The organism is Pontibacter akesuensis (genome assembly GCF_001611675.1).
GTDB classification, from domain to species: Bacteria; Bacteroidota; Bacteroidia; order Cytophagales; family Hymenobacteraceae; genus Pontibacter; species Pontibacter akesuensis.
On the sequence record NZ_CP014766.1, the window covers coordinates 980,414 to 1,211,099 of the forward strand.

Genomic DNA, 230,686 nt, shown 5'->3' on the forward strand with positions numbered 1-230,686 from the left:
ACCATCAGCCCGGAGAACCTGCTCAAGTGGGAGTCGGTGCACCCGAGGCCAAACGAATACAACTTTGAGCCTGCCGATAATTATGTGGCTTTAGGTGAGCAGCACGACCTGTTTACAGTGGGCCATACCCTGGTGTGGCACAACCAGACGCCGAAATGGGTATTTGAGGATGCACAGGGAAAGCCGGTAAGCAAAGAGGAGTTGCTCAAGCGCATGCAGGACCACATCAGCACAGTGGCAGGCCGCTACAAGGGCAAGATCGACAGCTGGGACGTGGTGAACGAGGCCCTGAACGATGACGGCACGCTGCGCCAGTCGCCGTGGCTGAAAATTATTGGGGAGGAGTACCTGCAAAAGGCGTTTGAGTTTGCCCACCAGGCCGACCCGGAGATGGAGCTGTACTACAACGACTATAACCTCTGGAAACCAGCCAAGCGCGACGGTGCGGTGCGTCTGGTACGCAACCTGCAGGAGAAGGGAATCAAGGTGGCTGGCATCGGGATGCAGGGACACTATGGCCTTCATGCGCCTTCATTGGAAGATATTGAGGCCAGCATTGAGGCATTCGCTGCACTTGGGGTAAAGGTATCCTTTACTGAGGTAGACATTGACGTGCTGCCAAATCCGAGCAACCGTCAGGGTGCCGACATTGACGCTACATTTGAGTTTGACCAGAAGTATAACGTTTACACGGAAGGATTGCCGGACTCGGTGCAGCAGCAACTGACCCAACGCTATGTGGAGCTGTTCGACTTGTTCAAAAAGCACAGCGACAAGATTGACCGCGTTACCTTCTGGGGCGTGACGGATAATGACTCCTGGCTAAACAACTGGCCAATACAGGGGCGCACGAGTTACCCAATGCTGTTCGACCGCGCCTACCAGCCTAAACCAGCGTACGAGGCTGTGTTGAAAGCGGCCGCCAAGACAAAGTAGGCGCGTTGTCAGCGACAACAAGTACAAGCATCCGCTTCTATTTATATCATTGACTTCTTATATTTAGGAAGCAAGTATAAACCAGCTCCGTTTGGCAGGGGCAAAGTATAACCTTAACCACAAGTATAAATACCCTCAAACATACAACATGCTCTTATTAGGTATAGATGTAGGAACATCATCCATAAAAGTATCGGTAGTGGATGCACAAACTCAGGATTGCCTGGCTTCGGCCCAGTATCCTGACGAAGAGTCGGACATTATCTCCCCGAAAGCAGGCTGGGCTGAGCAATCGCCAGAAATGTGGTGGGACCACGTGAAAGCGGCCATACAGAAAGCAAACGCCACCGGAAGCTACAACCCAAAGGACATTGGCGCCATCGGCATCGCGTACCAGATGCACGGCCTGGTGGTAGTGGACAAGCAGCAGCAAACCCTGCGCAACTCCATTATCTGGTGCGACAGCCGCGCGGTGGAAATCGGGAACAAGGCCTTCAAAAGTATAGGCGAAGAGAAAAGCCTCTCCCACCTGCTCAACTCTCCGGGTAACTTTACGGCCTCAAAGCTGGCTTGGGTAAAGGCAAATGAGCCGGAGCTCTACTACAACATCGACAAGATCATGCTTCCCGGCGATTTTGTAGCCATGAAACTGACCGGCAACATTACCACCAGCATCTCTGCGCTGTCAGAGGGTGTTTTCTGGGATTTCCAGGATGACCAGCTTTCCAGCGACGTGCTCAACTACTACAAGTTCGACAAGGCGCTGATACCCGTGATTAACCCGGTGTTTTCGGAGCATGGCACGGTGCAGCAGGAGGTGGCCACAGAACTGGGGCTGACGGCAGGTATTCCTGTTACCTACAAGTCAGGTGACCAGCCTAACAACGCACTGTCACTGAACGTGCTGAAGCCAGGTGAAGTGGCTGCCACCGCGGGTACTTCTGGTGTTATCTACGGTGTGAGCGATAAGCTTATTTATGATCCACAGTCGCGGGTGAACACCTTTGCGCACGTGAACTATGGGGAAGAGAAACGGCTGGGCGTGCTGCTGTGCATTAACGGCACGGGCAGCCTCAACCGCTGGATCAAAAACATTGCTGGCACCGGCATGAGCTACGCAGAAATGAACGACATGGCCGGCAAAATCAGCATCGGCAGCAACGGCTTGCGCGTACTTCCGTTTGGCAACGGCGCCGAGCGCATGCTTAACAACGAGATTGTAGGCACGCATTTCCACAACATCGACCTGAACCTGCACTCCAAAGCGCACATTTTCAGGGCTACACAAGAGGGCATCGCCTTTGCGTTCCGCTACGGCTTGGACATTATGCGCGAGAGCGGCATGAACCCCAGCATCATCCGGGCGGGCAAGGCCAACCTTTTCCTAAGCAACACCTTTACAGAGGCTTTCGTGAACGCAACGCATGTGCCGGTGGAGCTCTATCAGAACGATGGCAGCGTTGGGGCCGCCTTAGGCGCGGGAATCGGCGTGAAGGCCTATAAATCGGAAGAGGAAGCCTTTACGAACAGCAAAAAATTGCAGGTAATTGAGCCAAAGGCCATTGAACAGTATGAGCCGGCTTACCAGGAGTGGAAAATGCTGCTGGAGAAACAACTGAAACAGAACTAATTAAATTCTAAATAGCTAAACACTTAAGCACATGGCAAACATAGTATTAGGAGAAAAAGAGTTTTTTAAAGGTATAAATCAAATCAAATTTGAGGGCGTGGAGTCTGACAACCCACTGGCGTACCGTTGGTACGACGAAAACCGCGTGGTGGCAGGCAAAACGCTGAAAGACCACCTGCGCTTTGCAGTGGCTTACTGGCACTCGTTCAACGCGAACGGTTCTGATCCATTCGGTGGCGCTACGCTTAACTTCGCCTGGGATGAGAAAGCAGACCCAATCGAAAGAGCAAAAGACAAGATGGACGCGGCATTCGAGTTCATCACCAAAATGAACATGCCTTACTACTGCTTCCATGATGTGGATGTGGTGGATTATGGAAATAATATCGCTGAAAACGAGCGACGCCTGCAGACGATGGTGGAATATGCCAAACAGAAGCAGCAGGAAAGCGGCGTGAAACTGCTTTGGGGAACTGCCAACGTGTTCTCGCACCAGCGCTACATGAACGGCGCCTCTACCAACCCTGATTTCCATGTGCTGGCGCACGCAGGTGCACAGGTAAAAGCGGCGTTGGATGCTACTATCGCCCTGGATGGTGAGAACTACGTGTTCTGGGGTGGTCGCGAAGGTTATATGACGCTGCTGAACACAGACATGAAGCGTGAGCAGGACCACCTGGCCCGTTTCCTGCACACGGCAAAGGACTATGCGCGTAAGCAAGGCTTTAAAGGCACGTTCTTCATCGAGCCGAAGCCAATGGAGCCAACCAAGCACCAGTACGATTATGACTCTGCCACGGTGATCGGCTTCCTGCGCAAGTATGACTTGCTGAACGACTTCAAGATCAACATCGAAGTAAACCACGCCACACTGGCTGGCCATACGTTCCAGCATGAACTGCAGGTTGCTGCCGATGCCGGCCTGCTGGGCTCTATCGACGCAAACCGCGGTGACTACCAGAACGGCTGGGATACCGACCAATTCCCGAACAACCTGAACGAACTGACGGAGGCGATGCTGGTGTTCCTGGAGGCCGGTGGCGTACAGGGCGGAGGCATCAACTTCGATGCGAAGATCAGAAGAAACTCTACTGATCCTGCTGACCTGTTCTACGCACACATAGGTGGTGCCGACACGTTTGCAAGAGCGCTGATCACAGCTGACAGCATCCTGCAGAACTCTGACTACAGAAAAATACGTGAGGAGCGCTACGCCTCTTTTGACAGCGGAAAAGGCCAGGAGTTCGAGAATGGCAAAATAGCGCTGGAAGACCTGCGCCAGTTTGCCATCGAAAATGGTGAGCCAGCCGTGAAGAGCGGACGCCAGGAGTACCTGGAGAACCTGATCAACAGGTACATCTAAGAAGCTTACAAGTATAGCTAACCCTTATTCCACCTATTCATGATAAAGAACGAAAATCTAACGGCAGGGCAGAACATTCCCTATATCGCCGGGATTACGCTGATCGCCACCCTGGGCGGATTGCTCTTCGGGTACGATACAGCTGTTATTTCAGGCGCAGAACGGTCGGTGCAGCTCTACCTGGTAAACAGCCTCGGGCTGAGTACCTGGGTGCATGGCGCTACCATCTCCAGTGCCTTGATCGGCTGTATTATCGGCGGAGCCATTTCAGGCGTCTTTGCGTCAGGTATTGGTCGTAAGAAAACCCTGATCATAGCGGCCATTCTGTTTTTCATCTCGGCGCTGGGTTCTGGTTACCCGGAGTTTTTGTTCTTTGAAGAGGGTAAGCCAACCATGGGCTTGCTCTACATGTTTAACTTTTACAGGATTATAGGTGGAATAGGGGTTGGACTTGCCTCGGCGGTTGTGCCGGTTTACATTGGTGAAATAGCCCCGGCCAACCTGCGCGGGCGGCTGGTTTCGCTTAACCAGTTTGCCATCATCTTTGGTATGCTGGTGGTATACTTCGTGAACTGGGGAATTTCCAGCGGGGAGTCTGTGGAGTGGCTGAACAACGTGGGCTGGAGGCGCATGTTTTTATCAGAGGCTATTCCAGCCGGTTTGTTTGGCATTTTGTTGTTCTTTGTTCCTGAAACGCCACGCTACCTAAGTATGGCTAACCGGGATGAGGAAGCTATGAAGATCCTGACAAAAGTAAACGGCGGCCATCGTGCCCGGGAGATTTTTGCCGAGATAAAGAACACGGTGGAGCACCATTCCGGCAACCTGTTCTCCTACGGAAAAACGGTTATCATCATTGGTATTCTGCTTTCGGTGTTCCAGCAGTTCGTGGGAATCAATGTAGCCCTGTACTATGCGCCGCGAATTTTTGAAAGTATGGGAGCCGGCAAAGACGCCTCCATGCTGCAAACGGTGGTAATGGGTATTATAAACGTGATCTTTACGGTGGTGGCCATCCTTACGGTGGACAGATGGGGCAGAAAGCCCCTGCTGATGGTGGGCTCCATAGGTATGGCAATCGGAATGTTCGCTATTGCCGGCCTGGCCTACTACGAGATTATCGGTATCAGCACACTGGTATTCATCATCATTTACACGGCTTCGTTTATGATGTCGTGGGGTCCAATTTGCTGGGTGCTAATTTCAGAGATTTTCCCGAACAAGATTCGTGGTAAAGCGGTGGCAATTGCCGTGGCCGCACAGTGGGCTGCCAACTTCTTTATCTCTTCCACCTACCCATCTATGATGGAGTTCAGCGGCGCGTTTACGTACGGCTTCTACGGGCTGATGAGCCTCATCTCCTTCCTGTTTGTGTGGAAGATGATTCCTGAAACCAAAGGAAAATCGCTGGAGGAAATGGAGCAGCTCTGGATCAGAAAATCAGGCAATGTGCCTGCGCAGGAAGCATATGCTGCCAACAAGACGCGCGTGTAATCACGGAAGGCACAGGAGTTGTATACCTAACTTGAGGTAGCCGCTAAGGCATCCTCAAAATAATTTTAAGCGAAAGCGCCCCAGACTATCAAAGGTCTGGGGCGCTTTCGCTTTTATGTAGAGTCATCTTTTCCCGCCTCCGCCGCGGAGTTCTACATTCACTGTTTGACAAACAGAACAGCAGACTACTATCCTGTCTCATCAGCCACAGCCACCCAGGACAAGCATAAATTCAGAATGTAGAGTTCGTGTACTTGCTGCCAGAAAGTATAACTGCAGGGCCGAATTACTGCGTATAGCAAGGTAACTAATTGATCTTAAATACATTTTAACAAAACAAACTTAATAACTATGACAGTTACACTTAAACCCCTCTACGAGCAGGTAATGGTAATTACAGGTGCCTCCAGCGGCATTGGACTCGCAACGGCTCGCGCAGCGGCAAAGAAAGGCGCAAAAGTAGTGTTGGCATCCCGAAACAAGGAAGCACTTGAAGAGATAGAGCAGCAGATTAAGGGCGAAGGCGGCCAGGCCATCCATGTGGTGGCCGATGTGGGCCGCTCAGAGGATGTACAGCGTATCGCAGATGCAGCTGCGCGGCACTTTGGCGGCTTCGACACGTGGGTAAACGATGCCGGGGTTACCATATACGGACGGTTGGAGGAGGTAAGTGAAGAAGACAGCCGGCGCCTGTTCGATACAAACTTCTGGGGACTTGTGTCTGGTTCGCTAATCGCCGCACAACACCTGAAAACCCGCGGTGGCGCCATCATCAACATCGGCAGCGTCTTGTCTGATGTGGCTATACCAACTCAGGGGATGTATTCAGCCAGTAAACACGCGGTGAAAGGCTTTACAGATGCCCTGCGCATTGAGCTGGAGGAAGACAAGGCTCCAGTATCGGTTACCTTGATAAAGCCTTCGGCAATCAACACTCCCTACACCGAGCACGCTAGAAACTATACAGACAAAGCACTGACACTTCCGCCACCAGTGTATGCGCCAGAGGAAGTGGCCAACGCCATACTTCATGCAGCCGAGCACCCGAAACGCGACATCATTGTTGGCGGCGGCGGAAAGGCCATGAGCAGCACCAACAAGTATGCACCAGGCATGATGGATATGGCCAGCAGAAGTATGATGACCAACATGCAGTTGAAGGATGAGCCCGCACAGCACCACGAGGGTTCGCTGCACCAGCACGGCAAAGACGGCAAAGTGCACGGCAACTACGATGGCCACGTGATGAAAACCAGCCTTTACACGCGTGCCTCCATGCACCCGGTTATCACCAGTGTAGTGGTGGCAGCAGCCAGTGCCGCCGCCTTCGCCTTGCTTGGCAAAAACAACATTAAGCAGCGCATCAAGTCTATGAAGTAAGATGTCTTACAAAGAATAAAGACTAAGCCATACTTCCAGAAAGTTGATTTTGGGAAGTATGGCTTTTTGCTTGCGCTTCTACTTGCTAGAACATGGTGTAACTATACTGTTCATTTTTCCGCTCCTGTCATTCCCTTACGCCTTGCTTAAAAACCTGCAGCCGCATCATCGCCACGTGGGTCGGCACCGCCTTCCAGTTTCCCATTTGGTAAAACCAAAATGCCGGCAGCTCGCCCAATGCCCCCCTCTGGTTTGGGTACGATTTTGTGGCCTTTCCACCACAAGCTTAACGAAGTTTTCATTCCCAAAGCACCCCACTCTGACAGCACCCAATCCGGCTTCCATTGGTGGTGGAACCGGCCGGCATTCACCGCTCCCTGCATCGGCAACCCATGCGCCGTAACGTTCAGGATGATCTGGTAAACGGTGGTGATAATCGTGGAGCCGCCCATACTTCCCACTACCATAAAAAGCTTCCCGTCCTTCTCCAGTATAGTAGGCGTCATGGAGCTGAGCATGCGCTTGCCTGGTGCAATGGCATTTGCCTCTCCCCCAATCAATCCGTAGCTGTTCGGGTAGCCGGGCTTGATGCTGAAATCATCCATTTCGTTGTTGAGCAGGAACTGGGCACCGGCCACAAAAGTCTTGGCGCCATAGCTGCTGTTCAAGGTGGTGGTAACGGACACGGCATTTCCCGCGGGGTCTACAATGGAGTAGTGCGTGGTATTGGGACTTTCAGGCGGCACAGGCACGCCCGGCGCAATTTTATCACTGTCTGAGGCTTTTCCAGGGGAGAAATCAGCCATACTTCTTCTGATGTACGCGGTGTCCAGCAGCCCCCGCACCGGTACGTCATAGTAGTCAGGGTCGCCCAGGTGCTTTGCCCGGTCGGCGTATACCCTTCTTTCGGCTTCTATTTTCAGGTGGGCTGATGGGGCTGTATGCAGGCCCCATTCAGCTACCGGATAGTTTTGGGTGATATGGAGAAGTTGCAGCAGGGCAATACCGCCGCTGGACGGAGGCGGCATGGAAATAACGTTGTAATTTTCATACTTGCCGCTGATAGGCTCCCGCCAAATGGCTTCGTAAGCCGCCAGGTCTTCTTTCGTGATCAGGCCGCCCCCGCGCTTCATTTCTGCCGCTATTAAATCAGCGGTAGTGCCGGCATAAAATCCAGCGCGGCCCTGGTCCCGGATACGCTCCAGCACCTGTGCCAACTCCCCCAGCCTTAGCGTATCGCCTTCTTCCCAGTTGTCCTTCAGTATGAACTCAGGCCTGATACTGCTATATCGGATAAAATCCAGCCGGTAATCATTTAGCTTCCGTGCCTCTTTCTGGGTTAGCGGAAATCCGTTAGCCGCAAGGTCTATGGCTGGCTGCACCAACATTGCCCAGGGCAGGCTGCCATACCTGGCGTGGAGCTTTATCATGCCATCCACAGTACCGGGCACCCCGGCGGCCATATGGCCTTTTTCACTTAAGCCTTCTATCACCTCCCCTTCTTCGTTCAGGTACATGTCAGGCCGTGCGGCGGCCGGTGCTTTTTCCCTGTAATCGAGGGCGGCGGTGCTGCCATCCTGCTGCCGCAAAACAAGAAAGCCCCCGCCGCCGATGTTACCGGCATCGGGGTAAACCACAGCCAGCGCAAACTGCACGGCAACAGCAGCGTCTGCCGCATTTCCTCCTTGTTTCATTATTTCGGCGCCAACGGCAGAGGCAAGCGGGTGCGCAGAAACCACCATGGCTTTGTTCGTTACCAGCCCTACTTCGTGAAGCTCACGATGCATACACCCGCAGGTGCCTACAAGTATAAACAGGAAGAATATTCTTTTAATCATGCAATCGCTTTTAGAAGTCACCAGCCACGTATGGCTCTCATCAGTACCCGAAAAAAGTGCGGCGGGTTTAAAAGGTTGGTTTTGTTGTACAGTTTAAGACATGCTTCCCGTGCTGCAGCAGGATAAATTTTAAACTTGATGAGGCCGAAAATTCCCTTTGATCTTTAGCTGCTGCTGGTAAACAATAAATCTATAGGCTATATGAATAGGGTTTAAGGCCGTTAAAGGGCACTTTTACTGAATTGGCACGCGAATTGCAAATGCAGCTTTAAATTATTTGTAAGTGTTCTTCACTAAATAATATGGTTATGAAAAAGATAAGCTATGTATTCAGTTTTGTACTAATTTTCGCGATCGCATTTAGCGGATCGACCCAGGCACAGAATAAGAAGTGGAGCCCGCAGGCCAAAGGCACTGTGATTGGTGCAGCCACTGGAGCCGCTGCGGGTGCAGTCATTCACAAGCGTAACCGCGTGGTTGGTGGCGTTGTAGGCGGCGTAGTCGGTGCTGGCGCTGGCTACGGTGTAGGCAAAGTCATCGACAACAAGCAAAAGAAGAAAGAGGAGGCCAGAATAGCTGAAGCGAACAGAGTAGCCGAGGCAAACCGTGTGGCAGCCGCTAACCGTGCCGCTGCTGCCGAAAGAGAAGCCGCTAACAGGGCCATTGCCAAAAACGACAGACCTGTGGAACGCAAAGCGGTAGCTAACAAAGTGGCCACCCCGGCTCGTGTTGCTACGCCGGCCATGGCTGCTGCCTACAGCTATAACACCCTGCAGGACCCGATCATGGGATTGACCCTGATGCCAAACGAGTCGTACGGCGACCCTACCAAACCTTACTATACTTCAGAATACCGAAGAAAGAGCTGGTAACCCAGCCACAGTTTGCCATCTGGCGCGATGCACCGGGTTTGATTTCGGTGCATCGCGGTGGGCAACAGAAGTATGGCATTCACACTTAAAGACGAAAACGATGAAAAATCTCTTGTATATTTTCGCATTTGCAGCTTTGCTTGGCTCCTGCACAGAGAAAGAGGACGAAGTAAGCGTGCAGGAACTGAATAACCGCTTTATATCAGCCTGGAACAGCAACCAGTATGAGCAGATAGACGCGCTGCTGGCCGACGATGTACAGTTTGTACAGGGCGAGGTGCATTTTAAAGGTAAAAATGAAGTGGCTGAGCGCTGGGTAGGCGAAACACTCGGTACTATTACTGACCTGAAAACTAATGTGGTAAGCTCAGGTGAGGACAATAAGATCGCCTATGAGGCCGGTACTTTCTCTGTAGACGTACTGCCTTCCGGGCCGGATCAGCCGCACGGCTATGGCGAAGGCAACTTTATGCTGCTCTGGAAAAAAGGCGAAGACGGCGCCTGGAAACTTAGCTATGCGCAGTTAGAAGACCTGCCCGTTCAAATAAAGAACTAATTTGGGTAGACTTATACTTTAAATTATCTGCTTATAAAGAAGCCGGTTGCTCCACATGAGTAACCGGCTTCTTTTTTGTGACCATGTTCTTGTGCTAATATTACAGCTGTTGTTTATGCTTACTCTGCACGCCTTTCCGAAATTTCTACCGTCTCCAACGTGCCCACCTTCGGCAGAATCTGTATCACGAAACGGCGGTCACGGATATCGCCTTTGCGGCCCGCACCTTCAAAGCCACTGCCGGCAGCGATAATCTCCACCCGGTCCTTTGGGAATTTTATGCCCGCATTTTGCCAGAATCTGAGTAGCGCCAAGGCCCGCTGGTAACTTAACTCCAGCGCATACTCCCGCTGGGTTCTGTTGCGCGGATCTCCCTCAGGAAAGCTGGCCGCACGGCCGTCAATCACGATCAGATATTTGACATCTTTGTCTTCGATGGAGTTGATGACTTGGCTTAGGTTCTGGCCCGCCCTGCGAAGTGGGGCTCGGGAGCGGTCGGGAATCACGGCGCTGCTCTGTTCGAACAGCACATCCACCAGCAGCTCGTGCCGCTTATACTTCTCGTTGTACTGAAAATAGTCATCGTCCAGGCGGGCGAGGGCGGCTTTTATCTCGTCCAGCTTGCGCTTTTCCTCCACTTCCACCTGCAAACGGGCAATGTTCTCGCGGTTCTCCCGGTCTTTGCCTTGAAACATTCTAAAGCTTAGCACGAACAGCACCAGCATCACCAGGAACAGCACCGTCATCAGGTCGACATAGCTGGGCCAGAAAAAGTCTCTGCTCTCCTTGCTCATACTTACCTCCTGTTAGTACCGCCCCCGAATATTTTTCCGAACGCAGCTTTTAGCGGACCGGGTTCCATACTTTTGGCCATGTTCGCGTTTAGGGTCTGGAGTTGCTGCAGCAGTTGTTGCTGAATGGCTGAATCGGTTTCTATCTTCTGAAGCAGGCGCTCGTTCGTTTGCCGTATCTCCCCGGAAAGTTGCTGCTGCGTGCTGTTAAGTCTGTCCTGCTGCTGGTTCAGGTTCTCAAAGGGTTTCATGTAGTCCAGGATGCGCTGGTAAACATTGTCCTCGTTGATTCTCCTGAAATGCTCCTGCCACTTCTCGTACGCATTCTGCGCATCGCGCTCCTGGTGCTGCAGGCGCGCCTCCATCAAATCAGTAAGGCGAAGGGCGGCTTTATCAAAATACTGCTCCACCCGCGAACCGATGTCCTGCAGTTCCCGCTCGTGCTGTCCGAAGAAATTCACCTGCCGCTGAATAGACTCGTCGTGCTTTTGCAGGTAGCCCGGCACCTGGTCAAAGCCCTCCTGCAGGCTAGTCAGCCGGCTAAGCACATCGCTGATGGTGTGCGTAAGCTCCGCCCCTTTCTGCACCGATTCGTTCAGCGCCACCTGGTACTGCATAAAATTCTTAAACAGCTGCTCGCTTTCCTTCATCTTATCGAACACCTGCAGGTTGGCATTGGCCATCTGCGTGAACCCGATCTTGTCCAGCTTCTCTATAAATTCTTTTTGGGTGCTGATATTCTCTGTCAACGTGTCTACGATGGGCCGGAAGCCGAGCACCTTGTCCAGGAAATCCTTGTTAAAGGAGTCCAGCACCGATTTCAGGTTTCCCAGGCTGGCCGCCATATCAGAATTCAGCTTGGGCAGCAGGTGCGTTTGCAGGAAAGTATAATACTCGTTCTGATGCCTGTCTCTGGTGCTGCGGGCGTTTTTGAGCGCGTTGTTGCCCATCAGGGTGAGCAGCAAGCCAAAGAAACTACCGGCCATGGCAATCAGCACACCAAACAGGAAGGATGGAATATTCTGGTCTGTGATAAAGGAACCTGCTTCTGAACCAACTTCATCAGCTCCCAAACCTGAAAACACCAAGGTTGACAAACCGATGATCACCCCAGAGAAGGTACCCAGCAGGCCAATGTATAGCGGTGTGGCCACTGTCGACTGCACTTCATCGTCCAGCGCCTCGGAATAGCGCTCGGCTACATCCTTCAGAATATCAAAATCAGCGGCGGCCCCTTTGTTGCGCCGGAGGTACTCGTTCGTGTTTTTGATGATTTTCTGAAACGTCTCGGACGGATTCCGAACCTCGATCAGATCGGTAGTGGCGGCTTTACCCTTCGTGGCGGCCATACTTGCCTCAGGGTCGCCTTCCACCAGGTGAATGTTGTTGGCCTTTATCAGCTGGTCCAGCTTCTCGACAGTGGTGGTGTAGGACGGTACGGCACCGTTTTTTACCTCCACCTGCAGCACGTTGTCCTTCGCCGACACGATTCGTTTCAGCACCGGGTTGGTAGCCGAATACTCCCGGAAAGCATGGCCCGCTAGGAGAATTCCCCACAGCTGCTCGGCCGGTATACTTGCCGGGGCAGCTGTGGGTGTGTCGTCCAGAAAACGTTCCTGTACGGATAATTGCGCTTCGGAAGGAAACAGGTTCTGGATCAGCGCTATCTTACTTTTGGTGTTCCGGAACACATAGAACTGGTAACCAAGTATAAGCAGTACGAGTAACGCCTCAAGAATAAAAATCCCTTCCATGTAAGCGGTCTATCTGAAATCTATCCGTGCCTTCTCATGGATTCTCCATCCATTACCTACTCTGGTAAGCACACCATCCTGCTGCTGCACCACCTTGTTTACCATGCGGTTCGATGGCTTTTCAAAGTCGAAGGCGTTTTCCAAACGGTCAATGCCCTGCGCAATCACAAAGGCGTGGTTACCGGCCAGGTTAAATCTATACTTGGTGATGTGGCCCCCATCAGCCGGAACGTCCACCTCAATATAACTATCGGAGTCCGGTTGCTGCTGCAATTGGTGCGCACGGATCACGCCGTCTTCAGGTATGATGGCATAGCGTATACCTGATTCCATAACAGCGGGTGCTGCCTGATCCGGTGCTGCGGCGCTTTGCTCCAGTTCATCCAGCAAACCGCCCTGCGTAAACTCCAGCGCTGGGGCATTGCGTTGCCGTATTGGCTGCTCGCTCTCTGCATCCTGCAAGTCACTTCTGTCCATGGGCTCGTTGCGGCGCCTGTTCTCTCTTCTTCGTCTCGGCTGCTGCGCCCCATCCTCCAGTTGTTGACCTGGCTGTTGCTGATTTGGTTGTTGCTGCTGCCGGGGCTGCCTTTCCCTTTGCTCCTGCCGTTGCTCTGGCTGCTGCTCTCGAGATTGCTGCTCTTGCCGTGGCTGCTTTTGCCTTGGCTCGTTCTGGCGCTCCTGGCGGGACTCATTTTGTCGCTCCGGGCGCTCCTGGCGCGGCTTGTTCTGCCTCTCCTCCTGATCCTCTGAGCGCTGCTTCTTTCTTCTGCCGCCTTCGCTCGGCTCGTTGGATGCCCTGTTTCCCCTGCCTGCATTGCCCTCATACTTCCTGAGGCGCTCGTCCAGCATGTTGATTTTTTCCCTCAGTGCCTCCACCCGCTTCACCATGATGTTGTGCGAACTGTTAGCCCTGATAAAGGCGAAACCGGCCCCCACCAGGGAAATAAGGCTTATTATAATTGCTACATATTCCATGTGCTCGTGCTTTTGTTCTTTTTTGATGATGTTAATACAGCTACTCTAAGAGATCGCGCTAACCTGCGACTGCTGCCTGTACAGTTCTTTCGACAGCAAATATAGCGATTGTTTTAGTGGCATGAAGAACATGGTCTCGTGCAACTGCTCGCGGTCTGTCAGGCCGCGAACCGTATCCTCCAGCACCATGGTATAGCTGTCCTGCAGGTTGGAGCGCATGAAATCGAGCACGCGCATCGGGTCTACCTCCACACCCATCGAGCGCATCAGCGGCGAAATGTCCGGATCGTCAAGCAATAGCTCCAGGCAGTTCATTACGTTATCCATCACATGCTGGCGCAGCTCGCCCGTTATCTGGGTTTTAGTTACCGGCGTCAGGGCTTCTGCGATGTTAATAGACCCTGTTGGCTTCATGATCGGGATATTGGTCAGATCGTTCAGATCTGTTCCTTCCAGGGCCATAGCACCACCATTAGCAGTTACCTGCTTCGGATTATCTACCAGCACCAACTTAAAGTTAGCCGGTGGCTCCTGCCCCGTCACCTTATGGAAAATGGCCTTCGCATAGCGCTCTACATTCGAAAGGTTATTGCCTGCGCTCAACAGCTTGATGTACAAACTACCACGGCCACTGAACGAGATATAGCGCGGCACTTTCACATCGAGTTGCTGCACCAGTTGTGCCAGGTGGTACATGAGCGCACCAAAGTGCAGGTAGAACATTAACCGGAGCTGGCGCGCCTGCAGAAGCTGTGAGCTGTAGTTTAGTTCTTTGTCATAACTGAACAGCAGCGAGCTGATATCGGCAGAGTTGAAGTCCGGGTTATCGAGCGCCGTTTCCAGGAACTTGCGGTATTCGCGTCCTTCTTCTGTTAGCGGAATGCGCAACACGTGGTCCACGCCGTACTGCAGCAGACCATTGTCTTTGCTCGTTTTCACCGTGGCAAACCCATCGCCCCACAGGTCGTTGCCGGCAAAGCGGAAGGAAGAACTGTGTGATGGCTTACGGTTTGTGAACAACAGCACGTCGGTGGTACCACCGCCAATGTCTACGTTGATCAGGTTCTCATCCTGGCTCGGCACTACGGCACCTGTTCTGGACAGGAAGTAGAATGGCGCCACGGATTCTGTGATGCAAACCGTATTTCTGCCGTTTTTGAATACGCTGTTGTACACGCCGTCCCACACGTTCTGGAACATGTTGCGCGAGTACTCATCAAAGCTAAGCGGGGCAAACCACACGATCTTTGTGCTGGCCACATTGCCGTTGTTCATCACCACCTTGTTCTTTATCAGGAGCATGATTTCGGTGAAGAACGCCTCAATGCGGCGCTTGCCGGCGTTCGTCAGCGTTTCACTCCACTTCAGGTCGGTATGATACGTTTGCTTGTACTGGTCCTGGTGCGTGCCTTCGGTGTTGATGGAGAAACCGATGTTGATGTTGCCGAACAGGTTCGTGATTTGATTTTCAAAGTCAATCGACTCGCAGGTTGCTGTTCTGGTCGGGAAGTTATACAGTGAGCCACCGGAGCCGATGATCAAGGGTATAAACTCACGCTTGAGCAAGGTTTCCACGGCGAACAATCGACCGAAACCGCGCTTGTGGAAGCGCTGGTAATCCGTCAGTGCCGGATCTTCTGAAGGCTTGTTCAGCATCACCAGTTGCTGGTCGTTGGCGGTAATGGAGAACTCACGCGGCGGCTGGTTCGAACCCGAAGTATAGGCAATGTGCGTGTTTGAGGTTCCGAAGTCGATGGCAAAGGTGAAGTTGTGTATCCCCTGCTGTTTCTCCTCATACTTCGGCACGATCAGCGCCTTTCCATCAACGTCTACCCCGGCATGCGTGAACTCCGCCACATCGAAATGCGTGCCGCGAACCTCGTAATAAGTACTGCCGGCGCTGCTGTTGCTTTTCTTCGTTCGCTTGTGCGCCGTAGCAGAAATAATACCGCCTCCAGCTTCCAGCTGTTTGCCGCCGACATAGAAGGCCAGCGAATGATTCTTGTTCACCAGCAGCGGATCGATGTCCTCATCCACCAGCATCACCTTGTAGAAGTCGTTGTACTGCACGGCGTCCGTGAACTTGTAGAAAGGGAACACGCCCAATCCGATCTTGGACTTCACGATGCGGCCTTTTTCCGGTATCACATTGCCGTTTGCATCTTTCGAATTCAGCGGGTTGTCGTAGTAGCTGCGCTCATACACCACATTTCCTTTTTCGGTCGGTATGCTTAGCGTTACCCGCACATGGTTCACATCGATGTGGAACGTGAGGTGGTTGGCGAGGTCCTGCGGTGAGAAGAATTCAAAGTATAAGCTCGTGATCGGCAACAGGTAGTTGAAAGACTTCTCTGTTACTCCCGGCTGGTACACTACGGTGCCGCTGTAGAAGCGGTCGGTGTTTACCTCGTACGGCACCTGCACCAGCGTTTCCTGCAGCAGGTCGTTGATGGTCAGGTACGGATAGTTGAATCCGACACCCGGCAGGGAGCGGTTCTCCAGTGGTTTTTCATCAGCGTAACCAACCACTGTATTTACCGGCCAGGCCAGGTTGTTCACATACTTCACGTCCGGTGCTAAGCGTAGTTCAGGCTTCAGCACAATCGGCCGCTCGCCTGCAAAACCGGTGTGGGTCGGACGAATGAACAGGTCGCTGCTCGTCACAGCTGTCTGGTCTTTTTTCACCAAGAAATTTATATGCCCTACATGTACCGGGTTCTGCTGGAAATCCACCAACTGTAAATATTCAGAAGCAATGGCTCCCTGGCCCACGGCACCTGCCATGTTGATCTTGCGCAGCAGGTTCTCGTCCAGCGCATTGTACACCGCCGGAAAAGCCTGTATCATCGCTGGGTTTGATACAAAAAGCTTGTGCACATACTCCCTGAAATCCTGCTCCCTGTCCTCCAGCGACACATAGTTATGATCGAAGTAGGTGCCGATGTTCTGGGCACGGTTCATACTTAAAGGCTGCACATTTGGCGCCACAAACAGGAATGTCAGCGGCGAGGTGCCGCCTATCAATTGCATGTGCCGATCACCGCGGTTGTTCGTAGACTCGAAGAATATCAGGAAAATATCTTCGATGCCCTGAAAGCGGCTGTCGTTCATGAACAGCTCCAGGGTGCGGCCCAGCAAACTCGTATTCTGGTTTGCCTGCATCGCACCCAACTGCTGGTGCTTGTTCCAGCGGCGGATGATGATCTTGTTGCCAGCCTGAGCATAGCTCTGGTGGTTGTACAGCAGCTCCCACAAATCCCAGAAGTGCGTCACGAACTTGTGGTAAATGGTGTTGTTTCCACTTCCTGCCACACCGCGCTTCACAAAATCGAAAGCAGTTTCGAAGAGGTGCATTCGGGCAAAAGGCGTCGGAATAGAGGCATTGATCTTTAAGGCTCTGCCACCGGCGCCATCGGTTATATCTTTGATCTCGGTGCTCGTGATCTGGCTGGTTTTTGCCCAACCTTCCACGTTAGAACCGGTTTTATGTAGACGAAGTACTTTCGGCATGTTCGTTTTATTTTGTTAAAGTACAAAGAGAGCTTAGCAGCCCTTCACTTTATTTATGCTTTGGGGATCAGCAGCTACACTTGTTATCCCACTGTCCCCTTGAGGGGACTATAGGGGTGTTTGGCATCTGTTGATAAGAGGTCTTATTTCAGCAAAAGTTCGTGCACGATTACACCCCTGCGGTCCCATCAAGGGGACAGTCTCTTATTCGTTTAACTATACTTCAGCTTATCCTCCACCAGCGCATCTGTCGCGGTTTCGAAGGCCTTAATCGTTGCCTTGAAGGCATCCCGGTCAGAGATGGATTCGGAGGCGCGGTTAAGCTCTTTTACAAAGGAGCCCTGGTGGATGCCCTTGTTCAGGAAACCGGTCTCGATGTGCTTGTCTGACACCATGCGGTTGAAGTCGGTTTCGTTCAGGTTCAGCGCGTCAAACGTTCTTTCCTGTCGGCCTAATTCGCGCAGCCACGACTGGTAGCCATACTCCGGACTCGCCAGAAACTTGTTCAGCTCTTTGAACACTGGTTCGTTTCGAAGCGCGCCCGTCAGATCCACGCCTTTGGCATAGGCCGCCTGCGAATCGCTTGGCAGGTGATTCGTATAATAGCGCTCGAGATAATGGAAGCGGATCAACTGCTTGGCAATGCGGTCTTTTGTCTCATTGTCGAGGTGCGAGAACTGCACGTTGCTCACGTCTTCGCGCAGGCCATACTCGTGGTATACTTCGTTTCCGGAAAGCTCATTGTCGGAGTAATCCATGAAGTCCACGATAGCCAAAGCACTCAACAGCTCCACCAGGTGCGCATCGTTCTTCTGGCTGGCACGGCCCGGGTTGTTCTCCATCGGTTTGTCTGGCGTGTCTCCCATGTAGTAGACCGCGTTAACGCCGTTCAGGTGGTTCTGGTAGTAGGACAGCGCATCCTTTGCCTTGGTAGTGAAAGTATTGGAGTCGATGAAATCAGCTTCTACACCAGCGGCTGGTTGCTCCAACGAGAAGTACGGCAGCACTACCATGGCACCTGTCAGCGCAGAGTTCAGGCTGGCGGCGTTTGGCAGGCCCGTACGTGTATCCTTGAAGTTCTTCAGCAGCAGCGGGAAACCAGCAGCGCCTGTGCCGCCAAATATCGAGCTCACGAAGAAAATGCGGTCTCCGGCCTGGAAGTTGGAAGCGAAAAAGCGCATCTCCGGCGAATCGATGATCTCGTTCAGTACTACGCTACCCACATTCGGACTTCCACGGAAACCTACATCCAGGCTATTGTTCAGGTTCTCAGGCGTAAACAGCAGGTCGATCAGCGCCTGGCTTTCGATGTCGAGCTGGTTGTAGCCCACATGGTCTTTGAAAGGCTTGTTGATCCCGCCGAAATCGTATACAAAGCTGTCGCGGATCTTTGCGGTGCCGTCGCCGGCTATACTTGAAAGCGTGCTGATATCGGTATGGAAGAAACCTTCCTCACGGTGGCCGAGTGCGCTGTGGATGTGCTTGTAGGTTTTAAGCAGTTCCACAGTGCGGTTCATGTCGCCGTTCTGGGTATCGGGATCAATGATGATCGGTACTATTTTATCACAGTTCTGAATCTTGACACCTGCCGCCATCAGCATGACCAGCGAGCGGATCACGCGGGAGCCTGTGCCTCCTATTCCGAATACAAAAAGTTTTGCCATAGTTTATTTCTTATTGGGCCATTTCATCGGGGTTGTCCATGCCTGCACAGAGCCCCGCTTGAGTAGTATAGAGAAAACGAAGAAAAGGATGAGACTGTATATCATGTTCACAAAAGCGAACATATAGGTGTAAGAGTGCGTCTCAATGTCGTTGCCGCTCACCTGGGTGATAGGTATGATAAAGTGAATGATCGCGTTCAGGATCAGAAACATAACCCAGTGCTGCGTTTTATAAAGGCCGGTGCTCATCACACGGTTCAGCACATAGTAGTATAGAACCACCAGCGCCAGCGTGATGATGAAGAGCATCAGCCCGGTGTTTGGGAATACGACCTCGCGGTAATCGTTGGTGAAGTTGGCAGGGATGGGCCGGCCCAGCACCAGTTCGTAGAGTCCTGAAAAAAACTGTTGTATCATACGTGTTAGTCTGCTTTGTTGAATTGTATGGTTGAGTTGAAAACGAAGTCGCTCTGGTCGCGGTAAAGCGCCTGCACGCCATCTACTATTTTATCTAACTGGTAAGTTTTTTTCGGCTCGGCTGCCGGGTTGTTGTCGTTGTCGGTGGCCCACTTGTCTATCCAGGTCGGGTACACTTGCGGCAGTTGTACCGATATGGTGCCGGAACTGGCAGTAAGCTGCGGCACCCGCACCCGCACAAAGTGGCTATACTTGGCCAGATCAGGTGTGGCTTTTATACTTTCATCCGCCGCTGTAACCGAGGCTATACTTGCCCGGCTGCCGGTAGCGGCGACTTTAAGGTTCTTTTTCAGGTACTCCACCTGCTGCATCGACATCGGCAAGTTGCTTAAATCAAGTCCTATCGTGAACTCCACCGGCTCCTCTTTCTCTGGTTGCAGATTCACCAAGGTACACGGATCTGCGTTGCGGCTACTGCAGTACACCACACCGGCAGGGCTAAAGGCTCTTTCTTTCAGTAAAGCCGAGTAAGGCACCGCTTCGTACTCAAAACCGAAGTAGGCCTGCTGTGGCGGCAGGTTGCGCAGCACGCGGTTTGTTACCACCTGCACTTCCTGCTGCGGCCCGATCACCCAGATGTAGTATGGAATCTCTTCGCCGTTCAGCGTGCGTCGTACTTCAGGCTTTTTCACGGCTGGGTGGTACGTACCGAAGAACTCGGAGGTATTGGCAAGTATGGCGATGGCTAAGCCTTGATGCTCTGCTTCGCGGAGGCTGCTCCGGATATCGGCATCGAGTGAAATGAACTGCCCCTGATCGCTGGGGCCATGTATAAAATCGGAAACGATCACACTTACCGCGTTCTGATCAATGGAATTCTGCAAGGCCGCCTTTAGCATGGCTGGCAGCGGCGTGCCCCGCACATCATCCTTAATGCCACTCACAATGTAGCTTTTCATGGTGTTGTACGATACACTGTCCAGCACCGGGCGGCTCTGTGCATCTTCCTTAGCCAGGTAAAAGCCTTTGTTGGCTACATAACGCCCATCCTGTACTTCGGAGAGCAGCTTGAGCAGGTTGTTCTGAAAAGCTGTCGCCTCTTTTCCGGCCGCCGCGGTGGGCATAAAGCCTTTCATGCCGTTCGATATTTCCAGGTATACATTCACGTCCACCTTTTCGGGAGCCGCCGTGTTGGCTGTTGCTGCCGGGGCTTTGCCAGCGGGCTTTTCGTTCTGTTCCGATGTAGCTGTAACAGGGTCAGATTCCTCGTTGTCGCTTTGCTTTGTGAAGCAGCCGGACAGGATAAGGGCCATGCAAAGCAGCAGCGCGTGTAAGCTACTCACAGACTTAGTTAAGGGCATGTATGATAGATTTTAGCTGATTCGCAATTACTAAGATAACAAGTATAAGGTTGCTTGGGAATGTATACAGATTCTACTCTGGAACAACCGCTTTGCTAATATAGTATGTTAACGTTATATACAACGGGTAAGATGCAACTACTATTATAAACTCTGGGAATCAGGCAAACAAGAATACCCCGCCAGCACCCGGACAGAAGGAAATTTAAGTATGGAGAATGTTGATTAACAGCATCAGTTGCATTATACCTATATTCTAAGCTAAAACAACGACAGAAGGGCAGCAAAAGGGCCTGCAAATATAAATTTGCAGGCCCTTTTTCATTTTACACTTTGCTGAATTCCGTCACCCGCTTAGGCTTTTCTTCATGAGCAAAGGCCATCCAGGTTAAAAACCTTATAGACATCCATACTTACTTACCTGATTTCTCCAGCCGAACCGACTCTACCTCGAAAGAGAAGGGCTGGCTCTTCTCTGCCGGAGACAAGCCCGCTCCTATTGTAATCTCCAGCTTCTCTGCCTGCTCCAGCTTAAAGGGCTCCACCTTGCCAGGCTTAAACCAGAAGGGATGGAAGCCCGGGTATGGCCTTGGCAGCAGCATAAACGACGAAGGCTTCAGGCTGTTTAGCGGAATTTCTATTTCCCGCATCATATTATCCAGCGTCACCTGGGCAGCGTAGCCCGAGGCATCGTCTGTAATTAACGTCAGTTTTGCCTGTACAGGCTTGGTATTAGTGGTGCGGGCCCTGATGATGATTTTGTCAAATGAAGCTAATTCTGATTGGCGGCCTTCTAATTTATCAGCGAAATAAAACTGCCAGCCCATCACATCCTCGCCTGTCAGCTCTTTTGCCGCTAATCGGAAGATTAACTGGCCCGGCTTCTCTCCTGTCAGGAACTGCCTTTCTTCGGGCTTCCAGAGGCTCGGGTACACCATAATGTCCTGGTCCTGCGTCGCGTTAAAAAGCTCCAGCGCGCCATTTGAGGCGGCCACATAGGTTTGCCATGTATTGTCAGCCACATAGTCCCAGGCCCACGGGTCTCCCGGATGGCCGCCCGGAAAGGTCACATACTTCCCATCCTGGGTCTGCACCATAATGCGGTACTTGATCAGGCCGGGCGTTACCAGATCGGCAGGCAGCGTAGCCTCGTATTTATAGGGCGCCACCTGCTGCATCGGCACCGTTTTCCACACGCCGGATAAATTGTTCGCTGCTATACTTACCCTGGCTCCCGCCGCTATGCCAACCAGTGTCGCCTGGAGGGTAAAAGGCTGCCCGGCAGTTACCTCCTCGAAAGGGAAATGCGATACCTGTACCTCCTTCGTCAGCGGCTTCGGCGCCACAAACTCGTTTAAGCCAATGTTGTTTGGTGTCGTTAGTTTTCCCTTATGCATACGCTTGCCTTTCCTGGTTAGCAGGTAAGTGCCCGGCGTGATGCGGAAGCTTCCTGCGCTGGCATTGGCGGTGCGGGCGTTTCCTTCGTTCAGACCCTGAACGCTAAATTCTCCGCCCAGGTCCGCCAGATCGATTTCCATGGGATGCTCCTGCCACTCAATGCGGGTGACGATCTTTTGCGGAGAGGCTTTGGCAAAGTGATCGCGCACCTGGATCGCATCTGGCATCACCTCCAGGCGCCATATTCCATTTTCCAGTTTATCCATAAAGTATGCTCCCGTACCTTTATACTCTACCACGGGCGAACTGCCAACGCCGGCAATATGCACGAGCTTTGAAGGATTGGCCGGCCTGGTGCTGGTAGAACTGGTGTAGTAGAACTTCTGCGCCGCATTCATCTCGCTCAGGCTTTGCCCATAGCTTACCCGGAACACATCAAAAACCGAATCTAAAGGATAGGTGCCGTAGTCCTTGCCGCGCGGCAACCGCTGAAACGCCTCTGAGGCAATCATCAGGCTGATGGCTTTGGCGGGGGTATAGGCCAGGTTCAGGTAGTGCGTCTGGTATTCGGTGTTGCCGTAGGCTGTTGCCAGCGGATCGTAAGCGAACTGGGTTGCCCACTGAAACCCCGCCTGCCGAAAGCTCCGGGCCATGGCTGGGTACATAATCGGATGCAAAATATCGCCGGCATCAAACTCATATACCATGCGGGCCTTGCCGGCGTAGGCCGGAATCGTATCGAAGGGAATGCGGTACTCGTCTACGTGCGGCAGGTAGTTTCCTTGGAGGGTGCGGTTAGCAACCAAACCGGTGGGGTACCACTGGAAGCTTACCCCATCAATATTCGCTTTTGCCACCGCATCGGCATAAGTGGGCGATTCGCTGATGTTGTAAAAGATGGGCTTCGTCCAGCCGGTGCCGCGCACTGCTGCCACCATCCGGTTTACGTACTCAGTTGCCCGCGCTTTTGGCCCGGTATGCTTTGGTTCGTTATTTATCTCTGCGGCTATAATGTCCGGGTCATCCTGGTAGGTTTGCTTTGTGTAAGGGTTTTTATGCTGAAAGAACTGCTGCAGGTAGCGCTCCTGGGCCAGAAAGGCTTTTTCTTCCGTCACGGCCTGCTGCTTGGTATAAATGCTCGAGAAACCGGCTGTTTTCACGTCTGGCTCTGGGTAGCCGGAGCCCCAGTAGGCAATGGGTGTCACCAGAATTTTGATGTTGCGCTCTTTTAGTTTGGCAACCAGATAGTCGAACAGGCGCAGGTGCTCGTTCTCCAGCAGGTTGCCCTCCGAATCAGTAATCTCCGTGTCCCACACGTGCACCCGAAAGGCGTTGATGCCCATGCGGGCGAAGTGGTATACATCGGCCTCTATGGCTTTCTCCAGGTCCACGTTCAGGGCCTTATGGGAGCGGTAGCCGTAGGCGAACGGTACGGTGTAGTTCACCCCAAAAAAGGCGGCCTCTTTATTATTTTTTTTCCACCGCATCACGCCCTGCTTGTCTACATACACCGCCTCCGGAGTTTGGCTGAAAGCAGCGGGACAGCTTAAATACAAGACAAATCCGATAAACAGGGTCTGAAGGGTAGTTTTCAGAAAATTACTCATGTATGGTTTGATGTAAATGACTGTGGTACTTAACAATTGTTTTGAGCAAACGCTCGAATTTAGAACCTGATTTTGACGTACGGCAGAAAACTACTGCCAACTTTTGCTGACAGACCAGTGTGTAGGCAGCACCGTGGGAGCTGTCACTAGTATAAATTTTCCTGCCTGATCTAATGGTGATAGCGCTTGCCTTGCAGATTTATCCCTCAAAAGAAGATTAAACAGCGATTTTATAGATAGGAGGCGAAGTTAGCAGTTGCACTATACTTATGGAGAAGACCTGTTGATGCACAGGCTAATCTGTCTGAGTTCAAAAGGGGACGCTATCACCAACATGACGCTCATACTCAAGCAGCTGCCTGAAAAGCAAAAAAGCCTGCAAATTTTCATTTGCAGGCTTTCGGTATTAGGTGGTATTTCTACCAGCAGAGAGTGAGGGATTCGAACCCCCGGACCTGTTACAGTCAACGGTTTTCAAGACCGCCGCGTTCGACCACTCCGCCAACTCTCTTTGTTAATCGTGTACAAAAGTAGGTGCTTGAGTTTATTTTACCAAACGATACGAGAAAATTTTTACCAGGTGTCGCGCCCACAGTATACAAATCCTTGAGTGTCAAACGCAAATTTTACTCCTGCAGCTGTACATAAATGCTAGCTTCTATACTTTGAACACGGTAGTTACCCTCTTTTGTCTCTTCTACACCATTCAACTCATCCAGTGCCAGCTTTACCTTCACTTGCTTTCCTTCCACCGTAAGCGTCATGTCTGCCGGACTAACCAGCTCATGCTGTTTCTTCTGCAGTTTCTTAATAAGTGGCAAAAGGTCCAGTGTCAGCGTCTCCTGCTCAAACTTAAAGTATAGCACCGAGCCCTCCTTTTCCAGTGACACAATCATCGGCACGGCTCCCAGTTGGAATTCCCGCTGCTCCTCGTGTCTCTCAAAAGTCCGGTAACTGTATTGCACCGCATAGGCATAGCCCCTGATATCCTGCACCGCATTTCCAGAACCGGAATGCTGCGTGCTGAAATAAAAGTGCTGCCTGCCCATATCCCTTTGTCCGGAATTATATTCCAGCCCCATCAGGTCCAGCACTTTGTCGCGGGTGGCGAAGCTTTTCTGCCAGCGGTTGCCGAGCGAGTCGGTGGCGGCGGCGAGGCTGTCTTCCAGATCAATCGCAAACCAAGGCTGCAGCGCCTCAAAACCGTGTGTACGGGCCAAGTAGTCGGTGATGGAACTAACCTCCTCCTCTACCTCCCCGCTTACCGGCGGGTGCTGCCGCTGTATCTGCCCGTTTACCAATACCTTACTTTCCTGCAGCAGCTTCTCCAGCCGGTTTACCTGGCTCCACTCCGACACCTGAAACGCACTAAAAGGTCCGAAGGCAGCCAGCAGTGCGACAACGCTCAGGGTGATGGGAATAAACTTGATGTTCTTCTGGCGGCTGAACAGGAAGTATAGCGCGGTGATGAACAGCCAAAGCGCCAGCGCCATCACCACGTACCGCTCCTCGGTTACGCCATACTCCGACACGCGCCGCCAGATGGCCAGCGCCAGCAGGATGATGAGCGGAAAAAGGGCACGGTAGAACCACCGGGAAAAGGTGCGCATCCAGGTGTTGCCTTCCTCAAACCGGATCGGGTGAATGAGCAGCAGCGACAGAATACCCGCAATGGAAAAGCACAGCACCAGCACCGACACCCAGCCCTCGGGCCACGCCCACTGCGCGATGATCTTGCCGAAGTACGCATAAAGGATGAGCAGGTACAGCGTAACCAGCGGCAGCAGCACAAACTGGGTAAATACCTTCAGGCCCTTCGGGTACAGGTGCGTATGCTCCAGCTCCTGCACATCGGTCGGCACGCCCGCGAGGAAGAACCAGGTATTGAACACGCCCACCATAAAGAGCCACAGCTGGCCGTAAAACGCACCGTCTATGTCTACCGAAAACAGCTCCTCCATAGCCAGCACCGCAATTACCAGGCCTATAAACAGCACCCCGGAATAGAGCGCCGACGTTAAGATGCGCAGGAACAGTGCTTTGTTGAACTGCCAGAACGCGTTCTCGTCGCGGCGGTTCAGGAACATGGCATAGGAGGCGGCCAGGTGCAAGGCCAGTGCCAGCATCAGGAAGCGCAGCCAGTGCCGCTGCTCCAATTCCAACGGCAACAGCCAGAAGTATAAGACCAGCAGCACCAGCCCTGCCAGCCACAGCGAAGCCTGCCAATGCAGCCTTAGTTTATACTTGCTAACCAGTAATTCCAGCGTGAAGAACAGGATAAGGCCCAGCGCGCACACCAGCATAAACTTCTCCAGGTACAGATGCTCCTGCCGCTGGTCGTAGGAAAGCTCTGAGTTAAATATGGCTGCCGCCGTGCCAGCAAAGGCAGAGAGCAGCACCAACGGGTAAGCCAGGAACGTGGTAACGGCGCCGCGCCAGAGTTGCTGCAGCGATATGTTTTTGAAGATTCCCATTTACTGTTTTATACTTGATAGAAGGCAAAGCGGCACCTGCGGGCACTGCTTCTTCAAGGTAAGTATAAAAACGGAAGTATAGTATAGAATCTATACTTTGGCGACTCTGGCCATTTTACCGGAGCTGGAGGTGGGCGTGCGCACCAGGCGCTTTGTTACGGTATCAATACTTACGTTTATCTCAAAGCCAAGTATGAGGATCATAGAAACGAAGTCGAGCCAGATCATCAGACCTATAAGGGCACCGATGGAACCGTAGAACTTGTTGTAGGTATCGAAGGCGCTGATGTAGTAGGAAAAGCCCATCGAGACGATAAAAATGAGCACTGTGGCCACCACGGCACCCGCCGAAAAGAACGGCCATTTGTCCTCAATAGCCGGCACAAAGTAATAGATCAGCGATGTGGCGAGCAGGAACAGGAAAACAATGGCCACATACTTCAGAATCACGATCAGGGTATACGTATAGCTTTCCGTCACCACTTCGTAAAACACCAGCACATCCAGTATCCACTGTCCAAAGAAAATGGCAGCCACCGCCGTGAATAAAATCATACTTAGCACCACAGTTAAAATGGTGGCGATGAAGCGTTTGCGAAGATAGGTGCGCTTGTAGAAGGTGTGGTACTTCTTATCGAAGGCGTCCATCAGCGACATAATGCCATTGGTGGAGAGCACCAGCGCGAAGAGAAAACCAAAGGAGAGCAACCCGCCGCGCGGCTTGTTCACAATATCCTCGATGGTGCCGTAAGCGGCCATGTACATTTCCTCAGGCATGAAGTCCGCCAGGAAGTCAAGTATGCTTTCCCCCAGATCCAAAGACAAAATACTTGGAATGTAGGGAATGAGCGTAAACAGGAAGATGATGCTCGGGAAAATGGCCAGCGTGAAGTTAAAGGCCATGTAGGATGCCCGCTTTGTAACCGAGTCCAGGCGCAGCTCCCCTATCAGCACGTCAGCCACCTCATACACCGACGAGTGCCCGTTGTTAAAGCGCCACCGTTTCAGGAAAACGATGAACTTGCGGTAGGCACGTCGGCGCTTCAGGTATTGCTGGTTCAGCCTCATTTAACGAAATACGGATCTAGCTTGTCATGGATCAGGGGCGGCACCTCGGTGGGGCGCCCGGTCTTCATATCCACAAAAACCATGATGGTCTCCCCGATGTTCAAAAGTGTTTCCTCTTCGTTGTACACCTCATACTCAAACCGGATGCGCGTGCCGTGCGGTTTGCTCTTCAGCAGCAGCCTTATGGTCAGCAGGTCGTCGTACTTGGCGGGGCGGATGAACTTGGTTTTCAGCTCCAGCACCGGCATCATCGTACCAGTAGCCTCCATCTCCTTATACTCAATGCCCAAACGGCGGAATACCTCTGTGCGCGTCACCTCGTAGTAGGCGGCATAATTGCCGTGGTACACATAGCCCATCTGGTCGGTTTCGGCGTAACGCACGCGCACTTGCACTTCTGATTCGAACACGGTGATGAAATTTTGATTTGGATAAGAGATGCGAATGTATAAAAAAAGAGCCTGCTACGCCAGTTAAACGTCAGCAGGCTCCTATGAATATACTTTCCTTAGTTGAGGATGTTGCGCTCGGTCAGGGCACGCTGGTAACGGCGCGCATTGTTGATATGCTCGCGCTCGGTAACGGCAAAGGCATGGTACCCAGAGAAATCATCCTTCGCGCAGAAGTAGATGTACTTGTGCTCCTCGGGGTTCAGCACGGCGTCGATGCTGGAGATATCCGGCACGTTGATGGGCCCCGGAGGCAAGCCGCCATACTTGTAGGTGTTGTAAGGCGAGTCGTAGGCCAGGTGCTTGTTTAGCACGCGGCGGATCGTGAAATCGCGCACCGCAAACACCACTGTCGGGTCGGCCTGCAGCAGCATGCCTTTCTCGAGGCGGTTCAGGTACACACCGGCCACTTTCGGTTTCTCATCTCTTTTAATTGTCTCGGCCTGCACGATAGAGGCCAGGGTGCTTACCTGCTTTGGCGTCAGCCCCAGCTTATCGGCTTTGGCTTTGCGCTCGGCGGTCCAGAACTTGTCGTACTCCGTTTTCATGCGCTGCATGAGTTCCGGGGCCGTGGTGGTCCAGTGCACCTGGTAGGTGTTCGGGATAAACATGCTCACGATGGTGGTGGTATCAAAGCCCAGCGTCTTCAGGTACTCCTGGTCGCTAAGGAGGCTATCCAGTTCTTCTGCGCTGGCCTCAATGCCACCGGCCAATTTCTCTGACAGCTGGCTGCGCAGGCGCACGTTGGTAAAGGTCAGGTTCAGCGGGTCCTGCTCGCCCAACCGCAGTTTGCCGATCAATTGGCGGTTGCTCCAGCCATCCTGCAGTTTGTAACGGCCCGGCTTCACAAGCTTGTCGTAGTCCATCAGCTTGGCCATAAAATGCAACGACAGCTTATCAACAATGGCACCGCTTGCCTCAATGGAGTCCATGGCCTGGTTGTAAGTGGCGCCGGTGGGGATGAGCACGTACACATCGCGCTCCTTTGTGTGCACGTTGCCGGTGTACACAATCTGGTACGCGTAGTAGGAGAAGCTCACGAACAGAAAAAGGAACAGCACCGCCAATGCAGGGACCAGCATGCTTTTCTCTTTTCTCTTTCTTCTGGGTCTTGGGTTATTTGCTTCGTTGGCCATAATGTTGGTAAAAGGGCCGGAATCGCTTTTAGGTTCCGTACCCGTTGGGAATCAGGCTGCAAAAATAATACGAATGTGTTTAATTGTTTATGTGCGATGGGCAGTTTGCGCTAATTAAAGTTTAAACGTGCTGCTGTTTGCCTTTCAGCCCGTTGTAACGCATAGGCTGTTTACAAAGTATGCTAAAGAACCTTAGCCGCGGTTTACAGGATTCAAGCTTATACTTGGATCTGACAAAACCATCCCTGCCCCTCCCGGGAGGGGAATTTCTGCAATACCTTTGGGGAGGGGCAAACAAAATTTGAGAATCAGCCGAAAATCGCACAGGAGTTATACTTTATACTTACATCAACCCAAACAAAATAAAACTATGAGTAACGCAGCCTTCATCCAGATACACCCCGAAACGCCGCAGGAGCGCAAGATCCGGGAAGCCGTAGAGATTCTTCGCAACGGAGGAGTGATCATCTACCCCACCGACACCATCTACGGCATGGGCTGCGACATTCACAATGCCCGTGCCGTGGAGCGCGTGTGCCAGATTAAAGGGGTGAAACCGGACAAAGTGAATCTCTCCTTCATCTGCTCCGACCTCACCCACATCTCCGACTATGCCAAAATAGACACGCCAACCTATAAGGTGATGAAAAAGGCCTTGCCTGGCCCTTTCACATTTGTCCTGAACGCCACCAGCAATGTGCCCAAGTATGCCAGCGCTAAAAAGAAGACGGTCGGTATTCGCATACCCGATAACAACATCGCCCTTATGCTGGTAAAGGAGCTGGGCAACCCGATCCTGTCGACTTCAGTGCGCGACGAAGATGAGGTGATAGAGTACAGCACAGACCCGGAACTGATCTTCGAGAAGTATAAAAATTTAGTGGATGCCGTGATTGACGGTGGCCCGGGCAACAACGTCGCCTCGACCGTGGTGGACGTTAACAACAACTTTGAAGTGCTCCGACAGGGCGCCGGCGACATAGAGCAGTACCTGTAGTTAATTATGAATTATAAATTATGAATTGGTATGATGAGCATTCCTGCTCTAGGTTATGAGCCACCGCTCATTTATAATTCATAATTTATAATTTCTAATTGGCCGCAGGCTGCGGCCGCTTGTGTTTCCAGCGTTTGTGGGTCCAGAGGTAATCGGCGGGGTTGCGGCGGAGGCTGGTTTCCAGCTTTTGGGCAAAAGCCTCTGTAATAGGGTAGCCTTCTGTGTTTTCGGGGAAAGGCGTGCCATCCCAGATCACATCAAAGGTGAGGCAGTAGTAGCCACGTTTGATGCGCTGCACATCCAGGAACAATACCGGGCAGTTGAATTTTCGGGCTATCTTCTCGGCTCCGACATAAAAGGGCGTGTCCTGGTGCATGAAATTTGTCCAGAAGGTAATCTCGCTGTGCAACGGCGTCTGATCGGAGAGCATGGCCACCACGCGGGGCACATTTCTGTTTGCGGCAAAGTCACGCAGCGTTTCCTTCATCTTGATGAGCCGTGGTCCAAGGCGGCTGCGCAGGTGCAGCATGTACGCCTCGAAGAAGGGGTTGTTGAGCGGCTTGTACACACCGGCCGTCGGAAAATCAAACTGTATGGCGCCGGCCGATAGTATCCACTCCCAGTTGCCTGTGTGCGAGCCCATGGTAATAACCTGCCTGCCCTGCTTCACGATGTTGCCCAACAACTCGGGGTTAGGAAAAATGAGGCGCCGCGAAAATTCCTCTTTGCTGATGGAGGACAGCTTCAGCGTCTCCACCAGCACATCCATAAACTGCCGGTAAAAGTCTTTGGAGATACGCTTTAGCTCCTGCTCGCTTTTCTCGGGGAAGGCCATGCGCAGGTTCTGCAGCGTCACTTTCCTGCGGTACCCAATAACGTAGTACACCAGCACGTACAGCATGTCAGACAGCAGGTACAGCGCCGAAAAAGGCAGTGCCCCCAGCCCCTGGAGCAGCAGCCAGAGCGGGTAATATTGTAACGGTATGTCAGTACGTTTCATCATGAGCTAAAGGGCAGCGGCAAAGGTACAATCTATCTGAATTAAAAGTTATGAATTATGAATTAGAAATTAGGCCGGCAATTGGCTGGCGGCAGACGCCCCGGCTCTTAAACAGAGCAGCAGCAAGCGCAAAAAGCAGTTAGTAAAAGAGCAGTAAGTATGGGGGCAGGTTTTCCACTGTTAAATAATTTCGACTATTTGGCACTGGAGCACCTGCCCGGAGCCAGGCACCCATTCATAATTCATGTTTTCTAATTCATAATTAAACCGAGCTTTGATTCTTTTAACTGAAGCGCACTATAACCCGCCAATCCGCTATTTTTGGCACGTAATTCGCTCTGAAAGTATACAGCTGGAGGCGCATGAAAATTACATTAAACAAAGCTACCGCAACCGCTGCCACGTGCTGACGGCACAAGGCGTGCAGCCCCTCAGCATCCCTATACTTAAAGGCAACAGCAAAGTAAAAACGCCTATTCGGGAGATTGAGATAGATTACAGCCAGAAATGGCAGCAGGTGCACTGGCGCACCATTCAGGCAGCCTATGGGCGGGCCCCTTATTTTGAATTCTACAGCGACTACATCCGGGAGGTGTACGAACGGCAGCCGAAATTTTTATTCGAGCTAAACGTGGATCTTTTGAGGCTTTATCTTAAATTACTAAAACAAGACAAGTCACTCACTTATACGGCGGCTTACCAGGTGCAGCCCCCCGATCACGTGTTGGATCTGAGAAATAAGCTGCATCCCAAAATCATTCCTGACAATTTGCACGTAAAAACTTATACACAAGTATTTGGCAAACAATTTGTATCAGAGCTTAGTATAATTGACTTGTTGTTTACACAGGGTCCTGCATCAATTTCTTACCTGCAGTAAAGGCGCCCGGCACGCGAAACAATAGCACCCAAAGCCGGTTTGTAAGTATGGCTTATCCTGTTGGCCTCAATCAGTTAGTACAATTTTTGAATATTTAGATTACACACGGAGTATACATACATGGAAGCAAAATTCTCAAACCGAGTAAAAGAGGTCATCTCGCTTAGCCGTGAGGAAGCCATTCGGCTCGGACATGACTACATCGGCACCGAACATCTGGTGCTGGGTATGGTTCGGGAAGGAGAAGGCACTGCCATTGCCCTGCTGAAGAAGCTTGGCGTTTCGATAGATGAGTTAAAGTACGCTTTAGAACAGGCTACCCGAAATACCGCTTCGCAAAGCAGCAATATCACTGGCAGCATCCCGCTCACGAAGCAGACCGAGAAGGTGCTGAAGATAACATACCTGGAGGCTAAAATCTTCAAGAGCGATGTTATTGGAACAGAACATCTTCTGTTATCCATCCTGCGGGATGAAGACAACATTTCTTCACAAATATTAGCGAAATTCAACGTGAACTACGAAGCAATAAGAGATTCCCTGGATTATCACAGCAACAACCCGCTGGCATCGTCTGATACAGATGATTCTGATGATTCTGACAAGCTTTTCGGTAGCTCGTCGTCCCGCTCTGGCAGCAGCGCAAGCAAAAAGGCTGGTGAGAAGTCGCGCACTCCGGTGCTCGACAACTTTGGCCGCGACCTGACAAAGCTGGCTGAAGAAGACAAGCTTGACCCGATAGTTGGTCGTGAAAAAGAAATTGAGCGCGTGGCCCAGGTATTGAGCCGCCGCAAGAAAAACAACCCGATCCTGATTGGTGAGCCTGGTGTAGGTAAAACTGCCATTGCGGAGGGTCTTGCCCTGCGCATTATCCAGAAAAAAGTAAGCCGCGTGCTGTTTAACAAGCGTGTGGTAACGCTGGACCTTGCCTCTTTGGTGGCCGGTACCAAGTACCGTGGCCAGTTTGAGGAGCGTATGAAGGCGGTGATGAATGAGTTGGAGAAGTCTCCGGACGTGATCCTGTTCATTGACGAACTGCATACGATTGTGGGTGCCGGTGGTGCCTCTGGTTCGCTGGATGCTTCTAACATGTTCAAGCCAGCGCTTGCACGTGGCGAGATTCAATGCATCGGTGCCACTACGCTGGATGAGTACCGCCAGTACATTGAGAAAGATGGTGCGCTTGCCCGTCGTTTCCAGATCGTGATGGTAGACCCTACCACGCCTGAGGAGACTATGGAGATCCTGCACAACATCAAAGATAAGTACCAGGACCACCACCATGTAAATTACACGGACAAGGCAATTGAGGCCTGCGTGAAGCTTTCTGATCGTTACATGAGCGACCGCTTCCTGCCAGACAAGGCGATTGACATCCTGGACGAGGCTGGTGCACGCGTGCACATCAACAACATCATCGTTCCGGAGGATATCCTGAAGCTGGAAGAGCAGATCGAGAACATCAAGACGGAGAAAAACCGCGTGGTGAAAAGCCAGAAGTATGAGGAGGCAGCGCAACTGCGCGATAAGGAGAAAAAACTTATCGACCAGCTGGATGCCGCTAAAAAGGACTGGGAAGAAGAGACAAAAAAGAAGCGCTACCAGGTAAAAGAGGAAAATGTGGCAGAGGTTATTGCCATGATGACAGGTATTCCTGTGAAGCGTATCGCTCAGAAAGAAGGCGTGAAACTCCTGAACATGGGCGAAGAGCTGAAAGGCAAAGTGATCGGACAGGATAAAGCGATCACACAGTTGGTGAAAGCTATCCAGCGCACACGTGTTGGTCTGAAAGATCCGAAAAAGCCGATTGGTTCGTTCGTGTTCCTGGGCCCGACGGGTGTAGGTAAAACAGAGCTTGCGAAAGTGCTGGCGACGTACCTGTTCGACAAAGACGATTCGCTGGTGCGTATCGACATGAGTGAGTACATGGAGAAATTCAGTGTGTCTCGCCTGGTAGGAGCGCCTCCAGGATACGTGGGTTACGAAGAAGGTGGTCAGCTGACTGAGAAAATCCGCCGTAAGCCATACTCTGTGGTGTTGCTGGATGAGATTGAGAAAGCGCACCCGGACGTGTACAACCTGCTGCTGCAAGTGCTTGACGATGGTATTCTGACTGACGGACTGGGCCGCAAGGTTGACTTCCGTAACACGATCATCATCATGACGTCGAACATCGGTGCCCGTGACCTGCAGGACTTTGGAGCCGGTATCGGTTTCATGTCTAAATCCAAGCAGGACAATGTGGATGATATCATGAAAGGAACGATTGCCAGTGCGCTGAAGAAGACGTTCTCGCCTGAGTTCCTGAACCGTCTGGATGATGTGATTGTGTTCAACTCGCTTAACCGTGAGGACATGCACAAGATTATCGAGCTGTCGCTGCAGAAGCTGTTCACCCGCGTGGAAACACTTGGTTATGCCATCGAACTGACTAAAGAAGCGAAAGACTTCGTGGCAGAGAAAGGGTATGATCCGAAGTATGGCGCGCGTCCGCTGAACAGGGCCATCCAGAAGTACATCGAAGATCCGATTGCTGAGGAGATTCTGAAAGCTGAGGTGAACCAGGGTGATGTGATCCAGGTGGACTACAAGGAAGGCGCAGAAAGCCTGACCTTCGTGTCGAAGAAGAGCAGCAACGGTAAAAAACTTAAAGGGGCTTCGGATGAGGCACCGGAGTCAGAGCCAAGCAAATCTTCTGATACAGACAAGACGAAAGAATAAGTAAAACATAAGTATAGATAAGGGCTGCCTGCTTCAGGTAGCCCTTATTTTTTTGCCAATTTATACTTGCCATACTTCACTATAAGATCAACACTACCGCCCCTAAGTATACCAGGTGTAAACCAATGTGAAAACATACTTCTTCCCTTTGCCCCTGCTGCTGCTCTCACAAGCTATCTTCCTGCTGCACAAAACCCTTGTACCTACAGAAAATCATAAAACTGTACCGTTTTTAGCTGCAGACTTGCTAAATTTGAGGAAACGATTATTTGAACTAATACTTACATAAACGCAACACATGGCGGGAGAAATCAGGCAAGCCCAGATAGACATACTTGAGCGCAAAAATGCGGAGGCCCTCCTTGGCGGTGGCCAGGACAGAATAGAAGCACAGCACAAAAAAGGGAAACTTACGGCCCGCGACCGCATCCACCTGCTGATGGACGAGGGATCTTTTGAGGAGATCGGTAAGTTTGTGATGCACCGCTCCAAGGACTTCGGTTTAGATAAGCAGTACTATTTGGGTGATGGCGTGGTGACCGGCTATGGCACCATCAACGGCCGCTTGGTTTACGTTTTCTCCCAGGATTTCACGGTACTCGGCGGTTCACTTTCTGAAACGCATGCCGAAAAGATCGTAAAAATCATGGAACTGGCCATGAAGAACGGCGCCCCGGTTATCGGCTTGAATGACTCTGGCGGAGCCCGCATACAGGAAGGCGTAGTGTCGCTGGGTGGCTATGCGGATATTTTCTACCGCAACACACTGGCCTCCGGTGTTATCCCTCAGATTTCAGCCATTATGGGCCCATGTGCGGGTGGCGCGGTATACTCTCCGGCTATTACCGACTTTATTTTGATGGTGGAGGATACTTCTTACATGTTCGTGACTGGCCCTAACGTGGTGAAAACTGTGACGCACGAAGAGGTAACATCTGAGGAACTTGGCGGTGCCAGTACGCACAGCACAAAGAGCGGAGTTACGCATTTCTCCTGCGCCAATGAGGTGGAGTGCATCACCTACATCAAAAAGCTGCTGAGCTACGTACCGCAAAACTGCGAGGAACTGCCCCCTTCCCTGCCCTATGAAACAACAGGCGATGAGACGCGCGCCATACTTGACACCATCATCCCGGAGAACCCGAACCAGCCCTACGACATCCGCGAGGTGATTGACGGCATTATAGACGAGGGTACTTTTTTTGAGGTGCACAAAAACTTCGGCGATAACATTGTAGTGGGCTTTGCCCGTTTGGCAGGCCGCAGCATTGGCATTGTGGGCAACCAGCCCGCCATACTTGCCGGCGTGCTCGACATCAACGCCAGCACCAAGGCGGCGCGTTTTGTGCGCTTCTGCGATAGCTTTAACGTGCCCCTGCTGGTGCTTGAAGATGTGCCTGGCTTCCTGCCGGGAACGGACCAGGAGTGGCGCGGCATCATCACCAACGGTGCTAAATTGCTTTACGCTTTCTGCGAGGCGACCGTGCCACGCATTACCGTAATTACCCGCAAAGCCTATGGCGGCGCTTACGACGTGATGAATTCGAAGCATATTGGCGCTGACATGAACTTTGCCTGGCCAACTGCCGAGATTGCGGTGATGGGTGCCCAGGGTGCTGCCGAGATCATCTTTAAGCGTGAGATTGCGGCTGCCGAGGACCCAGAGGCAAAACTGGCCGAGAAGGTGCAGGAGTACAAGGAGAAGTTTGCCACCCCTTACCGTGCCGCGCACCGTGGTTTTATCGACGAGGTGATTATGCCATCCGAGACGCGCGCAAAGCTGATAAAAGCATTTAAAATGCTCGAAAATAAAGCCGTAACCTTACCTCGTAAGAAACACGGAAACATTCCGCTTTAAATTAACATACGTACTACCGATAGCCTGTGCCAAGGGGGGAACCAAGGCACAGGCTGTTGTTTATACTAACCTTACACCAATAGCTGAATTAAATGAGACAAGAATCCTTTGATTTTCTACAGCGCTACCTCAACAATGCCTCGCCCACCGGATTTGAGGTGGAGGGCCAGAAGCTGTGGCTGGAATACATAAAACCCTACATCGACGAGTATTTTGTAGACACCTACGGCACCGTGGTTGGTGTGGTAAACCCGCAGGCCGAGTACAAGGTGGTAATAGAGGCACATGCCGATGAGATCAGCTGGTTTATCAATTACATCACGCCGGAAGGCTACATGTACGTGCGCCGCAACGGTGGTTCTGATGCTTTGATCGCGCCGTCCAAGCGTGTAAACATTCATACTTCCAAAGGCATTGTGAAGGCGGTGTTCGGCTGGCCAGCTATCCACGTGCGCAAGGTCGAGAACGATAAGGCTCCGACCATTGAAACAGTATTCCTGGATTGCGGCGCAAAAAACCGCGAGGAGGTGGAGGAAATGGGCATCCATGTGGGCTGCGTGGTTACCTTCGAGGATGAGTTTACAGTGCTGAACGACCGCTACTATGTAGGCCGTGCGCTGGATAATCGTATCGGTGGTTTCATGATCGCGGAGGTGGCACGTCGTCTGAAAGAGGAGGGCAAACAACTGCCATTTGGCCTGTACATCGTGAACGCGGTGCAGGAGGAGATCGGGTTGCGTGGTGCCGAAATGATCGCGCACCGCATTAACCCGGACGTCGCCATCATCACCGACGTAACACACGACACGCAGTCGCCGATGTACGAGAAGAAAACCAGCGGCGATATTCACTGCGGCAAAGGCCCGGTGATTGCCTACGGCCCCGCGGTGCAGAACAACGTACGCGACCTGATCATCAACACGGCAAAGGAAAAGGATATTCCGTTCCAGCGCGCCGCCGTAACCCGCGCCACCGGCACCGACACGGACGCTTTCGCCTACTCTAATGCCGGTGTAGCCTCTGCCTTGATCTCATTGCCGCTGAAGTACATGCACACCACTGTGGAGACAGTGCACAAAGACGACGTGGAGAATGTGATCAAGATGATTTACGAAACAGTACTTAAGATCAGCGATAAGCAGGATTTCCGCTACCTGAGCTAAGGCATTTTGAATCTGACCATACCAAAACCCCACAGCGTTCCGTACCCTGTGGGGTTTTGCTTTCTAAAGGCGCGCTTTGTAACTTAAACTGCACTAAACGCTGAGAGATGAACCGATACATGTTCTGGGTTTTAATCATTTTGCCGTGGTTTATACTGGCCATCTTCCTTACCCATAACCGGAATCCGCAGGTAAGAGCCTTGGTACTTGTGATGCTGCTCATACACATGGCCATTGTCATCAACTCACGTAGAAAGGCGGTGGGCTTGTCACTGGCCGAAACCTTCAAAGCATTCGTTCCCTTGTGGGGCAGCAAAGAATACAACCGCCTTTTCTTTCAGGAAGTATAGCGCATTTCATTTAGCAATTACCATTTATCAAATATCATTCATCAAGCGTGACTATTACCGACCAAATGGGCCACCAGCTTACGCTGGCGCAGCCACCACAGCGCATCATGTCCTTGGTGCCCTCCCAGACCGAGCTTCTGTTTGATTTAGGTCTGGCAGACCGCGTGGTGGGCGTGACCAAGTTTTGCATCCATCCAAAAGAGCAGGTAAAGCAGAAGACTATAATCGGAGGCACCAAGAATTTCCACTTTGGCAAAATCGATCAGCTGCAGCCGGACCTGATCATCGGCAACAAGGAAGAGAATTATAAAGAAGGCATTGAACAGCTGCAGGAGAAGTATAAGGTATGGATGAGCGATATTTATACCTTGGAGGATGCGCTGGAGATGCTGCAGCAGTTGGGGCTGTTAACAGGTACCGAAGCTAAAGCACAGGAACTGGAGCAGCAGATAAGAGTCGGTTTTGAGCAGCTGGAGCCGGTGCAGCCAAGTATAAAAACAGCCTACTTTATCTGGCGCAAGCCCTATATGGCGGTGGGCAGCCACAACATCATCGACCACATCCTGCAGCGCTGCGGCTTCTCGAATGCCTTCGCTAACCTACAGCGTTACCCGGAAATCACGCCCGCACTTCTGCAACAGGCTGATCCGCAACTAATCCTGCTATCGTCGGAGCCTTACCCTTTCAAAGAAAAGCATATCGAGGAGTTTCGGGAGCTGTGCCCTCAGGCTGTGGTAAAAGTGGTGGACGGCGAGATGTTCAGCTGGTACGGCAGCAGATTGTTGCACGCGCCTGTATACTTGCAGCAGGTAATTAATGAGGTGAAAGAAAATTTATCTTAGCTATTAAACCAAGTATTTTAAAAGTTAAAGAGGAAAGCAATGTGCGGATTTTGCACATTGCTTTCCTCTTTAACTTTTAAAACTGCCAAGGGAATCCTAATTCGTAATTCTTAATTCGTAATTATCTCAAACCCCACCTTCTCCAGATCTTCCCAAAAACGTGGGTAGGATTTGCGCACTACGCTGGGTTCCTGAATAGTAACCGGCCCGAGCAAGGCAAGCGGCGCGAAAGCCATCGCCATGCGGTGGTCCTGATACGTGCGGAAGCTAAGGTTGTCCTTGTGCAGTATGCCCGGCTCCAGGTGAAACACTCCCGGCGTAATTTCCTGCAGCGACGAGTTCATGCTTAGCACTTCGATCTGCAGTGCCTGGATACGGTCCGTTTCTTTGATGCGCAGGCTCTCCAGCCCCGTCATGTCCACGTGCACACCCAAAGCAGTACACAGGGCTACAATGGTTTGCGCCAGGTCCGGGCAATCGGAAAAATCAAGCGACAGGTGCCGCTCATGCTCTTTCTTTAGCAGCCGCACGCCTTCCGCTGTAAACTCAGTATATACCCCCAGGCGGTACATAATGTCTACAATGGCGCGATCACCTTGGAATGAATACTCTTTCAGGCCCAGCAGCGTAATATCGGCCTCCTTGGCCAAAGCCACCAGACTGTACCAGTAGCTTGCCGCCGACCAGTCTGACTCCACCGTAAACTCAGCTGATTTATACTTCTGATGTGCCACCGAGATGGTGTTTCCCTCAAAATTTGCCGCAACGCCAAAATGCTGCATCAGCGAGAGCGTCATTTCGATGTAGGGCCTGGAGCCGATCTTGCCTTCCAGTTCCAGTTCCAGTCCTTCCGGTAGCAAGGGGGCAATCATGAGCAAAGCAGATATGAATTGGCTGCTGATATCGCTGCGAACTTTCAGGTGCTTTTGGCCGCTACCGGTAAATGCACCAATCTTCAGGGGCGGATAACCTTCTTCGCCTTGATAATCTATACTTGCACCAAGTTCCCGTAAGGCCTCCACCAGCACTTTAATGGGACGCTGGCACATGCGCTCGGTTCCGGTCAGGGTTTTCTGCTGACCTGTGATGGCATAGTAGGCGGTGAGAAAACGCATCACCGTGCCCGCATCTTCGGCATCTATCGTCTCCGCATCACTTTTGAGCAGGCGCTGCAGCAGTTGTGTATCGTTGGCTTCAGAAAGGTTGTGCAACTGTGACTCCTGCCCGGACAAGGCTGAAATAATCAGCGCCCGGTTGGCTTCGCTCTTGGAGGCAGGCAGTTTTATACTTCCGTTCAGTATGCCGGTTGGGTGACTAAGGCTGAGGCTATCGCTCATAGTAAGGTGTAGTAGCGTAATGATTCAATAATTTCCTGCACGGTGATGGGTTGATCGAAAACCGCTTTCCCGATGCCATCCAATAAGGTACAGTTAATGGTGGAGCGGGAGTTTTTCTTATCCTGCAGGGCCAGTTGGGCTATTTGCTGGATGTCCTCCTCCGTCAGTTTCACCTTCTCGAAAACCGACACCAGAAACGTCTCGATCCGATCCAGCTCCAGTTGCGAAAGCAGCTCGTGCTTTTTGCTGATCCAGGCTTCGCAGTGCATCCCAAGTACCACCGCCTCGCCGTGCAGCAGTTCGCGCCCCGGCTTGTTTAGCAGGTAGCTTTCCACGGCGTGCCCTATGGTATGGCCAAAGTTCAGCACTTTCCGATAGCCGCCCTCCAAAGGGTCAGCCTCCACCACACGTGATTTTATTTGCACAGAATGGCGGATAAGCCCTTCCCAATCGTCGGTAAACAAACCGATATGGCGCTGCTCCTTGAAAGCCTCAGCATCCGCAATAAGCCAATGCTTGATGATTTCGGCATAGCCTGACTTGAGCTGGCTCGGTGGCAGTGTTTGCAGGAAAGCAGGGTTGATAAACACCGATTGCGGCTCCTGGTATACCCCGATGTGGTTCTTGAGCCCGTGAAAATCAATGCCGGTTTTGCCGCCCACGCTCGCATCCACCTGCGCCAGCAAAGTTGTCGGCACCTGCACAAAAAACACGCCCCGCTTAAACACCGCCGCACAAAAACCACCCATATCGCCAATTACGCCGCCGCCCAGGTTCACCAGCACCGACCAGCGGTCCAGGTGCAGTTCGGTCATGCGCTGCCAGATGTACTCGCAGGTTTGGAGGGTTTTGTGCTCCTCTCCGCTTTTTACCTGTATTACCTCATGCTCGGGCAAGTATGGCTTGAGCTGCGGGTAGCAGTGCGCAAGGGTGTTCTCATCCAGCAACACCACCACTTTGCTGAATGCCCTGTTCTGGAGCAATTTCGGCAGTTCCTGCAGTGCGCTTTGACCTATGTGTATCGTTTCTGTCATTTTATGAATTAGAAGGTTGGGAAGTTAAAATGTTAGAAAGTTTAGGTCTGATGATGCTTCATCAGTGACCAAGATTAATCTCATCAAACACTTTAACCACCTAACAATTTAGCAATTCCGGTTTTAGTCCCTGTCCAAGATTTGCGTTTGCTTGCGGATTGATTCCACGTGGATCAGTTTGTAGAGCTCCTCCACGAAAGCTGAGTTAATCCCCGCCTCATCGGCCCACTCGGCACGGCTCCGGAAAATCTCTTTCCAGCGCTCCAGCTGCAGCACCTGTACGTTATTCAGCTTTTTATACGTACCGATCTGCTCTACCAGCGCCATCCGCTTGGCCAGTGCCGCGATAATCTCATGGTCGGCCGCATCGATTTGCAGACGTAGTTCCTCTGCCCGGTTCACCAGTTCCGCGTCATCGTAGGTGGCTTTGCGCACCTGCAGCCGGGCAAGTATACTTTTCAGCGCATCGGGAGTTACCTGCTGCGCTGCATCGCTTAGCGCCAGGTCGGGAGTCGGGTGTGTTTCGATCATCATGCCGTCGTAGCCCAGGTCCAGCGCCTTCTGCGTTAGCGGGAAGATAAGCTCGCGCTTGCCGCCAATATGGCTTGGGTCCACGATCAGGGGCATGCCCTGGTAGCGCGCCTTCAGCTCAATCGGAATCTGCCACAGTGGCGAATTTCTATACTTGGCTTCATCATACGAGGAAAAGCCACGGTGTATGGCCGCCAGATCGGTGATGCCTGTGTTGTAAATACGCTCTATGGCTCCTATCCACAGCGCAAGGTCCGGGTTTACAGGATTCTTCACCATCACCGGCACCCGCACACCCTGCAGCGCATCGGCAATCTCCTGCACAGCAAAGGGGTTTACGGTGGTGCGCGCGCCAATCCAGAGCACGTCCACCTCCTGCTTCAGCGCCTCCTCCACGTGCCTGCCAGTGGCCACCTCAGTGGTTACCAGCAGCCCCAGCTCCTGCTTCACGCGCCTGAGCCACAGTAACCCCTGCTGCCCCACTCCCTCAAAGGCGTTTGGCCGCGAACGGGGCTTCCAGATGCCGGCCCTGAACAGCTTCACGCCCTGCTGCTGTAGCGCCACGGCTGTCTGCATGACCTGCTCCTCGGTTTCGGCGCTGCATGGGCCTGCAATCACAAACGGTTGCCCCTGCCCTGCCTGCAGTTTCGTAAAAAAAGAATCTTTATTGGTAAACTCCATCACACTTATTTGTTGTTACAAAGGTAACGCATGCAGAAACAAAAGGCAGCAGTCTATACTTTAAAAGTAACTTAAGTTACGCAAAAGAGTACCCTGTACAAGGCTTTTGGGCAGTCGGCTGCGGGGCCCTGAATTTTCCATAAATGCAACAGCAAAGTATAGGCACTGGTTTGGCGCCGCATTAGGGTATAAATTAAGCAAAAGCAGCCTGCTTATATGGTTGCGAACTGTGCCCGAAACGCTATCTTTGCGGCGTTAATTAGACGTACATGAACCCGATTACCAAAGTATCTTTCGAAGACACCGCAGTGGCTTTTTCCTCAAAGTCTGATGCCGAGTTATACAAGATGTACCTGCTGTTTAAGTCTATGAACAGCAACACCTTAGTGAAATTTGGCGGCAGCCTCCTGAACACGGCCATTAACCTGCACCTGCCGGTTAAATTTATCATTAAGCCAACTATTTTTAACCACTTCTGCGGCGGCGAAACTATTGAGGAGTCGGAGCGGGCTATTAAGGAGCTGGCCAAGTATAACATCGGCACCATTCTCGACTACTCTGTGGAGGGCGAGGGCGACGAGAAAAGCTTTAACGCGACACGCGATGAGCTGCTGCGCACGGTGGAGAAAGCCCGCCAAAACCCGAAGGTGCCGTTTTCAGTGTTTAAGATCACCGGGCTCATGGACATCAACCTAATGGAAAAGGTGCAGGCACGGCAGGAGCTAAACGCAGAGGAGCGCGCTGCCTTTGAGCGGGGCCGCGAACGGGTGAACGCCATCTGCAAAAGCTGCTATGCCGCTGATGTGCGCGTGTTCATCGATGCCGAGGAAAGCTGGATACAGGAGACCATCGACAACCTGACCTACGAAATGATGGAACTCTACAACAAGGAGAAAGCCATCGTGTACAATACTTACCAAATGTACCGCCACGACCGCCTTGATGTCATTACCCGCGACTACGAGAATGCCGTGAAAGGAGGATATTTTCTGGGCGCCAAACTGGTGCGCGGAGCTTATATGGAGAAGGAGCGCCGCCGTGCCGAGGCAGAAGGCCGCCCCAGCCCTATCAACCCGACTAAAGAAGCATCTGACAAGCTTTTTGATGATGCCATGCGCTTTTGCGTAAAGCACATCGACCGGATTGCCTTTTGCGCCGGCACCCACAACGAAGACAGCTGCTACCTGCTGATACAACTGATGGGCGACAATTACATTGAGCCCTACGACCCGCGCGTATACTTCGCGCAGCTCTACGGCATGAGCGACAACCTCTCCTACAACCTAGCGCATAACGGCTACAACGTGGCCAAGTATGTTCCGTATGGTCCGGTAGAATCGGTGATGCCGTACCTGCTGCGCCGCGCCAACGAGAATACGGCCATAGCCGGGCAGAGTAGCCGCGAGTTTACCCTGATCCAACGAGAATTCGAGCGCCGTAGAGCCAACAAGAAATAAGAATGAGAGAGCAGGTTCCCGAAAGCCTGCTCTTTATACTTGACCGCGCTTCAGAAACGCCTTAAAACAACAAGGCCCCGCGCAAATGCACGGAGCCTTGTTATGTGTTTCACGAACAAAGGCTTGCGCCGCTGTCCTTTAACTATAATTACTCAACTACAGTAGCAGAGTCAGTAGTAACAGCAGCTGAATCAACAACTACTTCTTCTTCTACAACTGGAGTCTCTTCTACAACCTCAGTCTCAACAACTTCAGCTTCAGTAGTAGCAGCTTCTTCGTTGCAAGCTGTGAAAGAGAAAGCAAGAGCAACAATAGCGAATGTGAATAATTTTTTCATTTTGTGTTTGTGATTAAGTGTTTTGGTTTCGATTTTGATCTTCATACCGGAAACGAAAATTAGTAACCCGGCTTTTTAAAAAATTTTAAAATTATTTTTCTGTGGGTTACAAAATGCCCCTGGGCGTATTAAAATTAGATTTGAATGAAGAAGAGTTTGTATGATACGGACCTGGCGATCATGGAAGGCATCCGGCAAGGCGACGACAGAGCCCTGTCGCACCTGTACAAACTGTACTTCCCGATGATCTCGCACTTTATAGTGAGCAACAGCGGAACAGACGACGAGGCCAAGGACATTTACCAGGAGGGCGTTATCGTGTTCTACGAAAAGGTGCGGGACAACAGCCTGGAACTCACGTGCCAGATTAAGACCTACCTGTACTCTGTGTGCAGAAGGCTTTGGCTCAAACGGCTGACCGAGAAAGGGCGCTTTGCCACCCGGCTGGAGGAGTCTGAAAGCGTGGTACCCGTGGAGGAGGACACGCTGCGGCACGAGGAGCAGGAACGGCAGTTTGGTGTGATGGGCGATTCGCTGGCGCAGCTGGGGGAACCTTGCCGCGGGCTGCTGGAAGCCTACTACATACAAACTCAGAACATGCAGGACATTACCGAGAAGTTTGGCTATACCAACAGCGACACGGCTAAGAACCAGAAGTATAAGTGCCTGCAACGCCTGAAGAAAATATTTTTTGCCACCTATAAGCCTGAGGTATAGAACAGGCTGCATAAGATAAGGCCTAGGGGCCGGGAGAGGACAACAATGTTAGAGTATCGCGCTTACGAGCAAATAGAAAGCTACCTGAACGGCACCATGGCCGCTGAAGACAAAGCGGCCTTTGAGGCACTGCTGCACTCCGACGCACGCTTGGCGGAACAGGTGCGCGAGCACCGTATACTGTTGCAGGAAATGCAAAAGTATGGCCAGCGCCAGCGCCTGCGCCAGCAGCTCAATAACATTCACCGGGAGCTGGAGCCAGCTCAGACAACTGCCGCACCAAGTGGCTGGAACATTCTCTGGAACCGCCACAAGCAGACGCTTGCCGTAGCGGCCAGTGTGTCCCTGCTGTCGGTGTTCGGTACGCTCTGGAGTGTGCAGCAGCTGAAGGCCCCGGTGCAGCAGCAAACAGTGCGCTATATTGAACTGCGCCGCGAAGTGGAGCGCCTGAAGAAGAACCAGACGGCCATCATCAACGGCATCAACGAAGTAACCAAGCCAGCGGCCCCACAGCCGGCAACCTTTGCAGGCACTGGCTTTGCCATCTCCTCGGATGGCTTTCTGGTTACCTCCTCCCACGTGGTGGAGGGAGCCGACTCGATCATGATTGAAAATAAAGCAGGCATCAAGTATAAGGCAACCGAAGTATACCGCGACGAGATACACGACCTGTCCATACTTCGTGTAACCGATCCTGCTTTCCAGAGCTTTGGCAAGCTGCCCTACACCTTCAAAACCACCGAGTCTGACCTGGGCGAGAAGGTGTTCACGCTGGGATATCCGCGCGAGGACATTGTTTTTGGGGAGGGAGCACTTAGCTCTACCTCCGGTTTTGAGAACGACTCTACGGCTTACCAAGTGTCCATCCCCCTTAACCCGGGCAACAGTGGCGGTCCGCTCCTCGATGATAAGGGCAACCTGATTGGGGTAATCAGCGGTAAACAAGCTGGCCAGGAGGGCGCGGCCTTTGCTATAAAATCTGCCTACCTGCTGCAACTGGTAAATGAGCTGCCAGCCACCAGCAATGTGGGTCCGCTTACTTTACCAAAAAATAATGCACTTTCGGAGCAGAACAGGCCTCAGCAACTCAAAAAGCTCAAAGACTTCATCTTTATAGTGAAGGTATATAATTAGTTAGCGAATTGACGTAACCCGTTAGTCGATGGCTTATTTCTACTGCAGCAACCTGTTAGATACCAGCACCTAAACTCAACATTTTCGCGTAGTATCAGTTAAAATAGTTGTAAGTAATACTCAAAAACAACATTTGAGAAACTCTAAAAAACTGATAACTATGAAAAAGACAATGATAATTCCAGCAGTTCTTGCAGCTAGCATGCTGTTTGGCTGCGCAAGTTCAGACAATATGGATACAACCGCCATGGAAGATGATATGTCCATGAGCGAAACACAAACAATGGCAGGTACTGCCGAGGACACTGAAACGATGGTGGTAGAAGAAACGGCAGTAGCTGTTGTTCCACTTGGAACTGTATCCACCACTACCCTTCAGATGGAAAACACTCAGGAGGTAGACGAGATGTTTGAGAACATGGGTGATACCGAATCAATGGATGTCCTGGCCCTGGTTAAATCAAGCCCGAACCTCTCAACATTAGCTACACTTATTGAGCAGGCAGACCTAGTAAACGACCTGCAGCGCGTGGAGCAGTATACACTTTTCGCTCCAACCAACGAAGCATTCGCTAAGATTCCGCAAGACCAGCTTCAAAAACTGTTGATGCCTGAGAATAAGGCTATGTTGATGAAAATTTTGCAGGCCCACGTATTGCCTTCTGAAGTATCCACTCTTCAGTTAGAAGACAATACCCGTATCAGAATGTCGGAAGACACTTATATTCCAATTGACACAGGTGTAGCGGGTACCAATGTAACAGTTGGTGGCGCCCAAATATTGAAAGGCAACATTGAGGCTTCAAACGGTACAATCCATGTGATTGACAGCGTGATTATACCTAGTAAAGACGCCGTGGAAGATTCCCCTACAGGATACTAATCCATTTCAGAAATAAGTTTGAAAAACCCTCCTTTGCGTAAAGGGAGGGTTTTCTTCTTTTAAATCCGCACGTATAACAAAGTGTAACCCAAAGCAGGGTTACCATCCCACTCTAACTTTAAAACCTATGAAAAAGAAATTTATAACACCGTTTGCCGCCGCACTGCTTGCCGCCGGCATTTTCGGCTGTGCCAGCACTACTGAATCTATGGAAGACGCCACAGCGATGGAAGAAGATATGTCTATGAGCCAGACGCAGACAATGGCAGGCTCCACCAGCGATGTGGAGGAGGAAACAAGCACGAGCGCAGCAGGCACAATGGCGGCCACGGCCGACTACAGTGAGATGTTTTTGGGAATTGAGAACACGGCCCAGTATGATTTGATCGCGCTGGCAAGTATGGACCCGAACCTGTCAACATTTGTGTCGCTGGTGGAGCAGGCAGGCATTGCCGCCGATTTAACGGCCGCCGAGGAGTACACCGTGTTTGCCCCTACCAATGCGGCCTTCGCGGCCCTGCCACAGGAAGACCTTGAGATGATGATGAGAGCGGAAAACAAAGCTGCGCTTATCAAACTGCTGCAGGCCCACGTACTGCCAACAAAAGTAACCTCCAGCGGCTTTAGCAGCAGCCAGCGCATTGAGACAGGCGGCGGAGAGTATGTTACAATTGATGTGGGCCCCAACAATTCATCTGTGACGGTGGGCGGAGCCACCATTGTGAAATCTGATGTAGAGGCCGCCAACGGCATCATCCATGTGGTGGACAATGTAATACAGCCCACCGAGAACATGGACCGCTATTAAGCAATAAGCACTCCATCAATGAATAAAAGCAAAGCCCTTCCCCGTAAAGCAGGAAGGGCTTTGCTTTTTAAAGGTCATACCTGCCTATGCTAACCTAGTAAGGCAGAATACAGTTATAAGGTATAAACCAAGAAACTAAAATATGAAAAAACACACGACACTGGCAGCCCTACTTTTTGTCGGACTGCTGGCTTGGGGCTGTGCCAGCACTGAGCCAGACGCTGAAAGCAGCACGACAGATAACGTAACTGCCGATGCCATAGACACAAACGCCGAGGTGGATTCGCAGGCGCCGCTTGACCCTGACACAGACATGTCTGCCGAGGAGCCAACCAACACGAACATATCCGCCAACAACGAGTTGGGCCGCGGGATGAACATCGTGGCGCTGGTGCAACAGAACCCGGAGCTCTCCACGCTGCTGGAACTCATCCGGGCGGCCGACATGGTAACCGTACTGGAAAGTCCGGCTCCCTACACGGTGTTCGCACCTACCAACGATGCCTTTGCGGCCTTGCCCGCGGGTGCTGTTGAAGCATTGAAAAGGCCCGGCAGCAAGCTGGAGCTAAGAAGGGTGCTGCAATCGCATATACTGCCGAACCGCATTGTCACCAGCGAGATGAAGGACAACATGGCCATGAAGACTGCCCAGGGCGAGGAAGTGGTGGCAGACGTGCAGGGGCAAACGATTAAGGTAGGCGATGCCACCATCCTTACGCCCAATGTGGAGGCCTCGAATGGTGTGGTGCATGTAATTGACAAGGTGCTGCTACCACCCCAAAACTAGGCTTACAGACCGTTAAATATAGGTGTTGTAACCATAGGCTAAAATCAGCCGTTAGTAAAAACAAACCGGAAAGAGTTTCCGGCGACACGACTACAATTAACCAAAAGAATAAAGCTATGTTAAATAACACTGATACAGCGGGCATGATGACCGCAATGTTTAGAGATAGAGAAAGCGCAGAACGTGCGTATAACGAATTGCGCGCAAGAGGATATGATAAAGACGATATCAACGTGATTATGTCTGATGAAGGACGTAAGCAGCACTTTGATTCTGACAGAGACGGTGACACAGAGCTTGGCAACAAGTCGCTGGAAGGTACTGGAGCAGGTTCGGCCATTGGTGGTACCCTGGGTGCCATTGTAGGTGCCGTGGCCGCTATCGGTACGTCTATCGCGATCCCGGGTCTTGGCTTGGTAGTAGCTGGTCCGTTGGCAGCCGGTTTGGCTGGCGCAGGTGCCGGTGGCTTAACGGGTGGTTTGATTGGTGCCCTGATTGGTGCCGGTATCCCGGAGGAGCGTGCGAAAGTATATGAGTCTGGTATCAAGGAAGGGAATATTGTGCTGGCCTTTAAGCCGCGCAACGCCGAGGATGCCCGCTACTTCGAGACGCATTTCCAGAATAACAGAGGAGAGCATATCTACTATTAATCGAGCGTAGATAAAACCATACATTAGAAGCCTGGTGCAGCATGAGTTGCACTAGGCTTTTTTTCTGCCTTTGCATCAGCACCAGCGGGAACAACGGGTTAACTGAATAAATAAATCCAAATATTCTATATATACTTCAAGCATCGTAAGGGTACTTCCGAAATAAATCCTTATACTTGAGATACTAAAAAGTACTATTGGCACAAGTATGGTGTGTTGCTTTCGTAAAGCTGCACTTCGATTCTATAACCAGGCGCAGAAAAGTATGCGGTGGCATTTCTTCTGCGTTCACAGATGCGCCCTGGTCAGCACAAAAACTAACTCAAGAAAAGACCCATGCATAAATTGCAGCACATCCTTATAATTGACGATGATCAGATAAACAACCTGTTTTCACAGATTATCCTGGAGGATGCGGATGTAAGCAAACTGGTGTCGGTCTGCAACAGCGTGGCAGAGGCACTTGACTTTCTGCGCGATGCCGAAACCAACGGAGACACTGATTTCCCGGACCTGATCCTGCTAGACATCAGCATGCCCACGCTCGATGGCTTCGATTTCCTGGACCGCTACTACGCGCTCGGCTATCACCAGCGCCACAACACTTTTGTATCCATGTTCACGGCCTCTGATGAGCAGGAGCACGTAGCGCGGGCAAATAAGTATGATGTGGTGGTAGGTTTCATTAAAAAGCCGCTGTCCATTCCCACGCTGCATTCCATACTTACGCTGCACGCATCCAGCCGTACAGAAAACAATCTGGAGTAGTTTCGTATGCTAAGGGTAAACAACTTTGTAAACCCATTGCATTTAAAACTATGAGAAGAATAACGATAGCCCTATGGTGTTTTTCAGGCGCCATAGCTTTTTCATCCTGCGGCTCCGGTGAGGGCAACACAGAGGCAGGCACTGAAAACGGCACAGCCACTGTAGCCGGCACCGACAGCACCATAACAGACCAAAACAAGGAGCTACTTGCCTTTGCCGCACAAAATGCCATGCTGCAGGTGCAGTTGGGCCAGATGGCTGCCAAGCAGGGGGCAACGGACAACGTAAAGGCGTATGGCCAGCAGTTGGTGGACTGGTACAACACCAAACAAAAAGAGGTGCAGGACCTGTCGCAGCAGTACGGCGTAACCCTGCCGCAGCAACTGGAAAGCGAACAAACCGAGTACCTGGAGGAAATCAGAACAGCCGAAGCCAACAAGTTTGACGAGAAGTACTGGGAAAGCGTAATCGACGCGCAGAAGGACGCCATTGAGAAGTTTGAGGATAACCTGAATGACGTGGAGGCAGCCGATGCAACAGCCTTCACCCTGTGGGCACGCAACTCTGAAAAAGAGCTGCGCGCGCAAATGGAGCAGGCCTTGGCTTACCAGTTGGAGCTTAAGAACAACGAAGGGGGCATCACGGAGAGCCTCTAAAGCAAACTTCTAAAACAGACAGCCGGGCCGGATACATGCATGTGTCCGGCCCGGCTGTTTTGTTGAACATCAGACTAGAGCAACTCCTTCAGCACCGCCCAGGTATGCTGGGCAAGCACCTTCTGCCCTTCCGCATTGGGGTGCAGGCCGTCGGGCAGGTTCAGATGACGGTTTCCCACAACGCCCTCCAGCAGGAACGGAATAAAGTGCGTGTTGTTCTTCAGCGCCAGCTCCCTGAAAATTTTCCGGAACTCAGCGGCGTAGCGCCCCGGCACAATATCCGGTATCTCCATGCCGGAAAGTATAACCTTCACCTCCGGGTACTTGTGCCGCACCTTATCTATAATGGACTGCAGGTTCTGGCTCGTTTCCCTGGCGGGAATACCCCGCAGGCCGTCGTTGGCTCCGAGGGCAAGTATAAAGATATCCACCTGCTCCTGTAACAACCGATCGATGCGGTACAGCCCGCCAGAGGTCGTATCGCCACTCAGGCCTGCCGCGTATACTTTGTAATCCGTATATCCCTCCTCCTTCAAACGCTCCTGTATCAGGCTCGGGTAAGCTTGCGACAGGGGCAATCCGTACCCTGCTGTCAGGCTGTCGCCGAGAATAAGTATGTTCTTCATAACTGGTTCTGCTGCGCTGCCCGTGGCAGGCAAAGCGCTTTAAGTTTATATTGATTATACTTCTGCCTCATATTCAGGCCAAGGCAATAACAACTAAAACAGCCTACAACAGAAAAGGGTTACCTATACAGGCAACCCTTTTCAAATTTAAGTTATCTTTTGGCTAGTCGGCCGCTTTCTCCATCTGGCGCAGGCGCTCGCATGTCGCCAGGGAGGTTTGCTTCTGCTTTTCCACCATCTGCACTACGTTCGGCGGCAGTTCGTGCTTGTGCTCCAGCGCGTCGTTATACGCCTTCTGTGCCCATTCCTCTCCAAATATGTTTGATTTAATAATTTCTTCCTCATCGCTTCCGGTAAAGGTGGATTTCACGTCCATCCAGCCGCGGAAAATCTTGCCTTTTGCCGTGGTGCTGTTCTGCGGGCTACCGCCCATGCTGCCAATGGCTGAGTTTATCTCATTGGAGAACTGCTGGCTTTGCTTGATCAGGTCATTGTAATACGACTGGTGCGCAGGATCCTTTGTCACTTCCACGGCGTGCTTGTAGCCTTGGATTCTATCATTCACGAACTGATTCAGTTCCTGCAAAACATCTATCGATTTTTCATTGTTGTTTGTCATAGCTTCGTGTTGTTGGTTTATATACTACGAAACGAAAATTTTCAGTTCATAGTTATAATATAACCGACGCCACCTCCGTATGATATACTTTAGGTGCACGTGCCGCCAAAATAATCAGGCCGCCACCCGGCTATGATTTCAGGTTATTTTGTTCTAATTTACAGAATAGTGCCTGCCTTAGTTGATGCGGCATCACTTTTGTGATATAAACTATAGTTCAACCTTAATTAATTAGATGCTATCCTTGACAACCCGTTTTAAAATAATACTGTCGGTACTGGCTGTTATCCTGGTAACAGGCTCATTTATACTTACCAAGAGCGATGATGTGCCGGAGGGGAAGAATGAGATCCTGATCAGGGCGCTGATGCAGGGCCTGAGCCAGGGGCATTACCAGCCCGAAAAAGTGGACGACAGCTTCTCTAAAAAGGTATTCAAACTGTACCTGGACCGCCTGGACTACAACAAGAAGTTTTTACTCGCTTCGGATGTAGCCAAACTGCGCCAGTATGAAACCGCCATTGACGACGAGCTGCGCCAGGGTGCTTTCAAGTTCTTCGACATGTCTGCCGACCTGATAGAGCAGCGCACGAAGGAATCCAAGGCGTACTACAAAGAAATCCTGGCCAAGCCGTTTGACTTTTCGAAGGATGAGAAAATTGAGCTGGACGGCGAAAAGCTGACTTATGCTACCTCCCCGGCTGAGCTGAAGGAGGCCTGGCGCAAGCAGCTGAAGTACCAGACACTGGTACGTTTGGTAGACATGCAGGAAGAGCAGAAGCAAAAGCTGGAAAAAGACGCGAAAGCCGAGCAGAAGTCTTTTGAGGAGATGGAGAAAGAAGCCCGTAAGAAGGTGATGGAGAATTACGACCTCCTCTACGACCGCCTGTCTCAGGTAACGCGCGATGAGCGCCGCTCTACTTACATCAACGCCGTAACAAACGTATACGACCCGCACACCAGCTACTTCGCACCGAAGGACAAAGAGAACTTCGACATCGGTTTTACTGGTCGCCTGGAAGGTATAGGCGCTTCGCTGACGGAGAAAGACGGTCAGATCCGTGTAAATGAAATTGTGCCTGGCAGCCCTTCCTATTTACAGGGTGATTTGAAGCCGGGTGATGTGATCCAGAAAGTTGGCCAGGCAGACGAAGAGCCTGTGCTGGTAGAAGGCATGCGCCTGGATGACGCGATTCAGCTTATCCGTGGTAAAAAAGGCACGATGGTACGCCTGACGGTGAAGAAGCCGGACGGCTCCACGAAAGTTGTGCCGATTGTGCGTGACGTGATTGTAATCGAAGACACGTATGCCCAGTCTGCCGTTATTCAGGACAAAGAAAAGATCGGTTACATTAAGCTTCCGGGTTTCTATGCTGACTTTGAAGACAGAAACGGTCGCTTCAGCGGTGCAGACGTGAAGAAGGAAGTAGAGAAACTGAAGGCTGCCGGCATGCAGGGTCTTATTCTGGACCTGCGTAATAACGGTGGTGGCTCTTTGTCTGATGCCGTGGAAATGGCTGGTCTGTTTATTGAGAAAGGCCCGATTGTACAGGTAAAAACAGCCGAAGGCAAAGCCATTGTGCTGGATGACCGCGATGCGCAGGTGCAGTACGGCGGCCCGCTGGTTATACTTGTAAACTCTAACAGCGCCTCGGCTTCCGAGATTCTGGCTGCTGCCATGCAGGATTATAAGCGTGCTGTGATTGTGGGTAGCCCTACGTACGGCAAAGGCACAGTACAGCAATTTGTGGAGCTAGACCAGGCCCTTCCGGCGCAGTTTAACCCATACAAGCCATTCGGAGCCCTGAAGCTGACTACCCAGAAGTTCTATCGCATTAATGGCGGCACAACCCAGTTAAGAGGTGTTATTCCGGATGTTACACTTCCGGACCCGTACAGCTACATGGAGTTCGGTGAGAAAGAGCAGGATTTCCCGCTTCCGTTCGATGAGATCTCCCCGGCCAAGTACAAGCCTTGGGACAAGAGCAACATTAACCTGGCACAGATAAAGGCCAACAGCCAGAAGCGCATCGCCAGCAATCAAAGCTTTGGTTTGATTGAGCAAGCCGGGCAGCGACTGAAGAAGCAGATGGACAACACCTCGCGTTCGCTACAGTTGGAGAAATACACTGCCGAAGAGCGCAAGGCAAAGGCAGAAGCCAAACGCCTGGAGGATGCACAGAAGGAGGTACCGGTGCTGGATGTGCAGCGCCTGAAGGCTGACCTGCAGGAGTTAGGAGCCGACAGCGCCAAAGTTGCCCGCAACAAAGAGTTTATCAAAAGCCTGAAGCAGGATGTTTACGTGGAGGAGGCAGTATCTATTCTTCAGAACGGACTGAAGTAAGCTAACGTCACTTTAAAACAGAAAGCGCCAGTATTTTCATACTGGCGCTTTCTGTTTTACTGCTTCTGCTGCTCGCTAAAGCTTCCGTTTTATACTTGTCTATACCTGGCTGCCTGCTTGTTGAGGCACCTGCTGCTGCTGCTTGCGCTTCTGAATAAAGCCTGCCACGTAAATACCTGCTGCGGCCAGTCCTGTCAGCGTCATCAGGCCAAATACACCGGCTCTGCGCTGGCGCACTTTCGGATTGAACTTCAGTTTAGCCTCCTGTGATGGCGCAACGGCTTTAGAGAACAGCACACCCGTCATGATGCTTAATAGCGTGGTAACGCTAACGGCAGCATGCGCCACATTGCGGTTGCCTGCTTTTATGCCCGAGCTAAGCAGCAATAGCGACCCTCCTGCCACAGGTGGTATCAATGCCGTCTTCGGTCTGTTCTCATTCAGGAAATAACTGGTCAGCCCTGCTCCTATCAGGACAGCAGCGTGCGTGTTGTTAGCTATGTCTGGTCTGTCTACTATGTTCATGGTATTCATCGTTTTTATGATTGGTTTACCGCCGGCCGCCGCACTTTGTTATACTTGTCAAGTATAAAATGTAGCCAGGTCAGAAATCCGTCAGCAAAAAAACGATCGATATTTCAAACCCCAAAGGCAACTTACTTTCTAGAGAACATAGTAAAAATCGCCTTGAACGGCTGCAGTTATACTTTGTCCAGCGCCTGCTCCAGGTCCTGGATCAGGTAATCTGGGTCCTCCAGCCCTACGTAGAAGCGAACCAGGTTCAGCGGCAGTATCGGTGCTGGCTGGTCTGTGGCATAGGATGCTGCCACTGGAAAGATCAGTGATTCGTGCCCGCCCCACGAGGCAGCCATCAGGAAACGGTGCAGGCTATTGCAGAACAGCTCTACCTGCTCCAGCTCCTTCGTTTTGAGGAGGATGGAGAACTGCCCCGAGTTACTACGCATCTGTTTCTGCGCCAGCGCATACTGCGGGTGCGAAGGCAGAAACGGAAAAAGCACGCGCTCCACTTTTGGGTGCTGCGCCAGGTAATCCACTACCTGCCGCGTGGAGGCAGCAACGCGCTCCATCCGCACGGGCAGGGTGCGCAGGCCACGCAGCAGTAGCCAGGCATCGTGCGGGCCAAGTATGGCACCCAGCGTCATGTATTCGCTTTTGAAGATTTTGTTAATCGCCTCACGCGAACCGCAAATCACTCCGCCCATCACATCCGAGTGCCCGCCGATATACTTGGTGCAGGAATGCACCACCAGGTCCACGCCCAACTGCAGCGGCCGCTGGTGCAGCGGGCTGGCGCAACTGTTGTCGATAATCGTAGCGCAGCCGTGCGCTCTAGCAATAGCCGTGACTGCCGGAATGTCCTGCAGATCGAAAGTAAAGGAAGTAGGGCTCTCCAGGTACAGCAGCGTAGTATTGGGACGGATGGCGCGGCGGTAGTTTTCCGGATCCGTGCCATCCACCATGGTAGCCTCTACCCCGAAGCGCGGCAGAAATTTACGCAGCAGTGATTTGGTCCAGCTGTAGGGGTGCTGCGTGTACACCACATGGTCACCGGCCTTCACTTGCGAGAGAATGGCTGCCGCCACGGCCGCGATGCCACTACCGAAGGCTATCGCGTGTTCAGCGCCCTCCAGAGCGGCCAGCTTCTTCTCCAGCAGCGTTACAGTCGGGTTGTTGCCGCGCGTGTACATGTACTCGTCTTCCTCGTGCAACAGCTTGTGCCGCATTTCGGCTACTGTGGCGCTAGCGAAATTGCTGGTCTGGTAGATGGGTGGAGCCACCGCCTGAAAGTACGCTTCCCGCTCCTCTCCCAGTTCATTGATGATGTAGGATATGTCCATGGTTTGTGCTGCGCTCCCTGTTGGGCCACAGACATCAAGGTAGTAGACATCTCCCGTAAAATCAACCCTTTCTATTGCCCTTCCTAGTGATCCTTGTCACATAATAAAAAAGGTAAATGAGCTTATTATACTTTAGCAAAACCACAGGCTTTTAATACTAATTATCTTAGTATTAAATAAAACCACTCATAAATAGGCAAGGTTAAATTGAGGATTAGCTAATGCGGTAAATATTTTATCAATTTTCATATAACAAGCATATATAACTATAGATCAGCGCTTTAGAAATGCGTTATACCTGAATAAATTCTACAGTTTTGCAACTGATTCCTCTACTAAAACGTTTAGTATATATGAAAGAGAGAGATGACGACAAGGTGGTTTCGATGTTTCCGGAAGAGACACAAAACACAGCTACAGACTGGCAGAAATCCATCCCTGCCCAAGTATTTCTAAATTACTTTTTCGCGATAAATTACCACATCCAGCACGACGGCGGCAGCACGCTTGATCAGTCGGTGCTACTGCGTGAGGAGAAGCCTGCTCTTACAGAACAGGACCTGAACGACGTGAAGCGCCTGCTCCTTAATAGTTGGAGCACTGAGTATGCCTTACGCACCACGGCTGAACTGGGGGATGAGGCATACGTGCGCAACGCCCTGCACTGGACTTTTCCTCAGGCATATTATGCGGTGTTCGCAGGCATGCAGGCGTTTCTGCGCACCCGCGGCATCAGCACAAACAACGAAGCCATGCTGCTGCGCGAGGCGGGCCGCCTGGTCGTGAAGAATGCCTATCCAAAGGCCATCAGCTTTTACGCTGCCGGCCACTACGATGATTTCAATATACGCCGCCTGCCGCTGGCACACTACAAGCCGGGCCTGCAGATAGCGGGCAAGGAGCTGGAGGCACAGGCACAGATAGGTCAGTTCCTGCGCACCACACGCCGCCAGAAGGCAAAGACCGTACGGCAGCAGGTGCAGGCAAATCAGGCTACAGCCATCCGGAGCAGCAAGACCGGTGATGTACTGCAGAAGTTCGGTCCGCAGCACTGGCAGCAGCTTACGTGGCGCCTGGGCTATACGACTATCTTTGATTTGATGGCGCGCCTGCGCATCTCCTCTTCGCACCGCGAGATCGAGCGTTTCGTACAAGCCGAGATTGATTTCAAGCTATTCCACGAGTCGCTGTTGCAGATCGTGAGCTACCTGAACGGCATACACGAGGCCTTTGTGGCGCAGGCAGTTGGCATGCAGCAGTACGAGGCACTGGTAAAGGAGCTGCCAAAGCACCTGCAGCATTCTTTTGTGGAGGCAAGGCTGCAACAGCAAATCAGGCCGCTGCTCGGCAACGAGGAATACCAAATCGGCCAGGCAGCATAAGCCAGACGGTTATACTTATACTTCGGCTCCTGCAAGTTTATACTTGCAGGAGCTTTTTGTTTGTTCCTACTTCGATGGGATGGCGCCATACTTTAGTGTCACTGCCTCACAATCAATTTAGAAAGCAACAATAACAAGTTATCCTTTTCAAAGCTGCCGATAATTTAGCAATTTTGCGGTTTATAAAAGAATCATTCTAAAAGTAGATAATCGCATGCAACTCAGCGAACAGGAACTACGCAGACGCCATGAGCGCGAAGAGCTGGAGAAAATGGGCATCAACCCGTATCCCTCTGAAACATTTGAAGTTACGGCCACAGCCAAAGAGATAAAGGAGAATTTCGATAAGGAAAAGGGCAACTATCAGGAAGTAAGCCTTGCAGGCCGCCTGATGAGCCGCCGTATCATGGGCAAAGCCTCGTTCGCAGAGCTAATGGATAGCACCGGCCGTATCCAGATCTACGTGTCGCGCGATGACATTGCGCCGGGCGAGAACAAGGACATGTACAACACCGTGTTCAAGAAGATGCTCGACATTGGCGACTTCATCGGCATCAAGGGCTACGCGTTCGTAACTCAGGTTGGTGAGATATCGGTGCACGTAACTGAGTTGAAAGTACTGACCAAGTCACTGCGACCGCTGCCGATCGTGAAACGCGAGGTAGACGAAAACGGTGTGGAGCACGTGCACGACGCGTTCAGCGATCCTGAGCTGCGTTACCGCCAGCGCTACGTAGACCTGGTGGTAAACCCGGATGTGCGCGAGACATTCCGCAAGCGCACGCAGCTGGTAAACTCCATGCGCCAGTTTTTGGGCAACAAAGGCTACCTGGAGGTGGAAACGCCTATCCTGCAGCCGCTGTACGGTGGCGCCGCCGCACGTCCGTTCAAAACGCACCATAACACGCTGGACATGACGCTGTACCTGCGCATTGCCAACGAGCTATACTTAAAGCGCCTGATTGTAGGTGGCTTTGACGGTGTGTTTGAATTTGCCAAAGACTTCCGCAACGAGGGTATGAGCCGTTTCCACAACCCTGAGTTTACCCAGGTGGAGTTGTATGTAGCCTACAAAGACTATAACTGGATGATGGACCTGGTGGAGGAAATGGTAGAGAAAGTAGCCATGGACCTGCACGGAACCACCGAGGTGAAAGTGGGCGAGAACATCATCAACTTCCAGCGCCCATGGAAACGCTTTACTATGTTTGAGGCCATCGAGCATTTCACCCAGATCGATATTTCTGAAATGGACGAGGCAGAATTGCTGAAGACAGCACAGGGATTGGGCATACACGTGGATGCTTCTATGGGCAAAGGCAAGCTGATCGACGAGATTTTCGGAGAGACCTGTGAGGCGAAGTTGATCCAGCCAACCTTCATCACCGATTATCCGGTGGAGATGAGCCCGCTGGCCAAAAAGCACCGCAGCAAGCCAGGTTTGGTAGAGCGCTTTGAGGCAGTGTGCAACGGCAAAGAAATTTGCAATGCCTTCTCAGAACTGAACGACCCGATTGACCAGCGCGCCCGCTTTGAGGAGCAGTTGGAACTGGGCAAGCGCGGCGACACCGAGGCCATGGTGCTGGACGAGGACTTCCTCCGTGCCCTGGAGTATGGCATGCCGCCAACGGCAGGTTTAGGTATTGGCATCGATCGCCTAAGTATGATCATGACCAACTCACACTCCATTCAGGATGTGTTGTTCTTCCCGCAGATGAAGCCGGAGAAGCAGGAGAAAAAAGAAGAGGAAAAGAAATAATCCTTCCAGTATAAAAAGAACGGGCCTGCTGTAAAACAGCAGGCCCGTTCTTTTTGCTTTGCCTATACTTATAAACCCGGTGTGTTTTTGGCCGCGTCCGTCATATTCTTCACTTCCTGATCATCCCATTTCGTGGTATCTGTGTACGGGCTCTTCTTTTTCACACCCATCGCGGTAACATCAGACTGATCTTCTGATTTTCCGCCTTTCAGCTTACCGGCCCAGCCTGTTACTTTTTCTCTTGTGCTGCCATAGGTTTTGCCTACCTGGCCTCCAAGCTTCGTAGCAGATTCGGTTACCTTTTTGCGTGTTTCAGTGCCTTTGTCCGGAGCCAGCAGCATACCTGCCACTACACCGGCAGCGGCGCCTGCCAACAAGCCGGCTATTATCTTGCCTCCACCGCTTTCGTTATCGCTGCTATGCGAGTAGTTGGAGTCCTTTTGCCTGATCTGGCGAACGGCTGAGTGGGTTTGTGTTGTATAGTTTGCTTTGCTTTCGCCCAAAGAGCGGCATTCCATGTTAGTTCTCATAGTTATATGTTTATTTAATAATATACTTCTTCTGTGCCGAGGACACACCTTTTTATAAACGCGAGAGAAAACAATTGGTTAAGGTGAAGCCAGAGCTTATAAACCCAAAGCGCCAGCTCTTAGTGGAGCTGGCGCTTTTTGGCTAAACGTAAATGGTCTGTCGTCGCGCTTCCTATTCAGGAAAAGCAGGCGTCGCCATTCGCGTTCAACAGTGTGGCTGCTTAGGCGTTGCGCCCGGTGCTACCAGATCCTGTTGATCCCGCACCTGTAGATCCGCTTGTTGAGGAAGTACCAGTTGAGCCAGAAGTTGAAGATCCTGTTGAACCAGTTGACCCAGTTGATCCACCTGTAGAAGAAGCTCCGGCAGTTGAACCGGTTGAGGCTCCTGAAGTAGTGGAGCCAGAAGTTGCAGATCCAGATGAAGAGCCTTCACCAGACTTACCAAGTTTCTCGGCGCTCATGCGCTTAATCTCCTCAAGGCCGTCCTGCAGATTTTTCTCCAAGTCTTTGCTCATTTTACCAGCCCATTTCTTAATGCCGCCTCGGGTAACCTCTCCTGTATCAGGAGCCATCAGAAGTCCGGCAATCACGCCTGCACTGGCACCTGCCAGCATGGCCAATAATACTTTTCCGCTATTGTCTTTCATGGTTTTATTCTTTGTTTCTAAATACGTTACTATATTGTTTATTGCTTATATTGAATAACGGCAAGCGTAGCATTATGTTATATCTATACTAAGGATTTCTGTTATAGCATCCTCAGGGAAAGAAAAACACTCGCATCAGGCCGCATTAACCCTGCACTACTGATCACCCAGAGCAGGTCGGTTAATCCCGTCTTTCTTTCGCCCCCACTTGCGGTGTGAACGCTCTTATTGGTTTGTATCGCTGCCTTTTTGGGCCTCCTCCTCCTCTTCGGTTATCTCGTCGTAGTTGTTGCGCATCTGCCGCTTCACATCGCTCCAGGAGCCGTGCATTACCAGGTCAAACTCTTCGTCGTCGCTTTCACCTCCATTTGAGTATCTGGATTTTAGGTTAGATGTCCAGCGCTTTACATTGCTGTTTACCTCGTCACTCGCTCTGTTCAGTTGGCGCATAAGCTCTTCGCGCGAATCGCGTCCGTTTTTCGGGGCCAGCAGCAAAGCCGCCGCTACGCCCGCACCTATACCTGCCAGCGTTGCCAGTAAAATCTTGTTACTGTCCTTGTCCACGTTTTGCATCATCGTTGGGTGTTTATTTCAGGTTTATGTATGTACTTTTATGGCAGAGAAGGCAAAAGCGCACGCCCTTCTCCGTTAAATTTTGCGCTTCCAAATACATACGGGTGCAGCCTTTTGCAGGTTAGCATCAAGTGGTATATATATTCGTATAAACACTTATTTATTCCTGACATACTATGAAAAGAGTTATTACAGCCGCATTTACAGCCTGCCTTCTGGTTGCCTCCTCCTGTGCCAACAACAAAACGGCGCAAACGGCCACTGCCTGCATCGATCCGGCCAAGATCAACCCCGACGGCATGTGCACCATGCAGTACGACCCGGTGTGCGGCTGCAACGGGCAAACCTACAGCAACGCCTGCGTGGCAGACAATGCCGGAGTAACTTCGTATACGCAGGGAGCATGTGCCGATAAGCAGTAAAAACCCGATCCTTAAAGACTAATCAAAACGTAGCATGAACGAGAAAAAATATATCAAGCAGGACAAGCCGTTCCGGGTGCCCACCCACGATGGCAAGCTGATAGAAGAGCACTTTGGCAACGCCTCTACCCGCACCGACCAGTTTAGTGTGGCGCACATGGTAGCGCCTCCGCACTGGAGTGAGCCGCACCAAACACCCGATTTCGACGAGATCACGATCGTGACGCGCGGCAAGAAGCTGATCGAGATAGATGGCGAGGAAATAGAGGTGGGTGCCGGCGAGTCCATCCTTATCAAAGCGGGCACCCGCATTCGTTACGCTAACCCCTACGACCACGAAACAGAATACTGGTCTGTCTGCATACCGGCCTTCGACATCAATTCGGTGAACCGGGAAGAAGATTAGCCTTGATTGCTTATACTTTACGTATGGCTATAGACTCCAACCTCTCACCTTTGGAAGATATCATATGAAAAAAGCACCTTTACTTATTCTTGCCGGCATTGCCTCCATGGCAGCGGCCTGCACGCAAACACCTGTCACCTCCCCTGCCAACAGTACCGTTACGGCCGAGGCAACACAGCCAAACTTGTCCCTTATCAGCGCGGACGAGCTGCGGGAGGATTTGTTTACTTTATCCAGCGATGAGATGCGCGGCAAGCGGGCGGGCACCGAGGATGAACTAAGGGCCGCCGCCTGGGTAGCCGAACAAGCACGCGCAGCGGGTCTGGAGCCCGCCGGAGACGATGGCACCTATTTCCAGTTCTTCCCCATCAAGCGAACGAAGGTTACGGACAACAGCACCGTCGCCATTAACGGAAAGCCACTCATACTTTGGAAGAACACCTGGGTCACCTCACCTGCCGAAATAAACGTGAATGCCCCGGTAGTGTGGCTTAACTCACTTGCCGACACAGCCAGGCAGAACCTGCAGGGCAAAGTGGTGGCCATGACTTTACAGGCTCCCTCCCCCCTGCCCGCACAAGGCATGAGCCTTTGGAACTACCGCTATGTGGCCTCGGCCCTGCGCCAGCAAACCAATGCGCTAAAAAACCAGAAAGCCGCTGCCATTATACTTGTAACCGACAAGGAGGCAGAATCCGATTTTGGCTTTATCGGCCATGTGTTTGAAGAAGGAACCTATCAACTGGAGGGAGAAGCGGCACGGCAGAATACGAATGCGCCTGTTCTGCTGGTGCATTCTTCCGTAGCGCCTGCACTTAAGCAAAAAAACGCGAAGCTAAAGGCTGACATTGGCGTTGATAGCTTTGTTTATCCATCTGCCAACGTAGTAGCCAGGGCCCCCGGCTCAGACCCTTCCCTGAAAGACGAGCATGTATTGTTCAGCGGCCACCACGACCATGATGGCATCGGAGCGGTGGTGGACGGTGATTCCATCTACAATGGCGCGGACGACAACGCAACGGTGACCGTGGCGCTGATCGCCATCGGAAAAGCATGGGTGCAGCAACCGGGCAAACGCTCTGGCCTGTTTGTGTGGCATGGTGCCGAAGAGCGTGGCCTGCTTGGCTCCCGCTGGTACGTAGAGCATCCTACGGTGCCCAAAGAGTCTATCGTGGCTGTTCTGAATGCAGATATGATTGGCCGCAATGCACCTGATTCTGCGGCTCTGCTGGGATCTATTCCGCCGCACCGCAACTCTACCGAACTGGTGGATATGGCACTTAATGCGAATCAGGAGTTTACGAAGTTTAGCCTTGATACTTCCTGGGATGAGGCGAGCCACCCGGAGGGCTGGTATTTCCGCAGCGATCACCTGCCGTACGCCCGCGCCGGTATTCCTGCTATTTTTTTCACCACGCTGCTCCACCCCGACTACCACACCCCGCGTGATGAGGCAGAATTCATTGACATCGAAAAGCTTACCCGCATGACCCGCTGGATGTACGCCACTGGTTGGGCCGTTTCCGAAACCATGAAACGCCCCGCCACCGACCCGGATGCCAAATTGGAAAGGTAGTTTACTTCAAGGTTGAAAAGAGAACGGCCTCTGCTAAGTATAGCAGAGGCCGTTCTCTTTTTATGATGTTTAGTTGTAAGTGACTTCCACACCCTCAACCTTTCATATCAAAAGGGTTACTTCTGGATCATGTCGATGATGCCTTCTGAAATACCCATGTTGCTGAAGCCACCGTCGTGCATCAGGTTCTGCATGGTTACCATACGGGTAAGGTCAGAGAACAAGGTTACGCAGTAGTTAGCGCAATCTTCGGCAGAGGCGTTGCCCAGCGGCGACATCTTATCGGCATAGTCGTAGAACACATCGAAGCCACCTACACCCGTACCAGCCGTTGTCTTGGTAGGAGACTGGGAGATAGTGTTCACGCGCACATTCTTCGCTTTACCGTAACGGTAGCCATAGTTGCGGGCAATAGACTCCAACACCGCCTTCGCCTGCGACATGTCGGTGTAATCAGGGAATACGCGCTGTGCCGCTATGTAAGAAAGAGCCACGATAGAGCCCCACTCGTTCATGGCATCCTGCTTCTCGGCCACCTGCATCACCTTATGGAAAGACAGAGCCGAGATATCAAGCGTCTTCAGGAACCACTCGTAGTTCAGGTCGCCATAAGATTTGCCTTTGCGGATGTTCGGGCTCATGCCAATAGAGTGCAGCACAAAGTCGATTTTGCCGCCCAGGATTTCCTGTGCTTTGGTGAACAGGTTCTCCAGGTCCTCAATAGAGGTGGCATCTGCCGGAATAATCTCCGCGTTGCACTCCTCGGCCAACTTCTTGATCTCCCCCATGCGCATGGCAAGCGGCGCGTTCGTCAGCACAAATTCAGCACCTTCTTCCTTCGCCATCTTGGCAACCTTCCACGCAATGGATTTCTCATCCAGCGCCCCGAAAATGATTCCTTTTTTTCCTTTTAGCAGATTGTAAGCCATCTCTTTATCGTTGTTTGTTCGTTGCTATACTTCCCTTTCCGGCACTTCCGGAAAAGAAGCAGCAATATAGCAATTACAAATTACAAGGAAAGCAACTCTTTCGCACTTTGATAGGCATTATCGCTCGGGTTGGCGCCCGCAATCATGTGCGCGAGTTCGTTGATGCGCTCCTGCTCGTCCAGCTTCTTCACGCGGCTGATGGTGCGGTCTTCCGTATCATGCTTGTATACAAAATAATGCGAATCGCCCTGTGCCGCAATTTGTGGCAGGTGCGAAATAGCGATGATCTGGTGCTTCTGCGCCATCTGCTTCATCATCTTGCCCACCTTCACGGCCACCTCGCCGGAAATACCGGTGTCAATTTCGTCAAAGACGATGGTTGGCAGGGCGGTTTTATCGGCCAGCATATACTTTATACTTAGCATCAGGCGCGAGAATTCACCACCTGAGGCCGCTTTAATCAGCGTCTGCGGCTGTGCGCCTTTGTTGGCGCTAAATAGGATGTTGATATCGTCGGTACCGGTGGCGGTAGGTGCTACCTCATTATGTTGGATCACGATACGGGCATTTGGCATTCCCAGATCCGCTACCAAGGTATAAAGCTCCTGCTCAAATGTCTCGAAAGACGCCCTGCGACGCTCCGATAGCACGGCGGCACGCTCTTTCACCTCTTTCTCCACCTCTTTCATCGCCTTTTCGGTGTTGGCGATAGCAGTATCCAGGTTCAGCACGCTGCCCACTTTCTCTTCCAGCTCACGCTGAATTTCGAGCAACTCGGCAGTGGTCTGCACCTGATGCTTGCGCTGCAAGGTATAGATCAGGTTCAGGCGCTCCTGCACTTCCAGCGTTCGCTCCGGGTTAGCTTCGGTGTCACGCTCGGCATCCTCCAATTCGGCAGCCACGTCGTTCAGCTCAATCATGCAGCTTTCGGTGCGGGTGCGCAGTTCCTCATACTTGCTGCCGAACTGGGCCAGTTGCCCGATCAGGTGCACGGTATCTTTCAGGGCTGAGGTGATGTTGAACTCGGACTCTGTGAGGCTTTGCACGGCCTGCGTCAGCTTCAGCTTGATGTCCTCTGCGTTCTCCAGCTGCTTCAGCTCCTCCTCCAGTTCGTCCTGCTCTGTTTCCTGCAGGTTCGCTTCGGACAGCTCGTTCAACAGAAAGGCGTGGTAATCGTGCTCCTTCTGGGCCTGCGCCAGTTGGTCGGTCAGTTTTTTATAGTCACTCTCCAGCTTTTTAAACTGGCGGAAGCTCTCGTTATACTTGCGTAGGTACGACAGGTTCCCGGCATAAATGTCGAACGTGGTATTGCCCATAGCCGACGTGTTGCCGGCATAGATATCCAGGATGTTCAGCTGGTAGCTGGTGTCGCCCAACTGCAGCGTGTCGTGCTGCGAGTGAATGTCCATCAGGTTCTCGCCGATTTTACGTATCACATCCAGCGTTACGGGCGTGTCGTTTACAAAGGCGCGGCTCTTGCCACTCGGGCTGATCTCGCGGCGCAGAATGCACTGGTTGTCGAAATCCAGATCCTCGGCGGCAAAAACCTCCTGCAGGCTGTAACTCGAGATATCGAACACGCCCTCTATCACACACTTTTCATCCTGCCTGAACAGCAACTTCGTATCCGCGCGGTTTCCCAGCAACAAACCGATAGCACCCAGCATAATGGATTTACCGGCACCCGTTTCCCCGGTAATGATGTTGAGCACCGGCGATGGATTCATCTCCAGCTTCTCGATCAGGGCGTAATTCTTTATTTTGAGATCTATCAGCATATATTATGACACAAGACTATAGACATAAGATACAAGACTTTTGGCCTATGCTAAAGTTCGATAATTCTGTTCTTTTTTGAAGTATGGGAGTTACAGGAAATTTCTTGATAAGGTTGGCGCGCTCCTGCCTCGCTAATACGCCGCCTCCACATCATAGATGATTTCCTCCACCTGCTCCAGTGGGAAAGTATGGTGGTTGGCGCGAAAATCCTGCAGCTGCAAGCTTTCCCCGTTCAGCTCTTTCAGCACGCCTGCCAACACAATGCGGTTGCGTAGCACCACCTGCACTGCAGGGCTTTGGAGCAGCTCAAAGGTATGGTCTGGCAGCTTTGTTCGGTGAATGCGGATCTGGCGTTTTCCCATGGGCGCAGGTATAAGTTCGGCAGCAAATTTTGCCCCGTGAAGTTACACCCTTTTCGGGGAATTCTAAAAATTTTAGCGTTTTAGCAAAACCTGGTATTTGCTGTTGTTGGTAGGGTCTGCCTGCGATAAGATGGAATAGGCCTGCTGCTTCTGTGCCGGTGCGGCCTCCTTAAACATGTTCACCAGCTCATCGGACTTGGCATCGAAGAAAGAGCGAACCAAAGCCGCGTTCGGCTTCTGCTGCTGCAGGCGCTGTATGTTTGCCAACACGGTCAGCACGGTTTGCCTTGCCTCTTCCGGCTTCTCCACCATCTGGTCAAGGCCCTGGCGGTGCATGGCGTACATGCCCTCGCGGTACGGCAAAAACTGCGGATCCTGCAGGTTATCAATAAGCCAGTAGCGGTTGCGGTTGCTGTCGAAAGCTTTCCAGCCCTGGTAGCCTGCTGCCTGCGAGGAGGCCACATTCACGATGGCGCGCGCCTTATCAAAGGCTGGTGCTCCGCCCAAACGGCCGAAGCTGTCGTTGTCCATGCCGATGATCATGTAGGCATAGAAGGACAGCATGGAAGCCAGGTTGGAAGTATAGTTGTTGTCGGCATACTCCAGCGCCTCGGCCGTATTGAAACGGAAAGACCAGTCTTTATCGACAAAAGAGAAAAGTACGGTCTCGTAGCCGGTGCCATAGGTTGGCCGCACCGACACCACCTGCACGTTCGCGTTAAAGGTGCCGATCTCCGGCATCTCGGTTAGGTTAATGAGGATGCGGCACTTGATGCGCTCGTCCGGGCGATACGGCTGATCCGTCCAGCGGCGGTTGTTCATGAACTCGAAAATACGCGTCTGCATATCCGTGAACAGCTGCCGGTCGGTATACTGTACTTGCTCGCTGTTTACCACCACATCGCACTGCAACTCCTGTGCCTTAGCAGCACCGGCCGTTAATAGCAGCATTAGCAAAACAAGTATGTTCTTAGCCATAAATTCGCTCCAGAATTAATTTCGTAATATCCTGCGCCACCTCACTTTTCTGCTTCAGCGCAAATGTATGGGTGGCGTCTTTTTCTATGATTGTGATCTTGTTGGTATCATGCGCAAAACCTGCTCCTGCATCGTTCAGGGAGTTTAGCACAATCATGTCCAGGTTCTTTTTGCAAAGTTTTTCGCTGGCGTTGGCGCTTTCGTTGTCCGTCTCCAGCGCAAAACCCACCGAAAACTGATTTGCTTTTTTTTGCTTGCCCAGCGCCGCTGCAATGTCAACGTTCTTTACCAGCTCAATCGTCAGCTCGTCGCCTGCTTTCTTTATCTTTTTTTCTGCCACCGTCTTTGGTCTGTAATCGGCCACAGCAGCGGCAAAAACCCAGATATCAGCAGCTTTTGCCTCCGCCTGCACAGCGGCAAACATTTGATCGGCAGTGGTCACGGCTACTTTGGTGATACCTTCGTGCTGAGGGTGCAAATTAGTAGGCCCTGATACAAGTATAACCTTTGCTCCCTGCTGCGCGAAACACTCTGCCAAGGCATAACCCATTTTACCCGTAGAGTGGTTCCCGATAAAACGCACCGGATCGATGGGCTCGTGCGTTGGGCCCGCTGTCAGCAGTACTGTTCTGCCTTTAAACGATTTTTCCGTCACCTGAAAAGAAATTCTGAAGCACCTGTATTATTTCCTCCGGCTCTGCCAGGCGCCCCTGTCCTACCAGGCCGCTGGCTAGTTCGCCGTAACCCGCTTCGATTATATGATTGCCGTAGCCCTGCAGTTTCCGAAAGTTGTTCTGTACCGAAGGATGCTGGTACATGTCCAGGTCCATGGCGGGGGCCACGAACACAGGGCAGCGCGCCGAAAGGTAGGTGGCACTAAGCAAATTGTCGCAGAAGCCGTTTGCCATCTTGGCCACGGTGTTGGCACTGGCGGGCGCCACTACCAGGGCATCCGCCCAAAGGCCAAGCTCCACGTGGTTGTTCCACGTGCCAGTGGCGTCCTTTACAAATTGCGTGAGTACTGGCCTTTTGGAAAGGGTGGCCAATGTGAGAGGGGTTATAAACTCAGAAGCAGAAGCAGTCAAAATGACTTGTACTTCTGCTTCTGCTTTTATGAGTTGCCGAACCAACAGCGCCGCTTTATAGGCCGCTATACTTCCGCAAACTCCCAATATAATTTTTTTGCCGTGTAGCATCCGCCTGTATTACAGGTTGATTTCCTCCTCCTGAGGCTCGTCTTCCGGGTTTCTTACGTATACTTTGCCTTCCAGAAACTCTTCGATAGCGAGGTTGGTTGGCTTCGGCAGGCGCTCGTAGTACTTAGAGATTTCGATCTGCTCGCGGTTCTCGAACACTTCCTCCAGGTTATCCACGGTAGTGGCAAACTCAGCCAGTTTAGAGCTCAGCTCCTCCTTCAGCTTTACAGCCACTTGATTCGCTCTTTTAGAGATTACCGACACAGACATGTACACATTGCCGGTCTGCTTTGCGAAGTCGGCCATGTTGCGGGTAACGATTGATGATGAAACTGATGCCATATGATCTATACGTTATGAATTCTGATTGTTAGCTGATGATTTTCTTAAAGTGGCCAGGGCACTCTGAACGGCGTCAAAAACACGCTCTGCTTCCCGTCTGTACTGGCTCTCCGGGTACATATCCACAAACGACTGGAAGTAATCCACTGCCTGGTCGAAGCGCTCTTCCTGCTTGGCAGGCACACTTTCCAGTGCAAAACGGTACTGCGCATCCAGCTTTAAAAAAGCGGCTTCTTCGCTGTATGGCGAGGAGGCATGTTCTTTCTGAAAGTTGTTGAGGGCCACCGCAGCCGAGCGCCAATAGCGCAGCTGGTAGTACAGGCGGGCCTGGTTAAAAGCCTTCCGATCCAGTTTCTGGTACAGTTCTTCTATTACCCTGTTGGCCTCGGCAATACGTTCGCTGGTTGGGTAGCGCACCAAAAACTCCTCATACGCCTCGATAGCCGTGAGGGTTGGTGTCTGGTCTTCCTGGTAGCTTGGTGATTGCTCGTAAAGCGACTGCGCCTGCATGAACAGAGCTTCCTCGGCCAGTGGACTACGTGGGTACGTGGTATGGAAGGTGCGGAAATAGGCTTCGCTCAGGATGTAGTTGCCCTGCATGAAATGTGCCTTGGCACGATAAAACTGGGCTTTCTCACCCTCCTCGGTACCAGCCATCAGGTCCGTAACCTGGTCAAATAGCTGTGAAGAGCGGTAATACTCTTCCTGCTCATAGTACTCCAGCGCCGCCTGGTATTTCTTGCTGACATCGGTGCTTTTCAGCAGTTTCTGGAAATTGCTACAGCCGGTAGCGAGTAGCAACAGGCAAAAAAGCGCGATGGTATGTAGAAGGCCTCTATTCATGAACAGGCAAAATTATGGAATATCCGAGTGATTTACAAAACTGATTGTACAATGGCCGCATTATTATTTAACAGCTGCGCCATTCTTCTTTTTGGCGGCTGCTTTTTTAGGTTTGGCGGCTTTGGTGTTAGTGGCTTTCTTAGGCTCTTGCTTCGGTTTGGCAGGCGCAGGCCTGGCAAGCACCTCTTTTTTAGTTGGTCGCAATTCCGCCATCCAACTAAATCCCTCCAGTGTCTTTTCTGCTTCCTTTAGCTCGTGCGGCGGAATAAAACTGGCGTCCGGCTGCACGAGAAACGAGATGGTCTTGAGTTTATTTTCGCCGAACCTTAGAATCATATCGCTGCTGATAGACTTGTTCATTCCGGTTACCAGGCTGTCTCCCTCCAGAGCAAAGTAAATGCTCTCGCCGTTGCCGTTCACATTTACCTTACTAATGTCGCCCTGCTTGAAATAAGCCGTCATGTCACGGCCCTTCACCTGGTTATAGTTTTTCAGCGTATCCTCCGAAACAATAAATGCATTGCTGTACATGTACATGCGGTCGATGGCCTTGTTGCGCATCTGGATGTGGATGGTGTCCGACACCAACTGGCTCTGCTCGTTCCACAGCACCGGTTTCATGTTCAGGTGCATCACAGAATCGGTTCGGTTGTAGCTTAGCGAATCAGCTTTGCCCTGCAGGTCTGATTTAAAGATTTTCACGTTGGGATACGCGAAAATCATACTTGCCGTACGCGCGCCTTTTGCCTCTCGTGAGTACAGGGTGTCGGCCGACATGTAGAGTGTATCGCCCTCCATGATGGTTTCCATAACCGGTCGGTTGCCGTATACTTTGGCTTCGCCCTTTTCGCGCCAGTAGCGGCCCACCTGCCCCCGAATTGTCACATCATCCTTCAGCGAGCGCAGCGACACGTTCTTCTCGGCATAGCCGTAGCCCTTTGCCTGATCATAAAACAGCTTATCGCCACCCAAGCGGTATTCTTTGGTGAGAATGTAAGCGTTGCGCCCGAAGTTGGATACTTTGGTGAGGGTGTTGTACGTGCCCTCCTCAGCATACAAATCGCCCTGCTGCCCTTTGATAAAGGTTGGTCCCTGGAAGTACACCACTTTGGTAAGTGTGTTATACTTCATGTTCTGCGCCTTGATGTTGTAGTCAGCCGTCGTCACGTTCACGTCCTGCTGGAAGTCAAATATTTTGGTAGTGGTATTGTAAGAGCCACGGCGGCTTTGCAGACGGTTCTCCGGGTCTACAATGGTACCACCCTCGGTGTAGGTGGCTGTTTTAGTTTCCAGGTTGTAGAGCAGGCTTGGCGTGTTCAGTGTCATGCGCGGGTCACGCATAATCACGTTGCCGTCAATTGCTGCGGTGCGGGTGTTACCATTATACATCGCGTGGTTGCCAGTAATAGTCACGGTGTCGGCCTGAGTGATGCGCACGTTGCCAAAAGCCTCCAGCAGGTTCGATTCGGCACCTTTGTATTGGTACACCGAGTCGGCGTACAGCATGCCGTCTTTCTGCTTGAAAACAACGCTACCGATCAGCTTATCAATTTTTTTTCCGTTGAAAACACCGCCCACAAGGCTATCAGCATTCACGAGATCAACCGGCACTTTCTCCGTTTGCGCAGGCTTTGGCCGCTGCTGCCCGAAAACAACAACCGCCATCAAGCTAAAGACAAGAGAAAACAGTAGTTTTGTGTAGTTCATATTAGTTATTCAGACAAAGGACAAACGACAATGTGATAAAGGACTTCCAAATCTTTTGTCCTTTGTCAAGAAGTTCTTTTGTCTCTTTTATAACATCAAAATTAGAAAAAAATTACAAGTCACTGCTTTATGCTACAGAAAGTTTCAGCGTACATTCAGGCCCATGGCCTTTGCCTGCCTACAGATAAACTATTAGTGGCTGTAAGTGGCGGCATCGACTCTACGGTGCTTTGCGAAGTGCTGCACCAGCTCAAGTATAATTTCGCCGTGGCCCACTGCAATTTCGGGTTGCGTGCCGAAGATGCCGAGGCCGACCAGTTATTTGTCAAAAAGCTGGCCAAAAAGTATGAGGTGCCTTTCTTTACCGAGAACTTCAACACCCGCGCCTTTGCCGAGCAGGAAAAGCTATCGATACAGATGGCGGCCCGCACACTGCGCTATGAGTGGTTTGAGGGGGTAAGGCAGCATGAAGGCTACGATTACATTGCTACCGCCCACCACAGCAACGACACCACCGAAACGATATTGCTGCACCTGACCAAAGGCACCGGCATTGCCGGCTTGCATGGCATCCCGCCCAAGAACGGCAAAATTATCCGCCCGCTCCTGTCCATCACCAAAGACGATATTTATGAACTGGTGACGGAGCGAAAATTGATCTGGCGCGAGGACTCATCCAACGAAACCACCAAATACCAGCGCAACAAGATCCGGCACGAGGTTATTCCGGTGCTGAAGGAGATTAACCCAAACCTGGAGGAAACAATGCAGCACACGGCGGAGCGCGTAAGCCATGCCGAGAGTATTGTGGCGGCCTATATCAACAACCTGCGCGGGCAAAGTATAAACGAGGCGGAAGAGGCCGTATATGTGGCGCTGGAGCCGCTGCGTAGCGCTACGGGCTTACCAGTGGTGCTGCACGAGCTGCTGCGGCCTTACAACTTCAGCTATTCGGTTGTTTTGGAGCTGGTGGAGGCGCTGGATGGCCTGTCAGGGAAGCAGTTCGAGTCGCCAACGCACACGCTGGTGAAAGACCGTGACCAACTGGTGCTCACGCCGCGCAACCTCAGCAGTTTCGGCAGTGTACTAATCAACGAAGGCGACACTGAGGCGGAGGCAGGCAACCTGACGTTCAGCATCAGGTATGTGGAGGCCGACAAGTATAAACTCAACACAAAGCCGCACGTGGCGGCCTTGGATGCCGCTGCGTTGAAGTTTCCGCTGAAGCTGCGCGTCTGGCAGGAGGGTGACTGGTTTGTGCCCCTGGGCATGAACGGCAAAAAGAAAATCAGCGACTTTCTGATCGATAAGAAAGTACCCGCCAACCTAAAGGGCCAAACGCTGGTATTAGTATCAGACCAGTCTGTTGCCTGGATCGTGGGCCAGCGCCTCGACAACCGCTTTAAGGTAAGCGACAAGACAGAGCAGGTGGTGGAGATAAGTATGGAACGTATCAAGTAGCACGTAGCAAGACACACGACTTCCTCTGGATATATAGACTGCCGGTGCATCAGCGGCTACATAATTAGTTTCGTGCTACGTGTGTCGTGCTACTTGATACGAAAAGTCAACTTTAGGAACTTTTAATAATAGATTTTCCTAATTTTACAGGAGTGAATTGAATCTCAAACTATAATAAAACTATATCAGACAATGAAAGTAACCGTAGTTGGAGCAGGTAACGTTGGGGCAACTTGCGCCGATGTACTAGCTTACCGCGAAATCGCGAACGAAGTAGTACTGGTGGACATTAAAGAGGGTTTTGCGGAAGGCAAGGCACTTGATATCTGGCAGAAAGCGCCAATTAACCTATACGACACACGCACGGTAGGTGTAACAAACGATTACAGCAAAACCGCTGACTCTGACGTGGTGGTGATCACCTCTGGCCTGCCACGCAAGCCAGGTATGACGCGCGACGACCTGATCTCTACCAACGCCGGTATCGTGAAGTCGGTAACTGAGAACATCGTAAAGCATTCTCCAAACGCTATCATCATCGTGGTGTCTAACCCGCTGGACGTAATGACCTACGCGGCGCACATCACCTCTAAACTGCCACGCACCCGCGTTATGGGTATGGCCGGTATCCTGGACACGGCGCGCTACCGTGCCTTCCTTGCCGAAGAACTGAACGTGTCTCCAAAAGACATTCAGGCGGTGTTGATGGGTGGCCACGGCGACACCATGGTTCCGCTTCCGCGTTACACTACGGTTGGTGGCATTCCGGTTACTGAACTTATCGCAGAAGACAAGCTGAACGCGATTATCGAACGCACCAAGTCTGGTGGTGGCGAACTGGTAAAACTGATGGGTACTTCTGCCTGGTATGCACCGGGTTCTGCAGCTGCCCAAATGGTGGAAGCCATCGTGCGCGACCAGCGCCGTGTGTTCCCGGTTTGCGTAAGACTGGAAGGCGAGTATGGTATCGACGGTGTTTACCTGGGTGTGCCGGTTATACTTGGCAAGAACGGTATCGAGAAGGTAATCGAGCTGCAGCTGAACGACGAGGAGAAGCAACTGCTGGAGACTTCCCGCGGCCACGTGAAAGAAGTTATGGACGCGCTGGACAACATAAACGCCAACGCCTAGTTCCTGAAGTATAGGTATTTAAAACAAGCGCGGCGCTTCTGTAAAGGAGCGCCGCGCTTGTTTTAAACTTGTAGTTGTTACTTTTCGATTACCCCTTTAGGAACAGGATTAGCTACTTTTTCATTCTTCCTCCTGACTTGCCTTGCATACTGCTTCGCTTCTTTCACATCCTTTTTGAAAGTCAGAATCACCACGCCATACTTCCCTTCTTCCCCATACTTCTCCGTTTCACTGGTCTCTTTGATTACCTGCACTTCATCTATCCATTCAGAATCAATCTTGTTGATTTCCCTGCTGTCAAGTTTGTAAGTGTTTTTTCCGTCCTGCAGTAAAAGCAAAGGCGAAGAATAATCGAAATTAACCGTTTGTTCCTGCTCCCAAACTCCTTGTGCCGCCACCGACCCGGAAGCCAGCACCATACACACGCACAGGCTCATTATCATTTGTTTCATAGAAAAGAAGGGTTTGTTGATCTTTGGGTGATAATATAGCGATTATTAGTGAATGAACAACAAACGCAAAGACCTCGCAACGTGCGCAACTCCTGCGAGCGTCTGACAGCTCCCTATTTAAAACCTAAAGCCTATCGACAAGTAGGGCAGCACGCCATCTTCTGAGAAGCCCACCACGCCATGGATCAGCACCAGTTCGGCTGGAGTGACATAAAGGCCACCGCCAAAGCCATCGTGCCAGCCGCTCTCATCCACTCCTTCATCAGACCACACGCGGCCCACGTCATTAAAACCAATCAAACCAACGGAGCCCGGGAAAAGGTAGGAGGTAAAGTCGAACAGCTTCATACGCAGCTCAATGTTGTGGTACAGCATCTGCTCGCCGGCAAAGCGGAAGTTGCGGAAGCCGCGCAGGTTTTGGGTACCGCCCAAGTATAAAAGCTGGAAAAAAGCAGGGTCGCCAAAGGTGGTGCCGCCGCCAACACGGTTGGCTATTACAAAGTTTGACCCCAAATTAAAGTATAGCCCCAACTCCGATTGCAGCTGCCCATACTTGTTCTCCTCCCCTTGAAGCTGGCTAAACCCACGCAGATTGGCGTTCCAGTACATGCCGCTCGTTGGCATGATGCTCTTGTCGCGGGTATCAAGCGTGAAGCCGCCGATCAGGCCTCCGTAATACTTGCGCTCGAAGAGGTCGAGCCCCGGGTTCTGCTCAGAATAAGTATTGATGAAGCGGCCGACGTTGTCGGACGGGTCCATGTTGTAGTACTGCCCGGCAAGGCCTGCGTATACTTTGAACTTTGGTCCCAACAGGCGCTGCAGCGTTACCTGCCCGTTCACGAAATCGTAGCGGGTGCGGTAGTAGCGGATGGACTGCTCATCCGGGAAATCGGTGCCGTTGCCGATGCCGAAGAAGTTGCTCGTGTTGTTTGGCGCCCGGGCATCCAGTTCTATACCTAAATCAAACCTCCGTGCGATAAGCTTGGGGAATTCGCCCTCGTACGTTCCGAAAAAGGCGTTGGTGGCCAGCGCGTGACCTACAATAAACCTGTGCCTGGCCGCGTACGGGTCCTTCCGAAAGCCCTGCTTCACGTAGTTGAAGCCAACTCCCAGCAGAATACCGTCGTCCTGGTTGTAGCCCACAGTGGCAGCCGGCATCAGCACATCATACTCAAAGCTGCGTGGGTTGTAGTAGTTTACAATGGTGTCGTTTGATACCCGCAGTTTTGCCAGGTTGCCTTTGGGAAGCTTGTTGTCACCGTCCTTGCGGTCGTAGATCAGCAGGCGGCCAGGGTTCCTGAAATCCTCTGTCACCACAAAGGTATCGGCACTGCCTCCCCCGATCAGTCTTACTTTTATTTTTGATTTTCCGCTGCCCTCTACTTTGAACAAGTCCTCGTCGCCTCGGCCGAACAGGCGCAGTTCCTTGGTGTGGTCCGGGGTAAAGGTGCGCGCGAGCAGCAGGCGGTCACGGTCTCCCTCCTTCTTTATTTTATAGATCTTCAGGTCGATGTTGCCGTTAGGCTGATAGCTGAAGTTAAATTCCTCGTGCTTATCAGAGCCGGCAATGTCTACTTTCTCAGCCAGGAAGCGGTAGTACTCCAGTGCCTGATTTTGCAGGTCGTCACGCCTAGCTATTAGCGTACTGGTTATTTCCTCTCCGGATAGTTCGTACACCGGTTTTGGCATCTCGCGCACCGCCCGCCGAAGCAGTTCATCGGTGAGCTGCTGCTGCACGAAGGCAATCTCCTTCCGCCAGTCCTCCTCTCCCAATTCCATCAAAAAGAGGCGATCAAAGAAACGGGCGTTAAAATTGAACCCATCCACGTCGCGAATCTCCTTATCGAAGCCCTGGAACTTCGGTAACAGCCACTCGCGTGAACCGATCTTGGGAATCACGCCGTCGTTGGTAAAGAACACCTGGTCGCGGTCGCGCGGAATCGGGTCGTAGTAGTCGCCCACCTCATCCTCCACCTGGCGCCAGCGCCACTGGTCTTCATGCCGGTCCCAGTCGCCGATCACCATGTCCAGCAGCCTGGCGCGCAGCACCGCCCGTTGGTTTACCCGCGTGTCGTTGTCCTCCTCCAACTTCTCCAGTACTTTCTCGGTATTGTCGGTATCCAGGCCTGCCGCAATTGGCTCCCGCTCCTCAAACAAGTATACCGCGTTGGCAAAGTCTTCCCTAAACTCTCCCAAAGCGGGGTCATCCGGCAAATAAACTACCTCTGGTTTTGCGTGCAGCAGGCCCAGTGACTCAGCAAGTGGCGGCACCACCATAGCCCCAAACGGGTGCGAGGCCGATATCTGGTCCTGCACAATGTCTTTGGCTACGGTTGGGCGCAGGTTCTCAGGCAGCGCCTTTTCCGGGTCTTTCTGAATGGTGCGCAGCACGTATTCTTTTCCAGAGGCATCCTCCAGCCGCAGCGATTTGGTTTGCTGGCCGCCGCCGCGCTCGGTAATCTTTAGGCCGCCCTTCTCCTCGTTCAGCCGAAAGACGCGCATCTTCACCGGCGTAGCCCATACGTTCCGGTAATTGTCGCCAAACCAGAAGCGGTGCCCCTTGCTTACCTGGTCGTATTCCGGGGCAATGGCTGTGGTAATGCTGTCCTGCTGGGGGGAGATACTCTGGGCGGAGGCAGAATTGCTGCTTAGCACGAAGGCCAACAGCAGGCCTGGTATAGAAAGTCTTCTTGCTTCTGGGGTCATACATTCATGATGATTGCCAATGTTATACTTTACTGCGGCTGTAGGGTTTTACAAAGGCACTTGCCTGTTTATAACTCCCCTGTATACGTAGGTGTTATACTTTACGCAGAAGTATCTAAACAAGAATGGCATCCTTTTGTTGGATGCCATTCAAGGTGCGCTTAGTCTTTCTGACTTGCCTGGAAGAGCTTCTGTTTCTCTTCCTTGGAGAGGCTCTCGTAGCCAGAGCTGGATATTTTATCGAGGATGCGGTCTATCTCGCTTTGGTCGGGTGTACCGGGGCGGCTGGTGGCAGTGCTTCCGTTAGCGCGGGCGCTGCTGCCGGTGCGGCGGTGCGACACCTTGAGCTTTGGCTTGCGCGTGAACAGGTTCCCGAAAAAATCAGTGACAGCCAGCACCGGCCTGCCCAGGTCGGTGCCCCGCTGCAGTTGCTTGATGAAGACCCAGCCGATCAGGGCGCCGCCAAGGTGGGCGATATTGCCACCCGCGTTTCCGCCACTATCGTCTGCCAGCGCCCACGACATCAGTACCAGCGCCAACGCGATCCACTTTATCTTTACCGGCCCGATAATGAGCAGGTTGAGCGTGTAGTTGGGCAGCAAGGTAGCGGCGGCCACCACAATGGCCAGCACACTCGCTGAGGCCCCAATCAACAGGCCGCTGATGTTGCGCTCGGTAAAGGCGGGCATTATGTTGTACATGAGCATGTACAGCAAACCGCCGGCAATACCGCCCAGCACGTACAGACTCAGCAGCTTTCTGCTTCCCAGGTACTCCGTCAGGATCATCCCGAACCAATAGAGGTTCAGCATGTTGAAGAGAATGTGAAAGAAACCCTCGTGGGTGAAGAAGTAGGTGATTAGCGTCCAGGGCTTTACAAGGAAATCCATCGGCTCCGAAGGCAGCGACAGGTAGTAGAGCACTATCCGCTCTACCCAACCGTAGCCCATCCAACCCAGCGGCGTACCGATGATCAGGAACACCAGGTATACCAGCACATTAATGATAATGAGCTGCTTAAGCGTGTTGTCGGGCTGCCGGAAAGTATATTTTAGGTCGTCGATTAAACTCATGTTGCCTTAGTAGTTTCTGTAGTCGTTGCGTTGCCACATTCTTACCATTATATACGCGAAGAGCATGCCCCCGAGGTGCGCAAAGTGCGCCACATTGTCGCCGGGAACCCGGTTAAAACCGGCATACAGCTCATAGGCCCCATAGAACAGCACAAAGTACTTGGCCTTAATGGGCACCGGCAGGAACAGCAGCATCAGCTCCAGGTTCGGAAACAGCAGGCCAAACGCCATCAGAATCCCGAACACGGCCCCGGAGGCACCTACCAGCGGAATGTTATAAATTGTGCGGAACACATCCTTCACCTCATCTATCGTGGCCTGCACGTACTGCGGGTTGTTGATGTTTTCCTTGTAGGCCACCGCCAGTTCACGGCCATAGCCTTCCTCCACATGCTCATCCATGTAGTTGACGAAGGCCAGCGGCGACGGATTCTCGATGTACTGCACCGTGTCCTGCTCCATCTGGTTAAGTTCGTAGGCCCTGACGCCGGTATAAAGTATACTGGCCCCAATGCCCGTGATCAGATAAAAAACCAGCAAGCGGTTTGCCCCCCAGAACCGCTCCAGCATGGGCCCGAAGATGAAAAGGCTGAACATGTTGCTGAATAGGTGCCCCCAGCCGCCGTGCATGAACATGTGCGTTAAAAGCTGCACCGGCTGAAACAGCTCCGAACCGACATAGTGCAGCGCAAACATATCATTGGATATGACGCCGTTGAGCTGAAGTATAAACACGACCACATTGATGATCAGGAGGTTCCTGACCATGGGGGTGATATTGAACATGCGTTATCTTTTTAAAACCTCTCAACACCTGGTTCGCAGCTTCTTTCCCTCCTACACTTAGGAAGAGCATTTAGAAGTATGGCAGCCGTGTTTCTGCGGTCTTGGGTTATCCTTATTTGTAGTATAAAACTCGTATAAAATCAGCCTTTCAGGAAAAGCTCATGCAACTGGCCGAGCTGCATGATCACTAAAGTTTTCTGACCTCCCGGGGTATAGTTTGGCACCTGGCAGGCAAAAAGCTTGTCTACGAGAGAATTCATCTCCAGGTCGCTCATACGGGCCTGCAGGCGCGTGGACAGGCGCCGGGCCATGGCACGGGCCAGGTTCTCACTTTTATCAAGCTTTAACGTAGCCAAATTGTTTTTGTACTGCTCCAGCAGTTCTTCCAGCAGTTCTTTTTCATCGGCGGCGTGCACATCGGGCGGCACCCCGTTCAGGATGATCGTGTTTCCGCCGAAATCCTCGAAAAGGAACCCGATGTCCTTGAACTCCGCCGTCAGTTCCTTCACCAGCACCATGTCGGCTGGCGACAAATGCAGCGTGATCGGGAAAAGCAGCGCCTGCGACACGGCCGCTTTCTTCTGCAGCGTGGCCATATACTTCTCGTACAGGATGCGCTCCTGAGCCGCCGGCATATCCACCATCATCAGGCCCGACTTAACCTGCACCAGCAAATACTTCTGGTGTACCTGTATCGCTTTCTTGGCAGAGGCATCGGTCGCAGCGAAGGCATCATCCAGCAAATCCATACCCGAAGTAGCTGAGAGGCTTGTCTGCTCCTCCTCCTTCAGGGGCTCGTACAGCTGCTCCCAGCCTTTAGACGTGGCCCGGCGGGTAGTGGTGGCCGGTGGCGGCGTAAAACCCGGGAAAGAGGTGCTGCCCCCGCCATTGCCGCCAAGGCTAGCCCTGCTCCCTGATTCGAACTCGCTGTTATAGCCTCCCTGCAAGCGAATGGGCTGCAGGGGCGAGTAATTCACATCCTGCTCAAAGTCAAGTGAGGGGGCAATATTATAGGCACCGAGGGCTTTTTTCACGGCCGCATGCAAAATGGCATACACCGTTTTCTCGTCCTCGAATTTGATCTCTGTTTTGGTGGGGTGCACGTTGATGTCGATCTTATCCGGATCAATCTCGATGAAGAGCACATAGAACGGGTGGTTGTCTTTGGCTACTAATCCTTCAAAGGCCGTCATGACCGCATGGTTCAGGTAGCCGCTTTTCACGTAGCGGTTGTTTACGAAGAAAAATTGCTCACCGCGCGTTTTTTTGGCATGTTCGGGCTTGCCTATGTAGCCTTTCACCAACAGAAAACCCGTATCCTCCTCGCAATAGGCCATCTGGTTCTTGTAGGTGCTCCCGAAAATGCTCACAATGCGCTGGCTCAGCTTGGTAGCCGGCAGGTTAAACACCTCCATGTCGTTGTGGTGGAGCGTGAACGTGATCTCCGGGTACGCCAGTGCCACCCGCTGGAACTCATCCAGGATGTGGCGCATTTCCACCGCGTTGGACTTGAGGAAATTGCGCCGCGCGGGCACGTTATAAAACAGGTTCTTCACGCAGATGGAGGTGCCTTCCGGCGTCACCACCGGCTCCTGCCCCACTACTTCCGAGCCTTCTATCAGCAGCTTCGTACCTGTTTCAGCTCCGTGCAGCTTTGTCTTCAGTTCTACCTGCGCCACCGCTCCGATTGAGGCCATGGCCTCGCCACGGAAACCCATGGTGCGTATCTTAAATAAATCTTCGGTGGTGCGTATCTTGGAAGTGGCGTGCCGCTCAAAACACATGCGGGCATCCGTCTCCGACATTCCTGCACCGTTGTCCACCACCTGCACCAGCTGCCTGCCCGCCTCCTTCACAATTAACTGAATGCTGGTGGCCTGTGCATCAATGGCGTTCTCGAGCAGTTCCTTTACCACTGAGGCCGGCCGCTGCACTACTTCGCCAGCCGCTATCTGGTTGGCCAGGAAATCAGGTAGTAATTGTATGATGTCGGGCATCCGCTTTTCTAACTCCTTATCTCAGTATTGATTTATTTATCAAATTCAGCCAACCGGATATCCATGGCCGAATATTTGCTCTTTACTAAATTGTAAAATCAGAACTAATTTAGAATAAAATTTATTACTACTTTAGAGACCGATTCCAACAAAGAGGCTGATTTTAGCCAACTGATTCGCTATTTCTTCCGTCTAATTAAGTATAGCGAATATATATTGAAGCTGGGGCTGGTGGCGTTAGCACAGGAGGCTACTCTTGCGGCCACGGTAGCTGCAGGCAGACGAGCAGGTTCTCCACCGCTCTCAAATCAGCTGGCGGCAGTGCCGGGTTCAGATCTTTCTTAGGAATCTTGTTTTCCGTACCGCCTTTTGCAAAATTAGGCTTAATTTCGGGTTGTTCCAATTATAATAAATAGAAGCGCAGGATGTTGAAGAGTTTTAGTATTGGGTTGTTGATTCTTATTTTCCTTGGAATGGGTTCGCTGATGTCGTTGACGCCATCAGAAGAAGTCATTGTTAACCCGCAGGAGAAAGTATGGGTCGACAGCGTGATGAAGACACTCTCCCCCGCTCAGCGCATCGGCCAACTGTTCATGGTGGCCGCCTACTCCAATAAAAACGAAAAGCATTTCCGGGAGATCGATACGCTGGTAAGCCGCTATGGCGTGGGAGGCGTGATGTTTATGCAGGGCAGCCCTGTAAAGCAGGCCGCCCTGACCAATCGCTTCCAGGCAGCAGCCAAGGTAAAGCTATTGGTGGCCATGGATGCCGAGTGGGGACTGGACATGCGCCTGGACAGCAGCATGCACTTTGCCCGCCAGATGACATTGGGTGCCATGGACGACGACCGTTACGTGTACCTGATGGCCCGCGAGATAGCCCTGAAGATGAATCGCATCGGTGTGAACGTGAGCTTCTCGCCTGTACTGGACGTGAACAACAACGCCAATAACCCTGTTATCGGCAGCCGCTCTTTCGGTGAGTCGAAGGAGGAGGTGGCCCGCCGCGGCATCGCCTATATTCGTGGCCTGCAGGACCATGGCGTGATTGCGGTGGCCAAGCATTTTCCCGGCCACGGCGATACCGATACTGATTCGCACCTCGCGCTGCCCGTTATCCCCCACGACATGAAACGCCTGACCGAGGTGGAGCTTTACCCCTTCAAGAAGTCGTTTGATGCCGGTGTGATGGGCGTGATGGTGGCACACTTATACTTGCCCGCCATCGACTCTACCCGCAACCTGGCCACTACCCTCTCCAAACCTTTGGTTACCGGCCTGCTGAAAGACAAGATGAAGTATAACGGGCTCGTGTTCACTGATGCCCTCAACATGAAAGGGGTTAGCCGCTACTACAAGCCGGGTGAGGTAGACCTGAAAGCACTGTTGGCAGGCAATGATGTGCTGCTTTTCCCTGAGGATGTGCCAACAGCCGTTGCCAAGATTCAGGAGGCCGTGCAGAAAAAGCTCATTACCCAGGAAGAGATTGACAGCCGCGTGCGCAAAATACTACAGGCCAAGTACTGGACGGGCCTGAACACCTACAAGCCGGTAAAGCTGGCGAACCTGAAGGAAGAAGTGGATCGCCCCACCAGCTCGATTTTGCAGGAGCAGCTGTTTGAGCACGCGGTAACGGTAGTGGAGAACAAAGACAACCTGCTGCCATTCCGTAACCTCGACACGCTAAGTATAGCCTCCGTGGCCATTGGTGTTTCGCCGCACAACGTGTTTCAGGAAACGCTTGGCAACTATGCCCCGATCTCGAAATTTGCGGTAGCTAACAGGTATGCCCCAGACTCGGTCTTCACAAACCTTATCCCGAAGCTGAAGGACAACGACCTGGTAGTGGTGAGTATCCACAACATGAACCTGACCCCTGCCAAAAATTTTGGTATTGGCACCAGCGCCCGCGGTTTTATAAAATACCTGCAGGAGCATACAAATAAAAAGGTAGTGGTAGCCGTATTGGGCAACGCCTACAGCCTGCAGTATTTTGAGAGCAGCAAATGGCTGCTGTGCGGCTATGAGGACAATCCGGTATCGCAGTCATTGGTGCCGCAGGTGCTGTTCGGGGCGCGTGCCGCCAAAGGAAAGCTGCCTGTATCGGCCACTAAGAAGTATACGGCCGGCACCGGCCTACCCACCGCCTCACTGGGCCGCCTCAAGTATGGTGTGCCTGAAAGCGTGGGAATGGATTCTGAGGTGCTGAAGCAAATTGATAACATCGCCCTGGAGGCCGTGGCCTATGCCGCCACCCCAGGTTGCCAGGTGCTGGTAGTGAAGGACGGCACCGTGGTGTTCAACAAGTCGTACGGTTACTATACCTACGATGCGGTGAAGCCGGTAACGAACAACACCATTTACGACATTGCCTCCATCACGAAGGTGGCGGCAACACTGCAGGCCATCATGTTCCTGAAAGACAGGGGCAAGATTGACCTGGATGCGAAGCTGGCGACCTACCTGCCCGAGTTGAAAGGCACCAACAAGGCTAACCTGGTGATGCGCGACATACTGGCCCACCAGGCAGGTTTGCGCTCTGGTATCACCACCTGGCAGAAGACGATCGACAATAAGAAACTGAAGGACACTTACTACGCCAGCACCAAGAACGACACCTACGAAAACATGCTGATCCCAGGTGTTTACTCCATCAACTCCATGGAAGACTCGTTGTGGACCTGGACGGTAAAGTCTGCCTTGCGCCCAAAGCCAAAGAGCGGTGGCTACGATTATGAGTACAGCGACATTGGTTTCTATATTCTGAAGCGTGTGGCGGAAACCATGCTGAACCAGCCGATTGAAGAGTTCATGGACCAGAACTTCTACGCGCCGCTAGGCCTTAGCACGCTGACATATACGCCGCTCCTCAAGCACCCGCGCGAGCGAATTGCCCCCACTGAGGAGGATAATTACTTCCGCAAGAACCTGATTTGGGGCACCGTGCACGACCAGGGAGCTGCCATGATGGGAGGCGTAGGCGGACACGCCGGCTTGTTCGGCAACGCCAACGACCTGGCTATACTCATGCAGATGAACATGAACAACGGCAACTACGGCGGACACCGCTATTATACGTCTGATGTGGTGTCGGAATTTGCAAAGCAGCAGTTTAAGAGCAGCCGCCGCGGTTTGGGATGGGATAAGCCAGCCATCGATGGCAGTGGTGGTCCGACTTCTAACCTGGCATCAGCAAAAACCTTTGGCCACACCGGTTTTACGGGTACTGCTGCGTGGGCCGACCCAGAGAACAAACTGATCTACATCTTCCTGTCTAACAGGGTTTACCCGGATGCCGGAAATTCTAAGTTGGTGAAGTATAACATACGCACCCGTATACATGATGTGGTTTACAAAGCCATGGTGCCAAAAACCTAAAAAATAAGCAGTAGATTAGCGAGTGCAGCAACAAATGTTAGCTGCACTTGTTGTTTTGTCTCACATCCGGAACTATGAGAATTGGTATAGTTTGTTACCCCACCTTTGGCGGAAGCGGCGTAGTAGCCACCGAGCTGGGCAAAGCCCTTGCCCTTAAAGGGCATAAAGTGCATTTTATCACGTACAGCCAGCCTGCACGCCTCGATATATTCAGCGAGAACCTCTTCTACCACGAAGTATACATTCCGTCGTACCCGCTTTTCCAGTACCCGCCCTATGAGCTGGCGCTGGCCAGCAAGATGGTGGATATCGTGCAGTTCGAAAAGCTGGACGTTCTGCACGTACATTATGCCATTCCGCACGCTTCGGCGGCTTTTATGGCCAAGCAGATCCTGCGCACCAAGGGCATCAACATTCCTGTAATCACCACGTTGCACGGTACTGATATCACGCTGGTAGGCAAGGACGCTTCGTTTGAACCAGTCGTAACGTTTAGCATCAACCAGTCAGATGGCGTAACAGCCGTTTCGGATAGTTTGCGAGCTGAAACGTACGATTACTTTCCGATTGAGAAGGAAATTCACGTAATACCGAACTTCATCAACCTCGAGAAATTCAAACGCCAGAAAAAAGAGCATTTCCGAATGGCCATCGCCGCCAACAACGAGAAGCTGCTGGTGCACACTTCTAATTTCCGCAGCGTAAAGCGCGTGGAGGACGTGATCCGCATTTTTGCGAAGGTGCGCGAGCAGATACCAAGCAAGCTGCTGATGGTCGGCGACGGTCCGGACCGCCCGAAGATGGAGAAGTTCTGCCGCGACCTGGGTATATTCGAGGACGTGCGCTTTCTGGGAAAGCTGGAGGCAGTGGAAGAAGTGCTGTCGATCGCGGACCTGTTCCTGATGCCTTCCGAGAAAGAAAGCTTTGGGTTGGCCGCCTTGGAGGCCATGGCCTGTGAGGTACCGGTTATCTCCTCAAACGCCGGCGGTATACCAGAGCTGAACATTGATGGCGTTACCGGCTTCGTTAGCCCGGTGGGCGCGGTGGAGGAAATGGTAAAAAACGCGCTTTACGTGCTGGACGATGCAAATCTGCCTACCTTCAAGGAAAATGCGCTGAAGCGCGCCCATGAGTTCGATGTGCAAAAGATCGTACCGCTCTATGAGAATATTTACCAGTGCACCATAGACGAGCAGCTGGCAACCCTGTAGCAATCATCAAGTCGATACAGTATAAAAAGAACCGGTTACCTGCTGCGTAGCCGGTTCTTTTTTTATACCTTTTAGGTTGATTTATACTTCAGCTTCCCAGTAAGCATACCACTATGAGCAAAGATAAATACTACATCATCGATTTCGACAGCACCTTTACGCAGGTAGAGGCGCTTGATGAATTAGGCGCCATATCCCTGCAAAACCACCCTGACAAGGAAAGTATACTGGAGCAGGTAAAGCACATTACCGACAGCGCCATGGGCGGCAACAGCTCCTTTGCCGAGGGCCTGACTAAGCGGCTTGAGCTGCTGCAGGCACACCAAAACCATTTGCCGCAGCTCATCAGCCAACTAAAGGAAAAAGTATCTGACTCGATCCGCCGCAATAAAGATTTCCTGAAGGCCTACGCCGATCAGATTTACATCGTGTCCAGCGGGTTTAAGGAGTTTATTACGCCCATCGTGACGGAGTATGGCATCAAAGAAGAAAACATCTACGCCAACACCTTCGTGCAGGATGAGCAGGGCAACCTGACTGGTTTCGATGAGGATAACCTGCTGAGTAAGGACAAGGGCAAGATCAAGTTACTGGAGCAACTGGCGCTTCCAGGCGATGTATATGTGCTGGGCGATGGCTACACCGATTATGAGATAAAAGAAGCCGGGCTGGCTAACAAATTTTACGCCTTCACCGAAAACGTGGTGCGCGATAAGGTAGTGGCAAAGGCCGAGCACATTGCGCCCAGCCTGGATGAATTCCTGTACCAGAATAAATTACCAATGGCAATATCATACCCCAAAAACCGTATCAGCGTGCTGCTGCTCGAGAATGTGCATCCGCAGGCAGTCGCGCTATTCCGCAAGGAAGGCTACCAGGTAGAAACGGCAAGCGGTGCAATGAGTGAGGCAGAGCTGATCGAGAAGATAAAGGACGTATCCATACTTGGCATCCGCAGTAAAACGCAGGTCACGCGCAAGGTGCTGGAACACGCTAACCGCCTGATGTGCGTGGGGGCTTTCTGCATCGGCACCAACCAAATAGACCTGGATGCCTGTCTGGAAGCCGGTATAACTGTTTTCAACGCACCTTATAGCAACACGCGCAGCGTAGTGGAACTGGCTTTAGGCGAAATCATCATGCTTAGCCGTGGCGTAATTGACAAGAGTAACAAGATGCACCAGGGTGAATGGGACAAATCTGCAGCGGGTAGTTTTGAAGTGCGCGACAAGAAACTGGGCATTGTGGGCTATGGCAACATCGGGGCGCAGCTATCTGTACTGGCCGAGGCCATGGGCATGGAAGTATACTACTTCGATGTGGTGGAGAAGCTGCAACTCGGCAACGCCCGCAAGTGCCATACACTGCGCGAACTGTTGGGTAAAGCAGACATCGTTACACTGCATGTGGACGGCCGGCCGGAAAACAAGAACATGTTTGGTGCCGAAGAGTTTGCAGCCATGCAGGATGGCGCCATCTTTCTGAACCTGAGCCGGGGGCATGTGGTGGACCTGGATGCGCTGGTGCAAACCATGAAATCAGGGAAGTTGCGGGGCGCGGCGGTGGATGTGTTCCCGGAAGAGCCAGCCGCCAACAGCGATCCATTTGAGAGCGAACTGCGGGGCCTGCCCAACATGATTTTGACGCCGCACATTGGTGGCAGCACCTCAGAGGCACAGGTGAACATCGCCAATTTTGTTCCGAACCGGATTATGGATTACATCAACACAGGCAACACCTACGGCAGCGTTAACTTCCCGAACCTGCAGCTTCCTGAGCTTAAGAACGCGCACCGCCTCATTCACATTCATGCGAACGTGCCGGGCGTATTGGCTAACATCAACCAGGTACTCGCCAAAAACCAGGTGAACATTCTGGGGCAGTACCTAAAAACCAATGAGCGCGTGGGCTACGTGATTACCGACATCGACAAGGTCTATGACAAAGCCGTAGTGCAGGATATGCGGCAGGTTCCGCATACCATTAAATTCCGGATGCTGTACTAGCAGCAAGAGCAGAGCATTACATGGCGCAAGCGTCCCCTTGTGCGGCATGCAGAAAAAAACCTTCTAAAACATATTCTATTACTACTGTCATTTCGAACAGCGTGAGAAATCTATCTGGAGTGCGGGGAGACCTCTCCTATCGTCGAGATGACAATTAGTGTAAAAGAGATTAAAGCAGCTTGGGCCTAGTCAAGTGTAATTCCGCAATCGCAGGTTACATACGGACGCTTATACCAAGCATCCTTATTGTTTAAAAGATATTCCATGAACAACAAAGTATACTTCACCCCTGGCCCTTCCGAGCTGTACCCCACCGTGCCGCAGCACATGCAGGAGGCGATGCAGCAGAAAATCGGGAGCATTTCGCACCGCAGCAAGCAGTTTCAGGAGATTTACGCCAGGGCGGTGGCAGGCATGAAGCAACTGCTGCAACTGCCGGACAATTACGAAGTGCTGTTTTTGGCATCGGCAACGGAAGTGTGGGAGCGTGCTATCCAGAATAATGTGCGCGAGGAGAGTTTTCACCTCGTGAACGGCTCTTTCTCTAAACGCTTTTATGAAACAGCGCAGGAACTGGGGCGGCACGCGCAACAGCACGAGGCGCCTTTCGGGCAGGGATTTCACGTGGAAAGTATACGCGTACCGAAGACGGCCGAACTGGTGGCGCTTATCCAAAACGAAACCAGCTCTGGTGCCTGCATGCCAGTGGAGGAAATAAACCAGTTCAGGGAGAAAAGCCTAGGTGAGGCACTTATTTACGTGGATGCCGTGTCCTCTCTGCCCTATCCTGCCTTCGATTTTTCTAAAGTGGATTCGGTATATGCATCGGTACAGAAATGCTTTGGCTTACCGGCTGGCCTGGGGGTGTGGCTGGTAAATGACAGGTGCATCGCCAAGGCCGAAGCCATACTTGCATCTGGTGCTTCTATCGGCTCCTATCACCGCCTGCCCGCGCTGTTAGAGAAAGCCCGGGAAAACCAAACGGTAGAAACGCCAAACGTGCTGGCCATTTACCTGCTGGGCAAAGTTTTGGAAGACATGAACAGCAAAGGCATTCAAACCATCCGTCAGGAAACGGAAGCCAAAGCAAGCGGGATTTATACTTTCCTGGAGCAGAGCGCTATTTTCGCTCCCGCCGTAGCCAACCTGCAACATCGCTCCAAAACTACTATTGTGGCAAACACAACCATGCCCGCATCAGAAGTTAACAAGCATCTGGCTGCATCTGACATGCAGGTAGGCAGCGGCTACGGCAAGTACAAAGAAAGCCAGATTCGCATCGCCAACTTTCCGGCGCACAGCGTGGAGCAGGTAGAAAAGTTGGTGGAAAAACTGCGTGAGTTAGACAGGTAAAAAGTTAGGGGTTAGAAAGTTTAAGAACGTCGACTAAAAGTATTTCCCTTAGCCCATAACTTCTTTACTCTTTAACCTTCTAACTTTCTACCTCAGAACGTTTGCCTGATTTCCTGTTTCACGAAATTCAGGGCGCGGGCGGTGGGGTCCTGCTCAGCGGTGAGCACATTCTCCAGCACAAGCTTGGCTAAATCGGTGCCTTTTGATCCTTCCCGCAAATCCTGAAAGCTCTTGTTGATCATATTTACCACCTCTTCGCGCGCCAGGTTCACCTGCTGCCAGGCCTGCTCGCTCATGTACACCTGCTGCGACATGTTGTGGCTAAACTCGCTCCTAATCTCCGCCAGCAGCACCCGGTGGTATTCTGCTGCCGAATGCCCCATCGGGCTGACGCGCAACAGCAGGTTACTGGGTGTGATGCGCTCCAGCAACAGCACAATGCGCTCATACGCCTGCAGTCGTATCGGCGTAATCACCTCTGCTCCTTTTTTATCTGTTTGCTGCGCCTGCTCCGTCCGCAGGCGGTCTTCGCGCTCATAATGCTTTTGCAGCAGGTAATATCCGCCAGCCACCAGCACCAGGGCAGGAAGAATGAGTTTTAATAATTCTATCAGTAGCGCAAATAAGTCCGTCATCTTCTGTTTTTAGAAAGTATAAATATCGTAAAAAATTAATTTAGGATGCATGAATCATTTCAGCCCTTGCCCTGTTTACTAAGTACGGCGCAAGGTGCTACGCATTTTGCATATAATTACGTAAGTTTGTGGCTACAAATAATAATTCTCATACTATGGCAACAGAAACTAAAACTGCCCCTATAACTTTGACAGAAAAAGCCTTGCAGGAGGTTAAGAATATATTGAACGAGAAAAACGTACCAGCCGAGTATGGCCTGCGTGTAGGCGTACAGGGTGGTGGTTGCTCAGGCATGTCTTACCTGCTTGGTTTCGACAAGCCAAAGGAGACGGATGAAGTATTTGAACTGGACGGCGTGAACCTGATCATGGACAAGAAGCACGGCATGTACGTGATGGGCATGCAGGTTGATTTCCAGGATGGTTTGAACGCACGTGGTTTTGTTTTCAACAACCCACAGGCTTCCAGCACCTGCGGTTGTGGCAGCTCTTTCTCTGCATAAAGCTAAAAGTATCTTCTTTCTTTTTGATAGGCAAAGCCTGGCTGTAGAGCCAGGCTTTGTTGTTTTATCTATTTTCTAAACAGCTCACTGTTCCAGCTACTGTTCGACTGTATTTAACCAAGCTATCTTTTCTAGCAGTCGTTCATCCTCCAGCTCCCAAATACCTAATGTTTCACTTCTTGCTTTGGAGCGCTCACGGCCGCGGGGCCTCGTCCTCGGGCATCGCGCTGTGCAATTGAAGCTGCCACCGCTGCGCTGCAGGCTGCCTCGCTGTCGCTTATCACCGTATCAATTACAAGGCGCTCAACCCAAGGACCGAGAACAGCTCATGTAGCAAAAGCAGCGCTATGCAACAAGTATAACTGTCCCCTTGAGGGGACTACAGGGGTGTTTTACTTCTGCTGACGCTTCACTAATCTTTCTCCTGCTTCAACCATTACACCATACTCCTTCCACACACACATTTGTCATCCTGAAAGGATATTGGTGGAAGTGCCATCAAGCCGTTCTACAGCGCTTATACATCAACAAATAGCGGAACCCTCCCCTGTCTTTAGGGGAGGGGTAAACCCCTAAAACGTCCGCGTCATACTTTCCGGCACCACAAGGATAAAATCGGCTTTATTGCGATGCTCCTCCGATAGCCTTTCCAGGTCCTGCTGCAGCACGGTGGTGATGGTGCGGGTTTTCAGGTTGGGTTTTGCCTGTTTCAGGTACCAGCCTATCCCCTCGAAGTTGTCGGAGTGATAGGCGCCATTGAGGTGCAGTACTTGCTTGCCTTGGTTTACCTGCCCTAGTATAAAATGGGCCATGGTGGCATCTTTCAGCGCCTGCGCCTGCACAATGTTCTGGCTTTTGGTGTTGCCGTGCGTACTGCCCCCGAACATGGACAGCATATTCTTGTAACCTGGCAGCTCCATGTCCACCACAACCGGAAGCGGTGCCATGTATTTTTTAGCGTCTGCCGATACGCCTTCCAAGGCACTTAAACTTCCAGCCGACACCATGGCGGCGTAGCGCCGTGGCACGTTTGTGGCGACAAAGGGAATCTGCTGCTCTTTGGCAAAGCGCACCACCGGCCGATAGTCTGTGGCGTAATTGGGCCATGGCCGCGACTCCTGCTCAAAGTTCTTCTCCGGTGCCTGCCCCGCCAAGTACTCATCCAGCACCAGCTGCACATCAGACTCAAACATTTCGGCGCCGAGAGCAAAGTCCTTTGGCTTGGCCTGGTGCAGGTCCTTAGCTAGCTCCAACTGCATCCAGTGCGCAATCGGGTCGTTGTGCTGCTCACCAAACAGCACCACATCCGCCTTCTGCAGCTCCTGCAGCATCTTGCCGTACTCTATACTTTTGCCTTCTGCCGTGAAGAGACGATAGGCGGGTTTGTCCTTTTTCTGCGCCATGGCTACAGTCGTGATAGCTATCAAAAGAAGTGTCAGGAATTTATACTTCATTATGGAGTTCATCTGATTTTATACTTCAAGACAACAAAAATAGCCGGCACAGGAGGTACCGGCTATTTTTATACTTTATACTTAGTGCGCTTAGTTAAAGTTGATCTGCATGTCAGGCAGCTCTTCCTTCGGGTCAAAAATAACATTCATTTCTTTGGCGTACTCCTCAACTGTCTCTTCAAAACCAACGGCTCGCCTACGCTCGTTCACGTGTGCCACATCCTCTATCGGCCAGATGGCTTGCCTGCCATCTTTTCTGATAAAGTTGACTGCCTGAGTACCGTAGAGCTGCTTCTCCCCTTTCCACATGCGCAACCTGTCGCGCATTTTAGCTGCGTCTGTGCCGCTGGCCTCCCCTTGCCTGGCCAACTCCTCCATCTGTGGCAGGTACTTTTCCATCGTCGCCGTATTGGAGTGCTGCACCACATAGAAGATACCATCTGCTGCTTTCTCTCCAATCTTGCTTCTCGGCAGCCATCCGTATTTTTCAAGTATAGGCAGAACTTTAGATTGGTTTGTTGAGTCAACTAGTCGCATCTTTTTGATAAAGACCATTTGCACGGCAGGATCAGCGTTGACTGAATCCCAATTCACATCCCTTATATTCTGGTCTAGATCATAAAGCGCCTCCAACTCTGCTTGCAAAGAGGCATAATCAGGCTGCTGCTCCACTCCTACAGTCTTGGTCGAAGAACTCTCTTTCGCATGCTGGCACCCAAACAGTAGCAACAGCAGGGTAATCGGCACCAGTACTTTCATGCTTTACTTTTTTTAATTAGCATCAACGGCTCAACGTCTTGAGTCCTGCTATTTGTGTCTCAACCTATACTCTATAAAACAGCCACTTCGACAGTTCTTTATAGTTCACTTTCTTGCCGTACATCAGGATGCCCACGCGGTAAATGCGGCTGGCGATCCAAGTAGTGAAGATGAAGCCTCCTACCAGCAGTCCCATCGACAAGAGCAACTCCCAGGTAGGCACGCCAAACGGAATACGCACCATCATCACGATAGGCGATGTGAGCGGAATGATGGACATCCAGAACGCCACCGGGCCATCAGGGTTCTTGAGCACAATGGAGTACGACATGATAAAGGAGATAACCAGCGGAATGGTGATCGGCATCATGAACTGCTGCGTGTCCGTTTCGTTGTCTACGGCAGCGCCTATGGCCCCGAAAAGTGAGCCATACAGCAGGTAACCGCCCAGGAAGTAAAACAGGAAGCAGCCAAAGATCAAGCCGAGGTTCAGGTTGCCCACGCTGGTCTTAATGTCGCTCATGGTGCTGGCAAATTCATCCTGGCCCTCCGGATTCTCTACCGCACTGGCATCACCAACCTCCTCTATATCCTCACCTTGCGCCGCATTTTGACCGGCAGCAAACTGAGCTGCAGGCGACGGTGCAGCATCAATGCCAAAGGCGGCTGAAACGGCGGTTACCGCTACAAAGGAAAGCACAATCCAGAGCAGGAACTGCGTCAGGCCAACGGCGGCAATGCCCACAATCTTGCCCATCATCAGCTGAAAAGGCTTTACCGAGGAAATCATCACCTCCACAATGCGGCTTGTCTTTTCCTCAATCACGCCGCGCATAATCTGCACACCATATAGGAAAATAAAGAAGTAAATAATCACAGCGCCCACAATACCGGCCACTGAAGTAACGATGGCATTGTTGTCTTTCTCGCTGCCATCGCTTAGGTTCACCGCCTCCAGGCTCAGATTTGCTTCGATTTTATCGAGGGTGGCGCGGTCGAGGCCCGAAGCCAGGAAGCGCTGGTTCTCGATCTCTTCCTCCAGAATATTCTCCAGGCGCACCTGTGTCTGGAAACTGGTATTTTTCTTGCCGAAAATGGTGATGCGCTTTGGATCATCGATGCTCATTTCCGGGATGTGGAGCAGCGCCGTGTTATCGGTTTCCTGATAGATGGTTTTGGCTTGCTCCAGGTTACCCGCCAGCGGAATGAATTTAAGGTCTTTCTTGTCCTGCAGTTTGCCCGCAAAGAGGCCGCTCTCGTCCAGCACCATCACCGTCTCCGTTTCATCCGACATGGATATCATCAGACCGGGCAGAATCATAAAGGCCGCCATAATAAGCGGCGTCAGCAGGGTCATGATAATAAAGCTCTTTTTGCGCACGCGCGTCAGGTACTCGCGTTGCACAATCAACCAGATTTTAGACATGGTGTGTTTCGGTTACTTTTCGGATGAAGATATCGTTTATACTTGGAACCAGTTCCACAAAGGAGTGCACCTCCACACGCTGGATCAGGTAGCGCAGCAGGTCGTTTGGTGAGGCGTTGCCCAGCAAGCGTACATGCGTTCTGAACACGCCGTGGTTATCGTGCTGCTCCAGCACCTCAAAGTCTGGCGAGGTAATCAGCAACTGGCCGCTGCCTATTATTTGGAACGTATTCGTTTTGTACGCATCCTTGATCTCCCCTACCGGCCCGTCCAGCACTTTCTGGGCGCGATTGATAAGGGCAATGTTATCGCACAGTTCCTCCACCGACTCCATGCGGTGCGTGGAGAAGATGATCGTCGCGCCTTTGTCGCGCAGGGCCAGAATCTCGTCTTTGATGAGGTTGGCGTTGATGGGGTCGAAGCCAGAGAAAGGCTCATCCAGGATGATCAGCTTTGGCTCGTGCAGTACCGTGGCAATGAACTGCACCTTCTGCTGCATGCCTTTCGACAGGTCCTCGATGTGCTTGTCGAGCCACTCCCGTATCTCGAAGCGGTCTACCCAGATTTTGATGCGTGCGGTCGCCTCTGCCTTGCTTAATCCCTTCAGCTGCGTGAGGTACAGCAGTTGCTCCCCCACCTTCATTTTCTTGTACAAGCCCCGCTCCTCCGGCAGGTAACCAATGTCCTTGATGTGGTCAGGCTTCAGGCGCTCGCCCTGGAAGTATATTTTGCCACTGTCAGCGCCCGTAATCTGGGTAATGATGCGGATAAGCGATGTCTTGCCAGCTCCGTTCGGGCCCAGCAAGCCGAAAATGCAGCCCTGCGGAATTTCAAAGCTCACATTGTCGAGCGCCGTGTGGTTGGCGTAGGTCTTGGTAACGCCTTCAATCTTCAGGATGCTCAAGGGTATTAAGGTTTTGGTTCTCTCAAATATAAGTATTCTGCCATAGAGTATACTTGGCTACCTGTATTAATTCGACTAAGGCAAGTATAAACCGGATCAAGCATACACGCCATCAGGCAGAAAGCAAAAGCCCGACCTTCCAAAATCGGAAAGCCGGGCTAAAACTATAGTATAGGGGAATCTTCTACTGGAAGTAGTCCTTTACTTTATCAAAAAATCCTTTCTCGTTCTTGCCAGGGCTTGGCGCGAAATTGTTTGAGAAACGCAGGCCTTCCAGCACCGCTTTCTCATCGCTGCTCAAGGTCTTCGGCGTCCATACATTTATGTGGATCAGCTGATCGCCTTTGCCGTAGCCGTTCAAATCCTGAATGCCTTTGCCTCGCAAACGGAATATCTCGCCGCTTTGCGTACCAGGTTTGATGTTGATCTTTACTTTGCCTGTAATCGTCGGCACCTCAATCTCGGCACCCAGGGCTGCATCCACAAAGCTGATATACTGATCGAAAATCACATTATTCCCTTCGCGCTTCAGGCTTGGGTGCTCCTCTTCCTCAATCTGGATCAGCAGGTCGCCAGCCACGCCACCGCGCTCCGGCACGTTGCCTTTGCCACTCATAGACAGCTGCATGCCATCCATTACGCCAGCAGGCACGTTGATGCTGATTACTTCTTCCTGCAGTTCTCTGCCGCTACCGTTACACACTTCGCAGTTGTGGGTTACAATGCGGCCTTCGCCGTTACAGGTAGGGCACGTGGCCGTGGACACCATCTGGCCCAGCATTGTGTTTACCACTTTGCGTACCTGGCCCGATCCCTGGCAGGAGTTACAGGTTTGCATGTCAGTGCCGTTTTTGGCCCCGTTTCCGCCGCAGGTGCTACACGCTACGTAGCGCTTTACCTTAATCTTTTTCTCTACGCCGTTAGCTATCTCCTCGAGGTTCAACTTCAGCTTGATGCGCAGGTTAGAGCCTTTGCGTGTGCGCCGGCCACCGCCCGAACGGCCGCCTCCGAAGAAGCTCTCAAACGGACTGCCACCGCCTCCGCCAAAAATATCGCCGAACTGCGAGAAAATATCCTCCATGTTCATGCCACCGCCGCCACCGAAGCCGCCGTTCATGCCCTGGTGGCCGAACTGGTCGTAACGCTGGCGCTTCTGCGGGTCGCTAAGCACCTCGTAGGCCTCTGCCGCCTCCTTAAACTTATCTTCGGCAGTGGGGTCGTCGGGGTTCTTATCAGGGTGGAATTTGATGGCGATTTTGCGGTAAGCTTTCTTTATCTCATCCTGCGCAGCACCTTTGCTTACACCCAAAACCTCATAATAATCTCTCTTAGCCATAGCTTACGCTCCTATTACAACTTTCGCAAAACGGATCACCTTCTCGTTCAGGGTGTATCCTTTTTCAATCACATCTACAATTTTGCCTTTCAGCTCATCCGAAGGGGCCGGAATCTGTGTGATGGCCTCCTGCGTATCGCTGTCAAAGTCATCTCCCGCCTTCAGGTCCATCGGCTTCAGCCCTTTCTGCTGCGTTACCTGGTTCAGCTTGTTAAACACCAAATCCAGGCCCTGCTTCATCACCTCCGGGTCAATGTTAGATTCCATCGACTGACGCGCACGCTCCATGTCATCGATTACCGGCAGCAAGGCTCCCAGCACATCCTGCGAGGCTGTTTTAGACAGTTCCAGACGCTCCTTGGCTGTGCGGCGACGGAAGTTTTCGAACTCCGCCATCAGGCGCACATACTTATCTTTCATTTCTGCCAGTTCTGCAGCCGGTCCGATTTCCTCCTGCTCCTGAGTTTCCTCTTCGGCAGTATCGTTTACCTGGTCCTGGTTCTCATCTGCAGCTACGTTAGCAGTCGTATCTTTCATTTCGTCTTGTTCCTGATCCTTGTGATTATTTTTATCTGACATAATGCCTTAAAAATTTAGGTTAATAGGTCTTCTATGGGTAGTCAATTAACTTGCCAAAACCTGATTTGTGCCAATCTGACACTGTTTAATTTTGAATAGGTGAGTGATTGAATAACTGAACGTTATAATTGCCGCCTTCGCTGCTGCAGCCTTTCCCTGAAATATAAACTGCTGATTTCACCTACCTGCCTGAGCCTTTGCAGGCGCCGGGAAAGTTGGCTATCTTGAATCAACAGCCTTACTTTACTACAGCTCAACTGCCCCAAACATTCAAAATTACTAAAATTAGGCGTGCCCCGGGCATAAAAAAATCGGTAGAAGCAATTAGCCGCTACCGATCTTCTGGTTTTTATACTTGCAGGACTTGCCTAGCTGTTAAGCGCGTTCCAAATCATGTCTTTTAGTTGCGTCAGGTTTTTCCCGGTGATGCTGGAGATAAATACCGTCGGCAGGTCCTCTGGCAGGGTGCCGCGCATCTCCTTTTCCAGTTCCTCGTCCAGCATATCGGACTTGGTGATGGCCAGGAGGCGTTTCTTGTCGAGCAGCTCAGGGTTAAACGTTTTAAGCTCGTTCAGCAGCACCTTGTATTCCTCCACAATGTCCGGGCTCTCGCACGAGATCATGAACAGCAGGATAGAGTTTCGCTCAATGTGGCGCAGGAAGCGAATGCCAAGGCCCTTTCCCTCCGATGCGCCTTCGATGATACCCGGAATATCGGCCATCACAAAGGATTTATAATCACGGTAAGCAACCACACCCAGGTTAGGCGTCAGGGTGGTGAAAGCGTAGTTCGCTATTTTGGGTTTCGCCGCCGACACTACTGAAAGCAGCGTGGATTTACCGGCATTCGGGAAGCCCACCAGGCCTACATCAGCCAATAGCTTCAGCTCCAGAATCACCCACTCCTCTATGCCTTCCTCGCCTGGTTGGGCGTAGCGGGGCGTCTGGTTAGTAGGGGATTTAAAGTGGGCGTTGCCCAGGCCGCCCCGGCCGCCGGGCGTAAGGATAATTTCCTGCCCGTCTTCAGTAATCTCGCACATCACCTCGCCTGTTTCGGCATTGCGGGCAATCGTACCGAGGGGTACTTCCAGCACCTCATCGTTGCCCTGTGCACCCGATGAGTGGGAGGAGCCGCCGTTCAGGCCATTTTCGGCAATCACATGCTTGCGGTACTGCAGGTGCAGCAGTGTCCAGAGTTGGGCGTTGCCTTTGAGTATGACATGCCCGCCCCGGCCGCCGTCACCGCCGTCAGGGCCGCCTTTCGCCGTTTTCTTATCCCGGTGCAGGTGTGCCGACCCGGCGCCACCATGCCCGGAGCGCGAGCATACCTTAACGTAATCTATAAAGTTGTTTGATGCCAAAATCTGGAAACTAGGTAAGCCTATCTACTCTCTTTTTGCTTTTCTTTCAGCGCGTCGATGTGCTGGCACAGCGTGCTGAAAATATCTTCAATCTCTCCGATGCCATCCACAGCGTAGAATTTCCCCTGCCCTGCGTAATAATCAGCCACCGGCGCTGTTTTGGTGTTATACTCCTGCACGCGCTTGCGAATCAGCTCCTCGTTCTGGTCGTCGGGGCGGCCGGAGGTTTTGCCGCGCAGCAACAGGCGCGAGGTAAGCTCCTCATCGTCCACGCGCAGCGCGATCATACAGGAAATCTCAGTGTTGTTGTCGTGCAGCAGCTTGTCCAGGCCCTGCGCCTGTGGCACGGTGCGCGGAAAGCCATCGAAGATAAAGCCCGTTGCGTGCGGGTGCTCCTTCACTTTGTTTTCGATCATGCCTATCACCACTTCGTCAGGTACCAGCAGGCCGTTGTCCATCAGCTTCTTCGCTTCCAGCCCAAGGGTGGTGCCGGCGGCAATTTCAGAGCGAAGCAGATCACCGGTTGAAAGGTGAATCAGACTGTATTTATCAATCAGTTTTTGACTTTGGGTACCTTTACCAGCACCTGGAGGGCCAAACAAAACGATGTTAAGCATATCTTCTAGCTAAATATAAAAAGCAAATGTAAGTATAAATTTACTGTTTTTCCTGATTCTTTGGAGGGGGTAGCGGCTGCTGCTGTTCCGTGGCCTAAAGGCCTGCTAACGGTGCCGCCTGCGTAGTGGTTACGACACGATCTTATAAATGTCGCGCAGGTTGCGGCCAAGGCCGTTGTAGTCCAGACCATAGCCAACCACAAAGTCGTTGGGGATGGTTTGCGCCACATACTTCACCTCCAGCGGGTGCTGCAGGCAGTCAGGCTTCATGAGTAAAGTAGCCGTCTCCACCGATGCCGGCTTGCGCTCCTTTAGCTGCTGCAGCAGGTTGTTCACCGTATGGCCGGTGTCCACAATATCCTCCAGCACGATTACGTGGCGGTGCGCCACGTCCTCTTTCAAACCCAGCACCTCCTTCACGTGGCCCGTACTCTGCATGTCCTGATAGCTCGAGAGGCGGATAAAAGATATTTCGCAAGGGATGGTCACGCGCTTCAGCAAATCGGAGGCGAACATGAATGAGCCGTTCAGCACGGCCAGGAACAGCGGCTGCTTGCCGGCATAGTCGCGGTCTATCTGCTCGGCCAGCATGGTAATGCGCGCTATAATTTCCTCTTCATACATGTAGGTATTAAACTCGCAATCGTGTAGTTTGATGGTGCGCGGATTCATGGGGTAGTAAGTTGATGCTCTAACAAAGGTAAGTATAAATTAAAAAAAAAGCCCAACGCTTTGGTTGGGCTCTTCTAAAGTATGGACGAAGGTTATGCTGCTGCGTTTACAGCGCTTATCATAACCGTTTTTTCAGTAGTTATACTTGCCGTGGATGGTGCAGCCTGATGCTCGACCTTGTTGATCTGCTCCAGTTGCACCGGTGCCTCAGGGATGGCCGGCTCCTGCTCCAGGGCAATGTGCGGCGCAATCACCAGCGACACAATCGACATGAGCTTGATGAGGATGTTCATACTTGGCCCGGAGGTGTCTTTGAACGGGTCGCCCACGGTATCGCCGGTTACGGATGCTTTGTGCGGCTCAGAGCCTTTGTACTCCATCACGCCGTTGATCATCACGCCCTTTTCAAACGATTTCTTGGCGTTATCCCAGGCACCACCGGCATTTGATTGAAACATCGCCATCAGCACACCCGACACGGTTACACCGGCCAGTACGCCACCCAGCACCTCGGCAGAGGAGGTATCTGGCAACACGCCCTTCAAACCAAAGCCTATGATGATGGGAACCAGCAGGGCAATGGCACCCGGCAGCATCATCTCACGGATGGCCGCCTCAGTGGAGATAGCCACGCACTTCTCATACTCCGGTTTGCCCGTGCCCTCCATAATGCCTGGAATCTCGCGGAACTGGCGGCGGACCTCCTGCACCATCGACATGGCCGCCCGGCCTACCGCCGAAATACAGAGGGCAGAGAAGATGAACGGTATCATGGCACCGATAAACAAACCGGCGAGAACGGGCGCTTTGTACAAATCTATACTTTCGATACCGGCAATGCCCACAAATGCGGCAAACAGGGCAAGTGACGTAAGGGCGGCAGAGGCAATGGCAAAGCCTTTACCCGTGGCAGCAGTGGTGTTTCCAACGGCATCCAGAATATCAGTGCGCTCACGTACTTCTTTCGGCAACTCGCTCATTTCGGCAATACCACCGGCGTTGTCGGCAATCGGACCGAATGCGTCGATGGCCAGTTGCATGGCTGTAGTGGCCATCATACCCGCTGCCGCAATGGCCACGCCGTACAAGCCAGCCGCAGAGTAAGACAGCACAATGCCAGCCGCCAGCACAATAATCGGCAACACGGTGGAGTGCATGCCTACCGCCAAACCGGCAATGATGTTTGTAGCGTGGCCTGTGGACGATTGCTGCACGATGGAATTCACGGGCTTCTTGCCCATGGCGGTGTAGTATTCAGTGATAATGCTCATCAGGGCTCCCACTACCAGGCCTACCATCACGGCCATAAACACACCCGTTGAAGTGAAGTCGAAATTACGCAGGTTCAGGTTATCGGGTAGCAGCCACTTGATGGCGAAGTAGGAGCCAATGGCTGTAAGTATAACCGATATCCAGTTGCCCCTGTTGAGGGCCGCCTGCACATCGCCGCCTTCGCTCACCCGCACAAACAGCATCCCGATAAGGGAAAAAACAATACCCAGGCCCGCAATCAGCATCGGAAGTATGATCGGGGACAAACCGCCGAAGTTATCCTGCACCACTACCTCACGGCCCAGTACCATGGTTGCAAGTATGGTGGCCACATAGGAGCCGAAAAGGTCGGCGCCCATACCGGCCACGTCGCCCACGTTGTCGCCTACGTTATCGGCAATAGTGGCCGGGTTGCGCGGGTCATCCTCAGGGATACCTGCCTCTACCTTGCCTACCAGGTCGGCGCCTACATCGGCAGCCTTGGTATAGATACCGCCGCCCACCCGGGCAAACAGGGCAATACTTTCAGCGCCAAGAGAGAACCCCATGAGCACCTCCAGCGCAATTTCCATTTCTACGCCGTTGGCTGGGGCACCTGTGCGCTGCACAAACAGGAAATAAAACACAATAAACAGCGAGCCAAGCCCCAAAACGGCCAAGCCAGCCACACCCATTCCCATTACGCTACCACCGGCAAAGGAAACAGCCAGCGCCTTCGGCAGGCTGGTTTTCGCGGCTTCTGCCGTCCGCACGTTCGCTTTAGTCGCGATGCGCATGCCAATAAAGCCGGCCAAGGCCGAGAGCACCGCCCCAATAATGAAGGCGCCGACAATCAGGGGATGTGATTTCTCACCGGTATAGCCCAGGTAACCCAGAAACAGAGACGCGATGATCACAAAGTAAAGCATCACCTTATATTCCGCCTTCAAAAAGGCCATGGCGCCGTCGGCAATGTAGCGGGCAATGGTGCTCATGCGTTCGTTGCCGGATGGCTGTTTCGTGACCCAGCCCGCCCTGATAAACGTGTAAACAAGTGCGGCCAGTCCAAATCCTGGAATTGCGTAGAGAATAGGTTCCATTAACAGATAGTAAGGTTAGACGATATTAGAATATATAGCTATTAAATAAAGCGTATAGTTCAGACATTTCCAAATGTTCCACAGCAAAGGATGGGGGTGCAAGTTGCAGGCTATACGGCTTTCGTTTAAGAAGTTACAACATCAAGTATAAAAAAGCATCATTTCAACTGATAAAAGGTTTCCCGGCAGGTTCCACAGCAAAGAAAAAGGCTGGTTCCCGATATGGGAACCAGCCTTCTGTGGATTTTCTTGCGCTATTGCCCGCCTCTGCGCTAAGTGCTCAGTCTATACTTGCGGGAGGAACGGACGGGTTTAAAAATCATTCCCGGTTAAGGTTAAAGTATAGGTGGCCTTGTAGTTTTCCGTTTTATTAAACACCCACCTGCCTGCATTGCTAAGGTTGCTTCTAGATGGCCTGCCGTTGCTGGTGGCTGTCACGCTTATCCAGTACAGCTCCGTATTCTTTTTTTCCTCGTCATACACTTCGTCGGCGGCAAAGCCGGAGGTAGCCCATACTTCTTCAGTGTCGCCCATCGGAAGGACGTAGTATGATTTAGAATCGCCTATCACCTCCACGCGGGTACCTGGGTTTATTTCTACCACCACCTCCATGGGCGCAATGGTATCATTTACGATACGGTAGCTGTAATGCGCATCCTTATCGAACAACCGCTCGCAGGAAGAGAGTAAGCCAAGTATAACTAGCAGCAGGACGGGGTGCAGAAGTAGGTTTGATTTCATTAGTGGTTAATCAGGGAATAAAATCAGCAAGAGTAAGTATGCGGTCCTAACATCATAGGTGTAGATCGCAACAGTAGCTAAAATTACCTAATTCGTAATTCGTAATTCGTATTTCGTAATTCTATTACAGTTTTTCCATCAGCACTTTGTAGAGCGCCACCATGCTTTCGATGTCTTTTTTGTGCACGATCTCGTTGGGCGTATGCACATTATCCTCAGGCGCACCCACAAAACACCAGTCCCATGGGTAGGCGCTGTGCTGCAGTTCTTTGGCATCGCTGCCGCCTGATCCCTCTACCTCCAGTTGGTAAGATATACCGGATTCTTTAGCAATCTGGATGATGCGCTGTACGTACGCGCGCCGCGGAATCAGGCTGTCGCGCAGCGAAATGGCAACTCCCTTGCCTACCTGCACGCCCTCGGTTACCCACGTAATATCTGAAATCAAGCCCTGGCTCACGCCGTACTGCTCGTAAATATACCTGGCCAGATAGGCAACTGAGCCGCCGCCGTGCTCTTCCCAGCAGCTGAAGGCAATGATACCGTTTTCCAGCGTCTCGGCTACTTGCAAGGCACTCCACACGCCCAGGCGGTTGTCGAGGTAGCAACTCTGCACTGTTTCCTCCGTTTCCCGAAAATCACACTTAAACACCAGTTCCGTGCCGCGCGCTATCTCCCGCTCAAACTCATACGATAGGTCATGCTCCTCCTCGTCATACTTCAGTGTGCACTCGATGGGCCCTTCCGCGTCTTCCCCCACCAAGGTGTAGCCATTCTCCAAATCCGGACCTCCGATTCTGACTAGTTGCCTGCCGTAGCGCACCGTGAATCCGATGGAGTCGATGTGGGCAAAAATTGCACTCTTTGGTTTACCGAACACCAGCAGAATGCAGTCCTGAAAACCCTCGCCATGGAGCACCTGGGGCTGACTTTTCCAGCTGCCTTTGTGCTCCTGAATATAGCGTAGCAGGAATTCTGACAGTTTTTGCTCGTTGCCTGACGGGGCGTGTATTTTACACAGCTGCTCAAGAAGTTTCATAAATAAATTCTTTTCATGGAATTCAAATTTAATAGATTTGTTGTACTTTTATTACTAACAAAGGCAGGCAGTAGCAGAAGTGCCTTTAAACAGCTTAATTCCGCATGTTATCTATGAAGAAACTACTCTTTGTGCTCTTCACCCTTGCACTCCCCTGCATTGCCTCAGCGCAACAGCACCCCGTGTCCATCGACACGACTGCCATGCGCCAGGTAACCTTCAACGAAATTGAGGTTTTACCAGAGGCTGCACGGGTAAAAGGCATGCTGCTGCTGAACAAAGACATCCAGTATGAGTTGGAGGGGGCGGTAGATAACATGTACAATTTCAAGTTCGAGCGGGCCGAGAAGCAGTTCAAATCCCTGCGCCGCCGCTACCCAGAGCACCCCCTTCCCTACTTCCTGATGGGCCTTAGCCAGTGGTGGAAAATCCTGCCGACAAACATAGAAACCCTCAAGTATGACAACCTCTTCTTTGCCTACATGGACACGACGATCCAGAAAGCGGAGGCCATGTACGATAAGGATGAGCGTAACGTAGAGGCCGCTTTCTTCCTGGCCGCTTCCTATGGGTTTACGGCCCGCCTGCACTCTGAGCGGAGCAACTGGCGCAAAGCCACCGTTGCCAGCAAACACGCCCTTGACTTTATGGAGAAGGCGAAAGCCGGTAATGGGTTAAGCCCGGAGTTCCTGTTCGGCGAGGCGCTGTTTAATTACTACTCCATCTGGATTCATGAGAACTACACGATGCTGCGCCCTGTGTTGGTGTTTTTCCCTGATGGCGACAAGCGCCTTGGCTTAAAGCAACTGGCTTACGTTTCAAACAGTGGATTTTATACAGGAACCGAGTCTAAAACCTTCCTGATGAAGATCTATGCTAATGAGGAAAAGCGCACGGATGAGGCCCTGAAGGTTGCTGAGGATCTTGCGCTGAAGTACCCCGACAATGCATACTTCCAACGTTACTATGCCCGCCTGCTTTTTGTAAACGGGCTTTTCTCCAAGGCAGAGCGTGTGTCTTTGGAGATGCTTCATAAGCTGGAGCAGGACATGCCAGGCTATGAATCCGTAAGTGGCCGGTATGCGTCATACATCCTGGCTTACATCAACCAGCACAAGTACCGCGACTTTGAGAAGGCGAAGGAGCATTACAAAAACGCCATTATGTATGCCGAGATGAATAACGAGCGTGAGTCGGGATATTTTGTGAGCTCCTATCTGAACCTTGCCCGTATTGCCAAACAGCAGAAAGACAATGCCGCCGCCAACAAGTACTATGCTATCGTGCTGAAAACTAGCGATAAGAAATCTGCCAACTATAAAGAGGCCAAGCAGTTCCTGAAAGCAAACCGGGGATAGCCTTTTAAAGTATAAAACAGGAGCGGCTGCCAATCAAATTGGCAGCCGCTCCTGTTTTATACTTGTTAGTTGTACTTAAACCGATTGCTCTTCCGGGCTCAGAATTGCTTCTTTAAAGTACTCCAGCGTACGCTTCAGACCCTCGGCGCGATCTACTTTCGGCTCCCAGCCCAGCACCTCCCTGGCAAGGGAAATGTCCGGCTGGCGCTTCTGTGGATCGTCTTTGGGCAACGGCTGGTACTCCACCTTCAGCTCCACGCCCGTTAGCCTGCAGATTTCCTCTGCAAACTCGCGGATCGTGATCTCGGATGGGTTGCCGATGTTCACCGGCAGGTGGTAATCGCTTAGCAGCAGGCGGTAAATGCCTTCCACCAGGTCGTCCACATAGCAGAAGGAGCGCGTCTGGCTTCCGTCGCCGAAAATGCTCAGCGGCTCCCCACGCAGGGCCTGGCTCAGGAAGGCAGGCAGCACGCGGCCGTCATCCAGGCGCATCCGCGGGCCGTAAGTGTTGAAGATGCGGATAATGCGCGTCTCCAAGCCATGGTGCATATGATAGGCCATGGTGATGGCCTCCTGGAAGCGCTTGGCCTCATCGTAACAGCCTCGCGGGCCCACCGGGTTCACGTTGCCCCAGTAGTCCTCCTGCTGCGGGTGCACCAGGGGATCGCCGTATACTTCGGAGGTGGAGGCGATCAGCATCCGCGCCTGCTTGGCCTTTGCTAGCCCCAGCAGGTTGTGCGTGCCCAGCGAGCCCACCTTCAGTGTCTGAATCGGTATCTTCAGGTAGTCGATCGGGCTGGCAGGCGAGGCGAAATGCAGGATGTAGTCCAGGTGGCCCGGCACGTGCACGAACTTCGACACATCGTGGTGGTAAAATTCGAACTGCTCCAGCTTGAACAGGTGCTCAATGTTCTTCAGATCACCGGTAATGAGGTTATCCATGGCAATGACATGGTACCCCTCCTTTATAAACCTGTCACAGAGGTGGGAACCGAGAAACCCGGCTCCCCCCGTGATCAATATGCGTTTTTGTGTCATTTTTCTAAACGGTTTCTTTCACTTCCGCCACCTGCTGCTTCACGCCGATGCCGTAATAGGTAAAGCCCTTCTCGCGCATGTCGGCGCCCTCGTAGATGTTGCGGCCGTCGAAAATCACCTTCTCCTTCATCAGCTTGCTTACCACGTTGAAATTGGGCGAGCGGAACTCGGGCCACTCGGTGATCATCAGCAGGGCATCGGCATCGATCAGGGCCTCGTACTCGTCCTTGCCGTACTCGATGGTGTCGCCCAGGATGTGCCTGGCCTCTTTCATGGCCACAGGGTCATAGGCGCGCACCTTGGCGCCCTGCTCCAGCAGTTTCTGCACGATCACCAGCGAAGGCGCTTCACGCATGTCGTCAGTCTTCGGCTTGAAGGACAGGCCCCACAGCGCGAAAGTCTTGCCGGCCAACTCGCCGTTGAAATGGTTGTATATTTTATTAAAGAGCACTGACTTCTGGTTCTCGTTCACCTCCTCCACTGACTGCAGCACGCGCATGCTGTAGCCGTTCTCAGAGGCCGTGCGGATGAGCGCCTTCACGTCCTTGGGGAAGCAGGAGCCGCCGTAGCCGATGCCCGGGTAGATGAACTTGTTGCCGATGCGCACGTCCGAGCCGATGCCCTTACGCACCATGTTCACGTCGGCGCCCATGATTTCGCACAGGTTGGCGATGTCGTTCATGAAGCTGATCTTGGTGGCCAGCATGGCGTTTGCGGCGTACTTGGTCATCTCGGCCGATGGGATGTCCATGAAGATGAGCGGATGGCCGTTCATCAGGAACGGCTTGTAGAGCTTCTTCATCACCTTCTCGGCACGCTCGGAGCATACGCCCACCACGATGCGGTCCGGCTTGAGGAAATCGTCGATGGCGGCGCCCTCCTTGAGGAACTCCGGGTTAGAGGCCACGTCGAACGGAATGTCCACGCCGCGCGCCTCCAGCTCCTTCTCAATGGTCTTGCGCACTTTCTCGGCGGTGCCCACCGGCACGGTGCTCTTGGTCACCACCACCAGGTAGTCGGTCATGTTCTGGCCGATGCCCTGGGCCACGGCCAGCACGTACTTCAGGTCAGCCGAGCCGTCCTCGCCCGGAGGGGTCCCCACGGCGATAAAGGCAGCCTCGCAGCCCTGTATGCTGCCGGCCAGGTCGTTGGAGAACGTCAGGCGCTCCTTCTGGAAGTTGCGCGCCACCATCTCCTCCAGCCCCGGCTCGTAAATCGGTAATATTCCCTTCTTCAGGTTCTCTATTTTCTTTACGTCGATATCGATGCAGGTCACGTCAATGCCCACTTCCGCAAAGCACGTCCCCGTCACCAGGCCAACATATCCAGTGCCAACTACTGCTATTCTCATAGACTACATTTTAAAGTTAAGGCTGCAAATATAAATAATTTATCTCTGATACATTTTGAACTTGATTCCATTAACAGGAACACCAGGAAATCAGACCTAACACCTGTATCAAGTAACGCAAGCCAGGTGTAGCGTTACTTGATGCTGCTTCAATGTCGCAACAAGCTTGCCAGACCGGACTTTTCAAGTATAATTCAAAAGGCTGGTGAAATCTCCCGCCAATGAGCGGCAACAGACACTACCGGCACTCCTTACGTTAACTTTTAAAGATTAGTTTTTTATTATATAGAAGTATAAAGGATAATTTGAACGTCCCTTTTCCTCTCTGTTTACTTAGTCTAAAGTATAAATTGGGGCTAAGCGGCATAAAATTGCAATGTCTTCTATGATTTCTGTTTAAGCGGCTTTCTTTTTAAGTTAAATCAACAACCTGCCCCTCTTTTTGAAGTATAGATAAGATACACGTATCACCCTTAGGTTATGAAACCAAACTGGCTTGATAAGAAGGAGTATCCCTTTAAGTCACATTATATTACGCTTGAGGCGGGCAGAATGCATTATATCGATGAGGGGGAGGGTACGCCTATTGTGATGATACACGGCACTCCGGCCTGGTCGTTCCTGTACCGCAACCTGATCAAGATCCTATCTAAAAAGTACCGCTGCATTGCGATGGACATGATTGGGTTTGGCCTTTCAGACAAGCCGGAAGACTGGAGTTACAAGCCACGGGCGCATGCGGCGAACTTTGAAAAGCTGATGGAGCACCTGCAGTTGCAGGATATAACACTGCTTGTACATGATTTCGGCACCCCCATAGGCATGGCCTATGCCATCAACCATCCCGATAATGTGCGGAACATCGTGATGCTTAATTCCTGGACCTGGTCGCTCTCCAGGCACGAAACCTTCCCCAAATCAAGCAAGCTGCTCGTGGGCCCGTTGGGTCAGTTTTTGCACTCCAAGCTCAATGTATCAGCTGCTACGCTGATTCACGACTTGTTTGAAGAGGAGGAGAATATGCCTGAACCTATCAAGCAGCATTATATAAAAGCCCTGGGAAGCCCTGAAGACCATGTCCGGAACCTGGCTTGCGCGCGGGAACTGGTCGGGGCAACCAAGTGGTACGATGAACTCTGGCAGGAACGCAAAAAGATTCAGCAGATACCGACGCTTATACTTTGGGGAGAGCGAGACAAGCTAATTCACATTGAAGCACTGCAGCGCTGGAAGAAGTTTTTCCATGAGTGCTACGTGATTCCGTTTGAGGAGGGCGGACATTTCCTGCAGGAGGACAGCGCAGACGAAATATCAAACTATGTAAGCAACTTCGTACAGGAAGAAAAGAAGAAGCATGAGCCTGTACATCCATAACCATACTTATACACCATGAAAACAGACAACATACAAAACAACAGCAAACCAGAAAAAAACAAAATTGCTATACAGCCAAGTAAAACACAACAAACTATACCTGCCATGAAAATACCTAGAATTACTCCCCTGCCAGAGTGGCCACAGGAAGCACCCTTAAACGAGTCTCACCTGAATTTAATGCAGTCGTGGCTTAACCTGCGCGGCATGGACAACAAACTAGCCCAGGACCAGGGCCAGAAGGACAAGAAAAGATCGAACTGAAGACGGCGGAGTTTACCTCCTGCCACAAGTATAAAAAGAGGCGCAGCTGTTACAAACTGCGCCTCTTTCTGTTTTAGAATATTTTCCCGGGATTCAGGATGCCCCGTGGGTCGAACAGTTCTTTGATGCCCCGCATCAGCCGCAACTGCACCTCATTCAGGGCAATGTGTATGTATGGCCGCTGTACCAGTCCTATGCCGTGCTCACCGGAGATCGTGCCGCCCAATCGCACGCACAGCTCAAATATCTCTTTTATCCCATCGGGCAGCTTGTTATTCCAATCCTCATCACTCATATCGGCCTTCACTATGTTCACGTGCAGGTTACCGTCGCCAGCGTGCCCGTAACAGACAGATTTAAAGTTATACTTCGCCCCAATCTCTTTCACGCCTCTTAGCAGCATGGGTAGTTCCGCCCTAGGCACCACTGTATCTTCCTCCTTATAGATGGAGTTGCCCTTAACCGCATGCGGCACATTGCGGCGCAACAGCCAGAGCTCGGCTTTCTGCTTCTCGTTGTCGGCTACCAGAATCTCCCCTACATCAAAGGCCTCCAGCACCTCATACACCCGCTCCGCATCTTTGAAGAGCAGATCCATGTCATTCCCGTCGAGCTCGATGAGCAGGTGCGCCAACTCATCTGCCGGGCGCTCGATGTTGTTTCCCAGGTAGCGGTCGGCCCATTCTATCGCCTCGCGCTCCATGAACTCCAGCGCAGAGGGAACAATGCCCGCCACGAATATCTTCGATACCGCCTCGCAGGCCTCCTCCTCTTTGCGGAAGGGAACCAGCATCACCAGGTTCTGGGTCGGAAAGGGAATCAGCTTGAACACAATCCGGGTGATGATGCCCAGTGTGCCCTCGCTACCGATCATAAGCTGCGTCAGGTTATAGCCGGTGGCGTTCTTGAGCACGTTCGCTCCCGTCCAGGTAATCTCACCGGATGGCAGCACCACCTCCACATTCAGCACGTAGTCTTTGGTGACGCCATACTTCACCGCCCTTGGCCCCCCGCTCGACTCGCTCAGGTTGCCGCCCAGAAAGCAACTGCCACGGCTGGATGGGTCTGGCGGGTAAAACAGGCCTCGGGCGATCACTGCCTCCTGAAACACCTGCGTAATCACGCCCGGCTCTACCGTCGCCTGTAGGTTGCGCTCGTCGATCTCGATGATTTTATTCAGGCGCTCTGTGGAGAGCACCACGCCTTTATGAATAGCCAGTGCCCCGCCGCTAAGGCCTGTTCCTGCCCCACGCGGAGTAACGGGAATAATATTTTCGTGACAATACTGCATAATACGGCTGATCTCAGCCGCGTTAGCAGGTTTAAGAACCACCTCGGGCACGTAGCGAAGGTCCTCTGTTTCGTCGTGGGTATAGCGCAGCATATCGTCGGTGGCGGTAGGCAGCAGCACGTGCTCCCGGCCAACGATGGCGGCGAAAGCTTCGACAGCTTCGGGTGTGATTTGGTTAAATTTCATTTTCAATTAGAAAGGCTTCTCCTTAAATTAGCCTGTGAATAAACGTATGTTCTACCAGACTTGCTAAAATACGCTTTGAAAACCCATTTTGCTACTGCCGCCCTTTTTATCTTTTTTCTGGTCCTGATGGCCTCCTGCCAGACATCGAAGCCTACGTTTAGCAAGCGGGGCGAAGACTATAAATCAGCCCGTGAGATAGCCGCCGAGAAGCGCGCTGCGCGCAAGGGGGGCACAGGCAGTGGGAAAATTGCCTCCAGGTCTAAAGATCGCACCAGCCGCACCCGCATGAACCGGAACCTTGACAAGGATGTAGCCACTGTTATCAGTGCGGCAAGGTCGTATACCGGCGTACCTTACAGATGGGGCGGCACCACGCGGGTGGGTATGGATTGTTCCGGTCTGCTCTGCACCTCCTTCCAAAGTATAGATGTTATACTTCCGCGTACTTCAGAGGAGCAGAGCGAGTATGGAAAACCTGTTAAGCCAAAGGACCTGAAGGAAGGCGACCTGGTTTTCTTCGGCTCCAGCAAGCGCGACATTACGCACGTAGGCATGGTAACAGAAGTGATAAGCCGGGATGAAGTACGGTTTATACACGCCTCCTCCTCCCTGGGTGTGATCGAGAACAACCTGTACGCTCCGCATTACCAGAAAATCTTTGTCAAGGCCGTCAGGCCTCCGGTGTTCTAATCATGCTAACACATAGTATAAATAGGCAGGGCTGTAGTAGCAGTCCAACAAAAAACGCAGGGCGATACGCACGGGAATGTAGCGTGTCGCCCTGCGTTTTTTCTTTCTCCGTTACATAATAGTTGCCGTGCGCTGTGCTGGGCTAAGGCCTGAAGATTTTAACACAGAATTAACAGCAATGTTATGATAAATACCCTTGACTAACTTACCTTTGCGGGAAAATCAATCAACTCCAATTTATTTTTTATGAAAAACTTTTATTGTAAACTGTGCCTCCTTCTGGCAATGGTACTGACTGTGCAGTACAGCTGGGCACAGGGTAACACGACCGCTGCCTTGATCGGAACGGTTAAGGACCAGAGCGGCACAGCTTTACCAGGTGCAACTGTTATTGCAGTGCACACCCCTACAAGCACACAATATGTGGCTGGCACTGACTCGGATGGCCGTTACAACATCCAGAACATGCGTGTAGGTGGGCCTTACACTGTTAGAACTTCTTACATCGGCTACCAGGAGCAGGTAGTTGAGGGTGTGATGCTGAGCCTGGGCCAAACAGCCCGTGTTGACATCACGTTGTCAGAAGACACCCGTCAGCTAAGCGAGGTAGAGGTTGTTGGAGAGAAAAACGACGTTTTCAACCAGGATCGCACCGGTGCCGCTACAAACGTATCGCGCGAGCAGATTGAGAACCTGCCTACCCTGAGCAGAAGCCTTCAGGATTTCACGCGTTTAACGCCACAGGCTTCCGGCAACTCTATCGCCGGATCTAGCAACCGCTACAACAACATCACCATTGACGGTGCCGTGAACAACGACGTTTTCGGTCTTGCGAGCAGCGGCACTCCAGGTGGAGGAGCAGGCACGCAGCCTATTTCCCTTGATGCCATTGAGCAGATTCAGGTAGTGGTAGCCCCTTACGATGTAAAGCTGGGTAACTTCACTGGCGGCGGTATCAACGCCGTAACACGTTCCGGATCAAACGACTTCACAGGCTCTGTTTATGCTTTTGGACGTAACGAAAAAACAATCGGTAAGGCAGTAGAAGGCGAGCGCGTAAGAGCGGATGAGTTCAGCAACTACCAGTACGGTGTTCGTGTTGGTGGCCCGATCCTCCGCGACAAGGTGTTCTTCTTCTTTAACTACGATGCCACACGCATTACTGAGCCACTACGCTTTGCACCAGGTTCAGCTGAATCACAGATTCCACTGGGCGCTGCCCAGCAATTGGCTGCTTATGTACAGGAAACCTATGGCTACAACGTAGGTTCTTTCGGTGCTTTTGACCGCGAGACAAACAGCGACAAGTTCTTTGCCCGCCTTGACTTTAACATCAGCGACCAGCACCAGCTTACAGTTCGCCATAATTTCGTTGATGCATTCCAGGATGAATTCTCCAGAAGCCGTAGCTTCCTGCGCTTTGGTAACAACGCGTACCAGTTCACAAGTTCTACCAACAGCTCTGTTGTAGAACTGAACAGCCGCTTCAGCAACGAAATTTCAAATAACCTGATTCTGGGTTATTCCCGCATCAGAGATCAGCGCGCCATTGCAGGAGACCTGTTCCCACAGGTGACTATCAACGACCCGATCGGAACATTTGAATTTGGTGCACAGCGTTCTTCCACTGCGAATGAGCTGGATCAGGACATCTTCGAAATCACTGACAACTTCACGTACATCTTAGGCCGCCACAATTTCACAGTGGGTACGCACAACGAATTCTTCAAGTTCCGCAACCTGTTCATCAACAATGCTAACGGCCGTTGGGATTTCAATAGCCTTGAAGATTTCTATGCAGAAAGAGCTTCACGTGTACAGGCTACTTACTCTCTGACTGACGACGCCAGACCAGCCGCTGAGTTTAACGCCATGCAGCTTGGTTTCTACATTCAGGATGAGTTCACAGCTTCTGAAAAACTTAAACTGACGCTTGGCTTGCGTGCCGACCTTCCGGTTTTCCCGGACGCGCCTCCAAGAAACCAGAAGTTTGAGAATGACTTTGCTACGGTAGCTCCTGGTTTAAGAACCGACCGCACACCAGGTGGAAACATCCTGTGGGCACCTCGCTTTGGTTTCAACTATACGCCAACTGAAGACCGTTCTTTCCAGGTTCGTGGTGGTACTGGTATCTTTACTGGCCGTGTTCCTTTTGTTTGGCTGTCTAACCAGTTCACTAACACAGGTACTATCTTCGGAACAGTATTCCAGAACAACCCGAAAGAGTTTATCACAGATATCGATGAGCAGCGCAACGCTGGTGCCAGCAACACAACGGTAGAGGTTAACGTTGTTTCAGAAGACTTCAAGTTACCGCAGGTATGGAGAAGCAACCTGGCATTTGACTACACACTTCCTGGTGAAGTTGTACTGACAGTGGAAGGTATCTATTCCAAGACTCTGAACGATGTAGTATACAGAAACCTGAACCTGACAGCTCCTGTTGGAACCTTGCCAGGTGTTGACAACCGTAACGTTTATGCCTCTAGCTCATCAGAGCGTCGTGTGAACAACGACTACACTAACGTAATCCTGCTGGACAACACAAATAAAGGATACCGTTACAGCCTTACAGGGCAGTTGCGCAAGGACTTTATCAACGGATTGCAGACATCAATTGCCTATACGTACGGAGAGTCTAAGGACGTAAACTCTGGCACAAGCTCAACTGCTTTGTCTAACTGGGAATTCAACCAGATTGTAAACGACCCGAACAACCCTGAGCTTGGTTACTCCCGTTACGATCTGCGCCACAGAATTGTAGGAACTACAGGTTACACGTTTAAGTATGGCGACAACTTCTCTACTGGTATCTCTTTGTTCTACCAGGGACAGTCTGGCCTTCCGTTCACGTACCTATATTCTCAGGACTTGAACAACGATGCAAACCGTGGAAACGACTTGCTTTACATCCCACGTGACCGTTCAGAGATCAACCTTGTTCCTTTCAAATCTGGTGATGTAACTATCAGCCCTGACGACCAGTGGACAGCACTTGATGCCTTTATCGCGAACGATGACTACCTGAGCGCAAACAGAGGCAGCTATGCCGAGCGCCATGGTGCCCGTATGCCGTGGACACACCAGTTTGACCTTCGTCTGTTGCAGGACTTCTATATCAACGCAGGCGAGAAGAAGCACACACTGCAAATCACGTTCGACGTGTTCAACGTAGGCAACCTGATCAACAAGGATTGGGGTCACCAGTACTTCGTAGGCAACAGCGCCAACGAGATACTTCGTTATGCAGGCAGAGACAAAGTAACAAACGAGCCAACCTTCACCTTCAACCCGAACAGCAGAGCTTACAACCTCTCTCAGTTCGATTCAAGATGGCAGGGACAGCTTGGTGTTCGTTACATCTTCAACTAAGCTAAAATCGTGCTTCGGCACACATGACAAAAGGGGCAGCTTTCGCTGCCCCTTTTTTTGTACAAAAATTTTGAGGAGATGTTTTGCATCTAAATTATTTCCCCTATTTTTGTGCCACACAAGGGGGATTAGCTCAGCTGGCTAGAGCGCTTGCATGGCATGCAAGAGGTCATCGGTTCGACTCCGATATTCTCCACACTTGATAAAAAGGCACTTACGACTAAAAATTGTAAGTGCTTTTTTTTGTACTTACATTTCTCATACTGGTTTCAGATTCCATTTTATACCTAATAAGTACAGCCTCCTGCTTCAAGCTAAAGTCACAGCAGCTATTATCCCTGCAGTTCCGCCGCAAGTATAAATTCAGCCAGCCCCTGGCGATTGCCGCGCATTTCCCGTATGTAAGCCGGAAATAAGCATCCATACTTACCACACCATGAAATACCACCCGTTTATACTTGCCCTCCTACTTAGCGGCTGCCTGAGCGCCTGCAGCAGCCCGGACAGCTCAGAATTGCAAAGCGCCACCACCACACAGCCAACCGCCCCACAGGATTCAGTAGCTGCTGGCGTTGCTGCGGTACCGGGCTGCACCACAGAGTCGCCGTTGCTGCTGCCATCTGAGGCAACTGTAAAGGATGCAAGCTTAAATGCTTATCTGACAGATCTCCGGCAAGCGGTGCAAACGCAGAACCCAGAGCAGTTGCAACAGTTGCTAGACCCAAATATCAAAACAAGCTTTGGCGGCACGGGCGGCTGGAGCAGCTTTACAGAGCAATGGCACCCTGAAAACAAGGATGCGGAAGTATGGCTGCTCCTGGATCACCTGCTGCGTTTGGGTGGGGGCTATCCGATCGTGGAAGACAAGAACCTGTACGCGCTGCCTTATGTGTACAGCAAATGGCCCGATTCCATTGACGCGTTCTCGCACGTGGCCGTGGTGAAAGACGGGGCTACGCTTCGGGAGCAACCTGCTGTCAGCGCTGAAGGCATTTGCACACTAGACAGGGTGGTTCTGCAGGTAGATTACGAAAACTCCTATCCGCAGGGGGAGCAGGCACCGAAAAAGGAATGGTGGGCGGCCCAGACCACTGATGGAAAGCTACAGGGCTACGTGCACCACACCGACGTGTATAGCCCCGTCGGCTACCGCGCGCTGCTGAACAAAGGCAGGAACGGAAAGTGGCGCATGACAGCCCTGGTAGCGGGTGATTAACAAAAATGCCTCCTGCCCAGGTGTGGCAGGAGGCATTTTCAGACTTTCTACAAGTATAAATTTATACGAACAGACCTTCAACAGACAGGTAACGTTCACCGGTATCGTAGCAGAACGTGAGTACCTTGGCGCCTGCGGGAATCTCCTCCTCTATCTTTTTGGCAACAGCCACCAGCGACGAGCCAGACGAAACGCCGATGAACAAGCCTTCTTCGCGGGCTGCCCGGCGTGTGTAGTCAAAGGCTTCGTCTGCCTCTACCTGTATCACGCCATCCAGCAAAGTAGTATCCATTATACTTGGGATGAAGCCGGCTCCAACGCCCTGGATCGGGTGCGGGCCTGGTGCTCCGCCGCTCAGCACTGCCGATGCAGCCGGCTCTACGGCAAACACCTTCAGGTTCGGAAATTGCTTTTTCAACACCTGCGCCACACCTGTAATATGTCCGCCGGTACCCACACCTGTGATCAGGTAATCAAATCCATCCGGGAAATCTTTCAAAATCTCCTGGGCAGTAGTGTCAACGTGAATTTGTGTGTTGGCTTCGTTATCGAACTGCATCGGCATCCAGGCATCGGCATTTTCCTCCACCATCTCCCGGGCACGTGCAATAGCTCCTTTCATGCCCAACTCGCGCGGCGTCAGTTCCAATCGGGCCCCGTAGGCGGCTATCAGGCGGCGGCGCTCGATAGACATGGACTCCGGCATCACCAACACCACCTGGTAGCCTTTCACGGCACCCACCATGGCCAGCCCTACGCCTGTGTTGCCTGAAGTGGGTTCGATGATGATGCTTCCCTCTTTCAGGTTGCCTTTTCGCTCTGCGTCCTCAATCATGGCCAGGGCGATGCGGTCTTTAATGCTGCCGCCGGGATTGCTGCGCTCCAGCTTCATCCATACTTCCACATCTTTGTCAAACAGGTTGTTGATGCGCACATGCGGCGTGTTTCCGATGATCTCTAATACAGTGTTGGCTTTCATATGATGCTGCTTTATGTTTTCAGATGGAAAAATTTATAGCGTTCTGGGGATCCGGGGATCGTCTGACGTCTATCTGCGGGCGGTGGTAGACGCGTGAATGGGGCGGTACACTCTCGGTTAACCATACGTTACCGCCCACAATGCTGTTGGCTCCCACCACCGTGTTCCCGCCCAGTATGGTGGCTCCGGCATAAACAATCACCTTGCTCTCCAGTGTAGGGTGGCGTTTAATGTTAGCCATCGCCTTGTCTACGCTCAGCGCCCCCAGCGTGACGCCCTGATACAGTTTCACCTGGTTTCCAAGTATGGCCGTCTCCCCTATCACGATGCCGGTGCCGTGGTCGATGCAAAAGTGCGTCCCAATCTGCGCACCGGGATGTATATCGATGCCTGTGCTGGCGTGAGCGTACTCTGTGAGCACGCGCGGAAACAGCGGCACCCGAAGCTGGTACAGGGCGTGCGCCAGGCGGTAAACAGCAATGGCCTTAAAGCCAGGATAGGTGCGGATCACCTCACCGGTGCTTTGTGCGGCCGGGTCGCCGGCGGCGATAGCTTCGGCATCGAGCAGCAGCAGGTTGTGGATGTGCGGCAGCTGCTCCATCATGTGTTCGGCCACTTCTGCGGGAGGCAATGGCAGTTCCTGCGCCATACTTACCAGAATGCGCCGCAAGTCTTCGCGCAGCCGCTCAGCGAAATCCTCCAGTTCCTGCACTGTCTCAAAACGCTCATCGGCCAGGGGCGGGAAAAGCAACTGCAGCACGCCCTCCACCAGGTGGCACATGGCCGAGGCGGGCACGTGGTGGCGCGCCTGCTGGTGGCGCTCAAAAAGTGCATTTATAAATTGGCTGTTCATACTTTAGGCTAAAACGTATGTAGCGGGATCGTGTTCAAAGGGTAACAAGAAAAGAGGGTACTTGTTAGGCACCCTCTTTTCTAATTTCTAAAAGTATAGCTTATACGGCTAATCGCAATGGCCTGGACCAGTTTTGCCCTCATTATAGTCAGCCAGGATACCGGCCCACTCCACTAACATTTCCTTTGAAACAGTAGCATACGGATTGGCAGGTGTCGCATCCTCAAAATAAGACATCGCTTTTTCAAATGCCGCCGTTACTTCCGGCGTAGAAGACGCTTTCTTCATGTTCAGCTTAGCTGCAATGAACTGATGCGCTAAAATGTAGTAAGCGTTTCCTCCTTTTGGCGCTGTGTTCAGTACCTGCAGGTATGTCTGATCGCTGTTGTAGAAGACATCGTCTTCCATTCCATCCCACGTGGCGTCATACTTCTTGCCGGATGCATGGTTCTTCCAGTAGCCCTGGGTTAGGGTACAGCCGTACGGCGCAGCTGGCGGAGGCGTAGTTTCAACCACCTTAAACACGATGTTGTCGATTGCGCCGGAACCCACAATTCCCTCGCCGTCAAACATTACTTCCAGCTTCACTACATTGGTTATTCCTTTCAGATCCACTACCTGCGGATATCCTTCTGTAGAATACATCTCCAGGTCGAATTTATGCGTGTTCCCGTCTGTGGTAGTCAGCATCACGTAAGACTGGTTTTCGTTGTCATCTGTGTCGATGTCCACCACCGTGATAGAGCGCATGGTAACGGCACCTTTAGCCTTCGAGAAGTCAAGGTTCATTTTCGCTCCCCAGGCGTTGTCGTTCGGCCCTGCAATTCTTCCGTTCACGCCATCTATTGCATCTGGGTTGGCGGCAATATATGCTTCAGTATACTGGTTGGCGATCAGCATTTTGCCTAGTTGCTTTGGCTGGCCAAGGTCATGGGCGTCATCGCCGGTGGGGTTCATGGCATCATAAATGCGGGCCACGTTTGTCTCCTGCCATGCACCACTGGACGTGCGAAGCATGTTGTGCACGCCCACCACGCCATAAGCGCCGGATACTTCAGAAATAAAAGGAAGGTTTTCAGGGTTTTCTGCTGTAAACTGCTCGAAGTCGATGGTATAGTAGCCGGGTTCAGCGGCAGGTTGTACGGCTACACCTGCAAGGTCTGGCTCCACCATGTTTTCTTGTTCGCAACTAAATAGGCCAAGTAAGCCCAGGCATAGGCCAAAGGTTCTGAGTGTGTTTTTCTTCATAGCTTAAATTATAGATGTGTTCAACATGGTAGAAATGTACGGGAGCTTTGGAGGGAGTGTATGAGTGATAATGTGTTTCTGCTTTGAAAAACAAGTGAATGACAGTAAAACAACTGTGGATGCTATTTTTAGAATAGTTAAAATGAATAACACAACTCGTCTGCAACCTTGAGAATAACAAACACTCTAAAAAACTGTGCTTTTTCAGGTACTATTCGGCTGCGTGACAAGTATAGATTTTGTGCAATTTTATAAAACCCTTGCATGGCCCCATCAAACCGAAGAAAAAGCTTGATGCCGTACCTTAACATTATGCGTGCTGACCAACGCGGCATTACCAGCATAACTGTAGCGAAGGTGTCGGGGTAAGAAAACCGTCCTATCGTTTATAGCAGCAAACGATACCTGCAGGAGCGGGTGGTTGCGGAAAGGCCACGCGCAGGAACAACTAGACGTATTCCATAGAATGCCGGCGCTTTACCATCAGCATCAGGTACAGGAACGCCAGTAGCGAAAACACAGCTGCCGACCAGAAAACAAGCGTAAAATTGCTGCTTTGGTTGCCGTAAAGCCAGCCTGAGCCTAGCGCACCCAGGCCGATGCCGATTTCCAGCGCAATGTACATGGTGGCCATGGCCCTGCCCCGGTGGGCGTCGTGGCTCAGGTCGATGGTCCAGGCGTAGACGGTGGGCGAGTTCATGCCTGTCGCCACTCCAAACAGCACCCCGGCCAGCAGCAGTTCCGTGGCCGAAGAAACCATTCCGATCGTTACCATGGCCAGGGTGAGCAGGCCGGTGCTTACACGCAGCACCACCACGCGCCCATACTTATCCGAGGCTTTGCCAGCCAGAAAACGGATGGCCAGCGACGAAAGGGTGAATGAGGTAAAGAACAGTCCTTTGTTCTGAATGCCTAGGAACTCGCTGAAATCAGGAATAATAGTCAGGATGGTGCCGAAGGAGAAAGTACTGAGCAGCATGACCAGCGAGGGTGCCAGCACGCGTGGCTCCAGCACTTCGCGGCGCGAGATGCGCAGCAGGCCCAGCCGGAAGGGTTCCGGGTTCTTCACCGTTTCGTGCATGTGCCAGATCACCGCCACCGACAGAAAAGCCGCCGCCGACGAGGTGTAGAACATCACATCCACGGTAAACTGATTCGCGATAAAACCGCCCAGGGCTGGCCCGGCCGCCATTCCCAAACTGCCCGACAGGCCCAGGAGCCCCATGGCCTCGCCGCGCCGCGCCACCGGCACCACATCGGCCACGTAAGCAGACTTGCCCGTGGGTGTGAACCCAGTGGAGAACCCGTGCAGAAAGCGCAGCAGCAGAAAAGCCCCAACCGACCCCACCAACGGATACATAAAACCCGCCGCAATGCACACCACGCCCCCAACGATCATCACCGGCACACGTCCGATGGTATCGGCCAATTTGCCACTGAATGGCCTGGAGAGCCCAGCCGTAATGGTAAATAGTGCGATGATCAGGCCCTTGTACTCGGCTCCTCCCAGGCTGGTCAGGTAGTCCGGCAGCTCAGGGATGATCATGTTGAAGCTGGAGAAGAAAAGAAAGGAACTCAGGCAGAGTAACCAAAACTGTAATCCGTACACGCGCGCTGTCTGTGCTGCCATTCTCTCTGTTTGAGGGCGCAATTTAGCAGAATTCCCGTTGAGATGACAGCTGCCTCTGGTATAGCTGAAAGGCGTAGGCGCTACGCAGGCAGTTCCTTGGAATGGAAAGATTTACAAAAGCAGTTCTTTATAACCTCTAGAAGTTGGCCGGAGATGGGTGAAACTGTGTTTTGCCTTGGTTTATACTTAGGAATGGCGTTTTCAGCAAGTACCTTGATCTGGCTTATACTTGAGCCAAAGCTCTGAAACCAAACTGTGGGAACTTGTATAAAGCGCGGAAAAGTGAACTGGAAAGTACAACCCTACGCCTGCAGCGCGGGTTTGAAAGAGGACGCTTTTATTCCGTTCAGGACAAGCCCCTTCTCAATGGCGGCCAGGTGCAGGCTGCGCGAAACGTGGCGGGCTATTTCGGGTTGCTGTATGGCACCCAGCCGCAAATAACGCTGCCGACCGGACACAAGCACAAACGTGACCAGCGATTCGGTGATATCCAGGGCGCTAACTTCTTCCCAGTTGATTTCCTGCTGGCGTCCCAGCACAGACACCCGGTATACAATCCGCTTCGGCGTCATGGAAAAGAAGGCGTCCTGCAGTCGGAAAATATCCGTACCGAAAGCCAGCATGGTGGCTCCCACCAGCACGAGCAAAACACTGGCTGCGGCCCAACCTTCCCGGAACATGTCCATCCAAAGAAGCTCGCGTAACAAGGCATAGCCACCGCCAAGGGTAAGAAACATACCCATCAGTAACAACGATCTTTTTGTTTCCTGGAATGCTTTGCTGGGGTAAAGGTTTACGTACATAGAATCTCTGGTCAGTACTGGTTCGCGGTTTGTTTTAACTGTATTCCGGGTCTATACGCTACTCTGGCTACCCCTCTGCCTGCTGCTGTGTAATATGCGTATGAGCGGCTCCGGATGCGGCACCTGCTGCTTTATTTTCAAGCACCTGCCTTACCAAAGCCTTGAATTTAGCCTAGTACGATAAAGGTAAAGTACTATATTACTTATCTAAAGCAGCCAAATTCCTTACTTCCGTCTAAAAATAGCTAATTATCTTAAATATTCAAAATATTCTGTATTGCTGCTTTCCGGCACATTTTAGTAACTTAGGCTTACTAATTACAGATACCCATGAAACTCTCTTCAACCTGGCTGCTGGCGCTTGGCACGCTGGCTTCCTGCCAATATTTGCCCCTCAACAAAACTGCCACGCCTGCTGAGCCGTCCTTCAATAAGTTCGGTGATGCTACCCTGCAGCACATTTATACCTTGCAGGACAGGCGCAATACCACTGAGCTGCTGCCCTACCTGGGCAGCTCTAACACAGCGCACCGGGAGCAGGCGGCGCTGGCATTTGCCTCTGTGCAGGACACGCTGGCCATTCCGTCGCTGCAAACACTGCTGGGCGACTCTGCCGTAGCCGTGCGCGAGGCCAGCGCCTATGCCCTGGGGCAGGTAGGCCATGCTAAAGCCGAAGATGCCCTGATCCGTCACATCCAGCAGGAGCAGAACCAGGAAGTGCAGGCAGAGTTGCTGGAGGCACTCGGGAAAGTGGCCACGGCCAAGGGTGTTGATTTCCTGGCCAAGTATAAGGCGCCTAACCTGACGGCGCTTGGCGGGCAGGCCTGGGGCTTGTACCGTGCCGGTAGCCGCCAGCAACACACGCCGCTAGGCGTGGAGAAGGCAGTTGCCCTGTTAGCTGCCACCAACCCCTACGAGGCCCGCCTGGGCGCCAGCCAGTTTCTGGCGCGCACCCCAAAGCTGGATTTAACGAAGTACCGGGAGCCACTCCTAAACGCGGCCACCAACGACCAGACGCCTGAGGTACGCATGGCCGCCACCCAGGCCTTGGCCAAGGTAAGAGCCGTGGACAAAGCACAGTTCCTATCGAAACTGGCGCAAAGCGACCCGGATTACCGGGTGCGCCTGAACGCCATCCGGGCCATGAGCGGGCTGGGCTTCAAGGAGATTCAGCCGGCCATACTTGCCGCTTTGCAGGACCAGAACATCAATACCGCCGTAGCCACCTCGGAGTTTTTGCTGGGCAACAGCGCCGGCGCGCCCACAGAGCCGCTGCTACAGGTGCTGCCCAACCTGCAGGACGCCCGCGTGCGCAGCAACGTGATGTGGGTAATTCTGAAAAACAGCCAGCCGCACAGCCGCAGTTTTTTGAACCAGCGCTACAAGCAGCAGTATGAGAATGCCCGCACGCCTTACCACAAGGCACACCTGCTAAAAGGCCTTTCCGGCGACGTGGAGAACTACCGTTACATTGCCGATGAAATGTTTGCAGCGGAGCAGCCCGTAATCGCCACCACGGCCATGGATGCCCTCATCCTCATGCGCCAGCAACCTGATTTCCCGAAACGGCTGGAAAGCGACTTTGCAACTATCTTTAAGCGTGCGGTGGGCACAGGCGATGTGGCCTTGGTAGGCATGGCTGCCGCCGCCATCCGCGACCCGAAGTTCAACCTGCGCAGCCAGTACCCCGACTTCAGCTTCCTGACGCAGGCACAGCAGAAGCTGCAGCTACCCCGCGACATGGAAACCAACATTGAGCTCCAAAAGGCCATTGACTACCTGAACGGCAAATCAGAGACCGAGACACCGCAGAATCCCTTTACCCACCCCATCGACTGGGCGCTGGTGCGTACCATTCCCGTAGACCAGCAGGTGCTGCTGCGCACTGAGAAGGGAAACGTGAAACTGCAACTCTTTGTGGAGGACGCCCCTGGTACGGTGGCCAACTTTGTAGAACTTACCCGCCAGGACTTCTTCGATAACCTGTACTTCCACCGCGTGGTGCCTAACTTCGTTGCCCAGGGCGGCGACAAGCGCGGTGACGGCTGGGGCAGCTCCGACTACTCCATCCGCTCTGAATTTGCGCCCCTGAATTACCGGGAAGGTTATTTGGGCATGGCCTCCGCCGGGAAAGACACTGAGAGCAACCAGTGGTTTATCACCCACTCCCCTACACCGCACCTCGATGGCCGCTACACTATTTTCGCCAAAGTGATAGAAGGCATGGATGTGGTGCACCGCCTGGAGGTAGGCGACAAAATTGTGGATGTGGAGTTGTTGCAGCAACTGCCAGTGGCATCCGGCGCGGCGCGGTAGTTTGCTGTAAAACAGAATTTATACTTGCCAGACCATACTTTATACTTGTAGATGATGCACACATGGCCTGACTCGCTGCCCGTGGCACAGGTGCGGATTGCACGCCCTACAGACAAATTGCAGGAAATCGAGCGTTTTTACTGCGCGGGTGTTGGGCTGCAAAAGCTGGGCAGCTTTACCGGGCACGAGGGGTATGATGGCCTGATGCTTGGCTTGCCTGGGTTCCCGTACCACCTGGAGTTCACGCAACACGAGAATGGTAGCCCCTGCCCTGCTCCCTCCAAAGACAACCTGTTGGTGCTCTACATTCCGGATGAAGCAAGTAAAAAAAAGGTAGTGGAGCGGCTCGGGCAACTGGGCTATCCGGAGGTGGCGCCTGAAAACCCCTACTGGAAAGCTAAGAGCGCCGTAACAGTAGAAGACCCGGATGGCTGGCGGCTGGTGCTCATGCCTACCGCCGGAATAAGTTAAAGCACAAGAGGCTGCCGATTCCCGGCAGCCTCTTGTGCTTTAACTGGTCTCAAGTATAAAATAGCCGCAAAATCACTTTAACTTTTGCAACAAATCGCGGGCTAAATACAAGTAAGGTTTTAAGAACAGCGGGCTACATTAAGCTCAGCAGGGGCCGTCAGTTCAGACCACTGGCTGATCAGTTCACGCAGCTCCACCTGCAAAGTGTTGCTCTTGTCTTTTGCGTACCAGCCGTGCAGCTGCTCAGCCATTTCTTTAAAGGGCATGTCTTTTGCCTTTGCCTCCAGCACCAGCTCCTGGGCGGGCACAGGGCGTGGCCCCCAGGTACCAAGCACCTCCATGGTGTTGGCGTCAAGGGCGATCAGTTTCGGGATGGAGCGGCCGCCGTTTGTCAGGTACTGGTCCATCAGCTCCGGGTTCTCATCGCGCATCAGCAATTTCAGCTCAATTAATGGGGAAGCATCCGCTATTTTCACGAGTGCCGGCAGGTTCTGTGCCGCATCGCCGCACCAGGCCTCCGTCAGCACTACCCAAATCATCTTCGTCTGCACGCTTAGCAGCACCTGGATCACATCATCGTGCAGCACGGTGTTTTTCTCCATGCGGCGCATGCGGTGCATGTTCATGCGCGTGTACTCCACCATCTCCTCGGAGTGGTTGGTTCCGGTTGTCTTGCCCTCTGCAAGCAGGGCGTCAATCAGGTCGCGGTACTGGGTATAGGTGATGGCGTTTGCCAGCTGTTCGTTCGTAATCGTTTTCGTTGCCATGGGTGTTTCAATCATGTGGTATGTATAATGGTTCGAAATATCTTTTTCTATATATTACAGGCGTTCCAGCCCAAATGGTTCCGCACCTGCCTGCAGCAAATTTCCCGTTGATGTGTGCTGCCGCTGCACCCGAATGTTTTGTGGCAGGTCCTTTTTGCAGCAGCGGCCATGTGTAAACGCGACGGTAACTGCTGGTACAGCATCAACCTAAAACCAAAGCATATGGCACAGAAAAGCACCAGATTTTTAGTACTTGGCGGAACAGGCAGTATTGGGTATGCCTTTGCACAAACGCTTCTGCGAAACCAGGAACACGTGACGCTACTGGTAAGAAACAGGCAGAAGGCACAAAAGTTATTTGGCCACTGGCCCACGTTAGAGCTGGTAAGTGGCGATGCGCAAGACGAAGAACTGCTGAAGTCCGTGGCAGCAGAAGCGACGCACATTTTCCACGGGATAAATTACCCGTACGAGAAGTGGAAGCACTACATGGAACATGTCACGCGAAACGTTATTGAGGCCGCGGCCATAAACAAAGCTACCATTTTTTTCCCGGGAAACATATATAATTTTGGATTAATTGATGTCATCACCGAAAACACACCCGCTAACCCAACTACCGAAAAGGGCAAAATAAGGGTGCAACTGGAGCTTCTGCTACAGCAGGCGGCAACCCAGGGCAGGTGCCGTGTCATCAACCTCCGTCTTCCCGATTTCTGGGGTCCTAATGTGCTGAATGAGGGAATTGCGCCTGTTTTTAGAGGTGCTCTGACCGGCAAACCCATGCCCTGGCTCTACCGTAACGATATCCCCCACCAACTCGTGTACACCCCCGATGCCGCAAACGCATTTTACGAATTGTCGAAGCTGCCCCTGCAGCAGCCTTACACCGAATATAACTATGCAGGGGAGGTGGTGCCAAGTATAAAACAGTGGCAGGCGCAGATCGCTGCTGCGGCCGGCACAGAACCCAGGTATAAAGTATACCCGGGCTGGCTTTTCAGACTGATGGGTTTGGTCGCACCCGGCATGCGCGAGATCAGCGAAATGGGCTATCTCTGGCAGAACACCATCCTGCTGGACGATTCAAAACTGCACCAAACCTTACCAAACCTTCACCGCACACCCATGCCCCAAGCGATAGAAGAAACTCTGGAATGGTTTAGGCAATATTTGAAGGATGAGTGATGAACGAGATTAAGTATAATTCGAGTAATTCATACTTCACTCCCCTAAAAACTATCCCTGGCGCAAGCGTCCGCTTGTGCCGACGTGCACGAACTAAGCAACCTTGGTTTAAATACATTAATGTCATTTTGAGCACAAGTGAGAAATCTATCCGAAATTCTGAAAAGATCTCTCCTATCGTCGAGATGACAATTCCATGTATAGTTCTCTACAGCTAACTGAACTCATTTCAGCTCCTACACTGCTCTCGTTCGGGACAACAAAAAGCGTTAGTTAATAAGATGCTTTGTTCACGCAAGGCACAAGCGGACGCTTGCGCCAGTATGTTACCACTAACGCAAAACCCACTCATTTACCCACAGCATAATTCTTCTCCCCGGCAGTAACGGCAACAGGCAGGAAATTCTGCCGGGGAGGCAGCGGGCAGGTGGCAAAATCGGTGAAGGCGCAGGGCGGATTGTAGGCCTTGTTGAAGTCGATAACAGTCTTGCCGTCGGCGCCCGGCCTGGGCATGTAGAGGTAGCGGCCGGAGCCGTAGGTGTCGGTGCCGTTGGTTTTGTCCGCAAAGATGATGAAGAGCTCTTCGCCCTCCTCCAGCGCGTCGAGGCGGTGTTGCTGGCCATTCAGACTAAACACCACCGCTCCCGGCGACGGCTCCTGCAATGTTTGCCCCAGCACGTTAGTGATCGGGATCTGCTTGGGAAGCGGGTTCTGCTCCAGCCTTGCCTCCAGTTTCCACTCCGGCTGCACCGGGTAGCGTGTGATGCCAGTAAAGCTTTTACGTGCTGCCCGGTCTGCATCCCAAAGCCGGATGCCATACTTGTCGCCGCGCCTGATCACGAGCCACTTCAGCGGGCCATGCTGCATCTCGGGCGCGTGCGCCATCGACGAAGTATAAACAAGAGCTTCCTGCTGCACGGGTTTGCCGCCTAACCGCACATCTGTTTTCTCCTTGACCTGCAGCCGAACGGTATCGCCTTCAAGTATAAAACTGCCTGCCCGGGCGTTTATCTTCCCCTCCGGAAAAATCACATCATTGCCCGCCGCACTTCCAAAGGTATTCACACCCGGCTCCAGCCAGTACAGCCCCGACAGTGCCAGCCATCCCGTCTCCTGCTGCAGGTCCTGCTCCCGCGCCGCATGCCATTGGTTTATACTTTCCACATAGCCAGTATCTGTTTGAGTGACTGAGGTTGGCGCATCAACCGCGCCAGCTGCTTTATTTTGATCCTGGGAGCAAGAGGCAAGTATAAGTCCTGCCAGGCAGGCAACTAATCTGATTTCTTTCATGTGCTGGTATGTTGGCGCCTTGCAAAAATAAGAAAGCGCGCCGGAAGTATAGTTGTTTCTGTCCGTTTTGGACTTCAGTGCACTTCGTTGAGGCCCTCGCTTTATCCCGTACGCAGCCTTCTGACATATACTTGTGGTAATTAGTCAGGTACAGCTATAGGTCGGAAAAGTATTATTTTATACCTTGAATCGAATGGAAGACATAACGGATTTTGACATCCTGACGGGGCAAGAAGTAACCCATGCTTATGCGCTGCACGACCTGGAAAACGGTTTGCTGCAGCAAGTGCTGTTTCAGTTGGAGGACATGTTTCTGCTCGTTTCGCTTGATGTAAACTCTGACGAGGTGGTACTTTCCATGCTGCCCCAGATTGATTTTACTATATTAGACAGGCAGTTCAGCAGGACACAGATTGCCAACCGGCGCAAAAGGATTCTCTATATCTGGCGCATGACCAACCAACGCGGATACGACGACGGTTTCCAAATGGAGTTTGATGATGTGGAGCAAACTCATGTGCAGCTGATTGCGGAAGGAAACAGCCTGGCACTAACCATTTTCAACAAGCGGGGCTAAGACGCTGTGTACCTCTTTCAAGCAACGCTTCATCCAGTAAGCCTAAATCCAAACTATCCCGCTTTCGCACTATAAAAACAACCTATACTTTGTAATCCTATGAAAACCTTTAATCTCCTCCTCTTCCTCTTTTTTACACTTTTGGCAGGCACGGCAGCGGCACAGCAGCAGTCGCGTGTAACCGGCGACTGGAGCGGCGCCCTACGTGTGATGGGCACAGAACTGCCGCTGGTGTTCCACATCAGCCCAGCGCCGGATGGCACCCTCACCGCCACCATGGATAGCCCCAAACAGGGAGCCAAAGGCATTCCGGTGCAGGAAGTAAAGCTGGCGCAGGATAGCCTGTACATCGACATGAAAGCGATTGGCGGGGCCTACGCAGGCAAGATCACAGGGCCGGAAACCATAGACGGGCAATGGAAGCAGGGCGGACAATCATTTCCGATGCAGCTGAAAAAAGGCGCTACCGAGGAAACAAAAAAGCCACAGGAACCTACCAAGCCGTACCCTTACCAGGAAACAGAGGTAACGGTGGAGAACAAAACTGCAAGCAATACGCTGGCTGGCACCCTCACCACGCCTCAGGGCAAGGGTCCGCATCCGGCAGTTGTCCTTTTCACCGGCTCCGGCGCGCAGGACCGCGACCAAACCATACTTGGCCATAAGCCTTTCCTGTTGCTCGCCGACTACCTTACGCGCCAAGGCTTTGCCGTGCTGCGCCTCGATGACCGTGGCGTGGGAAAGTCTGGCGGCACCTTTGCCACAGCCACCACCGAAGACTTTGCTTCCGACGCCGAGGCAGCTTTTAATTTCCTGAAGAATCACCCAAGTATAAACAAAAAGAAGATCGGCTTGCTCGGCCACAGCGAAGGCGCCTTGGTAGCCGCAAAAGTAGCGGCCAGGCATCCTGATGCTGCTTTTGTGGCGCTGCTGGCTGGCAACGCCGTGCCGGGCACAGAGCTGCTTGTGGCGCAGAACAAAGCCCTGTTGCAAAACGCTGGCGTGCCGCAGGCGCAACTGCAAAAATACCTGGCCCTCCGCGAGGCGCAGTTCAAAGTGGCTGCCACAGAGGCCGACATGACGAAAGCAGCAGAAAAAATCAGGCAACTGGAGCAGCAGGCAAAAGCAGGTATGACAGAGCAGGAGCAACAGCAGCTGGGCCTCACCGACCAGGCAGCTCAGACCCTTGTGGCGCAGCTTAGCTCCCCCTGGATGCGCTACTACCTGGCCTATGACCCCGCCCCCACCCTGCGCCAACTAAAAATGCCCGTACTGGCTCTTAACGGTAGCAAAGACCTGCAGGTACCCGCCCAGCGGAACCTGTCCGCCACCGAAAAAGCCTTGAAAGCAGCTGGAAACAGGAAGTATACCATCAAAGAACTGCCCAACCTCAACCACCTTTTCCAGACAGCTGAAACCGGCTCTCCGGCAGAGTATGGGCAACTTGAGGAAACTGTAGCGCCCATTGCCCTGGAAACAATTGCTAACTGGATGAAGGAGGTAGTTAAATAGCCCTTTCCCAATTTGCAAGACATTAGTGCGCAACGCGATATATTTTACCAGATGGCGCGCAAACGGCTGCAGAAGTCTTGAAAAAGCGTAAGTTTGTCCTTATCTACCAGGGCTGCGTGCCATCCAGTTAATAGCAATGAGAGTTAGTATTGAGCGCTTTGTAGCAAATAAGAGGAATCTGATTATCATCTTCGCAGTGTTTGCGGTGTTCGCGAGCTTACAGTCGTATTTCGGCAGCAACAGGACGTATGTGGAGAAGGGCATCGAGTATGAGTACAACCGATACAATAACTACACAATTTTTGAGCGGTCGTTTTACCACCTGAAAAACAACCAGAACCTCTACGTTACCTACCCGCAGGAGCACGGCGACCTTTACAAGTATACTCCTACCTTTTCGGTGTTCTTCGGGCTGTTCGCCATGTTTCCGGATTGGCTGGGGCTTAGCCTTTGGAACCTGCTCAATGCGCTTGTGCTGCTCTTCGGTATCTATTACCTGCCACGTTTAAGTAACCTGCAGAAGGGGCTGGTGCTGCTGATCGTGTTGGCGGAGCTGCTCACCTCCATGCAGAACGAACAGTCGAACGCACTGATTGCGGGTTTGCTGGTGCTGGCTTATGGCCTGCTCGAAAAACGTAAATACCTGCTGGCCACGCTGTGTATTGTATTTTCGGCTTACATCAAGCTGTTTGGGATTGTGGGTTTTGCGCTGTTCCTGCTTTACCCTAAAAAGTGGAAAATGGCCCTCTACACCACCCTCTGGACTGCCGTGCTTTTCCTGGTGCCGCTGCTGTTCGTGAGCTATGAGCAGTACCTGCGGCTATTTTCGCAGTACGGCGAGATGCTGGCCAACGACCACTCCGCTTCCTACGGTTTTTCGGTGATGGGCTGGCTGAACACCTGGTTTAACCTGGAGTTCAACAAGAACGTTGTGGTGCTTCTGGGCGCATTAGTGTTTATGATTCCTTTTGTCAGGCTGAAGGAGTACGGCGTTGATACGTTTCGGTACCTTGCCCTAACATCTATCCTGATCTGGGTAGTTATTTTTAATCACAAGGCAGAATCGCCAACCTTTATCATTGCCATGACTGGTGTAGCGCTGTGGTACATGAGGAGTGAGCGCACTATACTTAACGTGGCGCTCTTTGTCGCAGCCTTTGTGTTCACGGGCCTGGCTGCAACAGACGTCTTTCCTAAGTTTATACGCGATGGATTCTTTGAGCCTTATGTCATTAAAGCTGTTCCGTGTATCCTGATCTGGGCTAAAGTAATATATGAGATGATGGTACTGAAGTATAACCGAGCTGCGAAACACGTGGTAGAGCACGCGGTATAGCACGTATAATCTTCATAAAAAGGCAAGGGCGGGTCCGTAAACCTGTCCTTGCCTTTTCGCGGCACCGGCAAAAAGGTGTCGCCCGTACTATTTAGTATAAATCAACCAAAGGCGTAAACTCTCTGCCAAACTAAACTGTAAAGTATGTTTCGAGTTCGCGAAGTGTGTTTTCGTTTGTCTGCATGTCCTGCACCAGTTGGCCTTTGTCCAGGATCACGATGCGCTCGCATACTTCGATCACGTGGCTCAGGTCGTGGCTGGAGATAAACATGGTGATGCGCTTCTGCTCGCGCATGTTGCGCAGCAGGTTCTTCAAACGGATCTGGGAACTGGGGTCGAGGTTGGCAAAGGGCTCGTCGAGGATAAGCAGCTCGGGGTTAGAGAGTGCAGCGGCGGCCACCCCGATCTTCTTCTGGTTTCCCTTCGAGAAATCGCGGATGTACTTGCGCTGGTTCAGTATCTCGTCGTTAAAGAAATCCATGAACGGCAGCAGGCGCTCTGTAATATCACCCTCCGTCAGGCCGTGCAAATCGCCTATAAACTTGAAGAACTCCTCGGCTGTCAGGTAATCGATCAGGAAGCCATCATCCAGGTGCGAGCCTGTGTAGGATTTCCATACTTCCGACTGCGCCACGTTCACGTCTTTCAGGAATACTTCGCCTTTGCTCGGCCTGATCAGGTCCAGCACCATCCGGAAAAGCGTGGTTTTGCCTGCGCCGTTGTTGCCAACCAGCCCTACAGCCTCACCAGCATTTACAGTTAGCGCCGGTATGTTCACCACAACCTTGCCGTTGTAGCTTTTCTCAATGTTTCGTACTTCTATCATTGCCTTGGGGGATTTTATAATATGTACACTTTTGATTTATCATTTACTTTCAGCCGTTTACTCGCCCGCTTTTCCCGGTAATTCGGGTAAGCCGGGACCTCGAGAAAATGCTTTCATTCTTGTAAACCTCCAGCCTTCTAAGCTTGCCGGAAGCCTGTTGCCAGTTTATACTTATGCGCCACAAACCGATTTGCCGACCACTGCAGCAGCTGCTTCTGAAACACAAACCCGATCAGGCCCAGCAACCCAATGGCCGCAATACCCATGTAGGGCACGCCCATAAATCCGAAGGGAGCAAAGATCAGCAAAGGCAACAGCAGCATGGGCAGCATCATCAGGAACTTAGAGGCGCCTACCCCCTGCCAGTTAAAAGCAGAGCTCTTGCTAAGGTCTAGCCGGCTGGTGTTGTACACCGAGAAGAAGAACACCACAAACACGTTCACCCCGATGGTAAAGAGGAAGGCGGCTGTGTTGATCAGGAATATTTTGTAATCGATTAAGCCGTAAGGCAGCGTCAGCACATAACCCAAGGTTGTGATCGGCACGAAGATCCAGAATTTGGCGGCGTAAAACTGGTAAGGCGAAATGCGCCGGGTAAGCAGGGCATCGAAGTGGCCGCTTTGCCAGCTTGGTATAAACTGCCCGTAGTTAAACATGGGCATGCCCGTCATCGCGATGCCCACAAAGATGAGCATGGCAAAGCCGCTCAGAAACTTCTCGTCGTGGTAGAAAATGAAACCGTAAAACAGGAAAAGCACCGATATGGTGAGCACGGATTTAGAACGCTTGTGTCGCCAGATCAGCTTCAGTTCGAGCTCAATCAGCTTGCCTATCTCGCCGAAGCGGTTCAGGAAGGCAATATCCTTGCCCTCCACCCGTTTTGTCTCGCGCACCGCCAGCTCCTCAGGGTAGGTATGGGCTTTCAGGAACTGGTAGTTCAGCCAATAGGCGCCAACCAGCAGCAGCACTGGCGCCACCAACAGCCACGGCTGCGCCAGCACCGCCCCAAAAACGGCCACAGAGACTGCCCGCAGCGAGAACACATCAAAATAATCGATTATAAACAACCCAATCACCACCAGCCCGAACAGCAACGTGAGCTTGGAGTTGCTGCTGAGTTGCCGCTTGAAGTAAATCAGCAGGAAGTTGTTGAAAAACGTAAGGGCGATGAGGGCAAAAAGCCAGGCGAGCGCCGCTCCAATACCATAGGCCGGTATAACGGCGGAGATCATAAACGGCACGAACACCAGCAGCATGATGAGGTTAAACATGCTTGGCAGCGACTTAACCAGCACAAAATGCACCAGCTTGCTCTTTTTAATGGGCAGGTGCAGGTAAGGCTGCACTGCGAGTACCGGCAGTTCCTGTAGCAGAAAACGGAAAAACAGGTCGAGGAGGAAGTAAAACAGTAGCGCTCCGTTAAACAGCACCACCGGCGACTGCCCCGGAAACAACTCTGCCAGAATCTTGTGCAGCGTAAAGCCGAGCAGCAGGAATATTCCGCCGAAATACAAGATCAGCAGGACCATGATGATGTTAAGGACCAGGCTTTTCTGAAATACAGAAGAACGTCGGCTGGCCTTCGCCTGGTGAGACAGTAAAGTGAGAAACATAGCGGCTGTGTAAGAAAGTATATGACTTTCTAAATATGCTTAGAATATGCTGCAATTTCAAACTACACGCGGTTCATTTTAGACAAACCAAAGAAAAGTTTATACTTACAGTACCGCTTCCACTACTAACAAGAGCCTTGAGCTGGAAACAGGGCATAGTGCCTGCCGCGGGTGATTATGTGAGGAGAGAGGCCGCCTAAGCTACCACAACTGAGGAGAATTCAACTACATGGTCTTCCTCCAGGCCAGCCGCTAAGGTAGCGGAGAGTTGCTTGTAGGCTAATTTTACGTCGGTGGGCTCGTTGTACACAAACAGGTGAAAATATTGGTCCTTTTTGTCTTTTATGTAGACGTACAGGCTGTAAATCTTCCGGTCGAAAAAGCATAGCTGCTTCGTTTCCAGATATAAAATATCTTTGAGCAAAATCTGTGTACTGGAAGAGCCATCTGGCCCTTTAATATGGCTGGTCATGTTGCCTACATTTTTGTAAAACAAAATACAGGCGGCTGTAATTGGAGCTGTATAAACGCAGTTTACGAAAAATATACAGAAAGCATCACCCCATTCTTCCTTTTATTTCCAGGAGCTGCACCAAATCAAGGCTAGTTCATCTTAAACGCACTATATAGCAAAGAATATTTTTCGCTTACTTGACAGGGTCGTATCCGCCGCCGCCCCAGGGGTGGCAACGGCCAATGCGCTTCAGCGCCATCCAGCCTCCTTTGAAAGGGCCATACTTGTTCAGGGCATCCACGGCGTACTGCGAGCAGGTGGGGGTATAACGGCAGGCAGCCGGGGTGATGGGCGAGATCATGTTCCGGTACATCCACACCAGTGCCAGCAGTATTTTCTTCAGAATCCAGGTCATGGTTTGGTTTTTGCGACAGCGAAAGTACCCTAACAGCTGTTAGGTGCCGTAATAATTTATTAAATTTGCACTAGAGTACGTTTAAAGTTGATCCTTTGCGCCGCAATTTGCTCATTAAGGAACCTGACTTTACAGTTTTACCGCCCCATAGCGCTGCTATGCGGCTCAAAAGCTGTTTCGCCAGAACCCTTTCTGATCAAGTTTCGCTAACAAAAACGAAATTTAAACATACTCTTAGTTTAATTCACCTAAACAAATCTACATGTTAAAAAGAATCCTTTCCCTCTTACTTTTAGTCTCGCTGGTAGCGCCGTTCTCGGCCAAGGCAGACGAAGGTATGTGGCTGCCGATGCTCATCAAGCGTCTGAACCATACAGACATGCAGAAGCAGGGCCTGCAGCTGACTGCCGAAGAAATTTACTCTGTTAACAACTCCAGCCTGAAAGACGCCATCGTGCAGTTCGGCGGTTTCTGTACCGGGGAGTTCATCTCGCCCGAGGGCCTGCTGCTCACTAACCACCACTGCGGTTACGGCCAGATTCAGTCGCACTCCACGCCACAGAACGATTATTTGACGGATGGTTTCTGGGCAACCTCTAAGGAGCAGGAGTTACCGAACGAAGGCCTTTTTGTGGACATCCTGCACCACATGGACGATGTGACCGGCAAAGTGCTGGAGGGCATTGACAGCAACACACCGGAAGAGCAGCGTGCCCAGCTGATTGCACAGCGCACGCAGGCGCTTGCTAAAGAAGCCTCTGAAAACGGCAAGTACGTAACGTATGTGCGCGATTTCTTTAACGGCAACGAATTTTACCTGTTCGCCTACAACCGCTACAACGATGTGCGCCTGGTGGGAGCACCGCCTTCATCTATCGGCAAGTTCGGTGGCGACACTGACAACTGGATGTGGCCACGCCACACCGGCGACTTCTCCATGTTCCGCGTGTACATGGCGCCCGACGGCTCGCCGGCTGCTTACAGCAAGAACAACGTTCCGTTCAAGCCAAAGCACCACCTGCCCATCAACATTGGCGACAAAGACCCGGGCGACTTCACCATGGTATTCGGTTTCCCTGGCCGCACCAAGCGTTTTATGACCTCGCACGGTCTGAAACTGGAGGTTAACCAGCTGAACAAATCCCGCATAAAACTGCGCGAGGACAAGCTGAACCTGTGGAAAGAGGAAATGGACAAGAGCGCCGATACCCGCATCAAGTATGCGTCTAAGTACGCCTCCACCTCTAACTACTACAAGTACTCCATCGGCCAGAACGAAGGCATCAAACGCATGCGCACCATCGAGGGCAAGATCGTGGACGAAGACAAGTTCCAGAACTGGGCAAACGATCCATCGCGCAAAGCTACTTACGGTAACGTGCTAAGCGACATTAACGAGGCCTACAAGAATATTGAGAAGTATAACCTGGGCACTGTTTACCTGAACGAGGCAGTACTGGGCACAGAATCGTTGTTGATGGCGTACCGCATGGCCCCGCTTTACAACGCCCTGAAAGCAGGCAACAAGGAGGCCGCACAGGCAGCCGCAAAGGACCTGCAGTCGCGTGCTGATGGCTTCTTCAAGGACTACTACAAGCCCGCCGACAAGAAAGTGTTTACGGCTATGATGAAGTACTACTACGAGGACATCGCCAAAGACCAGCAGCCAGAGGCGTTCAAGAGCATGGTGAAGAAGTATAACGGCAACTTTGAGAAGCTGGCCGACCATGTGTACAACAACTCCGTGGTGGTGGATCAGCAGAAGCTGAACAACTTCCTGAAGAACCCAACGCAGAAGACGCTGGAGAACGACCCGGCTTTCCAGATTGTGAACTCCATCATCGAGAACTACAGAAACAACATTGCGCCTAAACTGGCAGAGAGCAATGCGAAGCTGGACAAGGCAAACCGCCTGTACGTGGCTGGCCTGCGCCTGATGAACCCGGACAAAACGTATTACCCGGATGCTAACTCTACCATTCGCCTAAGCTACGGAACGGTGCAGGATTACAGCCCACAGGATGGCGTGTTGTACAACTACTATACGACGCTGGATGGTGTGATGGCCAAAGAAGATCCGAACAACGAAGAGTTTGTGGTGCCGGCTAAACTGAAGCAGTTGTACGAGGCCAAAGACTACGGCCGTTACGCTAACTCTAAAGGCGAGCTGGTAACCGACTTCATCACCAACAACGACATCACGGGCGGTAACTCCGGTTCTCCGGTGATCAACGGCAAAGGAGAATTGATCGGCCTGGCCTTTGACGGTAACTGGGAAGCCATGACGGGTGACCTGGTTTACGATCCGGATTACAAGCGTTGCATCAACATGGACTCGCGCTACCTGCTGTTCCTCATCGACAAGTATGCAGGTGCGCAGAACCTGATCAACGAGATGACGATTGTGGACGGCAACAGCCCGGGAGCCGGTGACGCAGCCAAGGCTGAAGCCAAAACAACGCAGGCCGAACTGCTGAACGCGGTAGTTACCGAGGCAGAGCAAAACCTGCAGAACGGCAAAAAAGAGTTTAAAGTAGAGAAGAAGAAAGGCGATGTGAAGGTAAAACTTCAGATTAAAGACTAAGCAACCGCTTTTCTAAAGTATAGAAACAGGCGCTGGGGATATCTCCAGCGCCTGTTTTGCTTTTACCCAATTCATTCCCCTCCTTAGACAAGGAAGGACAGTTGGATACAATACCGGCGGCCAGAATAGTATGCTTTATATTTCTGCTGCAGCCGCTATTACAGTTAGGCACTCGCAGGAGCAGCGAGGTCTTTAGAAGCAAATGGAGCCTACTTTACAATTCCAAACCGACGGTGCTTCGTATCCAGCACGATCACTTTGCCCAGAAACAGTGTGTTGCCCACCATTCCGGCCATACCCGAAAACTGCATCAGCGTTCGCTGCATAAAGGTTGTTCCATCAATGTAGTGCACGTTTCGAAGCGGCAAGGCTGTTTGGCCAAAGTTGATGTTTTTGTCGGATGCAATACTGTGCACGGTGAGTGTGTTACCCCAGGAGTTAACAGCAGTTATACTTTCAGCTGCTTTATTTTTAGCGAGTTCCAGCCAGGTTTCTCTATCTGTCAGCAGTTCAAACGCACTTGAGCCACTATCGAACAGCACCTGCGTTTCCTTTTGGTTGATGACGGCAGGTATAATTACTCTTCTTTCCTCAAAGGCAAGTGTCGTAAATACGGCTTCTGCGGCTATAGCAGTCGGTACTTCATCGCTAAATTGCATGAGCGCCTGCGGGTAGTTCAGCACCAGCACTTTTCTATCTATCACGTCAGCGCCGAGGGTACCGATGATGTCTATACTTGCCGTGTCTGCCCAGTTAATAGTTTCGTTGCCATAAGCCAGCACGTTGACTTCTTCGGCACGAATGTCCATGCTTCCCACCTTAAACCTAAAATCCTTCAGTACAGCGCCACTTTCAGTTTCCTGAATAGTTACACCTGAAGTCCGCTCGGCGATCGCTTTCAGCTTTCCTTTATAAACCAGGGAATAGGGTGCTCCTAAATCGAACTGCATGTAAAAGATTTTAGAGCAGCCTGGCACAGTCACAGGCAGGAGCATGGCAGCATTTGGGCTAGCCTTGCCGTTTAGCGAATCTGCTTTCCAAATGAAAGGAACCTGGTACGCTCCCTCCGGAATTACCAGTTGGTTGAGCGGCGCTTTGAATGCGCGCTTGAAGTATAAATAACCTCCGGCGCTGCTAAGTATGAAGAGTGCTAAAAGGGAAAGGCAGACGTTTCTGAAGCGTTTCATGTGTGTGCTACGGCGTTGATTTCGTTTTAGCAATGGTACACATTTGCGGGCAGGCTGCTTGTGCCGCGCTTACGCCACCTTTACGACATTCTTACGCCAAAGGCCTTTTGCAGGCGTTAAAGCAGCTTTTATACTTCACACGGCGTTTAAAAGATGTTCAGTCCGAAAGGGTAAACGTCTGTTCTTACTTTTTTCAGCTTAAGAGAGGCCGCAATAATGACGGGTGCGTTAAGCAGGTACATGATAAAGAACACGATCAGTATACCTGGCCCGGGTTTGGTTTTAAAGTAGTAGGCCAGCAGCAGTTGGAAGACCAGCATGAGCAGCAGGGACACATGCAGTGCCACTGTCCAGAGTAGCTGAAAGTTTATGATCTTCTTGCTGACGGCATCAATTTCCAGTTCACGCCGCTTCTTTCGCCAGAGCACAATCGGGATAATCAGGTTCAGGTACGGGAGCACCAGGTAACTCAAGGCAGAGAGGTTGATGAGTTGCAGGTACGCGGTAACGTCGTCCTGGGCTACAGCAGCTACGTGTATGTTAGTTTCTTCTGCCACAACTTCAGGCGGCTCCGTTGCAAACGCAGCAAAGTCCTCTACCGGCCTGCCTAAGGCTCCAGCAATGGCCTGCAAAGTGTACCCTCTGGGCACGCTGTCGCCCTTTTCTATGCGCTGGATGGTTCGTAGACTCACCTTCGCACGCTCTGCCAGCTCTTCCTGCGAAAAGCCTTTGCTTTTTCTGCCGGTTATAATCTTATCAGCTAAGGTCACAGCGTGCTTTTAAAGTTAAAGCAAGTATAAAACAGGTGCAATGTTAACCAATTCAGGGCTTAAAGTGAAATACCTATTGTTTACCGAAAAGCTTTGAAGCAACGAAACTTCGGACGCTAACTGAATCAGACGCTCGCAGGGGCTGCGTACGCTGCCAAGTCTTTAGACACAAGCCAAAGTCTTTCCTGTTGGCATTTCTGCACAATAATTGCTATCCTTGATGTCCTAACCACCCTCTTCCCCTTGCATGAAATCATCTACTGTACTATACCTGCTATCCAGTTTTTTCCTGCTGCTGCATGCCGGCTGCACCTTTGCACAGGAGCCAAAAGAAGCGGCTCCTGTTTCCATTATTCCGAAACCTCAGCACCTCACCCAAAAAAGCGGGCAGTTTATACTTAATAATGATACAAAAATTTATGTGCCAGCCGATAATGCCGAACTGCAAGGCATCGCCGAAAAGCTGGCTTCAAGTATAAAAACGGCCACAGCCGTGCAGCCACAGGTACTGCAAAAAAGAGCGCCTGCCAATTCAAAAAACAGCATCCAACTCACCCTCACCTCCACCCCCGACACGCTTGGCAAGGAAGGATATACCTTGGAGGTATCTCCCGACAAAATCATGCTTGCTGCTAACCAGCCAAACGGTCTCTTTTGGGGCACGCAGACGCTGAAGCAACTTTTGCCGCCAGGTTCTAACACCGCGCCTGTAGCCATTCCGGCAGTGAGCATTGCCGACAAGCCCCGCTACGAATGGCGCGGTATGCACCTGGATGTGGTGCGGCATTTCTTTCCGGTGGCGTTCGTAAAGGAGTACATCGATTACCTGGCCATGCACAAGCTGAACACCTTCCATTGGCACCTGACCGACGACCAGGGTTGGCGTATTGAGATTAAAAAATACCCAAAACTAACCGAGGTAGGGGCCTGGCGCGACAGCACGCTCATCGGCCATTACTGGGACCTGCCCCAGACTTACGACGACAAGCGTCACGGCGGCTTCTATACCCAGGAGCAAATAAAGGAAGTGGTGAAGTATGCGCAGGAGCGCTATATTACCGTGGTGCCTGAGATTGAGATGCCGGGCCATGCGGTAGCCGCACTCGCTGCTTACCCTGAGCTTTCCTGCACCGGCGGCCCTTTCCATGTGGAGTCCAAGTGGGGCATTTTCAAAGACGTGTTCTGCGCCGGCAATGAGCAGACGTTCACCTTCCTCGAGAACGTGCTCACGGAGGTTATGGCGCTGTTCCCGAGCGAGTATATCCACATCGGGGGCGATGAAAGTCCAAAGGACCGCTGGAAGGAATGCCCTAAGTGCCAGCAGCGCATGGCGCAGGAAGGCCTGAAAGACGAGCACGAACTGCAAAGCTATTTTGTGCAGCGCATGGAGAAATTTGTAAACGCCAGGGGCCGTCAGATCATCGGGTGGGATGAAATTCTGGAGGGTGGCCTGGCACCGAATGCCACCGTTATGTCGTGGCGCGGCACCAAGGGCGGCATTGAAGCGGCCAGGCAAAAGCACAATGTGGTGATGACACCGGGCACGCACCTATACTTCGACCATTACCAGGGCGACCGTGAACTCGAACCAACTGCCATTCACGGCTACAGCCCACTGTCGAAAGTTTATGCCTTTGAGCCCACGCCAGCAGAACTCACCAAAGCCGAGCAAAAGTACATATTGGGCGCGCAAGCCAACGTGTGGACAGAATATATTCCGACGGAAGAGCATGTGCAGTATATGGTTTTCCCGCGCATCGCCGCCCTCTCGGAAGTACTGTGGACACCGGCAAAACGCAAGAACTGGGATGATTTTAAGCAGCGCATGCAGCAGCAGTACCAACGCTACGACGCCATGGGCCTGAATTACGCCAAAAGCGCCTACCAGGTACGCCAGCAGTTAAAGTTAGACCCGAAGCGCAACACCGCCAAAGTAACGTTCGAGACAGACGCAGCCGGCACAGACATGTACTACACCGTAGACGGCTCCACACCGACGGCCAAATCTCAGAAGTATAACAAGCCGTTTGAAGTAGAAAAAGCCACTGTGATAAAAGCAGGTTCTTTTGTGGATGAAAAACTGGTAGGACAGGTTACTACAGAAGTATTCGACGCTACGAAAGCCCTAAACCAAAAGATAACCTTGAAAAACGCGCCGCACGCCAGCTTTGCGGCGCCCGCCATACTTGTAAACGGCCTCCACGGCACCACCGACCAATACGACGGCCAGTGGCTCGGCCTGCTCGGCACCGACCTGGAGGCGGTGATCGACCTGCAGCAGGTGCAGCCTGTCAGCAAGATCAGTAGCTCTTATTTCCAGCACATCGGCTACCGCGTGTTTCTGCCCACGCAGGTAACCTATGCGGTTTCGGAAGATGGCAGGAACTTCAGAACGGTGAAGGTGATCGAAAGTCCAAACCAGGAAGAGGGCATATTGCGCAAAGCCGTGGTAGCCGAAATCCCGGCCACCAAAGCACGCTACATCAAGGTAATCGCCCGCAATGTGGGAAAGAGTCCGGAGAAATATCCTTCTGCCGGACAGAAAGCCTGGCTCATGGTGGATGAACTGACCGTGGAGTAACCTACAAGTGTAACTACGAGACTTCAGGGGCTGCGCGAGGTGCAGCCCTTCTTTTTACACCCGCTACCCCATTTTTTTTAAAAGCTGTATAGTTACAGACGGGCACAACCACCGAATAGCAAAATAAAATATCATTATAGCTATACTTTCGTAGAAGCAAAAACTGCCTGTGCCTTACAGCTTTGCCATAGGCATACAGGTACAGTTGCTTTTCTTCTATGCAGACAAACTACGCATTTATACTTCTGCTAATGCTTTTTTGTACCAGCCAGGTGCAGGCGCAGCAACTGTGCAATTTCGGGGCGCGGGCAGCAGGTATGGGCGGGGCAGCGGTAACGCTTCAGGATGTGTGGGCATTGGGCAACAACCCCGCCGGAATGGCTTTTCTGGAGCACCCAACTGCTGGGGTGTATGTCGAAAACAGGTTTGGCGAAAGCGCCTTTACCACGGTGGCCTTGCAGGCTGTTTACCCCACGCAGCAGTACGGCACCTACGGCCTTAGCTTCAGCAGGTTTGGAGATGCGCTTTTCAACCAGCAACATGCCGGATTTGGAGTGGCCCACAAGCTTGGTCAGTTCAGTTTGGGGGCCAAGGCCGATGTTTGGCAAGTGGCTGTTGAAGGTTATGGCAGTCAGAAAGCGGTGGCGATTTCGGTGGGTGGAATGGGTGAGATTATACCGGACTTATACTTCGGGGCCTTCGCCTATAACCTGAACCAGGCCAAGCTAGCCTCTTTTGAAGACGAGCGCCTGCCTACCATCATGAAAGCCGGCCTCTCCTACCGCCCGACTGCCAGGCTCATGCTTGCGGCAGAAACAGAGAAAAACATAGATCATAAAGCTGACTTCAAAGCGGGTGTCGCCTATGAGCTGCTGAAGGAGAAATTCATACTTCGCACCGGTATCAGCACGCTTACCAGCAGCCTCACGTTTGGCGCCGGCTTTCGGGCAAGGCAGCTGCAGGTAGATTACGCCTTCGGCTCCACTACCCCTATCGGCATTAGCCACCACCTCTCCGTTTCCTACTCGCTCCAGCGCTGATGCTGGCTCTTTAGCGGTTCAGGAGCTGCAGCTACTTTTGCTGAAACCTGCTTTATAAACGGCTCAAGGATTAGCCCCTGCACCACCAGCGACAGCAGCAGCAAACCAATGGGGTTCGGTAGCTTTGTGTATTTTTTGTTGATGTATGCAAAGAAGGCAGAAATGACAAGTATAACCGCGAGAAGGTGAAGTAGCCCCATAAGAAGATTAAATTGAACTTTAAAGGTTAGTTTAAGTATGAAAATACCTTGATGTCACTATTCTCCTGCTTGTATGGTACGTAGGTTTCTCTTGAGTTGGTTTGCGTGGATAACTTTGCTGCCACTATTGGCACAGGACTTTCCGCGACAGCCCATCGACCTGGACCTGCTGGTGCAGGAGCTGTTCGCTGAGCAGGACGATGAAAACGTGTCCTACGAAGACCTGTACGAAACGCTGTTTCAGTACTACCAGCGCCCCATCGACCTCAACCGCACCACACCCGAAGAACTGGCGTCACTATACCTGCTCTCCCGCCCGCAGATTGTCTCATTCTTTACCTACCTGCAGGAGAACGGCGACTTGCTAAGCATCTACGAGCTGCAGGCCATTCCCGGCTTCGACAGGCTCACTATTAACCAGTTGCTGCCGTTTGTCCGGGTGGCAGATGCCGAGTTACAGGCGGATACTCGGCCGCTGTGGCAGCGGGTGGTGGGCGAAGACAACAACGCACTGATCCTGCGGTACGAGCGCACGCTGCAACAGCGCAGAGGCTACACCCCCATCGACACCAGTCGCTCCAGGACGCGCTACCTCGGCTCCCCTGATAAACTGTACCTGCGCTACCGCATCAGCCACGCCCGCGACTACAGCTTTGGCCTGACAGCCGAGAAAGACGCCGGTGAGGCTTTTACCTGGAGCCCTGGTACCCGCCGCTATGGCTTCGACTATTATACGATGCACCTGCAGCTCTACAACAAGGGCCGCTTTAAAACGATTGCCCTGGGTGATTACCAGCTGCAGATCGGGCAGGGCCTGCTGCTCTCTTCGGGCTACAGCGTGGGCAAGGGCAGCGAAACTATTACGACTGTCAGCAGGCCTAACCTCGGCATCCGTCCCTACAACTCAGTGCTGGAGTATGCCTTTCTGCGTGGCGGGGCAGTGACGTACGATGCGGGCAAGATAGACATCACCGGCTTCTACTCAAACAAACGTGTAGACGCTAGCCTGCGGTCTCAGCTGGACACCCTGCTTGCTGATGAGCAATTTTTCAGCGGCGTGCAAACTACCGGCTTTCACCGCACACCCACCGAGTTGGCGAACAAAGGCCAGGTGCGGGAGCAGGTGTACGGGACCAGTGCGCAGTACCAATCGGTAGATAAAACACTGCAGGTAGGCGTTACGGCGCTTGCCACCCACTACAGTTCCCGAATTCAAAAAGCAGGCGCTCCCTACCAGCGCTTCGAGTTTAGCGGCACCGACAATTATAACCTTGGCGCGAACTACAGCTACACCTGGCAGAACTACTACGTGTTCGGGGAGACGGCGCTGAGCAAAAGCGGCGGCATCGGGAGCGTGAACGGACTGATCGCAAATCTATCGAACAAGGTGGAAATGTCGCTGCTGTACCGCTATTATGCCCGTAATTTTCATTCCTTTTACGGCGGTGCCTTTGGCGAAAGCACGCGCAACATAAACGAGCAGGGCTTCTATACCGGCATCAAAATAAAGCCAATGCCCAAGTGGGAAATTACCGCCTACTACGACAGGTTCTCGTTTCCGTGGCTTCGTTACCTGGTGGATGCCCCTTCGCGTGGAGATGAATACCTGGTGCGCCTATACTTCAAACCTAACCGCCAAAGTAGCCTGTACGCCCAGGTGCGGCACGAAAGCAAAGGCCGAAACATGGCTGCAAACACCACGCCTGTGGACTTTGTGGCGCAGGCCGAGCGGCGTAATTACCTGCTATACTTCGAGACCTCGCCCACCAAAACGCTCAACCTGAAATCGCGGGTGCAGTTCAGTACCTATGCGCAGGAGTCACCGCAGCAAACGGGCTACCTCATCGCGCAGGACATCAACTTAACCTTTGACAAAGTACGCCTCAGCACCCGCTACGCTATTTTCGACACCGACAGCTACAACACCCGCCAATACGCCTATGAGCGCGATGTGCTGTACGCTTTCTCCATACCGGCTTTCAGCGGCAAGGGCACGCGCCTCTACGCCCTGCTGCAGTTGCGCCCTACGCGCCATTTGGATGTATGGGTAAAGTATGGCATCACCCATTACCGCAACCAGGATACCATTGGGTCAGGGTTGGATTTGATAACAGGCCCCAGAAGATCGGATGTGAAGGTGCAGGCGCGGTATCAGTTCTGATTATAGTTTGTCCAAGCGTTTCGTAGGGACAGGTCGCGACCCGGCCCTACGAAATTCCACCTTCGGAGGAAGGAGAAGTTATTACTGCCTTGCAACTGTCTTTCACAGCTGCGCTCAGTACCTGCCCCTGGTGGCCAAACTCTAAATGGCAGCACTCCAGGAACAGCTGCTTAAGCTTTTCACGGCCACGTTGCACCCGGGATTTCGCTCCTGAATAAGAGATACCCAGCCGTGCCGCCACCTCTTTCTGGCTCATTCCTTCGAGTTCACTTAGGCGCAAGGCTTCGGCGTATTCGATTGGAAGAAGGTTTATCAACGGCTCCACCAGCGCCTCCACGTCCTGCCGTGCTTTTTCGGGCAGTTCCTCTGGCTCGTGCATTTCTACTTCAGGGTTTAAGGATTGCCTGCGGGCAGTACTCCTGTAAAAATCTAGTACAGTGTTTCGCGTCACCTGATAAAGCCACGCTTTCAGGTTGTTTACTTCCTCCAACTGTTCACAGTTCTTGTAAAGCTTCAGGTAGAGTTGCTGCAGAATGTCATCGGCCTCGGCTTTGTCTTTTACCCGTTTCTGCACAAAGCCTTTCAGTTGGGCCTCATACTCCAGGAAAACAGGGGCCACAGCCGCGCAACTGTCATCCGGCTTGCTGACGATAGGACTGGTACAGCACTTTTCCATACTTATACACCTACTAAGTTACTTCTTCTCTCCATCAGGCAAGTGTCGCGCCACTGCCCGTGTAACTGCCCCAGGCGCTCACGCACGCCAACCGTTCGGAAGCCGCACTGGGCATGCAACTTTATACTTGCGGTGTTCTCTACCAGAATGTGGGCCTGCAGCATCCAGATTCCAGCCTGCTCAGAAGCTGGAACCAGCTCCTGCAAAAGCCGCTTGCCTATTCCCTGCCCCATAGAATCAGGGTGTACGTAAACACTGTCCTCGGCCACCCCGCCATACACACACCTCCCCGATACCGGCGAGAGCGCCGCCCAGCCCACCACGCGTCCTTCCACAGTGGCTACAAAACGGCAGCTTTTCAGGTGTTTCGCATCCCACTCCGCCCACTCGGGCGCTTTTGTCTCCAAGGTGGCGTTGTTGGTAGCCATACCCCGTTCGTAGATTTCCTTTACCTGCGGATAGTGCTCAGCCAGCATCGCCGATACCAAAACTGAGCGTTGTGTGGTCGTTTCCATCTTCTTATCAGTTACTAAATATAAGCATGCGAAAGGCATATTGCTATACCTTCCGCCTGATTGCATGGATTGTTTTGTACTAAGGGTATGGCGGCCCATACTTTGCTGCGTTGCCTGACTTATAAGCCAGTGGGAAAGAAACACAGAAGTATAGCGCCTAAACAGCCTCGGCTGTCGCGTTGGCGTTGGCTCCCTCCCCGTAAACGGTCGATTCGCCGAAAGTATAGAAAGCCTCCCAGTCCACGCCCTGTGGGTCCGTGATCCACGACTTTTCGGATTTTGCGTAGCAGCAGGTGCATTTGCCCTCTTCGCGGATAGCGCCTTTCGCTTGCTTCAGCCGGCCGTATACCTGGTTTAGTTCTTCCGGACTTTCCGCCTGTATGCCCAGGTGCTCGATGCCCGCATTTTCGGGGTGAAAGGAGATGGCAAAGTTGACGCGCGGGTCTTCGAGCATCCATTTGGCGTAGTCTTGTTTAAGGACTGTTGGTGATGTGCCGAAAAGGGCGGTATAGAAGGCGGTGGATTCTTCTAAATTCTTTACTCTTACGTTTACGTGAAATCTTTTCATGGCTGTGTCTTTAAGGTGTTTTCGTTGATTACACTCTGATGACGGAGCCATGTCAGAAAAGACGCAGGATATAGAAAAAATATTTAAGCTTATTTTTTAGTTGACTTAGCGCTTATGATTCACTCAATCTTGATGTGGCATTTTACAGGTATATCACATCAAATAATTCCAAAAAATTTTGGCCTGAAGTATACAGTACCCGCAGATTGATCAAGACCTGAACAAAAAAAGCTGCCAGCTTTGGGCATGTTCCCCAAAGCTGGCAGCTTCTATCAAAAATTTCTGCAATTATACTTACGGCACGTTCTTCACAAACACCACCTGCTCGGCGTCTGCCTTAATCACGTTGTTCAGGAATTCCACCAAGCCAGCATAAGTCTCTGGCTTATAGCGGCCCCTGTACATTTTCATGGTGCGCACGTACAGCACGCGCTGCCCCTCTACCTCCACCGATGCACTGTACTCACCGAACACTGATTTATAACTTATTTCACCCGGCAGATACTCCACCGCGTAACCGGTTGGCACGTCAATTTCCACGGTGTCCACATCCAGAAAAGCCGACAGGCGCACCACGTCGCTAAGGCGCTCTGCCTTCTGCTGCGGTGCGTATGTCCACTTGTTCATCAGGTTCGGCGACACGAACATACGCCTGCCGCTAAGGGTGGCGCACTGGCGCAGGCTTAGCTCCAGGTTTTCCGTTACGCTGGGCAAGCGGTCTTTTTTCTGGCTGAAGTTATACTTGCTGATCTCAAACGGCGGCGCCTTTACCTGCTCATACAGCCACTTCCGCTGCTCCTCGGGCTTCAGGTGGTTCATCACCCCATCACGGATCTCCTGCTGCGAGCCGGTGTAAAGGGTCTGCACCTTGGCCACGCCGCTGCCTTTCTCGTCGAGCTTTATATTTATACTTCTGATCTGCTGATTGTCGGTTGCCCCGTACGTGGTGGTCTTAACCAACTTGCCCCCTTCTGGTGTTATCAGCAGGGCATGGCGGTTACCGGTGTTGGTACCGTTGTAGCCGGCAGCCTCCGTCTGGCTAGTACACTCCAGCCACATGGTATCCTGCGCCATAGGCACCATCAGCAGCACGTGGTTAAACTGGCTGCTCGGGAAGTCAGTCTTGATATCGGCCACATTGTCTCCGGCCTTTATGAGCGCGTAAACCGAGTTCACGCCCACCGCCTGCAGCATGGCTTTGGTATAGTTGGTAAGGGCTTTGCAGTCACCGTAGCCTTTGGTGTCCACAAAGCTCGCCTCAAAGGGCTGCCAGCCGCCAATGCCCAACTGGATGGATACGTAGCGGGTCTTGCCCTGCAGGTAATCGTACACCAGGCGCACTTTATCCTCCTCTGTTTTGGCGTTGGCAGTAAGTTGCTTCAGCTTCTGAATTGTTTCCTGTGGCAGCACATCGCGCCCCACGTTCAGCTTGTTCTGCCAGATGCCGAGGTCTTTCCAGGTGGCCATACTTCCCTTGTAGCCCTCTACCTCAAACTCATTCGGGGCAGTGAGCACGCTTGGCACCAACTCCTCAGGGCTTGGGCCATACGGCTCTGTCTCCAGCGGCTTCAGGTTGCTTACCTCCCAGAAATAGCGCTCCTGCGTGCCCACAGTGCTCACGGCCACTTTCTTTGTCAGGTTGCTTTCGCGGTAGCGCAATTTCATGCCGGCAGGCATCAGCACCTCAAACGTAGCTTTCTCCACCGACAGCCGCTCCCCATCCTGCGGGAACCAGTTCGGGTAGAACATCATGTTCCTGCTTGTTACCTCGTACTCAAACTCCACCGTGTACGGGTAAATGCTGTACTCCAGGTCAGCAATCTTCAGGCGGTTATCCCCGAAAAAAGTATCGTCGCTGTTGCTCACATCCTTTATCTCGTTGTTTTTGAGTGTCTTGATTTTCTTCCCGTACCGATCATAGGAGGCGCCTTTAATGTAGCCCACCTTGCTGAGCTTGTCGTAGGGCACATAGAGCCTTGCCCGGTGGTTTCCGTTCTCGTTCAGGATAACGACCGTGGTTTTAAAACGCGTGGTCCCGCTGCCGAGCGAGTTAACTGTAAACACCGTTTCTTCCGTCTGGATAACGGCATTTGCCCCTTTGGCCAATTCCGATCTGCCACCCTCTCCAACCGCAAAGGCAGCGGCAGGGAACAACAGCGTAAACAGCCACAGAATCATAATGGCACAGGCTGGGCTTGATGTATTTTTCATCTCTTAAAGAATTTAGGGCGCGTAAGCAGGCAAACAGAAAATGATTATCCTGCAGCAGCAGGTGCCACTCCAGGATAATCATCGCTGTACTTTCCCGTTACATGCCTTATTTAAAAATGTGCTTAGTTAGCTGCAACCTTCTTCAGTACAATCTGCTCGGCCTGCTTCGCGATAATCTGGTCGAAGAACTCTTTCAGGTACGCGTACTCAGGGGCATAAAATACAGGCTTGTTAATGCTTATCTTGCTCATAACCTGGATGGAGTTACCCTGCTGCTGCACCATGTACACAAAACGCCCGGCACTCTCTGGCAGATTCACGGCAACACTCTTCGGTGTCTCGTCTACCTGGTAACCTTCCGGTATGGTGATGCGGCAGATGTAGGTCTGGTCAAGCGGCATGGCAAAGTCTACGGGGTAAAGGCGCTCTTTCAGTTTAAAAGGGTTCTCATCCTCGCCACGGCCCAGCATCGGGTTCAGGTAAATGATGTTGCTGGAGCGGCCACTGCCGCTGATGTTGATGTCGTAATTGATATCCAGGGCTCCGTTTAGCTGGTCGAGGTTGCTGATAGTTGCCTTAGACATCTTGAAGTCACCTACTTCTTTGGTCAGGCGCTCCTTATACTTCTCCTCGCCTTCCTCCAGAATCGTTCTGCGCAGGTTCAACGCGCTGTAGCCACCGGATGATTCGTGTCCTGTGCCCACAATTTCGCCCTTCTCGTTGATAGTCAGCTCAGCGTTGAACAGGTTAATAGCCTTGTCGGATGGCTGCAGGCTTACCCAGCGCTGGTCTGCTTTCTTGATCAGGCGACCACTGCCGTTCAGGCAGCGGGCAGGCAGCATGCCAGGTGTTACAAGCGGGTCTGTGGCATCCAGCAGGTACTCCTTCTCGCCAATGCGCACCATAGCCACTACGTAGTTGAACTTGCTTTTCATGGCAGACATCGATGTGTTGATACGCCCGTGGTTGCGTGTGCTTAGAATTACCGGGGCAGCGTCAAGTCCTGCCTCCAGCAGCATAGAGGTAAGCAACAGGTTGATGTCGGCAGAGTTGCCTTTGCGCTCGTCCCATGCTTTGCGGATGGTGGTGTTGGTGTACAGGCGCGATTCGCCATTCCAGGTCATGCGCTTTTTCACCACATCGAATATAGCGGCCATTTGCGCCTGCGGGTCCTTGTGCTTTGCCTGCACCACGGCAAGTTCCTCCTTAAAGAAGCCGCTACGGTTCAGCTGCACCCCAAAATAGCTGCTCTCCAATAAATCTTTGGTCACGTTATTCCAGTCACCGGTCATCACACGCGAAGGCTGGCCCGGAAAATGAACCCGCTGCAGCTCAAACTCAATCTTGGACTGGTAATCCCGTACGGTGGTGATATACTTCTCCTCCTTCAGGGCAGGCACATCCTTCATCACCCAAACGTAAGCATTGTTCTGCATGTCCGGGGTCGAGACTGTAGCAGTTCCAGCAACAGTCTCCCGCTTGTTCTCGCTCTTGTAAAGCCCCTGGTATCCCTGCATTTGAAACTTGTAATCAAAGTATTCTGGTATCTGGGCACGGTACTCGCTCCAGATTGTCGGGATGCTGGTCTGGAACTCCCAATCGCGCAGGTTGTATACAAAATCGGAGTTGACGGTGTAGGTGATATCAAGTACAGAACCCTCCTTCACGTTCGGCATCGTAAACTTCTTGGCATAGCTGTTTTCCGAGTTTTTCTCCTCAAATATACTTTTGCCCTCCAGTTTGTCTTTGACAATCTTGCCACCCTCCAGGTTAAAGGTAAACCCTCTGATGGCGGTCACCTTCTCTTTGCTGGAGCCATCCATGTAAAACGGAACCACCACATCGGCCCAGTCATACGCGGACTTTTTGAAGATTTTGATTCGTATATGGCGTTCGAACACCACTTTCAGTTCTCCGATGTAATCGAAGCGGGTAAAGCCGTAATCTGAAAGAATAACGGCGGCGGCGGAAGTGTCTTTGTCATAGACGCTCATTTTGAGCTCCGCTTCGGAGACCTTTCCAAACTTAGCATCCTGGGCGAACGCCGAAGAAGTGAAGCTGACCAGCAAAACAGCCAGCACATACAGTTTTGTAAAATTTGCTTTCATGGGCAATTAGAAATTAACAAGAATTATTAGGCAGTTAAAAGATTCTTATTCGGGCGGAGCAGGCAGGGCTTAGGTGGGAGCGCTACAGCTTCTGTTTATTTTCTAAAGAAAGCAATCAATTTTTATATATTCAAAACATTCTATAAATATTCTTTAAAATATACTCCATACAGCCCACACGCAGTTTAAAACGCTGGTTTTGTGCAACAACTAGGGCGGCTTATATAATTGGAAGCTACTGCAGCTTTTTAAGGGCTGTTAACTTATACTTGAATATTCATACTTCCTTTTTGGCTCTACCAAACCGCGCCCGCTCCCGCTGTCATAGTTGCAATATTTGTACTTACAAAGGTTTCAACTGAACGCACACAAGGAGACATAGCCTCTTTAGGAAGCATAAATGCTTCCTAAAGAGGCTAAAGATGACTTAAACCTGCCACGCTGCTGACCGGTTGGTTTCACTAAACCACACCAGTGTGTAATGCGGAAAACGCCTAGAAGAGTGCATAACAAAACAAGGCGGGGCATCAGGTAAATTACCTGATGCCCCGCCTTGTTGGTAGCTTTAACGGTTAGTAGTTAAAGATACGATGTAAAATTTTTCTTGTCGGACCAGAACTCGCGGCAGGCTTCGCGCTGCTCTTCAATAAATTTGGAGTTCCGTTTAAGTTCTTTCCAGTTGCCGTAGCCCAGGCGTTCGCACATCCTGAAAAAGCTATCGCCTTGGTTCTTTTGTCCTTTCACCCGGACCAAAGCACTTAACAGTGGCCTGCCCTCCTGATACTCTTTTTCAGAAATTTCGTCTATCACGTCAGTCAGCATCGACTTTTCATGAGAGTTTTCCAGGTTAAGGCCTAGTTCAGCCTCGTAGATCAGGTTTTGGAAGGACATCAGATGTGCTCTGCCGCGAGCTACTTGAATGAGTTTCTTTCGTACGCGTGAATTCATAGTGCAAATTTAGATATGGCGCAGGTTTGGTTCAATCATGCCGGGTGCAAGCCTGAAAACCGTTTCTGCATTACAGTAAAAGCAATATATATACCTATTAACGTATAGAGGCAACAAAAAGTTGCGCATTGAGTATACTTTTACCCTTGTTTAAGTGCAAAACTCTCTTGAAGCTGTAGAAGAAGCTATTTCCGGAGTATCCGGGGTTGTTTTTCAGAAAGGTATTTCCAGTAGCGCCGCGGCACGTGGCGCAGGTGCAGCTTTGGATTCTTGCGCTCCGGAATGTTCACGTGATCAAAGTACACCTGCCACAGGTGTTGGTAGCCATCCTCGTCAGCGTGCTTGGCCTCGGTAGCCAACGCAGCATGCCGCTGGTGCGCCGGCAGTTCCAACTGCACAAGCGACACTGCCTGCAGGTCGTAAAAAGCACCGTAGCGCCGGCGGGTGTCATAAATAGCCCAGCGCTGGTCGGCGTAGCGCTTCTCGAAGTGTTGGATAACAAGGGGCAGCACATTGAAATCCGGGGAGATGGTGGCGTAAAACAAATCGTCGGCCGTTTTTTGAAACCGCACGAACGCCTCCATCCGGTGCTTTTCGCGGTGCACCTGCTTGGCCGCCTGCTGCACCTGCAGCACACAAGGCGCCGCAAAGTTTCCCTCTATACTTCGCTCTGAACCAAACGCCAGCTTAACATAGTTGAAGATGGTTTGCTCAAAGCCCGGCTGCTCCCACAGGTATGTGTGGTACAGCGACTGCAACGCGCCTGCACTCAGCTTCTTTTGCAGCCCTACCCATACGCGCCCTGCTTTCTCTTCGTCGGTTACCACGGCAATGTGCTCGCCAAACATACTTGGCTGCGCCAGGTGCTCCTGCTCAATGTCGGTGGGCCAGGCTTTGCGCTCAAAAGCCTCAAACACCACCGTCAGCAGCCCCTCAAACGTGCCATCGTAAGTATAGAAGTGCATCAGCAAGTATAAATTAAATTATTTAACGGCGTTGCGCGCTTTGTCTGCGGTTTCGGCCTTCATGCGCGCCGACAGGTTTTGCAACTGCGGCACCAGCATGTTTAGCTTGCAGTAAAGCGATACGCGGGCAACTTTCTGGTTCTTTCTCATCACAACTACTTTTTTGGTTTGAACTATCGATTTAGGAGTATAATTAAGTATACCTGATTTCTTTTTCCTGGCTGTCATCCTCTCCCCTTCTCCATTTTTGCTTACCCTGCCTTGCTAAACAGATCCAGCTGCTGTGTCAGCAATGCGCTGCGCACCGATCCATCGCCAAACACTATCTTTCTGCGGATCGCCTCCGACGCAAAGTCCTGCCGTTGCAGGCTTTTGGTCTGGCAGGTGATAAAGTACTTTGCCCGCTTCAGCACCACGCCCATCTGGCGCAGGTGCTCGAAGTGGAGCGGTGTAAAGCGCCTGGCCGAAACAATCTTCTGTGCGCTCTTCATCCCGATACCCGGCACACGCAGAATCACCTCGTAATCCGCCGTGTTAATCTCCACCGGAAAGACATGCCTGTTGCGCAACGCCCATCCCAGTTTCGGGTCAATGTCCAGGTCCAGGTGCGGCTGCTGTTCATCCACAATCTCTTTCGAATCGAAACCATAAAAGCGCATAAGCCAATCGGCCTGGTAAATGCGGTTCTCCCGTATAATGGGCGGCTCCGTGATAATCGGGAGGCGATTGTCGCTGCTCACCGGTACGTAGCCCGAGTAGTACACCCGCTTCAGGCTATAGTCCTGGTACAGTTTGCTCGACAGCTGCAGGATCTGGTAATCGTTCTCAGCCGATGCCCCCACAATCAGCTGGGTGCTTTGCCCGGCCGGCGCAAAAGCGGGTGCCGACTTGAAAAGCTTCTTCTCCTCCTTCGCCTGCAACAGTTGCTGGCTGATGTTACCCATCGGCACCAGAATCTCCCTGTAGTTCTTCTCCGGTGCCAGCTGCTGCAAACTCACGTCCGAGGGCAACTCAATGTTCACGCTCAGCCTGTCGGCGTACAACCCAGCTTCCTTTATCAGTTCCTCACTGGCCCCCGGTATGGTTTTCAGGTGGATGTAGCCGTTGAACTTATACTCCTGTCGCAGCTTCTTCGCCACCCGCACCAGACGTTCCATGGTGTAGTCGGCGTTCTTAAAAATGCCCGAGCTCAGGAACAGCCCTTCGATATAGTTGCGCCGGTAAAAGTTGATCGTCAGATCCACCACTTCCTGCACTGTGAAGGCGGCGCGCTTCACATCATTGCTTTTGCGGGTAACACAGTAGGCGCAATCGAAAATGCAATGGTTGGTCAGCAGGATCTTCAGCAGCGACACACAGCGGCCATCCTCGGTGTAGCTATGGCAGATGCCCATGCCTTCTGCGTTGCCCAGCCCTTTGTTCTCGTTCTTCCGCTTTGCACCGCTGGAGGAACAGGAAACATCATACTTGGCGGCATCTGCTAATATCTTTAGTTTATCTGTTACCTTGCTGTCCATTGCGCTTATCTTCATCCCCTTCAACGTGTTAAAGATACGATGTGTATTTAGTTTAAGCCAATATAATTAGTAATTTTTTATCCACAAGGTTATCTACACTTGTTAATAAACTAATTCCATTAGCACAAAAAGTACTACAGACTGCTACAGCTGCATGTATGGCGGCGGCGATTTCTATTTTTATAGATCATCGGTATCGCTGTCGCTTCAGAAAGCGTTATATTAGGAGGCCGGAATACGGCCAGATTGCAACGCACCAACTCTTATGCCCCTTTTACACGCTCATCCTGTACGTTTGCTACGCGCATGCCTGCTGTGCCTGCTGTTGCTAAGCGCAAGTATAGGCCAGGCGCAGGTGGTGGTGCCAGACACGATTCAGGTGTTGCCCGCAGACACAACTAAGGTGGACTCTGTGAAGCAGTCTTTCAACGACAACGTGATCGAGAATTTGAAGAAGATGTCGGAGCGCAAAACCATCATGGGGAAGCTCCTGAAGTCGCTGCTGGATTTTGACCCTGCCGATGAGGAAGCCACCCGGATGAACGCCGAACTGGTGCAGAAGGAGTATGAGAAGCACAACTACAAGATTGTGCGCAACATCGACATCCTCACCCTCGACGCCTTCGGCTACTCCGTTAACGACACCTCCCGTGTCCCCGATTCCTTCTTTGAGAAGTTGGGCAACTCGCTCCACGTGAAAACCGGGCGCGGCGAAGTGCGCAACAAGCTGCTCTTCCGCAAGCATGAGCCCCTGGAGCCGCTCGACCTGATCGAATCAGAGCGTTTGCTGCGCCAGACCAGGCACCTGCTGGATGCGCGTATCGTGGTGAATGAGCAAACCTCCACCAACGACAGCGTGGACGTGTTTGTGGTAACAAAAGACATTTTCAGCCTCGGGGGCTCCGGCTCCTACTCCCTGTCATCGGGCAAGGGGCGCGTTACGCTGCGCGAGCTTAACTTCCTGGGCCAGGCGCACCAGGTGGAGGGCACCTATAAGTTTAACCTCGACCGTCCCCGCCCCTGGGAGGCAGCGGGCTTTTACACGATAGAGAACATCGGCAGAACCTACATCACGGCGGACGTGGCCTATGTGGACCAGAACTACTACAAGGAGAAAAGCCTGTCGCTGTCGCGTAACTTCTTTACCGTGAACACCAAGTATGCCGGTGCGGTGAACGTGAGTTGGATTAACGACCGGTTCCAGCTTCCCCTCGCGCCCGACGACACGGTATTGCGGTACGGCAATGTAAACTTTAACCGGCAGGACGTGTGGCTGGGGCGCTCCCTCAAGTTCAAGAGCTACAACCTGGGGTATGAGCCCCGGGGGAGAATCATACTTGGCTCCCGGGTTATCAACACCAATTACAGCGCCACCCCAACCGATAATTTCCAGGACAACACCCTGCTGCTGGGCAGCGTGGGCTACAGCATCCGAAAGTACTACAAAGACCGCTACCTGTTTGGTTTTGGCCGCACCGAGGACATTCCGGTGGGCACGCTATTCTCGGTGACCGGCGGCTACCAGGAAGGCGATATCTGGGACCGCACCTACCTGGGCACTTCCCTTTCCGTGGCAAGGTATGGCCCTGGTTTTGGCTATCTTTTTGGCAGGGCCGGGTACGGCACCTACATCCGGGATGATCGGTGGGAACAGGGCGTACTCGATGTCGAGGCCCTGTACATAACAAGGCTGGCGGAATGGGGCGACTGGAAGCTGCGCCACTACGTGCTCGGCCGGGGTACCATCGGCATTAACCGTTACCCTGAGGAGCTGCTTTTTATCAATAACGAAAGTGGCATCCGGGGCTTTCGCTCGGATATGGTGCGCGGCACCAGGCGGGTTTCCCTGAACTATGAGGCCAGCCTGTACACGCCCCTCTCCCTGCTTGGTTTCAGGCTGGCAACGTTCGTTTTTGCCGATGTGGCCTGGCTCTCTACCGGCAACCAAAGCAATCCCTTCACCGACACGCCCTACCAGAGCTACGGCATCGGTTTCAGGCTTCGGAACGAATTCCTTTCCTTCAGCACCATACAGGTTACGCTGGGGTATTACCCGCAGCTGCCGCCCAACAGTAACATGCGCGATTTCAGGCTTTTCGAGTCTTCCTCCGAGTACTATGACTTCCGGGATTTCCAGTTCACGCGGCCGGGCGTAGCCGACTATTATTAGGCTCTCCGTATCTTTTTGGCTACTTCACCGGTTATATAAGGGTAACAGATTTAGAAGCTATAAACCAAACTATGGAAAAGGTAAGAGAGAAAAACGAATATGAAGGAAACCCGGTAGGGTTAACAAAGGAAACAGCCACGGCCATGGCCAAAGAACTGGACCGCCACCTGGCTTCCTTTATCGTATTATACCACCAATACCACAAACACCATTGGCTCGTTGAAGGTCCTCAGTTCCGCGACCTGCACCTGTTTTTTGAGGAGCACTACACCGAGATACACGAGCAGTACGATGCCATTGCCGAGCGACTGACGGTAATGGGCTACTGTCCGACCTGCCACCCGGCAAACCAGTTAAAAATTGCGTACCTCGAGCACGAGGAAGAAGGCGAGTTCCGCATCCGCGAGATGCTGAAGAAAGACATGGAAGATGAGAAAAACATCGCGGTGGAGTTACGCAAGTCTATCAAGATAGCGCTGAAGCAGGAAGACTTTGCCACTAAGTCGCTGCTGGAAGGCATATTGCTCAAGACAGAGGACCGTTGCCACCACATCGAGCACTTCCTGGGTGAGGATGGCCTGAGCATCGGTTTGCTGCACATGCCGGAAGACATCATGGAGGACGGCGAAGCACAGGAATCCAAGTCGGCGCGCAAGCCGCAGAAAAAAGCAAAGGCGTAAGCCTGAACAGAAGTATAAAGTATAGCCCTGGTTGCCCTCAAGCAGCCAGGGCTTATATTTTTCTGATGATGCTGTTGGCAACAGTATCAAGCGCCACATGCGCTTCTGTCATTTCGATGGAAGTGAGACTTTCAGCTAGTGCGCTACAGCTACGTTAACTTCCCTGTTGCACTCCAAGAAAGCAGGGAGTATCTATACTTGCTACTCCCTTTTCGCTTAATCTAACACGGTGCCTTTCAGGGTCGCTGTCTTTTTAGTAGATTTGTAGAGGCGCGGCGCAGCTGCCCCTTTATACCTCAAAAGCACATCAGAAAATGGTTGATCTTGGCAATTTTAACGAGTTGGAAATAGCACGTGAAGTAGACTTCGGCGTTTACTTTACCTCAGAAGACGGAGACATTCTAATGCCGGGCAAGTACGTGCCTGAGGGTGCGAAACCTGGCGACTGGCTGCGCGTGTTCGTGTACCGCGATTCCGAGGACCGCATTATTGCCACCACCCTGGAGCCCTACGCCACCGTGGGAGAGTTTGCCTGCCTTACCTGCACCGACGAAACGCCCTTCGGCGCTTTCCTGGATTGGGGCCTGGAAAAGGATTTGCTCGTGCCGCTCCACAACCAGAAAAACAAGATGCAGGTGGGCAAGAAATACTGCGTGTACCTGTACGTGGATGAGACGACCGACCGTGTGGTGGCCACTTCCAAACTGGGAAAATATCTGCAGAACGATGACATCCAGCTGAACGAAGGCGACGAGGTGCAGCTACTCATTGCCAATCCGACCGAAATCGGCATCAAAGTCATCATCAACAACGCCTATGTAGGCATCCTGTACAAAAACGAAGTGTTCCGCGACCTGCGCATGGGCGACAAAACCACGGGTTACATCAAGGCTATCCGCCCGGATAATAAAATAGACGTGACGCTGCGCAAACCGGGCGCTACCCTGGTGGGCGAGAAAGACGAGGCGGCCGACAGAATTCTGCGCCTGCTCGAGCAAGGCAGCGGCTGGATGCCGATTTCGGACAGCAGCTCGCCAGAGGACATTTACCAGACGCTGGCCATGAGCAAGAAAACGTTTAAGCGCGCCATCGGCAGCCTGTACAAGGCAGGTAAAATTGATATTCAGCCCGACAGCATCCGCCTGAAAAAGTAAAAACACGCCACCCGCAACTCCGCTACTAACACAACCCGTATCCCCAATCTTACCTTAAAATTTACCGCCGTCCTGCCGTAGGCGGCCATTAAGCATGTTTACCAGAATTTTACCTTTTATACTTCTTCTGAGCTTATTCACCGGGAGTGCCAACGCCTCCGGAAACGATGACCCTACAGCAGAAAAGAACAAGCGAAATAAAACCACCAAGGCTGTACGCACTCAGGCCCCCCCCGTGCTGGATGGGCACCTGGAGCCGGAGGTGTGGGCGCAGGTAGTGCCCGCCACGAATTTTGTGCGGTATGACCCGCACAACGGCAAGCCCTCTTCGCAGGAAACGGAGGTGTACATGCTCTACGACAACGACGCCATATACATCGGTGCCATCCTGCACGACACGGCACCCGACTCGGTACTCACCCAACTCGGCCAGCGCGACTCAGGTGAGAACAACTCTGATATGTTTGGCGTGTACCTCGATACCTACAACGACAAGCAAAACGCGTTTGCCTTCCTGGTGTCGGCGGCTGGGGTGCAGACAGACATCAAGCACTCTCAGGGACGGGAGGACTGGAACTGGGATGCCGTTTGGAAAAGCAGCGTACGCACCCATGAGCGCGGCTGGACGGTGGAGATGCGCATTCCGTACGGCGCTATCCGCTTCCCGAAGGCAGACGTGCAGACCTGGGGCATCAACTACATGCGCATCATTCGCCGCACCCGCGAAAAATCGTTCTGGAGCCACGTAGACAATTCGGTGGATGGACTCATCAACCAGGAGGGCCGCGCCATCGGCATTGATGGCATTGAGTCGCCGGTGCGGCTGCAGTTTATGCCTTACGTGTCGGGCTACATCAACCACTACTCAGGCAGAGACGAAGGCAACAAACAGAAAGATTTTACGAAGTCGATTAACGGCGGCATGGACGTGAAGTATGGCATCAACGATGCCTTTACGCTGGACGTTACGCTGATCCCGGACTTCGGGCAGACGCAATCCGACAACCAGGTGCTGAACCTGAGCCCCTTTGAGGTGAAGTACAGCGAGAACCGCCAGTTTTTTACAGAAGGCACGGAACTGTTCAACAAGGCCGGCCTCTTCTATTCCCGCCGCATCGGGGCAAGGCCGGTGGGGTACAGCGCCGTGGACGACCAGCTAGTTGACCAGGAAATGATTATCCGGAACCCAAGCCTGACACAGCTGCTGAATGCCGCAAAAGTATCGGGCAGGACGCGCCGTGGCCTGGGCATTGGCTTGTTCAACGCCTTTACCGGCAACTCCTACGCCACCGTACAGGACTCGGTAACCGGTGCCACACGTGAGATCCTGACAGATCCGTTATCGAACTACAACGTGTTTGTGCTCGACCAGACGCTGCCGCGCAACTCCTACATCACCTTTACCAACACCAATGTGACGCGCACCAGCGGTTTTTACGATGCCAACGTAACCGGCCTGCGCATGCGTTTTGCCGATAAGCGCAATCTCTTTGCCCTGACCACCGGCGGAAACCTAAGCCAGCTGTACGGCAAAGAGGTGGACGGGGACCCACTGACAAACGACGGTGCCACGCTGGGCCACCAGTACTTCGTTAACCTGAGCAAGATCAGCGGCAACCTGCAGTACGGCTTCGACCACAACGTGGAATCCGACACGTACGACATCAACGACCTGGGCTTTATCGGCAACAACAACGAGATGAACACCAGCGCCAGGGTGAGCTATAACTTTTACCAGCCGGTCTGGAAGTTTCTCTCGTGGCGCAACAACTTCAGCATACACCACAGCAGGCTCTACCAGCCAGGTGCGTTTACCAGCCTCAGCTTTAACGCCGGCACCAACGTGCGCTTCCGCAACTTCACCAGCGCCTATATGAACGCCAGCGTTCGCCCCGGCGAGCAGTACGACTATTTCGAGGCGCGCACCTTTCCGCAGGTGTTCGTGCGCCCGGCCGCCTATAGCTCCAACGTGGGCATCAGCACCGACTACCGCAGGCGCGTCGCCCTCGATGCCTCCACCGGCTTCTGGCGATCTGGGCAGTACGACCAAAATAGCTGGTGGCTGAACTTCTCACCGCGCTTCCGCGTGAACGATAAGCTGTCCATCATCAACGGCAACAACTTTGAGAAGGAGGTCCGCAACATCGGCTTTGCCAGGAAGTATACCGACGAGGCAAGTCAGCGGCACATCCTGTTCGGCGACCGCACCATCACCACCGTAAGCACCACCATCAGCAGCGCCTATATTTTCAACGAGCGATCGGGCCTTACGCTAAACATGCGCCACTACTGGTCGAGAGCGGCTTATCAGGACTTCTTTGAGCTGACGAAGCAGGGCCTGCTGCAACAGCTGACGCAGGAGCAACAGCCTTATACTTCTAACATCGCCGACATTAACTACAACACCTTTACCATGGACTTGGTGTACAGCTGGCGCTTTGCCCCCGGCAGCGAACTGCGGGTGGTGTGGAAAAACTTTATCGAGGACAGGGGCAGTCAGATTCAGAACCGCTACTTCGAAAACGTGTCCAGCACCTTTGCTGTGCCGCAGAACAATAATTTCTCCGTTAAACTGCTCTACTTTATAGACTACATTTCGCTTAAAAACGTACTTGCTGCATAAGCCAAATCACCTATGCAAAAAGTACGAACTGCACTCATAGCCGGAGCCAGTGGCCTGGTGGGCGGGCACCTGCTACGCCTGCTTCTCACCAGCGAACGCTATAGCCAGGTTATTTCCATCGGGCGCCACGACCTGCCCCTGATACACCCAAAGCTGGAACAGCAGGTAGTCGATTTCGAGAACATCAAGAGCTACGCTGCCACCCTGGCCGTAGACGATGTTTTCTGCTGCCTCGGCACTACCATTAAGAAAGCAGGCTCCAAAGAGATATTCTATAAAGTAGACCACAACTATGTAGTGCAGTTGGCCCAAAGCACAGCCAAAAAAGGTGCCGCCCAGTTTTTGGTGGTTTCTGCGATGGGCGCAGACAGCGGTTCGCTTGTTTTCTACAACAAGGTGAAGGGCGAAATGGAGCGCGACGTGCAGCAGCAGCCGTTCAATGCAGTGCACATATTCAGGCCTTCGCTGCTGCTCGGTGAGCGCGAGGAGCAACGCACCGGCGAGGAATTTGCCTCCAAGGTAATGACGCCGCTGAGCAAGCTGATGATCGGGCCGCTGGAGAAGTATAAGCCTATCGAGGCCGAGACGGTGGCCAACGCCATGCTCGCTGCCGCCACGCTGGAGAAGCCCGGCGTTAACATTTACCCATCCGATAAAATAGCGGACTTAGGCAAGGCGCACTAGCCGCTGTTACCATACAAGCCGCTCATTCTGTTTATACTTATGGCAGCAAAAGCACTCCAGCACGTTTTCCCGAAGGCCCTGCACTACGACCCAGAGTGGGTGCGCAAGCATTCGATGGGCGAGAACGTGCTCTTTAACCTGGAAAGCCTCACCAAATCACTTGACCTGAAACCAGGCATGCGCGTGCTGGATTTGGGCTGCGGCAAGGCTATCAGCTCTATCTTTCTGGCCAAAGAATTTGGCGTTACGGTGTATGCCGTGGATGAGGCCGTTTCGGCCAGCGAAAATTACCAGCGCATCTGCAGCGAAGGCTGCGCCGATAAGGTGATCCCGCTGGAGGCTGACGCCCGTGCCCTGCCCTTTGCGGAGGAGTTTTTTGATGTGGTGATTGTGGTGGATTCCTATACTTACTTTGGGACCGACGAAAAGTACCTGCCCTACATTGCCCGCTTCCTTAAGCCTGATGGGTGCATTGCCATTGTGGATGTGTGCTTTACCCGGGAGGTGGAATCGCTGGAGGAGGTGCCTGATTTCCTGCGCAACGATTACCAGCGTTACTGGTACTTTATACATACTATTGCCTGGTGGCGCAAGCTTTGGGAGAAAACAGGACTGGTGCACATAACCGCTGCCGAGGAGCTGGCCGAGGCCGACCTGGTGCGCAAGCACTATATTGAGGATTTTGAGGAGAAAGGCAAGCCTGACCCCTTTGCCAAAGCGCTGCAGCACGACCACCAGGGTTTTATCTCATTCTTTAAACTGATAGGTCGGCGCACCAAGAAATCGGCCTACCTGCAGGACTACAAACAAAAGCGTAAAAAGTAAGGGCGCATATAAAATTTTAGTAGCATACATCGTTATAACTTGTAATTTCGCGGCTGCAGCAGCAACCGTTGCCGCACTATCATAAATTCAATTAGCTACGATGAAAACCTTTACAAAACTTACTATTGCGCTTGCAATTATCCTATTATCGGCCATAGGTGCACAGGCCCAAAGCGGTTACACAACCGGCATCGGCCTTCGCGGCGGCATTGCCTCCGGCCTTACCGTGAAACACTTTATTAAGAGCGATGCAGCCATCGAAGGCATCCTGAGCACAGGCTTTAAGTATAGGGGTACGGTGCTTACCGTGCTGTACGAGAAGCACGCCCAGGCATTTAGTGTTAGCGGACTGCAGTGGTACTACGGTATAGGTGGCCACGTAGGCTTCTGGAACGGCCACGACTATTACGATCGCCACCACAAGCATTACGGCGATGATGTGGTAGCCCTGGGGGTAGACGGTATACTTGGCCTGGAATACTACATCCGCGACATACCCTTTACCATTGGTGCCGATGTGAAGCCATACTTTAACATTCCACGCGGCGGCGGCTACTGGGATTCGGCCCTACACGTGCGGTACGTATTCTAGGAAATCACCCGAACTAGCATTATACTTAAAACCAGAAGCGCCTGCTATACTTTAGCAGGCGCTTCTGGTTTTAAGCATGGTTGGCACACCGCCTGTCTTAAAGTAAAGCGGCTACTCTACCACCTGCACAATAAACTCCTCCTTCGAATCCATCCTGTCTGTGTTCAGCCCGCCCCGCGATATGGCAGGAATAGACAAAAACACATCCTTGTTACTGTCAGCTACATTAAACGTGTAGTAGATTCTTGAGTAAGCACCCTCTGTAATGCAGTTAGAAAAGTAGTTCTGGTCGTGCAGGACCAGGGAGTAAATGCCGGGTTTGAGCAGGACGATCCCTACCCTGAAGTCGTAGTCCGGCTGGTTGCAGGCGTAAGTGAAAAACAAATATTCTGGGTGCTTCTGAACAGGGTCAGCGTAGATGGCCTCAAAGAACGGTCCTGTTTCTCCCTGATACCTTTTATAGAGTTTGTTGAAGCTTAGTTTCAGCGGCAGCGCTACAGAATCTATCTCAACGCGTTGAGAAATCTTTTCATCGTAAAGGAACCTGTCAGTTATATTTGTGTCGATCCAGATGGTATCGCCCACGGCATAGGCTTTTTTGTACGGATAAAGGTCTACTTTTTCGCGGATGATGTGCGTGTAGTCCGGCTCAGCATACTCTCCGCATTGCCAACTCATCGCGAAGAGGGAGAAAACAGCCAGCACCAGGTACCGGTACGCTCGCGTGTGCTTAGGCTTTTCCATACTTTGTTCTTAAAATTTTATGAAAGGTAACAAACTGTATGCATTCGCAATACCTTACTTTCAGCGCGTTATATAGAAAAGAAATTCCCCGACACCCTTACCGAACAGGAATATGAAATAACCCGCCCCCAAGAGCAGGAGAATCTTCATGTAGCGGTTTCGCAGCCAAAGCTGCAGGAGTTTTCCGAGTGTCTCTTTTTTAAAGTTTTGCATGATCATTTTCATGGTCCTTCGTTTCTGTTATACTTTACAAGTATACTTTTATTCTTGCAGTTCCACCACCACCCGCGTAATGGACATGCCGCTGAGCACTCCGTAGCCGTTCTTCACGTTGCTGTACACGTTGCTGTACTCGGCAAAGGGATTGCCCTCTGTGTTGTTCTGCGCCTGCAGGGTTTTCTGGAAAAGGTATTCCTCTTTTGTCACCTGTGTCACCTGCACCTCCAGGTACTTCACCGGAATCTCCTTTCCCGTGCCCTTCTCAAAACCGTAGCTGAAGACGCGTATGTCGCTTGAAAAGCTGATGATGCCGGATGTATAAAACTCATCGCTGAAAAGGCTGTTAAGCTCCACTTCTTCCGTATTTCCCAGCTCAATGTCGGTGTCTGGATCGATGGAGTAGGCTGTGGAACCTGTGGCTTGGTAGGCACTATCGAGGGCGTACACCCGTACCCGGTAAAAGTTTTTCTCGTCCGCCTTATCCTGAATCGTCAGGCGCAGCGTTCCCTCAATCTCCAAACCGTAACCTAAATCCCCGGCCTCGCGCTCATCAAAGCTTACCGCTGTAACAACAGGGAGCGCGGGAACCGAAGTAGTGGCCTCAATGGGTTCAAAACCCGGGGCCTCTGCCCGCATGGTGTAGGTCTCGCCAGCAAGGGGCTGGAAACCGCTTACCGGCATGTACACACCCCACAGGCTGCGATAGCCTTCTATCATAACGCCCTTGTGCGCATACTCCTCCACCACCTGCCCCGCCGCATTATAAAGCCGCACAGTCGCATTATCCACGCCCTGCAGGTTATCGCTTTCCAGAATGCCCTGGCTCATGCCAATGTATACTTTGTCCTCGTCGTAAAAACCGGCGGGCCTCTGGCCGGAGTTGTCCAGGATGGCGCGCAGGGTAAGTTTGGGCTGATGCGGCGGAATATCCACCTCCTGCACCATCTCGCATCCCAGCAGGCACAGGCACAGCAGGAAAGAAATTACTTGGCTTGTATACTTGTTCGCTCCCATACTTAGAACTTAAAGCTTTTGGTGAAAGAAGGGATGATTGGGAAGAGCGCCACTTGCTTAAAGGCTCCCTTTTCGCCATCCTTGCCTCCTTCAAAGTACATAAAAAACGGGTTTTGGCGGCTGTAGGCGTTATACAGGCCAAAGGTATTCACCACCTGCCCCCAATCTTTTTCCTTCGTTTTGCTGAAGGCCACATCCAGGCGGTGGTAGGCGCGCATGCGGTAGCCGTTGCGTGCGCCGTAATTATCCACCACCTCATACTCCCCCACCAGGTACCGCGACTCCGACAGCGTAACCGAGTTGCCCGTACCGTAAACCCAGGTGCCCGACACGTTCCAGTTGCGCGGCAGTTGGTGAAAGATCACCATCGAGACGTCGTGGCGGCGGTCGTAACGGTAAGGGAATTTCCGGCCGGAGTTGAGCTCTGCGAACTGCCGGTTAGACCAGGCCAAAGTATAACCGATCCAGCCGCTGGTTCTGCCCACTTTCCGCTGCAGGAAGAACTCCGCCCCGTAGGCCCAGCCTTCGCCTGCCGTTACTTTGGTTTCCCAGTTGTTGCTCACGGTAGAGGTGAAATCAGAACCCTCCTTGTACTCGATAATGCCGTTCATCGTCTTGTAATAGCCTTCCACACTCACTTCATACTTGCCATCCAGAATGGTTTGCGCGGCGCCGATGGCTACCTGACTTGCCCGCTGCGGCTTTATCTGCTTTGTGGCCGGCACCCACAAATCGGTAGGCAAGCCAATGCCAGAGTTGGTGAGCAGGTGAATGAACTGGCTTGTGCTGGCGTAGGAGGCTTTCAACGCCAGTTTGTCGCTGAGCAGGTAGCGGGCCGACACGCGTGGCTCCAGCGAAGTATAAACTTCCCCCTCTACAAAGAAACCCGTAAAGCGCGCGCCCACATTCACCTTAAGTTTATCGGTAAGCCGCACGTCGTCCTCCACGTACACCGAGGCTTCGTTGCCCACGGTGCTGGAGCCCTCCTCCAGCTCATTGCGCACCTCCCCGTCGTCCACGTCCTTCATCTGCAAAGCGCCCGGCCGGAACTGGTGCGTGATGGCCTGCGCCCCGAAGCGCACGTAGTGGTTGGGGTTGGGCAGATAGTCAAAATCAGTTTTGATGCTGTAGTCGCGGATGTTGGACAAGTATAGCAGGGCATACTTGCTGCTGCTGGCAGGCTCGCCCGGCGGGTTGCGCTCCGACTCGCTCTCCACTCCCACATCAAACTGGTAGCGGCTGTAGGTGGCGGTGGTGTTAAGGAACAGGCGGTTGGTGAGAATGCGGTTCCAGCGCAGGCTAAGTGTATTGTTGCCCCAATCGAGGCCGGCCCTGTCTTCGCTGTGGTAGTTGTTCTCAGGCTCATCGTTCTCAAAGCGCGAGTAGAATTTGTCCATGCCCGTGTAAAAGCTCAGGTATAGCCGGTCGTTGGGGGTGACGTGGTAGTTCAGCTTGGCGTTGAGATCATGGAAGAAATAGCCGACAACACCCTCCTCCTTCTTCATGAAAGGCCGCGCGAGCAAATCAATATACGTGCGGCGGCCGGAGACGATAAACGAAGCCACATCCTTCTTGATAGGCCCTTCCAGCGTTAGCTTGGAGGCAATAAGCCCGATAGAGCCTTCGCCCTGAAATTCGTTCATATTGCCCTCTTTCATGCTGATGTCGAGTACCGAGGACAGCCTGCCGCCGTAGCGCGCAGGGAAGCCACCTTTCACCAGCTCCACATGGTTCAGGGCATCGGCGTTGAACACAGAGAAAAAACCGAAAAGATGCGTGGCATTGTATACCGGGGCACCATCCAGCAAAATCAGGTTCTGGTCGGGGCCGCCGCCGCGCACGTACAGCCCGCTGGCTCCCTCCGAACCCGACTGCACCCCGGGCAGCAGTTGCAGTGCTTTCACCACGTCCACCTCGCCCAGCAGCGCAGGCACCGCCTTCAACTGCTCTATCGGCACAGAGATCGTGCTCATGCGCGTGGTTTCCTCGATTTCCTCCTGCCGCGAGCCCACTACTTCCACGGTTGTCAGGCTGCTGGAGCTTTCTGTTAAGGCAAAAGTATAGGACAAGTCTTTTGTGAGCAGCAGGGGCAGTGTTTTGCGGTCGTAGCCTACGTAAGAAGCTGTCAGGGAAACGGAGTCCTGGGCGGGAAGCGAGAGGCTGTAGAAGCCGTAGTTGTTGGTAGAGGTGCCCAGGCCGGAACGCACATCGTACACCGCCGCCCCTATCAGGTTCTCGTCGGTACTGGCGTCGCGCACATACCCGCTGATGGTATGGCGCTGTTGTGCAGCCGAGGTAGCTACACTGCACAGCCACAACAGGCACAGCAGCAACAGCCGGGCACTACAAAAGAAAGCACAGGCTTTGTTCATCTAACGGAATAGATTGAATAACAATGATTTGCTACTACAATATACTCCTTACGGGGCTAGTGCTGCAAGAAAATAGGACTATATTTTTATTTGTATAGATAAGTATAGCACGGGGGTTAACCCCTCGGCTCCCCCCGTGCTATACTTAGAAAATGATGTGCAGCAGCGCGTCGCCCTGGTTCACGACCGGCATGTTGTTAAGGCCGATCACGTAGCCTGCCGCCGGGGCATTCAGCCGTACTTCCATCTCCCCATAGGGGTCGGTGATGCTGCCGATGAGCTGGTTCTTTTTCACGTATTCGCCCAGCTTAATCTGGCTGCGCCACAGGCCTGCGTTTTTAGCGCGCAGCCAGATGTCCCTCATGCACACTACCGGCTGCTCAGTAACAGGTGGGCAGGATGCCATCATGCCCAGGTGGTGCAGTACGCGGCAGGTGCCCTCAATACCTATGCTGATGCCTTTTTCATCAAACCGCAAACTCTCCCCGGTCTCGTACACAAGTATAGACTTGCCTATTTTGGAGGCTTCCTTGCGCAGCGAGCCCTGCCGGAAAGGTGTGTTCATGATAAAAGGCGGGGCGAAGGCCTGCGCCAGTTCGCGGTTGGTGTTGTAGTCGAGCACACAGCGGATCTGCGGGTAATTGCTGCGGCTGGAGCCCCCGGTATGGAAGTCAAGGCCATAGTCCACGTACGGCATCACCTCCTTCATAAAGCGGTGCGCCACGCGGCTGGCCAGTGAGCCGTCGCGGTTACCCGGAAAGCTGCGGTTCACGTCCTTGCCATCCGGCACCTCCCGCGAAAAATTCAGGAAGCCGTAGATGTTGAGCACTGGCACGGCAATGATAGTGCCCTTGAGCGGGTACAGCATTTTCTTGGCCAGCATGCGCCGCACAATCTCAATGCCGTTCACCTCGTCGCCGTGCATGCCAGCCATCAGCAGCACCACCGGCCCATCGTGCACCGACCTGAAAACATAAACGGGGATCTCGATAACCGTGCCGCTGGGCAACTTGCTGACAACTAGCTTGGTGAGCACCTTTTCGCCCCGGTCGATGCTCCTCCCGTTAATTTCAATCGTTTCTGGCATGCTATTCCTTTACACGCGACTTCGGGCGCTTTTCAGCCAGCCCTTCCACGTACTCAATTATTTTTCCTGCGATGTTCTTTTGTGTGGCTTTCTCGATTCCCTCCAGCCCCGGCGAGGAATTCACCTCCAGAATCAGCGGGCCACGCTTCGATTGCAGCATGTCTACGCCGGCAATGCCCAGGCCCAGTGATTTGGCGGCCAGCAAGGCGGCGGCCTTCTCCTGGCGCGAGAGTTTGATCAGTTCGGCTTTGCCCCCGCGGTGCAGGTTAGAGCGGAACTCCCCTTCCTTGCCCTGGCGCTTCATAGCGCCCACTACCTCGCCATTCACAATAAAGGCACGGATATCGGCACCACCGGCCTCGGAGATAAACTCCTGCACAATAATACGCGCCTTCAGGTTATGGAACGCCTCAATCACCGACTCAGCGGCTTTGCGCGTTTCGGCCAGCACTACGCCCAGCCCCTGTGTGCCTTCCAGCAGTTTAATCACCAACGGCGCTCCGCCTACCTCTTTCACCAGGCCTGATGTTTCTTTGGAGTAGTTCGTAAAGGCTGTTTTCGGCATGCCCAATCCGGCGCGGCTTAGGATCTGGAGCGAGCGCAGTTTGTCGCGGGAACGTACGATGGCCTGCGAGTCTACGGCGCTTTTCACCTTCATCATCTCAAACTGGCGCACCACGGCCGTACCGTAAAAGGTAACTGAGGCACCGATGCGCGGAATAACGGCATCAACATCCGTCAGTCGCTCGCCTTTGTACAGGATGTGCGGGTCGCCCTGCTCTATCACCAGGTCGCAACGCAGGTGGTCGAGCACAATGGCCTGGTGCCCCCGCTGTTCTGCCGCTTCCACCAGGCGACGGGTGGAGTATAGGCGTGGATTGCGGGAGAGTATAGCAATTTTCATAAATGCTTCTTATTTCTGTTTCTGTTTGATCTTATACTTGTGCGCCAGGTTTTTCCTGGATACATCAACCACAAAGCGGCCCTGCAGGAGTCTGCGGCCCAGCAATACGGGGTACTTCATGTCGCTGCGGTCTGAGAGCGAGAACTCCTCTTCCAACACCTCATCGAACAGTTTTATCTTAGTACGGATAACGTAGCGTTCCTGCTTCTCCCCGATAGAGCTTTTAATTTCGCGCAACTCATACTCGCTGAAGTTCAGTTTGCGGTGGTTGTACTGCGGGTGCGAAGGGTCCAGCAGATCCAGGCAAATCACCTTGGTACCGTCCGGCCTTACCTCCTCGTGTATGTCTGAGCAGTGAATGGCCGACGTGTAGGCACCCGTATCTACCTTCGCCTCAATTCCCTCCAGGTCCAGGTCCGGGAAAGACACCAGTTCGCGCCGCCCTATCAGCAGTTTTTCTGGCTTTGGTTGGATGCTCTTTTTTTCTTTCATCGGCAGCTCAAAACAATTATGAATTAGAAATGATGAATTATGAATGGGTTTAAATCAACCTATACTTCATGCTAGTTCAAAATTTCTAATTCATAATTTCTAGTTTCTAATTCTGTGAAGTATGGGTGATGCGGTAGATCGCGTTGTTCTTGTCGTCGGACACCAGCAGCGAGCCGTCTTTCATTTGCAGTACATCCACCGGGCGTCCCCAATCATCCTGCCCCTGCAGCCAGCCGGTGGCAAAAGGCTCAAAGCTGGTCACGTTGCCGCTATTATCCATTTTAGCCAGCATTACGCGGTAGCCAATTTTTTCGGTTCTGTTCCAGGAGCCGTGCTCAGCTATAAAAGCGTGGTTTTTATACTCGGCCGGGAACATGTTGCCGGTGTAGAACTTCATGCCCAGAGTACCGCCGTGTGGGCTCAGCTTTTGAACCGGCTGCACAAATTCGCTGCACGGGCGTTGCTTGCCGAACTCAGGATCTGCAACGTCGCCTGCGTGGCAGTAAGGATAGCCAAAGTGCTGGCCTTTTTCGGTGGCGCGGTTTAGTTCGTCGGCCGGCGTGTTGTCGCCCAGCATGTCGCGGCCGTTGTCGGTAAAGTATAGGTTCTTCGTTTCGGGGTGCCAGGCAAATCCTACTGTGTTGCGCACGCCCTCGGCATATATTTCCAGATCAGAGCCATCGGCATTCATGCGCGTAATGCTGGCGTAGATTGGGTTCTCTGACTTACAGATGTTACACGGGGCTCCCACCGGCACATACAGCTTATCATCCGGACCAAAGGCAATGTACTTCCAGCCATGGTGCGCATCGCTCGGAAATTTGTCGTTGACCACCTCAAACTTTGGCTTGTCGCGGAACGTCTGCTCAATGTTCGGGTACTTGATCACACGGTTAATCTCCCCCACGTACAGGTCGCCCTTGTGAATAGCCACGCCGTTCGGGGAGTTCAGGCCCGAGGCCACCTCCACTACTTCCTCGGCGTTTCCGTCCCTGTCTTTGTCCACCACCGCAAACACTTTATCGTTGCTGCGCGTGCCGACAAACAGGATGCCGGATTCACTTAGGGCCATAGAGCGAGCATTCTCCACATCTTTGGCATAGTAGTCTATTCTGAAACCCTTTGGTAACTTAATTTGCTGCAGGTCTTCGGCGATAGGGCCGGAAGGCAGACCGATGCTAAAATCTTCTGAGGTAGCCTGCTCCGTTTCGGTAGGCCCTGTTTTGGTAACTTCGTTGTTGGAGGCATTGTCAGAGGAGCAGCTAAGGCTGATGGCCGAAAGGGTAAGGCCCACACCCAGCAGGCGCAGTGTTCTTTTCATGTTTGATTTAGTTTAGGTTGCGGTATGGTTCGGGTTAATATGGCTGGCAAGGCACCAGGACCCACATCGCCCGACACACTAAGGTACGTATACTGATACGGAAGTACAATGTTTGTTGCGTTGCCGGCTGCACCTCAAGGCTAAAGAATACAAGTATATCCTTCGCTCCCTCTGAATCCAGAAGTGGTTGCACCTGCCGCTTTCAGCAATACTTAACCTGTGCAGCCAGCCGTTCAGCGGTATTTATACTTGCTTTGACAACCAAGGCACAGCAAAACTAGTGTTAACCGGATTTGCGCTTGTCGTGCAGCATCTCCGCCACCTCCTGCAGCAGATGAGAATGCCCTGTCTTCAGGATTACCAGTTCGCCATCCTCCAGCGCATCTACAAACACGGCCACGCGCTTCGGGGAAATAATCTCGTCATACTCCCCCAGAAACATCACCACCGGCGTTTTATACTTGTTGAGAAGCGAAACGATCTTGCGGATATCAAAGTTCAGGTCGCGGAAACCGATCCAGCTGCGGTACACGCGCAGGCGCTTAGCAGTGCTGTCCATCTGGAAGTGCGCAAAGCGCAACATACTTTTGTGCACCAGGCTATACTTGTCGAGCACGCGCAGCAGCCCAAAAAAGAACTCAGGCTTTATCACCGTGCGCTTGAAGAGCTGCTGCAGCCAGCCGGGGTACGTGGCAATGTTGTACCAGAAACTGGTTTTGATGCCATCCGGCGCAATCAGGAAAAGCTCCCGTACGCGCTCGGGCATGTGCTCCACCAGCGTGAGCGCAAACTTTCCGCCCATGCTGAAGCCCATCAGCGAAAAAGTTTCAACCTGCTTTTCGGCCAGGAACTGCGCCACAAACTCAGCCAGAAACTCTTTGGTCAGCGGCGAATCATACTTATGCAGCTTGCTTTGCCCGTGGTAGAACAGGTCGAAGGCGTAGATGGTGTAATCCTCGCCCAGCGCCTGCTCCATGGGCAGGTAATAGGCGCTGCTCTGCCCATACCCATGAAAGGCCAGCAGCACACGCGGCCCGTGCCCGATAACGCGGTAGTGCAGCTTTGATCTATCTTTTAAAAGGGAAGGCAAACGATTAATTATGAATGATGAATTACGAATTAGGAATGGGGGAAAGTGTGGATGATCAGCAAGTAGCTGCTATACTTAAGAATATCCCAATTCTTGACTTTCTAACCCTTTAACATTATAACTTCGAAACTCCGCCGGATACGATGAACTTCATCACTTCGCTGCTGGGCAGGTCGAGGTAGGTGACGTTGCGCATGGGCACCAGGAACAGTTCGCCGGAGAAGTTGTAGGAGTGCGGAAAGTACACGGCCACCTTGTCCTCCACGTTCAGTTGCAGCAGCTCCTCCTGCGTCACGAAGCCCATCTTGTAGTTTTCCGAGTCCTCTGTCATTTTCACCAGCACCGGCTTGTTGAACTTCTGGTTGTCGCCCACAAAGGCATCAAACAGATCTTTTATGCTGGAGTAGATAATGCTCACGAGCGGCACCTTGTGCAGCAGCCGCTCCATGATCACCAGGAAAGGCTTTACAAAGAACGAGGACCCGATAAAACCCACGATGGTTAGCAGCACCACCATCAGCAGGATGCCCAGACCAGGTATGCCGAGGTCAAAAAGGCTGTCCATCCAATCGATAATGCCCACCACAATGAACACCGTAATGGCGATGGGTGCAATAATCAGGAGTCCGTTTAAGAAGTAGCGGAAGAGGTTCTTCATGTTTTTGGGTGCAAAAAAATAGGCCTTGCCGAAGCAAGGCCTAAATTAGTTAAAAGCTTTTATAGTATAACGCTCCTATTTATACTTGCTCAGGCTCCAGCGCATTTATACTGGTGGCCACCTGCTCCATTAACCACATGGGCGTAGATGTGGCGCCGCACACACCCACGGTTTGCGCATCGGCAAACCACTCTTCCTGCAATTCCTCCTCGCTTTCGATGAAATAGCTGTTGGGGTTGTGGTGCTTGCAAACGCCGTACAGGGCCTTGCCGTTCGAACTCTTGCGGCCGCTCACAAACACGATCACATCATGCTCAGTAGAGAATTTCGCCAGCTGCGGCTCGCGGTTCGATACCTGCCGGCAAATGCTGTCGTTGGCGTTCAGGTTAGGCACCGCGGTACTGTCTTGGTTTGCCTGCTGCAGCCGCTCCTCAATAAGTGATTTGATGTGGTAGAAGCCTTTTGTGGATTTAGTTGTCTGGCTGAATAGCGTCACCGGTCGGGTGAAGTCTATCTTCTCCAGGTCTTCCTCTGTTGTTACGATGATAGCTTCGTCGCGTGTCTGGCCAGCCAAACCAATCACCTCGGCATGCCCTACCTGGCCGTAAATCACCACCTGGGCATTGTCCGGCTTGCCTGCGTCAAACGCGTGCTTTACGCGGTTCTGCAGTTTCAGCACCACCGGGCATGAAGCGTCGATCAGCTCGATGTTGTTTTCGAGGGCCAGTTGGTACGTTTCAGGCGGCTCGCCATGAGCCCGTATCAGCACTTTGCAGTCGCGCAGTTCCTTGAGTTGCTCCCGGTCTATGATGCGAAGGCCCTTCTCGTACAGGCGCTTCACCTCCATACCGTTGTGCACAATATCGCCGAGGCAGTAAAGCTCCTCACAATGCTCCATTTCGTCTTCCGCCATCTGGATGGCAAACTCAACGCCGAAGCAATAGCCGGAGTTCTTATCTATTGTTACGTTCATTTGTCTAGCGTCATTTCTGTTGCTCTGCACATTCTTTATTCAGGAGATGCGCTGTTACATGCTCCAGCACAAACTCCACCTGCTCGTCTATAGTCATGTGGGTGGTGTCCAGCAACACGGCGTCTTCGGCCCGCCGCAACGGGCTTTCGGCCCTGGTAGAGTCGATCCGGTCGCGCTTCTGCAGATTTTCCTTTATCTCGTCCAGGTTCACCAACTGGTTTTTCTCCAGCAGCTCCACCTGCCGGCGCTTGGCGCGCATGTCCACGTCGGCGGTCATAAAAATCTTCACCTCCGCATCCGGGAACACAGCCGTGCCAATGTCGCGGCCATCCATCACCACACCGCGCTTGCGGCCCATGCGCTGCTGCTCCGCCACCATGGCGTGCCGCACCTCTGCTATCACACTCACCTCACTTACCTGGTTGGAGATGTACATTTTCCGTATCTCATCTTCAACGTTCAGGCCATTCAGGTACACTTCGTTACGTTTCTTTTTAGGATTGTAGTGAAACTCTACCTCAATATTTTTTAGCGCCTCTTTAATCTCTTTTGGATTGGTGCGGGAAACGTGGTTCTGCAGGAAGTAGAGTGTAACCGCCCGGTACATGGCGCCGGTATCAATGTAGGCATAGTTAAGTTCGGCTGCTACGAGCTTGGCCGTGGTGCTTTTGCCGCATGAGGAGTACCCATCAAGCGCGATTACAATTTTCTTCATTTTTGGGTGGTCAGGCACGGGAAATTAGTTTGAGTCGCAGGGGCAGGGCTGGTTGCCGCTCCTGCTTTTCTTCATGTACTTAGCCGTTTTTTTCTGCTGCGGCGTTTTATTTGAACAGCCCGACAGGGTGCCGGTGGCCAGGAAGCCCGCCAATAGAATGTATGAAATTATCTTTCTCAAAACGACTGAATTTAACGCAAATATAAAGTAATTTAACTTTTTAAGCCCATACACGGGCAATTTATCAGCACAAACACCTTGTATTATGCACAACGATTTTTCCGTCTCCGGACATATAATTGACATCCATAACAGTGAAATTTACCAAGGCACCGTCCATGTTTCAAACGGGCGCATTTCTAAAATAGTTCGTGAGGCCAACAGCGGCACAAATTATATTCTACCCGGATTTGTGGATGCCCACGTGCACGTGGAAAGCTCCATGTTGGTGCCCAGTGAGTTCGCCCGGCTGGCGGTGCCGCACGGTACGGTAGCCACTGTTTCGGACCCGCATGAGATCGGGAACGTACTCGGCGTAAAGGGTGTGGAGTACATGGTGGAGAACGGGAAAAAAGTACCATTCAAGTTCTATTTCGGAGCTCCGTCCTGTGTGCCGGCCACTCCTTTCGAGACGGCCGGTGCCGAGATCACGGCTGCCGACATCGAAACGCTTTTCCAGCGCGACGAGATAAAGTACCTGGCCGAGATGATGAACTGGCCCGGCGTGCTGAACCGCGACCCGGACGTGATGGAGAAAATTGAGCTGGCCAAAAAGTGTGGCAAAGCCGTGGACGGGCACGCGCCCGGCCTGATGGGCGAGCAGGCCAAACTGTACGCCTCCGCCGGCATCACCACCGACCACGAGTGCTTCACGGCAGAAGAGGCACTGGACAAACTGGACGCAGGCATGAAAATTCTGATCCGGGAAGGCAGCGCGGCCAAGAACTTCGAGGCGCTTATTGAACTGTTGCCGGAGCATTATCAAAACATCATGTTCTGCTCCGACGACAAGCACCCCGACAACCTGGTGGAGGGCCACATCAACCTGCTGGTGAAGCGCGCGCTGGCCAAAGGCAACGACCTGTTCCATGTGCTGCAGGCGGCTTGTGTAAACCCGGTAACGCACTATAAACTGGAGGTGGGCTTGCTGCGCGAAGGTGAGGCGGCTGACTTTATACTTGTGGACAATCCGAAAGACTTTAACGTGCAGGCAACTTACATCAACGGGGCGCTGGTGGCCGAGCAGGGCAAGTCGAAAATTGCGTACACGCCAAGCGAGGAGATCAACAACTTCGAAACGGATATAAAAGTAGAAGCCCAGTTTGAGGTGGCCCTGGGCGATGCCAGCAGGATCAGGGTGATAGAGGCGTACGACGGACAGTTGATCACGAAAGAAGTATGGGCAACGCCAAAAGTAGACAACGGCTTCATTATCTCTGATGTGGCCCAGGACGTGCTGAAAATAGCCGTCGTGAATCGCTATGAGAACAGCATCCCAGCCGTGGCCTTTATTAAAAACGTAGGTCTTAAGGAAGGAGCCATCGCCTCTTCCGTAGGCCACGACTCCCATAACATTGTGGCCGTGGGCGTGGATGATGCAAGTATAACGCGTGCCGTAAACCTGATCATCGAGGCCAAGGGCGGCGTGGCTGCTGTGGCCGGCGAGAAAGAGCAGTTGCTTCCCCTGCCGGTGGCAGGCATTATGTCAGCGCAGGATGGCTACAAAGTGGCCGAAGCATACTCGGCTATCGACCGGATGAGCAAAGAAATGGGCAGCACACTCGCCTCTCCGTTCATGACGCTCTCGTTCATGGCGCTGCTCGTAATCCCATCGCTCAAGCTAAGCGACAAAGGACTTTTTAACGGGGATGTGTTTGAATTTGTGCCTGTGGCAGAGTAAGTATAAAGTATAAGTATCGCTTAAAAGCAGCGAGGCAGCCCCTACTTTGGAGCTGCCTCGCTGCTTTTTATTTTCGGGATGTTACTTCGTGTTTTCTTCCTGCGTTTTAAAGTGCTGGTTAAGCAGTGCCGTTACCTTTTCGGCCGTCAGCGGTTTGGTGAGGTACTCGGCATTATACTTTTTGGAGTTGGCTGTGTCCTGCGGATGGGTGGAGGTGGTCAGTACCGCCATCACAATCCGCTCCCTGAAACTAGCGTCCAACCGTTCGTACAGATCCAGCAGTTCGAAGCCATCCATCACCGGCATGTTGATGTCCAGGAAAATAAGCTCCGGCAGGAAATAATTACTGCTCTCCTCCTCGTAGTTGTTGTTGCTAACGTTGTATAGGTAGTCAAATGCCTGTTTGCCGTTCACAAATGTCCTGATGTTATCCGTAACCTCCATTCTGTCCAGCAGCCGCTGGTTAAGGAAGTTAGTGGTGTCATCGTCATCTATAAGCAGAACGCCAGAAAGTTTTCTCATGGTGCTATTGTCACGCATAGTAAGCGAGGTAGTATGCAATATCAGCAGCAGCGGCAAAAAATCAAACCCTAAAGGGAATAATTAGCTGATACAACACACAAAAGTATACAATCTAATCTTAACCAAGGACATAAACAGTATGCTCTTCTCGCCACCGGCAGGTGAGTGCCCGGTGTTGATTTTATCAAGAAACAGACCCTACTTCAAACCTCCGAAATCGGTTGTTGTTACCATTGGCCTAAAAATCGGGAGCCATTGGCGTAAGCCACTTACCCTTATACTACTACTTTGGCACGATGTTACCTTGCAAATGAAGAAGATTAGTGGTATAACAACAGAAAACCCAGCCTGTTTAGACTGGGTTTTCTGCATTCTTTATACTTTGTGAAATGTTAATCTATATAGCCTTGCTGGCGCATCCACTCATCGTTGTAGATCTTAGCCAGATAACGGGTACCGTGGTCTGGCAACAGCACTACCACCACATCGTCTTCCGTCAGATTCTGCTGCTTGATATACTCCAGCGCACCATAGACCGCTGATCCGCAGGACCATCCCACAAAAAGCCCTTCCTCTTTGGCAAGCCTTCTAGTCATCACTGCACCGTCCTTGTCAGTTACTTTTACAAACGAGTCGATCATGTCGAAGTCAACGTTCTTCGGCAGAATGTCTTCGCCAATGCCTTCGGTGGCGTACGGGTAAATCTCCTTTTCATCAAATTCGCCTGTCTCCTTATATTTTTTGAAAACAGAGCCATACGTATCGATTCCGACCGTGATCAGGTCCGGGTTTTTCTCTTTCAGGTACTTTGATGTGCCGGAAACCGTGCCGCCGGTACCCACGCCTGTGATAAAGTGCGTGATTTTGCCATCTGTCTGATCCCAAAGCTCGGGGCCGGTCGTCTCGTAATGGGCCGCCGCGTTGGAGGTGTTATCGTACTGGTTCGGGTAGAATGAGTTCGGGATTTCCTGGTTCAGGCGCTTAGCCACAGAATAGTAGGAATCCGGGTGGTCAGGCGCCACGTTGGTAGGGCAAACGATCACCTCAGCACCCACGGCACGCAGCACGTCCATTTTCTCCTTGCTCTGCTTATCAGACAAGGTAAAAATGCACTTATACCCTTTGGCAATGGCAGCAAGTGCCAGGCCCATGCCCGTATTACCGGATGTGCCCTCTATGATGGTTCCGCCCGGCTTCAGCAAACCCGCTTTCTCGGCATCCTCAATCATTTTAACAGCCATGCGGTCCTTTACAGAGTTGCCCGGGTTAAAATACTCGACTTTGGCCAGCACTGTAGCCTTTACGCCGTCCGTTACGTTATTCAGCTTAACCAGTGGCGTATTACCCACTGCTTCTATAATATGATTCAGATACTTCATCTGTTTTCTATTTTGGATTTTGGTGCAAATGTAAGGAAAATAACTTTGCCTGTTGTGTTCAACATTGCTTGGCTCTTAGGCCTTGGGCAGTGGGAAGTAAGACAGGCACAGCGGGAAAGGCACAACGGTTTACAGTACAGCTGCACTCCCTTTGCCTGGCCGCCCTGTATAACCCGAAGCATGGGATGCGGGTTCCGGGGCAGCCCTTATATTAGCCGTAACAATTTTTTGTTCAGGCCACAAAAAAGCCTATTTTTGCACAACCTTATACTAGTACCGTCTATACACAACTAAATAAGATACACATGAGTGTTTTAGTAAATAAAGATTCAAAAGTGATCGTACAGGGCTTTACCGGCACTGAGGGATCGTTCCATGCAGAGCAGATGATCGAGTACGGCACGAACGTAGTTGGTGGCGTAACGCCTGGCAAAGGTGGTTCTACTCACCTCGACCGTCCGGTGTTCAACACTGTTGCCGAGGCTGTTGAGAAGGCTGGCGCTAACGTGTCCATCATTTTCGTACCACCTGCTTTCGCTGCTGACGCTATCATGGAAGCCGCTGACGCTGGCATCAAGGTTATCGTGGCGATCACTGAGGGAATCCCTGTGAAGGACATGGTGCAGGCTAAAAACTACCTGAAGAACAAGGAAGTGACCCTGATCGGTCCTAACTGCCCAGGTGTTATCACTCCGGGTGAGGCAAAAGTTGGTATCATGCCAGGTTTCGTGTTCAAGTCAGGTCGTATCGGTATCGTGTCTAAGTCTGGTACCTTGACGTATGAGGCTGCCGACCAGATCGTGAAAGCTGGCTTGGGTATTTCCACTGCCATCGGTATCGGTGGTGACCCGATCATCGGAACGCCAACTAAAAATGCGGTTGAATTGCTGATGAACGACCCGGAGACGGATGCGATTGTAATGATCGGTGAAATTGGCGGTAACTACGAGGCAATGGCTGCACAGTATATCCGCGAAACCGGCAACAAAAAGCCAGTGGTTGGTTTCATCGCTGGCCAAACTGCTCCTGCCGGTCGCCGTATGGGCCACGCTGGTGCTATTGTGGGTGGTGCTGATGATACAGCTGCCGCTAAAATGAAGATCATGCGCGAAAACGGCATCCACGTGGTGGAGTCTCCTGCCGAGATTGGCGACGCGATGGTAAAAGCGCTTCAGGAAGCTGGCATCAACGCATAAGTAGACATATAATTCTGCGCTCGTACTTGGGTATTTATACTTGCAAGTATGCGCTATAAAGTATAAAAAGAGAAAGGCTGCCCCGCAAAGGCAGCCTTTCTCTTTTTATACTTCCTGATATCAGAGCTTTTCGCTTTGCTTTATACTACGCCCACCACCTGCTCTTTTTTGCGTGAGCGGATGTGTTCAGGAATGGAACTTATAATTTCCTGCTTCAGTGCTTCTATGAGCTTGCGCTTCAGGAAGCTGCGGTGCACCACCATGCTTACTTCGCGCAGCGGCTGGGGCTCCTGAAACCCATGCACCAGCTTTAGCTTATCTTCCGCCAAATCCAGTACTGAGAGTTCGGGCAGCAGCGTGAGGCCATGCTGCGTTTCCACGATGCGCTTGAGGGTTTCCAGCGATCCGCTTTTATAGTCGAGGTGGCCTCCCTGGCCATTAGCCATGCTCCCGCCGCGGTTGCAGATATTGAGCACCTGGCTTCGGAAGCAATGTCCTTCGTTCAGCACCCACAGCTCATTCAGATCCAGCTGGTCGGCCGTTATCGCCTTTTGCTGTGCAAGCGGGTGTTTAGAGTTGATATAAGCCACAAAGGCCTCGTAAAACAGCGGCAGCTCCTTGATGGTCTTGTTTTCAAGCGGCGTTACCAGCAGCCCCACGTCCAGCAGCTCATGGTTTAGCTTTTCAACGATCTGGCTGGTCATCAGCTCCTGCACCACCACCCGTACGTGTGGGTTCTTCTCCAGGAAACCTGTAATGAACAGCGGAATCAGGTAAGGGGCCAGCGTAGGAATAACGCCGATGCGCAGCTCACCGCTTAGCTCCTGCTTCTGGTCCTGCACAATCTCCTGTATCTTCCGGCTCTCAGCCAGCACCACCCGCGCCTGCGCAATAATCTCGTGGCCTATCTCAGTGGGCCGTACCGGCACCCTACTTCGGTCAAAGAGCTGCACCCCCATCTCCTCTTCCAGCTTCTGGAGCTGCATGCTTAAGGTGGGCTGCGTGATGTGGCAATGTTCTGCGGCCGTGGCGAAATGGCGGTGCGTATCTACCGCCACCAGATATTCTAATTGAACAAGTGTCATGTATCATCTACTTAAATGCTGCTCAAATATACTTTATAAACTATAGCTATAAAAGTATACTATTAATTGCTTTGATAGATGAAAACTTTATACATAAGTATTGAGACAGAAATATCTTACACTAGTTTATCATCCTGAAAGGATCTTGTGGGCAAGCTCGGGAAGCACTAATTGCCTGCTTCTGCCGTTCGCCACCAAGATCCTTTCAGGATGACAATAAAAAATACATCTAGCTATTTATGTCCTCCTACTTACCAGTGATGATTCTAATTATCTGGAACGCTGCGGAAGCATCAGACATAAAAAAACCGCCTGCCACTCACGTAGCAGGCGGTTAACCTTATATAATATCAAGTAAAAGCTTATTTCGCGTAGCTAACAGCGCGCATCTCCCGGATTACCGTAATCTTGATCTGGCCCGGATACTGCATTTCCTTCTCGATCTTCTGCGAAATTTCATAGGAAAGCTGTGCTGCTTTTTCGTCCGTTACATTGTCGGCATCCACCATCACGCGCAACTCACGGCCCGCTTGGATAGCGTAGCACTGGTTAACGCCTTCAAACGAAACAGCGGTTTCTTCCAACTCCTTCAGGCGCTTGATGTACGACTCCATAATCTCGCGGCGGGCACCTGGTCTTGAGCCAGAGATGGCGTCGCAGGCCTGCACCAGCGGGGAAACCATGGCGGTCATTTCTACTTCATCGTGGTGAGCGCCGATGGCGTTGCACACATCCGGATGCTCTTTATACTTCTTGGCCAGTTCCATACCGATAATCGCGTGCGGAAGTTCCGGCTCGTCTGGCGTTACCTTGCCAATATCGTGCAGCAGGCCGGCGCGCTTCGCGTGCTTCACGTTCAGGCCAAGTTCGGCCGCCATCGTGGCGCAAAGGTTGGCCACTTCGCGTGAGTGCTGCAGCAGGTTCTGACCGTAAGACGAGCGGAAACGCATGCGGCCCACCATCTTGATCAGCTCTGGGTGCAGACCGTGAATACCCAGATCAATAGCCGTACGCTCACCGATCTCTACAATCTCTTCCTCTATGTTTTTGCGGGTCTTGGTCACCACCTCCTCAATGCGGGCCGGGTGAATACGACCATCGGCCACCAGGCGGTGCAACGACAGACGGGCAATTTCGCGGCGAACCGGGTCGAAGCCAGAGATAATAATCGCCTCCGGGGTATCATCCACAATGATTTCTACACCTGTAGCGGCTTCAAGGGCGCGGATGTTACGGCCTTCACGACCAATGATCTTGCCTTTAATGTCGTCGCTCTCGATGTTGAATACCGACACGCAGTTTTCAATAGCATGCTCTGCTGCTGTGCGCTGTATGGTTTCAATAACGATCTTCTTTGCCTCTTTGGTAGCCGTAAGCTTGGCCTGGGCCACAATATCTTTGATATGGGAGGAGGCATGCGACTGTGCTTCGCTTTTCAGGGCCTCCACCAGCTGCTCACGCGCTTCGGCGGCCGTTAAGCCAGCAATCTTCTCCAGCTGCCCTACGATCTCCTGGTGCTGCTGCTCTACCTCTTCTTTGCGCTTGTTCAGCTGCTCCTGCTGTGCACGCAGGTTGTCTTTTTCCTTATCGAACTGCGCCTGCAGGCCGTCTTTCTCTTTCTGCAGATCAGCTTCGAGGCGCTTGGCCTGCTCCATCTGCTTCTGCACCTGCTGCTCGCGCTGCTTTACCTTGGCTTCGTTCTGGATGATGATGTTCTTCTTCTTGTTCACATCGTCCTCGAACTCGGACTTCAGCTTCAGGTATTTCTCCTTCGCCTCCAGGATACGGTCTTTCTTGGTGCTTTCAGCCTCAATCTCGGCCTCACGAATGATGTTCTTGGCACGCTGACGCGCGTCTTCCTCCTGCTGCTTGTAGACCTTCTGCAGCAGCGAGCGCCCAATGAAAACGCCCACTGCGAGCGCCACCAGGGCTGTTAGTAAAATGTAAATGATATCTGGCATATAATACGCGTTTATGGTTTAAAACGCATAGCAAGTGCCTGCAAGAGACAAAGTGTGAGCTTGTTTTCCTTAACGAAGTATAAACCGGGGCCAGGGCGGCCGCCTGTTCTTATTTATTCACTGATGATAAGAGGTTTTCCAGAACCTGCAGGTGCTGATCCACTTTGGTCACGTCTGAGGCCTTTTCATCCTCCAGCTTCATCTTCTCCACCATGGTTTCAAACGCCACCATAGCCAGCAGATCCTGCTTTTCCTGTATCCCAAACTGATCCTTAAAAAAGCGCAGGCGCTCGTTCAGCACCTTGCCCACTGCCCTAATTCTTTCTTCTTCCTCTTCCTTCACCCGCATCGGATACTCGCGTTCCGCAATGCGAATCTTGATCGATAATTCACTCATCCGTTGCGTGGTTTATGGGTAAGCTTACCTGCCTTTCTGTGCTGCCGCCAGCCCTATTGGCCAGCTTTACGCGCTCATACTTAGTCTTGTAGGTAAGCGATACACTTATCAATTTCCCTAATGTATTCGTTTAGCTTAAGCTTTAACTCTGTCGAATTTGCAGTGTTTCCTGCTATCGTCTCTACAATTTTAACAATATTCTCCTGATTTTGAAAATTTTTTATCTGCTGGTCTTTTTCGTCCAGTTGCTCTTCGAGCAGCTTTACCTGCTCCTGCGCGCGCGCAAGCCGCTGTTGCACCTCGGTGTGGCGCTGGATTAATTTTCGCAGCTTATCTTCTATATGCTGGAGTTGCTGTAATTGCTTTTCTTTGGGCATAACACTATTTGCGGATAAAAGCTCCCAATTGTTTCTCGAATTGCTGCATCAGGCGGTTCATCGTGCTCTCGATCACCTTATCGGTTAGCGTCTGCTGCTTGTCCTGCAGGGTAAAGCTCAGGGCGTAGGCTTTCTTGCCCGCCTCTATCTTGTCGCCTTCGTACACATCGAACACGTTCACACTTTGTAGCAGCTTGCGCTCTACTTTAAAGGCCAGTTGCTTCAGCTGGTCAAAAGTCACGTTACGGTCCAGCACCAGCGACAGGTCGCGGCGCACCTCCGGGAACTTCGGCAGTTCCTCGGCTACTAATTTGTCTTTATACTTCTTCAGCAGGTAATCCCAGTTCAGTTCGGCGTACCACACTTGCTCTTTCACTTCCATAAAACGGGTAACGCCGGCATCCAGCACGCCCAGTTCGGCCACTACCGTTCCGTTCTTCACGTAGGCGATGCCCTGGCGCATGTAGCTGTTCTCCTGCAGCGGCTGTACTTCAAAATCGCCAGCGTTTAATTTTCGCAGTACGTTCTGCACCACGCCCGCCATATCGTGGAAGGCAGATTTTATACTTGGCTGCTTCCAGCTTTCGGCCGTTGTGTTGCCGGCCATGTATAGCGACAGCCTGCGGCTTTCTTTGTAGTCGCCCTCCCGCTGCTCGTATACTTTGCCCAGCTCAAACAGCTTCAGTTCGCGCTGGCGGCGGTTGATGTTGCGGCGCAGCACCTCCAGGCCAGAGAACACCATGCTTTTGCGCAGCACGTCCAGGTCCTCAGAGTTGTAGTTCACCACCTTCACCAAGCCTGCCATTTCAGCCTCGCCTGCTGGCTCGTAATAGTTGGAGTTGGTGATAGAGTTGGTGATGATCTCATGAAAGCCGTTGTCGGCGATGTAGTTCGAGATCGCCTCCACCACATTCTCAGCGTACGGCTTCGGAAACTTGGCCAGGTAGGTGGTGGCCAGGTTCTCGTCCATCTGTATGTTGTTGAAGCCGTAGATGCGCAGGATTTCCTCCACCACATCGGCCTCACGCGTCACATCCACTTTGAACGGCGGCACTGACAGCGTCAGGTGCGTTTCAGTTTCGTGCGTCACCTGGATACCCAGGTCCTCCAATATGGTTTTGATGCGCTCTGTGCCGATGTGCTGCCCGATAAGCATGTGCGTGCGCTCGATGCTAAGGCGTATCTCGCGGTTTTCGATTGCCTCCGGGTATACATCCACAATCTCAGAGCTCACCTCACCACCGGCTACTTCCTGCACCAGCAGCGCAGCGCGCTTTAGAGCAAGTATAACCATGTTCGGGTCGGTGCCACGCTCAAAACGGAATGAGGCATCGGTCTTCAGGCCGTGATTCATGCCGGTGCGGCGCACCCAATCCGGTGAGAAATAAGCACTTTCGATGAAGATGCTGTTGGTTTCTTCTGTCACACCGGAGTCCTCACCACCGAACACGCCCCCAATGGCCATCGGCTCCTCCGCGTTGCAGATCATCAGGTCATTCGCACCTAACTTGCGCTCCACGCCGTCCAGTGTTTTGAAAGTAGTACCTTCCTCCACCGTTTTCACCACGATCTTTTTGCCTGTAATCTTATCCGCATCAAAGGCGTGCAGGGGCTGGCCCAGTTCGTGCAGCACGTAGTTGGTCACGTCCACCACGTTGTTGATCGGCGACAGGCCAATGGCGCGCAGGCGCTTCTGCATCCATTCCGGTGAAGGGCCCACTTTCAAACCAGTGATAGTAACACCAGCGTAGCGCGGGCAGGCTTCCGTATTCTGTACTTCCACCGCAATGGAGCGGGAGGTGTTGTTTACTTTAAAATCGCCCACTTTTGGCAGCTGCGCGCTTTCATCGAGCAGGGCCTGCAGGTCGCGGGCCACACCAAAGTGCGAAGCGGCATCGGCTCTGTTAGGTGTCAAACCAATTTCAAATACTTTATCAGAGCCTAAACCAAAGAACTTTGCGGCAGGCGTGCCATTCGGCAGATCCGTATCCAGCACCATAATGCCGGCATGCGAGGCGCCGATTCCGATTTCATCCTCGGCACAGATCATTCCCTCTGATGCCGCACCGCGAATTTTCGACTTCTTTATTTTGAAAGGCTCTCCCTCGCTTGGGTAAAGCGTGCTGTTCACGGTGGCAACCACCACGCGCTGCCCTGCAGCCACGTTTGGCGCACCACACACGATCTGGCTTGGCTCATCCGCACCGATATCTACTGTGGTGATGTTCAGGCGGTCGGCGTCCGGGTGGCGCTCGCAGGTCAGTACCTCGCCCAGCACAATGCCCTCCAGGCCGCCCTGCACCAGATCGAAGGTATGAATGCCCTCCACCTCTAAGCCGGAACCGGTTAGCAGTACGCCTATTTCTTCAGCAGTTTTATCAGTAGGTATAAGTTGTTTCAGCCAGTCGAATGAAATCAGCATGATATTGTGTTTGATAGTTCTCCTGGTTTCCATTCCGAAAACCAATCTTTTCCAAAATTAAGGATAATATCTAAAAGGAGACATAGTCTCCTTCAATTAGGAATTATGAATTCAGAATTAGGAATGGTTCTGCTCCTTTGCCGATCCACTCCTGAGTCTAGCATCTAAAATCTAGCCCTTGCAACCTTACTCCGGCTTCTCGTACGTCTTCTCTCCTGCCGCAATGGCCACTGCTAAGCGATTGTCTTTGGGCGGCACCGGGCACACGTAATCGGGATCATAGGCGCAGAAGGGACTGTAGGCGCGGTTAAAATCGAGCCGAACGGTCTTCGCGCCCTCCTCATACGGCACATCCAAAAAACGCCCGCCGCCATAGGTCTCGAAGCCGTTGGTTTTATCGGTGAACGGCACGAAGAGCTGGTCTTTCTCGCCGCTAAGCTTTTTGTACAGCGTCAGCTTCAGCGGTTCGCCCTTGAGCTCGAAGGCGGCTATCCCGTAGCGCAGGTACGGCTCGTAGCTCCCGTTGGTCAGAGGCATGAGCAGGGTGTCCTGCTGCGGCAGCTCCTCCACTTTGGCCTGCACCCTGTACTCCAGGTCTGGCTCGTAGTACACCAGGTTCTTGAAGGCACGGCGTCCGGCATCGTCAAAAGGACTGTTAGCGCGTGTCCGGAAAGACAGGTCCTTGTCCTCCCGCTCCTTCAGCAGCGGCTTAATGTAGTTATCGTCGTTGAAGAGCGCATCCTTCATGAAATAGAAAAGCACCAGCGCTATGCCGGCAAAGATGATTAGTTTCAGCGGTCTCTGCATAAAACTCAGGTTCTGTTGTTTCTGCAAAGGTCGGAAATTTTGGGACGCAAAGTATAGAATGCCTATTTCTGTTTATGCTGGCTTTAGGACTTTATGCCTGGTTTGCGTAACTAGGCAGGCTATTCCATTTCGCAGCCGATCAGGAAGTAAGAGCGCTGCGGTTTCTGACGCCTCACAAATCAGCCACCATCCATTTAGATACAGATGACGACATTTCCTGTGATTGATTCAACACTCTCTGCCATGCACCTGTCCTTGTGGGTGGCAGAAAGGTATTCACTCGGCGCGGATACCGCCTGCAGGCTATTCAGAACCAACATGAACCACACCTACCTGGTGACTGCAGCAGGCAAGCAGTTTGTTCTGAGGGTTTACAGCTACAACAAACGCACGGCAACTGAAATAGCAGAGGAAATAAGGCTGTTGAACATGCTCAAAGAAAGCAACATAGGTGTTTCGTACCCACTTCCAGCCAAAGACGGCACGTATGTGCAGCACATCAATGCCCCTGAAGGAGAGAGGCATGCCGTGCTTTTCTCATTTGGCGAGGGAGGGAAAGTACGTCACCTTACAGCGGAACTTAGTCATGCCATAGGCGCCATGATGGCAAAAATCCACCAGCGAACAGCTAGTGAAAACATCAACCGAACAACCTATAACACGCATACTCTAGCCGAACTGCCTTACCAACGCATAAAGGCTTTTTTTCCTGAATCGTTAGCGGAAATGGAATTTGTTAAGGCATCAGGCGCACTGCTAAACACAGTTTTTGACAAGGCTACCGCAGCAAGCTTACGATCCGGCATTGTGCACCTGGATATCTGGTATGACAACATGACCATAACCGATGATGGTAAAATTACCTTATTTGACTTTGACAATGCCGGTAACGGCTGGTTTGTGTTGGATATAGGCTACTACTGCATGCAACTGTTTTACGTGGAGCAGGACAAAACTGCCTACGAAAAGAAGCGAAGGAGCTTTCTGGAAGGCTACCAAAGCATCGCTCCTGTTCCAGACGAAGAGTTAAAGCTGATTCCGTATGCAGGGCTAGCCATCTGGATCTACTACCTCGGTATTCAAGCCGAAAGATTCGACAATTTCTCAAACATGTTCTTCACTGAGAACTACCTGAAAATGTACCTGGGCAAAGTAAAGGAATGGCTGAAGTATCATAACATTGAAGTATAAACTGCTAACAGTAGCTGCTTAAAGCAGTACCTCCCAAGGTATGTCCCCCTTCTGCGTTTGCTGTTCTACTACACCGCAACTTTATCATCATCAACAGTTTAGAAAAGGAGACACCCCGCATAAATTTATACTTTAACTGTACATTCTAAACCTTAATGCATAAATTTACCCGGAACGGAAGTTTCGGTAGGTGCTCTTTTTAAAATATATAGTTGCCAGCATGGCGCTGGTACCTGAAGCTTAGTTAAGCTTTTCAGGATGTAAAAGGTACTCGCGTAGAATTGGGCACGAAAAACAACCTGATAACCGTTGTTTAAGTATAAATAAGATTAATTTGCCTTTTTACAATGCTACAGTACTGTAAAAGGCACTCTTGTTCTACCAAAGTAAGAACCCATGAAACAACAAGCTCTGGATAATCTGCTTTACCTGATAGGATTTTTATTAGTAGTTAGTGGTGTGGTTGTTCGTGTGCTGAACCTGTCGGAGCACCACCTGGGCCTTTACCTCATACTTGGCGGCCTTACGCTGGGGCTGGCAATTATTCTGCACCACATGCGGCAGTCCTGCGAGCGGGAACAGGAAGAAAAGCACAAGCAAACACGGCACCTGGAAAAGCACTAAGCCGCTTCCGTTTCAGGGCCAACCTAACGTATGATTCCGGTATCCGCCACTGCCTGGTTTCAGCAGATGCCGGCCGCAAATTGAACTCCTGTGTGGTTACTGCGTATTTTGCAGCCTAACCCATACTTCATATTTCCCATGGACGGCAGAAAAAGAGCCAATATCAAACCGGGCACCCACGTAAACATCGTGCAGAAGCAGGACCAGCGCTCCGGCGAACTCACCGAAGGCTATGTCCAGGACATCCTCACCAACTCCCCCAATCACCCCCACGGCATAAAAGTAAGGTTGGAGACCGGAGAAGTGGGCCGGGTCCAAGAGATATTGCCGGAAGACTGATTTTAAGTTAGAAAGTTTGGAGGTTGGGGAGTTTGAAAGTTATTTTTTCTTGCTGCTGACTTTCTAATGCTGGTAAGTATGGCTGTCAGTTCGGCGGCTTCCTGCTTTAGCTGCACCAATTTGTGAGCCGCAATAATTTGAGACTCTTCCAGCATCTCAAGCCAAAACAGTGATTCATCTGCCTCTTCCAGCACAATACCTATCTTGGCTGCAAATTCCGCAGAAGACCTTGCACGGCAAGCGGCCCGGTAATTGGCAGCCACAGAAGTTGCTGCCCGCAATAGCTGCTTCCCTATTACTTGTGACTCAAGTCTAGCAGGCAACGCCTGCGAAAGCTTCATCACCCGCAACGCAAAAGCCTACGTCCGCATCTTAAACCCTTCCGCAAATTCAAAGTTACCCAACCGCACCTCATTCATAAAAACAACTTTTTAACTTTCTAACTCAAAGGATTCCCTCATCAGCGAAGCTGTAGTAGTCGTTGTCGGTGAAGATGATGTGGTCGAGGATGGGCAGGTCGAGAAACTGGCCGGCTTCCTTAGCTTTTTTGGTGAGGGCAATGTCGGCGGCGCTAGGTTTGGTGTTGCCGCTGGGATGGTTGTGCACCAGTATGACGGAGCTGGCCAGGTGCTCCAGCGCCCGTTTGAATATGATCTTGGGGTCTGCCACGGTGCCTGCCACACCGCCGGAACTGATGCTTTCCTTTTTCATCACTACGTTGGCGCGGTTCAGCAGGATAATCCAGAACTCTTCGTGCGGTAGGTCGAGCAGCTGCGGCTTTATGTAATTGTAAATGTCGGTGGAGCAGGTGATGCGCGTTTTAGCGGTAGCTGCCGTTTCTTTGCGCCGGCGGCCCAACTCCAACGCGCTCACAATCGAGATGGCCTTCGCCTCCCCTATGCCCGGGTGCTTTGTCAGGTCCTTTACCGACAGCCTGGCCAGTTCGTTCAGATCATTGCCCACTGCCGACAGAATAATTTTGCCCACATCCACCGCCGTTAATTTCGTGGTGCCCGAACCAATAAGAATGGCAATGAGTTCTGCATCGGAAAGCGCGGCTTTTCCTTTCAGCAGCAGCTTCTCGCGTGGCCTGTCCTCCTCGGCCCAGGTCTTGATGTTTAGCGGCTGCGCGTATGGCAGTGTGGCAGTGGCTTCGTTGTCTTTCACTTGCGGTACAGATTTTGATTATAAGGAGATGCAAGTGAAATCAGATTCAGACAGAATAAGTTCAGCCTGAACAATGAATTGCTTATATAATATATTTTTTAAGCACAATTTATACTAAAACGACTAGCCGTAGCCTCTAAATTTCAAAAGCTGGCGGTTTTATACTTATATGCAAAAATTAATCTCCACCGGAATCATATTCCTGATACTCTTCCTCCTGGACCTGTACGTTTTCCAGGCCATCAGGCTGGTTACACAAAATATACCTCCGGTTGTCCGAAACATCATTTACTTCCTGTACTGGTCTGTTTTTGTGGTGACTGCCGTTACGTTCGCCCTGGCTTCAGCCACGCGCGGCACGCCGCCAACAAATTTCCAGACGTACCTGGCCAGCACGTTGTTTATCTTTTTTGCCTCCAAGATGGTGGTGGTGCTCTTCCTTTTTGTGGATGATATTGTACGCATCGGCAAAGTCGTGATGAATGCTACATCCAGCGAGGTAGCGTTTGATGCATCACGCAGCAAGTTTCTGAGCCAGTTGGGCCTGTTGGTTGCGGCCGTGCCTTTTACAGCGTTTATCTACGGTATGGCAAAGGGCGCCTACGATTACCAAGTAAAGCGCGTTACGCTGCGCTTCCCGAACCTGCCCGCCTCTTTCGATGGTTTTAAGATGCTGCAGATCTCTGACCTGCACACCGGTAGCTTTATGTCGGAGGAGCCTTTGAGAGAAGCCGTGCAACTCATAAACAAGCAGGAGGCCGACCTGGTGTTCTTTACCGGCGATTTGGTGAACAACCTGGCCTCCGAGGTGCAGCCGCACATTCCGGCTCTAAGCGAGATACGTGCTAAAACAGCCGTTTACTCGGTATTGGGCAACCACGATTACGCGGATTATGTGCGCGACTGGCCGAACCCGGCAGCCAAGGCAGAGAACATGCGCGCCATGCTAGACAGCCACCGCCGCATGGGCTGGCAGCTGCTCCTGAACGAGAACCGGATTATTGAGCGAAACGGCGAGCAGATAGCGGTGCTGGGCGTGGAGAACTGGGGCAACCGCGCGGGCTTTCCGAAGTATGGCCGCCTCGGGCAGGCCTACCAGGGAACCGAGAACGTGCCGTTCAAGGTGCTGCTCTCGCACGACCCTTCGCACTGGGATGGCGAGATCAACAAAGATTTCCAGGACATCGACCTGACATTATCGGGGCACACCCACGGTATGCAGTTTGGCGTGAACATACCCGGCTGGAAGTGGAGCCCGGTGCAGTACGTGTACAAGCAGTGGGCAGGGCTTTACAAAAAAGGCCGCCAGCACCTGTACGTAAACACGGGCCTCGGCTTTTTGGGTTATCCGGGGCGCGTGGGCTTTCTGCCGGAGATCACGGTGTTCGAGCTGAAGCGCGCGTAACCGTTGCACGTATAAAATATAGGGCACCAGCCAGTACGGCTGGTGCTTTTTTCTTGCCTCAGTTCCGCAATTTGGCTACCTTGCCGCGCCATTCCCGCAACCTGACAAACATTGGGGGTATGGCAGCGTATTACTTAGGAGGCAACACCAACGCGCTGCGTTGTAAGCACCTCATTAACATTGTTTTATAACTATCGCATATAACATGAGAAAAGTAATTCTTCCGGCTTTTGCCATTGCTACACTTTTTCTTACCACCTCTTGCTACGAAGAGATATCTGGCTTTGGCACAACCACCGAGACCCAGGACTCAAATGACGATGAGGAGGTAAACCCGCTGCACATCCGTGGTTACGGTGACAGAGAACCAGGTACCGGCGGCCCGAGAGCCCCACAGCCTAACCAGTACTATGCGTTCAGCACCACCGGGCTGGAGTCTGCCACACGCCGCGAACTGGAAAACAGCGTGGCCATCGAAATGGTGAAAGTATACTATGACCCGGATATGCAGCTAAGCGACCTAGATAAAAGGTATAACAAGCCTGGCGCTACGCCAGCCCCTACCCCGGATGCAGCGGAGGCCGTGAGAGCATCAGAGCAGGCAGACGGTGCGGCACCAGCAGATGGCACGGGCAACGGCAACAACGGTAATGGCAACAATGGCAATTCTGGCAACAACGGCAACGGTGATTCTGGCAACAGCACCACCGGCACGACCCAGACCAAGACCAAAGCAGGCAGCACCACAGGAGGCACTACTACGCAGCAGTAGTTTGATCTCCTTAAACTAGAGCGCTTGCAGCCTTGGTGGCTGCAGGCGCTTTATCTTTTGTAAGGGTACCGCTGTGCCTGCTTCCTTGTTTTACATAGCCGCAAGTATATATTTGTAACCGCTGGCATACTTTTTGGCCAGGTTGGGCGTATTAAGGAAGGTGATGGGCAACAGTGGCTTTGGTCTGAAGTTATACTTACGCTCGCTTTCGAAACAAGCACTATTTTAGATCTTAATTCTAAGAAATCCCAAACCAGCAGCATCTGTACGTTTTTCATGCACCGAACCCTACTCCTATACCTTCTCCCCCTGTTGCTGCTATGCTGCAGCCTGCCTGCATTGGGCCAGCGGAGCATACGGATTAGCGGAACGGTACTGGAGCAGGACCGCACCACGCCCATACCCGGTGCCACCATTATGAAGGTGAACACCAACATGGGCGTTGTGTCTGATGCCGAGGGAAAGTTCTTGATTGATGTGGCGCAGGAAGATACGCTGATGATCCGGGCACTGGGTTTTAAGCCTTTGCTATACCTGCCAAAGGCCCTGCCTGTGTCGGAACTGCGAGTGACCATTGTGCTGCGGGAAGACAGCGTGATGCTGGGCGAGGTAGAGGTAACCAGCCGTCCCTCGCAGGAAATGATAGACCGTGCCCTGCGCAACATGAAACGCGAAACCGCCAGCCAGACCGAGAACCCCAATTACCTCCCGGGGTTTGAGCCACCACCACCGAAGGCGCCGCCTGCCCCCACCATCCTGAACCCCATTAACCTGATGTACGACATGTTCTCGAGCGAGGGCAAGCAAAAGCGCCAGTTACAGGAAGTCAAGGCACAGGAGGAGGCACTGCAGGAAGCGGAGCGCCGGCGGAAGGAACGGGAGGAATACAATAAGTACTTCAAGGACAATACCGGATATCAATAAGCAAAATGCCCCTGGCTCTACAGCCCGGGGCATTTTGCTTATGCAACCATACCGTCGGGAAAAGACTCTTCTGATAGTATAAGGTTTTACCCTGCTAACGCAGCGTTTGCCATGCTACCCTCAACCGAAAACAAACCCGATGCCGCCACCCGCCAGTATTTATACTTCCCTGACCCTCCTGCTTCTGCTGTATGTATTTCCGGCGCGTGCGCAACGGGTACAGGTGCACGGCGTGGTACTCGGCTCTGACGGAAAGACACCTCTCCTGGGAGCGGGAATCACAAACATCAATGCAAACACTGTCACCATTACGGATGCGGCAGGCCGTTTCAGCGTTCCGGCACAGCCGCTGGATTCGCTGCTGGTACGTGCAGTAGGCTTTAAACCGGTGCTATACCTGGTAGATGAACAGGCCGTGTCTGGTAAACCCCTCATACTTATACTTCAGGAAGACAGTGTGCTGCTGCAGGAGGTGCAGGTGCGGAGCATGCCCTCGGAGGAAGAGATGCGGCGGATTTTACACAGCAAGGCACCAGAAAAGCGGGCGCTGGTGCAGCGGCCGGGCTATAACCCCGCGCTGGAGCCGCCTCCCCCACCTGAAGAGTCCCTCCCGAACATGGTGCTGAACCCAGCCTCCTATTTCTCCAGGGAAGGAATGCAGCGCAGGCAGTTGAAGAAGCACCTGGAGGCAGGGGCAGAAAAGCAAAGACAGGCCGAGGCGGAACGCATAAAGGCAGAGGAGGCGCGCTACAACAGCTTCTTTAAAGACAGCACCAGCAACCAGTAAGGCAGCCAAACAACGGTTGCCTGCGTAGGTTACATACATACTTAACACCTATGCTATGAAAATCGGATACCCCTGCATCAACCAAACCCTCGACTGCTCCTCCTCCCGCACCTTCCGGTTAGCCTCCTACTCTGAGGAGCGCCTGATCGAGACGGTGGAGCAGAACCTTGCCTGCCTGCGCCGCATCCTGGAGTACAACGTACAGCACGGGCTCTACTTCTTCCGCCTCTCCTCCGGCCTGGTTCCCTTTGCCTCGCATGAGGTGAACAAGTATAACTGGCAGGAACATTTCAAACTGACGTTCCGGAGGCTTGGAGCTTACATCAAGAACAACAACATGCGCATCTCCATGCACCCTGACCAGTTTGTGGTCCTCAACTCGCCCAACGAGACAACGGTGCGCAACAGCATTGCTGAGCTGGTGTACCAGGGAAGCGTATTGGATTTGATGGAGCTGGATGCCACGGCTAAGCTGCAGATTCACGGGGGCGGGGCCTACGGCGACAAACCTTCGGCCATGCAGCGCTTTGCCGAAGTATACCATACCATGCTACCCGATGCAGTAAAGGCGCGCCTCTGCGTGGAGAATGACGACCGCACGTACACCCTGCAGGACTGCCTGGAGCTAAATGAACTAACAGGGGTGCCCGTTATTTTTGATAACTTCCACCACGAGTGCGTGAACAACGGTGAGCCGATGCGCGAGGCAGTGGAGATGGCTGCCGCTACCTGGCAACCGGAGCGGGACGGCATTCTGATGATGGACTACAGCTCTCAGGCGCAAGGCGAGCGCAGGGGCAAGCACACGCAAAGTATAGAGGAGCAGCTGTTTCACGACTTCCTGGCCGAGACTGAAGGCCTGAACATGGACATCATGCTGGAGATAAAGGACAAGGAAGAAAGCGCCATAAAAGCGCTGGAGGTGGCCAGGGAGATGGGCCGGCTAGAAGTATGACGCCAGCCAGGAATACACCCACTCGGCCAGTTCCCACAGCGCCCAGAGCAGCAAACCCAACAAAACCACCAAACCGATGATAGCGCCGATAATGATGTTCTTGCCGCTGCCCCGGTATTTGCCCTCTTCGTAATAGGCGCGCAGCAGCCGCACGTTGCGTTGGTTTGCCTTAAAGGCGAAGTCGAAGATGTTGCCCACCAGCGGAATGCTCCCGATCAGGGCATCAAGGCCAATATTTACCAGCATAAGCGCTACCAGCTTGCCACTGGCACCATGGCGGGCCATCGTCAGCACCAGCACCGCCGACATGCCGAAAGAGGCCAGATCGCCGGCTACCGGAACGAAGCCCAGCAGCGGGTCCAGGCCAAAGCGGAAGTTGGTGCCCGGAAGCTTGAACTGGTTGTCCATCAGGTGCACCATGTAGTCCACCCATTTCAGGTTTTCCGAGCGAGGGGTGCGCGTGTAGCGTGTGTTATCTGTTGCCATAGCCGCTTATACGCTGACAGCAGGCAAAAGTATATTTAGCGTACGCTTTGGCTGCGCAGCAACGAGCGGCGGTGCGACTGGGCTTGTCTTTTCTTTTTGGCTGCCACCTTTACATAGCGCACATTCGGCCTGTCATTTTTGCTGAATATCTTCCCGATCACATTGTTGGAAAGTATCGACAGGCTCTTTGCCGGTCCTTTTGCAACAGCCGCCTTTGCTGAAGCCTCAGCTGAAAAAGAAATCACACAGGCTAATAAGGCGATCAAAATTCCTCTCATCATGATACTAGCAATTTTATATATTAATATTCATATCAAAGGTAAAATCTATATATTGTAATTACAATGTTTAGTTAAAATATTTATTGAATAAAATCAAAAATGGCTGCAGCATACTTCTAAAGGTATACTGCAGCCATTTTAAATGCTTTTTACAGCTAAGCTTAGCCTTTGCCTGTCTTCTTCTTTGGAGCCGCCTTTTTGGGGGCTGCCTTCGCGGCTTTGCCTTTCTGCTTGGTATGACCCGGGTTAGTGGTTAGCGGGTGATGCGGGTTGTTTGGATTTTTATACCACCCTTTGTGCAGTCCGTTGTCGCTGCTCTTTTTTGCATCCTTAACTATTATCACCTTGCCCACACTTGTCGGTTTTTTCCTGGAAACAGTGCAGGAAGACACCAGCGTGAGTGCCATCACTACCAGCACCAGGTTCTTGAGTTTACGCATCATAAAGAAGGTTTAGAATTTAGGCTGCAAAGAAACACATTCGGCACGAAGGAAGCACCAGCCGGTGAAAAAAAATGGAGCGTCACCCAGGAATTTGCACTGCCATAACACAGCATGGGTCGGTACACGTGCAGCTGCAGCATACTGAACCCTGTGTGTTTCGCGTTATTTAGAACAGCGGATAGCAGCACGCGGCGCAGCTTCGTATAAGGCTATACCGGCACATGGCTGCTTTTTACCCTTTTGCACCTTCCCCATGAACCTTAACCAGTTTAACCGACAGCCTTTGGAGCAGCGCACGGACCTCATCCTGCGGCATGGAACTTACCTGGCCGTGCGGTACAGGTCGCAGTACGTAATCCGCCTCTACCATTTCAACTCCTTTTTTGCCGAGGTTTGGTTTGAGCCCAGGAGAGACCGGTTTGTGCTTGCCCGCAGCCTCTGCAACCACACAGGCCTGCACCCCTACCTTGACCAGGTAAACATTTCTGACATTCTGCAACAGTAAGAGCACCTGCTGGTAAGTTGCCCAGGCCTTACCAAATGCTAACCCGAAATAGTGTTTTGTTGGCTTGGATATACTTACCGCTTAAGTCTAGGTTTACCCAATGGGTGCCATTCCTCCGGAGTACACCAAAGCAAAAGGCTTCATCCAGATTAACTGAACAAAGCCTCTCTTATTACGAATGTCATTTATGATCAGGCCGCCTCGCCTTTATACTTTGATTTAATGAGGTCGAGCATCTTGGTGAAGTGCGCCTGGTCCGGGTCGTGCAGAAACTGGCGCCAGAGCCCCTCCACCATCAGCATGATTACTTCAGACTCCAATTCAGGTTCTTTATAGCCCAATTTCTTAAAGGCCTCCACCAGCTTCTGCATCACCGAGTGCGAAAAGCGGATGTGGTGCTTCTGCGATATCTCCTCGTCTACCAACCTGAATTGCATGCGCCAGAAGTTCCGCTCGTCCTCCACCAGCTTCTGCGGCATGTCGAGAATGTTGCAGATCAGTTTGGCAGGATCGTCCTCCACCACCAACCCTTTGCTCTTGTCGGTAATGCGCCTGTAACCTGCCTTCACCACAGCCTCCAAAAGATTCTCCTTGTTTTGATAATGCTTAAAGATAAGCCCTTCTGACACACCGGCCTCTCTGGCGATAAGGCTGGTAGGGGTGGCATCGTATCCTTTATCGGCAAACAGGCTTAGGGCTGTGTCCAGTATAACCTCTTTTTTTGTCTTGACCATACTACTAATTACACTAAAGTGACTACCATTTGTCGGGAACATGCTTGCGTTGCAGGAAACGGCCGGCAGCCACTGTTTCGAAGGCAAGCCACAAATATACGCCTTAGTTAAACAATTTGAAAAAACGCAGTATTAAATTAATGTTTCTACATGTTATGTGCCTTTCGGCAGAACAAATGGCAACAGCACCTACTATAACGAAAATAAAAAAGAACATTAAATGAGGCCTTTACCTAAGGCATAATTAACCTTATACGCCGCTGTAGGCACTAAAGCCGCCATCCACCAATAGGGTTTCGCCGGTTACAAACCGGGAGGCGTCGCTAAGCAGGTAAATCAGTGTGCCTGTAAGCTCTTCGGGATTACCCAGGCGCTGAAAGGGCGTGTTCTGGACAAACTTCTGCGCCCTATCCGTATAACTTCCTTCTTCGTTCAGGAGCAGGCTTCTGTTTTGCTCAGTCAGGAATACACCCGGTGCCAGCGAATTGACCCGAATGCCATCGCCATACCGTTGGCCCAACTCCACCGCCATCCACTTTGTATAGGCATCTATGGCTGTTTTGGCCAGCGTGTAGCCCAGCACGCGGGTAAGCGGGCGCTGGGCCGCAATGGAGGAGACATTCACGATGGAGCCTTTGCCTTTTTCGGCCATCACCCTGCCAAACACCTGCGTGGGAATAACCGTGCCGAACAGGTTCAGGTCCACGGCTCGGCGGCTGTCCTCTATTTTGGCATCGAAGATGTTGTGATCCGGCCCGATGGTGGCACCCGGAATGTTGCCTCCAGCCGCATTCACTAGCCCGTCGATAGTACCCCACTGCTGCAGTATTTCCGCTTTTGCGGCATGCATGGCCGCCTCGTCCAGCACATCGCCAAGTATGGCCATCGCCTCGCCGCCCGCTGCCTGAATGGCTGCAACGCGTTTTTCTGCCCGCTCCTTGTTACGGCCCAAGACAGCCACCCTGGCACCGGCGCCTGCGGCTGCAAGCGAGAAGGCTTCCCCCAGTACGCCGGTGGCTCCCGTGATCACAACTACTTTTCCTTCTAATGAGAATTGTTTTAACATGCTATTTGTTGCTTTATGTAGAGTGCCTTTGTTCCCGTTGGCGCTTGTTGTACCGTTACAAAGAGGATTTATTCTTGTTAAGCTGGCAGCTATCAGGTGCGCAAAAGTGAGCGGTCACCCAATAATTTTAGCCTTATAATTTCTATTTCTCTAATTTATTTATATTATTTGCATAAGCGCAATCGATTGCGCAATTAATAAAAGAAAAGCATGTCACACAAGATACTAAAAGTGCACCCGAACGATAATGTTTTGGTTGCGCTGACAGATTTACCCGCCGGAGAACCCATTACGTACGACAGCATTTCCCTTTCGCTAGTAGAGGCTGTGCCAGCCAAGCACAAGTTCACGCAGCAGGACATGGCGCCCGGAGAGGAGATCATCATGTATGGCACCCTGGTTGGCAAGGCGGTATTGCCTATCCCGGCCGGCACCAGAATCTCAACAGAAAACGTAAAGCACCAGGCTAATACCTTCAGCGGCAAAAACAAGTCATTTGAGTGGCAGGCGCCTGATGTATCCCGGTGGGAAGGCAAAACCTTTATGGGCTTTCACCGCGAAGACGGACAGGTAGGCACATCCAACACGTGGCTCGTGATCCCGTTGGTGTTCTGCGAGAACCGCAACGTTAACATTATCAAGCAGGCTTTTCTGGAGGAACTTGGCTTTGGACGCCAGGACCTGTACAAATCTTATGTGCAGCAGATGGTGGAGCTGTACCAGGCCGGAAACGTGGACGCCATTGCACAACTGCCGCTACAGGGCCAAATGAGCAACGGGCACCGACGCATATTTGAAAACATCGACGGCATCAAATTTCTGACCCACGAGGGCGGTTGCGGCGGTATCCGCCAGGATTCTGACGCACTTTGTGCCCTGCTGGCTGGTTACATCCACAACCCGAATGTGGCCGGCGCGACAGTGCTTAGCCTGGGTTGCCAGAACGCGCAGGTAGGCATCCTGGAGGAAAAACTTCGTGCCCTGAACCCGAACTTCTCCAAGCCGCTGATCGTGCTGGAGCAGCAGCAGGAAGGTACCGAGCAGGAACTGTTAACCCAAGCTATCAGAAGAACTTTCCTTGGCCTGATTGAGGCTGATAAAATAACACGCCAGCCGGCGCCGCTTAGCAAACTGGTGATTGGCCTGGAGTGCGGCGGATCTGACGGTTTCTCCGGCATTTCGGCAAACCCAGCCGTAGGCCAGGTATCCGATTTGATCGTGGCACTGGGCGGAAAGTCTATGTTATCAGAATTCCCTGAGTTGTGCGGTGTGGAGCAGGAAATCATCAACCGCTGTGTGGATGACAAAACAGCCGATCGCTTTGTGCACCTGATGCGCGCTTACGCGCATGCGGCAGAGGCCGTAGGTTCTGGTTTCGATATGAACCCAAGCCCGGGCAACATCAAGGACGGTTTGATCACAGACGCTATTAAATCGGCGGGTGCTGCCAAGAAAGGCGGTACTTCTCCGGTGGTGGATGTGCTGGACTACACTGAATATGCGACGAAGCCAGGCCTGAACCTGCTTTGCACGCCTGGCAACGATGTGGAAAGTACCACAGCGATGGCCGGCTCCGGTGCCAACGTTATACTCTTCACAACTGGTTTGGGCACGCCAACAGGCAACCCGGTAACGCCGGTTGTCAAAGTATCCTCCAACTCCAAACTGGCGGAGCGCATGCCAGACATCATCGACGTTGACACAGGCCCCGTGATTGCAGGCGAGAAAACCATTGAGGAGATGGGCGCGGAGATGCTAGACTATATTATAGAGGTTGCCAGCGGTAACATCAAAACAAAAGCACAGCAACTTGACCAGGATGACTTCATTCCCTGGAAACGCGGTATTTCACTTTAAATATTTGATTAGGTTGATTTGCAAAAAGGCCCTCTTATTTTATGAGGGCCTTTTTATTTTTATGTCTGTTCTGACTCCCAATAAGAATTGCCTCCCTACTTTGGTTAGGAGCAGATTTAATACCTGCTACTCCACCGTCTTGCTAAACTTCACAACTCTGATGGCACCGTTAAACCAGGATCGCTTATCCATGCGGGTGCCAATAGAGGTTTTAGCAGTGGAACTGATGGGAAGGTATTCAATCTCGCCTGACAGCTCCTCTTCACCATTTACATAGCCTTTCAGTTGGCCGTCTTTGTAGGCCAGTCTTATACTTGCCCACTTATTTACCGGGTGTGTTCTGGTGGAGTCAATCAGCGTGAGGGAGGCGTTTTCGGTACGCATGAACAGGTCCGGATACCATTGCCCTTTATCATTCAGCCGCAGCTCGATCAGGATGCGGCGTTTATCGTTGTTTGGGTCCTGGATGTGCAGGAAGCGCTGCTCAACATTTTCCGGATAAGCGGCAGCAGGCTTGAACTCTACCTCTATCGTGAAGGCATCTGCGCCGGCAATCGGGTTTACGCCTAATAATAGGCCATCCTCCTTGCCATCAAATTGTATCGCCTTCTTTCCTTCTGCCTTTACCACTTTTGGCTGCCCCCATACTTGTGGCGTGTACCCGCTTATAGTCTCAAGTGAGTTGAGTTGCCACACTTCCTGACGGCTTTGCCTGCTGGCCACGCATCCTACCAGCAGCATATTTAGCACCAGGCAGCAACCCATTAATTTAGCTGATTTTCCCTTCATCATACTTCCTTTTACTTCCGCTGCAGCGGTTTCCACTCCGGGAAGATGTTCTCCAGGGTATACTGCTTCGCCTCCTTTGCCGTCAGTTGCCTTGACCAGTTCACCCTGCTCTTTGCATTGGCTCCGGCTCCTTTTGAGTTATACTCCGCGTACAGCACCGTCTTTTCATTTTCCGGATTTCGCCAGTTGTCCCAGCCTTCCGGGCGAATGTGGTTGCCCATTTCGGAGTTGAGGAACACGGTTTTGGAGTAGGGCCGCCATGGCCGGCCCAGGTATACTTTGGTTGCGGCGGCATCGGCAATCAGCTTGCAATCGATAAACACAAAGCCATACTTCTGATCAGGCGAAGTTGCCGCCGCCGTGATGTAAGAATCTTTCAGGCTTTTGATCGTGCAGTTCAGGAACACAACCGTTGCCTCCCCAAAAATAAAGTCCGTCGTGCCTTCGATGTAGCAGTCCTGATACAACTGCCTGCTGCCCTCTGTAGCGGCATACAGCGTATCCTGGTTCCCGATCAACCGGCAGTTGCGAATGATGGCCCTGTCACCTTCCACGTGCAGCGCCACCGCCTGCCCCACCGGACCCGCAGCGTTTTCGATGGTTAAATTCTCGGCCACAAAATCATTGCCCTGCACCAGTACCGTGTACGAAGTATAGGTGCTATACTTCTCGTTGCCGGTGAAGTCCTTTCCCGGAAACGGTTTGCCCGAAAAATCGCTGTTGGTGATGATGGTGCTGTCCTTGCTTTCGCCCACCAGCGAGATCTTCGTTTTCCAGGATGGGATAACCAGTTTCTCCCGGTACACGCCATTCTTGATGTGTATTGTCACCTGCTGCTGCGACAAGTCACGCACGGCATTTACGGCCTCCTGTATGGTATTAAAATCGCCGCTGCCGTCCTGCGCCACCGTAAACGAGCTAGGGTAAACTTTGGGCTGCGCCGCTAGCTGTAATGTGGCTACCAGAAGTATAAACAGGCACAAGTATCCTTTCATAGTATAACTGGGTATTCTTTATAACTGGGTATTCTTTCTCTGGATGATTTATTTAACCGCAGGGGCAGGGATTCACCTCTACCCTGCCGGCGAAATACTGTCTGGAAGTATAATCGGCTTGCCGTTGATGGTAACGTTTTCGAACTCGATGTTCTTCACGTTTGAGAACTTGTAAGGCTCCTTCACATTGTTGATCTGCACATTGATCAGGCGCAGATTCTGTACCGGCGACTCGGCATAGCCTTCTAACAGAACACCTACATCACCCCCATTCTGCACCGTCATGTTCCGCACTTCCACATTGCGTACAGTCGGTATATAAGGACCTTCATCCTCGTAAAACATGTTCACCCGTATGACCTGCTCTGCCACCTGGCCCACCTCAATGTTGCGCAGGTACACATTCTCAACCACGCCGCCGCGCATAGAACTCGTTTTGATTCGTAAGGCTCTATCCAACAAAGGACTGTTCATGGTGCAGTTCTCCGCAAACACATTCCGTACACCACCCGAAATTTCGCTTCCGATCACCACACCGCCATGTCCGTTTGCCATGGTACAGCCTTGTATGATGATGTTTTCGCTTGGCACATTTATTCTGCGTCCGTCGGCGTTTCTGCCGGATTTGATGGCAATGCAGTCGTCGCCGGTGTTAAAAAAGCAGTCTTTGATGAGCACGTTTTTACAGGATTCCGGGTCGCAGCCGTCTGAGTTCGGCCCCTGGCTCTCCACCGTCACGCCCTGTATCGTCACATTGTTGCACAGCACCGGGTTCAGAATCCACATGGGCGAGTTTACGATCGTCACGCCCTCGATGAGCACATTCTCACAGCGGTACGGCTGCACGAACTGCGGACGCAGGTAATAGCCCTCCCCAAACTTGCGCTCGCTTACCGGCACATTGTTTTCTGCCATCTCAAACAAAGCAGCTCTTTTATCAGAATCGTTCTGGTTAGGCGTGCCCACTTGCCAGCCATGTCGCTTGTTTCCTTTCCATGGCCACCAGTTGGTTTCATTGGCCTGTCCGTCCAGTACACCCTCGCCCGTAACGGCAATATTCTTCTCTTCGAACGCATAGATGAGCGGAGAATAATTCATCAACTCCACCCCTTCCCAACGCGTGTAAACCAAAGGCAAATAATCTTTCGGATTAGTAGAGAACAAGACTCTGGCATCCTTCTCCACATGCAGGTTTACGTTGCTTTCCAGGTAGATGGGGCCGGTCAGGTACTTGCCGGCTGGCACCACCACGCGCCCACCGCCAGCACTGCTGCAGGCCTGGATGGCTTTTCGAATCGCCTCTGAGTTATCTGTTTTGCCGTCTCCTACCGCGCCATAGGTGGTCACATCAAAATCCTTGTCAGGAAAAGTAGGCGGTACGATTTGGGCAAGTATACCCTCCACCTGCTGCCACGGATCTGAAGTAGTGTTTTCGTTTGTACCTGCAGCCGCTTCCGGTTGCGTGGCAACAGTGCTTTTTTTAGTACAGCCAGCCATGGTTAGTAGCAGGGCAAGGATGCAGAGTGTTCGCACATACCTATAGATCTTCATAGTTTGTAATTATTAATGCACGCTGGACTTTTGATTTTCTTCTTCTTTCGCTTTGAGCATGGGCGTACCTCTTTTGCACAGCTGCACCGCCAGCCCCCAAGGGTCGCGCAGCATCACCAGGTGCGAACCATCCTCCAATTTCTGGTCTGACTCCAGGCTGGCTCCTGCTTGCAGCAACCGGTACCGGTCGTTGTCTGGGTTTTCTGAAACGAAAGCCAGATGCACGAGCAAGGGGTTCATGGTGCGGTAAGGTGGTACTTCGTTAGCAGGGTTCCGGTAAACCTCTATCATGATCCGGCCGCTGTCATCAGCCAGGAAAGTCATGAAGGGAGCTTCTTTTTGCTGTTTTACTACCTTTAGCCCAAGGTGCGCTACATACCATTCTGTCATCGCCTGCGGGTCTTCCACATTCAGCGCAAAGTGTTCTAGTTTCATTCTATATTTCTTTTGAACCGATGGCTATTTGTTTCTCTTATTTAGTACTACTTCAGCTTTTTGTATTGTCAGCCAAGCCGCTTTGAAGTTTTATCACCAAAGTCTTATTTCTTTATACCTGTGCCTTGTGTCCAAAACCTACTTTAGCCACTTCTCCAGCCAGGCAATGGCGTCTTCCTGCATTTGGATCGTCATGGAGTGTGGCACATCGTAATACCGGGAAGAGAATTTTTCCGGCGCTTTCATTTTGGTATAGATACGCGATAGTCTCTGTTCTGCCGCCTGCATTCCCTCCATGCTGAAGAGCTTGTCCTGCTTGCAATTCAGCACCAGCAAAGGGCGCGGCGCATTCAGGGAGGCCACATCCGGCAAATCCAGAAACTCGTACTGCCGCGGCACATACATCATCCAAGTGTGGTGGGCGTGCTGCTGCAGCATTTCGTTGTACGTGGTCGAGAAAGCAGCCACCACGCCTGTTTTAATTCTTGGGTCCAGTCCGAAAAGGTACGTACTGCGCAGGCCTCCCAATGACAGCCCGATGCTGCCAATCCGCTCCGGGTCCACCTCTGGCCGCGACAGCAGAAAGTCTACCGCCACTCTGTCGTTTTGCGCAATGATGCCCAGCCAGGTAGTGCCGGAGGTAAGTATGGTTTTATTCATGGCTACCTCGTTCGGCCCGGCCACCTGCTTGTTGTAGATCTTGATGCGCTCACTTTCATTGGCACCCTCTATTTTCTCGAAATAGCCTTTGTTATCCACTAACGTTGCGGGATCTAACTTTTGGGAGCCAAAGTAAATGGCATCCGGACAGAGCACCACAAAGCCCCGCTTGGCCAGCTCATCCGCATAGTGCCTGCCCTCGTACAGGTTCTCAATGTACTCCTTCAAAATTGCTGGCTGATCATCCGTCAGGGTGTGTTTTTCCTTCCCAAAGAAGTAGAAACCGCCGTGGTCGTGCAGGGCAATGACGGCTGGGGCAGGCTTGGTGAAGTTATCTGGCACAAGTAGAAACGCCTCCGTTTGCTGCAGTGCATTTAGGTTGTAGCGCACCAGGTACTGCGTGTAGCCCTCCCGTTTGGTCGTGCTAAGTACTTCTGTGTTGAGAGGGGCTGGCGCCGGATCAAAAGCCAGTAACTCGTGCAGCTTCGCCTTTGCGTTTTTCCGCCACTTCTCCGTGTTCTTCCAATCTTTTGCCAGGTATGATAAGCTCGCGTTGCTCTTGCTCGAATAGGCATCCAGCAGCGGGTAAAAGTTGCCCACATCAGATTTTACCTGCTGGGCAAAGGCGCCAGCACAAGTTACGGCGAGTACCAGGCTAAAGCTGATACATCTGCAAAGCGTAGTATAGAAGGAACGTTTAGACATGTTTAAAATTACTGATATCTGTTTTGCCGCTGGCTATACTTCATGCAAGCAAGGCAACGGTAGCATTAATTTTACTGTGCTGACTCCTGTTGCACCAGGCTGTTCAGGTACACTTCCAGGTTCGTGTATTGCTTCGCAAGGGCAAAGGCAGCCGCGTCGGCAGCATTGTTTGGATTAAGCTTGTGCTCTTGCTCCCAACTATCTGGCATGCCATCCCTATCTGCATCTGCCGGAGCCGGTAACGATTTTAGCTCGGGCCAGCCGCCCACCTCTTCCTGCGAGTCGATGATGCCGGGCTTGCCGCTTTTTGCGCCTGTAAACGTGGCGGTGCCTGTTCTCACTTCCGCTATCACACGGGTATCAACGGCATCTCTTCTCAGAGAAGCACCGGCTGAAGCCAACACCTGCTGGTACGCCTCCTGCGCCGAAGTTGTGGTGACAGGTGCAAAGTTAAAAGGGCTACTGCTACGTGTTATGGCTGGGTCATCACACTGCACGCCGCCCGCCCAGTTGTCCTGACTTACTTTCTCATCACCTACCACATAATTGCCCTGCACATAAAACTTCCCGTAGGGTTTTGATGGATTCACAATGCGGCTCTTCACGGCTGCGGGTGTGGCCGGACCGGACTTGTAGTAGTTGTTCACCATGTTATGCTCGCCCTCTTCACCACCGTAGGCGCTGTTCATACCCCAGTTGTAGATCACGTTGTTTCGGTAATCCAGCTGGCGGCTGGGTACATCGGTTTCATACTTGGAACCAGAAAAACGGGGGTTACGGCTGTTGTGGTGGGCAAACAAGTTGTGGTGAAACGAAGCACGTTTGCCTCCCCAGATACCGCCGTAGCCATGGTTCCCTTTCGCGTGGAGCGAGGAGTTGAGGCTTTCGGAGATGATGGACCACTGTAAGGTAAAGTCTTCGTTAGTGTAAAAAGATACGCATTCATCCACCGACCAACTGACAGAGCAATGGTCTACGATGATGTTTTTGTGCTGCCGCCCTCCTAAAGCGTCTGCCTCCTGATTGTGCTCATTGCCCATCCGAAAACGCATGTACCGGATGATTACATTATCAGCAGCCACAGTCACCGGATAGCCTTTGATGCAGATACCATCGCCGGGAGCAGACTGGCCTGCAATGGTCACATCTCCCATATCTATACTTAGCTTTGATTGCAGCTCAATAGTACCGGAGACGGCAAAGACAATTGTGCGTGGCCCCTGCTGCTGAACCGCTTCACGCAGGCTCCCGGGACCGCTGTCGTTCAGGTTACTTACTATAAATACGTTACCGCCCCGGCCTCCAGTGGTGTGCCTACCCGCACCTTCCGCTCCCGGAAAAGCAATGGCTTGTTGCGTAGTTTCTGCAGGCAAGGCAGCTCGGTTTGTTGCTTTTGGTGTGCAATTAGTCAGGCTGCCAAGCAGGAGGGCTATGTAAAGTATGCTTTGTGCTTTCATTGTCTTCTGATGAATGACTACTGTCTTTATCTTTTGCTACACATCTTTGCTGCTGTTCATTCCCTGAATGCTTATCTGGCGCAAGCGTCCGCTTGTGCCTTAAACTGCTTCTGCTATACTTCCATAGCTTCTGCTTGCCGCAACTCCAACCAAGTTATCCTTTCTCGTTACCGTTCATCCTCCAGTTCCCAAATACCTATCGTTTCACCTCATACCTTGGAGCGCTCACGGCCGCGAGGCCTCGTCCTCGGGCATCGCGCTGTGCAATTGAAGCTGCTCCTCGCTCCGCTGCGGGCTGCCCTTGACGGGCACCGCATCAATTACAAGGCGCTCAACCCAAGGACTGGAATCGGTTCAGGTAGCCGCTGTTTTTGCAACTTGGTCTGAACTCCCTCTCCTGCTTTTAGGAGAGGGTTGGGGTGAGATAAAACGTTATTCTACCAAACTGTTCAGGTATACTTCCAGGTAAGTATAGGCTGTGCCTTTTTTGTAGTAGCTGCCATCCTTTGGTTCGTTTGGGTTGAGGCCGTTCTGGTTTTCCCAGGTATCTGGAATACCGTCTTTGTCCGCATCTGCCGGAGCCGTTTCTGATCTTAACTCAGGCCAACCGCCCACATCTTCCTGCGAGTCGATGAGGCCGTTGCCGTTCTTGCCGTTTGCTCCGGTGCCTGCCCGTACATCGGCAATTACCCGCTGGTCTACCGCATCGCGGTGCAGGCTGGCTCCTACTTTATTTAAAAGTTCTTCATAAGCGGCAGTAGCAGTTTGCTCAGGTATAGCCACGACATTGAAAGGCTGCGCTGCCTTAACTTCTGCAATCGGTGCTCCCTGCACCCCACCATTCCAGTTATCAGCCGAAACGGCCGCATTGCCTGCCACCAAATTGCCGGAAACGTAAAATTTGCCGTAGCCAAACTCATCGCTTATACTTGGGTTCACTATTCTGCTGCTCTTGGAGGAGGAGGTAGCAGGGCCCGCTTTGTAGTAGTTGTTCACCATGTTGTGGTTTCCCTCTTCGCCGCCGTAGCTGCTGTTACCGCCCCAGTTGTAGACCACGTTGTTCACGTAATCAACCACTTCTTTTGCCGGCTGCTTGTGGTAGCGTGCGCCATTAAACCGCGGCAAACGGCTGTTGTGGTGCGCCAGCAGGTTGTGGTGAAACGAAGCGCCCATGCCACCCCACATGCCGCCGTAACCGTGTGCTCCTTTCGTGTGCACCGACTCATTCAGGCTCTCCGATACCAGGCACCACTGCATGGTGAAGTTTTCGTTGTCATAAAAGGAGGCCACCTCGTCGGTAGCCCAACTGATAGAGCAATGGTCGATGATGATGTTCTTCCTGTTACGGCCTCCCAGCGCATCGCCTTCTACACCATTGGCATCTCCCATCCGGAAGCGCATGTAACGCACGATCACATTGTCAGCATTCACTGTAACCGGGAAGTTGCGAATACAGATACCATCGCCCGGAGCGGACTGGCCTGCGATGGTGATGTCGCCGTTGCGTATGGTGAGCGAGGACTTAAGATCGATGGTGCCTGAAACGGCAAACACGATTGTTCTGGCGCCGAATGCGTTTACGGCTTCGCGCAGACTGCCGGCGCCGCTGTCATTCAAATTAGTGACGATGTATACTTTACCGCCCCGTCCACCGGTTGTAATTTTCCCAAATCCCTCTGCTCCCGGGAAAGCTATCGCCTCTCCTTCTGGCTTTGTGTCGGGGCTGATTTCGCTTACAGGCTCTGGCTGCGGTTCGGGTTCTCCTTCGCTACCTGACCCACAGGCTAGCAAGCCTGCTGCCAACAAGGTGCTAAACAGGGATATTCGGATTTTATGCATCTTTATTCAATCTAAAACATCAGGCAATCAATCATTCTTTTCAAGTATAGGCAGGTAGAAAACACAACCTACATTCACCATAAAAGACGACCCTGCCTTACTCCACCTTAAGATAGCTATTTATGCGCAATCGATTGCATACAAATAGACAGTAGTTTCGTTAAAGGCAGCGCTAGCTTAAAGTATGAATTTGTAAGTTTTGTCTTTTACCGTTTTCAGATCATACACTATTTTCTCCCTCACCGGCACCACATTTTCGCCTGATGTGCTCTTTACCAGAGGTTGTTTGATGTCTGCTTGCTGGTAAAAAGGGTTTGCATTAGCTCCTTCAGCAGCTTTGAGTTCTCCTTTGCCCCTTAGCTTTAGCTGCTCGGACGACCTGATTCGACAGTTACCACCTAACTTGGAGTGTACCGTCAGTGTCCTTACTTTTCCGTCTTCCCAACTCATATCAACTATAAATCCACCTCTTGCTACCAAGCCCTTTACTTCTCCTGTTTGCCAGGCATCCGGAAGAGCCGGGAGCAAATGTATGGCGCCATCATGGCTTTGCACCAGCATTTCGGCAATGCCGGAAGTACAGCCAAAGTTGCCGTCTATCTGGAAAGGCGGGTGTGCATCAAACAGGTTCGGGTAAGTGCCTCCGCCTTCTCCTTTCTCTGCATCTCCCGCAGGTGTTAGCTGGTCCTGTATGAGTTTATAGGCGCGGTTTCCGTCTAGTAGCCTTGCCCACAGGTTTACCTTCCAACCCATCGACCACCCAGTAGACTTGTCTCCTCTGTACACTAGAGAAGTTTTGGCGGCATTAAATAATTCGGGATGACTAAAAGGCGAGATTTGGTTGCTTGGGTACAGGCCATACAAGTGCGAGACATGCCGGTGTTTGTCGTCTGGCTTGTCCCAATCCTGCATCCACTCCTGCAGTTGCCCGTGCTGCCCTACCTGCATTGGCGGCAGCCTGTCGCGCATGCTTCTTAGCGAGTCTGCAAAAGCCTTATCTGTGTTCAGTGCCTCAGATGCATGGATGATGTTGGAAAACACATCAAATACCAACTGGTTATCCATCGTGGTGCCAGCGGCAATAGATACACCGCTTTGATGCTTGTTTTCAGGTGACATGGAGGGCACCACTACCAACCATTTGTTTTCCGGCTCTTCCTGCAGCACATCTGCATAAAAAGCAGCGGCGCCCTTCAGCACCGGGTACATTTCCTGCAGAAATTTCTTATCACCGGTAAAGAGGTAGTGCTGCCAGATATGCTGCGTCAGCCATGCGCCGCCCATCGGCCAGAGGCCGTAGAAAGCACCGTCAATCGGACCAGTCATGCGCCAGAGATCGGTATTATGGTGCATGTTCCAGCCCCGGGCGTTGTACATTTTGCGGGCACTTTCCCTGCCTGTCTCCGACAGGTCTTTGATCATGGCAAATAGCGGCTGGTGCATCTCCGGCAGGTTCGTCACCTCCGCCGGCCAATAGTTCATTTCAGTATTGATGTTGACGGTATACTTGCTGTCCCAGGGAGGGGAAATCTTATCGTTCCAGATACCCTGCAGGTTTGCGGGCTGTGTGCCGGGCTGCGAGCTGGAGATGAGCAGGTAGCGGCCGAACTGAAAGTATAGCGCAGCCAAATGAGGGTCGTTTCCCGAAGCAAAAGCAGCCAGTCGCTTATCAGTCGGTTTTTCTACAGCATCTGTTATACCCAAATCCAGCGACACTCTGTCGAAGTATTTTCTGTAGCTTTCTATGTGCTCCTCACGCACTTTTTTATACTTGCGCTTAGTCGCAGCAGCCAATAGTTGTGCAGCCTTTTCCGCTTCGTTTCCGCTTAAATCTTTGTAGCTCTTAAAGTTGGTGGCCATCGAAACGTAAATCACCGCCTCGTCGGCACCCGTAATCTGGAGCGTGTTGTCCGTGGCAGAGACCTTTCCTCCCTTTACCTGTGGCTGGACCTGCGCCTGAAACTTTACCTTTCCTTTCTTATTGTCTACATCCCCGGAAGTACCGCTAAGAACCAGCTGGTCTTGTTTTGCCGTTACCGCATACTTTTGGTGCGGGCTATCCATACGTAGGGTACAGGTGATGCTTTTAGGTTTATCGGCAGTTAGACGGATGATGATGACGTCATCAGGGAAAGACGAGAACATCTCCCGCTTGTAGGTTACTCCATCCACCTTGTAGGAGACTGAGGCGATGGCCTGCTCAATATTCAAGTCGCGGTAGTAGGCTGTTGCGGCATCGTGGCCGGGAAAAGAGATGAACAGATCGCCAACCGGCTGGTAAGGCATCCCGTAGTTGAGGTTAGCCGGCGCCTGCCGCGGTACTTTTTCCAATGCAAGCGCCTGCGCCTCCTTATGCTTGCCCTCGAAGATCAACCTGCGGATTTCAGGCAAGGCACTGTTCAGTTCTTCGTTGATATTATTCCCTGGCTCACCAGCCCAAACCGTTTCCTCATTAAGCTGCAACTTCTCCTGAGCCGGTGTTCCAAACACCATTGCCCCGATACGTCCATTACCTAGGGGCAGTGCCTCGTTCCAGTTGGCAGCAGGTTTCTCATACCACAGCTTCAAAGCTGCTTTCCCCGGTGTTTGCGCAACAGCACTAAAACTTAGAAGACAAAGTATGCTAAGCAGAAAGTTGGAAAGTCTGGTATTGATCATGTTTACTTAAGTTATACTTGCCTGCTGGCTGGACTATTACATTTGCAGGCAGTGGATGTTATGCAACTTTATCTCTTAGCCGAAGTCTTCGAAGGATTCAGTGCCTTCATGCCATTGAATACAAGTTGTGCCACAGCAGTTGCGCCCTCTGGCTGAAAGTGCGTGTTGTCCTCTTGTCCATCGGGATAGGCTTCATACTTGCCAGCGGGCAGATTCATGAAATAGTGGGACGTAACGTAATCTTTGCCTTTTGCGGTGAAAGCATCCATGGAAAGTTGTGTAAGGTCGATAAGGGGTGCGTTCAGCTCCTTTGCTACATCCTTCGCAGCCTGTGGATAATCGCCGTGCACATTGCCAAGCTTGCCATCTTTCCAAGGATAGTTGCGGCTTACGGGCGTGAGAATAATAGGCAGGGCGCCTTTCTCGCGGGTTTGCTTTACGTACAGCCTTAGGTACTCCTTGTAGGCCGTCACATTGGTATAGCGTTCCGGCTTGTTCTCGGCCGCATCGTTATGCCCGAACTGCATCATCACCACATCGCCTTTCTGCAGGGCTTTGTATACTTCAGCCCAACGGCCTTCCTCGAAGAACGTGCGTGTGCTGCGGCCTCCTCTGGCTTTGTCTACCACGATCACACTGTCTGCTTTGATAATGTTTATGATCTGCGAAAGACTGTCTTTGTGCATGAACGGCTGGAATACCTGCCCCCACCCCGCAATCGGGTAACGTGTGGTCATGTAGTCCTTTTCGTCGTAGTCACCAGTGTAATCAGCCACGGTAGAATCGCCAATGAGATACACCTTAACCGGCTTCTTTTTAGATGGTGCAAAGGCTGTAAATGCAATGCACAGCGTGAAGAGTAACAGAATCGCTGTATACCTTTGTTTCATAGTTGGGCGTTTTAATATTAATGAATATAATTTCTAGCTGATAACACAAGCCTTCGCCTGCCTCACAACACCCAGGCTGTTCCTGCAAGTATAAATCAGCGTTGGTATGCTGATGATTTTTAACTTAGATCTCTTTAGCAGACTTGTTAATGCATGTAGGCACAAGCATCCGCTTACGCCAGGGTTTTAATGGGAAGCTTGCCTACTCCTTCAGCAGCTTTGCCACCTCCGGCAGGTTCTTTCTCATTTCTTCTGCCACCAGGTCACTCACCCTAAAGGCTCCATAGGCAGACAAGTGCGTGTCGTCCTGACGGCCTTCCGGCAGCGACTCATACTCCCCTGGCTCCAGGTGCAGGTAAAGCGCTTTAGACCTTTCCTCGCCGTAGCGCGACACCAGTTCTCTCGTGCGTTTCTCCAGGTCCAGCAGCGGCACTTTTTGTTCTGAGGCTACTGCTCTTACAACATCTGGGTACTTGCCATGCGTATCTACCAGTTGCCCATTCTCAAACTTGCGGCGCACAATGGGTGTGGCCAGTACAGGTATGCCACCTTTGGCGCGTGTTTCGGCAATGTAGCGCTCCAGGTTTCTGCGGTAGTCTGTTTCGGGGGCGGCGTAACGTTTCGGATCTTCACTTTTCTGGTCGTTGTGCCCGAATTCGATGATCACGTAGTCGCCTTTCTTCAGCTTTTGCAGCACTTTGTCCCAACGGCCTTCGTCGCGGAAGCTTTTGGTGCTGCGGCCATTCACGGCATGATTCTCCACTTTTACGCCCTGCTGCAAGTATAGCGGAAACACCTGCCCCCACCCTTTCTCAGGATTACCTTTTGCGTAAGGCTTGTCAGCTACAGTAGAGTCGGCCACCAGAAAAATAGTGAACTCTTTTTTCTGTATATAGCTCATAAGCGGAAGTACCAGCAGCGCAAGAAGCCCTATTTTTATCGTGTTTGTTATGATTGCTTTTTTCTTATTCATCATACTTTAGTTATTCGGTGATAGCCCATTTCTGCTTCCATACCGGGTAGTCCTCTTCTACCAACTCCTGCGGAAAGTCTATGTACCAACTGTAGCCTGCCCTTCGCTCCCGCGCTATATCCGCAAGCTTTTCATGCACGATGCCATCACGGCCTACAAACATGGGTTTGTTTGTTCCAATCTCGTAAAAGCGGGCTAAAAGTGGCGGTGCCGTTGGGTCAGGTACCACTACGCGATCACGCGCATCTTGCCTGGCAGGATCATTTATCAACTCTACCCGAATTCCGTTGATTTTCACCTGATCTAACCAGGAAACAGCGCCATCTACAGCCTGAATCACTTCCGGACTCGGTTTTTCTAGTTCCATCAGGTACTCCACAATGCCAACACTTTCCCCGCCACTAAGCGAGATCAATTCATAGGCACGGGCTTTTTGGGGAGCCAAGGTTATATGATCGTGCTGTGCGCACCAGGCGGTTAACTTGCCATCTACCTTTATTTGCGCTTTCAAAATAACATCTAGTCCCTTCTCAATGGCTTTGGCTGACATTTCTGTTCGTGCAGCATCAACAAAAGTATAAGGAGCTTTTTGATGAGCCACGTCGCGGAGCAGTTGCATCACACCCATCATGGCACCATCGTTAAAGGTGATGTACTCGTAGTAGCCCTTCTTAATCGGGTAGAACTGCGGCCAGCCACCATTGCCGTACTGCGCCTCGAGCAGGTAATCCAGCCCGCGCAAAAAACTTTGTTTATACTTCTCCTGACCAGTGGCCGCATATACTTTGGCCATGTACTCCAGCTGCGTAAAAGTGGCTCTATTGTCGATAGTGGATACTCCCTCTTTTTCTGCGGGTGATTTCAGCGCCCTTTCCTCTTCTGGGGAGAGCACTTTTGCCATATCTGTGTTCTTGTCCCAACCGCCATTGTCGTGCTGGTAGATCAGGAGATTATCCGCCACGCGGACGGCTTCAGAACTGGCAAACCATTCCGTATCCCGCTCCAATAAGCCTCTACTCCACCTCACTGGTTCTACAGTTTCGGCTGGAGCGGTAGTATCAGTTCTGACAGTGATAGCAGCTGGCTTTTGCCCGATACAACCAGTAGAAGAAACAGCACACAAGAGAAACAACGCCACCGGCATACCAGCATGCGCCAGCGAACGAGAGACACATTGTCCGAAACTTCTTTCCTTACTTTTCTTCGCACTGCTCTTATTCATGCACTAAACTCTGAAGAGAACATCGGTCCTCACTTTATACTTAAATTAAAAATGAAAAGCAGTACACAGCGGCTGTGTACTGCTTTCAGAGTTTTATTCCATGGTGAGCGCTGTGTTGCTCAGATCTTTACCTTTTGAAACCTGCTTGGAAGTGTCTTTGAAGTCTTTGCTCTCCAGTTTCACATTCTGGGTTAGCGGACCCAGCACCCGCACAATTGGCTCCTGCGTCTCTTTGTAAGTCAATCCTGTTACATCAATGTTCTTGCTGTTGTAGATGGTCAGGGCAGGTCCTTTCTCCGCGATTACTTTTACATTAATTAGTTTGATTCCATCAGCATCCACCGCCGTAATACCTTGTTTCGCCTTAAGTATGGCGTTCTCCAGCACCACGTTCTTGAGGTTCATCTCGGGCAAGCCCTGCAGCACCAGCGCCTGCTCGGCACCCGCCACACGGATGTTCTTCATGTAGATATCTTTGAAAGAAGGCGTCTCCTCTGTAACCGGAACAGGCTTCTCATCTCTGGCTTCGTCGCTGGCGCGCTGGTCTTCTTCCAGCACTGGTGAGTTACCGCCATAGAACAAGTTAAAGCTGATGGCCTGTGTCGGGATGTCGATCATGTCGATGTCAGAAATGTAGATGTTTTCTACCACACCACCCCGGCCACGGGTGCTCTTGAAACGCAGTCCGATATCCGTTCCCATAAAGGTACAGTTCGATACGTGCACGTTTTTCACACCACCTGACATTTCACTGCCTACCACAAAACCACCGTGGCCATGGTACACCGTGTTGTTCTTCACGATCACGTTCTCAGTGGCCATGCCCCTTCTGCGGCCGTCTTCGTTTTTGCCGGACTTGATACAGATCGCATCATCACCCACGTCGAATGTATTGTTGTAGATCAGCGCGTTCTTGCACGACTCCAAATCCACGCCGTCGCCGTTCTGCGAGTACCACGGGTTGCGCACGTTCAGGTTGCGCAGGATCACGTTCTCGCTCATCAGCGGGTGCAGGTTCCAGGCCGGGGAGTTCTGGAAAGTTGGGCCGTCCAGCAGTACTTTGTTGCATTCGATAATGCTCACCATTACAGGGCGCAGGAAATCTCTTACGGCCTCATACTGTTCTTTTGTCTTCAGGTGTGTCGGCACGTTAAAGTTGCTACCCGGCGTGTCGCCTTTCATGGAGTTTGCAGAAGGATACCACATCTTGCCGTCTTCGGTCACAACGCCACCCGATTTTACCAGGTTTTTCCACTGCGAATCCGTCATTTTGCTTTTCTTCACCGGTCTCCAGGCATCCCCGGAACCGTCGAAAGTACCTGTGCCTGTGATGGCTATGTTCTCGGCACCTCTTGCTGAAATCGGTGATTGGCAGCGATACGTTTCCAACCCCTCGAAACTGGTTTGCACGAGCGGATAATCGTCAAAGTCTTTGCTGAAGATGACCATGGCCCCTTCTTCCGCATGCAGGTTGATGTTGCTTTTCAGCACGATAGGACCAGTTAGCCACATACCGCGTGGTATCACCACTTTGCCGCCTCCCTTGGCAGCCGCAGCCGCAATGGCTTTTGCGAAGGCATCTGTATTCTTGGTTAGCCCGTCGCCCACTGCCCCGAAATCAGTTATACTTACACTATAATTTGGGATTGAAGGCTCCAGTACTTTCGGCATGTCAAACTCGACCCCTTCGTAAATATCAAAAGCCGCCACTGGGGTTGCCACAGTGCTTGTTGTGTTTGCAGCGGTGGCAGCCTCTGGCTGCGAAACAGGCTGGCGCTGGCAGGAAACCTGCAGCGCTCCGGCCATACCTATCATCAATAGAAATCGGTTGGCAAATATCTTTCTCGTATTCATATGCTCTAATCTTTATTTCTTGCTTTGGATTGTAGTTGATGCGTTGGGCGTGATTCTGAACCAATCATAATCTGCGTAGCCAGCATCGTTTATTTTATCCTGGCGTGTGGCAAAGATACCTACTTTAGCACCTATCCAGCGGCCGGGAACCGCGGTGAAGGTGCTGCCCGCTGGCTTAAAGTTTTTCCCGTCTTCGCTGTAGCTGAACTGGCACTTGGCGCCTTTGTCTACCGCTACCCGAAAGTATACTTCATTGCCGTTGAGCTTGCCCAACAGTTGCTCTTTCTCAGGTGTGCCTTTGTGGGAATCATCCACCGAAGTATAGGCCACGTACAGCCCGTCTTTTTTGCTTACCAGCGAGATATAGGCGTAATCCTCTCCCATCACGACCAGCCCTGTGCGTTCATTCTGGAGCTTTTCGTTCGGCGTGAAATTGAGTTTGGTGGTAGCCGTGAAGGTTTCGGCCGGGAACTTCTGCAGCAGCAGGTTCGGCACGTCCCACAGGTTCTTGTGATCTTCCGGTACCTGGTCGGTATAGAGGCGCAACTTGCCTTTACTCGCCATCGGGAATGCCCAAGTAGCTTTCGGGTTGGCGTGCCACTGCCATTGCAGCCCCAGCTTGTTTTCCTCAAACTCATCCGATTCTGCCGGCGTAGCGACAGCGAAGGTATTGCCGACATTCGGCTTCTTGTGCGTCATCACAGGCCAGCCCGTGCCGTCGCCGTCTTTGTCCTCGCCAATAACCGGCCAGCCGTTTTTCCACTTCATCGGCTGCAGGTGCACCACGCGACCGTACGCTTCAATGTCCTGGAAATGCAGGAACCAGTCTTCGCCGGTTTGGGTGGTTACCCACGCGCCCTGGTGCGGGCCGTTTATACTTGTCTTGCCCTGGTCCATCACGATCTTCTCCTCGTAAGGGCCATAGATGTTTTTGGAGCGCAGCACTAACTGCCAGCCTGTCGCCACGCCGCCCGCCGGAGCGAAAATGTAGTAGTAGCCGTCTTTCTTATAGAACTTGGGGCCTTCCACCGTGGGGTGGTTCTCATGCCCGTCGAAAACGATCACCCCTTCATCCAGCACCTTGGTACCTTCGGGGTTCATTTTGTTTATCGCCAGCACACTTTTTATACCTGCCCGGCTGCCCGCGTAGGCGTGCACGAGGTAAGCGTTTCCGTCATCATCCCAAAGCGGGCTGGAGTCGATCAGGCCTTTTCCCTCCATCACCAGCACTGGCTTCTCCCAAGGGCCGGCAGGGTCTTTAGCCTTCACCATGTAAATACCAAAGTCGGGGTCACCCCAGTAGATGTAATACTCGCCGTTGTGATGGCGGATGGAGGGAGCCCAAACGCCGTTGCCATGCTGTGGCTTTGCATAATGCTCTGCCGGAACATTTTTGTCTAAGGCATAGCCGATGATTTTCCAGTTAACTAGGTCCTTCGAGTGCAAAATCTGCAAGCCTGGCACCGCATTAAAGCTGGAGGAAGTCATGTAATAATCATCCCCGACGCGAATGGCATCAGGGTCAGAATAGTCGGCGTAAAGGATTGGATTTTTGTAGGTCCCGTTACCCTGATCAGCCACCCATACCTTGGAAAGGTCGCTTGCTGTTGTTGCTGTTTTGCTCTGTGTGTTGTTTTGGGCAACGCCGGAGCAGGAACTACAACATACAATAGCGGCAACAAGGGCGGGGTATTTTAAGAAACGGTAACTACTCATAGTTTAAATGTTTTTGGGGCGATTTATACTTGAATTTTATACTTCTGAATGATAAAAGGCTACTTGCTGACGGTTTCGCTTGGCTTGCCAGGTATCCAGCCGTCGAAGATATTGGCCAGTGTATACTGCTGCGCCTGCTCCTTTGTGAGTTGGTGCGCCCACTTTACTCTTGCCTTAGGGTCGGCACCGGGGCCTGTCGAATTATACTCGGCGTAATAAGAAGTTTTTTCGGCATCCGGCTTGTTCCAGTTGTGCCAGCCTTTGGGCGTAATGTGGTTGCCCATGTAGGTGTTGATGAAAACGGTTTTGGCGTAGGGTCTCCACGGCCTGCCCAGGTAGTATGATTTTGCTGGCGCATCGCCTGTGAGGCGGCAATTTAAGAAAACAAAGCCATAAGGCGTTCCTTCCAGGGTGGAGGCTGCGGTAATGTAGTTGCCGCCCTTTTTGCTGTAGATTTCACAATCCTCAAACACAGCCGTAGACCAGCCGAAAATAAAGTCGGTGGTGCCTTCAATGTAGCAGTTTTTGTAGTACTGGCGGCTTTTCTCTCCGTGCGGGTACAGCGTGTCCTGGTTGCCCAGAAATCGGCAGTTGGTGAACATCACCTTGTCGCCATCCACACGCACGGCAACAGCCTGTCCTACCGGTCCGGCAGAATTCTCAAAGGTGATATTCTCGGCAGAAAAATCATCCCCGAAAACATAGAAACTGGTAGAGCCGGTGGTTCCCATTTCCTCCCCGAACCTGTTCTTTTTAGAAGCAAAGTCGTCGTTTGTCAGAATAGTGTTCTTTACATCCTCTCCGATAAACTTCACGGCGGTTTTAGAAGCTGGCAGCACCAGTTTTTCTTTGTACACACCATTCTTGATGAAGATGGTCGTTTCCTTTTTCCTGAAATCGGGCACCGCGTTTATCGCCTCCTGCACCGTTTTGAAATCACCGCTTCCATCTTTTGCCACTACAAAATTATACTGCTGCTGCGCCTGTGCCTTAGTAAGTATAAGGCAGAGCAGCAGGGCAAGTACAGAAGCGTGTTTTAGGAATGTCATAGCAGTTTATTTCTTTAGTGAATAATCAGTAGCGGTTTTAGCGCTCCGTACAATGTATAAACCTACCCCTCCCAGGAGGGAAGTTTTCATCAAGAGAAGAAGTCCCCTCCCCGGAGGAGCAGGGGTGGGTCTTCTTTCCAGATTCTAGTTCGCAGCGGCAGTTTTCTTATTCAGCTCTTCAAACTCCAATGAGGCCATGATGAATGGAGCCACGGCTTTGGGATCGTTGTTGCGGCGCTCTTCATTGATGTAGTATTCGTAAGTGCCGCTGCGGTACGGATCTCCTCCCAAGCCAGCCACTGCGCACACGTCCGTGATGCTGATAGTGCCATCCGGGTTCTGCTCGATCAGGTTGTTCACGATGCCGTTATAACCCGCTTTAGCTGTTTCCATGTACTTCTGGTCGATGTAGCCATTCTTGGCAGCCTTCACCAAAAAGTAGGTGAACATGCTGGAGACCGATGCTTCATGGTAGTTGCCTTCTTTGCCGCCCATGTCTACTACCTGCCACCATAGTCCTTTGTCCTTGTCCTGGTACTGCGCAATGGCCTTGGCCATTTTCTGGGTGATCTGCAGCACCTCGTCTCTTTTTGGATGGTCTTTTGGCAGGAAATCGAGCACATCTACCAGCGCCATCGCATACCAGCCCATCGCGCGGCCCCAAATTTCGGGCGACTTCCCAGTCTCCGGATCGGCCCACTTTTGCTCACGGCTCTCGTCCCAGCCATGATGCCACAGCCCCTTCTCCTCATTCCAGGTGTTTTTATCAACTAACATGATTTGCTTGGCCACGTCATCAAAAATGGCCGGCTCGTTAAACTCCACGGCATACTGCGCCAGGAACGGAGAAGCCATGTACAGGCCATCGAGCCACATTTGGTGCGGGTATATTTTCTTGTGCCAGAAGCCGCCTTCTGACGTGCGTGGATGCGTGCGCATCTGGTCGCGGAGCTCTTCGATGGCCAGTTTATACTTCTCATCCCCCGTCTCCTTGTAAAGCTCTATCAGGAACTTGCCCGGGTTCACACGGTCGATGTTGTAGTCTGTTTTCTTGTAGGTCATGATGCTGCCGTCCTCGCTGATCATGGTGTCGGCGAAAGCCTGGATGTAGTTCAGGTACTTTTCATCCCCCGTCTTCTCATACACCCGCTCGATGGCGCTGGCAAACAAGCCCTGGGTGTAGTCCCACTTCGGCTTCTCCTTAAAGTCAATCATCCACCCTTTCGGGTTGCGTTTGATATCGGAGTCGGCCATCCAAACAGAGTATGGCTTTTCGGCTGCGGCGGTTGCCTCCTGGTTGGCAGCTGTGGTAGCCTCTGTTACGTTGTTTCCAGAGCCACAGGCAGAAGCCATTAACAGGATAGCAGGTAAAGCGAATTTGGTAAGCTGCATCGTTCTTTGGTTAGTTACAGTGTTATTTGTCTTTCGTAAAACAGAAAAGTGAACCAGCGTGGAAAGTATGATTCTCCCGCTGGTTCACCTGTTTCAGTTAATTATATCCCTCGTTTTGCTTAAACTCACCCGGGTTAGACACAGCATCCAGCTGTGCCTGCGGAATTGGTCGTACCCTGTGGAATGGCTGGATGTTTGGCGCCGCGTCTGGGTTAAACGCCTTCACGCGCTCTATCAGTTTGCCGGTGCGCTTCAGGTCGAACCAACGCTGCTGCTCCCCTGCAAACTCACGGGCGCGCTCATCAAGTATAAAATCGATGTCGAGCTGGTCTGCCGTGATTTCCATTTCGGCTGCCTTGCCCGGCAAGGCCGCTCTTCTGCGCACCGCGTTCATGTATTGCACGGCCTCACTCATGTTTCCCTGCATCATTTCGGCTTCCGCCACGATCAGGTACATTTCGGCCAGGCGGATTACGTACGCATCACGCTGCCCCTGCTGCTGCGAAATCGTCTGACGCGCCGGGTCCAGGAACTTCTTCAGCGACATGTAACGGTCACGTACCACAGGGGCATCGTTGGCACTCACGTTGTAGGTTCTGCTGCGGTCTATGATGGTGTAAGGCTTGGCATCTTTCACAGCGTTCGGCACCACATACTTGGTGGCGTAAATAGCCGTATCCCCCGCAGCAAACGTTACCTGGCGCTGATTGCCTTTCGTATCGGTTACATTGTAGGTCCCGGGCTTGTTAGCGTACCACACAGTTTGAAAGGTGGCGTCAAAACGGGCGTCTTTTTTCTCATCAAACAAATCCAGCAAATGGGCAGTTGGCATAAAACGCGCAAACGGGCGGCCATACCTGATGTCGCGCTGCATGCCCGGCAACTGGTCATAGGTCATCAGGAAGAACAGATGCGAGTTGTTGCCGCCATCACGCAGCAATATGTCATCGCTCGTACTGTTGGTCAGGCCATCAAACTCCCTGTTCAGGATCAGGTCTGCCGTGAAGTTCACGTTCCAGACAATCTCTGGGTTCCTGGAGCTCGCGGTCCATAAGCTCGCGTAGTTTGGTACCAGACTGAAGTTGTAGTCACTGATCACCTTTTTAGCAAGTCTGGAGGCCTCTGCGTAGTTTCCGCGGTAAAGGTGCATTCTGGCCATAAAAGCTTCTGCAGCTGGCTTTGTTACCCTTCCGTACTGGCTTGATGTTACAGGCAGGTTCTCTGCTGCATACGTCAGATCCTCAAATATCTGCGCATAGAACGTTTCCACCGGTGTACGATTGGCCGTGGTGGATACACCTATCTGCTCCTGGGTAGTGAAGTGAACGCCTCCCCAGGTTTCCACGATGTGCCACAGGTAAAACGCCCGCAGGAACCTTGCCTCCCCCAGCCGTATCGCCTTTTGTGCTTCCGGCAGCGGCGAATCCGGAATTCTGGCTACCGCTGCATTCGTGGCGTTCAGTGCGGCATAAAAGCGGCCCCAGTAGAAGTTGATCGGCGCATTGGCACCGGACAAATCTGAATTATAAAGCGCAACGGGCGGGTTCTCCATGCCATTGCCACGGGTAAATATGTCCGTGCCGGTTTCAGTCAGGGCGATGCCGTTCTCCTTGCCATACCAGAAACGCATGGGCGTATACAGGGAGTTTACAAGGCTCTCAATGCCTTCGGCCGTTGAATAATATCCTGAAGCCGTCAGGCCTGATACATTTTCCTCATCCAGGAAAGACTCACAGGAGGCCGATCCGAGTAACAAGGCAGGAAGCAGTATTTTATATAATATCTTTTTCATGATCTTAACTTTAAATGATTCCTGTTTTCTAGAAGGCTACATTAATACCAAACACCATCTGCTTCGTCATCGGGAAGCTTAAAGCTCCTCCTCTTTCAGGATCGTAAGGGTCGATCTCGCTCTTCAGGATAAAGTAGTTTTTCGCCGTTGCGTAAACGCGCAGGTTAGAGAGTCTTAACCTTTCAGAGATGCTCTGCGGGAAGCTGTAGGCAAGCGTAATATCTCTTACCTTGATGAAGGAGCCGTCCACGTACTGCAGTGTAGAGTAGTAGCGTGTACTTGCCCTGCTGGTGCCTGCGTTCGGTCTTGGGTAGGCATTCGTCGGGTTCTCAGGTGTCCAGTAATCCACTACCGGGCCGTTCTCCAAACCGTCTATCTTATAAGAACCGGCTGCCTCGCTAATGATGGTCTGTCCCATTCTGGCGTACACCAGGAACGAAAGCTCCACGCCCTTGTAGCCAAAGCGGTTGGTTACGCCAAGCGTCCAATCAGGTGTTTCGTTGCCGATTACCGTTCTGTCTTCAGGGGTAATGATGCCATCGCCATTCTGGTCTTTCACGCGGATATCGCCAGGCTGCTGCTGGTTCAGTGCTGCTTCATCCTCCTGGCCCACTTGCCAGATGCCGATCTTCTCATAGTCGTAGAACACGTTAATCGGCTCACCCACAAAAAGTCCGAAGTCACCAAAGTTCAGGTCCCTTTCCACACCGTCGGCCAGTTTCACCACTTCTTCCTTGTTTCTGGTAAAGCTGAAGTCCGATGTCCAACGGAATCCGTCTGTCTGGTCTATGTTAACTGTTCCCAACTGCAATTCCACGCCACGGTTACGGGTAGCGCCTATGTTATCGAACACGCGCTCGAAGCCAGTAGAAGTCGGCAGGTTTCTTTCCAGCAACAGGTCCTCTGTGTCCTGCTGGTAGATATCCAACGTACCAGTCACCCTATTATTGAACAAGCCGAAGTCTATGCCCAGGTTCGCGGTGGCCGTTGTTTCCCAACCCAGCGCGGGGCTGGCAAGCGCGCCAGGGTAAAACCCGAAGGCAGGTACTTCTGTAGTTCCCTGATCAAAGGCATAGGTCGATTTTCCTAAACCACCCAAGGTCTGGTACGCGCCTACTGAACTGTTGCCCGACAAACCGTAGCTCAAACGGATCTTCAGGTCAGAGATGGCATTCACGTTCTGCAGGAATGCTTCTTCCTTCACAATCCATGCCACGGAAGCCGACGGGAAGTAGTCCCACTTGTTTCCTTCTGCCAACACCGAGGCACCGTCTGCCCGCATCACGAATGTGAACAGGTACTTGCCCAGCAACTTATAGTTCAGGCGGCCGAAGAAAGAGGCCATACTTTGCTCCCGCAGGCCGCTGCCCAGTTGGTAAGCCGACTGCGTTGCGCCCAGGTTGTAAAATAAGAAGGTAGATGAAAGCAGGTTCCTGCCCTGAGCAGTAAACAGTTCCTGTCGCTCTGACCAGATACTTGTTCCAAGCAAAGCGGAAAACTCATGGTTATCGGAAAGTGACTTGGAGTAGTTGGCAAAATTTTCCCACGTGATCCTGGAGAAATTACCCAGTTCTGCACGAGCCAGCGACAAGCCGTTCACACCTGTTTCGATGGTGTTGGTAGCCGCGTATAAACCATTGCGGTTGTTATACTGGTCCACGCCAAACCGGGAGGTCAGCACCAGGTCATTGATTGGGGTATAGTCGAGGGAAAGGTTTCCAAAGAAACGCTTGTTGATGTCGTTGTTCTCAAAGGCTCCCGGTTGCTCGTCCACCAATGGGTTAAGGGTAGAGGCATCGCCTACCGGGAAAGGAAGGAAATTACCCTCGGCATCGTACGGGCGGCCAAGTGGGCTCATCTTGTTGGCTTGGTTCAGGGGGTCTCTTCTGATGTCCTGATCCTTATACGTATACATCAGGCTGGTGCTCACCTTCAGGTTGTCCAGTATGTTGTAGCCTACATTCATGCGGCCACTGTACCTGGTCAGTTCGTCATTTGCCAGCAGGCCTTTTTCGTTGAAATATTCAGTAGACAGGTAATAGCTAAGCTTCTCCGTTCCTCCGGAAACACCTACTTGGTAGTTTTGCTGGCTTCCGGTTCCCAGTAGCTCATCTGCCCAATCAGTGTAAATGCCGTTTCTGAAATTCTCCAGCTGAGTCGGGTTAAAGATCTTCTCGTCATCCTCAGGACCTGCCCACTCGCCAACTGTTCTGCGCGATTCTCTGCGCAAGGCCACCCACTCCGGGCCGGACATGATATCGGCATAGCCGTTTGCCGCCGAAATGCCATAGTAGGAGTTGAAGGTAACCTTGGCCTTACCTGAACCGCCGCTCTTGGTGGTGATCAGGATAACACCGTTTGCACCCAGCGAACCGTAAATAGCAGTAGCGGTGGCATCCTTGAGTACTTCCATCGAGGCGATGTCGTTCGGGTTTACGTCCAGCGGCCCGTCGTAGCGGATGCCGTCTACCAGCACAAGTGGCGCGTTACCCGCACCGATGGATCTTGTTCCCCTGATGTTAAAGTTCAACGCAGCGCCTGCCTGGCCGCTTGTTCTGGTCAGGTCCAGGCCCGGCACCTTGCCCTGCAGCACTTCCAGGCCGTTGGTAACGGGTATAGCCGTAAGGTCTTCGCCCCGTACTGAGGTAACTGATCCGGTCAGGTCTGACTTTTTCACCGTACCGTAGCCGATCACCACCACTTCTTCCAGAGCCTTGGAGTCTACAGCCAAAGACACCCGAATGTTAGCCTGACCATTTACCGGCACTTCCTTGGTTTGGTACCCGATGTAGGAGAATACAAGAGTTGGGTTTGCGGTGGATGCATTTAATGTGAAGCTGCCATCCAAGCCGGTGGCCGTGCCGTTCGTAGTGCCTTTCACCAGCACCGTAACCCCGGGGAGAGGACTGCCATTTTCATCGACTACCTGCCCCTGCAAGGTAGTACCCTGTGCGATTGCCCCGGTTACGGCGACCAGCATCAAAAGGAGGCCACACAAGTACCTCGCTTTTTTAAGTAATGCTCTTTTCATAGATCCTCAAATTAAAACAGTGATATGTATAGTTATTTTATTCGCTGTGGATTTGATCTTGAACGCTACTTAAAAGATGTGCTTGCTACGCCACCCTTAAGCCCCTTGCCGGCTCCTTGTTGTATCCCTTCTCCCTTGCTTTCTACTCTAGGTTAATGCTGCAACACCAAACCATACTTCTGCAGGACAATCGATTGCACAATTTAATAAAAAATTTTGCATTGTCAACTGATTACTCACTTATTACTTTCCAACCGTCATTTCCCGATAATATATTATTTACTGTATACTTTCGTGCTTCACGCCTTTTCAGCTGTTTTGCCCAACTAACCCTTGCCTTGGGAGCAGCGCCCGGTCCGATTGATTTGTACTCTGCATAGAATGCCGTCTTCTCCGCCTCAGGTTTGCTCCAGTTGTGCCATCCCTCCGGCCTGATGTGCTTCCCGAGCTTTGTGCTGATGAACACCGTTTTGGCATAAGGCCTCCAGGGGCGGCCCAAGTATACTTTAGTTGCCTCCTCTGAGGCGGTGACAGTGCAGTTCAGGAAAACGAAGCCGAACGCCTGCCCTTCCGGGGTGGAGGCAGCCGTGATGTAGGAGTTTTTCTTGCAGTGGATGATGCAGTTTTCAAATACGGCTGTGGCCGGGCCGAAGATAAAATCTGTGGTGCCCTCGATGTAGCAGTTGCGGTAATACTGCCGGCTCCCGTTTACCCCGGCATAAAGCGTATCCTGGTCACCGATGATGCGGCAGTCTTCGAACACGCAGCGGTCGGCCTCTACATGCAATGCCACCGCCTGCCCTACCGTTCTGCCGGCGCTGTTCTCGAAGGTGATGTTCTCTGCCCTGAAGTCATTGCCCTGCACCAGTACCGTATAAGAAGTAAAAGTGTTAATGTCTCCCTTGCCGGAGTGGTCATCCCAGCGGATGATGGTTTTATACTTGTCCTCCCCGATAAAGGAAAGGTTGGACTTCCAGGTGGGGATAATGATCTTTTCGCGGTAGATGCCATTCTTAATAAAAATCTCCACCCGCTTCTCCGGGAAAGAAGGCACGACATCTACCGCGGCCTGAATGGAAGTATAATCTCCGCTTCCGTCCTGCGCCACAACTACCCTGCCCTGCTGCGCCTGCACGAGCGTAGCAATCAAACAAAGTATAAGTAGGGCTGACAGTCGTTTCATAGTGTGTTCTTACTTAACCAGATTTCCTTCTACTAAACTGTTCAAGTATACTTCGATATTCGTGTACTGCTTGTCCAGCGTGTAAGCGGCAGCGTCTGCGGCGTCGTCAGCATTCAGTTTTTGCTGGCGCTCCCATGCATCCGGCATGCCGTCCTGGTCCTTATCGGCAGGTGCTTCTACAGCCTTCATTTCTGGCCAGCCACCCACGTCCTTTTGCGAATCGATAATGCCGTTCTTGTTTTTGCCGTTGGTTGCCTGCCCTGTTCTTACTTCCTGTACCACGCGCGCATCCACTGCATCGCGTCGGTAACTGGCACCGGCATGGGCCAGCACAGAGGCAAAAGCCTCCTGCGCAGACTGATCCGGTATGGCCGTGCTGTTGAACGGATTTCCCACCAGCGCAGAATCCGGATGTTCCAGCGCTACGCCTAAGGCGTTATACTGCGTCACTTCCGGACTTCCCTCCACCACGTTGCCTGCCAGGTAAAACTGCCCGTAAGGTGCGTAAGGCTCCAGCAGCCTGTCTTTCTTTGATTTTGGTGTGGCCGGGCCGGGCTTGTAGAAGTTGTTCACCATGTTGTACCTTCCCCTTTCGCCGCCATAGGTGTTGTTGCCACCCCAGTTAAAGATTACGTTGTTACGGAAGTCCACCAATTCGTCAGGTGAGTTGGCCGTGGTTTTGGAACCACTGAAACGCGGCATGCGGCTCATGTGGTTGGCCAGCAGGTTGTGGTGAAACGACGCGCCCACGCCTCCCCAGATACCGCCGTACCCGTGGTCGCCCTTGGCATGTATAGACTGGTTCAGGCTTTCGGAAATGATGCACCACTGCAGCGTGAAATTTGTATTGTCGTAGAAGGAAGCGCTCTCATCGGTTGCCCAGCTCATGGAGCAGTGGTCCACAATGATGTTGCTTTTCCCCTTATTTGCCGTCAGCGCATCCGCCTGTACGCCCTTCACATCGCCCATGCGGAAACGCAGGTAGCGTACAATTACATTATCGGCCTTGATGTTAACAGGAAAGTTTCGAATCGTGACGCCATCGCCCGGCGCTGACTGGCCGGCAATGGTGATATCAGGATTGTTTATATCAAGCGGCGACTCCAGGTCAAGTATACCAGAGACAGCGAACACCACCATGCGTGGTCCTTTTTTTCGGACGGCCTCCCGCAAACTGCCCGGCCCTTCATCGTTCAGGTTCGTAACCACCACCACTTGTCCGCCGCGGCCACCGGTCGTGAATTTACCGAAGCCCTCTGCTCCAGGGAATGCCAGCTGCTGCACAGTTTCTGTTGCAGGCACAGCTGCCACAGGGACAGTAACAGCCTCGGGTGCAGGTTCACCGGAAGATACGCTTGCCGGCTGCTGTACGCAGCCAGCAAAGCATACCATCGGCAAAAATAATCCTAACAAACTCACTCTCACCTTAATTCTATTCTTAAACATTTGTGTTTTCTTATTTTGGATGATGCTTCACAACTAAGGCTACTGGCATCACTAAATTCACTTTAGCAGGCTACCGTTTCGAAAGCCTAACCTGAACCGGGTTAGCCAACTCGGCTGCCGTTTTGTTCAGGTATTCTGTAAACTGCGCTTCGTTCTTTATACCCTCCGGCTCCAGTTCCCAGGCTGCCAGAAAATAATACTCCAGTTGGTTCGCTTCAGGCTTCAGCTGCACCACATGGCTGTTGGCATCTTCGGTGAAACGGATAAAATCTTTGGGGCGGAACAGCACGGCAATTCCCAGCTTGTCGTTGTTCAGGCTTTGCTGGCCGTAGGTGGCCAGATAGCCCCACGCCTTGTCGCTGCCTGTGCTCGAAAGCAGTTTTGCCTTCGCATCCTTTATCAGCCCGGTACTTAAATTCTCCGGGTTTGCCCCTGTTACCTGCACCTGGTGGTGCGTCAGGCGGCTGCCGGCGTGTATGCCCAACTGCGACTGTACGCCCATTTCCATATCGGCCACTTTCCAGCCATAGTAGTTGGTGCCGATGGAGGAGTACAGGTTGCCGTTTTCCCTGATCACGCTGATCATACTGTCTGTCTCAGCGATGCGGTTTGCCTGCCCGTTGTGGAAATGAGCGAGGGTGCCCACACCCAAAGACTTGCCTACTTTCAGCACATCCATACCCCAGGCGCCTTCCTCATGGTAAGAGTCATAGCCATCCTGGCCCACCTGCTGCAGCACCATTTCGTTTGTTTTCTTCCCGAACACATCCGTACCATTGCGCCAGTCCAGGTAAAAGCGGTAGCCTACTTTATCAGACTCCCAGCCTGGGCCTTCATAGCGGATATAGTAGGAGTGGTCAGTTACTTCATCCGGCACGCGCAGTGAATCCACGTTTTGAAACGTGCCGCCGATGTACTTCCTGTTTTTAAACTTCCCGCCTACTTTGTGCGATAATTCGGCCTGGGTGCGTTTGGTATAATCTCTTTTTGCTATGCCTTGCTTGTTGTATCGGATGGTAAGCTTGCGCGCCTCATTCGCTTTCAGCTCATCCAGCACCAGCATAATTCCCTTTTTTTCTTTTAACTTGCTGTTGTACTGGCTCGGAATTTCCGTTTTGCCGTTCAGCACCACAAAGGCATTTGGATTGAAGTCAGGCGCAGATTTCTTTAAATCCGCTTCCGCTATAAATACCATCACGTTCTGGCGCGGCTGGCTCAGCGGATTTTTCACTTCCATGCTCAGTGCCCGTGGGAACTCCTGCTTGAGGTTCTGCGCGTGCGCATCCTGTGCGAACAGCACAACCAGCAGCAGTTGGAGTGGTATCCAGTATGTCAGGCTCTCAATTAGTCTGTTGTTCATTTTCAGCGCTTTACTTCAGGTGGCAATATGTGCCTTTCTTGCTTCTTCTCTGATCACTAAATAATAAGGGTGTGGCCATACGTATGGCCACACCCTTATTATAGCTGTGTTAGTAAATCCAACGTGGGTCACCAACAGGACCACCGTTGTTACTGGCCGTTCTTAAAGGCGAGCCAGCCGGCAAAGTAAAGTTAGTTGTCGACTCATTCCATCCCAGGTCAACGGCGGTATTGCCGATAAGCTGCGCAAACTCAGGGAAGATTAACGCTGCACCCTCTCCATTTGTCAGATTGTAGAGGTTGTTGTAAGCTACCGTTACAGTAGAGCCTGTGCTGCTCACGCGAATCATATCCAGCCCACCGGCCGAGTTAATATTGGCAAGTATAGAATTCTGCATGGTAAAGTTTACCATGTTTCCTCTTGCATCCAGCAGCGGATAGTCTCTGTAACCAAAGTTCGCCAGTGTGCTGTTCTCAATCAGGATGGTTGGCACAGGTGCCCCTGGCAAATCCTTCGCCCAGCTGATAAGCTGGCGACCAATGCCGTAGAAGGTGGAGTTCACCAGTTCCAGGCGCTGAAACTGCATCTCATCCAGCACAAAGAAAGAGTAACCGCCGCTTTCACCTACATTGTAGACCAGGGAGTTGCTGATTCTGATGGTGTTTACCTTGTAATCGTTGTCTTTGCCCCTATTGCCACGCAGGATCGTATTGCCCACCCCGTGTATAATGCTGTTCTCAACGATGAAATTTCCGAAGTTGGCGGCACCGCCAACGAAGTTGAAGAAGTAATCGGCACCTTCCACGCTACCGTCAAACTCGATACCAGCGAAGGTCGCTCCGGCACCCTCTCCTTCCACATCAAACTGCTTGAAGTTTACCTTAGTATCTCTGGGATTGCCCGAAGTAGACCGGAGTGTGATTTTCTTCCCGTTGATTTTAAACGTTTCTGAAAGAGAGTACACTCCCGGCTCCAGGCCAATCACGTCACCGCTTGCACTATTTTCCAGGGCCTCCTGCAGGTTGTCTTCCGGCGTCAGCACGGTGGTGTACATGGTTTCCATGGCCGTGGTGAACGAAGAGAAGCCCTTGCTTCTGTTGCCGGCATAGATCTCTACGTTATAGAACGTGTTCGGCTGCAGGTTGCCCACGGTGATGGAGCCCGAGGCGATGGCCTCCTCAGTTAGCGCTACCTCAATAGCATCGCCCGTGGCAGGACGAAGCACTAACCGCGTCAAAGTCGGAGTTGGTCTCCACCTTAACAGGACGCTCGTTGCTTTGATGTCCGGCCCATAGAGTGGCAGCATTACCTGCTCTCCCCTTATCTGAAAGCTATTGCTGGTTACCCAGTGCGACTCCGGCCTGTCACCCAGTGCGTTGGCCTTGATGCGGGCGAAGTACTTTGTCCGTACGTCCAGTTGCTCGTCTGTTAGTACCACACCGGCCGTGTCTGTCTGCACCGAAACAATTACGGGTGACTGGAACAGGGTGTCTGCGGCCACCTCTACGGTATAAGTAGCGCCGCTGCTGGCGGTGGTGTACAGCGATGGGTTCCAAGTTAGCTTTACCTGATTGATGCCGGACTGCGACTGGATGTCGCCGGCGGGCGTGAACATGCGCATTGGGGCCAGCTTATCCGGGTCCTCCTCGCAGGACAACGCCAGCATGCCCAGCAGCACCACCGGTAGAAGTCGGAATATTCTGTTTATAGCCTCTTTCATATCTTGAAGGTTAGATTTCATGATTCAGATTTTGAATTAATAGCCGTAGTCCTGAGTTAGCCTGTAGTTTTGGTTCAGGACGCCTGAGTAGATCGGGAACAGCTCCGATTTGTTTGCCTCGAACGCCACGGCGAAACTCGCCACGTAGTCTGCGTCCACAGCCGCTGCCCAGTTCACGCGGGTATAGCCCACGGGAGCCGATGAAGGCGCTGGCGTGAACATCACGTCGCTGATCGGGCCGCCATAGAAGTTAAAGCTCTCCACCTCTGCCGGCACCGTGAGGTTTACCACCGGTGTTGGCTGGTAGTACACATACTTTGGCACGTTGGCATAGCGCCCCTGCTGGTTCATCAAATCCCTCAGGTCTTGCCGCGTTTCGGCTACCATGGTTGCCAATCGATTCCAGCGAATCAAGTCATACTTGCGAATTCCCTCTCCTCCAAACTCTAGCAGGCGCTCGTGTACAAGTGCTTCAAAAAAGCCTTCCTTGTCTGTTGGCGTGTTGCCCATTCTGGCTTCGTGGCCTACAAAGGCTCTTCTTCTCACCT

General features: G+C 52.1%; 198 protein-coding genes, 2 tRNA genes and 1 pseudogene (2 of these 201 cut by a window edge). 72 read left to right on the forward strand and 129 right to left on the reverse strand.

Features of this window, described 5'->3' with window-relative positions; all coding sequences use genetic code 11:
• The 5 genes from A0W33_RS04025 to A0W33_RS04045 all read left to right on the forward strand — a co-directional run.
• Positions 1 to 936 carry the 3' portion of an endo-1,4-beta-xylanase gene (locus A0W33_RS04025; RefSeq protein WP_068836976.1) on the forward strand. 243 nt of this gene lie to the left of the window's left edge, so the window shows 936 of its 1,179 coding nt (coding positions 244–1,179); its start codon lies off the left edge, out of view; it ends in the stop codon at positions 934 to 936.
• 148 nt (positions 937 to 1,084) lie between these two features.
• The gene (locus tag A0W33_RS04030) at positions 1,085 to 2,566 is read left to right on the forward strand and encodes a xylulokinase (protein WP_068836977.1); all 1,482 of its coding nucleotides are present in this window, start codon (positions 1,085 to 1,087) and stop codon (positions 2,564 to 2,566) included.
• Between the two features lie 31 nt (positions 2,567 to 2,597).
• Entirely contained in the window at positions 2,598 to 3,929 is a 1,332-nt protein-coding gene (gene xylA, locus A0W33_RS04035; protein WP_068836978.1) for a xylose isomerase, read from the forward strand.
• A gap of 39 nt (positions 3,930 to 3,968) precedes the next feature.
• Positions 3,969 to 5,423, forward strand: coding sequence for a D-xylose transporter XylE (gene xylE / locus A0W33_RS04040; protein WP_068836979.1), 1,455 nt, complete (start codon positions 3,969 to 3,971; stop codon positions 5,421 to 5,423).
• Positions 5,424 to 5,774: 351 nt separating this feature from the next.
• Positions 5,775 to 6,803, forward strand: coding sequence for an SDR family oxidoreductase (locus A0W33_RS04045; RefSeq protein ID WP_068836980.1), 1,029 nt, complete (start codon positions 5,775 to 5,777; stop codon positions 6,801 to 6,803).
• Between the two features lie 146 nt (positions 6,804 to 6,949).
• On the opposite strand, the gene ggt is transcribed toward A0W33_RS04045, so the two are convergent.
• Complete coding sequence (gene ggt, locus A0W33_RS04050) at positions 6,950 to 8,641, reverse strand: gamma-glutamyltransferase (RefSeq protein ID WP_082815118.1); 1,692 nt, start codon at positions 8,639 to 8,641, stop codon at positions 6,950 to 6,952.
• A gap of 308 nt (positions 8,642 to 8,949) precedes the next feature.
• On the opposite strand from ggt, the gene A0W33_RS04055 reads away from it, so the two are divergent.
• On the forward strand, positions 8,950 to 9,513 hold the full coding sequence (locus A0W33_RS04055; protein ID WP_068839919.1) for a glycine zipper domain-containing protein: 564 nt from the start codon (positions 8,950 to 8,952) through the stop codon (positions 9,511 to 9,513).
• A 100-nt stretch (positions 9,514 to 9,613) separates the two neighbouring features.
• Positions 9,614 to 10,069 (forward strand): YybH family protein, encoded by a 456-nt coding sequence (locus A0W33_RS04060; RefSeq protein ID WP_068836981.1) that lies wholly within the window; start codon positions 9,614 to 9,616, stop codon positions 10,067 to 10,069.
• A 119-nt stretch (positions 10,070 to 10,188) separates the two neighbouring features.
• On the opposite strand, the gene A0W33_RS04065 is transcribed toward A0W33_RS04060, so the two are convergent.
• The 13 genes from A0W33_RS04065 to mltG form a co-directional block, all read right to left on the reverse strand.
• Positions 10,189 to 10,863, reverse strand: a complete 675-nt coding sequence (locus A0W33_RS04065) for an OmpA family protein (RefSeq protein WP_068836982.1) — start codon at positions 10,861 to 10,863, stop codon at positions 10,189 to 10,191.
• Positions 10,864 to 10,865: 2 nt separating this feature from the next.
• Positions 10,866 to 12,614, reverse strand: coding sequence for a hypothetical protein (locus tag A0W33_RS04070; RefSeq protein WP_068836983.1), 1,749 nt, complete (start codon positions 12,612 to 12,614; stop codon positions 10,866 to 10,868).
• A gap of 9 nt (positions 12,615 to 12,623) precedes the next feature.
• Positions 12,624 to 13,589, reverse strand: a complete 966-nt coding sequence (locus A0W33_RS04075) for a hypothetical protein (protein ID WP_068836984.1) — start codon at positions 13,587 to 13,589, stop codon at positions 12,624 to 12,626.
• A gap of 45 nt (positions 13,590 to 13,634) precedes the next feature.
• Positions 13,635 to 17,099: an acetate and sugar kinases/Hsc70/actin family protein gene (locus A0W33_RS04080; protein WP_068836985.1), complete on the reverse strand. Its 3,465-nt coding sequence runs from the start codon at positions 17,097 to 17,099 to the stop codon at positions 13,635 to 13,637.
• Between the two features lie 212 nt (positions 17,100 to 17,311).
• Positions 17,312 to 18,763, reverse strand: coding sequence for a hypothetical protein (locus A0W33_RS04085; protein WP_068836986.1), 1,452 nt, complete (start codon positions 18,761 to 18,763; stop codon positions 17,312 to 17,314).
• Between the two features lie 3 nt (positions 18,764 to 18,766).
• Entirely contained in the window at positions 18,767 to 19,180 is a 414-nt protein-coding gene (locus tag A0W33_RS04090) for a hypothetical protein (RefSeq protein WP_082815119.1), read from the reverse strand.
• Between the two features lie 5 nt (positions 19,181 to 19,185).
• Positions 19,186 to 20,541: a hypothetical protein gene (locus A0W33_RS04095; RefSeq protein WP_139237199.1), complete on the reverse strand. Its 1,356-nt coding sequence runs from the start codon at positions 20,539 to 20,541 to the stop codon at positions 19,186 to 19,188.
• A gap of 413 nt (positions 20,542 to 20,954) precedes the next feature.
• Positions 20,955 to 23,546 (reverse strand): cellulase family glycosylhydrolase, encoded by a 2,592-nt coding sequence (locus A0W33_RS04100; protein ID WP_082815120.1) that lies wholly within the window; start codon positions 23,544 to 23,546, stop codon positions 20,955 to 20,957.
• 426 nt (positions 23,547 to 23,972) lie between these two features.
• Positions 23,973 to 24,057 (reverse strand) — tRNA-Ser (locus A0W33_RS04105).
• Between the two features lie 115 nt (positions 24,058 to 24,172).
• Positions 24,173 to 26,020 carry a DUF4153 domain-containing protein gene (locus tag A0W33_RS04110; RefSeq protein ID WP_068836988.1) on the reverse strand — a complete coding sequence of 616 codons (1,848 nt, stop codon included), beginning with the start codon at positions 26,018 to 26,020 and terminating at the stop codon, positions 24,173 to 24,175.
• Positions 26,021 to 26,110: 90 nt separating this feature from the next.
• On the reverse strand, positions 26,111 to 27,088 hold the full coding sequence (locus tag A0W33_RS04115; RefSeq protein WP_068836989.1) for a YihY/virulence factor BrkB family protein: 978 nt from the start codon (positions 27,086 to 27,088) through the stop codon (positions 26,111 to 26,113).
• Positions 27,085 to 27,498: an acyl-CoA thioesterase gene (locus A0W33_RS04120; protein WP_068836990.1), complete on the reverse strand. Its 414-nt coding sequence runs from the start codon at positions 27,496 to 27,498 to the stop codon at positions 27,085 to 27,087. Before A0W33_RS04120 ends, A0W33_RS04115 begins: the two co-directional genes overlap by 4 nt.
• Positions 27,499 to 27,596: 98 nt before the next feature.
• Positions 27,597 to 28,673 (reverse strand): endolytic transglycosylase MltG, encoded by a 1,077-nt coding sequence (mltG, locus tag A0W33_RS04125; RefSeq protein ID WP_068836991.1) that lies wholly within the window; start codon positions 28,671 to 28,673, stop codon positions 27,597 to 27,599.
• Positions 28,674 to 29,043: 370 nt separating this feature from the next.
• Between mltG and A0W33_RS04130 the strand changes: the two genes are divergently transcribed.
• Positions 29,044 to 29,670 (forward strand): L-threonylcarbamoyladenylate synthase, encoded by a 627-nt coding sequence (locus tag A0W33_RS04130; RefSeq protein WP_068836992.1) that lies wholly within the window; start codon positions 29,044 to 29,046, stop codon positions 29,668 to 29,670.
• 94 nt (positions 29,671 to 29,764) lie between these two features.
• Here the strand turns inward: A0W33_RS04130 and A0W33_RS04135 are convergent, their stop codons facing one another.
• Positions 29,765 to 30,673 carry a lysophospholipid acyltransferase family protein gene (locus A0W33_RS04135; RefSeq protein ID WP_068836993.1) on the reverse strand — a complete coding sequence of 303 codons (909 nt, stop codon included), beginning with the start codon at positions 30,671 to 30,673 and terminating at the stop codon, positions 29,765 to 29,767.
• A gap of 271 nt (positions 30,674 to 30,944) precedes the next feature.
• On the opposite strand from A0W33_RS04135, the gene A0W33_RS04140 reads away from it, so the two are divergent.
• The 6 genes from A0W33_RS04140 to A0W33_RS04165 all read left to right on the forward strand — a co-directional run bounded on the left by A0W33_RS04140 (position 30,945) and on the right by A0W33_RS04165 (position 38,484).
• Positions 30,945 to 31,550 (forward strand): WbqC family protein, encoded by a 606-nt coding sequence (locus A0W33_RS04140; protein ID WP_068836994.1) that lies wholly within the window; start codon positions 30,945 to 30,947, stop codon positions 31,548 to 31,550.
• Between the two features lie 120 nt (positions 31,551 to 31,670).
• The gene (locus A0W33_RS04145; protein WP_068836995.1) at positions 31,671 to 34,271 is read left to right on the forward strand and encodes an ATP-dependent Clp protease ATP-binding subunit; all 2,601 of its coding nucleotides are present in this window, start codon (positions 31,671 to 31,673) and stop codon (positions 34,269 to 34,271) included.
• A gap of 298 nt (positions 34,272 to 34,569) precedes the next feature.
• Positions 34,570 to 36,129 carry an acyl-CoA carboxylase subunit beta gene (locus A0W33_RS04150; protein ID WP_068836996.1) on the forward strand — a complete coding sequence of 520 codons (1,560 nt, stop codon included), beginning with the start codon at positions 34,570 to 34,572 and terminating at the stop codon, positions 36,127 to 36,129.
• Positions 36,130 to 36,221: 92 nt separating this feature from the next.
• Positions 36,222 to 37,292: a M42 family metallopeptidase gene (locus A0W33_RS04155; protein ID WP_068836997.1), complete on the forward strand. Its 1,071-nt coding sequence runs from the start codon at positions 36,222 to 36,224 to the stop codon at positions 37,290 to 37,292.
• Positions 37,293 to 37,399: 107 nt separating this feature from the next.
• A complete protein-coding gene (locus A0W33_RS04160) occupies positions 37,400 to 37,642 on the forward strand; it encodes a hypothetical protein (RefSeq protein WP_139237200.1) in 243 nt (80 codons plus the stop codon).
• Between the two features lie 65 nt (positions 37,643 to 37,707).
• A complete protein-coding gene (locus A0W33_RS04165) occupies positions 37,708 to 38,484 on the forward strand; it encodes a helical backbone metal receptor (RefSeq protein WP_068836999.1) in 777 nt (258 codons plus the stop codon).
• Between the two features lie 110 nt (positions 38,485 to 38,594).
• Here the strand turns inward: A0W33_RS04165 and A0W33_RS04170 are convergent, their stop codons facing one another.
• The 3 genes from A0W33_RS04170 to A0W33_RS04180 all read right to left on the reverse strand — a co-directional run bounded on the left by A0W33_RS04170 (position 38,595) and on the right by A0W33_RS04180 (position 42,067).
• The gene (locus tag A0W33_RS04170) at positions 38,595 to 39,821 is read right to left on the reverse strand and encodes a 3-phosphoshikimate 1-carboxyvinyltransferase (protein ID WP_068837000.1); all 1,227 of its coding nucleotides are present in this window, start codon (positions 39,819 to 39,821) and stop codon (positions 38,595 to 38,597) included.
• Positions 39,818 to 40,855, reverse strand: coding sequence for a 3-dehydroquinate synthase (aroB, locus tag A0W33_RS04175; RefSeq protein WP_068837001.1), 1,038 nt, complete (start codon positions 40,853 to 40,855; stop codon positions 39,818 to 39,820). Before aroB ends, A0W33_RS04170 begins: the two co-directional genes overlap by 4 nt.
• Before the next feature lie 123 nt (positions 40,856 to 40,978).
• A complete protein-coding gene (locus A0W33_RS04180) occupies positions 40,979 to 42,067 on the reverse strand; it encodes a bifunctional 3-deoxy-7-phosphoheptulonate synthase/chorismate mutase type II (RefSeq protein WP_068837002.1) in 1,089 nt (362 codons plus the stop codon).
• Between the two features lie 269 nt (positions 42,068 to 42,336).
• On the opposite strand from A0W33_RS04180, the gene A0W33_RS04185 reads away from it, so the two are divergent.
• The gene (locus A0W33_RS04185) at positions 42,337 to 43,524 is read left to right on the forward strand and encodes a proline dehydrogenase family protein (protein ID WP_068837003.1); all 1,188 of its coding nucleotides are present in this window, start codon (positions 42,337 to 42,339) and stop codon (positions 43,522 to 43,524) included.
• Between the two features lie 148 nt (positions 43,525 to 43,672).
• Here the strand turns inward: A0W33_RS04185 and A0W33_RS04190 are convergent, their stop codons facing one another.
• The gene (locus tag A0W33_RS04190) at positions 43,673 to 43,861 is read right to left on the reverse strand and encodes a hypothetical protein (protein ID WP_139237201.1); all 189 of its coding nucleotides are present in this window, start codon (positions 43,859 to 43,861) and stop codon (positions 43,673 to 43,675) included.
• A gap of 144 nt (positions 43,862 to 44,005) precedes the next feature.
• Between A0W33_RS04190 and A0W33_RS04195 the strand changes: the two genes are divergently transcribed.
• The 8 genes from A0W33_RS04195 (at position 44,006) to A0W33_RS04230 (ending at position 50,264) form a co-directional block, all read left to right on the forward strand.
• A complete protein-coding gene (locus A0W33_RS04195) occupies positions 44,006 to 44,578 on the forward strand; it encodes an RNA polymerase sigma factor (protein ID WP_068837005.1) in 573 nt (190 codons plus the stop codon).
• 45 nt (positions 44,579 to 44,623) lie between these two features.
• Positions 44,624 to 45,712 carry a S1 family peptidase gene (locus A0W33_RS04200; protein WP_068837006.1) on the forward strand — a complete coding sequence of 363 codons (1,089 nt, stop codon included), beginning with the start codon at positions 44,624 to 44,626 and terminating at the stop codon, positions 45,710 to 45,712.
• A 232-nt stretch (positions 45,713 to 45,944) separates the two neighbouring features.
• Positions 45,945 to 46,595, forward strand: a complete 651-nt coding sequence (locus tag A0W33_RS04205; RefSeq protein WP_172798088.1) for a fasciclin domain-containing protein — start codon at positions 45,945 to 45,947, stop codon at positions 46,593 to 46,595.
• A 127-nt stretch (positions 46,596 to 46,722) separates the two neighbouring features.
• Positions 46,723 to 47,403, forward strand: a complete 681-nt coding sequence (locus A0W33_RS04210; protein ID WP_068837007.1) for a fasciclin domain-containing protein — start codon at positions 46,723 to 46,725, stop codon at positions 47,401 to 47,403.
• 142 nt (positions 47,404 to 47,545) lie between these two features.
• Entirely contained in the window at positions 47,546 to 48,190 is a 645-nt protein-coding gene (locus A0W33_RS04215; protein ID WP_082815122.1) for a fasciclin domain-containing protein, read from the forward strand.
• A 116-nt stretch (positions 48,191 to 48,306) separates the two neighbouring features.
• Positions 48,307 to 48,840, forward strand: a complete 534-nt coding sequence (locus tag A0W33_RS04220; protein ID WP_068837008.1) for a hypothetical protein — start codon at positions 48,307 to 48,309, stop codon at positions 48,838 to 48,840.
• A 336-nt stretch (positions 48,841 to 49,176) separates the two neighbouring features.
• Complete coding sequence (locus tag A0W33_RS04225) at positions 49,177 to 49,608, forward strand: response regulator (protein ID WP_068837009.1); 432 nt, start codon at positions 49,177 to 49,179, stop codon at positions 49,606 to 49,608.
• Between the two features lie 50 nt (positions 49,609 to 49,658).
• Positions 49,659 to 50,264: a DUF4142 domain-containing protein gene (locus tag A0W33_RS04230; RefSeq protein ID WP_068837010.1), complete on the forward strand. Its 606-nt coding sequence runs from the start codon at positions 49,659 to 49,661 to the stop codon at positions 50,262 to 50,264.
• Between the two features lie 74 nt (positions 50,265 to 50,338).
• On the opposite strand, the gene A0W33_RS04235 is transcribed toward A0W33_RS04230, so the two are convergent.
• Positions 50,339 to 50,890, reverse strand: coding sequence for an arylesterase (locus A0W33_RS04235; protein WP_068837011.1), 552 nt, complete (start codon positions 50,888 to 50,890; stop codon positions 50,339 to 50,341).
• Between the two features lie 163 nt (positions 50,891 to 51,053).
• A complete protein-coding gene (locus tag A0W33_RS04240) occupies positions 51,054 to 51,509 on the reverse strand; it encodes a ferritin-like domain-containing protein (protein WP_068837012.1) in 456 nt (151 codons plus the stop codon).
• 235 nt (positions 51,510 to 51,744) lie between these two features.
• Between A0W33_RS04240 and A0W33_RS04245 the strand changes: the two genes are divergently transcribed.
• The gene (locus A0W33_RS04245; RefSeq protein ID WP_068837013.1) at positions 51,745 to 53,853 is read left to right on the forward strand and encodes a carboxy terminal-processing peptidase; all 2,109 of its coding nucleotides are present in this window, start codon (positions 51,745 to 51,747) and stop codon (positions 53,851 to 53,853) included.
• A 99-nt stretch (positions 53,854 to 53,952) separates the two neighbouring features.
• Here A0W33_RS04245 and A0W33_RS04250 read toward each other — a convergent pair whose 3' ends face one another.
• Positions 53,953 to 54,378, reverse strand: a complete 426-nt coding sequence (locus A0W33_RS04250) for a hypothetical protein (RefSeq protein WP_229802249.1) — start codon at positions 54,376 to 54,378, stop codon at positions 53,953 to 53,955.
• A gap of 176 nt (positions 54,379 to 54,554) precedes the next feature.
• The gene (locus A0W33_RS04255; RefSeq protein ID WP_068837014.1) at positions 54,555 to 55,712 is read right to left on the reverse strand and encodes a trans-sulfuration enzyme family protein; all 1,158 of its coding nucleotides are present in this window, start codon (positions 55,710 to 55,712) and stop codon (positions 54,555 to 54,557) included.
• Between the two features lie 353 nt (positions 55,713 to 56,065).
• Between A0W33_RS04255 and A0W33_RS04260 the strand changes: the two genes are divergently transcribed.
• Both A0W33_RS04260 and lysS read left to right on the forward strand, forming a co-directional pair.
• Positions 56,066 to 57,094, forward strand: a complete 1,029-nt coding sequence (locus A0W33_RS04260) for a hypothetical protein (protein WP_068837015.1) — start codon at positions 56,066 to 56,068, stop codon at positions 57,092 to 57,094.
• 214 nt (positions 57,095 to 57,308) lie between these two features.
• Positions 57,309 to 58,853 (forward strand): lysine--tRNA ligase, encoded by a 1,545-nt coding sequence (gene lysS, locus A0W33_RS04265; RefSeq protein WP_068837016.1) that lies wholly within the window; start codon positions 57,309 to 57,311, stop codon positions 58,851 to 58,853.
• Between the two features lie 68 nt (positions 58,854 to 58,921).
• Here the strand turns inward: lysS and A0W33_RS04270 are convergent, their stop codons facing one another.
• The 3 genes from A0W33_RS04270 to A0W33_RS04280 all read right to left on the reverse strand — a co-directional run bounded on the left by A0W33_RS04270 (position 58,922) and on the right by A0W33_RS04280 (position 60,606).
• A complete protein-coding gene (locus A0W33_RS04270) occupies positions 58,922 to 59,383 on the reverse strand; it encodes a YtxH domain-containing protein (RefSeq protein WP_189564799.1) in 462 nt (153 codons plus the stop codon).
• Positions 59,384 to 59,604: 221 nt separating this feature from the next.
• Positions 59,605 to 60,030, reverse strand: a complete 426-nt coding sequence (locus A0W33_RS20610; protein WP_071890015.1) for a YtxH domain-containing protein — start codon at positions 60,028 to 60,030, stop codon at positions 59,605 to 59,607.
• 225 nt (positions 60,031 to 60,255) lie between these two features.
• Positions 60,256 to 60,606: a YtxH domain-containing protein gene (locus A0W33_RS04280; RefSeq protein ID WP_068837019.1), complete on the reverse strand. Its 351-nt coding sequence runs from the start codon at positions 60,604 to 60,606 to the stop codon at positions 60,256 to 60,258.
• 173 nt (positions 60,607 to 60,779) lie between these two features.
• Between A0W33_RS04280 and A0W33_RS04285 the strand changes: the two genes are divergently transcribed.
• From A0W33_RS04285 to A0W33_RS04295, 3 genes are all read left to right on the forward strand, one after another.
• Complete coding sequence (locus tag A0W33_RS04285) at positions 60,780 to 61,025, forward strand: Kazal-type serine protease inhibitor family protein (protein ID WP_068837020.1); 246 nt, start codon at positions 60,780 to 60,782, stop codon at positions 61,023 to 61,025.
• 34 nt (positions 61,026 to 61,059) lie between these two features.
• Positions 61,060 to 61,431, forward strand: coding sequence for a cupin domain-containing protein (locus A0W33_RS04290; protein WP_068837021.1), 372 nt, complete (start codon positions 61,060 to 61,062; stop codon positions 61,429 to 61,431).
• Positions 61,432 to 61,495: 64 nt separating this feature from the next.
• Positions 61,496 to 63,007 (forward strand): M28 family peptidase, encoded by a 1,512-nt coding sequence (locus tag A0W33_RS04295; RefSeq protein ID WP_068837022.1) that lies wholly within the window; start codon positions 61,496 to 61,498, stop codon positions 63,005 to 63,007.
• 116 nt (positions 63,008 to 63,123) lie between these two features.
• Here A0W33_RS04295 and A0W33_RS04300 read toward each other — a convergent pair whose 3' ends face one another.
• The 9 genes from A0W33_RS04300 to A0W33_RS04335 form a co-directional block, all read right to left on the reverse strand.
• A complete protein-coding gene (locus A0W33_RS04300) occupies positions 63,124 to 63,936 on the reverse strand; it encodes an enoyl-ACP reductase FabI (RefSeq protein WP_068837023.1) in 813 nt (270 codons plus the stop codon).
• Between the two features lie 80 nt (positions 63,937 to 64,016).
• Positions 64,017 to 65,714: a DNA repair protein RecN gene (gene recN / locus A0W33_RS04305; RefSeq protein ID WP_068837024.1), complete on the reverse strand. Its 1,698-nt coding sequence runs from the start codon at positions 65,712 to 65,714 to the stop codon at positions 64,017 to 64,019.
• 132 nt (positions 65,715 to 65,846) lie between these two features.
• Complete coding sequence (locus A0W33_RS04310; RefSeq protein ID WP_068837025.1) at positions 65,847 to 66,077, reverse strand: hypothetical protein; 231 nt, start codon at positions 66,075 to 66,077, stop codon at positions 65,847 to 65,849.
• Positions 66,078 to 66,149: 72 nt separating this feature from the next.
• Entirely contained in the window at positions 66,150 to 67,055 is a 906-nt protein-coding gene (porD, locus tag A0W33_RS04315) for a type IX secretion system protein PorD (protein WP_068837026.1), read from the reverse strand.
• Positions 67,048 to 67,710 (reverse strand): bifunctional phosphopantothenoylcysteine decarboxylase/phosphopantothenate--cysteine ligase CoaBC, encoded by a 663-nt coding sequence (gene coaBC, locus A0W33_RS21305; RefSeq protein ID WP_229802247.1) that lies wholly within the window; start codon positions 67,708 to 67,710, stop codon positions 67,048 to 67,050. The genes porD and coaBC overlap by 8 nt, the downstream gene beginning before the upstream one ends.
• Positions 67,691 to 68,251: a flavoprotein gene (locus A0W33_RS21310; RefSeq protein ID WP_229802244.1), complete on the reverse strand. Its 561-nt coding sequence runs from the start codon at positions 68,249 to 68,251 to the stop codon at positions 67,691 to 67,693. The genes coaBC and A0W33_RS21310 overlap by 20 nt, the downstream gene beginning before the upstream one ends.
• Positions 68,252 to 68,260: 9 nt before the next feature.
• Positions 68,261 to 68,593 (reverse strand): DNA-directed RNA polymerase subunit omega, encoded by a 333-nt coding sequence (locus tag A0W33_RS04325; protein ID WP_082815123.1) that lies wholly within the window; start codon positions 68,591 to 68,593, stop codon positions 68,261 to 68,263.
• A gap of 12 nt (positions 68,594 to 68,605) precedes the next feature.
• A complete protein-coding gene (locus A0W33_RS04330; protein ID WP_068837028.1) occupies positions 68,606 to 69,436 on the reverse strand; it encodes an outer membrane protein assembly factor BamD in 831 nt (276 codons plus the stop codon).
• Positions 69,437 to 69,499: 63 nt separating this feature from the next.
• A complete protein-coding gene (locus A0W33_RS04335) occupies positions 69,500 to 71,143 on the reverse strand; it encodes an OstA-like protein (protein WP_068837029.1) in 1,644 nt (547 codons plus the stop codon).
• A gap of 129 nt (positions 71,144 to 71,272) precedes the next feature.
• Between A0W33_RS04335 and tilS the strand changes: the two genes are divergently transcribed.
• Together tilS and mdh are read left to right on the forward strand one after the other, a co-directional pair.
• Entirely contained in the window at positions 71,273 to 72,604 is a 1,332-nt protein-coding gene (gene tilS, locus A0W33_RS04340) for a tRNA lysidine(34) synthetase TilS (protein ID WP_068837030.1), read from the forward strand.
• 192 nt (positions 72,605 to 72,796) lie between these two features.
• Positions 72,797 to 73,735, forward strand: coding sequence for a malate dehydrogenase (mdh, locus tag A0W33_RS04345; protein ID WP_068837031.1), 939 nt, complete (start codon positions 72,797 to 72,799; stop codon positions 73,733 to 73,735).
• Between the two features lie 77 nt (positions 73,736 to 73,812).
• On the opposite strand, the gene A0W33_RS04350 is transcribed toward mdh, so the two are convergent.
• From A0W33_RS04350 to A0W33_RS21060, 6 genes are all read right to left on the reverse strand, one after another.
• Positions 73,813 to 74,187 carry a hypothetical protein gene (locus A0W33_RS04350; RefSeq protein ID WP_139237202.1) on the reverse strand — a complete coding sequence of 125 codons (375 nt, stop codon included), beginning with the start codon at positions 74,185 to 74,187 and terminating at the stop codon, positions 73,813 to 73,815.
• 117 nt (positions 74,188 to 74,304) lie between these two features.
• Positions 74,305 to 76,893: a BamA/TamA family outer membrane protein gene (locus A0W33_RS04355; RefSeq protein ID WP_068837033.1), complete on the reverse strand. Its 2,589-nt coding sequence runs from the start codon at positions 76,891 to 76,893 to the stop codon at positions 74,305 to 74,307.
• A 161-nt stretch (positions 76,894 to 77,054) separates the two neighbouring features.
• Entirely contained in the window at positions 77,055 to 77,966 is a 912-nt protein-coding gene (locus A0W33_RS04360) for a rhomboid family protein (RefSeq protein WP_068837034.1), read from the reverse strand.
• A gap of 6 nt (positions 77,967 to 77,972) precedes the next feature.
• The gene (locus A0W33_RS04365) at positions 77,973 to 78,752 is read right to left on the reverse strand and encodes a rhomboid family intramembrane serine protease (protein ID WP_068837035.1); all 780 of its coding nucleotides are present in this window, start codon (positions 78,750 to 78,752) and stop codon (positions 77,973 to 77,975) included.
• Between the two features lie 140 nt (positions 78,753 to 78,892).
• Positions 78,893 to 80,749, reverse strand: coding sequence for a DNA mismatch repair endonuclease MutL (gene mutL / locus A0W33_RS04370; protein ID WP_068837036.1), 1,857 nt, complete (start codon positions 80,747 to 80,749; stop codon positions 78,893 to 78,895).
• A 250-nt stretch (positions 80,750 to 80,999) separates the two neighbouring features.
• Complete coding sequence (locus A0W33_RS21060) at positions 81,000 to 81,152, reverse strand: hypothetical protein (RefSeq protein WP_172798089.1); 153 nt, start codon at positions 81,150 to 81,152, stop codon at positions 81,000 to 81,002.
• A gap of 22 nt (positions 81,153 to 81,174) precedes the next feature.
• Here A0W33_RS21060 and A0W33_RS04375 point away from each other — a divergent pair, with 22 nt between their 5' ends.
• The 4 genes from A0W33_RS04375 to A0W33_RS04390 all read left to right on the forward strand — a co-directional run bounded on the left by A0W33_RS04375 (position 81,175) and on the right by A0W33_RS04390 (position 88,696).
• Positions 81,175 to 84,126, forward strand: a complete 2,952-nt coding sequence (locus A0W33_RS04375; protein ID WP_068837037.1) for a glycoside hydrolase family 3 N-terminal domain-containing protein — start codon at positions 81,175 to 81,177, stop codon at positions 84,124 to 84,126.
• Positions 84,127 to 84,200: 74 nt separating this feature from the next.
• Positions 84,201 to 85,337, forward strand: a complete 1,137-nt coding sequence (gene bshA, locus A0W33_RS04380; protein WP_068837038.1) for an N-acetyl-alpha-D-glucosaminyl L-malate synthase BshA — start codon at positions 84,201 to 84,203, stop codon at positions 85,335 to 85,337.
• A gap of 113 nt (positions 85,338 to 85,450) precedes the next feature.
• On the forward strand, positions 85,451 to 87,343 hold the full coding sequence (gene serA, locus A0W33_RS04385) for a phosphoglycerate dehydrogenase (protein WP_068837039.1): 1,893 nt from the start codon (positions 85,451 to 85,453) through the stop codon (positions 87,341 to 87,343).
• 264 nt (positions 87,344 to 87,607) lie between these two features.
• Positions 87,608 to 88,696: an aminotransferase class V-fold PLP-dependent enzyme gene (locus A0W33_RS04390; RefSeq protein WP_068837040.1), complete on the forward strand. Its 1,089-nt coding sequence runs from the start codon at positions 87,608 to 87,610 to the stop codon at positions 88,694 to 88,696.
• Between the two features lie 92 nt (positions 88,697 to 88,788).
• Here A0W33_RS04390 and A0W33_RS04395 read toward each other — a convergent pair whose 3' ends face one another.
• Entirely contained in the window at positions 88,789 to 89,331 is a 543-nt protein-coding gene (locus tag A0W33_RS04395) for a DUF7935 family protein (protein WP_068837041.1), read from the reverse strand.
• 155 nt (positions 89,332 to 89,486) lie between these two features.
• On the opposite strand from A0W33_RS04395, the gene A0W33_RS04400 reads away from it, so the two are divergent.
• Positions 89,487 to 89,834, forward strand: a complete 348-nt coding sequence (locus tag A0W33_RS04400; protein WP_068837042.1) for a HesB/IscA family protein — start codon at positions 89,487 to 89,489, stop codon at positions 89,832 to 89,834.
• Between the two features lie 572 nt (positions 89,835 to 90,406).
• Here A0W33_RS04400 and A0W33_RS04405 read toward each other — a convergent pair.
• The 12 genes from A0W33_RS04405 to A0W33_RS04460 form a co-directional block, all read right to left on the reverse strand.
• Entirely contained in the window at positions 90,407 to 91,300 is an 894-nt protein-coding gene (locus A0W33_RS04405; protein ID WP_229802239.1) for a ChaN family lipoprotein, read from the reverse strand.
• Positions 91,301 to 91,378: 78 nt separating this feature from the next.
• Entirely contained in the window at positions 91,379 to 92,047 is a 669-nt protein-coding gene (locus tag A0W33_RS04410; RefSeq protein ID WP_068837043.1) for a DUF6624 domain-containing protein, read from the reverse strand.
• 64 nt (positions 92,048 to 92,111) lie between these two features.
• Entirely contained in the window at positions 92,112 to 93,473 is a 1,362-nt protein-coding gene (locus A0W33_RS04415; RefSeq protein ID WP_068837044.1) for an ABC transporter permease, read from the reverse strand.
• Positions 93,466 to 94,377: an ABC transporter ATP-binding protein gene (locus tag A0W33_RS04420; protein WP_068837045.1), complete on the reverse strand. Its 912-nt coding sequence runs from the start codon at positions 94,375 to 94,377 to the stop codon at positions 93,466 to 93,468. The genes A0W33_RS04415 and A0W33_RS04420 overlap by 8 nt, the downstream gene beginning before the upstream one ends.
• Positions 94,378 to 94,561: 184 nt before the next feature.
• Positions 94,562 to 95,713 carry a molecular chaperone DnaJ gene (dnaJ, locus tag A0W33_RS04425; protein ID WP_068837046.1) on the reverse strand — a complete coding sequence of 384 codons (1,152 nt, stop codon included), beginning with the start codon at positions 95,711 to 95,713 and terminating at the stop codon, positions 94,562 to 94,564.
• Positions 95,714 to 95,716: 3 nt separating this feature from the next.
• Positions 95,717 to 96,250, reverse strand: a complete 534-nt coding sequence (locus A0W33_RS04430) for a nucleotide exchange factor GrpE (protein WP_229802238.1) — start codon at positions 96,248 to 96,250, stop codon at positions 95,717 to 95,719.
• A gap of 410 nt (positions 96,251 to 96,660) precedes the next feature.
• Positions 96,661 to 97,653 carry a GTPase ObgE gene (gene obgE / locus A0W33_RS04435; RefSeq protein WP_068837048.1) on the reverse strand — a complete coding sequence of 331 codons (993 nt, stop codon included), beginning with the start codon at positions 97,651 to 97,653 and terminating at the stop codon, positions 96,661 to 96,663.
• Between the two features lie 20 nt (positions 97,654 to 97,673).
• Positions 97,674 to 98,270 (reverse strand): adenylate kinase, encoded by a 597-nt coding sequence (locus tag A0W33_RS04440; RefSeq protein WP_068837049.1) that lies wholly within the window; start codon positions 98,268 to 98,270, stop codon positions 97,674 to 97,676.
• Between the two features lie 129 nt (positions 98,271 to 98,399).
• Complete coding sequence (gene hpt / locus A0W33_RS04445) at positions 98,400 to 98,942, reverse strand: hypoxanthine phosphoribosyltransferase (protein WP_068837050.1); 543 nt, start codon at positions 98,940 to 98,942, stop codon at positions 98,400 to 98,402.
• Between the two features lie 92 nt (positions 98,943 to 99,034).
• A complete protein-coding gene (locus A0W33_RS04450) occupies positions 99,035 to 101,293 on the reverse strand; it encodes a sodium-translocating pyrophosphatase (RefSeq protein ID WP_068837051.1) in 2,259 nt (752 codons plus the stop codon).
• Between the two features lie 312 nt (positions 101,294 to 101,605).
• Complete coding sequence (locus A0W33_RS04455) at positions 101,606 to 102,034, reverse strand: hypothetical protein (protein WP_074937250.1); 429 nt, start codon at positions 102,032 to 102,034, stop codon at positions 101,606 to 101,608.
• A 124-nt stretch (positions 102,035 to 102,158) separates the two neighbouring features.
• Entirely contained in the window at positions 102,159 to 103,073 is a 915-nt protein-coding gene (locus tag A0W33_RS04460) for a M20/M25/M40 family metallo-hydrolase (protein ID WP_068837053.1), read from the reverse strand.
• Positions 103,074 to 103,186: 113 nt separating this feature from the next.
• On the opposite strand from A0W33_RS04460, the gene A0W33_RS04465 reads away from it, so the two are divergent.
• Positions 103,187 to 104,431, forward strand: a complete 1,245-nt coding sequence (locus tag A0W33_RS04465) for a tetratricopeptide repeat protein (RefSeq protein ID WP_068837054.1) — start codon at positions 103,187 to 103,189, stop codon at positions 104,429 to 104,431.
• A gap of 75 nt (positions 104,432 to 104,506) precedes the next feature.
• Here the strand turns inward: A0W33_RS04465 and A0W33_RS04470 are convergent, their stop codons facing one another.
• Together A0W33_RS04470 and A0W33_RS04475 are read right to left on the reverse strand one after the other, a co-directional pair.
• Positions 104,507 to 105,469: a UDP-glucuronic acid decarboxylase family protein gene (locus A0W33_RS04470; RefSeq protein WP_068837055.1), complete on the reverse strand. Its 963-nt coding sequence runs from the start codon at positions 105,467 to 105,469 to the stop codon at positions 104,507 to 104,509.
• Positions 105,470 to 105,473: 4 nt separating this feature from the next.
• Positions 105,474 to 106,820 (reverse strand): UDP-glucose dehydrogenase family protein, encoded by a 1,347-nt coding sequence (locus A0W33_RS04475; protein ID WP_068837056.1) that lies wholly within the window; start codon positions 106,818 to 106,820, stop codon positions 105,474 to 105,476.
• Between the two features lie 480 nt (positions 106,821 to 107,300).
• Here A0W33_RS04475 and A0W33_RS04480 point away from each other — a divergent pair, with 480 nt between their 5' ends.
• Positions 107,301 to 108,194 (forward strand): alpha/beta fold hydrolase, encoded by an 894-nt coding sequence (locus A0W33_RS04480; RefSeq protein ID WP_068837057.1) that lies wholly within the window; start codon positions 107,301 to 107,303, stop codon positions 108,192 to 108,194.
• A gap of 105 nt (positions 108,195 to 108,299) precedes the next feature.
• The gene (locus A0W33_RS20825) at positions 108,300 to 108,458 is read left to right on the forward strand and encodes a hypothetical protein (protein ID WP_157577989.1); all 159 of its coding nucleotides are present in this window, start codon (positions 108,300 to 108,302) and stop codon (positions 108,456 to 108,458) included.
• Positions 108,459 to 108,531: 73 nt separating this feature from the next.
• Here the strand turns inward: A0W33_RS20825 and A0W33_RS04490 are convergent, their stop codons facing one another.
• A complete protein-coding gene (locus A0W33_RS04490) occupies positions 108,532 to 109,935 on the reverse strand; it encodes an FAD-binding oxidoreductase (RefSeq protein WP_068837059.1) in 1,404 nt (467 codons plus the stop codon).
• Positions 109,936 to 110,010: 75 nt separating this feature from the next.
• On the opposite strand from A0W33_RS04490, the gene A0W33_RS04495 reads away from it, so the two are divergent.
• From A0W33_RS04495 to A0W33_RS04510, 4 genes are all read left to right on the forward strand, one after another.
• Positions 110,011 to 110,625 carry a C40 family peptidase gene (locus A0W33_RS04495; protein ID WP_229802237.1) on the forward strand — a complete coding sequence of 205 codons (615 nt, stop codon included), beginning with the start codon at positions 110,011 to 110,013 and terminating at the stop codon, positions 110,623 to 110,625.
• Positions 110,626 to 110,910: 285 nt separating this feature from the next.
• The gene (locus A0W33_RS04500) at positions 110,911 to 113,997 is read left to right on the forward strand and encodes a TonB-dependent receptor (RefSeq protein WP_244888616.1); all 3,087 of its coding nucleotides are present in this window, start codon (positions 110,911 to 110,913) and stop codon (positions 113,995 to 113,997) included.
• 122 nt (positions 113,998 to 114,119) lie between these two features.
• Positions 114,120 to 114,193, forward strand: a tRNA-Ala gene (locus A0W33_RS04505).
• Positions 114,194 to 114,433: 240 nt separating this feature from the next.
• Positions 114,434 to 115,213 carry a hypothetical protein gene (locus A0W33_RS04510; protein WP_068837061.1) on the forward strand — a complete coding sequence of 260 codons (780 nt, stop codon included), beginning with the start codon at positions 114,434 to 114,436 and terminating at the stop codon, positions 115,211 to 115,213.
• Between the two features lie 61 nt (positions 115,214 to 115,274).
• On the opposite strand, the gene cysK is transcribed toward A0W33_RS04510, so the two are convergent.
• From cysK to A0W33_RS04540, 5 genes are all read right to left on the reverse strand, one after another.
• Positions 115,275 to 116,192, reverse strand: a complete 918-nt coding sequence (gene cysK / locus A0W33_RS04515; protein WP_068837062.1) for a cysteine synthase A — start codon at positions 116,190 to 116,192, stop codon at positions 115,275 to 115,277.
• Between the two features lie 19 nt (positions 116,193 to 116,211).
• Entirely contained in the window at positions 116,212 to 117,045 is an 834-nt protein-coding gene (gene epsC, locus A0W33_RS04520; RefSeq protein ID WP_068837063.1) for a serine O-acetyltransferase EpsC, read from the reverse strand.
• A gap of 108 nt (positions 117,046 to 117,153) precedes the next feature.
• A complete protein-coding gene (locus tag A0W33_RS04525) occupies positions 117,154 to 118,293 on the reverse strand; it encodes a hypothetical protein (RefSeq protein WP_068837064.1) in 1,140 nt (379 codons plus the stop codon).
• Between the two features lie 448 nt (positions 118,294 to 118,741).
• Complete coding sequence (locus tag A0W33_RS04530) at positions 118,742 to 119,923, reverse strand: MFS transporter (protein WP_068837065.1); 1,182 nt, start codon at positions 119,921 to 119,923, stop codon at positions 118,742 to 118,744.
• Positions 119,924 to 120,225: 302 nt separating this feature from the next.
• Positions 120,226 to 120,660: a hypothetical protein gene (locus tag A0W33_RS04540; RefSeq protein ID WP_139237204.1), complete on the reverse strand. Its 435-nt coding sequence runs from the start codon at positions 120,658 to 120,660 to the stop codon at positions 120,226 to 120,228.
• A gap of 396 nt (positions 120,661 to 121,056) precedes the next feature.
• Between A0W33_RS04540 and A0W33_RS20745 the strand changes: the two genes are divergently transcribed.
• Positions 121,057 to 123,042: a peptidylprolyl isomerase gene (locus A0W33_RS20745; protein ID WP_082815125.1), complete on the forward strand. Its 1,986-nt coding sequence runs from the start codon at positions 121,057 to 121,059 to the stop codon at positions 123,040 to 123,042.
• Positions 123,043 to 123,093: 51 nt separating this feature from the next.
• The gene (locus A0W33_RS04550) at positions 123,094 to 123,513 is read left to right on the forward strand and encodes a VOC family protein (protein WP_216637173.1); all 420 of its coding nucleotides are present in this window, start codon (positions 123,094 to 123,096) and stop codon (positions 123,511 to 123,513) included.
• A gap of 119 nt (positions 123,514 to 123,632) precedes the next feature.
• On the opposite strand, the gene A0W33_RS04555 is transcribed toward A0W33_RS04550, so the two are convergent.
• Positions 123,633 to 124,295, reverse strand: a complete 663-nt coding sequence (locus tag A0W33_RS04555; protein WP_244888617.1) for a thioredoxin family protein — start codon at positions 124,293 to 124,295, stop codon at positions 123,633 to 123,635.
• 207 nt (positions 124,296 to 124,502) lie between these two features.
• Between A0W33_RS04555 and A0W33_RS04560 the strand changes: the two genes are divergently transcribed.
• Positions 124,503 to 125,468, forward strand: a complete 966-nt coding sequence (locus A0W33_RS04560; protein WP_068839930.1) for an NAD-dependent epimerase/dehydratase family protein — start codon at positions 124,503 to 124,505, stop codon at positions 125,466 to 125,468.
• Between the two features lie 348 nt (positions 125,469 to 125,816).
• On the opposite strand, the gene A0W33_RS04565 is transcribed toward A0W33_RS04560, so the two are convergent.
• Positions 125,817 to 126,758, reverse strand: coding sequence for a DUF1684 domain-containing protein (locus A0W33_RS04565; RefSeq protein WP_068837068.1), 942 nt, complete (start codon positions 126,756 to 126,758; stop codon positions 125,817 to 125,819).
• A gap of 193 nt (positions 126,759 to 126,951) precedes the next feature.
• On the opposite strand from A0W33_RS04565, the gene A0W33_RS04570 reads away from it, so the two are divergent.
• The 3 genes from A0W33_RS04570 to A0W33_RS04580 all read left to right on the forward strand — a co-directional run bounded on the left by A0W33_RS04570 (position 126,952) and on the right by A0W33_RS04580 (position 130,183).
• Positions 126,952 to 127,335: a DUF6334 family protein gene (locus tag A0W33_RS04570; protein WP_068837069.1), complete on the forward strand. Its 384-nt coding sequence runs from the start codon at positions 126,952 to 126,954 to the stop codon at positions 127,333 to 127,335.
• Positions 127,336 to 127,434: 99 nt separating this feature from the next.
• Positions 127,435 to 128,847, forward strand: coding sequence for an alpha/beta hydrolase family protein (locus A0W33_RS04575; protein WP_082815126.1), 1,413 nt, complete (start codon positions 127,435 to 127,437; stop codon positions 128,845 to 128,847).
• A 136-nt stretch (positions 128,848 to 128,983) separates the two neighbouring features.
• A complete protein-coding gene (locus A0W33_RS04580) occupies positions 128,984 to 130,183 on the forward strand; it encodes a glycosyltransferase family 87 protein (RefSeq protein WP_068837070.1) in 1,200 nt (399 codons plus the stop codon).
• A gap of 130 nt (positions 130,184 to 130,313) precedes the next feature.
• Here the strand turns inward: A0W33_RS04580 and A0W33_RS04585 are convergent, their stop codons facing one another.
• The 4 genes from A0W33_RS04585 to yidD form a co-directional block, all read right to left on the reverse strand.
• The gene (locus A0W33_RS04585) at positions 130,314 to 131,009 is read right to left on the reverse strand and encodes an ABC transporter ATP-binding protein (protein ID WP_068837071.1); all 696 of its coding nucleotides are present in this window, start codon (positions 131,007 to 131,009) and stop codon (positions 130,314 to 130,316) included.
• Positions 131,010 to 131,146: 137 nt separating this feature from the next.
• Positions 131,147 to 132,622, reverse strand: a complete 1,476-nt coding sequence (locus tag A0W33_RS04590; RefSeq protein WP_068837072.1) for a DUF5687 family protein — start codon at positions 132,620 to 132,622, stop codon at positions 131,147 to 131,149.
• Between the two features lie 196 nt (positions 132,623 to 132,818).
• Entirely contained in the window at positions 132,819 to 133,094 is a 276-nt protein-coding gene (locus A0W33_RS04595) for a hypothetical protein (protein WP_139237205.1), read from the reverse strand.
• A 175-nt stretch (positions 133,095 to 133,269) separates the two neighbouring features.
• Complete coding sequence (yidD, locus tag A0W33_RS04600) at positions 133,270 to 133,491, reverse strand: membrane protein insertion efficiency factor YidD (protein WP_068837074.1); 222 nt, start codon at positions 133,489 to 133,491, stop codon at positions 133,270 to 133,272.
• A gap of 262 nt (positions 133,492 to 133,753) precedes the next feature.
• On the opposite strand from yidD, the gene A0W33_RS04605 reads away from it, so the two are divergent.
• A complete protein-coding gene (locus A0W33_RS04605) occupies positions 133,754 to 136,075 on the forward strand; it encodes a S46 family peptidase (RefSeq protein ID WP_229802236.1) in 2,322 nt (773 codons plus the stop codon).
• A 209-nt stretch (positions 136,076 to 136,284) separates the two neighbouring features.
• On the opposite strand, the gene A0W33_RS04610 is transcribed toward A0W33_RS04605, so the two are convergent.
• Complete coding sequence (locus A0W33_RS04610) at positions 136,285 to 137,262, reverse strand: hypothetical protein (RefSeq protein WP_068837075.1); 978 nt, start codon at positions 137,260 to 137,262, stop codon at positions 136,285 to 136,287.
• Between the two features lie 146 nt (positions 137,263 to 137,408).
• The gene (locus A0W33_RS20750) at positions 137,409 to 138,032 is read right to left on the reverse strand and encodes a helix-turn-helix domain-containing protein (protein ID WP_068837076.1); all 624 of its coding nucleotides are present in this window, start codon (positions 138,030 to 138,032) and stop codon (positions 137,409 to 137,411) included.
• Positions 138,033 to 138,279: 247 nt separating this feature from the next.
• On the opposite strand from A0W33_RS20750, the gene A0W33_RS04620 reads away from it, so the two are divergent.
• Both A0W33_RS04620 and A0W33_RS04625 read left to right on the forward strand, forming a co-directional pair.
• Positions 138,280 to 140,613: a glycoside hydrolase family 20 protein gene (locus A0W33_RS04620; protein ID WP_068837077.1), complete on the forward strand. Its 2,334-nt coding sequence runs from the start codon at positions 138,280 to 138,282 to the stop codon at positions 140,611 to 140,613.
• Between the two features lie 218 nt (positions 140,614 to 140,831).
• Entirely contained in the window at positions 140,832 to 141,653 is an 822-nt protein-coding gene (locus tag A0W33_RS04625) for a PorV/PorQ family protein (protein WP_068837078.1), read from the forward strand.
• Here A0W33_RS04625 and A0W33_RS04630 read toward each other — a convergent pair.
• Entirely contained in the window at positions 141,635 to 141,853 is a 219-nt protein-coding gene (locus tag A0W33_RS04630) for a hypothetical protein (RefSeq protein ID WP_068837079.1), read from the reverse strand. The genes A0W33_RS04625 and A0W33_RS04630 overlap by 19 nt on opposite strands.
• Before the next feature lie 115 nt (positions 141,854 to 141,968).
• On the opposite strand from A0W33_RS04630, the gene A0W33_RS04635 reads away from it, so the two are divergent.
• Entirely contained in the window at positions 141,969 to 144,014 is a 2,046-nt protein-coding gene (locus tag A0W33_RS04635) for a ComEA family DNA-binding protein (protein WP_229802235.1), read from the forward strand.
• Between the two features lie 46 nt (positions 144,015 to 144,060).
• Here the strand turns inward: A0W33_RS04635 and sigZ are convergent, their stop codons facing one another.
• From sigZ to A0W33_RS04675, 9 genes are all read right to left on the reverse strand, one after another.
• Positions 144,061 to 144,690, reverse strand: a complete 630-nt coding sequence (gene sigZ / locus A0W33_RS04640; RefSeq protein WP_068837081.1) for an RNA polymerase sigma factor SigZ — start codon at positions 144,688 to 144,690, stop codon at positions 144,061 to 144,063.
• A 2-nt stretch (positions 144,691 to 144,692) separates the two neighbouring features.
• The gene (locus tag A0W33_RS04645) at positions 144,693 to 145,205 is read right to left on the reverse strand and encodes a GNAT family N-acetyltransferase (RefSeq protein WP_068837082.1); all 513 of its coding nucleotides are present in this window, start codon (positions 145,203 to 145,205) and stop codon (positions 144,693 to 144,695) included.
• Between the two features lie 157 nt (positions 145,206 to 145,362).
• Positions 145,363 to 145,773 carry an ArsI/CadI family heavy metal resistance metalloenzyme gene (locus A0W33_RS04650; protein WP_068837083.1) on the reverse strand — a complete coding sequence of 137 codons (411 nt, stop codon included), beginning with the start codon at positions 145,771 to 145,773 and terminating at the stop codon, positions 145,363 to 145,365.
• A 294-nt stretch (positions 145,774 to 146,067) separates the two neighbouring features.
• Complete coding sequence (locus tag A0W33_RS04655) at positions 146,068 to 147,984, reverse strand: DUF3857 domain-containing protein (RefSeq protein ID WP_082815127.1); 1,917 nt, start codon at positions 147,982 to 147,984, stop codon at positions 146,068 to 146,070.
• Positions 147,985 to 148,106: 122 nt separating this feature from the next.
• Positions 148,107 to 150,092 (reverse strand): DUF3857 domain-containing protein, encoded by a 1,986-nt coding sequence (locus A0W33_RS04660; RefSeq protein ID WP_068837084.1) that lies wholly within the window; start codon positions 150,090 to 150,092, stop codon positions 148,107 to 148,109.
• A 579-nt stretch (positions 150,093 to 150,671) separates the two neighbouring features.
• Entirely contained in the window at positions 150,672 to 151,040 is a 369-nt protein-coding gene (locus A0W33_RS04665; RefSeq protein ID WP_068837085.1) for a hypothetical protein, read from the reverse strand.
• Positions 151,041 to 151,225: 185 nt separating this feature from the next.
• On the reverse strand, positions 151,226 to 152,005 hold the full coding sequence (locus A0W33_RS04670) for a TIGR03915 family putative DNA repair protein (protein ID WP_068837086.1): 780 nt from the start codon (positions 152,003 to 152,005) through the stop codon (positions 151,226 to 151,228).
• 18 nt (positions 152,006 to 152,023) lie between these two features.
• Positions 152,024 to 152,155, reverse strand: coding sequence for a hypothetical protein (locus A0W33_RS21240; RefSeq protein WP_262502138.1), 132 nt, complete (start codon positions 152,153 to 152,155; stop codon positions 152,024 to 152,026).
• 101 nt (positions 152,156 to 152,256) lie between these two features.
• Positions 152,257 to 153,522, reverse strand: coding sequence for a putative DNA modification/repair radical SAM protein (locus A0W33_RS04675; RefSeq protein ID WP_068839934.1), 1,266 nt, complete (start codon positions 153,520 to 153,522; stop codon positions 152,257 to 152,259).
• A 295-nt stretch (positions 153,523 to 153,817) separates the two neighbouring features.
• On the opposite strand from A0W33_RS04675, the gene A0W33_RS04680 reads away from it, so the two are divergent.
• The 7 genes from A0W33_RS04680 to A0W33_RS04710 all read left to right on the forward strand — a co-directional run bounded on the left by A0W33_RS04680 (position 153,818) and on the right by A0W33_RS04710 (position 162,250).
• Complete coding sequence (locus A0W33_RS04680; RefSeq protein ID WP_229802234.1) at positions 153,818 to 155,692, forward strand: outer membrane protein assembly factor; 1,875 nt, start codon at positions 153,818 to 153,820, stop codon at positions 155,690 to 155,692.
• A gap of 71 nt (positions 155,693 to 155,763) precedes the next feature.
• On the forward strand, positions 155,764 to 156,372 hold the full coding sequence (locus tag A0W33_RS04685) for a Dps family protein (RefSeq protein WP_068837088.1): 609 nt from the start codon (positions 155,764 to 155,766) through the stop codon (positions 156,370 to 156,372).
• A 314-nt stretch (positions 156,373 to 156,686) separates the two neighbouring features.
• Positions 156,687 to 157,526 carry a CvfB family protein gene (locus tag A0W33_RS04690; RefSeq protein ID WP_068837089.1) on the forward strand — a complete coding sequence of 280 codons (840 nt, stop codon included), beginning with the start codon at positions 156,687 to 156,689 and terminating at the stop codon, positions 157,524 to 157,526.
• A gap of 94 nt (positions 157,527 to 157,620) precedes the next feature.
• Entirely contained in the window at positions 157,621 to 160,149 is a 2,529-nt protein-coding gene (locus A0W33_RS04695; RefSeq protein WP_068837090.1) for a DUF5916 domain-containing protein, read from the forward strand.
• 12 nt (positions 160,150 to 160,161) lie between these two features.
• Entirely contained in the window at positions 160,162 to 160,833 is a 672-nt protein-coding gene (locus A0W33_RS04700; protein ID WP_068837091.1) for an oxidoreductase, read from the forward strand.
• A gap of 39 nt (positions 160,834 to 160,872) precedes the next feature.
• Positions 160,873 to 161,658, forward strand: coding sequence for an SAM-dependent methyltransferase (locus A0W33_RS04705; protein ID WP_068837092.1), 786 nt, complete (start codon positions 160,873 to 160,875; stop codon positions 161,656 to 161,658).
• Positions 161,659 to 161,758: 100 nt separating this feature from the next.
• Positions 161,759 to 162,250, forward strand: coding sequence for a hypothetical protein (locus A0W33_RS04710; protein WP_068837093.1), 492 nt, complete (start codon positions 161,759 to 161,761; stop codon positions 162,248 to 162,250).
• A gap of 111 nt (positions 162,251 to 162,361) precedes the next feature.
• Here A0W33_RS04710 and A0W33_RS04715 read toward each other — a convergent pair whose 3' ends face one another.
• From A0W33_RS04715 to A0W33_RS20830, 12 genes are all read right to left on the reverse strand, one after another.
• Positions 162,362 to 162,994, reverse strand: coding sequence for a hypothetical protein (locus A0W33_RS04715; RefSeq protein WP_068837094.1), 633 nt, complete (start codon positions 162,992 to 162,994; stop codon positions 162,362 to 162,364).
• Between the two features lie 261 nt (positions 162,995 to 163,255).
• Entirely contained in the window at positions 163,256 to 164,227 is a 972-nt protein-coding gene (locus A0W33_RS04720) for a DUF4249 domain-containing protein (protein WP_068837095.1), read from the reverse strand.
• 2 nt (positions 164,228 to 164,229) lie between these two features.
• Positions 164,230 to 166,599, reverse strand: coding sequence for a TonB-dependent receptor (locus tag A0W33_RS04725; RefSeq protein ID WP_068837096.1), 2,370 nt, complete (start codon positions 166,597 to 166,599; stop codon positions 164,230 to 164,232).
• Positions 166,600 to 166,744: 145 nt separating this feature from the next.
• On the reverse strand, positions 166,745 to 167,686 hold the full coding sequence (locus A0W33_RS04730) for a succinylglutamate desuccinylase/aspartoacylase family protein (protein WP_068837097.1): 942 nt from the start codon (positions 167,684 to 167,686) through the stop codon (positions 166,745 to 166,747).
• 1 nt (position 167,687) lies between these two features.
• Complete coding sequence (gene rimK / locus A0W33_RS04735; RefSeq protein ID WP_068837098.1) at positions 167,688 to 168,590, reverse strand: 30S ribosomal protein S6--L-glutamate ligase; 903 nt, start codon at positions 168,588 to 168,590, stop codon at positions 167,688 to 167,690.
• A 9-nt stretch (positions 168,591 to 168,599) separates the two neighbouring features.
• Positions 168,600 to 169,082, reverse strand: a complete 483-nt coding sequence (locus tag A0W33_RS04740) for an ATP-dependent zinc protease family protein (RefSeq protein WP_068837099.1) — start codon at positions 169,080 to 169,082, stop codon at positions 168,600 to 168,602.
• A gap of 106 nt (positions 169,083 to 169,188) precedes the next feature.
• Entirely contained in the window at positions 169,189 to 170,403 is a 1,215-nt protein-coding gene (locus A0W33_RS04745) for a PQQ-dependent sugar dehydrogenase (RefSeq protein WP_068837100.1), read from the reverse strand.
• Between the two features lie 283 nt (positions 170,404 to 170,686).
• Complete coding sequence (locus A0W33_RS04750) at positions 170,687 to 171,493, reverse strand: alpha/beta fold hydrolase (protein WP_068837101.1); 807 nt, start codon at positions 171,491 to 171,493, stop codon at positions 170,687 to 170,689.
• 115 nt (positions 171,494 to 171,608) lie between these two features.
• Entirely contained in the window at positions 171,609 to 172,151 is a 543-nt protein-coding gene (locus A0W33_RS04755) for a DUF502 domain-containing protein (RefSeq protein ID WP_068837102.1), read from the reverse strand.
• Between the two features lie 79 nt (positions 172,152 to 172,230).
• Positions 172,231 to 173,124 carry a 4-hydroxy-3-methylbut-2-enyl diphosphate reductase gene (locus tag A0W33_RS04760; protein ID WP_068837103.1) on the reverse strand — a complete coding sequence of 298 codons (894 nt, stop codon included), beginning with the start codon at positions 173,122 to 173,124 and terminating at the stop codon, positions 172,231 to 172,233.
• Between the two features lie 10 nt (positions 173,125 to 173,134).
• Positions 173,135 to 173,839, reverse strand: a complete 705-nt coding sequence (gene cmk, locus A0W33_RS04765) for a (d)CMP kinase (RefSeq protein ID WP_068837104.1) — start codon at positions 173,837 to 173,839, stop codon at positions 173,135 to 173,137.
• A 24-nt stretch (positions 173,840 to 173,863) separates the two neighbouring features.
• Positions 173,864 to 174,019, reverse strand: a complete 156-nt coding sequence (locus tag A0W33_RS20830; RefSeq protein ID WP_157577991.1) for a hypothetical protein — start codon at positions 174,017 to 174,019, stop codon at positions 173,864 to 173,866.
• A gap of 85 nt (positions 174,020 to 174,104) precedes the next feature.
• Between A0W33_RS20830 and ade the strand changes: the two genes are divergently transcribed.
• The gene (gene ade, locus A0W33_RS04770) at positions 174,105 to 175,739 is read left to right on the forward strand and encodes an adenine deaminase (protein WP_068837105.1); all 1,635 of its coding nucleotides are present in this window, start codon (positions 174,105 to 174,107) and stop codon (positions 175,737 to 175,739) included.
• Between the two features lie 81 nt (positions 175,740 to 175,820).
• Here the strand turns inward: ade and A0W33_RS04775 are convergent, their stop codons facing one another.
• The gene (locus A0W33_RS04775) at positions 175,821 to 176,261 is read right to left on the reverse strand and encodes a response regulator (protein ID WP_068839935.1); all 441 of its coding nucleotides are present in this window, start codon (positions 176,259 to 176,261) and stop codon (positions 175,821 to 175,823) included.
• Positions 176,262 to 176,656: 395 nt separating this feature from the next.
• A pseudogene (locus tag A0W33_RS04780) lies at positions 176,657 to 177,640 on the reverse strand (PLP-dependent cysteine synthase family protein); the annotation flags it as partial.
• A gap of 305 nt (positions 177,641 to 177,945) precedes the next feature.
• Between A0W33_RS04780 and sucD the strand changes: the two are divergent.
• Complete coding sequence (gene sucD, locus A0W33_RS04785; protein ID WP_068837107.1) at positions 177,946 to 178,836, forward strand: succinate--CoA ligase subunit alpha; 891 nt, start codon at positions 177,946 to 177,948, stop codon at positions 178,834 to 178,836.
• Positions 178,837 to 178,976: 140 nt separating this feature from the next.
• Here sucD and A0W33_RS04790 read toward each other — a convergent pair whose 3' ends face one another.
• From A0W33_RS04790 to A0W33_RS04815, 6 genes are all read right to left on the reverse strand, one after another.
• On the reverse strand, positions 178,977 to 179,921 hold the full coding sequence (locus tag A0W33_RS04790) for a hydrogen peroxide-inducible genes activator (RefSeq protein ID WP_068837108.1): 945 nt from the start codon (positions 179,919 to 179,921) through the stop codon (positions 178,977 to 178,979).
• A 362-nt stretch (positions 179,922 to 180,283) separates the two neighbouring features.
• Positions 180,284 to 181,882, reverse strand: coding sequence for a ribonuclease Y (gene rny / locus A0W33_RS04795; RefSeq protein WP_068837109.1), 1,599 nt, complete (start codon positions 181,880 to 181,882; stop codon positions 180,284 to 180,286).
• A gap of 109 nt (positions 181,883 to 181,991) precedes the next feature.
• Entirely contained in the window at positions 181,992 to 182,279 is a 288-nt protein-coding gene (locus A0W33_RS04800; RefSeq protein WP_068837110.1) for a cell division protein ZapA, read from the reverse strand.
• Positions 182,280 to 182,359: 80 nt separating this feature from the next.
• Complete coding sequence (locus tag A0W33_RS04805; protein ID WP_068837111.1) at positions 182,360 to 182,656, reverse strand: hypothetical protein; 297 nt, start codon at positions 182,654 to 182,656, stop codon at positions 182,360 to 182,362.
• Between the two features lie 4 nt (positions 182,657 to 182,660).
• The gene (pheT, locus tag A0W33_RS04810; RefSeq protein WP_068839936.1) at positions 182,661 to 185,078 is read right to left on the reverse strand and encodes a phenylalanine--tRNA ligase subunit beta; all 2,418 of its coding nucleotides are present in this window, start codon (positions 185,076 to 185,078) and stop codon (positions 182,661 to 182,663) included.
• A 186-nt stretch (positions 185,079 to 185,264) separates the two neighbouring features.
• Positions 185,265 to 185,885, reverse strand: a complete 621-nt coding sequence (locus A0W33_RS04815) for a DUF1684 domain-containing protein (RefSeq protein WP_068839937.1) — start codon at positions 185,883 to 185,885, stop codon at positions 185,265 to 185,267.
• 204 nt (positions 185,886 to 186,089) lie between these two features.
• Between A0W33_RS04815 and A0W33_RS04820 the strand changes: the two genes are divergently transcribed.
• The 3 genes from A0W33_RS04820 (at position 186,090) to A0W33_RS04830 (ending at position 188,039) form a co-directional block, all read left to right on the forward strand.
• Positions 186,090 to 187,076: a phosphotransferase gene (locus A0W33_RS04820; protein WP_068837112.1), complete on the forward strand. Its 987-nt coding sequence runs from the start codon at positions 186,090 to 186,092 to the stop codon at positions 187,074 to 187,076.
• Positions 187,077 to 187,472: 396 nt separating this feature from the next.
• The gene (locus tag A0W33_RS04825; protein ID WP_068837113.1) at positions 187,473 to 187,700 is read left to right on the forward strand and encodes a hypothetical protein; all 228 of its coding nucleotides are present in this window, start codon (positions 187,473 to 187,475) and stop codon (positions 187,698 to 187,700) included.
• 138 nt (positions 187,701 to 187,838) lie between these two features.
• The gene (locus A0W33_RS04830) at positions 187,839 to 188,039 is read left to right on the forward strand and encodes a YwbE family protein (protein WP_068837114.1); all 201 of its coding nucleotides are present in this window, start codon (positions 187,839 to 187,841) and stop codon (positions 188,037 to 188,039) included.
• Between the two features lie 2 nt (positions 188,040 to 188,041).
• Here A0W33_RS04830 and A0W33_RS04835 read toward each other — a convergent pair whose 3' ends face one another.
• Both A0W33_RS04835 and radC read right to left on the reverse strand, forming a co-directional pair.
• Positions 188,042 to 188,383 (reverse strand): four helix bundle protein, encoded by a 342-nt coding sequence (locus A0W33_RS04835; protein WP_262502139.1) that lies wholly within the window; start codon positions 188,381 to 188,383, stop codon positions 188,042 to 188,044.
• A gap of 100 nt (positions 188,384 to 188,483) precedes the next feature.
• The gene (radC, locus tag A0W33_RS04840; RefSeq protein ID WP_229802233.1) at positions 188,484 to 189,206 is read right to left on the reverse strand and encodes a RadC family protein; all 723 of its coding nucleotides are present in this window, start codon (positions 189,204 to 189,206) and stop codon (positions 188,484 to 188,486) included.
• Between the two features lie 169 nt (positions 189,207 to 189,375).
• Between radC and A0W33_RS04845 the strand changes: the two genes are divergently transcribed.
• The 5 genes from A0W33_RS04845 to uvsE all read left to right on the forward strand — a co-directional run bounded on the left by A0W33_RS04845 (position 189,376) and on the right by uvsE (position 194,049).
• Positions 189,376 to 190,611: a metallophosphoesterase gene (locus tag A0W33_RS04845; protein WP_068837116.1), complete on the forward strand. Its 1,236-nt coding sequence runs from the start codon at positions 189,376 to 189,378 to the stop codon at positions 190,609 to 190,611.
• Positions 190,612 to 190,816: 205 nt separating this feature from the next.
• The gene (locus tag A0W33_RS04850; RefSeq protein WP_068837117.1) at positions 190,817 to 191,383 is read left to right on the forward strand and encodes a hypothetical protein; all 567 of its coding nucleotides are present in this window, start codon (positions 190,817 to 190,819) and stop codon (positions 191,381 to 191,383) included.
• A gap of 276 nt (positions 191,384 to 191,659) precedes the next feature.
• Complete coding sequence (locus A0W33_RS04855; RefSeq protein WP_068837118.1) at positions 191,660 to 192,307, forward strand: carboxypeptidase-like regulatory domain-containing protein; 648 nt, start codon at positions 191,660 to 191,662, stop codon at positions 192,305 to 192,307.
• Between the two features lie 139 nt (positions 192,308 to 192,446).
• Complete coding sequence (locus A0W33_RS04860) at positions 192,447 to 193,094, forward strand: peptidase associated/transthyretin-like domain-containing protein (RefSeq protein ID WP_068837119.1); 648 nt, start codon at positions 192,447 to 192,449, stop codon at positions 193,092 to 193,094.
• Positions 193,095 to 193,149: 55 nt separating this feature from the next.
• Entirely contained in the window at positions 193,150 to 194,049 is a 900-nt protein-coding gene (gene uvsE, locus A0W33_RS04865) for a UV DNA damage repair endonuclease UvsE (protein WP_068837120.1), read from the forward strand.
• On the opposite strand, the gene A0W33_RS04870 is transcribed toward uvsE, so the two are convergent.
• The 3 genes from A0W33_RS04870 to A0W33_RS04880 all read right to left on the reverse strand — a co-directional run bounded on the left by A0W33_RS04870 (position 194,038) and on the right by A0W33_RS04880 (position 195,259).
• Positions 194,038 to 194,535, reverse strand: a complete 498-nt coding sequence (locus tag A0W33_RS04870; RefSeq protein ID WP_068837121.1) for a DUF4112 domain-containing protein — start codon at positions 194,533 to 194,535, stop codon at positions 194,038 to 194,040. The two genes, uvsE and A0W33_RS04870, sit on opposite strands and share 12 nt — an antisense overlap.
• A 35-nt stretch (positions 194,536 to 194,570) precedes the next feature.
• On the reverse strand, positions 194,571 to 194,816 hold the full coding sequence (locus A0W33_RS04875) for a hypothetical protein (protein ID WP_139237206.1): 246 nt from the start codon (positions 194,814 to 194,816) through the stop codon (positions 194,571 to 194,573).
• Between the two features lie 161 nt (positions 194,817 to 194,977).
• On the reverse strand, positions 194,978 to 195,259 hold the full coding sequence (locus A0W33_RS04880) for a hypothetical protein (RefSeq protein ID WP_068837123.1): 282 nt from the start codon (positions 195,257 to 195,259) through the stop codon (positions 194,978 to 194,980).
• A gap of 253 nt (positions 195,260 to 195,512) precedes the next feature.
• Between A0W33_RS04880 and A0W33_RS04885 the strand changes: the two genes are divergently transcribed.
• A complete protein-coding gene (locus A0W33_RS04885) occupies positions 195,513 to 195,764 on the forward strand; it encodes a hypothetical protein (RefSeq protein WP_068837124.1) in 252 nt (83 codons plus the stop codon).
• 191 nt (positions 195,765 to 195,955) lie between these two features.
• Here A0W33_RS04885 and A0W33_RS04890 read toward each other — a convergent pair whose 3' ends face one another.
• Together A0W33_RS04890 and A0W33_RS04895 are read right to left on the reverse strand one after the other, a co-directional pair.
• Positions 195,956 to 196,498: a TetR/AcrR family transcriptional regulator gene (locus A0W33_RS04890; RefSeq protein ID WP_068837125.1), complete on the reverse strand. Its 543-nt coding sequence runs from the start codon at positions 196,496 to 196,498 to the stop codon at positions 195,956 to 195,958.
• A 250-nt stretch (positions 196,499 to 196,748) separates the two neighbouring features.
• Entirely contained in the window at positions 196,749 to 197,564 is an 816-nt protein-coding gene (locus A0W33_RS04895; protein WP_068837126.1) for an SDR family oxidoreductase, read from the reverse strand.
• Between the two features lie 210 nt (positions 197,565 to 197,774).
• Here A0W33_RS04895 and A0W33_RS04900 point away from each other — a divergent pair, with 210 nt between their 5' ends.
• Entirely contained in the window at positions 197,775 to 199,421 is a 1,647-nt protein-coding gene (locus A0W33_RS04900) for a UxaA family hydrolase (RefSeq protein WP_068837127.1), read from the forward strand.
• Positions 199,422 to 199,547: 126 nt separating this feature from the next.
• Here the strand turns inward: A0W33_RS04900 and A0W33_RS04905 are convergent, their stop codons facing one another.
• From A0W33_RS04905 to A0W33_RS05010, 22 genes are all read right to left on the reverse strand, one after another.
• The gene (locus tag A0W33_RS04905) at positions 199,548 to 200,246 is read right to left on the reverse strand and encodes a LamG domain-containing protein (RefSeq protein WP_244888618.1); all 699 of its coding nucleotides are present in this window, start codon (positions 200,244 to 200,246) and stop codon (positions 199,548 to 199,550) included.
• The gene (locus tag A0W33_RS04910) at positions 200,222 to 201,205 is read right to left on the reverse strand and encodes a pectinesterase family protein (RefSeq protein ID WP_068837129.1); all 984 of its coding nucleotides are present in this window, start codon (positions 201,203 to 201,205) and stop codon (positions 200,222 to 200,224) included. Before A0W33_RS04910 ends, A0W33_RS04905 begins: the two co-directional genes overlap by 25 nt.
• 78 nt (positions 201,206 to 201,283) lie before the next feature.
• On the reverse strand, positions 201,284 to 202,756 hold the full coding sequence (locus A0W33_RS04915; protein WP_229802228.1) for a glycoside hydrolase family 28 protein: 1,473 nt from the start codon (positions 202,754 to 202,756) through the stop codon (positions 201,284 to 201,286).
• Positions 202,757 to 202,768: 12 nt separating this feature from the next.
• The gene (locus tag A0W33_RS04920) at positions 202,769 to 203,191 is read right to left on the reverse strand and encodes a VOC family protein (RefSeq protein ID WP_068837131.1); all 423 of its coding nucleotides are present in this window, start codon (positions 203,189 to 203,191) and stop codon (positions 202,769 to 202,771) included.
• Positions 203,192 to 203,329: 138 nt separating this feature from the next.
• Positions 203,330 to 204,556, reverse strand: a complete 1,227-nt coding sequence (locus A0W33_RS04925) for a dienelactone hydrolase family protein (protein WP_068837132.1) — start codon at positions 204,554 to 204,556, stop codon at positions 203,330 to 203,332.
• Between the two features lie 71 nt (positions 204,557 to 204,627).
• The gene (locus tag A0W33_RS04930; protein WP_068837133.1) at positions 204,628 to 206,013 is read right to left on the reverse strand and encodes a pectate lyase family protein; all 1,386 of its coding nucleotides are present in this window, start codon (positions 206,011 to 206,013) and stop codon (positions 204,628 to 204,630) included.
• Positions 206,014 to 206,445: 432 nt separating this feature from the next.
• On the reverse strand, positions 206,446 to 207,852 hold the full coding sequence (locus A0W33_RS04935; protein ID WP_068837134.1) for a pectate lyase family protein: 1,407 nt from the start codon (positions 207,850 to 207,852) through the stop codon (positions 206,446 to 206,448).
• A 177-nt stretch (positions 207,853 to 208,029) separates the two neighbouring features.
• Complete coding sequence (locus tag A0W33_RS04940; RefSeq protein ID WP_068837135.1) at positions 208,030 to 210,510, reverse strand: glycoside hydrolase family 95 protein; 2,481 nt, start codon at positions 210,508 to 210,510, stop codon at positions 208,030 to 208,032.
• Positions 210,511 to 210,578: 68 nt separating this feature from the next.
• The gene (locus A0W33_RS04945; protein ID WP_068837136.1) at positions 210,579 to 211,400 is read right to left on the reverse strand and encodes a rhamnogalacturonan acetylesterase; all 822 of its coding nucleotides are present in this window, start codon (positions 211,398 to 211,400) and stop codon (positions 210,579 to 210,581) included.
• A 202-nt stretch (positions 211,401 to 211,602) separates the two neighbouring features.
• Positions 211,603 to 212,376 carry a rhamnogalacturonan acetylesterase gene (locus tag A0W33_RS04950; RefSeq protein ID WP_229802227.1) on the reverse strand — a complete coding sequence of 258 codons (774 nt, stop codon included), beginning with the start codon at positions 212,374 to 212,376 and terminating at the stop codon, positions 211,603 to 211,605.
• A 7-nt stretch (positions 212,377 to 212,383) separates the two neighbouring features.
• Entirely contained in the window at positions 212,384 to 213,400 is a 1,017-nt protein-coding gene (gene pelA / locus A0W33_RS04955; RefSeq protein ID WP_172798090.1) for a pectate lyase, read from the reverse strand.
• Positions 213,401 to 213,688: 288 nt separating this feature from the next.
• Entirely contained in the window at positions 213,689 to 215,449 is a 1,761-nt protein-coding gene (locus A0W33_RS04960; RefSeq protein WP_068837137.1) for a glycoside hydrolase family 28 protein, read from the reverse strand.
• 12 nt (positions 215,450 to 215,461) lie between these two features.
• Positions 215,462 to 217,165, reverse strand: a complete 1,704-nt coding sequence (locus A0W33_RS04965; RefSeq protein ID WP_068837138.1) for a glycoside hydrolase family 43 protein — start codon at positions 217,163 to 217,165, stop codon at positions 215,462 to 215,464.
• Positions 217,166 to 217,224: 59 nt separating this feature from the next.
• Positions 217,225 to 218,214: a pectinesterase family protein gene (locus tag A0W33_RS04970; protein ID WP_068837139.1), complete on the reverse strand. Its 990-nt coding sequence runs from the start codon at positions 218,212 to 218,214 to the stop codon at positions 217,225 to 217,227.
• A 144-nt stretch (positions 218,215 to 218,358) separates the two neighbouring features.
• Positions 218,359 to 219,606, reverse strand: coding sequence for a glycoside hydrolase family 88/105 protein (locus tag A0W33_RS04975; protein ID WP_068837140.1), 1,248 nt, complete (start codon positions 219,604 to 219,606; stop codon positions 218,359 to 218,361).
• Between the two features lie 97 nt (positions 219,607 to 219,703).
• A complete protein-coding gene (locus tag A0W33_RS04980; RefSeq protein ID WP_068837141.1) occupies positions 219,704 to 221,398 on the reverse strand; it encodes a RagB/SusD family nutrient uptake outer membrane protein in 1,695 nt (564 codons plus the stop codon).
• A 28-nt stretch (positions 221,399 to 221,426) separates the two neighbouring features.
• Positions 221,427 to 224,429, reverse strand: coding sequence for a SusC/RagA family TonB-linked outer membrane protein (locus A0W33_RS04985; RefSeq protein ID WP_068837142.1), 3,003 nt, complete (start codon positions 224,427 to 224,429; stop codon positions 221,427 to 221,429).
• Positions 224,430 to 224,661: 232 nt separating this feature from the next.
• Positions 224,662 to 225,612, reverse strand: a complete 951-nt coding sequence (locus A0W33_RS04990) for a pectinesterase family protein (protein WP_068837143.1) — start codon at positions 225,610 to 225,612, stop codon at positions 224,662 to 224,664.
• A gap of 9 nt (positions 225,613 to 225,621) precedes the next feature.
• Positions 225,622 to 226,896 (reverse strand): pectate lyase family protein, encoded by a 1,275-nt coding sequence (locus A0W33_RS04995; RefSeq protein WP_308428488.1) that lies wholly within the window; start codon positions 226,894 to 226,896, stop codon positions 225,622 to 225,624.
• A gap of 232 nt (positions 226,897 to 227,128) precedes the next feature.
• The gene (locus A0W33_RS05000) at positions 227,129 to 228,418 is read right to left on the reverse strand and encodes a DUF4861 domain-containing protein (RefSeq protein WP_068837145.1); all 1,290 of its coding nucleotides are present in this window, start codon (positions 228,416 to 228,418) and stop codon (positions 227,129 to 227,131) included.
• 109 nt (positions 228,419 to 228,527) lie between these two features.
• Positions 228,528 to 230,138 (reverse strand): DUF4957 domain-containing protein, encoded by a 1,611-nt coding sequence (locus A0W33_RS05005; RefSeq protein ID WP_172798091.1) that lies wholly within the window; start codon positions 230,136 to 230,138, stop codon positions 228,528 to 228,530.
• Between the two features lie 36 nt (positions 230,139 to 230,174).
• On the reverse strand, positions 230,175 to 230,686 hold the 3' portion of the coding sequence (locus A0W33_RS05010; RefSeq protein ID WP_068839941.1) for a RagB/SusD family nutrient uptake outer membrane protein. Its footprint extends 1,297 nt past the window's final position; the window shows 512 of its 1,809 coding nt (coding positions 1,298–1,809); the start codon falls outside the window, past its right edge; it ends in the stop codon at positions 230,175 to 230,177.

Bases quoted from the DNA above. Each gene is read 5' to 3' on its own strand.
- A0W33_RS04030 (WP_068836977.1), top strand. From the start codon at position 1,085: ATGCTCTTATTAGGTATAGATGTAGGAACATCATCCATAAAAGTATCG.
- xylA (WP_068836978.1), top strand. From the start codon at position 2,598: ATGGCAAACATAGTATTAGGAGAAAAAGAGTTTTTTAAAGGTATAAAT.
- xylE (WP_068836979.1), top strand. From the start codon at position 3,969: ATGATAAAGAACGAAAATCTAACGGCAGGGCAGAACATTCCCTATATC.
- A0W33_RS04045 (WP_068836980.1), top strand. From the start codon at position 5,775: ATGACAGTTACACTTAAACCCCTCTACGAGCAGGTAATGGTAATTACA.
- ggt (WP_082815118.1), bottom strand. From the start codon at position 8,641: ATGATTAAAAGAATATTCTTCCTGTTTATACTTGTAGGCACCTGCGGG.
- A0W33_RS04055 (WP_068839919.1), top strand. From the start codon at position 8,950: ATGAAAAAGATAAGCTATGTATTCAGTTTTGTACTAATTTTCGCGATC.
- A0W33_RS04060 (WP_068836981.1), top strand. From the start codon at position 9,614: ATGAAAAATCTCTTGTATATTTTCGCATTTGCAGCTTTGCTTGGCTCC.
- A0W33_RS04065 (WP_068836982.1), bottom strand. From the start codon at position 10,863: ATGAGCAAGGAGAGCAGAGACTTTTTCTGGCCCAGCTATGTCGACCTG.
- A0W33_RS04070 (WP_068836983.1), bottom strand. From the start codon at position 12,614: ATGGAAGGGATTTTTATTCTTGAGGCGTTACTCGTACTGCTTATACTT.
- A0W33_RS04075 (WP_068836984.1), bottom strand. From the start codon at position 13,589: ATGGAATATGTAGCAATTATAATAAGCCTTATTTCCCTGGTGGGGGCC.
- A0W33_RS04080 (WP_068836985.1), bottom strand. From the start codon at position 17,099: ATGCCGAAAGTACTTCGTCTACATAAAACCGGTTCTAACGTGGAAGGT.
- A0W33_RS04085 (WP_068836986.1), bottom strand. From the start codon at position 18,763: ATGGCAAAACTTTTTGTATTCGGAATAGGAGGCACAGGCTCCCGCGTG.
- A0W33_RS04090 (WP_082815119.1), bottom strand. From the start codon at position 19,180: ATGATACAACAGTTTTTTTCAGGACTCTACGAACTGGTGCTGGGCCGG.
- A0W33_RS04095 (WP_139237199.1), bottom strand. From the start codon at position 20,541: ATGCCCTTAACTAAGTCTGTGAGTAGCTTACACGCGCTGCTGCTTTGC.
- A0W33_RS04100 (WP_082815120.1), bottom strand. From the start codon at position 23,546: ATGAGTAATTTTCTGAAAACTACCCTTCAGACCCTGTTTATCGGATTT.
- A0W33_RS04110 (WP_068836988.1), bottom strand. From the start codon at position 26,020: ATGGGAATCTTCAAAAACATATCGCTGCAGCAACTCTGGCGCGGCGCC.
- A0W33_RS04115 (WP_068836989.1), bottom strand. From the start codon at position 27,088: ATGAGGCTGAACCAGCAATACCTGAAGCGCCGACGTGCCTACCGCAAG.
- mltG (WP_068836991.1), bottom strand. From the start codon at position 28,673: ATGGCCAACGAAGCAAATAACCCAAGACCCAGAAGAAAGAGAAAAGAG.
- A0W33_RS04130 (WP_068836992.1), top strand. From the start codon at position 29,044: ATGAGTAACGCAGCCTTCATCCAGATACACCCCGAAACGCCGCAGGAG.
- A0W33_RS04135 (WP_068836993.1), bottom strand. From the start codon at position 30,673: ATGATGAAACGTACTGACATACCGTTACAATATTACCCGCTCTGGCTG.
- A0W33_RS04145 (WP_068836995.1), top strand. From the start codon at position 31,671: ATGGAAGCAAAATTCTCAAACCGAGTAAAAGAGGTCATCTCGCTTAGC.
- A0W33_RS04150 (WP_068836996.1), top strand. From the start codon at position 34,570: ATGGCGGGAGAAATCAGGCAAGCCCAGATAGACATACTTGAGCGCAAA.
- A0W33_RS04155 (WP_068836997.1), top strand. From the start codon at position 36,222: ATGAGACAAGAATCCTTTGATTTTCTACAGCGCTACCTCAACAATGCC.
- A0W33_RS04160 (WP_139237200.1), top strand. From the start codon at position 37,400: ATGAACCGATACATGTTCTGGGTTTTAATCATTTTGCCGTGGTTTATA.
- A0W33_RS04165 (WP_068836999.1), top strand. From the start codon at position 37,708: ATGGGCCACCAGCTTACGCTGGCGCAGCCACCACAGCGCATCATGTCC.
- A0W33_RS04170 (WP_068837000.1), bottom strand. From the start codon at position 39,821: ATGAGCGATAGCCTCAGCCTTAGTCACCCAACCGGCATACTGAACGGA.
- aroB (WP_068837001.1), bottom strand. From the start codon at position 40,855: ATGACAGAAACGATACACATAGGTCAAAGCGCACTGCAGGAACTGCCG.
- A0W33_RS04180 (WP_068837002.1), bottom strand. From the start codon at position 42,067: ATGGAGTTTACCAATAAAGATTCTTTTTTTACGAAACTGCAGGCAGGG.
- A0W33_RS04185 (WP_068837003.1), top strand. From the start codon at position 42,337: ATGAACCCGATTACCAAAGTATCTTTCGAAGACACCGCAGTGGCTTTT.
- A0W33_RS04190 (WP_139237201.1), bottom strand. From the start codon at position 43,861: ATGAAAAAATTATTCACATTCGCTATTGTTGCTCTTGCTTTCTCTTTC.
- A0W33_RS04195 (WP_068837005.1), top strand. From the start codon at position 44,006: ATGAAGAAGAGTTTGTATGATACGGACCTGGCGATCATGGAAGGCATC.
- A0W33_RS04200 (WP_068837006.1), top strand. From the start codon at position 44,624: ATGTTAGAGTATCGCGCTTACGAGCAAATAGAAAGCTACCTGAACGGC.
- A0W33_RS04205 (WP_172798088.1), top strand. From the start codon at position 45,945: ATGGATACAACCGCCATGGAAGATGATATGTCCATGAGCGAAACACAA.
- A0W33_RS04210 (WP_068837007.1), top strand. From the start codon at position 46,723: ATGAAAAAGAAATTTATAACACCGTTTGCCGCCGCACTGCTTGCCGCC.
- A0W33_RS04215 (WP_082815122.1), top strand. From the start codon at position 47,546: ATGAAAAAACACACGACACTGGCAGCCCTACTTTTTGTCGGACTGCTG.
- A0W33_RS04220 (WP_068837008.1), top strand. From the start codon at position 48,307: ATGTTAAATAACACTGATACAGCGGGCATGATGACCGCAATGTTTAGA.
- A0W33_RS04225 (WP_068837009.1), top strand. From the start codon at position 49,177: ATGCATAAATTGCAGCACATCCTTATAATTGACGATGATCAGATAAAC.
- A0W33_RS04230 (WP_068837010.1), top strand. From the start codon at position 49,659: ATGAGAAGAATAACGATAGCCCTATGGTGTTTTTCAGGCGCCATAGCT.
- A0W33_RS04235 (WP_068837011.1), bottom strand. From the start codon at position 50,890: ATGAAGAACATACTTATTCTCGGCGACAGCCTGACAGCAGGGTACGGA.
- A0W33_RS04240 (WP_068837012.1), bottom strand. From the start codon at position 51,509: ATGACAAACAACAATGAAAAATCGATAGATGTTTTGCAGGAACTGAAT.
- A0W33_RS04245 (WP_068837013.1), top strand. From the start codon at position 51,745: ATGCTATCCTTGACAACCCGTTTTAAAATAATACTGTCGGTACTGGCT.
- A0W33_RS04250 (WP_229802249.1), bottom strand. From the start codon at position 54,378: ATGAACATAGTAGACAGACCAGACATAGCTAACAACACGCACGCTGCT.
- A0W33_RS04255 (WP_068837014.1), bottom strand. From the start codon at position 55,712: ATGGACATATCCTACATCATCAATGAACTGGGAGAGGAGCGGGAAGCG.
- A0W33_RS04260 (WP_068837015.1), top strand. From the start codon at position 56,066: ATGAAAGAGAGAGATGACGACAAGGTGGTTTCGATGTTTCCGGAAGAG.
- lysS (WP_068837016.1), top strand. From the start codon at position 57,309: ATGCAACTCAGCGAACAGGAACTACGCAGACGCCATGAGCGCGAAGAG.
- A0W33_RS04270 (WP_189564799.1), bottom strand. From the start codon at position 59,383: ATGAGAACTAACATGGAATGCCGCTCTTTGGGCGAAAGCAAAGCAAAC.
- A0W33_RS20610 (WP_071890015.1), bottom strand. From the start codon at position 60,030: ATGAAAGACAATAGCGGAAAAGTATTATTGGCCATGCTGGCAGGTGCC.
- A0W33_RS04280 (WP_068837019.1), bottom strand. From the start codon at position 60,606: ATGATGCAAAACGTGGACAAGGACAGTAACAAGATTTTACTGGCAACG.
- A0W33_RS04285 (WP_068837020.1), top strand. From the start codon at position 60,780: ATGAAAAGAGTTATTACAGCCGCATTTACAGCCTGCCTTCTGGTTGCC.
- A0W33_RS04290 (WP_068837021.1), top strand. From the start codon at position 61,060: ATGAACGAGAAAAAATATATCAAGCAGGACAAGCCGTTCCGGGTGCCC.
- A0W33_RS04295 (WP_068837022.1), top strand. From the start codon at position 61,496: ATGAAAAAAGCACCTTTACTTATTCTTGCCGGCATTGCCTCCATGGCA.
- A0W33_RS04300 (WP_068837023.1), bottom strand. From the start codon at position 63,936: ATGGCTTACAATCTGCTAAAAGGAAAAAAAGGAATCATTTTCGGGGCG.
- recN (WP_068837024.1), bottom strand. From the start codon at position 65,714: ATGCTGATAGATCTCAAAATAAAGAATTACGCCCTGATCGAGAAGCTG.
- A0W33_RS04310 (WP_068837025.1), bottom strand. From the start codon at position 66,077: ATGGGAAAACGCCAGATCCGCATTCACCGAACAAAGCTGCCAGACCAT.
- porD (WP_068837026.1), bottom strand. From the start codon at position 67,055: ATGGCTAAGAACATACTTGTTTTGCTAATGCTGCTATTAACGGCCGGT.
- A0W33_RS21310 (WP_229802244.1), bottom strand. From the start codon at position 68,251: ATGCTACACGGCAAAAAAATTATATTGGGAGTTTGCGGAAGTATAGCG.
- A0W33_RS04325 (WP_082815123.1), bottom strand. From the start codon at position 68,593: ATGGCATCAGTTTCATCATCAATCGTTACCCGCAACATGGCCGACTTC.
- A0W33_RS04330 (WP_068837028.1), bottom strand. From the start codon at position 69,436: ATGAATAGAGGCCTTCTACATACCATCGCGCTTTTTTGCCTGTTGCTA.
- A0W33_RS04335 (WP_068837029.1), bottom strand. From the start codon at position 71,143: ATGAACTACACAAAACTACTGTTTTCTCTTGTCTTTAGCTTGATGGCG.
- tilS (WP_068837030.1), top strand. From the start codon at position 71,273: ATGCTACAGAAAGTTTCAGCGTACATTCAGGCCCATGGCCTTTGCCTG.
- mdh (WP_068837031.1), top strand. From the start codon at position 72,797: ATGAAAGTAACCGTAGTTGGAGCAGGTAACGTTGGGGCAACTTGCGCC.
- A0W33_RS04350 (WP_139237202.1), bottom strand. From the start codon at position 74,187: ATGAAACAAATGATAATGAGCCTGTGCGTGTGTATGGTGCTGGCTTCC.
- A0W33_RS04355 (WP_068837033.1), bottom strand. From the start codon at position 76,893: ATGACCCCAGAAGCAAGAAGACTTTCTATACCAGGCCTGCTGTTGGCC.
- A0W33_RS04360 (WP_068837034.1), bottom strand. From the start codon at position 77,966: ATGAGTTTAATCGACGACCTAAAATATACTTTCCGGCAGCCCGACAAC.
- A0W33_RS04365 (WP_068837035.1), bottom strand. From the start codon at position 78,752: ATGTTCAATATCACCCCCATGGTCAGGAACCTCCTGATCATCAATGTG.
- mutL (WP_068837036.1), bottom strand. From the start codon at position 80,749: ATGCCCGACATCATACAATTACTACCTGATTTCCTGGCCAACCAGATA.
- A0W33_RS04375 (WP_068837037.1), top strand. From the start codon at position 81,175: ATGTTGAAGAGTTTTAGTATTGGGTTGTTGATTCTTATTTTCCTTGGA.
- bshA (WP_068837038.1), top strand. From the start codon at position 84,201: ATGAGAATTGGTATAGTTTGTTACCCCACCTTTGGCGGAAGCGGCGTA.
- serA (WP_068837039.1), top strand. From the start codon at position 85,451: ATGAGCAAAGATAAATACTACATCATCGATTTCGACAGCACCTTTACG.
- A0W33_RS04390 (WP_068837040.1), top strand. From the start codon at position 87,608: ATGAACAACAAAGTATACTTCACCCCTGGCCCTTCCGAGCTGTACCCC.
- A0W33_RS04395 (WP_068837041.1), bottom strand. From the start codon at position 89,331: ATGACGGACTTATTTGCGCTACTGATAGAATTATTAAAACTCATTCTT.
- A0W33_RS04400 (WP_068837042.1), top strand. From the start codon at position 89,487: ATGGCAACAGAAACTAAAACTGCCCCTATAACTTTGACAGAAAAAGCC.
- A0W33_RS04405 (WP_229802239.1), bottom strand. From the start codon at position 91,300: ATGAACTCCATAATGAAGTATAAATTCCTGACACTTCTTTTGATAGCT.
- A0W33_RS04410 (WP_068837043.1), bottom strand. From the start codon at position 92,047: ATGAAAGTACTGGTGCCGATTACCCTGCTGTTGCTACTGTTTGGGTGC.
- A0W33_RS04415 (WP_068837044.1), bottom strand. From the start codon at position 93,473: ATGTCTAAAATCTGGTTGATTGTGCAACGCGAGTACCTGACGCGCGTG.
- dnaJ (WP_068837046.1), bottom strand. From the start codon at position 95,713: ATGGCTAAGAGAGATTATTATGAGGTTTTGGGTGTAAGCAAAGGTGCT.
- A0W33_RS04430 (WP_229802238.1), bottom strand. From the start codon at position 96,250: ATGAAAGATACGACTGCTAACGTAGCTGCAGATGAGAACCAGGACCAG.
- A0W33_RS04440 (WP_068837049.1), bottom strand. From the start codon at position 98,270: ATGCTTAACATCGTTTTGTTTGGCCCTCCAGGTGCTGGTAAAGGTACC.
- hpt (WP_068837050.1), bottom strand. From the start codon at position 98,942: ATGAATCCGCGCACCATCAAACTACACGATTGCGAGTTTAATACCTAC.
- A0W33_RS04450 (WP_068837051.1), bottom strand. From the start codon at position 101,293: ATGGAACCTATTCTCTACGCAATTCCAGGATTTGGACTGGCCGCACTT.
- A0W33_RS04455 (WP_074937250.1), bottom strand. From the start codon at position 102,034: ATGAAATCAAACCTACTTCTGCACCCCGTCCTGCTGCTAGTTATACTT.
- A0W33_RS04460 (WP_068837053.1), bottom strand. From the start codon at position 103,073: ATGAAACTTCTTGAGCAGCTGTGTAAAATACACGCCCCGTCAGGCAAC.
- A0W33_RS04465 (WP_068837054.1), top strand. From the start codon at position 103,187: ATGAAGAAACTACTCTTTGTGCTCTTCACCCTTGCACTCCCCTGCATT.
- A0W33_RS04470 (WP_068837055.1), bottom strand. From the start codon at position 105,469: ATGACACAAAAACGCATATTGATCACGGGGGGAGCCGGGTTTCTCGGT.
- A0W33_RS04475 (WP_068837056.1), bottom strand. From the start codon at position 106,820: ATGAGAATAGCAGTAGTTGGCACTGGATATGTTGGCCTGGTGACGGGG.
- A0W33_RS04480 (WP_068837057.1), top strand. From the start codon at position 107,301: ATGAAACCAAACTGGCTTGATAAGAAGGAGTATCCCTTTAAGTCACAT.
- A0W33_RS20825 (WP_157577989.1), top strand. From the start codon at position 108,300: ATGAAAATACCTAGAATTACTCCCCTGCCAGAGTGGCCACAGGAAGCA.
- A0W33_RS04490 (WP_068837059.1), bottom strand. From the start codon at position 109,935: ATGAAATTTAACCAAATCACACCCGAAGCTGTCGAAGCTTTCGCCGCC.
- A0W33_RS04500 (WP_244888616.1), top strand. From the start codon at position 110,911: ATGGTACTGACTGTGCAGTACAGCTGGGCACAGGGTAACACGACCGCT.
- A0W33_RS04510 (WP_068837061.1), top strand. From the start codon at position 114,434: ATGAAATACCACCCGTTTATACTTGCCCTCCTACTTAGCGGCTGCCTG.
- cysK (WP_068837062.1), bottom strand. From the start codon at position 116,192: ATGAAAGCCAACACTGTATTAGAGATCATCGGAAACACGCCGCATGTG.
- epsC (WP_068837063.1), bottom strand. From the start codon at position 117,045: ATGAACAGCCAATTTATAAATGCACTTTTTGAGCGCCACCAGCAGGCG.
- A0W33_RS04525 (WP_068837064.1), bottom strand. From the start codon at position 118,293: ATGAAGAAAAACACACTCAGAACCTTTGGCCTATGCCTGGGCTTACTT.
- A0W33_RS04530 (WP_068837065.1), bottom strand. From the start codon at position 119,923: ATGGCAGCACAGACAGCGCGCGTGTACGGATTACAGTTTTGGTTACTC.
- A0W33_RS04540 (WP_139237204.1), bottom strand. From the start codon at position 120,660: ATGTTTCTTACCCTTGGCGGTGGCTATGCCTTGTTACGCGAGCTTCTT.
- A0W33_RS20745 (WP_082815125.1), top strand. From the start codon at position 121,057: ATGAAACTCTCTTCAACCTGGCTGCTGGCGCTTGGCACGCTGGCTTCC.
- A0W33_RS04550 (WP_216637173.1), top strand. From the start codon at position 123,094: ATGATGCACACATGGCCTGACTCGCTGCCCGTGGCACAGGTGCGGATT.
- A0W33_RS04555 (WP_244888617.1), bottom strand. From the start codon at position 124,295: ATGATTGAAACACCCATGGCAACGAAAACGATTACGAACGAACAGCTG.
- A0W33_RS04560 (WP_068839930.1), top strand. From the start codon at position 124,503: ATGGCACAGAAAAGCACCAGATTTTTAGTACTTGGCGGAACAGGCAGT.
- A0W33_RS04565 (WP_068837068.1), bottom strand. From the start codon at position 126,758: ATGAAAGAAATCAGATTAGTTGCCTGCCTGGCAGGACTTATACTTGCC.
- A0W33_RS04570 (WP_068837069.1), top strand. From the start codon at position 126,952: ATGGAAGACATAACGGATTTTGACATCCTGACGGGGCAAGAAGTAACC.
- A0W33_RS04575 (WP_082815126.1), top strand. From the start codon at position 127,435: ATGAAAACCTTTAATCTCCTCCTCTTCCTCTTTTTTACACTTTTGGCA.
- A0W33_RS04580 (WP_068837070.1), top strand. From the start codon at position 128,984: ATGAGAGTTAGTATTGAGCGCTTTGTAGCAAATAAGAGGAATCTGATT.
- A0W33_RS04585 (WP_068837071.1), bottom strand. From the start codon at position 131,009: ATGATAGAAGTACGAAACATTGAGAAAAGCTACAACGGCAAGGTTGTG.
- A0W33_RS04590 (WP_068837072.1), bottom strand. From the start codon at position 132,622: ATGTTTCTCACTTTACTGTCTCACCAGGCGAAGGCCAGCCGACGTTCT.
- A0W33_RS04595 (WP_139237205.1), bottom strand. From the start codon at position 133,094: ATGACCAGCCATATTAAAGGGCCAGATGGCTCTTCCAGTACACAGATT.
- yidD (WP_068837074.1), bottom strand. From the start codon at position 133,491: ATGACCTGGATTCTGAAGAAAATACTGCTGGCACTGGTGTGGATGTAC.
- A0W33_RS04605 (WP_229802236.1), top strand. From the start codon at position 133,754: ATGTTAAAAAGAATCCTTTCCCTCTTACTTTTAGTCTCGCTGGTAGCG.
- A0W33_RS04610 (WP_068837075.1), bottom strand. From the start codon at position 137,262: ATGAAACGCTTCAGAAACGTCTGCCTTTCCCTTTTAGCACTCTTCATA.
- A0W33_RS04620 (WP_068837077.1), top strand. From the start codon at position 138,280: ATGAAATCATCTACTGTACTATACCTGCTATCCAGTTTTTTCCTGCTG.
- A0W33_RS04625 (WP_068837078.1), top strand. From the start codon at position 140,832: ATGCAGACAAACTACGCATTTATACTTCTGCTAATGCTTTTTTGTACC.
- A0W33_RS04630 (WP_068837079.1), bottom strand. From the start codon at position 141,853: ATGGGGCTACTTCACCTTCTCGCGGTTATACTTGTCATTTCTGCCTTC.
- sigZ (WP_068837081.1), bottom strand. From the start codon at position 144,690: ATGGAAAAGTGCTGTACCAGTCCTATCGTCAGCAAGCCGGATGACAGT.
- A0W33_RS04645 (WP_068837082.1), bottom strand. From the start codon at position 145,205: ATGGAAACGACCACACAACGCTCAGTTTTGGTATCGGCGATGCTGGCT.
- A0W33_RS04650 (WP_068837083.1), bottom strand. From the start codon at position 145,773: ATGAAAAGATTTCACGTAAACGTAAGAGTAAAGAATTTAGAAGAATCC.
- A0W33_RS04655 (WP_082815127.1), bottom strand. From the start codon at position 147,984: ATGAAAAATACATCAAGCCCAGCCTGTGCCATTATGATTCTGTGGCTG.
- A0W33_RS04660 (WP_068837084.1), bottom strand. From the start codon at position 150,092: ATGAAAGCAAATTTTACAAAACTGTATGTGCTGGCTGTTTTGCTGGTC.
- A0W33_RS04665 (WP_068837085.1), bottom strand. From the start codon at position 151,040: ATGAATTCACGCGTACGAAAGAAACTCATTCAAGTAGCTCGCGGCAGA.
- A0W33_RS04670 (WP_068837086.1), bottom strand. From the start codon at position 152,005: ATGCACTTCTATACTTACGATGGCACGTTTGAGGGGCTGCTGACGGTG.
- A0W33_RS21240 (WP_262502138.1), bottom strand. From the start codon at position 152,155: ATGAGAAAGAACCAGAAAGTTGCCCGCGTATCGCTTTACTGCAAGCTA.
- A0W33_RS04675 (WP_068839934.1), bottom strand. From the start codon at position 153,522: ATGGACAGCAAGGTAACAGATAAACTAAAGATATTAGCAGATGCCGCC.
- A0W33_RS04685 (WP_068837088.1), top strand. From the start codon at position 155,764: ATGGAAAAGGTAAGAGAGAAAAACGAATATGAAGGAAACCCGGTAGGG.
- A0W33_RS04690 (WP_068837089.1), top strand. From the start codon at position 156,687: ATGGTTGATCTTGGCAATTTTAACGAGTTGGAAATAGCACGTGAAGTA.
- A0W33_RS04695 (WP_068837090.1), top strand. From the start codon at position 157,621: ATGTTTACCAGAATTTTACCTTTTATACTTCTTCTGAGCTTATTCACC.
- A0W33_RS04700 (WP_068837091.1), top strand. From the start codon at position 160,162: ATGCAAAAAGTACGAACTGCACTCATAGCCGGAGCCAGTGGCCTGGTG.
- A0W33_RS04705 (WP_068837092.1), top strand. From the start codon at position 160,873: ATGGCAGCAAAAGCACTCCAGCACGTTTTCCCGAAGGCCCTGCACTAC.
- A0W33_RS04710 (WP_068837093.1), top strand. From the start codon at position 161,759: ATGAAAACCTTTACAAAACTTACTATTGCGCTTGCAATTATCCTATTA.
- A0W33_RS04715 (WP_068837094.1), bottom strand. From the start codon at position 162,994: ATGGAAAAGCCTAAGCACACGCGAGCGTACCGGTACCTGGTGCTGGCT.
- A0W33_RS04720 (WP_068837095.1), bottom strand. From the start codon at position 164,227: ATGGGAGCGAACAAGTATACAAGCCAAGTAATTTCTTTCCTGCTGTGC.
- A0W33_RS04725 (WP_068837096.1), bottom strand. From the start codon at position 166,599: ATGAACAAAGCCTGTGCTTTCTTTTGTAGTGCCCGGCTGTTGCTGCTG.
- A0W33_RS04730 (WP_068837097.1), bottom strand. From the start codon at position 167,686: ATGCCAGAAACGATTGAAATTAACGGGAGGAGCATCGACCGGGGCGAA.
- rimK (WP_068837098.1), bottom strand. From the start codon at position 168,590: ATGAAAATTGCTATACTCTCCCGCAATCCACGCCTATACTCCACCCGT.
- A0W33_RS04740 (WP_068837099.1), bottom strand. From the start codon at position 169,082: ATGAAAGAAAAAAAGAGCATCCAACCAAAGCCAGAAAAACTGCTGATA.
- A0W33_RS04745 (WP_068837100.1), bottom strand. From the start codon at position 170,403: ATGAAAAGAACACTGCGCCTGCTGGGTGTGGGCCTTACCCTTTCGGCC.
- A0W33_RS04755 (WP_068837102.1), bottom strand. From the start codon at position 172,151: ATGAAGAACCTCTTCCGCTACTTCTTAAACGGACTCCTGATTATTGCA.
- A0W33_RS04760 (WP_068837103.1), bottom strand. From the start codon at position 173,124: ATGAACGTAACAATAGATAAGAACTCCGGCTATTGCTTCGGCGTTGAG.
- cmk (WP_068837104.1), bottom strand. From the start codon at position 173,839: ATGAAGAAAATTGTAATCGCGCTTGATGGGTACTCCTCATGCGGCAAA.
- ade (WP_068837105.1), top strand. From the start codon at position 174,105: ATGCACAACGATTTTTCCGTCTCCGGACATATAATTGACATCCATAAC.
- A0W33_RS04775 (WP_068839935.1), bottom strand. From the start codon at position 176,261: ATGAGAAAACTTTCTGGCGTTCTGCTTATAGATGACGATGACACCACT.
- sucD (WP_068837107.1), top strand. From the start codon at position 177,946: ATGAGTGTTTTAGTAAATAAAGATTCAAAAGTGATCGTACAGGGCTTT.
- A0W33_RS04790 (WP_068837108.1), bottom strand. From the start codon at position 179,921: ATGACACTTGTTCAATTAGAATATCTGGTGGCGGTAGATACGCACCGC.
- rny (WP_068837109.1), bottom strand. From the start codon at position 181,882: ATGCCAGATATCATTTACATTTTACTAACAGCCCTGGTGGCGCTCGCA.
- A0W33_RS04800 (WP_068837110.1), bottom strand. From the start codon at position 182,279: ATGAGTGAATTATCGATCAAGATTCGCATTGCGGAACGCGAGTATCCG.
- A0W33_RS04805 (WP_068837111.1), bottom strand. From the start codon at position 182,656: ATGCCCAAAGAAAAGCAATTACAGCAACTCCAGCATATAGAAGATAAG.
- pheT (WP_068839936.1), bottom strand. From the start codon at position 185,078: ATGCTGATTTCATTCGACTGGCTGAAACAACTTATACCTACTGATAAA.
- A0W33_RS04815 (WP_068839937.1), bottom strand. From the start codon at position 185,885: ATGCAGAGACCGCTGAAACTAATCATCTTTGCCGGCATAGCGCTGGTG.
- A0W33_RS04820 (WP_068837112.1), top strand. From the start codon at position 186,090: ATGACGACATTTCCTGTGATTGATTCAACACTCTCTGCCATGCACCTG.
- A0W33_RS04825 (WP_068837113.1), top strand. From the start codon at position 187,473: ATGAAACAACAAGCTCTGGATAATCTGCTTTACCTGATAGGATTTTTA.
- A0W33_RS04830 (WP_068837114.1), top strand. From the start codon at position 187,839: ATGGACGGCAGAAAAAGAGCCAATATCAAACCGGGCACCCACGTAAAC.
- A0W33_RS04845 (WP_068837116.1), top strand. From the start codon at position 189,376: ATGCAAAAATTAATCTCCACCGGAATCATATTCCTGATACTCTTCCTC.
- A0W33_RS04850 (WP_068837117.1), top strand. From the start codon at position 190,817: ATGAGAAAAGTAATTCTTCCGGCTTTTGCCATTGCTACACTTTTTCTT.
- A0W33_RS04855 (WP_068837118.1), top strand. From the start codon at position 191,660: ATGCACCGAACCCTACTCCTATACCTTCTCCCCCTGTTGCTGCTATGC.
- A0W33_RS04860 (WP_068837119.1), top strand. From the start codon at position 192,447: ATGCCGCCACCCGCCAGTATTTATACTTCCCTGACCCTCCTGCTTCTG.
- uvsE (WP_068837120.1), top strand. From the start codon at position 193,150: ATGAAAATCGGATACCCCTGCATCAACCAAACCCTCGACTGCTCCTCC.
- A0W33_RS04870 (WP_068837121.1), bottom strand. From the start codon at position 194,535: ATGGCAACAGATAACACACGCTACACGCGCACCCCTCGCTCGGAAAAC.
- A0W33_RS04875 (WP_139237206.1), bottom strand. From the start codon at position 194,816: ATGATGAGAGGAATTTTGATCGCCTTATTAGCCTGTGTGATTTCTTTT.
- A0W33_RS04880 (WP_068837123.1), bottom strand. From the start codon at position 195,259: ATGATGCGTAAACTCAAGAACCTGGTGCTGGTAGTGATGGCACTCACG.
- A0W33_RS04885 (WP_068837124.1), top strand. From the start codon at position 195,513: ATGAACCTTAACCAGTTTAACCGACAGCCTTTGGAGCAGCGCACGGAC.
- A0W33_RS04890 (WP_068837125.1), bottom strand. From the start codon at position 196,498: ATGGTCAAGACAAAAAAAGAGGTTATACTGGACACAGCCCTAAGCCTG.
- A0W33_RS04895 (WP_068837126.1), bottom strand. From the start codon at position 197,564: ATGTTAAAACAATTCTCATTAGAAGGAAAAGTAGTTGTGATCACGGGA.
- A0W33_RS04900 (WP_068837127.1), top strand. From the start codon at position 197,775: ATGTCACACAAGATACTAAAAGTGCACCCGAACGATAATGTTTTGGTT.
- A0W33_RS04910 (WP_068837129.1), bottom strand. From the start codon at position 201,205: ATGAAAGGATACTTGTGCCTGTTTATACTTCTGGTAGCCACATTACAG.
- A0W33_RS04915 (WP_229802228.1), bottom strand. From the start codon at position 202,756: ATGAAGATCTATAGGTATGTGCGAACACTCTGCATCCTTGCCCTGCTA.
- A0W33_RS04920 (WP_068837131.1), bottom strand. From the start codon at position 203,191: ATGAAACTAGAACACTTTGCGCTGAATGTGGAAGACCCGCAGGCGATG.
- A0W33_RS04925 (WP_068837132.1), bottom strand. From the start codon at position 204,556: ATGTCTAAACGTTCCTTCTATACTACGCTTTGCAGATGTATCAGCTTT.
- A0W33_RS04930 (WP_068837133.1), bottom strand. From the start codon at position 206,013: ATGAAAGCACAAAGCATACTTTACATAGCCCTCCTGCTTGGCAGCCTG.
- A0W33_RS04935 (WP_068837134.1), bottom strand. From the start codon at position 207,852: ATGCATAAAATCCGAATATCCCTGTTTAGCACCTTGTTGGCAGCAGGC.
- A0W33_RS04940 (WP_068837135.1), bottom strand. From the start codon at position 210,510: ATGATCAATACCAGACTTTCCAACTTTCTGCTTAGCATACTTTGTCTT.
- A0W33_RS04945 (WP_068837136.1), bottom strand. From the start codon at position 211,400: ATGAAACAAAGGTATACAGCGATTCTGTTACTCTTCACGCTGTGCATT.
- A0W33_RS04950 (WP_229802227.1), bottom strand. From the start codon at position 212,376: ATGATGAATAAGAAAAAAGCAATCATAACAAACACGATAAAAATAGGG.
- A0W33_RS04960 (WP_068837137.1), bottom strand. From the start codon at position 215,449: ATGAATACGAGAAAGATATTTGCCAACCGATTTCTATTGATGATAGGT.
- A0W33_RS04965 (WP_068837138.1), bottom strand. From the start codon at position 217,165: ATGAGTAGTTACCGTTTCTTAAAATACCCCGCCCTTGTTGCCGCTATT.
- A0W33_RS04970 (WP_068837139.1), bottom strand. From the start codon at position 218,214: ATGACATTCCTAAAACACGCTTCTGTACTTGCCCTGCTGCTCTGCCTT.
- A0W33_RS04975 (WP_068837140.1), bottom strand. From the start codon at position 219,606: ATGCAGCTTACCAAATTCGCTTTACCTGCTATCCTGTTAATGGCTTCT.
- A0W33_RS04980 (WP_068837141.1), bottom strand. From the start codon at position 221,398: ATGAAAAAGATATTATATAAAATACTGCTTCCTGCCTTGTTACTCGGA.
- A0W33_RS04985 (WP_068837142.1), bottom strand. From the start codon at position 224,429: ATGAAAAGAGCATTACTTAAAAAAGCGAGGTACTTGTGTGGCCTCCTT.
- A0W33_RS04990 (WP_068837143.1), bottom strand. From the start codon at position 225,612: ATGAAACGACTGTCAGCCCTACTTATACTTTGTTTGATTGCTACGCTC.
- A0W33_RS05000 (WP_068837145.1), bottom strand. From the start codon at position 228,418: ATGAACAACAGACTAATTGAGAGCCTGACATACTGGATACCACTCCAA.
- A0W33_RS05005 (WP_172798091.1), bottom strand. From the start codon at position 230,138: ATGAAAGAGGCTATAAACAGAATATTCCGACTTCTACCGGTGGTGCTG.